Consider the following 230,686-nt stretch of genomic DNA (forward strand, 5'->3'; position numbering starts at 1 on the left):
GTGTTCAACGTTGTTCAAGGTTTTGGTGCTGAGGTGGGTCAATGGTTGACTGAACACCCCGACATTCAAAAAATTTCATTCACAGGTGGTGTCGCGACAGGTAAAAAAGTGATGGCGAGTGCTGCTGCTTCTAGCCTCAAAGAAGTCACAATGGAACTTGGCGGTAAATCCCCTCTTATTATTTGTGCTGATGCCGACCTTGACCGCGCAGCCGATATTGCAGTGATGGCAAACTTCTTTAGTTCAGGTCAAGTGTGTACCAATGGGACACGTGTTTTTGTCCCTAAAAATTTGAAATCTGCATTTGAAGAAGCTGTGATTGAGCGTGTCAAACGCATCCGCATAGGCGACCCTATGCAGGCTGAAACCAACTTTGGACCTTTAGTCAGCTTTCCACAGATGGAAAAAGTCTTGTCTTATATTGAGTCGGGCAAACAACAAGGCGCGACCTTATTGATTGGTGGACAAAGGGCCGCCGAAACAGCGTTCGCACAAGGTGCATATGTATTACCAACTGTTTTCACCGACTGTCACGACGACATGCAAATTGTGCAAGATGAAATCTTTGGTCCTGTCATGAGTATTTTGAGCTACGACACTATCGAGGAAGCGATTCAACGTGCCAACAACACCAATTTTGGCTTAGCTGCGGGTGTAGTTACACAAGATATTTCCCAAGCGCATCGTATTATTCATCAACTTGAAGCTGGTATTTGCTGGATCAATACTTGGGGTGAATCCCCTGCTGAAATGCCTGTCGGGGGTTATAAACAGTCAGGTGTTGGGCGTGAAAATGGCATTACCACCCTTGAACACTACACCCGTATCAAATCCGTTCAAGTCGAACTGGGTGACTATCAAAGTATTTTTTAATGCTTAAATTTTAAATAACTCAATACCATCCTCAAATATCTCTTTATTTCATCCTCAACTCAACAGGTGACCACGTTCTGCTAGAACGTGGCACTGCCATAGAAAAGGATCATTATGCATTCTCAATACTACGATTATATTATTATTGGCGCAGGTTCTGCGGGTAACGTACTGGCTGCTCGTTTAACCGAAGACCCTGATGTTTCTGTGCTCTTACTCGAAGCAGGTGGTCCAGATTATCGCCTCGACTTCCGTACCCAAATGCCTGCTGCCTTGGCCTATCCCTTGCAAGGTCGCCGCTATAACTGGGCGTATTTAACCGATCCTGAACCCAATATGAATAACCGACGCATGGAATGTGGTCGCGGCAAAGGCTTAGGCGGCTCATCCCTAATTAATGGCATGTGCTATATTCGTGGTAACGCCATGGATTTAGAACAATGGGCTAGCTTGAAAGGCCTTGAAAATTGGAGCTATGCCGACTGTCTGCCTTACTACAAAAAAGCAGAAACCCGAGATATCGGCGGCAATGACTATCATGGTGATGCTGGGCCTGTTTCTGTTGCTACCCCTAAAGCAGACAACAATGTTTTATTCCAAGCCATGATTGAAGCGGGTGTACAAGCAGGATATCCACGAACGGAGGACCTAAATGGTTATCAACAAGAAGGTTTCGGCCCAATGGATCGAACCGTAACCCCGAAAGGTCGTCGTTCAAGCACCGCACGTGGCTATTTAGACATGGCAAAAGGTCGAGCAAATCTAAGCATCATCACTCATGCCATGACCAATCGCATTTTGTTTAATGGCAAGCAAGCCATTGGGGTTGAATATATTCAAGGGGCAAATTTAAACAATCTTCACCAAGTCTATGCCAATACAGAAGTCCTGCTGTGTGCAGGAGCAATTGCATCACCGCAGATTTTGCAACGTTCAGGAGTCGGTGCAAGCACTTTGCTTCAATTACTGGATATTCCAGTCGTACATGACTTACCAGGCGTGGGTGAAAACCTGCAAGATCATTTAGAAATGTATTTACAGTACAAGTGCAAGCAACCTGTTTCCCTTTACCCCGCTTTAAAATGGTACAACCAACCCGCCATTGGCGCAGAGTGGCTATTTAATGGGACAGGAATCGGGGCAAGCAATCAGTTTGAAGCAGGCGGCTTTATTCGATCATCTAAAGACTTTGCTTGGCCGAATATTCAATACCATTTCTTACCTGTGGCGATTAACTATAATGGCAGCAATGCAGTCAAAGAACATGGTTTCCAAGCGCATGTAGGCTCAATGCGTTCGCCTTCACGAGGCCGTGTACAAGTAACCTCTAAGAATCCTTTCGACCATCCAAGTATCTTGTTTAATTACATGTCAACCGAACAAGACTGGCAAGAGTTTCGGGATGCCATTCGAATTACTCGTCACATCATGCAGCAGCCTGCATTAGACCCTTACCGTGGTGATGAAATTAGCCCTGGAAAAGATGTACAAACCGATGCTGAGTTGGATGAGTTTGTGCGTAATCATGCAGAAACGGCATACCATCCTTCTTGTAGCTGTAAAATGGGTGAAGATGAAATGGCTGTAGTCGATGGACAAGGCCGCGTGCATGGTATGCAAAATTTACGTGTGATTGATGCGTCGATTATGCCACTGATTATCACGGGCAACTTAAATGCAACCACCATTATGATGGCCGAAAAAATTGCCGATCAAATCCGTGGTCAGCAGCCTTTAGCACGATCCACTGCACCCTATTATCAAGCGCTTGAAACGGCATATTCTAGTTGATTGGATATATCGTAAGACCACATTATTAAGAGCCACTCTGGTGGCCTTATGACTCCTTTATATTTATTAGGTATCATAACCAGATATATTTTGAATATATTTTCATTCTTTTAATGGCTCAGTACTTCCGCATTATCTTTGCGGAAGTACTATGCTGTAATGACAGTAAAAAAAAGGGTTATATTGGAAAAAATCTCTAGTTTATTGATTTATAGAAGAAATAAATTCACCTTAAATCACTGAAATTCATAAAAAATAAATTAACCATCACTCAAATTTATAGATATTATATCTACATTTATAATAAAAATTACTGAGTCAATACTTATTTCGTCTAAAATGGCAACCGATTGGAAATGTGTGGTTAAACTAAAAGGTACATTTTTTCTTAGTCTTAAGGATTCATGTATTTCACTCCCTCTCTTCTGAACTTTTAGTTTGCCACCATTTCCGTCAACCTCTTTTTTATTTTTGCTATTACCCTCTATTCGCTCTAAAGCGATGCAAAAACCTGCTCCCAAGGTCAAAATCGCATGAAAACTTTTTTAAAATACCTCGCGGTATTTGTCGTACTGCTTTTGCTTGCAGTATTGATTTTTTTATTCCGACCAACTGTGTCTAAAAAAATTCAAACCTCAAATAATGAACCTGTCGTTGATGCGGTCTTGGTTGGTGGCGGAATTATGAGCGCTACCCTAGGTACTTATTTGACTGAGCTTGAGCCAAACTGGCAAATTCGTATGTACGAACGACTGGATCAAGTTGCCCAAGAAAGCTCAAATGGCTTTAACAATGCTGGCACAGGTCACTCTGGCTTTATGGAAATGAACTATACCTCTGAAAAAGATGGCAAAATGGACATTACTAAAGCTGTAAAAGTTGCTGAACAGTTTGAAGTTGCAAAACAATTCTGGTCATACCAAGTCAAACAAGGTGTTTTAGGCAAACCAAATAGCTTTATTAACCCTGTTCCTCATATTGCATTTGTATGGGGTGACAACGTGAATTTCCTAGAAAAACGTTATGCAGCTATGGTTAAAAACCCAATGTTCTACGGCATGAAGTTCTCTGAAAATGCTGCCGAAATTAAACAATGGGCACCTTTGGTGATGAATGGCCGTGATGCAACACAAAAAGTAGCTGCAACACGTATGGATGTGGGTTCTGATGTGAACTATGGTTCAATCACCACACAATTGGTCGATCACCTTAAGAAGCAGTCTAACTTCCAACTGCAAACCTCAACAGAAGTAACTGGCATTAGCCAAAATGATGACAAAACTTGGACTGTATCATTCAAAAATTTGAAAACAGGTGCAACCAACCATGTCAAAACTCGTTTTGTGTTTATTGGTGCAGGTGGTGCAGCAGTTAAACTCTTGCAAATGACAGGTCTTCCTGAAGCAAAACAATATGCTGGCTTCCCTGTAGGTGGTGTGTTCTTAATGACAGACAATCCTAAGGTCACTGCTGGCCATACCGCGAAAGTCTATGGTCGTGCCGAATTGGGTGCTCCGCCAATGTCTGTTCCACATATTGATACCCGTTATATTGATGGTAAAAAATATGTGCTCTTCGGACCATTTGCGACCTATTCAAATAAATTCTTAAAGCAAGGTTCTCAGCTAGATTTATTAAAATCGACCACAAAGAACAATGTGCTGCCAATGACTGCTGTAGGCATGGAAAACCTTGATTTGGTGAAATATTTAGTGAGCCAAGTCATGATGTCTGATGAAGATCGTTTTAATGAGTTGAAAAAATACTATCCTGATGCAAAACCAGAAGACTGGCATTTGAATCAAGGTGGTCAACGTGTTCAAATCATTAAGAAAGAAGATGGTAAACCAGCCCAACTTCAGTTTGGTACAGAAATTTTCGCCTCTAAAGATGGTGCTGTAACCGCCTTGTTAGGTGCTTCACCAGGTGCTTCAACTTCACCTTATATTATGTTGAGCTTGCTTGAAAAAGCATTCCCGCAACAAGTACAAGGCCAATGGAACCCGAAATTACATGAAATTGTAAAATCGTACCAACAGGAGTTAAGCACAAACCCTGTATTGCTTGACCAAGTTCGCCAGTACACTAGCACGACCCTAGGTTTGAAATACACACCTATGGCAAAAGCTGCAAATGACGAAACCGCTGCTGTAGCGAAAGCACAATAAGCCTTTCTAAAATACAAAAGGATGGACTTCGGTTCATCCTTTTGACCTTTCCCGTCGTTACTGTTTTTAATTATGTTTCTTTTACGCTCCGATGCATTTACTGCATTTCGTTTGCGCGATTTTTCCTTACTCAGTATCAATCAACTCTGTCTGGTGCTTGCTCTTGTTATGCAAGAAATTGCCATTAGTTACGCGCTTTATCAGATTACCCAAGACCCTTTAAGTTTAGGTTTAATTGCTGTTGCAGAGTTAATTCCATTTATTGGTTTTTCTTTTATGAGCGGTCATTGGGCCGATCACTATAATCGTCAGAAAATTTTACAATGCAGTTTCTGTTGCAGTTGTGCAGTTCCATTACTCTTTATTGTCCTTTTTAAAAGCTATGAAGAACAACAAATTACACAAAATTTATTATTAACAGGCATCTATTTTCTAATTTTTTGCTTAGGCGTCATACGTGGAATTTACAGCCCTACATTCAATTCATTACGCCCTTTTTTAATTCCAACTCATGCACAAGCAAATGCTGCTACTTGGACAAGTGGTATATGGCAGTTCGGAGCAATCACAGCACCACTATGTGCGGGACTTTTACTGAGTCAGTTTGGACTCAAGTTCACACTTATGGTGGTATTCATCTTTTGCTGTTTAGGAAGTGTAAGCCTTTTTCACCTTTCAAAACGTACTTTCCCAACCACATTTGAAACCAAACTTCATCGTAGTTTAAAAGAAGCATTGTACTTTATGCTGCAACAACGCGTGTTGTTTTGGAGCCTATTACTTGACCTCATCGCGGCATTATTTTGCAGCGTTGTAATATTACTGCCGATTATTACTCAAGACGTCCTACAGCTTGGTGCTGAGAGTTTAAGCTTATTAAGAGCGGCACCTGCCCTAGGCAGTTGTATTATGATATTCATTCTGCTGCATTTTTCTCCTGCGCAAAATGCTTTACGGAATATGTTGCTCATCACTACAGGCATAGCAACTTTGACACTGGTGTTTGCACTCTCAAAATTACTCTGGCTTTCGTTCATCTTGTTAATATTCATCGGTGCTTTCGACTGTATTGGTATGGTTATACGTCAACACTTATTACAACAGCTTCCACCGAAACAACTTTTAGGACGTGTCGCTGCTCTGAATGGCATATTGGTGACTTCTGGAAATCAATTAGGAGGGTTACAAAGCAGTATTATAACCCGATATTTATCCATCACACCTGCTTTATTGATTGGTGCGAGTCTTTGTTTAAGCCTCTGTTTCATCAGTTACTTTCTTACCCGAAATTTACTAAAAACATCATTAAATCATGAGAAATATACAATACTTACAACAGAAAAATAGAAGCTTACAGAGAATATGCCTATGCTTATTTTAAGCGTAATGAGTTTGGATAAGGATTGATTTTTATGGCAAAAACAACCGAATTAACCCATCGACTTTATACGCTCATGTACTTTTTAATCATCTTTCTTATATTGGCGTATTGCGTACTCAATGCAATTTATACGGTCATTATTGGTGGAACTACTTTTTATTTATTTGCCAGTTTTATTTTAACCCTTCAATGTATTTTTGCATTACGCACTTCTCTGGACAGCCGTATTTACGCCAGTTTAGGAGTTGTACTGCTTATTATTGGGCTACTATATACACATGGACTGGACTTTCTAAACCATTTAAAAGCCATTGTGTTGGTTCCTGCTTTAATTTTAACTGCCTTTGGACTAGATAATTTATATAGAAAGCCTAACAGACTTGCCTGTCTTAAAATCGGACTGGTCATCAGCTTACTGCTCGTGGCTTATAGTCAATATTATGATTTAGTTGAACTGCAAAATTATTATGACTCTTTACATAACGGGGAGACTTGGCAGCAATTTGGCGCGTTATAACAACAACTCGAACAAAAAACTCCCCTTGTTAAAATTTTACCGGCCTACTTCTGATTCATCGTGTTATTGCATACAAAAAAACCGCCTTTAAGGCGGTTTTTACTAGTCTAAAATTGCAGACCAGAGTGAATAAAATGCCTGAATCTCTGATTCTAGAAATTCATCATTTTCAGCATCATAAACAAAAGATTTTTCTTCTAATAAGTATTCGCCATCTTGTTCACTAAGATATTTTTTTAAGAAAGTTTTAAAGTTATTTGCTCGATCTGGGAAAACTTGTTCTCCGTCAAAAAAGATCATAACAACCTCGAACTGCCTAAATTAGCTTAAATTCTAGCATATATGTTGATTTTTATCAACATATGATAATTTTATGATAAATACATCACTGTTTTATAAATAAAAACTCATTAAATAGATGAAATTCATTGATAAAAATTTTGTAAAACCACAACCCCATAAATATGATTAATTTTACATATAAATAAATTAAATTGCTTTATGTATCATTATATTAATTTAATGTGATTTGTTTTGCATTTTATAGATTTACTTCTACAATGAAGAAAGGGATAAGAAAAAGAGGTTCAAAGCTCATGAATTTCGATGTATTCTTTTCTGACAAAGATCGTCATGAAGCGATTGATACAGCAAAGCAAATGGTATTTTTGCCAGAGAATTGTTATTTCCTAGAAAACCAAAGCCCAACAATAAACTTTTATCAAAATAATGATCATGAAATTTTTGCGAAAGTTGTTGTTTCATATCAAAATTGTGTAACTGAACTGATAACTGATAAACCCTTTACCTTAAAATTTCACGATAATGGAGTGCATCAATTTTGGGAATACGTAGATAATGGTTCTAAAGAGAATTGGCTCTTATGATGCAATATTTTTATCATTTAACCCTACAATAAGAAAATAAAAAGGAAACTCTCCTTTGGGGGTTTCCTTTTTTATGCGCTGCGTCTTGAACTACTAAATTATTTAAAACTTTTAATCGGCCTTATCTTAATAAAGTCTTAATAGTCAATGGTGAGCTACATTAACAATGTGAAATCTAGAAGAATAAAACAAATAGTCTATCTTCTATCTACATTTGTTTCATTTTAGAAAAAGTGCAAAACATCAAATGTAAAAAAGCCAAACACTTACACAAACTTAAGGACTCCCAAACGGATGGACCTTAAAATAGACTGAAAAATCTGTTGGTCTAAAATAATAGTCATTAAAAAACCTCGTAACTCAATGAGTTACGAGGTTGAATTTGGTGGGCCCACCCAGACTCGAACTGGGGACCAACGGATTATGAGTTCTTACTTCACTATATTTATTAGCGTTTATTAGAGTTCTTATATTGCTTTAATTTAATGATATACATAGAATTATCAAAACAACCAATCTTTTTTGAGTTGATAATAAAACCTTAAAATTGATTTTATCTGCTACCTATTTGCTACCTTTTTTTATGACAACTACAACCTTTAAATTTACAACAACTCGACTTACACAGTGCATCTGCCCTTCTGAAAAGGATTATGTAATTTATTGGGATGAATTAGTGAAAGGATTAGGCTTAAAAACTTATACCTCCTCTAAAAAGTCATTCCTATTTCAGACTCGTTTAGGTGGTAAAGTCATCAAGATAAGTATTGGTTCATTTCCCACCTGTACGATTGATCAAGCTCGTCAAAAAGCCAAAGAGCTCGATATCATGTGTTTTAATGGAATTGATCCAAGACTTGAGAAAAAAAGACTCATTGAGCAAAATGAACAGGAAATAAAACAAAATAAACGTAATAAACTTCTCTTTAAAGATGTATGGGAAGATTATCTAGCAGCTAATAAATTTCGTTGGCGAGAAAGAACTTATAAAGATCATATTCGTTTAGCCTCTGGGAAAAATGAAATCAAGATAGGTAAAAAAAGTTCTTTATCAAAACCACAGCCTATATATGCCCTTTTAGATATTCCTTTAAGTGAGTTGAGCAGTGTCGTCCTTAAAAAATGGTTAGACAAAGAAAATGAAACCAGACCTACATCAGCTGCACTTTCATACCGTCTAGTAAGAGCTTGCCTTAATTGGGCTGAAGAACAAAGTCTTTATACGGGACTATTGCCTGATAAATCCATCCATTCAAAAACAGTAAAGCAATCTGTCGCATCTACTAAAGCAAAAAAAGACTGTTTACAGAAAGAACAATTACCTGCTTTCTTCAAAGCAGTACTTTCTCTACCAAACCAATATATATCTGCATATCTTCTTACTACATTAATGACAGGTGCTAGGCGTAACGAGATTGCTACCTTGAAATGGAAAGACGTAGACTTAAAATGGAATACAATGAAGATTGTCGATAAGATTGATGATGAAGGTCGTATTATTCCCCTTACTCCGTTTATCAAAAATCTTCTTCTGAATTTACCTAAGCTTAATGAATACGTTTTTTATTCTGACAAGTCATCCACTGGCTATATAGTAGAACCAACAAAAAGCCTTAAAACATCTGCAGCTAATGCAGGAATCAATAACTTATCAATTCATGGACTACGGCGTTCATTCAAGACTCTTTCAGAATGGGTATCTCTACCTAGTGGTATCGTTGCCCAAATTGCTGGACACAAACCTAGCGGTACCGAAGAGAAGCATTACACCGTGCGGCCAATCGATTTACTTAGAAAATGGCATATAGAATATGAAAACTGGATGCTATCAGAAGCTGGTATTACACAACAATAATTGTAAGAGTATTCTTAAAAAGAGCTATAAAGCTCTTTTTATTCACCTCATTTCATGAACAGTAATAATCTTCGGCTTCACCATATTAAATACCTTCATATAAAGAAACTAGCAGCCAATAAATCTTCTTCAAGTATAAATGATTATAAAATAGCTGCTTAGATTATTTAGATAGGTATAATTTTATGTGCGGTGGCGTCAATTGAACTCAAAACCCAACTCACTCATTTTAAAGCCATTTTATTGAATAAAAAAATTCATTGACCCAATTTTGACCCACGTCAGATTTAGTGTATTGAATCACTTATAAATCTTGTTCAAATACTAATTCAGGATTTGAAATGGTGTACTGATTTTAACATCCTTATAACCCAATGAAAATATTATGTTATAACATTACTTTTTTATATTTATTTTTTTCATGTATCATTCAATAGTACAATTTCAGGGATAAGGTTATGTTTGAAAATATTGATGCTTTAAAGAAAAAATTAGATCAGCATCGTCCCCTATCACCAGCAATAGTAAAAAATTTACAAGAAGACCTTATTGTACGATGGACTTATCATTCCAATGCTATTGAAGGAAATACGCTTACTCTTTTAGAAACTAAAGTCGTATTAGAAGGTATAACTGTCGGTGGGAAGGCATTAAGAGAACACTTCGAGGCAATTAACCATAGAAATGCCATTTATTACGTTGAAGATATTATTAGAAAAGAAGAGCCTTTTTCTGAATGGCAAATTCGTAATATCCATCAACTCATTCTAAAAAATATTGATGATGACAATGCAGGACGTTATCGCCAACAAAACGTATTGATTTCAGGTGCTACGACTACCCCACCCGACTATACACTGTTGAATGATAAGATGGCTCAGCTAGTTGATTGGTACAAATCAGAAGCACATAAGCTTCATCCAATTGAACGTGCGGCCAAAGTACATGGTGATTTTGTGGGTATTCATCCGTTCATTGATGGCAATGGACGCACATCACGTCTTTTGTTGAATCTTGAATTATTAAAGGCTGGCTATCCGCCTTGTGTGATTACAGTTGAAAATCGATTGGCTTACTATGAAGCTTTGGATCAGTGGATGGCTTATGGAAAAACTGAACCATTTATCAACCTCGTTTCCGAAGCTGTACTAGAAGGATTTAAACCATATCAAGTTGTTTTAGGGATATAGAGCTTGTACTGTAGCTATTCAGCCATTAAATGGCTTTGTTGCACAAAGATTTAACACATAGAAATCCCCTAAGCGACTCAAATTTAAGTGGCAACTTGGGTGTGAGGTCGGCCTAACTCTGTAAATTTATTTAATACTGCTACACGTGCATGCATCTCATTGACTTGGCTTTGAAAATTTCTCGCACTGAGTTTATCCCCCAATAATTTGATGCAATGCATCTTAGTTTCGACCAAACTTCGGCGATGATAGCCTGACCATTTTTTTCCATAGTGTCCTGCCTAAACGTTTAATTGTTCAAAGTAATTCATTTCGCTCTAGCGAACTGGTCTTTGTATCTTTCCAAGATTTCGCATTTTTTCTTGGCGGAATCACCGCATGCGCTTGCTGATCTGCAATGACCTGACGGCATTGCTTGGTGTCATAAGCTCCATCGGTATAAACAGAGTTAATCTGCTCATCTTGTGGAATCTGATCGAGTAAATCACCAAGTATCTGTGAATCACTCACATTATTGGTTGTAAGCTGAATAGCGCGTATTTGAAGGGTTTCAGCATCTATAGTAAGATGAAGCTTACGCCATTGGCGACGATATTCAGATCCATGTTTCTTACATTTCCATTCACCTTCACCTAGAAATTTCAAGCCAGTAGAGTCCACGAGTAGATGTAGCCCATCGCTACTTTTTTGGTAGCTAATCGCAATATCAATCTGCTTTTGTCTTCTACAAAGCGTGGTGTAATCTGGTGCTATCCAATTTAATCCACAAATTTTAATCAGACTTTGAACAAAACCTGTGACTATGCGTAAAGAGAGTCAAAATAGAGATTTGATCATTAAACAGCATTGAAGAGCTGTATCGGAGTTGACTTCGATCTTATTTGTCTTGTGGTTCTGCATACCATTATGTTTTTGGATCAAACCAAATTGAAATATTTTCTCTATTAATTAACGCTCTGTTATATGAGAACCAATTGGTTGTACGATAGATTTTAGGTGCAGGCTTATTCATTCCGAAATTATATTGTTGAATAAATCTTCGATGGTAGGTTTATGCAACAAAGCCTTTTAAAACTATTTTCCATTAATATGGGATACTTAATGATACATACCTAATTACCTCTTGATTAGTATATGAGACATACAAAGTAAATGGATATTCTTTAATCTGCCACTTTTGACTTTGTACAATAAGATTTTCATCACTTTTAGTAAATAAAGGTTCCCCTAAATTTTTCTCTAATTGATTTTGCTTCATTAAAAAATTTATTTCAAAAGGAAGACCTCTTTTATATTGAGAAAATCCTTCTACCCCCTCATTATAACAAAATATCGTGGTCAAATATATATTTTCACCTGTTATATGTTTATCAGACTGATTTAAATAAAAGGATTCATCAGTAAATATAAAACTCAACCCTTGATTATATTTACTAAGATAAAAATTATACTCAGCCATGAGCCGATTTATTATTGAATTCGGTGACCGCTTAAACAATCACCTTTAAATTTATGAAAAGCAATCACACAAAATTATTTACACCATTATTTTTTATTTTGTTCTTTCAATTTTACTCGTTTCTCCCATTCCTCAAAAGAAATGTTATATTCATCTAACTCTTCTTCCTTCAAATCACTAACTGCCTTCATATATAACCCAGGCCAACGATCATCTTCTGGGATATAAGCAAAATCAATATTAAATTTTCCAGCATCAGTTAAAGATATTTTAAATTGAGTCCACTTTTCTTTAAAAATTTCTAGAGTAATGAGAATTTCCATTAACTGGATTATTTTATCTCCAACCTCATGAGGTATTTGATCAAAATCAAACCATCTAGTTTTATTGTTTTTTGTAACCCACTCAAAACTATAAGATGAAGAATCAGGGTAAATATAACCTTCACAAAACATTATCCCAGCATCTTCTGCCATTATTGACCATAACAACTCGCCTAGATTTTGATATATTTTTTGATCATTCATCATTTATTTTCTCGGGGTTTCCGAAAATCATAATCTTTTTACCTTCTCTGGATCCAGTCCAATTATTTCCACTTATTTGGATTACAACTGATTTTTAATTCAGTAAATCCCTAGAAACACTCCCTGTTTGATTAAATTCAATAAAACATTTTTTCACTAACTCTATATCTTGCACAATTGATGTTGCACCATAAGGCTCTCCTAATATATTTTGAAATACACCTTTGGGAGCATCAGGGTTATATAGTGTTCTGACATCAATATAACCTTCATCGTCATAATCTAATAGCATTAGTAAATAGTTGCCATCTTCAAAATATAAAGTTAATTTTTGTGGTTCAACTTCATCCTTGGCTAAAGTATTTTCTAATTCCAATACGCCATATTTCTGATTTTCGATAAGGCTTAGAGTCATTAAAATATCTATAGTCTTTGGATCTAATATTTTAGGGAAATACAATCTCCCTTGATTTATAGAGCCTGAGTAATACCCTCCCATCTCAATTCGCTTCATTTTTTACCTTTTTAATGAAATTACTACTGAGCTGTATATCACAATTTGTCTAAAATTTTGATCTTCATTCGATAACATTACTTAAATTTTTGTTAATTTTGCTCTAGTTTCTTCATCAATAAACTTCAGCAAAAATAAATCATGTAAAAAATTTGTTTTATCATCAAAATCTAATAATTTTAAAAGCAATTTAAATTCCACTTTATTTAATTTATCAGCTAAATCACTCCTGAGTTTTTCGGATAACTTTTCAGAAATAAATTTTCCAGCTATTACATAAATCACAAATTCAATAATAATAATTTCAACATTGGAAAACCCCTCTTCATATTCATAAATCAGATGCCCTAAAACTGTTTCATATTGAACATCGCATTGATGCCCATGGTTGAGCATTTCTTGATAAAAATCATCTAAAACACCTAATTTTAGATCATCATAATTTATCTTATTCATCAATTATTTCCTATTTTTAGGTGTATACAAATAACCATTACTATCTACAATATTCAAATTAATATTTGGATATTTCTTTCTAAATAGTACATGTCATAAAGTAAGGATATTGATGATCTTTAAATTTATAATGACTACGTGCCATAAGTGAATATTATTATTTTGGATAATTTAGCATGGCTAACTTTCACTCCATAACTGAATAGTTTTTGTTATAAATCATAAGCCAACCTGTTTGGTATTCCACCCTACAAGGGTGGAACGAGGCAATCTACTTACTAAATAGCTTTGACCAAAAGCTTTTTGGCTTCCAGTTTGGATCTAAAAAATCATAATGGTAGTTATAGTGATCCAATGGTTTTACTGGCATTAATTCCATAGGAACTAAAGGATTATCAAGTTCAATTTCCAATCCATTCATCCATGCAAGTTTAGTAAACATGACTGGATGATGTGACCAAATATCTCCATTAAATTCTTCACCAAAATCTTTATTATATGCTTTGTGGACTCTTGGTTTTAGTAAAGTCTGCACAATATCTATAATTTTATCTTTATCCTTATCATAAATAGCATCATAAATCTCAAATTCGAACTGTGCCACTTCTCTTAATTTCTTGATTTTTTGATTAGTGACTGCTTTAATTTCATTATAATCCTTCCAATCATTTCTAAGTACTGCTTGCAAAGCATGCGTTCGAAATCTAGGATCATCTTTAGATGGTTTGAATTTAGCCTCTTGATAACTAGGTTCATACTCGCCCCATAACAGGTTAACAGTATCTAAACAAGAAAATTTATCTACAATCTCCTTGCTATCTGATAATAAAGAAAAAATAAATCCATCGGGGGTTGACATAGAGTAACCACCCGAATATTTACAACTTTCTGCTCGTAATAAACTTAATACATAGAACCACTGTTTTAAGCAATTAATATCATTTTCACTAGCTAAAGCATATAATCCGTTATAACCACAGCCTCTGGCTAAAGATTCATATACTGCACCATGTTGCTGATTTTTTTTATCCTATCAACTATTAAGCGTTTTCTTTCATCTTCTTGACTTTGATAAAAAGTAACCATTGCATTTAGATTGTCTAAAGAATCCAATTTCATTAGCTAGTCACCTTATTACCAAGATTTAAAGTAACCGCACGGCTATCGTTTACACCTACCACAATCTTATTCACTGGTTTTCCAGTATCAATTGCCTTATTTATTAACTCGGCTGTTTTTAAAGCTTGTGGATTCCTTGTTTTTACCAATTCATCAGTACGGCTAATAATCCATTCATTGGACATCTGTACACCAATATTATTCGGTGAGTTTTTATTACTACTTAAATTAATAGCGTTTCGACTCAAAGGCTTAACCTCTACAACATAAAGTTCACCATTTTTCATATACACACCATCAAAGCAATTGCTTCCACATTTACTTTCAAGTTTAGTGTAACCACTATTTTTAAAATAACTATCAGCAATTTCCTCTCGTAGTATGTCAGTTGCATTCTTATCTTTATTGCCTATTAATTCTTTTTGTTTATTTAAAACCTCCTTTGGCGGATCAATGATCTTTCCATTTTGTGTAATTATGCTTGCCTTTATATAACCTCCTGCACTTGTTTTAATTGTTGGCAATTTTGCTGGATCATTTTGTAAAATACGCTTAACACTTTTGGTAGCCTCAATAACTATACCATCACCTTTCTTCGCAACTGTTACAGTCCCAGCACTCAATAGTGCAGATATCCCATTTAATGCTGTGGTCATTTCAGCATTACCAAGTTTTTCAAACTCAGCCGGTGAATCTCCAACAGCATTTACTTTAGATATTATTTTTGTTGTATCCCATATTTCACTTGGAATACTCGCAATTCCTTTTAATATTGCGACGGCAGTACCTTTAGGATCATTTTTTATTGCTTCATATACTTCTCTTGGTACATTTGGCAGATTTTTAATATCATTTACAAATTTTGATACAGCCCTATCTTGTCCCTGTCTATAAGCAGCTTCCTGGGCTTTATCCAGATTCTTAAATTGCTCTGTACACTCTTTATTCCAACAAAATAATGAGTTGGAAATACTCTGTTTATATGATGTTTTATCTTCAATACTATCAGGATGCTCAGAAATATTATCAACAAATATCTGATTATAATTTTTTAATATTTCCTGATTTTGTGCTTGGGTATTTAAATCCTTCCCATCACCTAACTGAACTTTATATTGATCAATTGTGTCTTGGCTATTTTTAACACCTGAACTGAATGCCCAATCTGTTGCTGTACCAATCAAATCAGCTGAAGTTTCATTATTAATTCCTTGTCCATGAGCAATTTCATGTCCCAAGGTATCGACGATCTCTGAACGATTTCCACTCGTTACATCTAATACAACTGTATTTGTTTGATGATCAAATGCACCTTTAATACCAAGAAATGATGTAATCGAAGTTGTAAGCACATCCACATCTTGTCCAAGGGCTTGAGCTAACAACTGAATACTGCCTTTAGTCGCCAAGAGTCCATCATAGTCACCATTTTTAAACTGCTCGATAACTGTTGCCGCTTCAGGATGCTTTTGCACAAAATCGAAAGTTCTCGCAGGATTCATCACAGTATCATATGCTTGCTTGAAATTTTAATCCCGCTTGTCAACAGTGGCTTTGTTTAGTGTTTATAAGCTATTCACATTCAAATTCAACTACTTGATCTATCCTAGGTTCTGTTTTTAAAAACTCACTCCATTTCCTTACGAGTTTATAAAAACATTCAAAACTTAAACTTTCCTCGTATTTGGTATCATCATATCCCCAATAAATTAAAACATTTTCTTTAGTAATATCTGCCCCCCAAGCCTGTCCCCACATATCATAATAATTTAATTCACCAACTTTAATTTTTTCAATTTCAATCAATCCATCATCTATCCATTTACTCAAATATTTTAACCCAAGACCTTCATCATCATTCAAAAAATTAAAGACTAAGCCTTTAAAATCATCAAGGACCTCTGCACAATCACATTTAGGTCTCATGATGCCATCTCTTAACGATTCAGATTCTTTCCACCAATATTTAACTTTCATTTTTTACCTATTTATTTCATTAACGGATAAACTGTTGTATTCGGTTCTAAATAGCCTCTTACTTTTACTCCACTTGGTGTTATTCCTTCCCACATCGACTGTCCATTTGAATTTATTACAATGCTCTTTGTTTTGTAAGCAGCATCAACCTCTACTTTGATCCTATCTGCATTCCAACTGTCTGGAAACATCGTAGAATCTTTTGTTAAAGTTTTATTTGGATTTTTAGGATCTGGGACACTTATTTTCGCTTCATAAACTCCCTGCGCATTTGGAGTAGCTTTTGAAATAACATTTATATTGCCATTAGCAATACTATGCCCTCCTGTTAAACGCCCTCTACTGTTGATCTCGGTATTTAAAATATGCCCATCAAAATCAATTATGGATGGCTTATGGAAAAACAGAAGCATTTATCCAGCTGGTATCCGATGCTGTTATAGAAGGATTTAAACCATATCAGGTTGTTTTAGGGCTTTAATAAAAAACTGCTAGTCGCTGTATCCTGCAAACTTTCTACGTGGATTTCATTCACTTTCAGGCTGCCACGGTCAGCTATAGCCCCCCTGAATATTCAGTTTATTCAACGGAGCTTCTGTTCGGTTTAAGTAGAATTCGGGTGATGTAAGAATATAAAATTAATACTTTCCTTCCTTTTTTAACTCCGCTATACGTTCTTGAACCTTTTTAGGGAGAAGATGTTTTTTATAATATTCAGTTTCCCAAAACTCTTCATGGGATAGCCCCCCTCTCATTAATTCACTTAATTTATCTAAAGGCTTATTAATCTCGGGATAATCAACTTCACTCCAATAAAAACCCGTAAAAAAAGAATGGATGTAACTTGAAAAGGCAAAGGGCTGATCCACTCCTCCCTGAATTGCCACGTCATAAACAGGCTGGTACACTTTTATTATTGGATCAATATAATTTGACTCATGTTGCACTACGCTATCAAGCTCTTCTTCTGTCCAAGAATCTCTAGTTTCAACAAATAATTTACGAATGGAATCCCGATCTTTCCACTTAATTAATGCCTGCATAAACTCTTCAGCTGCGATTTGAATCGCCGCTTGATCTAGTACAAAAGGTTTGTTTTTTAGGATTGCTTGTATCCCAGCTCTCCGTTGCTCTTCCTGTGCATTCACTTTACATATCCTTTTCTTCTCAAAATAATCCACCGAAATTCGGAATAATCCATATATAACTATCCATAAAATCGTAATGATAATAATATTAACAACCCAACTATTCATATTACTTCACCTTAATCTTTATATTAATTGATTTTGGTGTTGTCCATAAATTTCGATTAGGTACGATTGGACTGCTCCCAGTATCCTAGACACGAGACAGCCTCATTTTGAAGCTGCCTCAAAGGCTTCTGGACTCATCCCATCGAGATGCGAATGACGCCTGATTCGATTGTAAAACATCTCGATGTAATCAAACACATCTGCACGAGCCATTTCTCGTGTTTTGTAGATCCTCTTTTTAATTCTTTCCTTCTTTAAGCTGCTAAAAAAGGATTCAGCAACGGCATTATCCCAACAGTTTCCTCTACGGCTCATGCTGGGTATTAAGTTATGTTTCTGACAGAATTTCTGCCAGTCTCTACTGCTGTATTGGGAGCCTTGGTCAGAGTGTATGATCACAGGTTCATTTGGCCTACGTCGCCATACCGCCATAAGAAGTGCATCCAAAACGATATCCTTGGCAAGCGTAGGTTTCATTGACCAACCGATGACTTTTCTCGAATATAAATCAAGAACCACAGCCAGATATAACCAGCCTTGCCATGTGCGAATGTAAGTTATATCAGTCACCCAAGAAGTATCAGGTGTGTTTACAATAAACTCTCGATTTAAATGGTTAGGTAGCACAATCTGAGGACGACCACGACCATAGCTTTTATGTTTCTTATATCCTCGAACAGCGGCAATACCATTGTTCTTCATGATCTTCAGCACACGATTGGGCCCGCAGCTTTCACCCAATTCTTTTAGATCTAGCGTAATGCGACGATAACCATAGATGCCATAGCTGGCATTATAAGAAGAACGGATGAGCTGTAATAACCGCTTATCTTCAATAGTCCTGCCTGATTCGGGTTCATGCAACCAGGCATAGTAACCAGCACGAGCGATCTTAAGGACCCGACACATCGTTTTAATCTTAAATTGATGGCTGTATTCCAGGATAAACTGATACTTTACTCGGGCAGGCTTGCAAAGTACCTTGCGGCCTTTTTTAGAATATCCCGTTCCTCTTCAGTCTGTTTAAGCTGACTTTTAAGACGTAGGATTTCTTTCTTTGCTTCGAGTAGTTCATGTTCATCAGAGTTGTTACGTAAAGGCTGTAGCGCCTTTAGCCATTTATAAATGCTGTGTTGTGATACGCCTAAACGTTCTGCTACATCAGTGACAGAATATCCACGTTCGGTAATCAATTTAACAGCTTCATCTTTAAATTCTGGGGTATATCTTTGTCCACTCATAAGGTTCTCTCCTATGCAAAAAGAATAGACGAAATTTGTCTAGGAGAGTGGTGGCAGTCCAAAAGATGGTTATGTGTGTCTAGAATTTTGGTGGCTATTCAAATAATAATGGATCCTGAAGACTACTATGAAGAGGATTATTGTAATTATGATGATATCCATATGATCCAGAAAAAGCTCGTGAGCAAGACATCCTAGACAAACAAGAGAGTGGTTATTTTGGTAGCGATGATGATTGGTAAATATCAATAATCAATGAGAGCTAATGACTAATAAATTAATCATTAGCTCTATTACATAACAAGAATAATTAAAATTTACTTCTAAAAATTTAGAATAAATATAGTAAATCACTTTTCACAATTTAATCTATTAACTGCATTAACTCTTTACCAACATCTGTTTTCGGTTTAAGCATATCGTCTGCAAGCTCTCTCTTGCTTTCTAAAAGTCTATCTAACTTCACCTCAAAAGTATCAAAATCTTTAGTAGCAGATATAGTAGGATAATAAACAAATACTTCTTTATCTTGACCAATACGATATGCACGATCAGTCGCTTGATCTTCCTTTGCTGGATTCCAACTACGTGTATAATGGATAACATGATTAGCACGTTGTATATTCACGCCAAACCCTACAGCTGTAGTAGACAGAATAATAATATTAAACCCGGATTTCTCTTGGAATTTATCAATTAAGTTTTGTCTAGTTAAACCTTTCTTACTACTGGTATTAGAATCACCATTTACGGTTGTAATATTTAATCCAAATCGCTCCATCAGAATTCTCTTAAGAAAAACTTGTATATCTCTAAATTCAGTAAATATTATTACTTTTTCATTTTTTTGTTTTATTGATTCTAATGTTTCAAACAACCAATTCACTTTTGGGGAATCATTCAAGCTTGCAGTTGGGTAAAAGTGTAAAGGATGAGCACATATCATCCTCATACTATGTAAAGAGCTTAACATTGCTCCCTGGTTACCTTCGGCAGTTAATTTTTTGAACCGGTTAACTACATCAATATACAATTGTCTTTGCAATAAACTAATTTGGATATCTTTACAGCTATCGACCTCGACTTTAGCTGGTAAATCCGCGACATCATGTTTCATTCTTCTTAAAACTTGTGGAGCAATCATTTCACGAAGTTGCTTAAGAGCTGTTTCATCACTTCCTTCTAGATTTTCTATAGGTTTGCGATACGTTCTTACAAACTCATTGAGTGGGCCTAACAGGTTTTCTTGTATAAAATCAAAGAGACACCAAAGATCAGTTAAAGAGTTTTCAACAGGTGTTCCTGTACATGCTATTTTAAAATCTGCTTTCTGAGCTTTAGCAGCTTTTGTTACCATGGCTGTTGGAACTTTAATTTTTTGTGCTTCATCACATATCATGATACTCCAGTCCTCTCTTGCCAAAGAGAACTCTAGATCACGCATCGTCTCATATGTCGTTAAAACAATATCTGCATCACCACGCCAGTCTTCCTGAAGAAGATTCGTAATACCGTGATTTTCTCGAAGTTGTGATGAAATGAGATGTTTAGGAATCTTCCTTTCCTTTAACTTGTCACCGTACAAACTTAATATTTTTGGAAATCTGTTACTAAAAAATCGATTCGCTTCAGCTTCCCAATTTTCTAATAATGAAACTGGAGCAACAACCAATACAGGTTTCTTTGCTTCAGCATTTTCTAAATATTCGCCAATAAAACATAATAATTGAAGTGTTTTACCTAACCCCATGTCATCTGCTAATAAGCATCCACTCACTTGTTCGGGCGCATACTGATGCAGATTCTGTAACCAGGCCACCCCATATGCTTGGTGCTGCTTTAAACTAAATTCATTACTTCTAAAACTAGTTGGTAATCTGGCTGTTGGAGAATTATTTTCATCAAAAATTAATAGATTGGCTCTTTGTTTAGTAAATTCAGCCTCATCAATATTGTTCGCAATTAACAACGTATCTTTCTTTTTCTTAGGTTGAGGAGTTTCCTTTTCTGCCAACTTTTCATCTTGATCTTTACTTTTCGAAATGCGTAGTTGATTTAATAGAGTCTGAGCATGCTCTAGTGATAATTTTGTATCCGTATTTGGTACGACAATTTCATTTAAATTATTTTGTTCTGCTTGTCTAATACATTTTTCTAGTTGTTCTATATTTTGCTCTAAATTTTTATCTTGCAATTGCTGTTCCAAATCCATTAAATGTTGCGGTAACCATTCGGATTCACCACTATCTCTTTTAATAAATTCAGAGTTAAGTTTTTCAGCTTCTCCAATACCAATTACACGTCCACTGTAATTAGATAAATCTAACACTTGTTTTGTTTGAAGCTCATCTTCATATTGTTTTATTACATTTAGATCATTTTTTAACTCTTGAATTTGATGATCTAAATAACTATTTCGTTCAATTTCATATCCAGCCCACATAAAAAATGGAGACTTTTTCTCATAAGCTTGAACAAAATAGAAAGTCTGATCTAAATTATGTAGCTCCAACAAAATAGGATTCTGTTCTCTTTCAGAGTTTTCATAAAGCTCTAATTTTGCTGATATATAGTGCTTTAACTCGTTATATATTTTTTTTATTTGTAATGTATAAGTATAAATTTCTGCTTGCTGCTTCGAAGTTTCAAAACTTTCTAGTGAAATAACATCAATAGCATCATCACCCAATTGAGCAAATGGATTGTGTAAAAATGCCTGAGCTCTTTCTCCCGTAACACGCCTACTTGGCATTTTTTTAATTTCGGTCAGTACTTGCTTTACCGTAGAAGGAATCACAACGTGTGCAATACCCCCATCTGGTAGACTAATACTGTATTGATCCTGAACATGATTATATTGATCAAATGTTTTTAACCAATTAGATGGAGCTTCATCAAATGTAGGTTGAATCTCAACAATAGATTCTTGGCTTACTAGATTTTTACGAAGATTTAGTTGTAGTTTCTCTGGTGCTAAAACTACTGTCTTTCTTAAGAAATCATCTAAGTTTGCATTTGCTTTATTTGATAAATTTCGAATCTTAGCCCAATATTTCTGATTTAACTCTTTATCTTTATTTACTAATCTTGAAAACTCTTTCAACTGTTCTACAAGCCTAAAACTTTGCTCACTTAATAAATATTCTACGCCATCTATTATTAAAATTGCTCCAATACGTTGAATAATCTGTTTAGTCTTTACGTTATTTTCATTCAACCAGCCATCTAGCATAATTTTAAAATTCGAATCACTTAAACCGCCTTCGCTTTTAATCACTGGCCGTAAAGAAGTTTGTTTTGGCAAGTTAAGCAAGTTAATAACATTTTTATGCTCTTCCTCCTGCAGAATCTGAAAGAGCTCTTCCCAAGGGAGTACATAGTGTTCATCTACAAGATATGCCAATTCCTCTTCTTCAAGACTTTGCCAATAGAAATCAGCATCTGTTTGAGCATTTTGTGTTATTGAAAAAGTAATACCAAGATCATTATAACTAAATGGTTTTAAATTCAATTTAGTCGTTTCATCTTTTCTAACTTCAGTATTTTTATTTCTTTTCCAAAATGCTAATTTCATGCGATATCCTAATATTACCTTTTATATCTTGAAGAATTTAGACTGTCTTTTCTCGATGTTGAAAAGATACCTATTTCTGCTAATTTTTCGTCAAACCTACTTTCCCAATCACCACTGTGACTCAATGCTGTTGGATCCCCCCAACCATTTTTAAACAGTACAGTATTCTTATTTTTAAGGTTTCCAATATAAATTCTTGGGCTATTATCATTATATGGCAATTTGTTATAAGCATAACAAGCATTACCCGTATCAGAAAAATCGACAACGTAAATATTATCTATTTTTAATAAAAATGCATTATTCGATGCTGTTGATCCCATTAATTCTTTTAAGCGACCCTTATTAAATTCACGAAATTTTTTATGCTGTGGATGTTGCGATTGTAGAGCTCCAGGGCCAAGAAATATTTGAGAAAATGAAATTTTATCAATGAATTTGATCCAGTAGTTAAACCGATTCACATCTGCTGTAGCACTGAACAACTTAAAGAACGCTTCTAAATCTGCTCGCACAAACCATTGGATGACCATACGTTTAGTATCTGCATTGACATTATTCCATCCCGCCGATGAGTCGTATTGTGGATTCCCCCATTGATTTAAAGCCAAATGCTTCAAAACTTCATGTACTGTTTCCCGCTTAGAAGTCCTAGCATATCGCTCTAATAAAGCAATAAGAATATCATTGGTATACAAAACATTCTGTTCAGCTAATTTTAGAAAGCGAGAAATCAATTTAAAATACTCTTTCTCGCTCATTGTTATAATGGATTTTATAGAAGATTTAATCAAATCATCCCAAAACCAGCTATTTGGTGCAATTTTTAAGCTTTCTAAATCTTTTTGAATATCATTTGAATCTTGAGCTTTTAAAAAGCTATTCACAAAAATTTTAGTAGGAGAATCCGACAAAAGCTCGGGATAATCTATAAGTGTATTCATCCATTTTTTTGGTCGCTTTAAATCTTTATAAATATTTGATCTATGCGTTTCTAATATTCCCCTTAATTGAACCCAAATTGCTGGCTTATCTTTTACATCATTATCTTCTAAAGCAAAATAGCTATATAACAAAGGAAAATAAACCAATCCCATAAGATCGGCCCCTGCTTGTTGGAAATGATCTACAATCCTCTTACCAATCTCACCAAAAATTAGTTTTTGTCGTGTACCAGGTATAACTTTACATAAGGCCCAAGCCAAATTTTTCCACTCTCTTCGTGTAAATAAATTAAATCCTGAATGCTCTAATTTAGAAATTGTTCTAAAGATTTTCTCATCTAAAGGAATCGTATTTTCTAAATCATCAAACTTTTGTTCAAGCACATATAGCGTTTTTATCAGTCGCTGAGGTTTTACAAATTTTGTATGCACTACCTCATCAGTAGAATAGTCACCCAGCTTTTGACCTAAACGCAATTTTAATTTTTCTATACTCATACTTATCACCTCGCCAATTGGCAAGTTTCAACAGGGGCTGAAACAAAATGAGGTTGAGGTTCTGAGGACTCTTTCTCTTTTAAACCATAAAATTGCATTCTCAACTCCACACGACGCGAAGCTTCTTTACTATCTTTAGCAGAGTTAAAAGACACACCACCGGCGAGAAATAATTGTTTTACTTGATTTTTTTGTTTTTCACTTAAAGATAAGCCTGAACTAAATTTGGGATCAAGTAAACTGCACATCACCCATTCTGAACGGCGCAAGCTCAAATTTAAATTATATAAATACGAACCATCTGTATCTGTAAAACCTTCAATTACAATCTGCTTGAACCACTTTTCACCTTGTGGATTATTCGCTTCTTCAAGAATAATCGGTACGATAGTATTGAGTCGACTTCGACCTACCTCATTTAACCGATAATCATTGTGTGCGAAACGCCCCGCTTCGCCAAAATTTATGCGATTATTTTTACAGTCAACTTCAATACCTGCATCTTTTAACTTCACACTATGCTTGATACTTTGACAAATATTTAAAATTTCTGCACTTCGTTGATCTTCAGCCTGAGTAGCTTCATTAATTTTTTTCGTCACAATCATAAGCGATACAGCCATAACCACAAGAAAAAGTGTCATTAGTGCTGTCATTAAATCTGCAAATGAAATCCAAAATGGTTTTTCACCTTCATCTTTAGGACGTACCTTTTTAGAGTACCGATTACCCAACATATTTCATGTACTCCAAATTTAGCTTTTCTTTTGTCTAACAAGATCCTCTAGATCCTCGACAAAACTCCCCAATCCTTCAACCCCACTCGAAAGACGCTTAACAGCTTGGTCAAGCGTATTATCATAAATCCCTAATGAATGGTTAAGACTTGCTTCTACAGAAGCCCCAAAACTTTCAAAACTTTTAACTAGTACATCACTAACTTGTTCAAGATAATCCTGTATCTCTTTTTTCACTTGATTCAAAGCAGTAGTCATCTGATTCATATCTTCAAGCATTTTGGTGCTCATGCCCGCTTCAGACTGAGCCTGTTGAATAAGACCTTCCAAAGCCCCAATCGCCTTATTAACCGTATCCTGTGAATTCTTATAATCATTTAACAAGGAAAGAAGATTATTGCTTGCACTTGTCAAATTAGTGGAAGTTGCTGTTACCTCTGAGATAAGTTGTGAAGTTTTATCTGTAACACCTATCAATGTAGTCCCTGCTGTATTAAATTGTTCTGAAGCAAGACGTATTTTTTCTGCGCCGTTATTCATTCCTGTAATACTGTTGGTCGTTACTTCAGAAATTCTTTGGATATTTTCTTTGAAGGATAAAGTTGCATTTTGACTATGTGTAATCAGTTGACTCACTTCAGCACTGAGTTTCTCAATTAAAATAGACGATTGGTTATGAAGCTTTTGCTGATTATCTGCAATGACTTGGTCTTGTTCCAATCTTTGTTGCGTGACCTTATTAAGCAATTCTTGAACAGAATCACCCATCTCATTCACTAGTGATAGAGATTGATCATGTAATTTTTGCTGATGTTTAGCAATCAACTCTTCTTGAGCAACTCTCTGTTGAGCAATTTCCCTTATTACTTCTTTAATCGATCCTCCCATATTATCTACTAACAGTGAGGTTTGATCTTGTAATTTCTGCTGATGTGTAGCAACAAGTTTCTCATGAGCAGCTCGTTGCTTCGTTATGTTATTCAATACATGTGACATATTTTCATTCATATCATTGATGAGTTTAGATACTAAACTATTCATTTCCTGAATAGCATACTGACCTTGTTCACCAATTTTTTCTGCACCTTTTGACAAATGATCTACCATGGCATTCATTTGCTCAGACATCGCATTTTGCTTTAACTGAATATCTTCAATCATTTTAGACATCTGAATTTCTAAATTTTTTGTAGTACTTTCACTATTTAATTTCATGTCTGTAATTAACTGAGTGAAACCAAGCTGCATCTCTTTCATGGCAGATACTGATTGAGTCATCATTTCACTCATACCAGTCATTTGAGAACCAAAAGTAGATTCTAACTTTGTCATAAAAGCTGTAAGCACATCTGTCATTAATTCTTGAACAGCAGAACTTTGATCGCCACTAACTTGCTGTACACTAGATGCAATTTTTTCTAATGGTGCTTGTAAGTTATCCGAAATAGACTGACCTATCTGATCTGCCATGTCTTTACTTGTTTTGGCATAGCTTTCAGTTAATTGAGAAGTAAACGCTAACTGATTTTTCTTATTTTCATCAATTAAGTTAGTCATCATAGTTTTTAAGTCATTAACTAGACTGTCTTTTAACTGCCGAGCATTAGTTTCATTTGCTTGTGATGATTTTAATAATTGAGATAAATATTCTTCACTTGTTTCATCAGGTTCAAACTTCAGATCAATGGCTGTCGTAAGCTGTTCTAATTTCTCATAACACTCTCTTAACCAAAATTTCTCTTTCCATGTAATTAGCATAGCTATCAAAATTGCTAATCCAGAAGCCATAAATGCTTCACCTACTCCACCTAACAGTAGAGCAAGACTGCTTTGTACCTTAGCAGGATCACCAGCAGGATCAAATGCGAGTAAACCGAATAAAAGACCTAAAAATGTTGCAATAATGCCTACGCCAGTAATAATTCCTGGAATATGTTTATAAAAATCAACTTTTAGTGGAGTGTCTATAATTGCTATTTGAGAGAAAAACAAGTCACTTGAGACCGTCGACCTTGATGAAATTATCTGCAATTCACCATCAACTTCTTCTCTAATATCGTGTAGAGAGTTTTTATAATTTTCCCACGCATGTTTAAGAGTGGAATTCTCGGACAAAAGACTGTTTAGTGAACTTTTACTTTCTTGAAAACTTTCACCTTGATTGACGTTTTTAATAATTTCATCAAACTCTTTAGCCAACCTTTTAGCAGGGATCCAATATTCTTTTACAAAGAAAAACATCACTACTGAAACGAAAATCGCCATTGCTATTGGAATGACATAAAATCCTTGCAAAAACTCTGCAATAGCTAAAAAACTCACTACATTCCCCATAATATTTTTATAAAATTAAAACTTGAAAATTATACCAAATAAATACCATGCACACCTCTCCTTTACTTTATAAAGAGTGAAGAAGAGATGTGCTAAAAAATCTAATTAAAATTTAAAGATAATTTTTCTAAGATCTCTAGTTTAGCTTTATCAAGTAAATCTGGGTTAGTTTTATTACTTAAAGATTCACGTGCTTTATTTCCTAAGAAATACGCAATTCTTTCAGCATTGGCACCAGATGGATGTGGTAAACCAAATAATACCTGCTGGTCTTGTAATAATCCCTGCTGAATTAAATACTCAAAAACTTGGCTAACTTTAGGACCAAGAGGAATATAAATTGCTTTCGGCAATTGGCGAATTTCTTCCATTAAATAAGCATTGATCATTTCACGTAATAATGGGTGTTTCAGCATATTAGGTGTTGACCCGCTATAATCTTTACCATTAATAAATACAGGATGCTTTAATACAGAGGTCGTATGCACTAAATGAGCATCTCTATCAAAAAGACTTGCAGTGCTTGTGATGCCCAGCTTTTCATGTAAGCCAATATGATCCAATAATTTGATCAGATTGTTACGTAGTGTTCCACTAAACGCACCTTCATTCTTAGCCATTTTAAGCACTTCCTCTTGCTCTAATCCTTTCGTTAAAGAGCTTTGCACAGAAGACAATGCATTAAATAATTGAGTTTTACCTGGAGTTATACCCACTAAAACAACTTTTGCATTTTGTGATACATAGTCAAAAGGAATGTAATAACTACTGATATTCCCTTCCTGAGCTATTTTAAGCTCATCTAATACTGGTAAATCCTTTGTTTGTTGAAACTGTAATTTTTGAATAGCAGCAACCATCTCTGAGTAAGATTTAATACCCATATTTTCCTCTTTAAACCAGTATTTGAGAATTAATAAGTTAAATAACTATCAATATTATATAGTCAGTTATAATCTTAATATTGTCTAAGAAGTAAATTCACCATTATTCATCACTTTTAACGCAACCCTGAAGCTGGTGACACCCTCAATTCCAATTGCTTCTTATGCCACTCAACAATTTCCTGGTAATCAAAATAGACTCCTGCCTGACGGGTCGGTCCTGATTTTAAAGGCTTAGGAAAGCTTTCATCAGCCAATGATATTTTTCTGAGTTGATTTACGGAAACCCCAAGTAATTCACATACGACTTTCTTTTTTAATCTTAATGGGTATAGACGTTGATCATAATTATTCTGATTTAAACTTTTGTTGATTATCATTAGTAATACACTCTTTTTCGGTATTTAAGATATCCATAAATGAATAATATCAATGTTCCCAATATCAAATATCGATTCACTATTTTCTCACGAATTCTATCGTAAAAATTTACAATGAATTGATCTAAAAAAGGTGTCATCTGCGTCACACTTCGCGTCTCAAAGTAATGACTTAACTGAAAATTAAGCCATGCCATAACACCAATACAAAATAGGAAAAAGATACAAGGAAGTATCCAAACTCTTGGATAACGCCCTAGAACCATCAGAAATGTATAAAACTCCCCTTGTATCCAATTCCACATGTATATTGTCCTTATCGCATCACACCCTGTTGCAGGCTATATTTCCAAGACATTCTGAAAGCAGTATCTTTTGAATAATGCTTATACATATCCATATCTATCTTTCTTTGGCGCAGCATCACTTCATTCATGATCTTATCAAAAGCCAAATCTTTGGTATGCGGATCAGGGTTATTTAGATACTTGCTTTCAAAATCAGCATGTTCCTTGATCTGTTTTAAGATATTCACAAATTTTACTTTTTGCTCTTCTGGAGTAGCAGCCCAACCACCAAACCAGCGTTCATTAAACGTTCTAATGATATCATCTAATGGATCTTCTTCAGTCTCACCACCATGTGCACCACGAGGATTCGGATTTGTTGGATCAAGAACCGTTTCTTCAGCATCTAACTCAATTTGTTCATTCAGTTTTTTACGCTGTAAGCCATAGGAATTTAAATCAACTGAATTTAGCAACTCGTCTAAAGCATCTGCTTCTGGATCTTCAATTTTGAGTTTAGGAATCAAGAATTTTAAGAACCAATACAACTTTTCCCAAGCTGGAACTTCATATGGCAAGATTGAAGCCATCTGTCCATAAATCTTCACAAACTGCTTTGCCTTGATTTTGAAATCAGCTTTATCTTCGGCAGTCAGTTCTAATTCAGCATCAAAACGTGCAACGGCGATATCAATAATTGGACTTAATTTTTCTGCATCTACTGAATCGAAATACTTCGTAGCGAAATCCTCCACTTCAGTAGATTCATATACTCCAACGGTATCCAACTCATCTTTTAGTTCGTTGAGTACATTAATATCAGTCGCTTTTGACAAGGTGGTTGAAGTATAGAAACAATCAAATGACTGTTTGATATCTTCTATTTCATTGAAGAAATCCAATACAAATAAATCTTCTGTTCGCTTGCCTAGGTTGGATGCTGAGCGGTTTAAACGAGACAGTGCTTGAACGCACAACACATCCGCTAACTTTTTATCCACATACATCGTACAGAGCTTTGGTTGGTCAAAGCCAGTGAGGTATTTATTGGCAACAATCAGTAAGCGATACTGATCTTCATTCACACCTACAGGCTTCTTGTCACCAACATAACCACGATCAAACATATCTTTGGTGTCATTATCAGAGAACCCATTGATAATCGCTTCTGTATAATCAACTCCATCCACTTTCTTCTCACCAGAGAAAGCAATGATGGCTTTAAATGGATACCCTGCTTGCTCAAGCAGACGATCAATCGCTTTATAATAACGAATTGCAGACTCAATATTTTGAGTCACAATCATCCCTTTGGCTTTGCCTTTTAATTTTTTGGTATTTACCACATGTTGAATGAAATGATCCAACATTACTTCAGCTTTGATATCAATGGTCTGTTGGGTTTTCTCTACATAGCTTCGTAAGGTTTTCTGCGCTTTTTTAGTATCGAATAATGGGTTCTCTAGAATTGATTTCTCAATTTCATAGAAGCTCTTGTAAGTCGTGTAATTTGACAAAACATCTAGAATAAACCCTTCTTCAATCGCCTGTTTCATCGAATACAAATCAAAAGGTTTAAAAGAACCATCCGCTTGCTTTTCACCAAACTTCTCTAAAGTCGTGTTCTTTGGCGTTGCAGTAAAGGCAAAATAGGATGCATTGCCTTTCATCTTACGGGCCAACATTGCATTTAAGATTTTGTCTTGAGCATCTACACCATCACTGTCTTCGTTGGCTTTGCCCATCACTTCATTCATTTTGTCATGGGCAACACCCGATTGAGAGCTATGCGCCTCGTCAATGATGACAGCAAAACGCTTATCACTTAAATCTGCAATACCATCAATAATGAAAGGGAATTTTTGAATCGTAGTAATAATGATCTTTTTGCCATTTTCTAAAGCAGATTTCAGCTCTGAAGACTTATGGGCATGTGCCATAATATTCTTAACCTCAGAGAATTCCTTGATGTTCTCTTTAAGCTGTTTATCCAGAATACGGCGATCCGTCACCACAATCACTGAATCAAATAATGGGTGTTCTAGCCCTCGGCTTCCTGGAATGTCTTTTTCTACTGGGTAAGCTTCGATCAACTGAAATGCCGCCCATGTAATCGAATTTGACTTACCTGAACCTGCGGAATGCTGAATAAGATAAGTTTGACCCACCCCTTTGGTTGAAACATCATGAATAAGACGGCGAACCACGCTGAGCTGATGATAACGAGGGAAATAGAGATTCCTTTTGTCTAACAAGGTTTTCTCATCACCATCTAATCGTACGAAGTGCTGAATAATATTTGCCAGACTTTCTTTAGAAAGTAGCTCTTTCCAAAGGTATTCCGTTTTATGCCCCTCTGCATTTGGCGGATTTCCAGCACCTGCATTATGTCCCTTATTGAAGGGTAAGAAGAAGGTATTCGCCCCTGCAAGCTTCGTGGTCATATAGACTTCATCGGTATCGACAGCCATATGCACGATACAACGTGCAAAGCTCAATAATGGCTGTGTGATATCACGATCTTGTTTATATTGCTTTTGACCATGATGACGAGCATTTTGCCCTGTCCATTCATTCTTTAATTCAAAAGTAATAATCGGAATACCATTTACAAATACCACCATGTCAATTTCTTGTAATGGATTGGCCTTTGAATAATGTAATTGGCGAGTCACACTGAAAATGTTCTGCTTGAATCGATCTTTAATCTTTTGAGAACTGCTTGCCAACGGCGCTGGGTACATCAACTGAAAATGTGCTTGATCTACGGCGAGACCTTTTTTAAGTAGATGAACCACCCCATGCTTACGGATCATTCGATCAAAGCGTTCGTAGATTTTTCGTTGCCAATCGTGTGGATTAAATTTTTGAATCTTTGCCAGTTCATCAGCTTGGGTTTGTTCTAGAAACTGCCAAAAATATTGGGTGTCTAAAGCATACAGCATATCAAAATTTGCAGGTGAACCTGATACAAAGCCATGATGAGGTTGAGCAATGTCGGTTAAACCTGCTTTGACATTTTCAAGGCATGTTCCAGTCAGTGCTTTTTCAATCGCCATTTCTAAAGCACGTTCATTGGTTAAACTGACCATTATTTTTCACCCTCAATACCACAATAATGTATTTTCAACAGATCAAGCATCCGATCTTGATGCATTTGAATAACTTGCTTATTTAAATTTTTACTTTCTGATTTCTTAAAAGTATCAAATAAATATTTAAGCTTTAACGAATCATATGATGGCTTTCTCTCAAATTCTGCCAATTTAACCGTCACAGGCTTATTACTATATTCTGAGTTTTGTCCTGGACTGAGCAAAACTAAATTACCAAAAGCATGCAAATATAATTCCTGCAATACAGCCCCAAATCTCTCTTTTTGTGGATGCACATGCTCTACTGAATTTTTTGCAGTAATACGATAATTTTTAAATTTCTTTTCTGTACGACGACCGTAGTTTTTCCATAAAACATATTCTAATTTTTGGAACCAGTAATGTTCAAAAGAAGTCCCTTTTTGACTTTCTAGATAGTCTTGGAGCTCTTGCCAGTCTTTTGTTCCTATTTCATCCTCAATACAAAGTTGATAACTAGCTACTTTTTGAGTGATGTCATCTACTGCCAAAGATAAATCATTATCAATTTTTTCTAACCACTCAACGACATCATCTTGGTCTAAAGAAGAATCAGCATTTATTAAACCAATTAAAAATGGCGTTAACCAATACTGAGCACTACGTTCACCAGTAAAAATTCGCACACTTTGTAAAAGCTCTAAAGCAGAATGTTCTTTCTTTGTCCTATTAAAATATGCTTTTTTAGCTTCTTTCTTTTTCTGTCGATTTATCGAAGTTAAACGTAATTCCTCACCACCACTATCTTCATTCTCTAGCCACTTCACACACCACGTATCAAATTGATATCGCACTTGCCATAATACATCTAAAAAATCTTTTATCTCTTTCTCACTGGCTTGAATTACAAAGTCTTTAAAAATCTTTTGTAAATTTGAAGCAATCAGACGCTCTTCAATATCATTCTCATCGTTTAACACTTTGTAGATACGCAATGCATGAATTAATAACAACTCGAAGCTAATAAAAGATCGACAATGACTTTTACTTTCCTCTGGAATATCTGCTTCTATCTGATCTTCATGTTCTGTTTCTTGTTCACTATCATTTTCATAATTTGAAATATTACGTTTACTATCTATCTCTTGAATAGATAAACCTTTCAAAAATGACTTTTTAGAACTTTCAGATTCGACCTCAAACACCATGCTTTCTGCATCATAGTGCTCAAGATCCTCATAACTCAATTTATTCCATGATGAAGCTTCAATCTTTTTACGTAACACCCGTTCAAAATATGTATTCATATTTTGACAAGCATCCCAAATTGCCTCATAAAGCTTCTTATTCTTCGTAATTTTTTTAAAGATTTTGGATTTCAGAATATCCACTGGCTCTAACTGTATTCCCGAAGTATTCATACTCGAGAAAAGTTTATTCAAATCAGTCTTTTCAGGGATAATGTTATTAATCCATCTTACATTTTCAAAAATGTAGTCTATAAATTCCCTAAGATCCAACTCACTTTGACTTATCTTGTGAAGTCTTTGTTTTATGTACTCAAGACCTGCATGTATATGTTTTAAATAAGCGTCTTCAGCCAATTGATCTTGCGATGGCTGACCAAATCCATCAAGCCCTGCTTGAGAACCTAAATAGGATTCAATTCTTTCCCGAATTTCAAAATGCAATCTCGGTTTTTTATCATAAGTCGAAACTTTAAGTATCGGATGCCCTTTTAAAAATGAATCTTTGTAATCATGGCAAGCCAACGTAAATAGCATCAGTGTTGTTATACGCTGTTGTCCATCGATTAATTCATAAGTTGAATGATCTTTTTTGGATGACAAGGTTGTACCAATAAAATAATGAGGTTCATCATTTTTGAATGCTTCCTCAATATCATTGAGTAGATCTTCAATATGAATTGAACTCCATACGTACGGACGCTGATAACTAGGGATAACAAATTGATAACTCTCATCTACAACGTGCTTTAAACATAAAAGCTCTGTATTTACTGCTAGATTCATTTTTATTACCCCAAATTCCGTATCGTTTGAGTCAACTGATCTGCAAATTTTTCTGCATATTCAGCTTGTTTTATTCCTAGCTCAAAGTGTCTATTTGTTTCCTCAACAAAATGTCTTTTGACCGTGTTTTCATTAAGTCCATCCTGATCCACTGTTAAATTAAAGCAATCCAAACCTTCAAATACTTGCTCTGGCGTAAAACTATAAGCGATCTGATCTAAGACTTTATGTTCCCTTAAAAACTCTGGAATAGAATCTGCCCTTACTGCTTTTTTATTACTGACACGTTTTGAATAGGCCACTCTAAACAACTTCTTAGCAAAGACATCAAGCTTATACTCACCAAATTGACTGAGGTATAACATCAACCCAGTGACGAAAAGTTCTTCTAAAAAACGACAACCTTCTAGTTCTTTTAACCACTGAATAAACTTAGCATACTCTGGTAAGTAACTGACTTTTAAATCTTTATAGTATTTAAGGTATAAATCTTGAAAGTATTCCATATAGGAAATACTATTGATACCTTCATTTAACGGCTGTCTAAGCTGGTAACTATTTTGTAAATCCTGCTTTGTTTGTTTCGTCATAGGTGTATATGTCACACGCATAAGACCATAAGCAACATCGTCTTGATGTTTTAGGGTTCGGGTGGCAAACTCTTCAACTACTTCATCTCGAATTTTTTGTTTTTCTTGATAAAAAGGAACTGTTCGCCCTTTCAGACTATTCCAATAACGCCCTCTTAATAGCGTCATGACTATGCCTTGTAACTCACCTAAATCTTCCCACTCTTTCGCATAATGATTTCTATAATCGACAGGTACAGCTCTCAAATGATGCGCTTTAATAATATCTGGTCCTGTGAGCCTCACCCCACCTGTGTTTTGTGTTTCAAAAAACTTATAAGCATCATCTTCAGATTCAGTGACTACGAGTGATACAACAATATTTTCAAAGTTTATGTAGTCTTCCCATGTACTCCGAATTTTTTCAAGGTACTGTAAATTTTGCTTTATATGCTGAATACTCAAACTTGCTTGATAAGTGAGTGATACATCATCAAGCTCAGTATTTAGATAGCCCAGTAAAGCAAGTGTAGTTAAACGCTGTTGCCCATCAATAATATTTAAATATCCATCTTGTGCATGTAAGATCACACTTCCAAGATAATAAGGACTGTCAGTAAATTGTTCTTGATGATCTTTAAGGTCTTCAATCAGTTTATCAATTTGCTTTTCACCCCACACATATGGGCGCTGATACTCAGGAATGCTCAATTGCCCCTGAATATATCTTTGATTTTCTGTTTTAATGCGTTTACCACTGAGCAACTGTGCTACATTGCACACAGCCACTTTAATCAACCCTTGTTGTTCTGACACAACCTACCCTCAATTTTAATTTTTTAAATCTTTACTGTCTTACTTAATTACTTGATACGCATCTTTCATATACGGCTTAAACACTTGCTCAAACTTGTACACGTTTTCAAAATGCCATTTAATGTACTCAGGCCAAAATGCTTTGTTATAACCCTCTACGGCGTTAACAACCACAATCTTTGATAATTTTTGATCTTCCGATCTACGCCAATCCAACTGTAGACCACAACTTTGCTCAATTTCTGCTTTACGTGCATAGAAGAAATCAAAGAGCTTTTTATTGTTTTCGATATTGCTTGTTGCAAACTCAAGTTCTACACGGAGTTCTTTTTGGGCGAAAATCAAGTTGTAGTTACACTGTGCAATTGTTGCACCTGCACTACGCCATCCTGCACCAACCGGATTGACGTTGCGGAACAGATCAAAGTTTCGATTTTGAAAATCTTCAAGTAGCTGTGTCCAATAAGCTATTCTCAATTGCCCCAGTGAATTTTCTCTTTCTTTAATGACTTTGATTTCCGCATCTTTACGGCTTAAACGCACCATATATTCCGATGCTTCAGGCACAGGGATAATTTGCTGGATATCGACAAGTAACTGACCATCCAACATGTAGGGGGAGACCTTCACGCATTTAACGTCAATCTCACGCTCAATCAACCAAAGTGCAGTATTGGTGACTTCTTTTCTAAATTCACCTGCAACTAGAATGATGCGTTGAGTTGCTTTAGGATTGAGCTTACTCATCCAATCTATATCAGCGTTTTCACCTAAGAATTTTTCAATCAATACACGTGCTGTATGATGAACATGTTCAGGCTCATAAGCATCAGCATCTAGATCAGGATCAATTGGTCTGTACTTACTTAGGTAATTGGCATAAACGTTAATAATATCTTTTGCGGTAAACGGCGCAACATAAGACGCATACTTGAGTGCCTGCCATACGGCATCACGTCCACTGTCATCACGTTTGTTTTCAATCAGTACCAATTGTCCTTTGGTGTCTAAGGCCAACAGGTCTAAGCGTTCGCCTGTGCCATCAAAGCCATCAAATTCTTTTTGGATAATCAGCAGTTCTTCACCCAATGCTTCAGGGTGGCTCACCAACCATTCTTGCAAGTCATACCGCTCTGTGAGGTTATGTTGTTTCAGTTGTGTGATGTCTAGTGGTTTTAGTTTTTTATTGGCTGTGTCTACTGTATATAAGCTCATATTCCCCCCGAAATATTAAAAAAACCTAGCCAACCAAAGTTCGCTAAGTTTAATTTTTTATGCCACTTTAATTTTACCTGTGACAGCGTCATTTATGAGTGTGGTTTTATATTCTTTTAACTTTTCTATTTGCTGATTCTTAATTTGAATCGCAAAATTTGTTTGTTGCTCAATGGCTTTAATCTGTTCAACTATTTTAAGTTGCTCTTCTAAAGGAGGAACAACGGTCACTAATTGTTTAAAGCCATCCCAATATAAGCGTTTACGGAAATCTGTAATGCCTTTGGAATAACGATCCATTTGTTGAATAAACTCAGGACAACGATACTGATATTCAAAAAACTCTGAATTGATCAAATCATTTGGTTTGGCAACAATATATGCAGGGCTAACCATTCCATCTACTGAAACTGCACCAATACCACCTTGCCAAGCTCGCATCATGTTAAAAGCGATATCGCCTTTTTTAACGAGAATATATTTAGATTTATCCTCAATTTTTACACGACCACGTACATTGTCTTCTTCGGAAATTTCTTCGTTCGAAACACCTGAATGAATTGAAACAGATAAAAGTGGCAACCCTTCTTTACCTTGTTCATTACGTTCTTTGAATATGGTTCTATTTGCTCTAATTTCCCAATGCTCAGGAATTTGACCAATCCATTCCACACCCGAATTTTTCATCGGTACATTTGGATCTAAACCCTGAGTCACTGCTTTTTGAATGACAATTTGCTTACGTTCATTCAATAAAGCAATTTGCTGTTCTTTAATGGCAATAGCTTGGTCAATTTCAGATGTTTTTTGATTTAGAAAACTTACTATTGCTTCTTGTTCATGCAAACTAGGCAATGCAAGCTTTTCATTTAAATACGAATTTGTATCTAAATTTTGTATACCAGTTGTCTGCTTAATGGATTGGTAATTAATATTATTTGCATACAAGGCTGCAAAAAAGTAATTTAAAAAATAACTATTTACATTACTTTTTGGTGTCATTTTAGCAACAAAATTAGATGTAAGTGCCTTATAGTTTTCATTGAAAAGAACCACACAACCAACTAATGTTTTGTCACCGCCACCTGATTTTTCAATTAGTAAATCACCTTTTTTCAAAAGGCGATTACCAATTTCTGATTTTTTGATATTGCGAAGTGTCAGTTTTGAGTTATCGATAACTAATTTATTTCTGTCAAAATCAGCAACACGTAAAACAACAATATCATCATTATTTTCTTTAGGATCACTCCCCCAAAGACCATTAAAACAACCATCAATTGATCTTTTTAATGAAAAAATATCCCAGTTACTTGGTATCGTACCCAACCATTCCACACCAGAATCTTTATAAGCATCATATTTCTTAAACATTTTGCTTCCCCTTAAAGACCCAAAATTTGTGCAATCAAACCATCCGCTTGTTTCTCAAGCGTTAAAATATCCTGAGCCACCTCTTCTAAAGAACGTAACGGCTTATGCTGGTAAAAATACTTATTAAAGCTAATCTCATAACCAATCTTCACAGAATCCAGATTAATCCATGCTTCAGCCACATGCGGTTTTACTTCATCTAAGAAATACTGATGAATCTGCTGTTTTAACGGCACAGATTCACTATCACGCAAATCGCTATTACTTTCATAAGCCGTGAACTCGCCTTTTTTCGCCGTTGCATAATAACCAAAGTCAGTCAAATCCGCTTCTGTACAACCTAAGTGTGCAAGCAAATCGGCAAGCTCAGCGTCATTCAGCTTCACGACTTTTTTCACCACTTTTTCTGCGTTTTCGTCATACCAACTGACCGCATTTAAAATGTTGTTCTTTTCAGAATTCGACAGCTTAATCTTTAACACTTTAATGGCTTCATCAACTTTTTTCTTAAACAAGTTAAAGTCTGAAAACTCATCTGTACCCACCTGTTGCATGATGCTTAAGGCATTGTCCAATGCTGTTTTTAAAGTATTCCAATGCTTCACATCAAACAACTTAGCTTGGGCTTTGTTGTTGAGGCTAATATCTTGATCTTCACACCACGCCAAGACCTCTTTTTTAACCGCATCAAGCTTGGCTTGGGTATAAATATCATCGCCATAGGTGCTATACATATATTCCATTGGCTCAGACAACGACTTATCAAAACGTAAGCCTTGTAAACGCTCTGCACTAAACTGCGCTCTACGGCGGTCTGGACGCTCAATATTGACCTTGTAATAACCAAAATCTTGGTTATCAAACACCTTGCTTGCAATACCGATAGGATCATTTTGCGCATCAAGCTGACGTTCTACATCTTGCCCTGCAAGATAAGTCTTCATAATTTCAGCAATATGTTCAGGTGCAAATTCACAGTTTTTATTGCCTAAGTTTTTACGCAACTTACGGAACATCAAACTTGCATCAATCAGTTGTACTTTGCCTTTGCGCTGTACTGGTTTGTTATTCGACAACAACCAAATATAGGTGGTAATACCTGTGTTATAGAACAAGTTATTTGGTAACTGCACAATCGCATTCAATAAGTCATTTTCGATGATATAACGACGAATATTACTTTCACCGCCACCTGCATCACCAGTAAATAAGCTAGAACCGTTATGAACTGAAGCAATACGACCACCAATGCCGTTATGCTCAGGCGATTTCATCTTATTGACCATTTCCATGAGGAATAAAAGCTGACCATCGCTTGAACGTGGTGTAGCATCACAGCTTTCTTCATTGCCCCAATAGTCTTTTAATTTCACGATGAAACGTGGATCAGTGACTTCAGAACCATCTTTAATGTTCTTTTGCTCAGATGCCCAGCTCTTACCATACGGCGGGTTTGAAAGCATAAAGTCAAACTTGGTGCCGACAAACTCATCTGTGGTGAGTGTTGAACCAACACGAATGTTTTCAGGGTTATTGCCCTTAATCATCATGTCTGACTTACAGATGGCATAAGTCTCGTCATTGATCTCTTTACCATACAGAATCACGTCACGGTTGCCATTTTCAACGCTATAACGCTCTTCAATAAAATTTTGTGCTTCGGTCAGCATCCCGCCCGAACCGCATGCAGGGTCATAGACGGTAATGGTTAAAGGTAACTTTTCTTGGATGGGGTCAAAGACAAAATGCGTCATTAACTCAATCACTTCACGCGGAGTAAAGTGCTCACCAGCCTCTTCGTTATTTTCTTCGTTAAATTTACGAATTAACTCTTCAAAGACATAGCCCATGCCTAAGTTGGTCAATGCAGGCAAGCGGTAGCCGTCTGGGTCAACTGCATCTTCAGGGGTTAAGTTAATGTACGGCGATAAGAACTTTTCAACTACATCTAACAGCACATTTTTATGTGACATATGGCGAATTTGTGTATAGAGGTTAAAGCATTGGATGATTTCTTTAACATTGGCACTAAAACCTTCTAAATACTCTTCAAAGTTCGCCAATAAAATTTCAGGGTTATTTGATGCTTTGGTATATAGCGAACGTAATGTCCACTTAGAGGTGTTATAGAACACATAGCCTGATGCTTCTTTCAGTGGCTCATCATCAAACTCGGTGAGTTCCATCTCGACCTGTTGATAGCGCACTTCTTCGAGTACTGCATCTTTAGTCGGCTCTAATAAGGTGTCCAAACGGCGTAATACCACCATCGGCAAAATCACATCACGATATTTACCACGTACATAGACATCTCGAAGACAGTCATCAGCAATCGACCAGATAAATGAAACCAATTTGTTATGTACTGAATGATCCATAGGAACCCAAATAAAGCATTATTTTTAAAGTTTGTATTTAACACTATTTTCAAGTAATTCGGCAGACTATATAGTGAATTCTTTAGGCTAATACGCCAAATGATGTCGCATAAAATTTCAAGAAACTAGAGGGTATCTCGTGGATTTAACACAGTTTAATTGTTCGATACTGAATAAGTTTGATCGAAAGCTTGAAGGAAATTTAGAACAACTGGTTAAAAAAGCGAATCACATCAAAGAAGATGTTATGCCTTTTGAATTAAAAGGCATGGTCTGTGAAGCATTAGGGCTTAAGGTATTGGATTACAATACTAGTCAAATGGCAGATCAAGGCGAAGAAATCAAAGTTACTTTTGCCTATATTTTGAAATGTTTGTCCCTATACCCCTTAAAAGAAGACATTTATAAAAATTGGAACAAACATGTTGAGCTATTCGATCAAGCGGAGTTAGCAGGTTTTTCAGAAGAAAGTATCGCTAAGTTGCATCGGTTTATACAGAGCATCGTCGTGACGGGGCAAGATCATGCTTATCTATCACAGGAAAAGATGAGCCAGCCTGTACACCTCATTATGTTACTGCTGATTCATCTAGATACCCTGATTACCCTAGACAGTAAATTTGCACCGCTCTGCTTTAATCAGCTATTCAAATTTAGGTATAAAAAACAAAAACCCTATGGCCCTTCAAGTAGCTTTTCCGATCTGCTCCTCTATTTGGTGGCTTCACATGCTAAAAATATACCACTAGAAAAAGTCCCATCGATGAGTTCGTTTGATCAATACTTAGATACTGAGTTGCTTGGTGAAGAATTTGAAACAAGCGATGATGTAGAAAATCCACGTCTTGCCAAAATACGCCAACTGATTAAAAAGATGCGAGCTGAAGATCGTTTTTGTTATCTAACCGATATAGATCAATTTGTAACAGTACCTTGTGAGATAGCCAAACTGTTTAGCGATGAAAAATATGAAAAGGTAGCCAAATCCAATGCACGCTTTCTTCTCTCTAGAACAATAACAGATGCCGATTATGTTGCCTTCAATGACATGAACGCACTATGGCTGATTTACTACTTCCAATTCCTCATCTACGAAGGACAAAAAACAAATCCTTCTGAGGTTTTACAAGGACTCAGCGCTACCCGTGAGTTTATAGATTTATGGAAAATGTTCTATGTGTCCAATGGCAAAAAGGCCACTTTTCAGTGGCCTCAACAGTTTAATGATATAGCGAAGATCACTTAGACATTATTGTAGCGACCTGAACCTGAGGGGTTGCTTGTTTTACTTGGCCACCCCGCCTTACCCAGTACTTCAAAGAAAAAATGAAGGATATTTTTATAGTCTTCTTCTGACAAAAAGGAAAAATGTTTTTCTGGCTTAGCAACTGAAAAATATTTTTTCTTATACAGCTTATATAGAGGACTAATTGGGCTTTCGTGTAAATTAATTATGAAGCACACTGGATCTGCAACTCTCTCTTCAACATCCACGTGTATACCTAACTGTTGAGCAGTTCTGAATACATTGACGACTCCTCCTAAACCAAGTTCAGGACGTGGATGCTTTAATAGAACAACCTCTTGCCCTAATATAACTTCCAACTCAGCAATACTGCTTACATGATAGTTTCGTGGATGATTAATGGCAGTAGAGCGATTCACATATACTCTAATTTCCATTTCCACCTCTAACCTGTGACAAATTGTTGTATCGACCACTGCCTGAAGGATTACCTGTCTTACTAGGCCAACCTCCTCCAAAGCGTAACTCCTCAAAGAAATCTACCGCATCCTCATAATCAATCTGCGACCACAAAGGATAGTCAGTATGAGATTTTCTAATCTGACGCCAGGCATTGTCCTCAAATGCACGCCCTGCACTTGGGTTAAAATTATGTTCAGGACGAATTAAAAAACTCCAATCGTCATCTTTTGTACCAATTTCAAGATCAATATTTAAAGCTTGCACTGTTCTAAAAACGTTGATGACACATCCTAAACCCAATGAATAGATCGGTTCTTTCAAAAGAACAACTGATTCACCTAAAATATGTTCAACTTCAGCCACAGTTTTAGGCTCGTACAGATATTTACCATTTGACTCTGAGATCAATAACTTTATTTGCATCTCAGCCTCTCAATTCTTAGGGGGGTTATTATCACGGCCACCGCCTGAAGGATTACCTGTCGTACTTGGCCAACCTGCTTTGCTCATTATGTTTCTCCTTCATTCATGTAGACTCAGCTTCGTCTCGAGCTGATATATCCATTATGGAAGAAATATTTTTTGATTTTGCCGGAAACAATTCATTTTAGATCAAAAAACATACAAATGTTATTTTTATGAATTATCCTTGCCATACTTGATAATTATTTTCTTTAGCATGTGTATAGGCCCACTCAGCAACCTTATGTGACCGCTCTTTATCCGTTAAAAAGCCAAGTACAGATATTCGATCTACAATAACCAAATCCTGTTCCTCATTCCTTTCCTGCCATTTCTGCAAGAACTCATCTGATGCAAGTAAATTACTTTTCTTAGAATTACAACTTGAATCGGCAAGCACAAAATTATGTCCTGTATCTGAAGGATACAAGGACCAAGGAATAAAATGATCGACCGCATAACTACCTTTTCTCATCTTCTTATTACAGTAGAAACATTTACATTCTTGTAGTTCTACCAACACACTGGCTACAGCATTCAGTTGGTTACGACTAGGTTCAAACATGAACTGTTCAAGGTTTGGTAACTGATTCAAGATTGGAGCATTCGTACTGTTCTTGCGGATATAGTCAATCCAGCGTTTCTGACATAACTCTTCAATAATTTCACTGAACTGTCGTAAGCAATACATGACTTGAGGTAAAAGAATGAGTTGCTTTCCACACTGGTCAAGCGGATACAAAAACTCAAAATTCTGACCATTAATGTTTTGCAAATAACGGACTGGCATTTTTTTTACAGTACATTCTACCTCTTTAAGTAGCGTCAACCATTCCTCTGAATCCCGCCTTAATAACTCCAGGGATGAATATATCTTCCGAAGCTTTATGATTTGATTCACAATCTCGGCTTGCTTATCATTGTTTTGATTCAAGATCAGCTGACCTTCATCATTAAAGGTATATGGCACAGCCTGCTTCCAATACAGCTCAATAAATTTTTCAGCAATATCGGTATATTCAAGTGCTAAGCCTTCACATGAGTCCTGCCCTTTCTCAATAGCCAATCGACTGAGACTAATCAATAACGCAAATTTATAAGTACTGCTAAAACTACCTGAACCGTACCGGGTTTGTCGGAGACCACTTTTCTTGAGAGAATGTCCCAATGACAAAACCAAAATATACCCCTGAAATCAGAGATAGAGCGGTTCAATTATTGATTGAATCTGAAAAAGATTATCCTTCTACTTGGGCTGCAATCACAGCAATTGCTCCCAAGATTGGCTGTACTCCTGAAACACTACGTTCCTGGCATCAAAAGCATTTAAATCAACACAATCCAATCAAAGTACAGCAGCTTTCAGACCAAGAACGCATTTTGTAGGATTTTACCGATCGCCCCTTCAACCTATTATCGGTCTTTAGATCTCGCGGACAATCAAGAACATCGAGCGAAACAAGATTTACATGACTTGCATCATGTGGAACAAATTAAACGAATTTGGAAGGAAAGTTCAGGTCGATATGGCGTACGTAAAGTTTGGCAAAAACTGAAACCAGAAGGTTATATTGTTGCACGCTGTACAGTTGCTCGATTGATGCAAAAGCTAGGTATACAAGGTGTTTGGCGTGGTAAGAACAAACAAACCACCCGTAGTCGAGATGATCAAAAACGAGCAGATGACTTAGTGAAACGTAATTTTAATGCTGATCATCCAGATCAGCTATGGGTCGCTGACTTCACGTATATCCAAACCCATTCAGGCTGGGTCTATACCGCCTTTATTATTGATGTGTTCTCACGAGCAATTGTTGGATGGAAAGTATCAATACGTATGAATACAGACATGGTCCTGGATGCATTGGAGTTGCATGACCGAGGTATGCCAAAGAATGTGATTCATCATTCCGATAGAGGTGTTCAATATCTTTCTATTCGCTATACCAATCGTTTAGAAGCAGCAAATTTACGAGCATCAGTCGGTACGACCGGTGATTCATACGATAATGCTTTGGCTGAAACGGTAAATGGATTATATAAAACAGAGGTGATTGAATATTTAAAAGCAGATTGGCAAGGTTTAGCGGATGTACAACTTGCAACATTAAATTGGGTAGATTGGTTCAATAAAGAGCGTGTACATAGTGCACTGGGCTATGTATCACCTTTTGATTTTGAAGCAATGTACTATGATAAAATTAACCCGTTAGGTCAGGTGGCCTAACTTAAATAAAAAAGTCTCCGACAAACCCGGTACGGTTCAGTACTTTGAATTATGTGAAGAAACCCCTTTCTCAGATGAGGTTCTGAAGCAATACAACCCATCCAATGAACGGATTCAACATGCCAATTACAAGATGGATTTAGAGATCGCTAAATTGAAACGATCTCTATGAATCACACATATAAAGCCTATAAGCCACGTGTAAATACACGTGGCTTATAGGCTTTTGAGACTTTTAAAGATTAATTTTTTTAATATCTCCATAAAGTTCTTTAGGCTGCTCCCAACTCACCTAATTTAGGTATTCCTAATAGTCTGCATTATCTCCATCCAACTCCACGTCTTTCATACGCCGTTCCATTTCGGCATTTATCTCATCTTCTAGCCCACCTGAATCAATATAACGTCTACGTGCTGCTATCCGCTCGGCTTCGGAAGCTAAACGTAACTGCTGTGCTTCATAGGCTTTATTATCATTTAGATCCTTCACACGCTTCGCATCATTTTCCTCTTTAAGATCTTCTAGTTGTGTGCCGTATAAGGACAATTCAAACTTAATACTCTCACGCCTATTAAAAGAAAAATCGTTATAGACTTCTAAAAGTTGGCATAAGGTATCCAATTTGTCGTTGAGTTGTTTCATCATCTGCTTGGTAAATTTTCTGCTGATTTCATCTGATGTTATGAGTGCATAAATCATCACAAACTCATCAGACAATCGATCTCCCAAATCGTTAATTACTGCCATCCTCTTTCGAGATTTTACAATGATCTCAGCCTGTCTTTTTCGCCGTACTTGTGCAGTCATAAGTAAATTTTCGATGTTAGCTTTTTCGCATTCTACGATTTCTTTAATGACATCCAAATCAGATATGTCACCACTTGCATTATCATGATTAAGATTATGTTTTTCATAATCTTCTTTACTATCTAAACACCCCTTAAAATTATTGTCTGACTCTAAGTTTTTGACGCCACGAATTAATTTTTTTAAGGTAGCGTCACTTTTTTTTAATAGAGAATCTGACCTTTCCCATCCTTCATGTTTAGCCTTATACGCTATAGCCTGATGCGAGGGGAAATCCTTGCAGTTCAGTTCATTTTGGACTAATTCTTTTAGGCGCTTATGGGGAATTTTAGGATTAGATTCATGAACCTGTCGAACGCAAAGCCAAAAGTCAGTACTGTACTTGTTGGGAGCGACTTTATTGATAATTTCATCTTCATACCTAATCCATCTTTCTCTTACTGCGCGGCGCTCTACAGTACGTTGTGATGGGAAAGTATCCAGATTAAATTTAATACAAATCTTACTTTTTATTGTTTCATAATTAGGATGAGCTCTTGATTCATAAAGCTTGCGAATCTCCGTCCATAATTCATTACCATAACGTTTACTGTTTATCTGATTTAAATCTGCTTTTTTAGTCATACATTAAACTTTTTTTTGAATCATTTTGAATGACAAGATTGTGAGACACTTTATTGAATCGGATGATCCATCAAACACATGTGTACAATCTAATAGATAAATCAAAACGAAAAATGAGAAGAAAAGTCGACGAGCTTGTTAATTTCATCCAGGTTAAATGACACTCTAATTTTTTCAGGTGAATTATTAGAGTGCCTAGTAAGAATAGCTGTCGACCCATTTGTTGATTTTGCAAACTTAATATGTATTCTGAATTTGCGCTAAAATTTACATCCGTTTCAAACGAAAATCTTCAGTATCAATTTGTATGTCAGAATATAGATGTGACAAGAATCGTGAACAAGTTCGGCTATCCATATATTCAAGTACCTGATTTGCTTTTAGGTTAGAAGTAATAATTGTACTTTTTTGATTTTCATGCCTACGGTAAATAATTTTATTGATAATTTCAGCTTTTTTACCCATGTCGTCATAACCTAGATCATCAATAACTAAAAGATCTATTTCCGTATATTCCTTTAAAACATCTTCTTCATTCAAATCAGGATTTTTCCAAGTAGCAATAACTTTATTTGCCAATCCAAATGAAGTTGAATAACAAACAGAGTTCCTAAAATGTTTTAGTTCATAGCAATACTTTAAAATACCTACAGCAATATGTGACTTTCCAACTCCAGTTGGCCCAGTAATTATAAGATTTAAATGATTTTTCTTTTCTACTATTTGCTCCATATATCTCTTTGCAAGAGCTACCATTTTTTCATCTTCTTCGTCATTAATAAGAAAATTGTTTAAATCCTTATTTTTCAAATCTATAGGTATTTGAGCATTTTTAATTTTCATACTTAGTAAGTTCTTTAGTGAAACTTCCTTATATTGATTGCCCCTATTTTTCATGCTTTCTGATATACATTTGTTACACACCAATCTCCATTTAAGAACTAATTCTTTCTTGCATTCATGTTTTTCACAGTAATCAAGTTCATTTAACATATTCATCTCCTTAATTACTTCTTTTTTTTGCTAAAATTGAAGTGACATCATCAGCACGCCCCCACGGAGCATTGACGTCTACTTTTTTATTTAATGTTTTTTTGGTTTGATTATGTTTATTTATATTGGGATCGCCCCTCGATAAAATCGCATAATCATCTATATGTTTTTGTGAGCGAATCATTGCTTTTAAAACATGACTTTCTAAAGTTTTAGATGTTGGATTTAATATTTTTAAACATTGTAAGGCTTCTTCTAAATCAGCTAATAACTCAGAACTATCGATTGATACATTCCAACGTTTTTCATTACCTTTATTCGCATCTAACGAAGCATTTAACTTTATTAACCATGCTTCCAAAGCTCTTTTTGCAACATATGGGTGATAATATCGCCCATCTGAAGCTAATACCCATTTAGAAAGAACTTTCTCTTCTATTTTCCCCCATTTTTGTCCTACACCAGAAAAATATTTTAGAAGCACATCATCATTAGGAAGACTAGAACAAGGAATTTGATGCCAACTTTTGAGCAATAAATTAAGAAATGCAACTTTTTCGACATAACTAAATGAAATCCATTCATGGCTTGATAAAAAATTATTTACTTCAATTGCAAGATAAGGAAATGATGTTAGATCACACTTAGGTGGTACTAGAGGTGGTACTACTAGATTTGGCACTAGAGGTGAGATATTTTTCATTATTTACCTCCCTCATTGTTACAGATATCTTTTATATCTTTTAATTTCCACCTTAAACGATTTCCAATTTTTATAGGCTGGATTGGCCCGCTACCATCCATTGCCCACTTACGCAATGTTTGAGGTTTTAACTCGAAAATTTGGGCTGTTTGATTAGTTGTGAGTAATGCTAAATCATTAATCTCATCAATATTTAAATCATAACTATTCATAAAAATTTACCAACAACGTAAAGAAGTTATAAATAGTTTTGGTGAAAAATTAAGATAAGTAAAAAGATAAATATAAGAATAAATATATTTATAATATTTTATATTATCATATACTTATATAAATTAATTTATAACTCCACACACCTAAAGGATAATTATCCTTTTTCTGCAAATTGATTTTTATTTTTTAATATTTTTCTTACAGCTTTCCATGCATTAGCAAAATTATGGTCAATGTCTGCAAAGTGAAGAGTAAATTCTTTATCCGAAATGCTTTTACGAACTTTATCTTTTATTCCGTGCTTACCCTGTGGTTTATCATCTAAAAGAGCCTGATCTTCTTTACTTAAATCTTTATAAATTTTAATTAAAAATTCCTGACGCGCTTGTGTAGAGGTCGTACTTTTTTGTGGGTAAATATTTTGGTAACGATTAATTATTAAGAGAAATTTTTTGATTTTTACTATTGGAATAAAAAATTCAGCGGACTTTGAAGCAAACTGTTGCCATGATCCCAAATCATTTCGTTCAGCAAAACTTTCCTTCACAAGAAAATCTAAAAATTCACCCGTGATTGGATTTGGAAGCATTTCTGTTTCAATAATAATATTTTTCTCTGGTGAGGACATCTCACTTTTAAGGACTAGTAAAATAGACCGATAATATTTAATTATCTCTGCTTCAGAAAGTTGATCTACTTTATTTGACTCTCCTTGAATTTTTCTAAGTATTATTTGTAAAGCTGTATATACAGGCACTTTGGACAAACGTGTACTTAAACTTAAATAAGAAATTGAATCATTAATCTCTTGTCTTTCTATTTCTAGAATTCTTTCTTTATTTACATATATTTCTTGGGGATTTTGCAACCCAAAAGGATCATTCATATTGCTACCTATGCGCTACCTTTTTTATTTTAATTAAAAAACCACTTAGGATTAGTACACCTAAGTGGTTGTTTTATATGGTGGGCCCAGACAGACTTGAACTGTCGACCAACGGATTATGAGTCCGCTGCTCTAACCGACTGAGCTATAGGCCCTATATTGTTGCAAAACCATTATATTCAATAGTTTGGCTGTGCAGCAATACTATCTAACATTTCCCTATTGAGCAAGTATTTTTTGCTTGTAGACGCATAGTAGACGCTAGAAAATATTGTGCTATATTGCTAAATATTGCAATTGATTGCGATTCTAGCGATGTCATCTCAAAGAGTAAAGCTAACAAAGACATTTATTGATCAACTCGAACTGATGCCTGCTATCTACAGAGACAGTGACCTCATTGGCTTTGCTATTCGGGTAAATAATACCTATAAAACCTATATTGTTGAGAAAAAAGTCCTTGGTAGGACTGTACGCTCAACAATTGGTCTACATGGAAATTTAACCCTAGCCCAAGCACGTCATATAGCCAGAGATAAACTTGCGCTGATGGCTCAGGGCATCAATCCAAATGAAGTTAAAAGAAAAATTATTGCTGAAGAAAAATTAAAATTAGATTTACTCAAAATTAAACCAACATTAAAACAAGCATTTGAGCATTACCTTTTATATAAAACCCTTAAGCCTAGAACAATTAAAGACTACACTATGGTTGTTGATAACTATCTAAAGGATTGGAATGACATAACACTGGATAAAATCTCCAGATCTATGATTCAAGCAAAACATTCTGAATTGTCACAACGAAGTTTGGCTCAAGCAAATATGGCGATGCGTGTTTTCCGAGCTATCTATAATTACTCAGTTGAGCATTATCGAGATGAAAATGACCAATCTATTTTGGATCAAGATAATCCGATAAATACACTGAATGCTAAAAAAGCTTGGAATAAAATTCGCAGCCGTAAAACCTATATTCATCAAGATCAACTCCCTGAATGGATCAAAGCCGTATTTGAATATACAGACCGAGGTCAACAGCTAGAAACCAATCGAGATTTTTTACTGACCTTAATTCTGACAGGATTCAGACGTGAAGAATGTGAATCTTTAACTTGGTCCAATATCGACTTAAAGTATGGTCGAATCACCTTAGTAGATGCAAAGTATCGTGAACCATACATTTTGCCTATGGGCGATTTTCTATTTACCCTCATGACAAAACGTTATGATCAAGCCACAAATGAATGGGTATTCCCTTCTGCCAAATCCACCTCTGGTCATATTGTAAATATTTCCAAAGTACGCCAGAAAATTAATAAATCCTGTGGCATTGAGTTCAGCTTCCATGATTTGCGTAGAACCTTTGGCGCTATTGCAGAAAACCTGGGCTATGATCAGTACACAATTGATCGCCTCCTAAATCACATTAATGATGATCGAGATAGAACAAGAGACTTTGTTCAAGTCAGCGACAGAAAATTAAGAGAAGCAATGAATACTATTGAAGATATTATTTTAGGTGATTACAAAAAAAGTTGAACGAAGGATACAGCTACCTTTTCTTCGCACCAAATGATAGTAAGCGAGTTACTGTTGATATGGAAAATATAGAAATTATGTTTCTATGTTACGAATAATTCTAACTCGGAGACATCCTCAGAATAGACAGCAAACAATCGGTTGATGATTTTCGCCCTTCTATTCATGTAAAAAACCATCAAATGATGGTTTTTTACGAATGAAAAAGTGACTTCCTATAGCGAGATTCGGAGACTGCTTTATAATTTCTTCCAAGTCATCATTGTCGTAGTGTTATCAGACTTTGACTTGCCGAAAACCTTCATTTGTTCACCAGTATTACTTAGGTCCGCATTAATAATATAAACAAGACCATTTTGTGGGTTAACCCATACCCCATTATTAAATTTATTTTTTGACGTTGCCTGCATATTAGTGAGGATTTCCAAACCAAACAAATATTTATTTTTTAAGGCTCCTGTACACTTCGTACAAACATCAGTGGCTGCCGTACCAGGTAATGCATACGACTTAGTGATGGCTGCACTATATTGTTGAGTTTTAGAATTCTTACGAATTGCAATTTCTGTAATGTAATTTCCTGATTTATCGTCAATTACCTTCCATGAGCCTAATAGTTGATCAACAGGCATTGCTGCTAAAAATTGAGTTGAACCTAACAATAAAGTCGAAGCAAATAAAATTCTAAATTTCATAAAATTGTCATATATTAAAAAGCCTCGGGATTATAGCAAAGCACATCCTCGATAGAATTATTATTTTAAATCATATGCATAGTTTGCTGAAATCGTATACAGCTTCGTTTTTTTGAATTTTTATAGATCTGCTTGAGCTTGTCATAGCGTATAGGAATTGCTCTAAATTAATTAGTGCTTGCAAATGCTGTATTAGTTTTTTACTCCCTGTTCTCACTCAAAAATTTCGAGTCATGTCCGAAAGATGAAATTCCATAACCATGAAAAGTACATAACCCAAACTCAACTTCACTCATTCATAAGAGCATAAATGATATGCGGTAGAGTCTGGGTTATGTCTAACGAATTACCAACCTAGCTGTTTATTCAAAGTAGCAGCATCGTAGTAGTCACCTTGATAAACAATTTTGTCGTTTTTAACACGAACAAAACTTACACCCTCAAAGTTAATTGGCTTATTTGTTGCTGGCGTATCTTTGCTCCATGCACCAGTGTTATTCCCTGTAAAGCGCCATTGGAAAGAAATACCATCTTTACTCACAATTGGAGCACTCGTCATTTCCCATTTCAAATTAGGCACAGCATTAATAAATACACTGATGACATTATCTCGTGCTGCCACTTGCCCTTTTTGTGGTGTGCCTACCGTAGCATCATAAAATACACCATCTTTAGCAAAATAAGAGGCTGCTTTGTTGGCATCATGTTGATTCCAAGCTTGCATATATGATGTAACGATTTGCTTAGGTGGTACAGCTGCATGAACAACTGTGACACCAGCCATCGCAGGAACTAAAATAAGCGCTTGTAAAATATTTTTCATGTATATTCCCTTCTGAAAAAATATGTTAATAAATGATGATTGCAGGTGCATCATGCGGAAAATTAATCTTCGTAAGCACTCATCACATGTTTAATACGGGTATATTCTTCAAAGCCGTAGCTTGATAAATCTTTGCCATAACCTGACTTTTTAAAACCGCCATGTGGCATTTCAGCAGTAAGCGGAATATGGGCATTGACCCAAACCGTACCAAAATCTAAATCGCGGCTAAAACGCATACTACGGCTGTGATCATTGGTCCAAACACTTGAAGCAAGACCAAATTCAACATCATTGGCTTTGTCTAATGCGTCTGCTTCATCTTTGAAGGTTTGAATCGTCACAATTGGTCCAAAAATTTCATTTTGAATGGCTTCATCGTGCTGTTCTAAACCACAAATGATGGTCGGCTCGAAATAGAAACCAGAGTACTGAGTCACTTGTTTACCACCTGTGACAATTTTGGCATGCGCTGGTAAGCGATCTAAAAAGCCTTTTACATGTACAAGCTGATGTTGGTTATTAAGTGCGCCAAATAAAGCTGTTTCGTCATCTGGCAAACCGCAATGAATTTGCTTGGTTTTAGCAACCATTTTTTCCACAAATTCATCAAAAATACTTTCTTGGACTAAAACTCGTGCTGCTGCGGTACAGTCTTGTCCTGCATTAAAGAAACCCGCTACGCTGATTGCATCTGTTGCTTTTTCTAAGTCAGCATCTTCAAATACCAGTACAGGTGCTTTGCCACCAAGTTCCAAATGCGCTTTTGCTAAATTACTTGCAGCAGAGGCAGCAACTTGAAGTCCTGCACGCACTGAACCTGTAATTGAAACCATTGCAGGTACTGGATGTGAAACAACTTTTGAACCTGCATCTGCCAAACCTAAAATGACGTTAATGGCACCTTTAGGGAAAAACGGAGCTGCAATTTCAGCAAGTTGTAAAGTACTATTTGGGGTGGTGTCACTTGGCTTTAATACAACGGTATTACCAGCAGCTAAAGCAGGCGCAATTTTCCAAACTGCCATTAATAATGGGTAGTTCCATGGTGCAACTTGGCCTACCACACCAATAGGTTCACGACGGATACTTGAAGTAAAACCATCTAAATACTCAGCAGTTGCCTTCCCTTCTAAGCAACGAGCCGCACCCGCAAAAAAACGGATATGATCAACAGATGTTTTTATTTCTTCTGCGGCGATCATGTGTTTAAGCTGACCTGTTTCTATACTTTGCGTCTCTACCAGTTGTTCTGCATTTTTTTCTAATGCATCCGCAAAGTCCAATAATGCCTTTTGACGCATTGAAGGTGTTGAACGTCTCCAAACTTTAAATGCAGCTTTTGCGCAATCGTAGGCATAATCTACATCTTGCTGTGTCGCATTTGGCGATTGTGCATAAATCTGACCGTTCACAGGGCTAATTAAATCAAAGAATTCAACCCCTGTTGTTTGAACAAATTCACCGTTAATAAAATGCTTTAATTGTTTAACGTGCATTTGAACAAATCCATTCGCCTGTCCTAAATTTTCACCAATATGTAGGTCTGTCATGCAATTTCCTTATTCAGCAATTTAAATAAAATATCTATCTATTCACCACAACTGCTTATTTATTATTTATGATTTTTTTTGTCAAGAATATTTTAAACACAAGCTAAGACAAACCTATCCTAAAATTATAATTAATATACTTACATTTTTTCATTTTAACTTTACATTTTTATTTTAACTTTACATTTTTACATAATGTAAATTTACTTCAATATATTGATTTATTTAAGTTTAATTAAAAAAATAAAATAAAACAATCAACAAACATTATATAAAAAACAACATAATAATACGGCAAAAAAATTATTTTAAAAAAAATTGGCTCCTGCTCCAATTAATAAATTGGCTCTCGTTTGTAATTATAAAAAAAGACAAATTAGACTACGTAGATGTATAGTGATTTGAACCTTTAATATCAGGGAATAAATGATATTAGACCTCAAATCATAGAAAATGGATTTCATTTAAAATCAGGAAATTTTATTGATCTTCATCAAAGGATTAAATTTTCTAGATTCAAATTGAAAACCTTTTATACCCAAAATATTCCACGCTCCCAAAACAGGATTGGGAAAATTTTAATACTTAGGTATTGAACTTTATTGCTAAATAAGGAAATTGCATGAATGACCTTCCTATAGGTGAAAATGTAGGACAAGAAACGAGTTCTTCGTCTGTCCAAAATTCACAATTCGAACGATCAATTGGATTGATCTCTAATTTCTCACTTGGTTTTACCTATTTATCGCCTTTAACTGCTGTTTACTCACTCTTTGCCCTCGCGATTACACTTGCTGGCCCTCCATCAATTTGGTGGATTATGATTGCTGCTTTTGGTCAATTATTAGTTGCAATCGTATTTGGTGAAACAGCTTCACAATACCCTATTACAGGTGGACTTTATCCTTGGGCTAGACGCCTATGGGGGAGAAAATATGCATGGATGGCTGCATGGGTTTACCTTTGGGCATTGGTCGTAACTGTGACTTCTATTGCTGAATATAGTGCAGGATTTGTTGCCTCATTATTCCAATATGAACCAACAGCAATGAATTGCTTACTCACGACCATCGTATTGTTAATCTTATGTATGGTTGTGAACATGTCTGGCACCAAAAACCTAGCACGTGTTGCTCGAATTGGCTTCTGGTGTGAAATTGTGAGCGTAATCGCATTGGGAATCTACTTATTGATTTTCCATCGTGCTCAACCGTTCTCTATTGTATTTGACACTATGGGCGTTCTTGCACAAGATGGTTCATACACCACAGCTTTCTTCTCTGCTTCGCTACTTGGCTTATTCATGTTCTTTGGTTTTGAAGCCTGCGGTAACGTCGCTGAAGAAGTCAAAAATCCAAGCCGCCAAATTCCAGTGGCAATGATTTTGAGTATTGTATTCGGTTGTATCTCTGCAATGGTTTCAGTATTAGGCTATTTACTTGCATCACCAAACTTACAAGCAATTGTAAATGGTCAAGTAACTGATCCTATTCCATTTATTTTACGTGATGCATTAGGTACGCATGGCGCAAATCTGTTTATTGTGATTGCCATTATTGCGATGCTCTCTTGTATCTTGTCTTTACAAGCTGCATTAAGCCGTCTTTTGTTCTCGTTCGCACGCGACCAAATGCTGCCTGGTAATAAATGGATTGCAAAATTATCGAAGCAAAATGTACCTGATAATGCAATGATTCTAAGCTGCTTATTGCCTTTAATTTTCTGTGTTGTGGTGTATTTCTCACCCGATAACTTGGCGCGAATCACTGCCTTTGCTGTCATCGGTATTTATGTTTCTTTCCAAATGGTTGTATTTGCTGCGCTGAAAAACCGCTTAAAAGGCTGGAAACCTGCGGGCGAGTGGAGTGTCGGTGCTTGGGGCTTGCCAATCAATGCTCTTGCTCTGGCATATGGTGTAGTTGCAATTTATCTACTTGCTCAACCTGCCGATGTCCCTTCTTTCTTTGACCGTTGGATTGTACTGATTGGTTTAGGTTTCGTAATTGTAAGTGGCCTGCTCTACATGTTTATTGCAAAACCTTATGGCAAATCACAAGCACCTGAAAATGATGCTATTGCACATGCGGCTGAACTACGCCAAAAACGTAATGCAGCTTAATTCTTCTTCATAAGAAGCAAGGTAAATCCATCATTCAACCGTAAAACTTGTCTTTATAGCGTGTTGAAAACACATGTTCAGAGCGTGGTAGCTAAAGAAATGAGTTCTTTGAATACTGCGCTCTATAGACATTTATACCTTATTTACAGCTTTTTAAGTCATGGATGACTTTTCCAAATGATTTAAAACGATTTACAGGTTTTAATACATGGACAATCGCAGTATTAACATTCGCAAACTCACATTAGCGCAAGTCATTATTGTGGGTATTGCTTATATGACCCCAATGACTGTTTTTGACACTTTTGGGATTGTGTCGGACATTACCAATGGTCGAGTTCCTCTCGCCTACTTGTTTGCCCTCTTCGCTATGTTACTCACAGCATTCAGTTATGCCCGATTAAGCCAGCAAACTGAGCGCCCTGGTTCTGCCTATACCTACACCGCTGAAAGTTGTGGAAATTCAGCAGGTTTCTTTGTTGGATGGTGTTCATTATTAGACTACATTCTGCTGCCTTTAATTAATGCCTTATTGGCTGGAATTTATCTACATGCCTTAATGCCAACAATACCTTATGCGGCATGGGTATTTGTTGCGGCAGGATTGGTCACTTTAGTAAATTGTTTTAGAATTCATATCCTTGCAAACCTTTCCCTCCTCTTTGTATTCGTACCATTAATCTTACTTGTCGTTTTTATATATCTGGTGATTAGTGGCATTGGTTCTAATGGATATGAGCATGTACTAACTTTAAAACCATTATTTAATGGTGATACCAGCATTGTGCCATTAATTACGGGCGCATCTATTCTGTGTTTCTCATTTTTAGGTTTTGATGCTGTAACAACGTTATCTCACGAAACTAAAGATCCCAAAAAAACCATTCCTCGCGCTGTCATGTTGACCACATTATTGGGAGGATTTATTTTCATTTCGGCATCATGGTTTATTCAGCTTTACTTCCCTGATAACGCCCGTTTTAAAGACCCAGAAGCGGCTTTACCAGAAATTGCTTTATATGTAGGCGGTGCCTTATTCCAAGCATTATTTTTGGTTGGACAAATCATGAATACTGTTGCCTCTGGATTAGCTTCTCATGCTAGTGCAGCACGCTTAATTCATATCATGGGTCGCGATGGTATTTTCCATAAAGGCATTTTTGGTTCTGTGAACCATAAATTAGGTACTCCTTTATATTCTGTGCTCACGATCGGTATGGTTTCTATGACAGCGATGTTTTTAGATTTATCTACTGTTCTGAATTTAATCAGTTTTGGTGCCTTAATTGCATTTACGGCTGTGAACTTCTCTGTATTTATGAAGTTTTATATCCATGAAAAACAACGTTCAGGCTTTAAATCCTTCTTCTTAAATCTTTTTTTACCCGCGTTATCAGTACTATCCCTCGTTGCAATGTGGCTCAATCTTGAGTCCAGTGCACTACATTTTGGTCTCGGCTGGCTAACTGTGGGTATCGTGTTGTTTGTGTATAAGAAAGTTCGCAAACAAAGCATCGTCCTGAGCAATGCTTAAGCTTATTTACCAAATTTAAAAAAGAGAGTTCCATATGTCTATCGAAGTGACTAAACCCATTTTACTCAACGATGTCACATTTAAAGCCAGCCAATATCAACAAACTGGTAAAGAATGGAACTGGATTGCAGCTTCACGCGGTCAGTTCGAACATCCTGCCAACTACTATGAAAGTTCATTGCAAGATTGGCATACTTTTGATGTACTGAATACAAATATCGAGTGTGATGTGCTTGTGATAGGAGGTGGACTATTAGGAACCTCGACCGCACTGCATTTGGCAGAACAAGGTGTAGATACGGTACTGGTTGAAAAAAACCGCATTGGTAGTGCCGCTTCTGGGCGTAATGGTGGACAACTCACTCCTGGCTTGGCACGCTGGGAGGCCGAGACCATGGCAGAGCACTTCAGTTTTGCAGATGCAAAAAAATTGTGGCACTTTACCTCTACAGAAGCGATGTCATTAATTGACAACATTAGTGAAAAATATGACCTGAGTTTGCAACGCAAACGCGGTCATATCACGGCTGCGGTTCATTCAGGACATTTAGATGCTTTACGTGAAGGTATGCAAGCACGTGAATATTTAGAAGAAAAAAATACGTCCATGCTTAGTCAGGATGAATTGCGTACGCATATTCGTTCTGAAAATTATTTTGGTGGCTTGTTGGATCATCTCGGTGGTCATATTCACCCCCTAGCATTGACCCGCGGTTTGGCTTATGGTTTTTGTCAAAATGGTGGCAAAATTTATGAACAAACGGAAGTAAAGTCTATTCAAGAGCGTGGTGATGGTATCTATGTCACCACATTAAATGGCGTAATTAAAGCTCGTAAAAGTGTGGTGATGGCAGTACATCATGCTTCTTTCACGTTATTGGAAGAACGTAAACAAACTACCATTCCATTTTATACCTATGTGTGTACGACAGCGCCACTCGAACTTGATTTGAAAGCGTTACTCCCGACGGATATGCCAGTCTATGATACACAATTCCAAATTGACTATTACCGTGGTGTTTCTCAAAACCGTTTATTATTTGGGGGTGAAGGCACAGGTTCTTGTTGGGATGCACAGCAAACACACGACTATTTGCTGGGACGTATTAAACATGTCTTCCCGCAATTAAAGCAGGTTGAAATTGACTTTGTTTGGAGTGGTAAAACCGACTTAACCGTGAATGGTGCAACCGATAGCCGTAAGTCTGGCAATAAATTTCCAATTTATGCGGTGCACGGTTGGAGTGGTCATGGTGTGGCGCAAACTGTACGTATCGGTAAAGCCATTGCCGACGATTTCTGTGGTCAATCGGATGACTTTGAAATGCTGACCAAAATTCAGCACATCAATATTCCGATGGGTCGTACCTTAGCACCGATTGTGATTCCAATTGCCAAAAGTATGTATGGCATTGGAGCCATGATTAATCCAGGGAAAATGGTGTCGTTCTAATTCATTTTAAGATCAGTTCAAAGGCTGCCTATGTGCAGCCTTTTGATTTAAAGAGTTGCACATCATGCTCTTCTGTAAAAAGCTCATCTATTAATTTACTTAATTATCCTCAACGGAACTTATCAAAACGATAAGACTCAAAAATTAAAATAGACATTTTTTAATTATAGCCTTAAGGTTTAACCGATTTCTTTTTTCGATAATCTAAATAAAACTCAATTGAAGACCAAATGACAACCAATAAAAAAAAGAAAAATACCAACAGAAAAGCGGAAAAATACATCATCTTGTTCAATCCTAAACTTGCTTTGGTAAAACGAAAGATATCTAGTGAAGTCCCATTTCATCTACGACAAAAGTCTAATATGGTTTAAATGTAATGAATAGTGATTTTTCCAATAAATTAAGACTTTTTTTCAATGAGTTAATAAGTAAAATCAATAAATAAGCTAATTTATTGGCATAAGCACAACACCATTACAAAATAGAAAAAGATCAAATATACATTTGTATTTTATATACGCAATTACATCATTCCAGCCATTGACCTTATTTTGAAATAGGCAGACATTAGCAAGCTTGATTAACCCCAAAACATTAAGATCCGCTATGTTAAAAAAAATGATTGGCGAATCCGCATTTAAACTTGCGGGCTGGCAATATCACGTAGAACCGAATACCCTCGAAAACAAACAAGTAATTGTAGGTTTTGAGCACACATCAATGATGGATGCTGTTTTATCTCTTGCCTTATTCCAAATTTACGATATTAAAATTCATACACTTATCAAAAAGGAATTGTTCAAAGGTCCTTTAAAACCCTTGTTAGAAGCGATTGGTGGCATCCCTGTCGACCGCAAATCGAACCAAGACATTGTGGGACAAATGGTCGACCTATTTGCCTCTCATGAAAAATTTAATTTGGTAATTGCGCCTGAGGCAACGCGAGCCAAAAATGGCGAAGCACGCAAACCTATCCGTACAGGCTTTTGGCATATTGCTAAAGCTGCCAATGTGCCTATTGTATTGATGTATGCCAATTCTCAAACCAAACAAGGCGGTATTTTTGGCAAAATTTATCCTACTGAACTACACCATGACCTTGCTTTAATGCAAAAACTGTATAAAGAAAATGTGGGATTGGAAATTATTATTCCTGAACCCAAATAGCACCGTTCAATTGTTTAAAAACTCAAACTTAAGCCCTTTCTCTGAAAAAAGGGCTTATGGTAGAATCTGCTCAATTTGATTTGGCATAAAGCCAATCTACAAGGAGCATATTTCGCATGGCGGGTCATTCCAAGTGGGCTAATACTAAGCATCGTAAAGCAAAACAAGATGCGAGCCGCGCTAAAGTATTCACAAAATTTATTCGTGAAATCGTTACAGCTGCCCGTTTAGGCGGTGGTGATGTTGCATCTAATCCACGTTTACGTGCTGTCGTTGAGAAAGCATTAGTCGCAAATATGACACGTGATACGATCAACCGTGCAATCCAGCGTGGTGTTGGTGGTGAAGAAAATGCTGATTTAAAAGAGGTCACTTACGAAGGTTATGGCGTGGGTGGTGTTGCGGTCATTGTAGAAACAATGACTGACAACTTAAACCGTACTGTGCCAGATGTTCGTCACTGTTTTTCTAAAACTGATGGTAACTTAGGTACCAATGGTTCAGTGGCATTCTTGTTTACTAAACGTGGCGAAATTACTTTTGAAGATGTTTCTTTAGAAGATAAAATTATGGATGTCGCTTTAGAAGCAGGTGCGGAAGATATTGAAGTGACTGAAGATGAAATCCTAGTCATTACTACACCTGAATCGTTTGGTGATGTACAGGATGCTTTGACTGCTGCTGGCTTAAAATCTGACAATGCTGAAGTCGTGATGAACCCTTCAACTAAAGCATTGATTTCTGATATCGATCAAGCGAAAAAAATCGTGAAAATGATTGATATGTTTGAAGACTTAGATGACGTGCAAAACGTTTATACAAACGTTGAATTTACAGAAGAAGTTTTAGCTCAGCTAGATGAATAATCTTTCAAGAAATAAAAAAACGCGCTGATAAGCGCGTTTTTTTATTGATGAATACACAGGGTATTGCTTATATCAGCGATTAAACTGACATTAAAATTTGGAAAGTTTAAACCTTATTCAACAAACCACGACAGTTAAATACATTGTATTCCTTAATGACAAAACTCGAATGTAAAGCAACAACGTGCTCAATTTTACCAATTCGATTGAGAAGAATTTGACTGTAATTTTCCATATCACGTGCAATCACTTCCACAATAAAATCTGCGGACTGCCCGGTGACTAAAAAAGCATTAATCACTTCTGGAATACTTTCCAATTCTTCTAAAAATTTGGAAAAGGTATCGGTATCGTGCTTACTTAAAGAAACTTGCAGTAATACATGTAAGCTAAAACCCAGTTTTTGATAATTGATGTCTCGACGTACATTGGTCATGACATTGGTATCAATCAAATGTTTAATACGGCGATGAACTGAGCTGACCGAAAGATTAATTCGCTCTGACAGTTCATTCAGATTCACATCTTCATGGGTTAATATTTCCAGAATCTGTTTGTCAAAGCGGTCTAATTCCATCACTGGCTCCAAGATAAAATAATAAAATACAGATAAGAACACATGTAAGAATTATTTGAATTATGCAAGATACGTGTTCAATATCTAAGACGATTATTTCGTTTATTCCACTAAAAATAAAGTCATGCATACTAGATATTTTTATCAGGCATTAGATTTATAGAAATTTAATGCCATAAATGTCCTTGAATACAAATTAAAAATTATTCAAGGGTGATCATTACACATCTTTTTTCAATGAGTAATACAGCAAAGATTACATACCACGCCAGTCTACACGCGCATTACGTTCAGTATAATATATACGCTGTACATATTGCCCTAAAGGTAAATCCAAAAGTTGATGCTTGAAGATATAAAAATCTTCCGAACTTCCTGAAATATAGTCTTCTTCACGTTCCCAAGGGGTTCCTGCTATTTCCAATAAGGGTGCTAGCATGGAACAGACCGAAATATCAGCAAACCCTAAACGCTCGCCCACAAAATAACGTCCATCATTTTCTAATAATTTCTGATTCAATACACTAATGAGCTGTTCCATCTGATGCTTAGAATATTCAACTTTTTCGGCATCAAGCTGGTAGCTCTTAGACACCAGTGTTCTTAAAATAGGTTTAGAAAATTTCTCAAATTGGCGCAGATAACCTTTTTCACCAATCATAATGTCTAAAGTTTCATCACTTTCCGATAGACTTTGTGCTAACCCCCAACGGCGTACATGTAAGCCAAGCTCGGAAGCCAACGCATTAATTTCTAATGCAGCTTCTCTTAAATGTGGGTCTGCACGTAATAAAGCATGTTCAGGATAAGTTTGATCTAAATACAGTGCAATTTGTGTTGAATCTGCAACCCAATGTTCGTTGTCTCGTAAGATCGGAAGTTTATTTTGTCCTGTTTTAAGTTGGGCAAAAGCACGATGCACACCAGGTATTAAATTCTGCGCAACAAAATCAAGTTGTTTATGATCGAGTAACCAGCGAGCTTTCTCACAATAATGAGATAAAGGAAACTGGTATAAAATTCGCATAAACACTCCAAAAGCTGATCGGAACATTGATTTTTGAGAAAACCAACGCTTTCAGTCTGTTACTTTAGTCAGTCAAAGCCAGAAACACAATGTCATTTTTATCCCAAAATAAATATAGCTGAGCCTTGTACGGTTATATAATTTTGTGGCTTAAATATCTTTAAACAAGATAACCCGCCACTTTAAATTCAGTATCCGAAATTTCAAAATTTAAATTATTATTTAAAATCAGTTATTTGACTTATCTGTTTTTATTCAAACTTTACCACTTTAAGTTTTAAACATTGTTTTTCATAAGTACATAGAAATCAGTCAGTTAATTTTTTAAAGCTGAGATATTAACGTTTTGACATTGTTTCGAAGGTGTCATTATGGCTTATATCAATTCTAAAAACATACAGATCATCAAAAATGATCAAGATGCAATTAATGCAGCTTACCAAGTTGCAGATTTTGCACTCGAGGAAAGAAATGTTCGAGATCAAACCCGTACATTACCTTTTGCAGAAATTGAACAATTTAGCCAAAAAGGCTTAGGCGGTTTAAGAATTCCCAAACAATATGGCGGTGCTTATGTTTCCAATAAAACACTGGCACGCGTATTCCGTATTTTGAATAAAGCCGATTCGAGCATCGGGCAAATCCCACAAAATCAAATTAGTTTACTTTACCTCATTGACTTGATGGGCACCGAAGCGCAAAAGCAGTTCATTTTTCAAGAAATTTTAGCAGGTAAACGCCTTGCCAATGGTGGTCCTGAGCGCCATACCAAAGACTCTAAAACACTCAACACCATTTTGAGTATTGAAAATGGCCACTACTATCTTCAAGGTGAAAAATTCTATTCCACAGGCAGCAGCTTCGCGCATTGGTTAGCCATTAAAGCCATTCATCCTGAAGGTCATGTAGTACTCGTCATCGTAAATCGTGAAGCACAAGGCATTGAAGTCATTGATGATTGGGATGGTTTTGGACAACGTACAACATCGAGTGGCTCAGTCCGTCTGAACCATGTGGAAATTGATCCTTTCCTGATCTTTGATGAACGTCCTTTAACGGCAGCACCTACCTATCGTGGTGCTTATTCGCAACTGTTACAAGTCGCGATTGATGTCGGCATTGCTGAGGCTGCCTTTGAAGATACGTTGGCAACCATCAAAAAAGCGCGTCCAATTGTCGATGCTCAAGTGGAAAAAGCCAGCTTTGAACATTACACCCTACAAGAAGTAGGCAAACTGCAAATTCAACTTGAGGCCGCTATTTTACTGCTCGATGAAGCCGCAGAGTATTTAGATGAGTTAGATCAGCTTGAGAGTGTAACCGATGAGCAAGCTGCACGTGCCTCTATTCTCGTCGCTGAAGCCAAAATTTATGCCAATGATGCAGCACTGAATATTTCTGAAAAACTGCTCGAACTCGGGGGCAGTCGTTCGAGTTTAAGTCAATTCAATTTAGATCAGCACTGGCGTAATGCACGTGTGCACACCTTACATGATCCTGTGCGTTGGAAACTGCATGCGCTAGGTGATTATTACCTGAATCATAAATTACCTGCCCGCCATGCATGGATTTAAGGAGAATAACATGACCTCATTTCAAAGTATTTCCCCTGCACAGGCAGCACAACTTGCACCCGCACATATTATTCAATCCGATGCCGAAGCCTTAGAAATTGCGCATACCTTGGCAGAACAATTCAAGCACAATGCGATTCTGCGCGATGCTGAGCGCATTTTGCCTTTTGATGAAATTGAAGCTTATAGCCAGTCTGGACTTTGGGCTATTACGGTACCTAAACAATATGGGGGTGCTGAAGTTTCGAGCTATACCGTGGCGCAGATTATTGCCCTTATGAGTGGTGTGGATGGTTCAATTGGTCAGATCCCACAAAATCACTTCTATGCCCTTGAAGTACTACGTAATACAGGTACTGAACAACAAAAACAAAAACTGTATCAGGAAGTATTGCAAGGTGCGCGCTTTGGTAATGCGCTTGCAGAATTTAAAACCAAGAATGCTGCACAAAAACAAACCGCAATTTCTCCGACAGCAAATGGTTTTATCGTCAATGGTGAGAAATTCTATTGCACAGGCAGTTTGTTTGCACATCGTATTCCCACTTTAGTCAAAGATGCCCATGACCGTGAATTTCTGGCCTTTATTCCACGTAACAGTGAAGGCTTAGAGCTGATTGATGATTGGTCGGGATTTGGACAACGCACTACAGGCAGCGGTACGGTTAAATTCCATCAAGTCTTTGTTGCTGCAGAAGATGTAATTCCTTTCGATCAAGCCTTTCAACAGCCTACTTTGGTTGGACCTTTTGCCCAAATTATGCATGCGGCAATTGAAACAGGCATCGCCCGTGCTGCTTTTGAAGAAACCTTGGTTCGCGTTCGTCAAGCCCGTCCTTGGATTGATTCAGGTGTAGATGCTGCAACCCAAGACCCACTCACCTTATTAGAATTAGGTCGTGTCGTGGCAGATGTTCGCGCTAGCGAAGTGTTATTAAAACAAGCCGCTCGCTCTATCGATGCCGCCAAACCGCAACCCACCGAAGACAACATTACTCAAGCGTCTTTAGACGTTGCCAAAGTACGTGCCCATAGTAGTGAAACCGCACTTAAAGCATCGTCCAAACTGATTGAACTGGCAGGTAGCCGTGGTAGCCAGCGTGTAGATGGTTTAGATCGTTTCTGGCGTAACGCCCGCGTACATACCCTGCATGATGCGGCACGTTGGAAGTATTACTTCATTGCCAATTATACCCTCAACGGCATTCGCCCTCCACGTCGAGGGACTTTGTAATGACACAACAAACGCCGAAAAAGATTATTTTAAATGCTTTTGATATGAATTCTGTTGGGCATATCAATCATGGCTTATGGACACATCCGCGAGATCAATCGCACCGTTTTAATGAACTCAGTTATTGGACTGAATTGGCACAAACCTTAGAACAAGGCTTATTTGACGGTCTATTTATTGCCGACATTACAGGTGTTTATGATGTCTATCAGAATGGCATTGATTTAACTCTGAAAGAATCGATCCAGTTGCCTAGTCATGATCCAAGTACCTTGGTTTCAGCTATGGCTGCCGCAACTCAACATTTGGGTTTTGGTGTTACGGTTAATTTAAGCTATGAAAATCCATATCAATTTGCCCGTCGTTTTGCAAGTTTAGACCATTTAACCCAAGGTCGTATCGGTTGGAATATTGTGACTGGCTATTTGGATAGCGCAGAACGATTGGTGGGACAAAAAGGCCTAAAAGAACATGACCTGCGTTATGCTCAAGCCGAAGAATTTCTTGAGCTTTGCTATAAGTTTTGGGAAGGCTCTTGGGAAAATGACGCGGTATTGAAAGATAAAACACAGCGTATTTTTACCGATCCCGCTAAAGTACATGCCATTCAGCATCAGGGACAGTTTTATCAAAGTCAGGGAGTGTTTCAAGTCTCTCCCTCACCACAGCGTACCCCCGTTTTATATCAGGCAGGCGCTTCGCCACGTGGTTTAGCATTTGCGACTCAACATGCAGAAGGTATTTTTATTGGTGGAGATCGACCAGAGAAGATTAAGCAACAGGTCGATAAAATTCGTGCCCTCGCAGTTGCTCAAGGTCGAGATGCAAATAACGTTAAAATCTTTGTAGGCATTACGGTTGTGACCGCAGAAACGGATGCATTGGCTCAAGAAAAATTGGCTGAATATATCCGCTATGCCAGTCCTGAAGCGGGTTTAGCACATTACTCCAGTTCGGTAGGCATCGATTTATCCAAATTTGCTGATGATGAAGCGATTCCTTATCAAAAAACCAATAGCATTGCCTCAGTCAATCAAAAGTTTAAAGAACAAACCATTACACGCAATGACTTAAAAGCACAGCATGTCTTGGGTGGACGTTATCCCCTCATTATTGGAAGTGGCGCGGCTGTGGCAGAACAACTGATTCGGTGGATCGATGAAACAGGCATCGATGGCTTTAATCTGACCCGCACGGTTGCCCCAGAATCACATCAAGACTTTATTCGCTATGTCATTCCTGAATTGCAACAACGTGGGCGCTACAAAACAAGCTACAGCGAAGGCAGTTTAAGACACAAACTGTTTCAACAAGGCGACCATCTTGCCGATCATCATCCTGTACAGCAGTTCCGATGTTTAAGCTCAAATTCGTCTCCAGACTTAACCACACATTCAGAAAAACAGACAGCTTAACAGCTGTAAATTTGAAAATACGAGAGATAACATGGCTTTAACTGCAAAAAATAAATTTACCTTTTTAGGGGTACTTGTCGCTGCACTGGTGATTGGGCTGGTGGCGTGGAGTTACCATAAAAAGACCAGCAATACCGAGTTAGTGATTGGTATTAGCCCACCCTTTGCTAACCCATTAAAGGTTGCCGTCGAAGAGGCGAAACAACAAGGGATCAATGTCAAACTGGTGGAATTTTCCGACTGGAATACCCCGAATATTACTTTGAATCATGGTGATATTGATGCCAATTATTTCCAGCATCAACCCTTCTTGGACAATGCTATCAAAGAAACTCAATTCAAACTGAAAGCATTGGATAAGGGCGTCACAACCCATGTTGGCCTATACTCCAAGAAATACCATTCACTGGATGAACTACCAGATCAAGCTCGCGTAGTCATTCCAAATGATCCTGTGAATCAAGGTCGTGCATTGTTGCTGTTACAACAAGCCAAACTAATTACCTTAAAAAATCCAGAGAATCATTTATCTAACTTACAAGACATTGCTGCCAATCCTAAAAAGCTGCAATTTATTGAAGTTGAAGGTCCGCAAACGGCACGCGCAGTGGATGATGCTGACTTAGTTTTCAGTTACCCACATTATTTACGTCTTGCCAAAACCATTGACCCGAATGATGCGCTGATTTTAGATGACAATACCAATACTCGTTATTCGATTCTATTTGTGGTGCGCGATGACTACCAACAGCAACACCCAGAGAAAGCAGCACAATTAGAAAAATTTATCAAAATTTATCAGACTTCTGCCAAAGTTAAACAAACTTTGAATGATGAGATTGGCTCAAAACTTTGGTTCCCTGGCTGGAAGTGAGATTGAGCAATGACAGATTCAGTTTTTAAGCCCCAAAATCGTAAGGTATGGCTGATTGGACTGACCGTTGTAATCTTGATTGCTGCTGTAGCGGTTTACCGCTACAGCAAAAGTCAGGCACAACAAGATGTTTTAACCATTGGCATTAGCCCACCTTATGCAGAGCTGCTGCAAAGTGTTGCAGATGATGTAAAAAAACAAGGGATTCAGGTCAAACTGGTCGAATTCTCTGACTGGCATGCACCAAATGTCGCAGTACAAAACGGCGATATTGATGCCAACTTTTTCCAGCAAAGCGTCTTTTTACGCAATGCAATTCGTGAAACTCAATATGACTTACATGCCTTTGCCACAGGTACAGGCAGTCATGTTGGACTATATTCTAAAAAATATAAGTCTTTAGAGGAACTCCCAAACAAAGCCCGCGTGGTCATTCCGAATGATCCTGTAAACTCTGCCCGCGCACTGATTTTGCTGCACCGTGCAGGTTTGATTCAATTGAAAGACATCAATAACGAACTTTCGACTGTGCAGGACATCATCCAAAATCCGAAACAACTGCAATTTATTGAAGTTGAAGGGCCACAAACTGCACATGCATATAACGATGCCGACCTCATCTTTGGTTTTCCACATTACTTAAAAATGGCGAAAGTAACCGATCCGCATAGCGCTCTGTTTCTCGACCCTATCGATAAAAAATATGCAATTTTGTTCGTCACGCGTAAAGACTATAGCGATCACAATCAAAAATTAGCCACTTTCGTTAAAGCTTTCCAAAACTCTAAAAAAGTTCAAGAGATTTTAGACCGAGATTTTGGCAGCAAAATGTGGTTTGAAGGCTGGAAATAAGGAGAAAGACAATGGTGAGTTTTGGTTCTCATGTGGATTTTTCCCTTCCACATATCAAAATCCGTAATTTGAACAAGTATTATGCAGTACAAAACCAACAAGTCCATGCACTAAAGAATATCGATTTGGATATTCCTGAAGGTAAGATTTTCGGCATTATTGGTAAAAGTGGTGCGGGAAAATCTTCCCTATTGCGTACACTCAATGGCCTAGAAAAAGTCAGTGAAGGTAGCATTCACATCCACCAACAGAATTTGGCTGAACTCGATCATGCAGAACTCATCCAATTACGTCAGCGCATTGGTATGATCTTTCAGCACTTCAATTTAATGTCTGCCAAAACGGTGTGGGACAATGTCGCGCTACCGCTTAAAATTGCCAATTACAGTACCACTGAAATTCAACAACGGGTCAGTGAAGTACTAGAGCTGGTGGGTTTAACCAATAAAGCACAAAACTATCCTGCCCAACTTTCAGGTGGGCAAAAACAACGGGTTGGTATTGCCCGAGCGTTGGTACATCATCCTGAAATATTATTATGTGATGAAGCGACCTCCGCACTTGATCCAGAAAGTACCTCAGTGGTGTTATCGCTGCTCAAGGAAATCAATCAAACCCTCGGTATTACCATTGTCCTGATTACTCATGAAATGCAAGTCATCCGTGAAATTTGCGACCAAGTTGTAGTGATTGAACACGGTGAAATCGTGGAGTCTGGACAAGTCTGGTCGGTATTTTCCAATCCTCAGCAGCAAATTACTCAAGAGTTGCTCAATTTAGAACAATTAGATTTGCCCTTTCAGTTACACGAGCAACCACTAGCAGAATCGAGTCAGGTGATTTTGCGATTAAGTTATGCCTCACCCCTGCAACATGCACCAGATCTAAATTCGATATTCTCGGCAATCGATCGCCCTGTTCATCTGTATCAAAGTCATATTGATTCAATTCAGGAACATTTGATTGGAAAATTTGTGGTGGCTGTGCCACAGCATGATCTGGATATCCATCAGCTTAAACAACAACTGCAACACCAGTTTGCCAAAATTGAGGTATTAGGCTATGCATGACCAACTCATTGACCTTTTGCTCACAGGAACTGTTGATACGCTGATTATGGTCGGCGTATCGGCAATTTTAGCTTTCCTAATTGGTTTACCTATGGCAGTCATACTGGTAAATACCAGTGAACACGGCATTTATCCCTCAAAACCGATTAACCAAGCTTTGGGTTGGGTGGTGAATATTACCCGTTCGGTGCCTTTCCTGATTTTAATGGTAGCCTTGATTCCTTTAACACGCTTTATTGTTGGCACCAGTTATGGCGTTTGGGCTGCCGTTGTGCCTCTCACCTTAGCTGCAACACCCTTCTTTGCACGTATTGCTGAAGTGAGCTTACGTGAGGTCGATCAAGGCCTAATTGAAGCCGCGCAAGCCATTGGTTGTAACCGTAAACAAATCATTTGGCATGTATTACTGCCTGAAGCTTTACCTGGAATTGTGGCAGGCTTTACCGTAACAATTGTCACTATGATTAATTCTTCAGCGATTGCAGGTGCCATTGGCGCAGGTGGATTAGGTGATATTGCCTATCGTTATGGTTATCAACGTTTCGATATGCAAATCATGCTCGCGGTTATTGTAGTTTTAGTGGTTCTGGTTATGTTAGTACAAGCAACAGGAGATGCACTTGCACAACAACTAGACAAACGAAAAGTTTAACAATCATGCACTTGAAGGTGCCGAAAAGAAAGATACGAGCCATGACCTGACTTTGTCATGGCTTTCATGTAAAATCAGCGCCAATTTTTAAATAATACGTTGTGAGTCATTTCATGGGTTTTAATTGCGGTATTGTCGGCTTGCCGAACGTTGGTAAATCTACCCTTTTCAATGCGTTAACTAAAGCAGCAATTGCGGCAGAAAACTTCCCGTTCTGTACCATTGAACCAAACACAGGGATTGTTCCTGTTCCAGATTTACGTTTAGACAAATTAACTGCCATCGTAAAACCACAACGTGTGCTTCCAACCACAATGGAATTTGTAGACATCGCAGGTTTGGTTGCTGGCGCGTCTAAAGGTGAAGGTTTAGGTAACCAATTCCTTGCCAACATCCGTGAAACTGATGCGATTGCACACGTGGTTCGTTGTTTTGAAGATGAAAACGTCATTCACGTGAATGGTAAAATTGACCCCTTAGATGATATTGCCACCATCAATACTGAACTTGCACTTGCGGACTTGGAAACTGTAACCAAAGCAGTAACACGTTTAGCTAAATCAGCGAAAAGTGGTGATAAAGATGCGATTGCAACAAAAGCTGTTTTAGACAAAATTCTACCTTTATTAGATGAAGGTAAACCAGCTCGTGCTGCCACGCTTGATGACGATGAACGTAAATTGGTACGTGGTTTTGGTTTAATGACTTTAAAACCAACCATGTACATCGCTAACGTGGCTGAAGATGGTTTTGAAAACAACCCGCATTTAGACGCAGTTAAAAAACTTGCTGCTGAAGAAAATGCGATTGTGGTTCCACTTTGCAACCAAATCGAAGCTGAAATTTCGCTACTTGAAGATGAAGACCGTGCTGAATTCCTTGAAGCGATGGGTATGGAAGAGCCTGGTCTGAACGTGGTGATCCGTGCAGGTTACTCACTCCTTGGCTTACAAACTTACTTCACGGCAGGCGTACAAGAAGTACGTGCTTGGACTGTAAAAGTTGGTGCAACTGCACCACAAGCTGCGGGTGTCATTCACACTGACTTTGAAAAAGGCTTTATCCGTGCTGAATGTATTGCTTATGATGACTTCATTCAATACAACGGTGAAGCGGGTGCCAAAGAAGCTGGTAAATGGCGTCTAGAAGGTAAAACTTACGTGGTACAAGACGGCGACGTTTTACATTTCCGTTTCAATGTCTAATTTCATTTAGATATTGCTAAAAGCCAGTGATAACACTGGCTTTTTTATATTCTAAATATGAGTTAACCAAGCTCATCAACAACAGCGCTTAACTTCGTGTACATAAGATGCAAAGTGCCCCTCCCGTTTCTGTCACCTGAAATCTTTAACATCATTCAAACATAAGTGACTCAGGTTAAGTAAAACTTTATTTGATAAATATAATGATAATAATTATCATTATATTTACATTAAATCCAACATCGCCTACACTCCTATGCATACATAACTAAAAACTTAGATTGAAAGGATGATGCTATGGCTTATACGCTTCCCCATTTACCTTATGCCTATGATGCACTCGAACCCCATATTGATGCGAAAACCATGGAAATTCATCATCGTAAGCATCATCAGACTTACATCAATAATATTAATGCAGGCATTGAAGGGACACCGTGGAAAAACTTAACTGTGGAGCAATTAGTCACGCAGGTAAATGATGTTCCAACACAACTCAAAAATAATGTCATTAACAACGCAGGTGGACATGCCAACCACAGCTTATTCTGGACTGTTATGAGTCCTCAAGGCGGTGGACAACCTATAGGCAAAATTGCGGTAGCGATAGAGGCTGAGCTAGGCGGATTTGACAACTTTAAAGAGGCTTTTACCAAAGCGGCACTCACTCGCTTTGGTAGCGGATGGGCTTGGCTAACCGTTACGCCAGATCAAAAATTATTGGTAGAGAGCAGTGCCAATCAGGACTCGCCACTCATGCAGGGTCACACGCCCGTTTTAGCACTCGATGTATGGGAACATGCCTATTACCTGAAATATCAGAACAGACGACCCGAATATATTTCAGCTTTTTTTAATGTTGTCGACTGGCAAGAAGTCAACCGACGTTATGAACTGGCCATTCAGTAATATGTACGCAGCCACTGACCTACCTATGACCGCATTTCATCAACTACGCTTTATATTGGGAGTACTTATTTTGCTAAGTGGTGCCTTACTTTGCATTTATAAAGTGGCAACATCCTTAAATGCATTCTAACGTTGAAGAATCCTGCCGAATGCGTCTCTATCAATCATGCAAAGCATTGGGCAGGCTGAATTTAAGGACTAAATCTGCACTGGTTTCGTATCCATCGCTGCGCGTTGCTTTCGCGCCTGTTCCAATATACGTTGTTGCAATTCTTGTCTAAAGCCCATCATAAAAATTGCTTCTGCTAACACAAATAACGGACCAATGATCAAACCGACTAAATCATCGACAAAGGCTGGTTTTTTCTTTTCATAAAAATGCCCAACAAACTGAAATACCCAGCCCACCACAAAAATACCAACACTTAGCATTAACCACGTCGCCAAACCAAAACCAGCAATCTTTAATGCCAAAGGATAGACCGCAGAAAATAGCAATAACATAATACAGCCAAACCAGAGATCTAATTTCAAATAATACGCACAACTCACTATAATCAAGACCAATGCTAAGGTAATTTCAAATCCTGAAAAGTGAAACCCTGCCCGTGCAGTCAAACACATAATAGAAAACACAATCAGCGGAATCCCGACAAAGTGCGTTAAAATATTTTTATGATCAAGATGATAAGCTGCATACTGGCTTAAAAGTTGTTCTAATTTACTCATTGGGATCGTCCTTGTAAGATGCATAAACTCACTATATAAAAAAATCATTTTTATAGTTGTCACCTAGCCGACAATTCAAAAAATAAGGATACCCATGACACTGCAAATGGATGATCTTCAACATCTTGCCAATAACCGTTGGTATTCTGAATTACCGCTCCCCTTTCAGCAGTTTATTCAGGAACATGCGCTTATACAGCACTATCAGAAAGAACAAGCTATTTTTTATTCTGGAGATGCTTTTGATGGAATCTATGCGGTACTCGATGGTGCAGTACGCTTAGGTTATGTCGATATTGAAGGTACAGAATCTATTGCTGCAATTGCAGAACCCATCATGTGGTTCGGTGAAATCTCTTTAATTGATCAGCAACCGCGCTCCCACGATGCCATTGCGATTCAAAAAACACGAATCCTGCATATTCCTAGTGTGGCTATCCACACTTTACTCACTACACAGCCTCAGTTCTGGTTTCATATTGCTCAACTCACCAGCCAGAAATTACGTATTGCCTTTTTAGAGCTAATTTCAATTCAAACTCAGACCATCAGGCAACGGCTTGCTCTACGATTAATGCTGATTTTACAAGGCTATGGCAATCATGTACTGATTGAAAAAAATGTCATTCAACTCAGTCAAGAGCAACTTGCGCAGATGCTAACTTGCTCACGGCAAACGGTGAATCAAGAATTGCAGGCTTTAGAAAAACTGGGGGTGTTAAATCTGGCATTTAAAAAAATTGAAATTATAGATCAAGAGCAATTACATCGCTTAGCACATACTCGACAGAGTTGAATTCATCAACATCAACTGTCATTTTATGGTGCAAAATTTTTCACCATAAATGTGCATTAAATGTTTAAAGCACCAAAAAGCAACATTAATTTAAGAAGTTAATTGACAGACATTAACGTCATCAAAGCCATTGGTGCAAGGTGCAACTTCTTGTGCAACAGAATCATGCAAAGCTGTATGTACTTGTACAAGTTGCGCATTCACAGTTGAACTAAATACGCATAAAAGACTAAAAGTTAGGACAGATATTTTCCGCATAAAGCGATAACCTCGCGATAATAAATGTGACTTTTCACATAAATTATACACTTTTTATCACATTAGGATAATGCATAAAATTAATCAAATCAGTGTTATTTTCTATTATGGTAGTGACTGTTTAAAGCTGCATTACAATTCTCTAAATCACAATACAGCTTTAAACATAAAAGTTTTATGAATTAAAGGCCTTTTTCTTTGGGTCGGTGTTACCTAACTCTGGATGCTCTAGTGCATCTTTACATTGTGCTTTGTCTCGTTCGTAATCCGCTTTTGTCTGAGAAACTGTCGCTGAGTTTTCCATGGTTTCACGCGCCCAAACATCTAAACTGGTCAAAGCCTTACGACACAATGCATATTTTCCTTCAGTAACCGAATCTGTCATTTTGACATTAATGCGCCAATCAGTACTGAGTTTTCGCGCAGGTTTACGCACCTTTTCTTCTATTAAATTACGTTGCTTACGATATACATAAGGATCTGCCTCGTTCATGAATCGCCATGCTTCATGTGCATAAGTAGTCGCATCATTGGTCAATTTAGGCGCAGCTTTAATTTCTGCTTTCTTTTCAGCATGATCTGAAGATTGACCACAACCTTGTAAAAACAAAGCACTACTTATTACAGAAACAATAAGCACAGGCGCTCTAAGTATTCGCATTTAGGGAATCACCGCAACAATCGAGTAAGCACTATGCTAGTAAATTCGGCTACAATACACAATCTTATTTGACCTATCGTTTAACTCTAACAAGGTGTGTCGTGTCACAACACAAATTAACACCCACGCAAACAGCGGGCTTTTGGCAAGGTGCCAAAGATAGCCAAGCAATTATCTTTACTTATTTACCTGTATCTTTTGCATTTGGGGTTTCAGCAACACAGTTTGGCTTTAGTGCTTGGGAAGCCTTATTTCTCTCTTGTACCATGTATGCGGGTGCTAGCCAATTTCTGGTGGTTGCACTACTTGGTAGTGGAACCTCCATCTGGATGACGGCACTGACTGTCATTGCCTTGGACATTCGTCACTTACTATATGGACCTGCCCTACAAAATTTAATTCAAGATCATTTGAATTTAAAAAAAACCGCAATTTGGGCGTGGGGACTGACAGATGAAGTATTTGCTTCAGGCATGATCAAACTCTCTCAACGACGCCAAGAATGGTCTGAATCTTGGATGTTGGGACTGAGTTTATTTAGCTGGTTATCTTGGGCAACTGGCTCATTCTTGGGTGGACTGTTTGCCGATCAAGTCGGCAATCTACCGCTATTTCTGCAGGCGGCACTAGATTTCTTATTACCCGCGCTATTCCTCAGTTTCCTACTGGCTGCTTTTGAGAAAAAACATACCTTTGTGGTCAGTGTGACTATTTTAGTATCTGCGATCGCCTGCTATTTCATTGATCTCTCTGCGGCAATTTTCATTGGTATTTCATCAGGTATATTTGCAGGTTTGTTTAAGCACTATGTCCTCAAACAACATGATGTAGAACTTACAGGAGCATCACATGAATCTTGAAATCATATTGGTAGGAATTGTGGTCGGTATTGCAAATTTTGCCTCACGTTTTGGTCCTTTTTTTGTCATTCAGAAGTTTCAACAAAATTCGCAAAAGCGCGGTGCATTGTGGTTAAAAATTGCCTTGGGCTCGATTGGGATTTCAGCTATTAGCTCCATGTTGGTCGTTGCGACACTTCCTCCACTGTTAGAAACACCCAACAAAAGTTTAGCAATGCTGATAGGGTTTCTGGTTCTGACGGGCTTATATTTTAAATTTAAGAAAATTGTCCCTGCAACCTTAACTGCTGCTTTGACCTACGGCTTGGTTTATACCTATATGCCTTTTCATTTTTAATTTATTTTGAACGAATGATTCACAGCGCAATTAATCACTTGAGAGCAATTTTCAGGTGATTAACTAAAAATATAAAATAAAATTACTTTATGAAAGTAATCATATTTTCCTTTTATAACTTAAGATTCTAATCAGCGTAAACTTAAAAGAAATTGTTCGACAATCTTATCATTTTATGTGAATCATACCTGAACACTACGCTGAGTTCTGCTATGCTAAAACCCCATTTACGCAAGGATGAATCACATGAGCGTGACTATTGGTACTCCCCTTCAATCTTCTGCATTTAAAGTTCTACTGTTAGGGTCAGGTGAACTCGGAAAAGAAGTGGTGATTTCACTGCAACGTTTGGGTGTCGAAGTACACGCTGCTGACCGATACGACCATGCTCCTGCCATGCAAGTTGCGCATTATCAATACACCTTAAATATGGCAAATCCTGAAGAATTAAAACAACTGATTGCACAAGTAAAACCTCACCTTATTGTTCCTGAAATTGAAGCGATTGCAACTGAAGTTCTGGTTGAAATTGAAGCAAGCCAAACTGCAACGATCATTCCTTCTGCAAAAGCCGTAAACCTCACCATGAATCGTGAAGGCATCCGTCGTTTGGCCGCAGAAGAACTTGGCTTACCCACCTCTGCTTACCGTTTTGCCGATTCTCTCGAATCTTTCCGTGCTGCTTGCGATGACATTGGTTATCCAAACTTTGTAAAACCTGTAATGTCCTCTTCAGGCAAAGGTCAATCACGTGTAAAAAGCTTTGCCGAAGTCGATGCAGCTTGGGAATATGCACAAACAGGTGGTCGTGTGAATCAGGGTAAAGTGATTGTTGAATCGCAAATTGATTTTGATTTTGAAATTACCCTTCTTACTGTTCGCGCGAAAAATGCCGAAACAGGTGAAATCGAAACCCAATACTGCGACCCAATTGGTCATCGTCAAGATTCAGGCGACTATGTAGAAAGCTGGCAACCTCAAGCAATGACAGCCGTGGCATTGGAAGAAGCTAAACGAATTTCTCACAAAGTCACAACTGCTTTAGGCGGTTGCGGTATTTTTGGCGTGGAATTGTTTGTCAAAGGTGACAAAGTATGGTTTAGTGAAGTTTCACCACGTCCACACGATACAGGTCTTGTGACTTTAGCCTCCCAATATCAAAGCGAATTTGAATTACATGCTCGCGCCATTTTAGGCTTGCCTGTCAATACAACTCGCCACAGTATTGCTGCAAGTGCTGTCATTTACGCGGGTGTGGATGATACCAATCTTTCCTTCTCTGGCTTAAATCTTGCTTTGGCAAATCCAAATACTGATTTACGCCTGTTCGGAAAACCTGAAGGCTTTAAACGCCGTCGTATGGGTGTTGCGACTGCACGTGCTGAAACTACGGATCAAGCACGTGAGTTGGCACAACACGCTGCGGATCAAGTCATTGTGAATCAGAACTAACTTATACATATTACGGACCACTGTTCATGATCAATACTTTACCATTGTTGAATTACGTCAAAAGTAACCATGATATTCAAGCAATTAACCAATGGCGTACCGATGTAGAAAAACAATTACAGGAAAGTTTTGAACATGGACAGTCCATTCGTGATGTCATTTTAGCGCGATCTCATCTAATTGATGAAGCGTTACAATTTCTCTGGCAACATGCCGAATTAGATCAAACCAAACTCGGTCTATTTGCAGTGGGCGGCTATGGTCGCCGTGAAATGTTGCCGTACTCAGATGTCGATATCATGATCTTGTCGGAAGATGAAATTACCGCAGATCAAGAAAAACTGATTTCTATTTTTATTTCTTCACTTTGGGATGTTGGCAATTTTAAACCAGGCATCAGTGTGCGCAGTATTCGCCAATGTGTCGAAGAAGCTACCAATGATCTCACTGTTGCCACTACCCTCATTGAAGCACGACTAATTATCGGCTATGAACATCTCGCGCGTTGGCCGCGTCGTATCGTTTCACAAACATGGACAGATAAAACCTTCTTTGATGCAAAGATGGAAGAGCAACACCGTCGCTATGCGCAGCACAACAATACCGAAAGCAATTTAGAACCTGATATTAAAAATGCTCCAGGCGGTATCCGAGATATCAACCAAATTGGCTGGATTGCAAAGCGCCACTTTAGGGTCAATCGTATTTATGATTTAGTCCATTTGGGCTTTATTTCCGAATTTGAACTGGGTGTGCTCGAAGAAGCCGAGAGTTTCTTATGGGAAATTCGCCATCACTTACACCGCCTAACCAAACGTGATGAAAACCGTTTATTATTTGACTATCAACGTGACATTGCCGCTATGTTTGGCTATGTGCGTGAAGAAGACAAATCACCTAATTATCCAATTGAACAGTTCATGAAGCGCTACTACCGTACTGCGCAGCAGGTTTCTACCCTGAATGAAATGTTATTGGCATATTTTAGTGAATCAGTCATCACCCCTCGACTGCCACAATATGAACGTCAGATTGTGGAAATTAATGACAACTTCAAACTGGTCGATGGTAAGTTAGCAGTTCAACACCATAAAATTTTTGCAGAAAACCCAAGTGCAATTTTAGAATTATTCTATTTGCTCGCGAACCGCCCAGAAATCGAAGGCATTCGCGCGCGAACCTTACGCTTATTGATTCTAGCTGCCAAACGCATTGATCAAGCCTATCGGGATAATCCAGAACATCAAGCCTTGTTTATGGCGATTATTCGTTCACCTTACCGTTTATACGACACCATGGTCGCAATGAAGCGTTACGGCGTTTTAGGCAATTATATTCCTGCTTTCGGACAAATTATGGGACTGATGCAATATGACTTGTTCCATATTTATACCGTCGATGCGCACACTCTCTTGTTATTGCGTAATTTAAACCGCTTTAAAGAGCCGGAATTTGCCAAAGATTTTCCAGTGGTCAGTTCAGTCTTTCAACGCCTTGCGCGTCGTGACATCGTATTCTTAGCTGCCTTGTTCCACGACATTGCCAAAGGTCGCGGTGGAGACCACAGTGAACTCGGTGCAGAAGATGCGATAGAATTCTGCCGCGTGCATGGCTTTACCGAACGGGAATGCAAACTGGTGGCTTGGTTAATTCACAATCACTTACTCATGTCACTGACGGCACAGAAAAAAGACATTTCCGACCCAGATGTAGTCAAAGATTTTGCGGAAAAACTGGGGGATATGGAGCATTTAGACTATCTCTATACCCTCACTGTTGCCGATATTAATGCGACTAATCCAAAATTATGGAACTCATGGCGTGCATCACTCATGCGTCAACTGTATACCCATGCCCGTGACATTATTCGTACTGGTCTTGGTCGTCCTGTGGACTATCAAATGCTGATTGAGGACACCAAATTTGCAGCCAGTGAAATGTTAGTGAATGATTTCTCTTTGACTGATGTAGAAAAAGTCTGGCAAGAACTCGGCGATGAATATTTCATTAAAGAATCGGCTGATGAAATTGCTTGGCATACCCGTGCAATATTAGAACACGGTGAAAATCCAGCACCTCTGGTATTAATGCGAGCACATCGTAAATCAGCACAAGATGCCGTGCAGATCTTTATTTATACGCGCGATCAACCCAACTTATTCGCAACCACTGTGGCCATTTTAGACCGAATGAATCTGGATGTTCAGGATGCACGAATCATTACTGCAACCACTGCGTTTAGTTTAGATACCTATGTGGTTTTAGACCGTTTTGGCACGTTATTAACCGATCCTGAACGAGAGGCTACAGTCATTCATTCCCTCACCTCAGCACTCAGCCAATCCGATAAGTATCCAGGATTAATGCAGCGCCGTATTCCACGCCAACTTCGTCATTTTGATATTGAAAATACGGTAGATGTAACCTTAAACGAAGCGTTACAGCAAAATATGGTTGAAATTTCTACACTTGACCATCCAGGATTACTTGCGAAAATTGGTGGTCTGTTTATGATGCAAGGTTTAGATATTCACTCTGCTAAAATCGCCACTTTAGGCGAGCGCGCCGAAGATATTTTCTTTGTCACCAAAAAAGATGGCTCTCCGATGACGGAAGAAGAGACTGTATTATTTGCCAATCAACTAAAATCCGCTTTAGATGAAGCCTCTAATCAGGTCTGTGGTCAACATTAATTTTTAACGTTCGGGTATTCGTTTCATGAACTCTAGTTTGTCTTTATTACATCCGTATCCATTTGAAAAGTTAAATAAGCTTTTTAAGGATGTACAACCCGCAGATTTACCTTTGATTCCCCTATCAATTGGAGAACCAAAGCATCCTGCACCAGAGTTTGTGAAACAAGCCATTATTGATAACTTCCAGCATTTATCGACTTACCCGAACAGTAAAGGTTTACCTGAATTACGTCTTAGTATTGCCAACTGGTTAGCGCGTCGTTTTCATCTCAATCAGATTAACCCTGAACAGGAAATTCTACCTGTTTCGGGCACCCGTGAAGCGATTTTTTCTTTTGTACAAGCGCTGATTAATCGTGATGAAAAACCGTATGTGGTAATGCCAAACCCCTTCTATCAAATCTATGAAGGGGCAACTTTACTCGCAGGTGCTGAACCTTACTTCATCAACTGTACCGAAGAAAATGGCTATTTAGGTGATTTTGATGCAGTTCCTGCTGAAGTATGGGAAAAAACGGCACTCTTGTTTGTTTGTACCCCTGGCAATCCTACAGGTGCAGTGCTTTCTAAAGAACAATTTAAAAAGCTGATTGCACTATCTGACCAATACGGTTTTGTGATTGCATCAGATGAATGTTATTCAGAACTATGGTTTGATCAGGCACCAACAGGGTTATTAGAAGTTTGTGCTGAAATTGGACGTGATGACTATAAAAACTGTGTCGTGTTCCATTCATTGTCAAAACGTTCAAACTTACCGGGTATGCGTTCTGGTTTTGTTGCGGGCGATGCAGCCTTGCTGAAACCTTATTTGCAATACCGCACTTATCATGGTGCAGCCATGCCTGTTCAACATCAGTTGGCCTCTATTGCAGCATGGGATGATGAAGCACACGTTGAGGAAAATCGCGTGCAGTACCGTGCCAAGTTTGATTTATTTCAAAATGAATTGGGACATCTTTTACCACTTCAGAAACCTGATGCTGGCTTTTATTATTGGCTTAAAGTAGATAATGATGAATCATTTGCCAAAATGCTGATGGAAAAGGCTCATATTAAAGTGCTTCCAGGTCGTTATTTATCGCGTGATACTGCGACGGGTAATCCAGGTGAAAACCACGTGCGTATGGCATTAGTGGCTGATATTGCGCAATGTGAACAAGCCATCGTACGGTTAAAGAAGATTCTCTAACCCCTATTTAACCAACAAAAAACCTCCAATAAGGAGGTTTTTTGTTGGTTAAATTTTGCAAAAATAATAATGAAAAACTTGTGCTCCCACTTTTTCTTGAAATTGATCTAAGTTTTAAAATTCTAAGAAATATTCAAATACACACATTTTATAGACAGCATTTTCTGTTCCATTTTGGTCTATTGAACAGCAATACTTTAACCAACCTATGTCATAAACCAAGGGCAATAACTCGTAATTAAAATGACAAATCTATCTGTTGATAGTTAAATTGGATTTATTTTAGCAAATGCTCCAACGATTGTACTTACAAAAATAAAACCGCATTCCGTCATTTTATTTAAAACCGAGTTGAAGTTCACAGAATAATATCTTTAACTATAAGACGACCTTTTACACTAGGAAATAAAAGATGAATAATAAGCCTACAATTATTTTAGTACATGGATTTTGGGGTGGCGCAGCCCATTGGTCTAAGGTCATCATTGACTTATCTCACCGAGGTTATACTGCATTACGTGCGGTTGAACTTCCTCTAACTTCCTTAGCAGATGATGTTGAACGCACACGCAAAATGATTGCTCAAGTAAAAGGTGATGTCCTTTTAGTTGGTCACTCATATGGTGGGGCTGTCATTACCGAAGTAGGCAATCACCCCAATGTGGTTGGGTTAGTATATATTGCAGCTTTTGCACCAGATACAGGTGAGAGTCCTGGCAGTATTACACAACAACATTTACCTGAAGGTGCACCTCATTTAGAGCCAGATAGTGACGGTTACCTTTGGGTAAAAGTCGATAAGTATCACGAAAATTTTTGTCAGGATTTAACTCATGATGAAGGCCTTGTCATGAGCATCACACAAAAGGCACCTGTAGCCAGTACATTTGGCGATACGATTTCAACGCCAGCATGGAAAACCAAACCATCTTGGTATCAAATTTCAACCGAAGACCGTATGATCCATCCTGATAATCAAACCATGATGTCTGCACGGTTAAATGCAAAAAAAGTCATTTCTTTAAATGCCAGCCATGCATCCCTTGCATCTCAACCAAAAGCAATTGCTGATTTAATTGATGAAGCTGCAACATTTCTTACTCGTTAATAGCTTTACATTTGATAGTGGCCAAAAATCGCTCTTATCCAACTATTTAATTTGAGTCTGTTAAGATCAGGACTTATCAAAATGAATATCTTTTGACGAGTTATTGAAGGAATTTAACCATAGAAACTTCCGATCCATAAGCAGCGAAAACCATCAGAGGCATTTCAAAGTGCCTCTGAATTATGATTATCTAATTTTTTTATCAACTGAACCCTTATTAAGTTATATGAAAATTTATAGTGGTTTCTTCATCTGAAAGGCGATAGAAAAGACAAACCGTTAGCTCAATTCATTACAAAATCAAATAGACTGGTTCTGTGATGGATTAGAGCACCATCAAAACCACAGCAAACCCCCAAAAACAACAGCCTGTAAACCTATACAATATCTTCGTATTCCTTTTTAAAAACTGACTCCAACTCCTAGAATTAAGCAATTTAAGCAAAAATAAATTCCAAAATAGAACGACACTTACCATCCAAAAGCAAACCAAAGACAGTTGTTTAACACTAAATTGACTGTAAACCAATAAAATAAGACTACTATAAAACATCACATTTTTAGGATTAAGTAGACTGGACTGCAAACCTTGAACAAAACATAGAACACCTGATGATTTGATTTGTATTTCATTATGATCTTCAAAAGACTGTTTCTCAGCTTCACGATAACGAAAACATTGCCATCCCAAATACAGTAAATAGGTGATGCCTAAGTAACGAAATAGTTGCAATAGTATGGGATGAATTTGCCCTAACCACCATAACAATATAAAGATCATCAATAATATTAGTGCATTCCCGCTCGCAATCCCTAATACCGTGTAACGGGCTAATTTCGAACCGTACTGCATTGAATGAATTAATATGAGAAAAAAATCAGGTCCAAAGCAGTGCCATAAAATGCGTAACTGCAATAAAAAAGAATAATTCCATAACTCATCTCAACTAAACTAAACTTTGAGACAAGCCTAATAAGTGTTTAGATTTAATTATTGTATAAAATTGCGCGACGGTGCTGTTTTTGATAAAACTTCGGTGTAGTCCCTGTCAACTGTTTAAATACACGCTGAAAATGACTCTGATCACTAAAACCCAACTGATAACTCAACTCAATAATATCCTTACCCTGTCTTAAAAGCGTTCTTGCTTGATTAATTTTTAAATTGAGTTGATAGGCATGTGGAGTTAAACCCAAATTCGACTTAAATAAACGAATAATCGCGTAACGACTCAAACCACTTTGCTCAGACAATTGCTTTAAGGATAAAAACTCATCATTGCCACTCAACCTAGAAATTAGCAATTGGAACTCCTGCTGCGCATAGCTATTTTCAGTAAGCAATTCCAAGTGCAAATTGGGAAATAACAGCTCAGTTAAGGTCTGAATTAGCAACTGTTCTTTCTGCAAATATGAAATGGAAGAATCAAATAAGTTTTGATTTAAATGACAAAAAACTGAATACAATCGCTCTGATTGATAAAGTTGAGGTTTATACTGTGGAACTGCGTCACAACGAAAATCCTGTTTAGTTTCATGTAGTAACTGTCGCAACCAGAGCATATCCAGATGCATCATCTGATAACTCCACGCCTGATCAGGTTCAGGATTACAAGAGTGTTCAACATTTGCAGGAATTAAAACCAATGTTCCTGACTCAATTTCTTGTGTGCCTATAAAGCGACTACTGAAAACACTTTGCCCAAGATCTACAGCACCTATGGAAAAGGTTGGATGACTATGAGCATGATAACAGGCGCGACTATGACATGCCTTACGTGTTTCTACATAAGGTATATTCGGGTCACTCCAAAACTCAGTCTGAGCTTTGGAGGCATCATTGGAAGGCTGCAATCTATTCAACATGACATTTATTGTTGTAATGCCTTTTCGATTTCTTCCTCTAAAGCTTCTGGTTTTGTGGTTGGGGCAAAACGGTTTAATACTGTGCCATCTTTACCAATTAAAAACTTGGTAAAGTTCCATTTAATACCGCTACCTAAAATTCCTTTGCTGTTATTGGTGAGATAGCGAAAAATGGCGTGAGCTTCAGGACCTTTGACATCCACTTTGGAGAACATTGGAAAAGTCACTCCATAGTTTTTCTGGCAGAAAGCTCCAATTTGGTCATTTGAGCCTGGGTCTTGCCCACCAAATTGATTACATGGAAAGCCAAGTACTTCCAACCCTTGAGGCTTATATTTTTCATATAACTTTTCTAAGCCAGCAAATTGTGGAGTAAACCCGCACTTACTGGCAGTGTTTACAATTAATAAAACCTTCCCCTCATAATCGGCAAAAGATTTATTTTTTCCATCTAGCAACTCAGCTTCAAACTGATAAATGTTGGTCATGGATAGGTTTCCTCGTCATTTTTTTCTTGTGATTGTAGTTCTAATGAAGCCGAATTTACGCAATAGCGTAATCCTGTCGGCTGCGGACCATCCTCAAAAACATGCCCTAAATGTGCGTCACAATGATGACAAACTATTTCAGTTCTTTCCATACCATGTGAGTTATCTTGTAATTCATCAATTGCTCCTCCAGCAATTGGTTTAAAAAAACTTGGCCAGCCACAACCGCTGTCATATTTCGTCGTCGATGAAAATAACGGTGTACCGCAGCAACGACACACATAAGTTCCTTCTTGTTTGCTATTCCAATATTTTCCCGTAAAAGCAGGTTCTGTTCCTTTTTGTCGAGTTATACGGAATTCTTCTGGTGATAACTCTCTTTGCCATTCTCGGTCTGTTTTACTGAGTTTTCCCATGATTATTTCCCTTTCTATCTTGCTGTTTCAAAAAAGATAATCTTATATTTACGTCATTCATCTTAAAATTTCTAGTCTTTCGTTAACAATTTACAAAAGACTTATAATTCCAATAAAAGCAAAAAGTAAGCAAACACAATAATTATGGTAAGCATTTTTATTTCATTAATGCTTTTTTGTGAGCAAAATTGGTGTTATTCTTGCGATCATGCTTACTCAGGATTAAAAAATGTCGCAGAAAAAGAGCGTTATTTTTAAACATCTACTACCTGTGATTAAACAATATCAACAGGCGGGTTATACGCATGAAAAAATTGTTGCTTTACTCCGAGATGAACATGATCTCGATTTGGTAACAACTGAAACATTTAAAAGTTATTTATATCGTTATGCAAAAGTGACCTCCACTCTTTCCGAGAACATCAAAATGCCGAACACTATCCAAACTCCACGCGAAATAAAAAAATCGTCTAAGCTCGAGCATGTTTGCTACGACATCCGTGGACCAGTGTTACGAGCGGCCATCGAGATGGAAGAAGCAGGTCATAAAATTATTAAGCTGAATATTGGCAACCCTGCTCCATTCGGCTTTGAAGCCCCACAAGAAATTATTAACGACGTCGCCCTAAACCTGCCAAATGCTGTGGGTTATACCGACTCGAAAGGGATTTTCCCCGCACGTAAAGCCATTTGCCAGTATTACCAGCAAAAAGGCATTTTCGATATGCACGTGAATGATGTCTATATCGGTAATGGTGTTTCTGAACTCATCGTTATGGCGATGCAAGGCTTGCTCGATGATGGTGATGAGATGCTGGTGCCAATGCCAGATTATCCACTGTGGACTGCGGCTGTGAATTTATCGGGTGGTACAGCGATTCATTATAAATGTGATGAAGAAAATTTCTGGTATCCAGACATTGCCGACATGGAAAGTAAAATCACGCCAAATACCCGCGGTATCGTGATTATTAACCCAAACAACCCAACGGGTGCTGTTTATCCACGTCATGTTTTAGAGCAAATTGTCGCTTTAGCGAAAAAGTACGACCTGATTTTATTTGCAGATGAAATCTACGACAAAATTATTTATGACGGTATCGAACATGTTTCCGTTGCAGCATTAGCAGGCGATCAACTGTGTATTTCATTCAACGGTTTATCAAAAGCCTATCGTATTGCAGGTTATCGTTCAGGCTGGATGGCCATTACAGGCGATAAATCACGCGCAACTGATTATATCGAAGGTTTGGATATGCTTGCATCTATGCGTTTGTGTGCCAACCATCAAGCACAATATGCGATTCAAACAGCCCTAGGTGGTTATCAATCGATTAATGATTTAATCCGCCCAGGTGGTCGTTTATATGAACAGCGCAATATTGCATGGGAAATGTTAAATGAAATTCCTGGCGTCTCTTGTGTAAAACCTGAAGGTGCAATGTATTGCTTCCCTAAACTTGATCCAGAGATATACCCAATTCAGGACGATGAAAAGCTCATGCTTGATTTACTGCGTGCAGAGAAAGTCTTATTGGTTCAGGGCACAGGGTTTAACTGGCCAACACCAGACCATTTCCGTGTTGTATTCTTACCTGCTGAAAATGAACTTCGTGAAGCCATCACACGAGTAGGTCGTTTCTTGGCGAAATTGCGTTAAGTCATATATTTGCAAAAAAGCCGCATTTTCATGCGGCTTTTTGCTTTTATCTGTTTTCCAAAGTTGATTAATTACAACCTTGAAATAGTGAGCCTAAGCTATTCAATGCTAAACTTAATGCCAAGTGATAACGAGCGCATGACATGACTTATCAAGTCCATATCATTGATGTAAAAAATCAATTACAAAACTATATTTGGTTACTTGAACACACTGAAACTCATGAAGTGGTTGCGGTAGACCCAACCGAAGCACAATTGGTCGAGGATTATTGTCAAGAACACCAACTCCACCTGAAGCAAATCTGGCTGACGCATTGGCATAAAGACCATATTGGCGGAGTAGCAGCGCTATTGGTCAATCGCAACATTCCAGTCTATGGCCCAAGAGACGAGCTGAGCAAGATTCTGTTTATTACCCACCCTCTTACGGATGGTGAGCATTTTAATTTTCATGATATTCGTATAGATGTGATTGCAGTGCCAGGACACACCTCAGGACATATCGTTTATTTTAGTGATGCTTTAGATCTAGTGTTTTGTGGGGATACTTTATTTGCAATGGGCTGTGGTCGGGTATTTGAGGGAACATTTGAACAAATGTATCATTCCTTAAATCGTTTGGCGGCATTACCCCCACAAACTCAAGTGTATTGCACTCATGAATATACGCTCTCCAATGCTAAATTTGCGCTACATGTAGAACCCGATAATCTAGAAATTCAACAACGTTTTGAACAAGTTGAGGCCTTGCGCATGCTTGGTCAACCCACACTCCCCAGCAATATTGCCATTGAACTCGAAACCAATCCTTTTTTAAGAGTACAAAGTGTCGAAGAATTTCAAAAATTACGTGAATTAAAAGATAACTTTTAATTTTTGTATTTAACAAAAATCCCTAGTTCTGGGGATAGAGCAAGTATCAAAATCACGGTTTAATAAAGTCATAAAAGCAATAAAATACAACGATAAAACCGAAAGATTTTGTTTATTTTCAATAATTATAACAATAACTGAAAATAAACATGACTCTCTAATTTTTTGCACTAACCACACGGGCAATGTGGGCAAAAAATTAGAGAGTCTTTCAATGTATAGCCTCAATTTTTTAATCGAGTTACTTTATTTACATTCAAAATAAAAAAAGCCCAGAGAAAGGTCACTCTAGGCATTGGAAACTTGTAATGTCTTAGTGGTATACCAGACTATCTAAAAATCCGAAACTTATACTACATCAGAAGGATAAAACATCCTAGCCATTTTTATTAAAAATATTTGAAAAATATACTTCATATAAGACTAAAAGTCTAATTTATAACATATAGTTATATTAAATTTTCAATCAAATATTATTAGATAAATACACTTTAATAAGAATGAAAATTAACTTGGAATTTTATCTAATGAACGACACTTTAAACTCAAGTTGCCTCGCACAATATCAGACAACATACGCCAGTCCGAGATAAAACTGTAAAATGGCTGTTTGAAAGACGCAGGTTTATTCTTTTCATAGACAAAGTGTCCAATCCATGCACATGCATAACCAGGCACTAAACCATACAAAACATACTTAGGTTTACGATGGCGAATTGCTTTTGCTATCCAATATCCACCGATGACACTTCCTAACACATGCAGGCGTCTGCTGGTGATATTACGGTGCTCGGTTAAATAAAAACGATAAAATTCATTATAATTTCGAATGGGTAATTGCGGCGATTGAAGGTGCTGTACACTTCTATTTGCTTGAACATTTGCATTCATATTCAAATCATCCTGATTGTTTTGAATTACGTTTTCTGATTTTGCACCAATATCATTGGGCGTAATATTCAATTGGTCAATTACTTTTTGCTCATGTTCCTGCTGAAAAATTGGCAAACCTCATTTTATCATTGCTATTTCATTACAAATCCGACAATCTTTCTGTCTGTACATTTAAAAATGTAATAACCCTTGGATTTTTAATGGCAGTATTTTTTTACCTCCATTTGGCATAGTTAACTGCCGATAATTTCTCTCATCAACGCGTACAGCATAGAATTTTTCAGCTAAAATTTAATACCAAAGAGCCACACCAGTTTTTAATAAAAGCTGCTCCCTTTTTTTGAACCGTAATCTAAGGCAAATTTATGATTGAAGTTGAATTAAAATTTCAAATTCCTACAGCAAAAAGAACAATGCTCCTTAAAGCCTTAGACCCCAAAAAATCAAATTTGATTCATCTGAAAGCCAAATACTTTGACACGCCAGATAAATTACTTTCACAACATGGTGTTGCCCTACGCTTACGCCTTGAAGGTGAGCATTGGGTTCAAACCTTAAAAGCAGCCGGAAAAAGCCATTTGCACCGCTTTGAACATAATCATGATTTTGGTATTTCTGAACATGCTCCTGCTTTAGATTTAACGATTTATCAAGATGAATCTGAAGCATTAGCCATTTTGCAAAATGCTTTGGGTGATCAGTTTGCTTCATTAAAATTACAATTTGAGTCTGATATTCAGCGCACTTATCGTGTGATTCACTTCGAAGATGCAGAAATTGAAGTCAGCCTCGATATTGGCCGCTTAGCCACTGAAACTGAAGAAAGAGAAGTTCACGAAGTTGAGTTTGAACTCAAACAAGGTTCTATTCAGTCTTTGCTTGCCTTTAGTTTTGAATGGGTAAAAAAATACCAATTGTGGTTAGATGTTCGTAGTAAAGCTGAAATGGGTCATTTACTTTCAACTCAGCAAGCAGTGAGCCCAGCCAAGCAAGCCAAAGCATTTCAACTGGTGAAAAAAGACAGTGCCGACTGCAATGTCCGCTCGCTCATCGCGCAACAGTTACAGCACCTACTTCCAAATATTGCAGCCATCTCCGCAGGCGTTGCAGAAAAGGAACATCTTGAGCAAGCTTATGTAGCGTTGGATCATCTCTATTTAACTTCAGCTTTATTTAAAACCTGGAGCAAGGATGTTTCGGATAAATGGGCCTATCAGTTGGCGGCTTTTAAACATCATTTTGAGAACTTACAACAACTTGAGCACATGCAGAATACCCTAGGAGCGTTGTTGCAAAACCCAACCACAGCAGCAAGCCTAACCAAAGATATTTTATATGCTCAAGAAAAGCTGAATAATTTGGTGCGCTCAACACTGAATGTACATCACTTTTTAGAGCTATTAATGTTTAGCTTACAAAGCAGTACTGCCACGCAAGAGTTAGATTTAAAAGGCTACGCGCAGAACACCTTGCAACAGCAGTATAAACAGATTCATGAGCAGCTTTCAGAAACCGACGTTACTAATTTTGAAAGTTTAGAACAGCTCTCTCAACGCATTCGCGAACTCAAATTCAGCTTCCCAATTCTTACTTCAATTTATGATGTAAAAAACCTGCAAAAATATAGCAAAGCATTAAATGAAGCACACCAAGCTGCTGAAGAATACTTGACGCTCAGTTCATCTGCTGCCTATATACAGCAAACCGAATTAGAGGCAAGCGACTGGTTTGTTTTAGGTTGGTTAACTGCCAAACAAGAAGTGTACGCTCAAGCACTTTTAGATGCGACTGAACAATTTATGGTAAGTCGTAAGTTCCTTAAATTCTAAGTCATTAGACATACAAACAGACCAACATCCACGAGCAAAGCTTGTGGATGTACTTCATTCCTACTTCTAAAAATAGACAAATTATATTTTTACTGGACTTCTTCAGTCACTTTAGCCAAGATATAAATTTAGCGCCATTAAAATAATTTTAAAAACTCCAGTGCGAGGGCTAGAACATGTCAGAAATTGAACTCAAATTTCAGATTCCAGATGCTTTTCAGGACATGATTTATCAAGACTTCTGTGCCTCTAAGATATATAAGCAACCCCTACTCGCCCACTATTACGACACTCCCGATTTTCAATTGGCACAACAGTCGATTGCCCTACGATTACGCTTAGAACAAGGACATTGGATTCAAACCTTAAAATACAAAACCGAGCAACATATCGAGCGTTTTGAATTTGAATCTGACCTCGGTAAGAAAAAACAACCTAAACTTAATTTAGCTTTGTATCAGGATCATATAGACGAACTACCTGCTCTTTTCACCACTGAAGATGCATCTCAAAATTTTAAAATCAAATTTTCTACCGATGTTGAACGAATATCAAAAATTCTGCTGTTTAATCAGTCTGAAATTGAAGTTTGCCTCGACATTGGACACTTGGTCTTTCAACAAGAAAAATTAAGAATTTTTGAAATTGAGTTTGAACTGGTACAAGGTTCCATTCATGACTTAATTCGCTGCATAGAGCCATGGATGAATAAATATCAACTCTGGCTAGACACACGAAGTAAATCACAACGGGGAGATTTGCACCTACAACAGCAGGATATGTTACTGCCGCAATATGCGGAGCCTGTCGTTTTAGATCAAGCCATGACACCAAATGCCGCTGTACATGCGATCTTAAATAATACCTTTAAGCATCTCTTGCCAAATGCGACTGCCCTTGCTAGTGGCTTTTACAACAGCGAACATATACATCAGGCACGTGTGGCGATACGGCGTATGCGTAGTGCTTTAAAAAGTTATGCCAACTTGGTTCATGACATTCCTCCATACTGGGCAGCTCAGCTCCGTATCATATTTCAATCTTTAGGCAATGCGCGTGATACCGATGCCATTCGTGAAACCCTTCTGCCCCAGTTACAGCAAGCGGGCTGTTCACACTTAGAAATTCCAACTGCCGAGAGTTATCACAATCAGGTGATGTGGATTTTCCAGTCCACCGAAACCAATCAATTAATATTAGAACTAATGGACTATATGACTTCAGAACTGAGTCCCAAAAATAAAAAGAAAAAACCGTTTTTAAAATATGCTGAGAAAAACTTAAAGAAAACCCATCAACGCATTGCAGATGACATTGGTCATTTTTCACAACTAGAAGATGAAGAAAAGCACAAACTCCGTAAATGCTTCAAACATTTACGTTACAACATTGAGTTTGTGCGTAGCCTATACAGCAATAAAGCAGTGAAAGATTACCTCAAAGCAATTAAACCGATTCAAGAGCTTTTGGGGCAATACAACGATCTTTTGGTTGCTGAGCAATTCTTCCATGAACTGCCTGAAAATAAAGAAATTCACTGTGCGATAGACTGGCTCAATCAACAGGAAAAGCAACAACTCAAACACATCGACAAGCAACTCAAAGCCTTCAAGAAAATTAAACCGTTCTGGTCTTGAGAACAACTTAGCGGTATTTTCCAAAGACTTTCCATACTCTGTTATCCGCCAGTGGATCACTATAGCTATCACTGCGTTGCTTACGTGGCTTATCGCGTGCATCCACCAACTTAAAATGTTCTTCAGTACTTAACACAATACCATTCACATAAAATCGGGTACGCGTATATTCACTTTGTCCATGCTGAAACACATAAGTTCTAAGGTCAATGAATTCTCGGTGTGCGACCAGTGCTGCCTGATCATCACTATTTAACCAGACTTGCATCGCTGTAACCTGCTCTGCGGAATATTCTCCACATTTATCTAATAAACTGGCGATCCCCCTGAAAGTCTTCGACTCTTTAGCTCGTGTTTTATTAATTCGAATCCGATCTACATGAAAATAAAACAACGGCAAATTCAAATGACTGGGTAAATGAATCGCATCAACCATTTCATCACTTAAAAAAGGTTGGCTCAACAGTTGTGCACGCTCGATTAAATCTTGCCATTGCTGATAATAGTGTGCGACATCTTCTTTCGAACCATAATAAATGGGTAATCCTTCGACATTTGCCAAAGTTTGTGGTGGCCAAATTTGTTGGCGCAAAAGTGCAATATCATGTTTAAGATTTTGAATTGCAATAGCATCTGACATAACGCGTTCCATTTTTATAATGCTTAGGCTATTTTTAGATTAAGTCAAAGGTTTTGTTTCTGCAAGGCTTTGCCTATAATGCAGAATGAAATTTTAGCTAGGAACAGTCATGGTTCAAAAGATTGACGCTACCGATGTTACCGAAGAAGAAGCTTTGAATGCTGCTTTTTTTGAACGTGCAGATGAATTTATTAAACATGCCAATGAATTTTGTCGCCCAGCCAAAGGACAACAAGTCAAGCCCACTGAAATTCGTGGTCAAGTCAGTGCTTCTATGCTGTTTGCAACAGCACGTTTTAATACTTGGGTTGCAGCCAATAATTTCAAAGATGGCAACGAAATGCGTGATGCTAAAGAGCAAGTGATGTCTTATATCCTTCAGCAATTCCAAATGATGCTGGAAGATAACTATGACGAATACTGTGAACAGTTCGAGAACTATTTACGTTTCCGTCATAATGAAGAATTCCATGCCAACAAGCATGATCATGACCATTAATTTAATGGTGTAATAAAAAAGCCCTCAGTTTAGACTCAGGGCCTTTTTTATGACTTAAATTTTACGATCCCAAACGATCTTTTTAATAACGTTATCGACAATGGTAACAGTGTAATAAGCATTCCCCACCAAATACACATGGTCCGATGCAGTAAGCTGCTTTTTGCCTTCTTTCCACTCGTAATTTCGCACCGAGATTGGCGATTGCTGCATATTCTGTACCAGTTGAATATAGCTATCACCAAGAGATACCAATTGCCCATTTTCAGTACGGATGGTACGCGTTTCAGTCGCTGCTGTAGCGTATGAAGTACCGATGACAAATACAAAAAGAAGATAACCAGAAATTTTTAGAATTTTCTTCATCATATAGATAGACTCAATTAACATTATGTTTTCATTATTAAGAAGTTATATAAAGTTTTTTATCATCCGCTCAATTTAACTTCAAGTTTTAAAATAAAAAGCCACAAAAATGTGGCTTTTTATAGAAATATTTAAGTGAATTAAAAACTTAAAGATTAGTCATTCGGCTGTCCATATTGATCAGCCATCACTTCAACCAATTGATCAAGATGAATGTATTTTTTGATGGCTTGGTCTACATCCGCTTTGGTTAAGTTGGCAATCGCTTGATCACGCTTTTTACGAAACAATAAATCGCGGTTTCGTTCCAACTGTGAAGTCAACATTTGATGAATATTGCGTTCATCTTCCAAAGCCGTTACGCGGTTTTTTAGAATATCAGCTTTAGCCGCTTCTAACTCTTGTTCTGTTACACCATGATCTAACAGTTCTTGTAAAACCTTATGCACAGCCTGCGACACTTGCTCGGCTTTACCTGCGGTGTAATTGGCATCAATGCTCAGTGCTCCTGAATTGACCCAATCATCCAATTGAATTTCACTGCTAAAACCATACACCAAAGCATTCTTCTCACGTAATTCTTGTGCTAAACGTGAAGAGAGCTGAGAATCTCCAAGAATGTAACTAAAAACCAGCATCGCTGGAGCATCAGGGTGATCCTCGCCTAGCGGGAAAGTGAGTAAGCTCTGATAACTACCAAACTCACGTTGTTCAGACAGCACATGCTTCTTCTGCGCTTTATACGGGGTATATTCAGAAGTCAGTTGTGTATAAGCTTGAGTCCCTTTCCAATTACCAAACTGCTGCTTTACTTTGCGCAACATTTTCTTCGCATTGAACTCACCTGTAATCGCAATTTGTGCATTATTCATGGCAAAAAATTGTTGATACAACTGCTTCACTTGCTCATTGGTAGAAGCTTGGTATTGCTTCTTGGCATATTCAGGTTCGAAGTGATAGCGCAAATCTCCTTGCGGATAAATTTCGATTAAACGTGCAATCGTCAACGCTGCTACCGTTTCAGGTTCCGTATATGGACGGTTTAAGCTCGACAACGTTTGTGACTTGATTAAATCAAACTGTGACTGCTCAAACTTCGGGTTCTTCATGACCTCTACAATATAATTAAAGAAGTCTTCAAATTTTTCTTTTTTCGCCACAATTTGAATGGTCATACCGTTGCCATTAGACGATGCTGTTGCTGAACCACCTGCATCAATCGATTTATCGGCAATGTCTTGCAGACTGTATTTATCTGAAGCACGGAGCAATAAATAAGAAGTGAAATCAATAATTTCACTTTTGTTCATCAAACTTTGGGCTGTACCGAACTCAACATTAATGGTGGCATAGGTTTTATTGTCACGGGTCGCAACAGGATAAAGCGCATATTTCATCCCGTTCTTTAGTACACCGCGTTGAATATTCTTCTCGTTCTTTTCCAAATATTGCTGAGAGCTTGCAACATATTGTGCTACTTCTTGTTGATACACACTCACATCTTTGAGTGGTTCTGTTTTTTGAGCCTGTTGGTCTAAGGTCTGCTTTGGCACTTTTGCCTGCTGCTGTTGCTTAGCTTTTTTCTGATCTTCAGGAGTCGGCTGAATATCACCTGTAATACGATGCTCTTTCACCAAGAACTGATTTAAGGTCTGATTGACCTCATTCAGACTTAAGTTTTGAATGTTATTGAGATCGACATAATATTGATCCCAACGTCCCTGACTCGCTACAAAATAATCCGCCAGACGTGAACCCAAAGCCGCAGAGTTACTTTGAATGCTATCCGCCTGATTTTGAATGAGGCTTTTCACGCGTTTTAATTCTGTTTCATTAAAATCTTGCGTTTTTTCTATCCCTTGATCGAGCGCTTGATCGACCTGCTCAGCATTATGATTCGGTGCATAAATTGCGCCCATAAACACCAAGTTAAAATCACGATCTAGCCATGTGGTTGCCTGCACCATAGTACTGGTGCCTGTTTCCACCATACTTTGATACAAATGCCCGCTCGGCTGCATGGTATATAAGAGCGGTGACAAAGCTAAAGCGGGTTTGATCTGTTCATTTTTTCCATTCAAGTAAATATTGAACTTGGCTAAATCACTGCCCTTTGCCACAGTAAATTCACGCTGTTTAATTTTACTTGCATCCAACTGCGGTACTTGAACCTGAGCAGGAATCTGACGTGCAGGAATTGAACTAAACTGTTGATCGATCTGTTTCAACACTTGCCCTTTGTCGAATTTACCTGCAATCACCATTGCTGCATTATTGGGTGCATACCACGTACGATAGAACTGGTTCAGTTCATTCATTTTGATGGACTGCAATTCTTTTAAATCGCCAATGGGTAAACGTCCTAAATACTGGTTTCCATAAGCCGATTTCCACATCTGATCCATCAATACGGCAAAAGGTTGATCCAGACGTACTTCCCGCTCACGTTTCACAATGGCAATTTCAGAAGGAACAAACTTCTCTTGCAGCACTAATTTATCCATACGCTCGGCTTCTAAATGCAAGATTTCATTCAAAGCGGTTTGTTCAGGACGCACGACATTAATATAGCGGGTCGAATAATAGTCAGTACTAGCATTGGTCATTAAAGTGTATTGATCCAATCTACGCTGGAATTCTTCACCTTTGACATTTTGTGTTCCCTTAAAAGCAAGGTGTTCTAACAAATGTGCTAGCCCTCCTTTACCTTGCGGATCATTCAATGAGCCTGTCAGATATATGGTGCTCATATAGACTTTATTTTCTTTATCATTCGGTGCCAAAATCACCCGAAAACCGTTATCTAATTTATATTCTTCAATTTGATGATCTGATTTGACCAAAACTGGCTGTGCCCAAGCAGCCGAACTTAAACCAACAAAAAACAGAGAGAAAGTAAGTTTTTTCAACCGCATTAACATGTTAATTCCAATATATTCAGTTATATAAATATTTTATAAGCTGCCTATCTTACGGAATCGAAAATGGTATTTATAGTGAAGTTTTGCAAAGCAACCCTCAGTTTTGAGCGTTGCTTTGTTCAAATATATTTAATCTAAGAACAATTCTGCCTGCATATAAAGTTTGCCATAACCTGAAATTTCAATGCGTTCCTGATCTAGAATTTTGCAATATAATTCGCCACCTCGCGTAGAGGCTTGATATGCAATCAACTCTGTTTTGTTTAATCGTTCTGCCCACAACGGTGCTATCGCAGTGTGAATAGAACCTGTAACAGGGTCTTCATTGATGCCTATTGCAGGGGCAAAATAACGTGACACACAATCATACTCTGCATTTGAAGCAGTAATGGCAACATCTACACTTGAACTATGTGCGGTAATAGCAGTACGTAAAGAACCCAATTGCTTTAACAATTCTAAGTTGGGTTGCTCATCCAAAACGTCTTGCACACTTTCATACTCAACAATAAAAGCTTGTTGATTCAGATAAACATTTTTAAATGGCTTGCTGAGTGCCTGAGTTAAAAGTTCAGGGTAATCTTCTACTTTTTCTGCACGGCGGATTGGGAAATTCATACAAATTTTGCCATCGTCCGCCTGACTCACAACAAAAACACCCAATTTTTTCACATGGAAATGAATGGTTTTGGCTGGAGTAAAATCTTTAAATAGCACAAAACTGCTGGCTAAAGTTGCATGCCCACAAAAATCAACTTCTGCTGTAGGTGTAAACCAACGAATTTCAAAATGTTCGGCATCAATCTTTTTTACAAATGCAGTTTCAGACAGGTTATTTTCCAAAGCAATATTTTGCATGAGTGCTTCATCTAACCATTGTTCAGTCACAATTACTGCCGCAGGATTCCCCTTAAATAATGCATTGCTAAAAGCATCGATTTGATACATTTTCATAATTTTTCTCCATTGTTTCATGCTTATTATGCCGTTACAGTCCAACAATAACAGATACAAATTTATTTGATTTATGGATACAGTTGTTGCCTGACACAAAAAAAGAAAGTCAATATCCAAAATACTGACTTTCCTATTTATGACGTAACGGCGAAATTAATTCTCGGTTAAATCAACATTTTCTTGTTTAAAAATGGTTTGATCAGTTTGCCCCAAGACTTGACTGGTGACCATTCCGGCAGTCATTGAGCCATTCACATTTAATGCCGTACGTCCCATATCAATCAAAGGTTCAATCGAAATGAGTAGCGCCACTAAAGTCACGGGTAAGCCCAACATCGGCAATACAATTAAGGCAGCAAAAGTCGCACCACCACCCACACCTGCAACACCGACAGAACTGAGCGTTACGACACAGACTAAAGTTAGAATCCAGATTGGATCTAATGGGTTAATCCCAACGGTTGGTGCTACCATTACAGCCAACATGGCAGGATATAAACCCGCACAACCATTTTGACCAATGGTTGTCCCAAAAGAAGCTGAGAAACTGGCAATCGACTCAGGCACGCCCAGACGGCGCGTTTGTGCCTCAATATTTAGTGGAATACTGGCTGCACTAGAGCGACTGGTAAAAGCAAAAGTTAATACAGGCCAAACCTTTTTAAAGAATTGAACTGGATTGACACCTGTAAACAACAAAATGAGTGCATGCACAGCAAACATGATGCCCAGACCAATATAAGATGCAACAAGGAATCCACCCAAATTTAGAATGTCTGCCAATTTTGAATTCGCCACAATATTGGTCATTAAGGCAAATACACCATACGGCGTAAGGGTCATAATTAAGCGGACTAATTTCATCACCCATGCTTGCATAATTTCAATCGCAGCAAGCAATTTTTTCCCTTTCTCTACATCCGCCTTAATTAAATTCAAGCCAGCCATACCTAGGAATACAGCAAAAATTACCACACTAATAATTGAAGTCGGGTGAGCACCAGTGAGTTCAGCAAAAGGATTAGTGGGAATAAAAGAGAGAAACAGATCTGGAACTTGTAAATCTGTCACTTGCCCCACATAGTCGGTCTGAATGGCATTCAGACGTTCAGTTTCTTGCGCCCCCTGAACCAAACCTGCCGCGGTCAAACCAAAAGCATTGGTTACCACCACACCCACAAAAGCGGCAATCGCTGTTGTAACCAATAAGGTGCCGATACTAATAAAACTGATCTTGCCGAGTGAACCTGCATCATGCAGCTTAATCACCGCGCCTAAAATGGAAACGAAGACCAACGGCATGACCACCATTTGCAGCAGCTTGACATAGCCTTTACCGACCAAGTTAAACCATTGCACTGACTCTTGCAGCACGGTTGAACCTGTGCCATACACCACATGCAAGAGTAAACCGAACACTACCCCCAAGCAGAGACCAGCAAGCACCTTTTTGGCAAGGCTCCAATCGGTATGACGTGTCCGACTTAATAAGAACAGCAATGCCACAAAGAGGATGACATTGATGATTAAGGGCATATTCATGTTTTTTCCCTAAATAATGTAATCCCTATTATAAATCAAAATTCAATTCGACTTTTGGCTTTACCAGTACAGACTTACCAAGTGTTCAAATTTAGACTACTCCTGCAACAATCAGAGTTATGATATGTCCATGAAAATAATCTTATTGAATCTAAATATGGCTGGGCTGTTAAATCCACACATTCAACCTGTCGAACTGGCAAAGGCGTATCGTTTACTCAATCATGGCCCAACCGTATTGGTATCTGCACAACATGAACAAGAAGCCAATGTTATGACTGCTGCTTGGGCATGTGCGCTAGAATTGGTTCCAGCCAAAGTATCTGTCGTACTGGATAAAAGCACCAAAACCAGAAAATTAACTGAACAATCGGGTTATTTTGCCTTACAAGTTCCCACCTTAAAGCAAATTGAGTTGGTACAAGCCTTAGGTTCTATCAGCCAGTTTGATGACCCAGCTAAACTTGAGCATTGTCATACTCCACTCTTTCACTTTGACGGTTTTGACTTACCTGTGGTGGAAGGCTGTGCTGCTTGGCTCATTTGTGAACTTATACCCGAACCACACAATCAACAAGCACATGATTTATTTATTGGTAAAGTCATTGCAGCCTATGCAGATGATCGCGTGTTCCGCGATGGACATTGGTATTACCATGAAGCTGACCCATCTTGGAAAAGCGTACATCATGTTGCGGGAGGTCATTACTACACCATTGGTGATGCTGTTGATACCAACAAAAGTTAAGGCTTTAATCTTCCCCAACCTTGAATGATGCTCAACTAAAGATGAAACGTCAGTGATTGTTTTTCTAGATTTTTCACCTTATAGTTCAAGTATATTTTTTAAACAATTAGTCAAATTATATGAACAGGACGTTCTCAAATACCATCAAACTCAGCGTATTTCTTTGTTTGAGTATGTGCTTGGGCATCGGCATTTTGCGCTTTTCCTATACTGCTTTATTGCCTTCAACACGTGAAGCCTATGAATGGAGTCATAACTTTGCCAGTATTTTAGGCAGTGCTAATCTTTTAGGCTATTTAGTCGGTGCCTACTGGGCAATGAAAATCCCACAGAATCCTAAAATGACCATCTATATCATTAGCGCTGCTTTTGTGGGTTCAATCAGTCTGTTTGCTTGCGCCTTTTCCAGTTTTTCAGAAATTTGGTATTTAATCTGGCGCTTTATTTCAGGCATCAGCGGCGGCTTACTGATGATTCTGTCCCCAAGTGTGGTCGCTCAATGTAGCGATTTACAACATCGCTTTAAAATCAACTTTATTGGTTTTAGTGGTATTGGCTTGGGGGTTTTATGCGCCACGCTGTTTATGCCTTATCTTGACCGAATTGCAATTTCTACTGCGTGGTTGATCTTATGTGCTTTCGCCTTTGGCATAAGTGCATTACTCTGGTTTCTGGTACGTCCATTTCAAGCCCAACTCCAAGCTATTCCAGCAACACAATCCCTATCAGATCGAGTCGGTTTCATTTACTACAGCTTATTAATTGCTTATGCCTGTAGTGCATTTGCCTATATTCCCCATTCTTTATTCTGGATTGATTACTTGAGCCATGTATTGGTTTTGAATTTGTTCTGGATTAATTTCAACTGGATTCTATACGGTCTGGGCAGTGCTTTAGGAGCGTATAGTGCATACGTCTTGGCGCGTAGACTTGGGAATTTTGCCACGCTTAAAGTGTTATACAGCATCTACATTTTTGCAGTTTTAATCGCTGTACTTAGCTTCTCGCCTATTTTTACCTTTATATCTTCTTTCCTCACAGGTTTACTTAACCCTGCCGTGGTTTTCCTAACCTCCTATACCATTTTGCAATTGTACGGTCTGGCATATAAAAAATTATGGAGTATGGCAACGCTCAGCTTTGCCACTATTCAGTTACTCGGTGGGATTAGTTTTAGCACTTTGCAGCATTTTGGTGTGTCTTATCATCAACAATTTAGCATAGCCTCCGCAGTGCTATTGCTCGGCACCTTGCAATTGTTCTGGTTTACTCGCCCACATGCAAAAAATAATCATAACTGTAAACAAATAGCAGATTAGGCGGGCAAATATTGAATTCCAACTCCTCGGACTGAACCAATCTTGGAGATAACATTTTATAACTCCTTTTGAGTCAATCCTAATCTTTATCCACGACTAAGCTTAGCAACTAAAGCCAAAATGTTATAAAACCTTAGTGACGATACAAGTTCTAATCTATTGTTTTCATGATTAAAAAATCTCTTAATTTAACGCGCCAGCACCGTGTTTATAGCGCCAAATTTGATTAAGGCTTTTTGCTCAATAATCAAAACATAAACTTTCTAAATGATTTTTAGAAAGTATAAAAATCAACAAAATAGATTTAAACTCTTTTATTCTGTAAGCACTTAAAAATTTTGCGACCTTTTCACTGAAACAATTTGAACATTTCTTTAATTTGCCCAACTAGGCTGGGCAACTTATCCCTTTATAAACCCTTTTTATGACTTAAGTATGGATAGGGATTCACCGCCCCTTGTCCAGTAAAATAAATCCCATAATGTAAATGTGGCGGTGTATTTTTGGCATTACCCGTATTTCCCACATAACCCAGTACTGCCCCTTGCTCTACCCAATCACCGACGTCTAAATGCAGAGCATAAGCCTCCAAATGTGCATAATAATGCCGACTTAAATCTGGCCCTACCACCCACACAACTTTGCCACCTAAGCTGTCTAAACCAACTTTAGCAACGATTCCTTGCGTTGTACTCAATATTTCAGTGCCTCGTTTCGCAAAAATATCGATACCTTCATGTTTACGATTCTGACCTCTTGCAGCACCCCATGTATCATTTATTTGTGTTGAGGTAATGCCTTTAACAGGCATAGGTAATTGCGTCGAGAGATTTTGACGAGCCAATTGAAACTGCAAAATAGGGTATTTCCAACCCGTCGACTCACCTGAAACAGGTGGTTTACATGCCAATAACATCCAACTAAGAGGCAGAAATATCGCTAAAGTTCTAATGCTTCGATGTTGAGACTTCATTCTAATAATTTGAATTTTTTAAATTAACTCAATTCTAACGGTGCGTCCTACAATTCCCAATGGTATTTTGGTTATCTTGTAAATTACCTAGAATCTTAAAGAATAGCTAAAGTCACTTTATGATGAGACCAAACTGCACGCTAAATTTATAAAACATAATTTTCGAGCAAAAAAAAGCCTACAAATGAGTCATGTAGGCTTTTAAAAATTTAAAACAAGTCAGGGAACTATCAGCTTTAAATCTTGTGCTAATACTGCCAAAACTGAGAACTATTTACAATACTTTGGTTAAAGATATATTTAAAATATTTGTTAAAAGATCCTTTTTTTTTAAACAATTTTCATGTAGGGCCAATTTATACAAATCCACTCCCATATCAACTAGTTAGACTATCTTTTTCCTTGTTCAAATATTTATTATATTCTTTCAAATATTGCTCAGCCAATTGTGTTTTTTGCTGTTCAGCTAAAATTTTCCCTGCTTGTTGAAAAAAGCCATGTTCCTCTTCTTTTAAATGATGGTGGACTTTTTCAGATAGTTTTTTTGCAATTACCAACCAACTCGGATGGCTAAACTCAGTTTCGCTCAATTGCTCTAACAACTCATCCATCTCATGATGTTCTGCTAATGCATGACGGGTGATATTAAGACCTGAATCGGTCATCATCAGTGGAATATAAAGATATCTATCTTCTGCGACTGAATGTGCAAATAATTCATTTTTTAATTCATCGAATAATTCATGTCTTTCTTCAGTGTCTCCCGAAGTCTGAATTAATTGTTCGGATAACATTCTTTGCTTATCGTGGCTTTGTCTTAATGCTTCAAAAATTGTTGTATTTGTCATCGGGGTGAATCCTCAAAATTCATTTTATGGATATGCACCTACTATGAACATTTCACAAAACATGGTCTGTTCACAAACTGTTTTATTTTTAAGCACAATGCATTACTATTTTTTCAAATTGTGTTTTTACTGTTATTCATCGTTAATCTAAAAGAATTAAATAACCGCAGATGCAACTATAGCTCAATTTGCTAAATGTTAAGACTTTGTTGCAGACAAAAAATGAAAAGTAATAAGTCACTTACCCTGTATTTAAAACAATTGTACAAGAAGATTTCGCCCCCTTCTCAAAGAAGAGCTGCACAATCAATCTCTATAAAACTACAGCATATAAAATGCTCGTTGTACAAACTAAATCAAAGAATGCCCCATGTTTCTAAAGCCAGAACCTTAGCTGAATAAAATACTTCACTGTGAAATGGAACGGATATTATCTGATCTTAAATTGCATAAAATTCAGATTTTTAACAAAAAAATTGACTCAGTAATTTACTTTTTCTCATTAGCTCACACTTTTATTATTACTACATACTCAGGTACGTAATGACATCACCGAATACGTTCAAATCTTCATCATTTTTTAAAAACCAACATTAAGTTTTCTAAAAAAAGAAGCGATCAATAAAAACCACAGATATTCTGATTATCCTATATATTGAATAAATCTAGATCATTTTCTGTCATCAGGCTAAGAATTAAAAATAACAACTTTAAGCAAGGAGGCAATCTATGCCTATTTTCAAAAGACCTGAGCTCTTAGGCCTACTTTTTCCCACTGTATTGTTCATAAATGTTACCACTATTGCGTCTGCAAACACTCCAACTGTAGTTCTGAATACCTCGAAAGCGCTTATTTACCCCAATATAGATCCCAGTTTAAGTGAAAGTCTTTATCCAAATGAGGCCGCCACGGCCAAGCAAATTGCAGACACTATTGAAATGTCCATTCGCAAAGAATATGTCACAGACATCGCGCTACGTGATGCACATCCCAAAGCTCATGGTTGCGTACGCGCAGAATTTAAGATCAATGAAACATTACCTCCCCTCCTAGCTCAAGGTGTTTTCATTCCTGGGAAAACTTATCAAGCATGGATTCGTTTTTCTAATGGATCAAGTAATGCTAAACAGGCAGATATTAAGAAAGATGCACGCGGCATGGCAATCAAGCTTTTAGAGGTCTCTGGTAAAAATCTCTCGGATGAAAATTCTTCCACCCAAGATTTCATCATGATCAACCATCCAGTCTTTTTTGCTAACGACCCCGCTCGCTATCTGTCATTCATGCAAGATATCAATAGTGACAAATTTCTAAAAAAACTACATATTCCTTTTGCATTAGGAGCAAAAGGAACTTGGATTGCCCTAAACAGTAGAAATAAAATTTCAAATCCATTACAAACCAGATACTGGTCTATGGTGCCCTATCAATTGGGATTAGGTGATCATCGTCAGGCGGTAAAATACTCTGCTCGAGCTTGTTCGACCATTGTCAGCCCTATTCCTGCTAGACCTAACAGGGACTTCTTAAGGGAGGCACTCCGCACGAGTTTGCAAGAAAGCGATGCGTGCATGGAGTTTTTAGTCCAACCTCGAACATCCACTTCCATGTCGGTCGAAGATTCTATGACTGAATGGAAAGAAGCCCAAGCTCCTTTCTACAAGGTGGCAACGATTCATATTCCTAAGCAAGTGTTTGATACCCCTGAGCAAAATAAATTTTGTGAAAACCTTTCTTTTACACCTTGGCATGCTTTGGTTGAACATAAGCCACTTGGAGGCATAAACCGAATGCGCAAAATCATCTATGAGCAGATTAGTCGCGTCCGACATGAAATGAATTCGACTGAGAGATTGGAACCCTAATCATAATGAAAATAAATTAAGGGAATCTGCTTAAACTCACTGATCAATTAATAATTTTATGTATAAACAATAAGTTCTTATCGTTATGCAACTTTATCAACAATATATTGCATTAAAAACATTAACAAAAAATGGATCAATGATGTCTCAACTTAAGCATCCGTTGTAGGCCAACTGAAATCGAACATTTACCCAATATGTCCAAGGTTTGAAACAAAGAGGATTACACATCAGATGTAAAGAATAAAATTGAGGAGCTCAAGCCGAAATCTGATATAGTAGCCCCCATATAGTTAGTGGACCTTTCTTTACCCTTCCCTACCTACTCCCACTAAAATGGGTAATCAAACGGGTAACACAAGCAAGTCCAAACAAATTTTTTAAATTTTCTAGTAGGTTAAAGTGAAAATAGTCATTCTTAACAAGCCTTATGACGTTCTCTCTCAGTTTCGTAAAGACGAAGCCCATATGACGATCTCTGACTTTGTAGATGATCCGACTTTGCGTTTGGCTGGTCGTCTTGATATGGACTCTGAAGGCTTAGTTTTTTTAACTGACCACGGTGGTTTAAATCAATACATTACCAACCCTGCAAACAAAAAGTACAAAACTTATTTAGTACAACTTGATGGTGATATAACCGAAGAAGCATTAGAGCAACTTCGCAAAGGTGTTGAATTAAAAGATGGGATGACCCTACCAGCCCAAGCAACGAAGGTTGAACAACCTGAATGGTTATGGGATCGTGATCCTCCTGTACGTTTCCGTGCATCTGTGCCGACATCTTGGGTTGAAATTTCAATTTGCGAAGGCCGTAACCGTCAAGTCCGTCGTATGACTGCTGCGGTTGGTTTCCCAACTTTACGTTTAATTCGTACTAAAATTGGTGCAATTGATCTGGTTCAAATGGGTTTACAACCTGGTGAAACTAAAGAAATTGAGCCACTTTTATACCCTGACTTTCAAAATATTCCTGCTGAAGAACCTTACCGTTCACGTTCTTATGTGAAAAAACCAGGTGGTACAGGTGGCAAACCTATGGTTCGTAAGAATAAAGATGGTTCTGTGAAAAAGTCAGGTACGAAGCGTATTTGGCAAATGGATGAAAGTGAGAAACCACGTCGTAAGACCAATGGTACAACACGTCCAAATACCAAAGCACCACGTGGTCGCGGACGTAGTGGTCGTTAAAATTTGATTTTATTAAAGCTCACGTCAGTGGGCTTTTTATATATCTAGATCTTTATAAATTTTATCTATCTCATCAAGTGAAAAATATCTTTTAATCTGCATCCAATCATTCTCAGCTGTATAAAATCCAGAAAAGATAATTGGCTCATTTCTTTCAATAGATTTTTCTTTAGAAATATGAATTGAGTTTAGTTTATAGAAATAAGGCTCTCTACAAGTAATTTCAGCAACCTTATCAAAATAACTTGGATCTATATTCCTGTCATAACCATTATAGTCAATACATGACTTGTTTAAAAATTTTACGGCTGCTTTATATTTCTCAGCATCCTTATATAAATCTTCAACTTGAACATAGTCAAACTCATAAGAATTTGGCTTTAATACCATTTGATAATATTTAACACCTCTGCCTTTTAAAACCTGCATGACTTGTTCTTGACACACTTGAGATAAATGATCAGGTAATTTTTCATTATCTTCATGCAAATCTTGCCATTTTTTTGGCATTCTTAAACCAAAATAAATTGCTTTTACTGCCCGAAAGTCATATTCAACTTTACCAAAATAATCCATGATTACTCTTATTTCATCTTCATGCTGCCATCTTTTTGATTTTGATCCAGATGTAAGTTGTAAAATTTTAATTACATCACTTTGCCCCCAATCAAGTCACCAAAAGTAATTTGAGGAATATTATGCTCATATAAAACATCAAAAGAGCCAGCAATTTTGGTCAATTCACTTAATTTATCTAGATCATATTCAATACAGAAACCTGTATGAGAGTCTGCATAATATGCCCAAAGGAGCTCATCTAAAACTGTCTTACTTAGAGAATAAATACCTACATTTTTTTGTATTTGTGTAAATAAAGTAAAAAAACTTTCAGAAAGCATTTTTGTATAAACAGAACTCATGCTAGCTAACTGTGCTAAAGTTTGTTCAATACCTGCTACATCAAATAAATTTTCACACGGATCGTTAAGTTTAGATGGATGCGGAGCATAAAAATAATCTTGTTCTAACGACTCTAAATCACGTTTTGAGCCATATCTATATTTATAAACTTTCATCTACTTTTTCTTCTTTAAATCTATGCTCAGCGCATTTTGTATTAATTATATATTTATTAAAAAAAGCCGACGCATTCGCATCGGCTTTTTCACATCATCGACTAACAGCCGATTTTGCTAAACTTAAACTGCTGCAAGCGCTGCGTTTAAAGTTTCGCTTGGACGCATTACAGCATTTACTTTCGCTGGATCTACAGCGTAGTAACCACCGATGTCCGCAGCTTTACCTTGAACAGCCGCAAGCTCTGCAACGATTTTGTCTTCGTTTTCTGCAAGTGCTTTTGCAAGTGGAGCAAATTTCGCTTTCAACTCAGCATCTTCATCCTGAGCAGCCAAAGCTTCAGCCCAGAACTTCGCTAAATAGAAATGGCTACCACGGTTATCCAACTCACCAGTACGACGTGATGGAGACTTATCGTTGTCAAGTAACTGACCCGTTGCTTGGTCTAGAGTTTTCGCAAGAAGTTTTGCTTGAGCATTGTTTTCTTTAATGCCTAACTCTTCTAAAGAAACCGCTAATGCAAGGAACTCACCTAAAGAATCCCAACGTAAGTGGTTTTCTTCTACAAGCTGTTGTACGTGTTTAGGTGCTGAACCACCCGCACCTGTTTCGTACATACCACCGCCCGCCATTAACGGCACGATAGACAACATTTTCGCAGAAGTGCCTAATTCCATAATTGGGAACAAGTCAGTGAGGTAGTCACGTAAGATATTCCCTGTTACAGAAATCGTATCTAGACCACGCGCTACACGCTCAAGTGTATAACGCATTGCACGTACTTGTGACATGATTTGAATATCAAGACCAGTTGTATCATGGTCTTTCAAGTACTTTTGTACTTTCTTGATAAGTTCATTTTCATGTGGACGGTACGGGTCAAGCCAGAAGATTGCAGGCATACCAGAGTTACGTGCACGTGTTACTGCAAGTTTCACCCAGTCACGAATTGGTGCATCTTTCACCTGACACATACGCCAGATATCACCTTCTTCTACGTTCTGTGACATCAACACTTCGCCAGTTTCTAAGTCAGTGATGTTTGCAACACCTGCTTCAGAAATTTCGAAAGTTTTGTCGTGTGAACCGTATTCTTCAGCTTTTTGCGCCATCAAACCTACGTTTGGTACAGTACCCATAGTACGTGGGTCAAAGTTACCATTCCACTTACAGAAATTGATCATTTCTTGGTAGATACGTGCGAAAGTTGACTCAGGCATTACTGCTTTACAGTCGTAAGGCTTGCCGTCAGCGCCCCACATTTTACCGCCACCACGGATCATTGCAGGCATAGATGCATCTACAATCACATCGTTTGGTGAGTGGAAGTTAGTGATACCTTTAGCAGAATCAACCATTGCTAACGCAGGACGGTGTTCTTGGCAAGCGTGCAAATCTTCAATAATTTCTTCACGTAAAGACGTCGGTAAAGTTGCAATCTTCTCATAAAGACCTGCCATACCGTTGTTTACGTTAATGCCAAGCTCATCGAACAATTTACCGTGTTTTTCAAAAGCTTCTTTGTAGTAAATTTTCACACAGTGACCGAAAACGATCGGGTGCGAAACTTTCATCATGGTTGCTTTTACGTGTAAAGAGAACAAAATGCCTGCTTCTTTACAATCATCAAGTTCTTTTTCATAGAAATCGCAAAGCGCTTTCTTGCTCATGAACATAGAGTCGATGATTTCGCCATCTTGAAGCGCAACTTTTGGCTTAAGTACAATGGTTTCACCAGATTTGGTGATCAATTCCATTTTTACGTTACGCGCGCGATCAAGCGTCATCGATTTTTCGCCATGATAGAAGTCACCTTCTTCCATGTGTGAAACGTGAGTTTGTGACCATTGCTTCCACTCGCTCATAGAGTGCGGGTGTTTTTTAGCATAGTTCTTTACTGCAGCAGGCGCACGGCGGTCAGAGTTACCTTCACGTAAAACAGGGTTTACAGCCGAACCTAAGCACTTACCATAACGTGCTTTAATCGCTTTCTCTTCTTCTGTTGTTGGGTTCTCAGGATAGTCAGGAATCGCATAGCCTTTTGATTGAAGCTCTTTGATACATGCTATTAACTGCGCAACAGATGCACTGATGTTTGGAAGTTTGATGATGTTTGTATCAGGATCTTGTGTAAGACGACCTAGTTCTGCAAGATTGTCTGGCACTTTTTGCTCTTCTTTTAGGCATTCAGAGAATTCTGCAAGAACACGTGCGGCAACAGAGATATCCGTTTTAACGATCTCTACACCAGCAGATTTAGTAAAGGTCTCAATGATCGGCAGTAGCGAATAAGTCGCCAACAATGGCGCCTCATCAGTCAGTGTGTAAATGATGTTTGACTTTCCACCAGCCATATATAGCCCCTTGTGTTAAATTGAGTATTGAGAACTAGACTTTTGGCCCAGTCCTACGAACCGATTACTTGAATAAACCCTGAGAGTATCGGCCTTCAACGCTTATCAGTCAACGATATATCTTGTGATAACGACATTTCGTCAGAAAATACCACACAGTTTATGTGGTTTTTTTAAACATTTTTTAAAGTCAATTATTTACATACAGAACAAAATATATCCTGCATCCTTTATTCTCATCGTTATTCTTTAAAATCGTTGTTGTTCATATTCAATTCAATATAGCGCAATACCAACACCACCTCATCTCAAATTATGATCTATTTCATGTTGAATCTTGAATATTTATTGAACTTTCAAATTTCTATTTTTTATTCAAATATCTTGATCAGGCGCTATGATAGTGCTAATTATGATTCGTATTTAATTATAAATATACAATAACGTATCAAAAAAGGATGAGACATGGACACTGTAAAAGGACATACATTATTTAATAATGATCAAGTCATGCAAAATATAGGTGCCCGCTTAATCGACTACAAAGACTGCTATGCCAAAGTGGAACTTTTGGTCGAAAAGCGACATACCCAAGGACATGGTACTTGTCACGGTGGAATTATCTTCACTTTAGCCGATGGTGCTTTTGCGGTTGCTTGCAATACAGGTGACTACCCTGCCGTGGGCCAGCATTGTAATATCAGCTACATTAAACCTGGACGGATTGGTGATGTACTCACTGCAACTGCGGAGTTACGCTCCCAAGCAGGCCGTTCTGAATTTTACGACATTCAGGTGGTGAACCAAAAGCAAGAAACTATTGCTGAGTTTAGAGGTGTATCACGGATGTTGGTTCCGACGAAAAAAGAACAATCATAACGCTGTGTTGACTCTGCGTACCCATTAGTCATTAATGTTTTGTCGCTTCTGGTCATGGTTACATAATGAAATGTTGATTTCTGATTGATTGTTTAAACTCAATCTTTTTTAGCTTTAGGAATAGTCAGATGGTTAAATATTTCTTGCCGCTTGTTGGACTTAGTCTCTCTTCTTTCTGCTTTGCACAAAATCCTTTAAGTGTTCATGTACTCAATTTGGACAATGGTTTGCCGTCTGCAAATGTGAAAGTCGTGCTAGAAACACAACAAAATAATCAATGGGTCGAGATCAATTCAGGTACGACCAACGAACAAGGTCGAATTACTGAGCTTTATCCCAAGGACACAGCTTTACAGAAAGGTATCTATAAAGTTACCTTCAAAACAGGTGACTGGTTCCGTCAAAAGAATCAACGTTCATTCTTTCCAGAAGTTCCTGTGGTATTTGTAATTGATGGCTCACTTGATCATTACCATATTCCACTGTTAATTAGCCCTTACGGCTATTCAACCTATCGTGGCAACTAATGTTTCGAAACAGCTTTACTAAATTCAATATAAAAAACGATGCCATAAGGCATCGTTTTTTAACTCTATTTAAATCTGACAGCTTAAGCTTTTAACCAAGCATCTGCCTTCATCTGATCTTCTACTTTTAATTCCACCGTGGTTAAGCCCGTTTCACCAGCTTGAACTTCAAATTGCATCAATTCATCACGACGGAATGCAAAGATAGTGAACGTCTCTTTACATTTCGCATATTGCGCCAAGAGCTTTTCACTGGCTTTTATGCCATCAATCGCAAGAATCACATCATTGGCAGAAAGTCCTGCTTGCGCAGCAGCGCCATCACGGCGAATTTGCTGAATCAGCACACCTTCTGGCTTGTCTACGACTTTCATGCCAAATGGCAATGATTTGTCATTTTTCAAGCTATAACTTAAGCCAAATTCAGGGAATAATTGATCGAGCGGCAATTCATCGACGGTATTGATTAAATGGTTAATTTGTTCAATCCAATTATCACCTGTCAACTCATTACACAATTCAACAATAGTACGTTCGTGTACTTGTACACCCTTTTGCGCATTTTCATACAATTTGCGCATTAAGGCATCTAAGCTTGAACCTCGTAAACGCAGACCTAAATCCAAACACAATGCGACTAAACAACCTTTGTTGTAGTAGCTGGTGCCTGCATTGTTCGAATTTTCATCCTGACGATAGAATTTTACCCACGCATCAAAACTAGATTCTGCCACTGTTTGTACATGACGACCTGGGTTCTGCAAGTAACGATCAATCTGGGTTTTAAGGAGTTTTAAATAAGATTCTTGCGAGACCACACCACTGCGTAGCAAAATCAAATCGTCATAATATGAAGTAAAGCCTTCAAACACCCAAAGTAAAGTGGTGTAGCTTTCTTTGTTTAGGTCATAATTAACCAAATTTTCAGGACGAATAAACTTGACCAACCACGAATGGAAATATTCATGACTACACAAGCCTAAAAAGCGCTGATAATCTTCCGAAGGTTCTACAGGTTCATCAACTTTCGGTAAATCACTGCGTGGAGTAATTAAACTGGTGCTGTTTGGATGCTCTAGACCACCATAACTGTTGCCCGTTGCCATGGTCATAAAGGTATAGTTGGCAAATGGTGCCGAACCAAACATCTTAATTTCAGTGGCACAGATTTTTTCGATGTCCTGCTGCATACGCTCAGAATTCATGGCATGTTGCCCTGAAACCACAAACTCATGTGTGATGCCTTCAGCATTAAAGCTAAAGCGAGTTTGCTCTGCCAACTCAAACGGTGCATCAATTAGTTCTGCATAGTTTTTGGCTTTTAAGGTATAACGACCTTTGACCAAACTTTTAGATGCCAAGCCTGTTGCCAATTGGAAATGTTTTAATTCATCAGGCAAGAACAGTTCAACTTCAATTTCTTTTTCTTCCTGACCATCCAAACCTAAACAGGCACATGCAGGATTGACATATAAACGGTTCTGATCGATGTAGGCGCCACGCACAGACAAGTCATAGGCATAGACATCATATTCAACCGTAATAAATTCGTGATCCGTATTGAACAAGCGCCATTTATTCTTTTCAAATTTCTGAATTTTTAGAATACGCCCCGATTCATCATACGCGCGCACAGATTCGATGTGTTTAGAAAACTCGCGAATCAAGTAGCTACCAGGAATCCATGTTGGGAGAGAAAGGACTTGAGTTGGGTTTGCCAAAAAACGCAGTGTGACATGTACAAGATGCTGACGATAATCGTCAAATTCGATTTGATAATGCAACATAATAGGCAGTTCAAAATAAAATAATTAATCTTAGCAGCTAGCTTAGCATTTTTTTCTAAACCGATGCAGAACTGTGTTATTTGTCTGCAACTCGGACTAGCCATCAAGTTAAAAAAGGCATAGCATTCCCCTAGTTTTGTCAGTTTCTTGCTGATGGATTAGCTTGATAGGAATACCTTTGAAACGTTTCACTTACCTCCTCGCTTTATTTGCTTTGCTCTGTACTTCTTTTGCAAACGCTACACTCCTTAACTTAGTTCCCGAAAGTGTTCAAGCAGAATCATGGACGATTTTAGACACCCAATCTGGACAAGTCATTGCTGAACATAATAGCCATGCGCAACGCGCACCTGCTTCATTAACAAAAATGATGGTCGGTTATATTGCTTTAAAAGAAATTCAAGCAGGACATTTGCGTAAAGATGAAGTACTCACCGCCACACCTGTTGTAAAAACAGTCATGTGGGACGAATCACAAATGTACCTAAAGGAAGGAGAAAAGATTTCGGTAGATCAACTTCTGGCAGGCTTAATTGTGATGTCAGCAAATGATGCGGCCGTTACGCTTGCCGAGCGTATTTCAGGCAGTATTCCAAAGTTTGTAGAACGCATGAATCAGGAAGCAAAAGCGCTCGGTATGAAAGACACGCACTTTCAAAACCCAGCAGGCATTACTATGCCAGAGCACTATTCATCTGCAAATGATTTAGCGCAATTAGGACAAGCGATTAGTAAGCAAACGCCAGACTATTTTTATTATTCGAAGCAACAAAGTTTTAGCTATAACCAACGCTTCCACCACGCAACTAATTTAGTCCTGAAAATGGATCCTACCGTTGATGGTTTAAAAACAGGCTATACCAAAGCAGCAGGTTATAACCTTGCTCTAACGGCAAACCGTCCTACCATGAACCCTGATGCACCAAATCGTCGTCTAGTCGTTGTAGTCATGGGAACCAAGAGTGCTGCAAAACGTGCGGAAGTTGCCTATGACCTTATGAATTTGGCTTATACCTACACACGCAACGAAGTTGCAATTAAGGATAAGCAACTCATTGCTGAGCTACCGGTGGTGAAATCCACATTGAAAATGTTTAAAGTTCAAACCCAAGCACCTGAACTAATTACAACGTCTTTGTACGACCAACCTTATGCGATTGACTTAAGCACTTACGACAAGATTAATCAGCGTATTATGCTGAATACAGGTGATGGCAGCTTACACCCTGTTAACCCTTTGGCAGAAACAAAAACACATTTAAATATTGAAATGAATGAGCATGCTTTAACTGCTCCGTTGGCGAAAGTCATGCAGTTGGCAACTGTACATGTTTATCAAAATAACCAACTCATCCGAACTATTGCAATTGAAGATGATGTTCAAATTGAAGAAGCCAATGTATTTGAGCGCTTCTTCATCTGGTTAAAACATATCCTGCCTTTTTTTGGTTCAGATGATTTTAAAGTAAAAATTTATCCACTCCATTAAAGTTGAATGCTTTAGTTTGGTTTATGTAAGTTGTTGTAAATTGTAAAACAATTTCAACACATCAAAAAAAAAGAAGATGGCATGTTAAGCCATCTTCTTTTTTTAAATAATAAAATAGGTCGGTCAAAATGAACGAACTACATAAAATTGTGATTGTCGGTGGTGGTGCTGGAGGGTTAGAGCTAGCTACTTTATTAGGAGAACATTTTGGTAAACAGGCTAAAGCCAAAATTATTTTAATTGACCAAAATCTGACGCATATTTGGAAACCGTTATTACATGAAATTGCAGTCGGTACACTGAATGCCCACAGCGAGGAATTGAATTATTATGCGCATGCAGCACAACACAATTATGAGTTTGTCTTAGGTTGCTTTACTGAATTAGATCGAAGCAATAAAAGTATTTTATTAGAACCTCCTTTCTCTAGTGTAAGTAAAGATCAGCAGCTCTTTTCTGTTAACTATGACACCCTTATTTTTGCTATTGGCTCTACATCGAACGACTTCAACACAGAAGGTGTACGTAAGCATTGCCATTTTCTAGACCGTCGCGTACAAGCCGAACAATTTCAGCAACAACTTTTGCACTTATATGTGGCCGTGCAAACCCAATCTTCGCTCACAGATTTGAATATTGCCATTATTGGCGCGGGTGCAACTGGGGTAGAATTGGCAGCAGAACTGGTACAGAGTACACAAAGTTTTCATCAATACGGCCTCAATAAAATCGATCCTAAACGAGTAAAAATCTCCCTCATTGAGGCTGCCGACCGCATTTTACCTGCACTGTCAGAGAAAATATCACAGCATACTTTACGTGAACTGCATCATGCCAACATTCAAGTTTTAACCCATAAACGAGTCAGTAAAATTGATGAAAAACAAATATATTTTGCTCATGGCGCCAGTATTCCCGCAGATCTAAAAGTTTGGTGTGCAGGGATTCAAGCGCCGCAAGTATTTCAACATCTGACGGAATTCGAAAAAGATCATTTAAATCGTTTAAAAGTCTACGCGACCTTACAAACCAAAACCGACCCGAATATTTTTGCTTTCGGCGATTGTGCGCATTGCCAGCCCATTGCCGATGAACCTGTACTTGGACCACGTGCACAAGTCGCGAGTCAACAAGCCCATTTCTTGGTCAGTGCCATGTCCGCACGAATTAAAAACAAAACACAGCCGATGTTTAAATTTGTAGATAAAGGCTCATTGGTGTCATTAAGTCATCATAAAGCTGTAGGAGAATTGCTCGGGCAAGTGAACGTGCAGGGATGGGTGGCGAAATCACTTTATGTCTCTTTGTATCGTATGCATCAGGCAACTTTACATGGATATACCCGCACCGCTTATTTTATGGTAAAAGATGCAATGAACAAAAAATTGGCACCTAATATTAAATTGCATTGAAATTTTTTAAATTGCCCTTATTAACTAAAAAATGTCGTAAAAAAGTACAAATTGCAGAATTTTGATGAAATACAGTCAACAAAATCTGCTTTTCACTTTATGATGTACCCTTAAAAATTGAATGGATCAATAACATGACTGCTATTGCAAATAACCACGTGGTTTCTTTCCACTACACATTGACTAACGCAGAGGGTGAAACTCTCGACCAATCTCAAGGTGAACCACTTGCATATTTGCACGGTGCGGGCAATATCATCCCTGGTTTAGAAAAAGCACTTCTTGGTAAAACTGTAGGCGAAAAATTTACTGTAAACGTTCCTGCTGCTGAAGGTTATGGCGAATACAACCCAGACCTAGTACAAGAAGTTCCAGCGCAAATGTTCCAAGGCGTTGACAACATCCAAGCAGGTATGCAATTCCAAGCGCAAACTGATGATGGCGTTCAAATCGTAACTGTTAAAGCGGTTGAAGGCGACAACGTAATCGTTGATGCAAACTTCCCACTTGCTGGTCAAGACTTAACTTTTGAAGTTGAAATCGTTGAAATCCGTGAAGCTTCTCAAGAAGAATTAGATCACGGTCACGTACACGGTGCGGGTGGTCATCACCACTAAGATCGACAGATCAAAAAAAGGGCAAATTTAACTTTGCCCTTTTTTACGCCTAGTGTTTTATTTTTATACATCTCATCCTACTGAATTTTAGCAAATCGTTTTAGAATCAAGTTAAGTAGTTTATTCAAGCACTAAGCTCATGCAATTGATTTGGTTCCGACAAGACTTACGTATACAAGACCACGCTGCTCTTTGGTATGCCACGCAAGCCGATACCTGTTTGGCTGTGGTCATCTTATCTCCTGAACAATGGGCGATTCACCATGATGCACCTGTTAAAATAGATTTTTACCTACGTCAATTGCATTCCTTAAAAGAACAACTCCATCAACTCAATATTCCTCTCATCATTCACCAAGTGCCTTTGTGGAAAGATATTCCTCAAGCTCTACTAGATTTGAGTACAACATATGCAGTAGAAACAATTCATGCCAATATTGAGTTTGGTGTGAATGAGTTAAAGCGTGATAGTGAAGTTCAGAATTTACTTCAACAACATAAAAAATCATTAGAGCTTTATCAAGATCGTACGCTTTTCCCGATTGGCTCAATTCGAAATAAATCCCAACACCCCTATCAAGTCTTTGGTGCATTTAAAAAATATTGTTATGAACAATTCAGTCTAAGTTTACCTCAGTGCTATCCAACACCTTCAGCACAAGCTCCTGTCAACCTCATGGTAGAGAGCAAGATTCCTACGCTTGCTGAATTAGGTGCCCAGCCCCTTGAATCTCATTTTGCAATGCAATGGCCTGTAGGCGAAGACTGTGCCTTACAACGATTGGATCATTTTATTGATCATCAAGTTAGTCACTATCAAAATGAAAGAGACTTTCCAAATTTACGAGGTACCAGTCAGCTCTCTCCTTATCTTAATATTGGTTTACTTTCCATTCGCCAATGTATTCAGGCACTATTTCGAAAGCAACACGGGCATTTCCTCCCTGAAAATCTAGGGCAGCAAACATGGATAGATGAACTGCTTTGGCGTGAGTTTTATCAGCATATCCTGTATGACTTTCCACAAGTCTCTAAGCACCAACCTTTCAAAGCAAGCACACAATATATTCAATGGCGCGATGCACCTGAGGACTTAATTGCATGGCAACAAGGACGTACAGGTATCCCGATTGTCGATGCTGGTATGCGACAAATGCTTGCTACGGGCTGGATGCACAACCGTGTCCGTATGATCACAGCAATGTTCCTGTGTAAAAACTTACTGATTGATTGGCGTCTGGGGGAACAATGGTTTATGCAACATTTAATCGATGGTGACTTAGCTGCAAATAATGGCGGTTGGCAATGGTGCGCATCTACAGGTACAGATGCAGTGCCCTATTTCCGTATCTTTAACCCGATCAGCCAATCACAAAAATTTGATGCCAATGGCGACTATATTCGCAAATGGGTTCCTGAATTGGCTCATCTCGATGCCAAGAGTATTCATGAACCATTTGCCAAAAATACAAACTTAAAACTGGATTACCCTCACCCTATCGTTGACTTGAAATCAAGCCGTCAGCGGGCAATTGATGCCTTTAGGGGAATTTAATTGCTCCAAATAATTTTTCTTAATATTTATTTGCAACACTTTCAGAGTCTTGCAAATAAATATTAAAAAATATCCAATTCGATGCGAACAACCGACCAAAAACTATACTTTTCATGTTAAAATTCACCTATTCATCTACCCTTGCTGTATTCTTTCCGACACAAGCATTCTCCTGCCAATGGTCGTACGACTAATCTCTCGATTAGACAATTTTATCGCTCTCAAGACTGAAATTTAGTTCCGATAAGATCTGTAAAGCTGTATAGATCAAATCTAGCTTTAGATAATGATCTTGAAGTTACTTAGGCTTGGTTCTCTCCCAAAACCAAGATCAAAAGTCAGATTTTGCAAGTGAAAGATACTAGATACATTGATTGCTAAGTTATGTAACTAGCTCGATTGATTTTGCGCTTGTCCACTCAATTTGGGTGTAAAATTAATCATATATGCTATGACTTAATATATAGCATCAATAGAGATACGATATCTAAAGATCAAACCGATCACTTCGGCACAACTTAAGATAAAACATCTAAAAATCGAAGCAATGAATATGGTAGTTGAAAGAACTTTTTTCTTCATATGAGGTGCTTATGCGTACATTTCTAGTGGTTTTACTCACATCATATTACTTGGTTGGCTGCCAAGGAGCTGTAACACCTCCTCCACCATCTACACAACAGCTTATTCAAGATACGCCAAGTGGATGGGTTGGTTAAATTAAAAAGCCCCTTTGTTTAAGGGGCTTGTTTTTGAGCAATACTTGATAAAACATTCATAAAGAACCACTCAAGTCATGATCTTCATATTTTTACACGGCTTGTTCATCACGCTTAAAGACCAGCTCACCTTGAATTGAGCTCACTGCATCAAAATAATAACCATCGATGTTGAAAGATTTTAAATCTTCTACACGGTTTAATTGATTCTGAATGATATAACGTGCCATTAAACCACGTGCTTTTTTCGCGTAAAAACTAATGACTTTGTATTTGCCATTTTTCTGATCTAAGAATACAGGCTTGATAATTTCAGCCTTCACTTTACTTTCTTTCACAGATTTATAGTATTCATCTGAAGCCAAATTCACCAACAAATCTGAATTTGTCTCTTCTAAATCAGCATTCACCAATTGCGTAATCTTGTCACCCCAAAACTCATATAAATTATGACCACGTGCATTGGCTAATTTAGTACCCATTTCTAAACGATACGGCATCATTAAGTCCAAAGGACGCAATAAACCATAAAGACCAGACAACATACGTAAATGTGTTTGTGCAAATTCCAAATCTTGCAAAGTTAAATCATAAGCATCTAACCCTGTATAAACATCGCCTTTAAAAGCAAAAATGGCCTGACGAGCATTGGAAAAATTAAACTCAGGTTGCCACTCACGGAACCGTGCTACATTCAATTGTGCAATTTTTTCACTCACACTCATTAAACTGGCGATTTCTGAAGCAGACAGCTTACGACTTACGTCTATAAGTTGTTGTGAATGCTCTAATAGTCTTGGTAAAGTGTGTTGATCAGTTGGAAGTGCAGATTCATAATCTAAAGTCTTAGCAGGAGAAATTAAGGCGAGCATATACAATTTGATTAAAAAATAATTAAACAGACTATAACAGTAGACTAATTTTTTTTCCAATCTGTGTTTTTACTGATCATAATCGGTAAAATAGCGGATTCTCCTGCTATTAATCCATTTATCTTATGTCCGAGCAAATTTTCATTCCCGGTTCAGTGGGTCAAATTGAAGTTTTCGTTGATTACCCACAAGGCGAAGTGAAAGGATTCGCGGTAATTTGCCACCCCCATCCATTGCAAGGCGGTACGCCGCAACATAAAGTTCCAGCGCTTTTGGCTCAAATTTTAGTTGAAAATGGTTGTGTAGTTTATCGTCCAAGCTTCCGTGGTTCAGGTCAAAGTGAAGGTGTCCATGATGAAGGACACGGCGAAACTGACGATGTATTAAAAGTCATTCATCACGCACGTTTACAACATGCTGGCTTACCATTTTATGCAGGCGGTTTTAGCTTTGGTGCGCATGTCATGGCAAAATGCTACGACGCTTTACCAAGCGAACTCAAATCAATTCAAACTATTTTGTGCGGTTTGCCAACGGCGACTGTTGCAGGTGTACGCCATTATCAAACACCTGAACTTAAAGGAGATATTCTGTTTATTCACGGTGAAGCCGATGATGTAACTTTACTCTCAGACATGATTGCTTGGGCAAAACCACAGCGTCATTTAGTTACTGTTTTACCAGGTGCGAATCACTTCTTTACAGGCTATTTAAAGCAGTTACGTATTGCAATTTCACGTTTCTTATTAATTTAAGCTGTAATACGTTCGGGAAAGACATCATGATCATTCAAGGTGATTTCTTTCTCGAACCTATGCTCTCGTTGAATATTACTCATTGTATTTGATCTACTGGATTAAAATCGTGAATCAATCAAACAGATTCTTTTTTTCTATTTCCTAATTACTTTCTAGCTTTATTGCAGTACTTTTATTCGGCTAAATACCTATTTTTCTGCCTGAATTTCTTGATTAATGTATGATTAAACACGCCTCAATTCCCAATATCCATGCGACGAGAAATACCGCTTCACAAGTTTATTTTTTGGCATTTTATGCACATTATTATTTAAATAATTAATTGTACAATCAATACTTTAGCTCGCTATAGCTTTCCACTTTTAAATTTCAAAACTACGGTCAGATTTCTATGAAAACATTTTTTGGGGCAATTTTACTTGCCTTAGCTACCACATCAAGCTTTGCACAGGACATTACTGGTACTTGGCACTTTATTGATGACAAAACAGGTGAGCCTAAAGCCTTAGTAAAAATTGAAAAACAGTCAAATAATACTTACGCAGGTACTGTTCTCAAGCTGACACCACGTCCTGGTTATACACCAAAAGAATTTTGTACTCAGTGCCCTGCACCGTATACCAACAAACCAATTATCGGCATGCAAGTCATTACAGGCTTAAAGACGAATGATCATATAAATTATAGTAATGGTAAAATTATTGACCCTGTTTCTGGAAAGATTTATAGCTTAAAGGGTAAGGTTAGTGCGAATAGTAAAAAACTCTTTTTACGTGGCTATTTCGGTGTTTCTGCTGTAGGTCGTAGTCAAACTTGGGTACGTGTGGAGTAAACAATTACTTTTTCTATTTTTATTGAGTATCACATCTTTAAAATTGAGATAACGCAAATAATTTAAGAAAATGCTGAATGACCCATGATTCAGCATTTTTACTCATTTAAATACAACACATCCCTAAAAATTTTCGACCTAATTATAATCTTTATCCACATGACCATCACTGAGCCGTAATTCAACATAAGGGCATTTAGAATGTTCTAACTTATCTGATAATATTGTTACGTCTACTACTTCTAATTCTCTTTTATAAAATGCATCTGTCTGTGGCTTAGTCAAGCCATAACGAAGCAACCCACAATTAATTGGCTGTAAATCATCTCGCTTAAACATTTCAACTTGTAATGTATTTTCAAATATCACCAACACTGTATTCAGTTAATGATGCAACTGCAATATAATGTTCAGAACATAAAATTTGAGGGCTAAATACTTTTTTATTCAGAAAATTAATTTTTTTATTTTCAAATATAAAAATATTAAAAGATTCATTTACCCATTCACATTTTTCAATTAATTTTTCGGGTGCTTCAAATTTTTCCAAAGATACAAAACTACCAAATTTTCTATTTAAAGAAGATGAATCCAATTCAAATACTGAATTCAGTTCTTGCTCATACTGCTTAGGTTCATATGTACATCCATCATAGCCACCATTTGCCAAAAGAGTTTGCTGATATAAAATATGCTGATCTGCCTTACTAATAAGTTGAATAACTGTATGCATCGAATCAATATTCTTAGAGCGATAGATTACCGTTCCTTCCTTTTGAGTCGGATATCCTACAGCGATATTTCCTGAATTAAAATATCGTGTCCAAGAATATCCATTATCAATATAACGTGGAGGAAAATACAAAGCATGTTGGTTATTCTGTTTTAACTTACATTCAGCCTTTTTATTATTAGATTTTGGAACATCAATCGTTTTGTTAAAATCTAATTCAATCGTCTCATTGATTAAACTTGATAAATCCACAGTATCATTAGCTACTTTCTGCCCATTTAACCATCTATATGAATTGTTTTGCTGTACCTGAGTTAAAGTTGGTATTACATATTCACTATTCTTAGGGCGAAATAAATAATGTTTTAGACCTTCTTCTTTAAAGCCTGTTTGATATTTAGACACATAGGATTCATTTTGATAAATTTTAAAACTTAAAAATACAATAAATCCAATTCCTAGAACTAAGCCTATTTTATCCCAGAAAGGAGGTATTTTCGTTAATGCTAGCGCCAAGATTAAAAAGAATCCTGAATATAACCATATCACAGCACCCACATTAACTTTAATAATTGCTGTAGAAAATCCAATACACATAAGAACACATGTAATAACACCATACATCCATGCTTTGGATTCAAATGTTTCCAGCATCTCACTTTCTTTAAAATAGCATCTCACTGCTAATAAAAAAGTTAAATTTGCCCATACAGGAAACATTTGGGGAATAGGGACAATCAAAAAATGATATAAAATTGATGTCACCATGACGCCAAAACCAACCATACCATCAACAGCAGGCACGCACCACGATAGAAAAAATAAAAATATCGCAATGAAAATAGCTATTTTAGAAGACATCTTTTTATTCTTGTAGAAATATTGACTTAAATATTAACTATTACTCCACTTGAATTCACTGAAATTTTGATCTTTTTTTAATGTATTTTCAACGGCTTGTGCTAATTGATTCAATAAACTTTGCTCAGCAATTCGATCTAACCAGTCCTGATCTTCCGTTGGGTATGAGGTAATCTCACAAACCAAATGCCCTTCTTGATCTGAACTTTGACAGGTAATCGATAAAGGTAAAGCATGATTATCGACGCTTACAGCAACATGATCACCACTTTGTGGCAAGGTATGGAAGCCGTATTGACTGAGTTTGCCAACCAATAAATCTGCCACATATTCTTGTGTAATATGGCATTGGTTCCCTGCTACTACATGATGTTGATGCTGCTCGCAATTGGCAGTGAATTGTAATTTTCGCATAGCTCTACCCAAAGGCATTTTTGTTATATGGGTTTAGCATAAGCAATAAAAACAAAACAGCCAAGCATTTGCTTGGCTGTTCAATCATAAATAACTGACTTATTGAGTCACAAGTCTTATTCAGTCACCTGAATGGCTAAACCTGCTTGATTTGCAAGTTCAGTAAAGGTTGGGAAACTGGTTGCTACTGTTTCTGTACCCAAAATTTTGATCTCACCTGAACTACGTAAGCCCGCCATACTAAAGCTCATGGCAATACGGTGGTCATGGTGTGATTCAATTTCACCGCCTGCAAAGATTGCAGACCAATCTCCAGATTGACCTTTACCTTCAATGATGATGCCATCTTCTGTCGGTATACAGTCAATGCCCATGGTTTTCAGACCATCTGCCATCACTTGAATACGGTCAGATTCTTTCACACGCAATTCTGCTGCACCTGTCAGTACAGTTTGCCCTTCGGCACAAGCCGCAGCAATAAACAATGCTGGGAATTCATCAATTGCTAAAGGTACTTGGTCTTCAGGCATATGAATACCTTTTAAAGTACGACTACCGCGAATACGAATATCTGCAATAGGTTCACCACCTGCAATACGTTCATTTTCAACAGTAAGGTCAGCACCCATTTGTTTCAAAATTTCAATCACGCCCGTACGTGTTGGGTTAATGCCTACAGCTTCTAGTGTCACATCTGAACCTTCAGTAATTGCAGCACCCACCATAAAGAAAGCAGCGGAAGAAATATCTGAAGGTACCTGAATATCCGTACCCACTAACTTACCACCACCTTGCAGTGAAATACGATTGCCTTCAGTTTTCACGTCATAACCAAAAGCACGTAGCATACGCTCAGTATGATCACGTGTTGGCTCTGGTTCGGTCACAGAAGTTTCACCTGCTGCCCACAAACCCGCCAATAGAATACCTGATTTCACCTGAGCAGAAGCCATTGGTAAATCATAGTGAATGCCTTTTAATGGCTGGCTACCTGTAATTGATACTGGCGGTGTACCACGCTCACCTGTGGTCTGAATTTGTGCACCCATTTCACGTAAAGGTTTCGCAATACGCTCCATTGGACGTTTTGACAAAGAGGCATCACCCGTCATGACTGAATCAAATTTTTGCGCAGAAAGCATTCCCGACAAAAGGCGCATAGATGTACCTGAGTTGCCCATATACAACGCGCCAGCAGGAGCTTTAAGACCTTGCATGCCAACGCCATGAATGGTCACTTCACCATTTTTAGGACCTTCAATACTCACGCCCATATCACGGAAGGCTTGTAATGTTGCTAAAGCATCTTCACCTTCAAGAAAACCTGTTACATGTGTTATGCCTTCTGCAATCGCACCAAACATGATAGAGCGGTGAGACACAGACTTGTCTCCTGGCACGGTAAACTTACCTTGGAACGTTTTAGGGCCTGGTAAAATGGTAAATTGTTGTGTCACCTTATTTTTCTCCATCAGGGGTTTCTTGGCTAACATGTGATTGAAATGTTGTCGTGCAGCTTGAGCATTGCCAAGCAAACCCATTAAGGCTGGCGAATCTTCATCTTCAATCAGTTTTCTGAGTACAGCAAGTTGTTGTTCAAATCCATCTACAGCATTTAAAATGGCTTTTTTATTGGCAAAGAAGATGTCATGCCACATTTGCGGATCACTGGCCGCAATACGTGAGAAATCACGAAAACCACCCGCAGCATAACGGAAAATATCCAAATTATCAGCACGATTGGCCAATTGTTCGACTAAGTTAAATGCCATCAAATGCGGTAAATGACTGGTATGCGCCAACACTTCATCATGTTTTTCCACATCCATGCAAATGACTTCAGCTTTTGCCGCTTGCCAAAGGGTAATCAGTTTTTCAACCGCCCAAGGTGCACTGCTTGGAAGTGGTGTCAGAATGACTTTATGATGCGCAAATAAATCGACTTTACCTGCATGAACACCTGTATGTTCCGCGCCCGCAATTGGATGACCTGGTACAAAACCAGCAGGCAACTTTTCACCGTAAACGGCTTTGGCTGCATCAACAACATTCCCTTTGGTACTGCCTACATCAGTAATGATGCAATTTTCTGACAAATACGGCTTAATGGTAGCTAAAACTTTTTCTGTCGCTCGTACAGGCAAGGCAAGTACCACCAAATCGGCACCTTGCACAGCATCAACTGGATTAGTAAAACCTTCAGCAATTAAGCCTAAAGCTTTTGCATCATCCAAGGTCTTACTTGAACGTGTTGATGCGACAATTTGTTTCGCCAGTTTTTCAGCAACTATTACACGAGCCAGACTTGAACCAATCAGGCCAAGTCCAATAAATGCAACTTTTTCAAATAATGGCTGTGTCATCTTTTATGCTTTCGCCTCTAAACCCCACACTTTGGCAAGTGCATTTCAACGATATCTATATGCTTAAGTTTTTTTAACTTAAAAGTTTTTGTAAGCTGTCTCAGTATATCAATACATATTCCAAATTTTAGATTGGATTGAATATACGAGACAGCAACACCACCTTTTATGGCGAATGTTAGAGCACAGCGATTGGGTAAGAACCCAATACACGTACTTCTTTGACTAAAGGACGAATTTCTTCAATTGCCGCTTTCACATTTTCTTGTTCAATATGACCTTCAAGATCAATAAAGAACACATAAGCCCATTTCTCTGGAAGTGCAGGACGCGTTTCAATACTGGTCAAACTAATTTGATGTTTTGCAAAAGGAGCTAAAATTTCGAGTAAAGCTCCTGCACGATCATGTGCCGAAATCAGTAAAGAGGTTTTGTCATTACCACTTTGTGGCACTTTTTCACGACCAATGACCAAGAAACGTGTCGTGTTTTCTGGATTATCTTCAATGTTACTGTGTAGAATTTCTAACTCATAAATACTTGCAGCAACGTCCGATGCAATCGCAGCCGAATGCCATTCATTACGAATACGGCGCGCAGCTTCTGCATTTGAGTTGAGTGCAACACGTTCAACACCTGGATAATGTGCATCCAACCATTTACGGCATTGTGCCAAGGTTTGTTGATGTGCATAAATCTGTTTAATACTATCTTTACGGGTATTTTCAGAAATTAAGAATTGATGATGAATACGTAGTTCCACTTCACCAATCACATTTAATGTCGATGATTTAAAACAGTCTAAAGTATGGTTCACGACCCCTTCAGATGAGTTTTCGACTGGTACTAAACCGTAGTGTGCACTGCCCGCTTCAACTTCACGAAATACTTCATCAATCGTTGGTAAAGGACGAACCACCGCATCCTGACCAAAATGCTTAAGCACAGCCGAATGTGTAAATGTTCCCACAGGACCCAAAAAAGCAATGCTTTGCGGTGCTTCTAGTGCTAAGCATGCTGACATAATTTCACGGAATAAACGTGCCATTGTTACATCCGACAAAGGCCCTTCATTACGCTCCATGACATTACGCAGAACTTGTGCTTCACGTTCAGGACGGTAAAACATTGGATTCTCTTCAGAGGCAAACTTTGCTTTTGCTACTGCTTCAGCCAAGCGCGCGCGACGATTAATCAATTGTTGAATCTGTTGATCGACAGAATCAATATCTTCGCGAATCTTGGTCAAGTCCAGAGAAGTCGTAGTGTTTTGATCGTCGTTGATCATTGTTATTTCGCCCTTCGAAAACGTGAATGCCGACAGTATATCAAGAGTTCAATGAAATGGTAGGCAATAAAATCTGGTTTCATCCTGATTTCAACGCTATAGCCCGTAATATTTGCCAAAATCTAACTAAAGTTTGAGTTGTAGAATAGATAGAGCATCTGGCTTAGCGAGCTTGAGCATAGGATGGTTTGAGTATATGGGCTAACCCTCCATGAAACATCATTCTTAATACCGCACAACTTTGAAAATTGATGAATCACGTTATCTTTATTATTTTTTATTTAAAACATAGCACTAGAAAATTTCATTAAGAATATGACATGATCAAGGAATATTACTTTAGATCACAATTTAACCACAATTTAATATGACGTATTTCACAATTTGTCTGTTATTTTAAATTTAAAAATGCTATTCGGAGAATAAAAATGCCAAAAAGAATTGCAGTTTTAGTCACACATGACTTCGAAGATATGGAATATGTCGAACCTGTTGAAGCCTTTCGTGCTGCGAGTCATAGTGTAATCAATATTGAAAATAAAGCAGGCAATATTGTATACGGAAAAAAGCGCCGATATTCTGTCACTATAGATCAAGGCATTGATGATGTTACAGTACACGAATTTGATGCTTTGCTTATTCCTGGTGGCTATTCACCAGATCACTTAAGAGCAGATGAACGCTATGTTGATTTTGTCCGTCGTTTTGCGAATGCACAAAAACCGATTATGAGTATTTGTCATGGTCCACAATTACTGATTAACGCAGGCGTGGTAAAAGGTCGGCGTATGACCACCATGAAATCTGTCATTATTGATTTACTCAATGCAGGTGCAGTGTTTTACGACGAAGCCGTTGTAAATGACAATAACTTGTATATTTCTTCGCGCTCTCCAGAAGATTTACCCGCCTTTATTCGTGAAAGTTTGACTGTGCTCAAGCTTTAAGTCATTAAAAAGAGCCTTTCGGCTCTTTTATATTTTTAACGCCCAATCATTCCGCGTGCGACAATTTCTTTCATAATTTCGTTGGTTCCGCCATAAATCCGTTGAATTCGAGCATCGACAAAGAAGCGGGAAATTGGATATTCCGTCATATACCCATAACCACCAAACAATTGTAGTAATTGGTCTGCAACTTTCATTTGCATGTCGGTTGAAAAACTTTTGAGTGCTGCGGCCGTTTCCACATCAAGTTTACCTTGCGTATAAAGTTCTACATTTTGATTATAAAAAGCTGCTGTAGCCAGCTCATCAATTTTTGCCTGTGCCAAGACAAAACGCGTATTTTGAAATTGCCCAATCTTTTGTCCAAAAGCCTGACGTTCTTGTACGTATTGCGTGGTCACATCGAGTGCCCCACGAATAGCTCCTAAAGCCGTCGCGGCAATCGCTGTTCTTTCACGTGGCAACTCCTGCATAAGATAGTTAAATCCTTGCCCTGCTTGTCCCAATAACTGATCCTTAGGCACTTTCACATTATCAAAAAATAATTCTGAAGTATCCTGAGAATGTAAACCGATCTTGTCTAAATTGGTTCCTTTCTTAAATCCATCTAAATGGGTATCTAATAAAAGTAAAGACACCCCTTTAGCACGTGCTTGCGGATCTGTTTTCACGGCAAGGACCACGAGGTCCGCATGTTGTCCATTTGAAATAAAGGTTTTAGAACCATTCAGTACATAATGATTGTCTTGCAAAATAGCAGTGGTACGTATTGCCTGCAAATCTGAGCCAGCCCCTGGCTCAGTCATCCCAATCGCCCCCACGACTTCACCCGTTACCATTTTAGGTAACCAATATTGTTTCTGTTGTTCTGTGCCAATATGTAAAACATAAGGTGCAGCAATTTCAGAATGACATGAAATCGCAGTAGAAAGTGCACCATATCCTGCACGAGCAGATTCTTCCACCAACATTAAAGAATAATGGGTCGGTACACCATAGCCACCGTATTGCTCAGGTATATCTATACATAAAAACCCATTTTCACCCAGCTTGTTCCACACTGAGCGCGGCATAATGCCAGCTCGTTCCCATTGCTCATAGTCAGGGGCAATATGCTCTTGCATAAAACGTTTGAAATTGTCTTTAAAAAGTTCCAAATCTGCATCATGTGCTAACATCATTCTTCCTTTGTTGTTGTTTAATTTTTTGCTTTGTAATGCTAGGCAATTTATTGATTACTGTCATGTACATGTTATGTCTTATTCACGACAAAAAGGTCAACTCTATAAGCATAAAAAAAGGAAGCCGTAGCTTCCTTTTTTAATTCAAGATCACATTAAGCATGCGCTTGATTACCCTCATCCATCATTTGCTTGTCTACCTCTTCAGGGTTAGCCAAAGCAAAATCTAGTTTTTCCTTGTCGAGCTGACCCACCCATTTTGCAACCACAATAGTTGCTAACGAGTTACCCACCAAGTTGGTTAACGCACGAGCTTCAGACATGAAACGGTCAATACCTAAAATCAGTGCTAAACCAGCAACTGGGATATGACCTACCGCAGACAAAGTTGCAGCCATCACAATAAAGCCTGAACCCGTTACACCTGCAGCGCCTTTAGAAGAAATCAACAACACTAATAACAAAGTAATTTGGTGTGAAATATCTAATTGAGTATTGGTTGCTTGAGCGATAAATACCGCAGCCATGGTCAAGTAAATTGAAGTACCATCTAAGTTAAATGAATAACCTGTTGGAATCACCAGACCAACCACAGATTTTTCACAACCTGCAATTTCAAGTTTCTTCAACATACGTGGCAATACTGATTCTGAAGAAGAAGTCCCTAAAACGATTAATAATTCTTCGCGAATCATACGAATCATTTTTAAGATACTGAAACCACAGATACGGCTAATTGAACCCAATACAATGAAGATAAACAATAGACAGGTAATATAGAAGCAGATAATCAACTGAGCCAATTGCGCTAAGCTGCCAATACCATATTTACCAATAGTAAATGCCATTGCACCAAATGCACCGATAGGCGCAAGCTTCATAATCATATTTACAATATTGAAGAAGACATGCGAAATTTGGTCAATCAGCTTAAGAACTGGCTTACCAGAATCACCTAATTTGTGTAGTGCAAATCCAAATAAAATAGCGAATAACAATACTTGAAGAATTTCACCTTCAGCAAAAGCACCCACCACAGTATGTGGAATGATATTCATTAAGAAATCGACAGTACTTTGAGACTGACCTGATTCTACATATTTAGAAATACCTGACACATCTAAAGAGGCAGGGTCAATGTTCATACCTACACCTGGTTTAGCGATGTTAATCACCAATAAACCAATCAGTAGCGCAATAGTAGAAACGATTTCAAAATAAAGGAGAGCAATACCACCCGTTTTACCCACCGATTTCATACTTTCCATGCCAGCAATACCGCTAACAACTGTACAGAAAATCACTGGGGCGATGATCATTTTAATCAATCGAATAAATGCATCACCTAAAGGTTTCAGTTGTTCACCTAAACCTGGAACATATTGTTCGGCACCATTTACAATCTGGGTTCCACTTGGAGAGAAATGACCAACCAGAATACCTGCAATGATGGCAACAATCACTTGAAAATACAGTGATTTATAGATGGGTTTTTTAGCCATAGCGTTACTTCTAAACATATTTCTAGAACTAGAAACATCCAATATTAGTCTATTCCTAAGAATACACAGCCCTTAAAATTCCTTTTATAATCACTACAAAAGGCTATAGGTATTAAATCAGTCTTAATACCTTCTGATTAAACTAAATAATAATATCCGCGATTCCATCGCAGTTAGACTATTGAAAATGAATATTTTCAATATGATAGAAAAAACAACTCATAAGAAAAACTTAACAGTTTTCCTTATTCGGTTGAATTCTACCGAATTTTTGAACAGTAAATCTACATATATTTTTAAATTTGATTAAATTATATTCATTTTTTATTAGACATTAGTCGCATATCCAAACCATCATTTTCCTTCCTTTTACATCAAAATCTTTCTATTATCCATTTAAACATTCTCCCTCGAAACACGAAATTACACAGTGATCTAAGCAAATGACAACCAAAAGAAATTTATACAAAGATTTTGAGCATCCTTTTGCCCAATTTGTCCGTATTGTTGGTAAAGGAAAGAATGGTGCAAGATCACTCACTTATAATGAAGCCTATCAAGCATTCAAAATGATTTTGAACGATGAGGTCCTTGATGTGCAATTGGGGGCTTTTTTGATGCTATTACGTGTGAAGGAAGAATCTGTAGACGAATTGGCAGGTTTTGTACAAGCAACACGTGACACATTAAATTTTAAAGCTCTTGATATTGATCTGGATTGGTCTTCGTATGCAGGTAAGCGCAAGCATTATCCTTGGTTCTTATTGGCCGCATTAACGTTGGCACATCATGGCTATAAAATTGTCATGCATGGTGCATCTGGGCACACCTTAAATCGCGTGTATACCGAACAAGTACTTGAATATTTAGGTTTTCCTATCTGTCAGAATCAAGATGAGGTTGAGCAGCAACTACAACAATGTAATTTTGCCTATTTACCTTTAGAGGTTATTTCGCCCGTCCTGAGTGAGCTGATTGCATTACGCAATGTCATGGGATTACGCTCACCTATTCATACCCTAGCGCGACTAATTAATCCGTTTAACGCGAAAGCCACTTTACAAGCCATCTTCCATCCCGCCTATCGTAGCTCTCATCAACAAGCTGCTTTTAAACTTGGTTATCAAAACAGCGCTGTTATTAAAGGTGAAGGTGGTGAATTCGAGCGCAACCCTGATGCCAAGACACTAATTTGTGGCATTAAAGATGGGGAATTGTATGAGTACGAGCTCCCTAAACTGACAGAAAATCGAAGTCCCGTTGAGGAAGAACTTGATTTAGCTGTATTTAAATCTGTCTGGCAAGGTCAGCAACACCATGAATATGGTGAAATTGCGGTCATAGAAACCATGGGCATTGCCTTGTATACCATGCGAGTCTGTGAAAGTTATTCTGACGCAATGCTGAAAGCGAAAGAACTTTGGTCAAATCGCTTCTAAGCATGCCATTCCAATGTAATGACAAAATTTCTTAAACCAACAAAAAGGACTCAATCTAGAGTCCTTTTTCTATCTTAGCTATTTGCAAAACTTTTTGACTTAAACAAAACGAATTGGCTTAAATTCAGGTTCGTTTTTGTGATGATCATCATCGCACTCTTCACCTTCTTCTTTCGTGCCACGGTCAATATAACCGCTACGCTCAGTTTCTGGTAAATGCTTCATTTCCCACGCATACACAGCTTGCATACAAATTTCACGTTGCTCTTTGGTTAATGCAACACCATTTGGCCATTTACCAATTTCAATCGCAGTCTTTAAACGACCAACAATATCTGGATCAAGTACAGCCAGCATTTGTTCAATATTCATTTTTAATCCTGTTGTTGCAATGAATCAAAATCACGATTCCAACCTAGTTTAGTACGACAAGCCATATAAAAGTCATACCCAGGTGGGTGCAAGAGGTTTAATTTAAATGGATGTTTACGGATATGCAAACTATCACCCACATTGAGTGAAACACTATGTTGCCCGTCGGCGCTGACCATTGGCAATACACGATTTTCACGAATCAGAATTTTAATTTCACTATGACCACCCACAACAATTGGACGTGATGAGAGTGTATGCGGATGCATCGGGACTAAGGAAATCGCATCCATACTCGGATGTACAATAGGTCCACCACCCGATAACGCATAAGCAGTTGAACCGGTTGGTGTAGAAACAATCAATCCATCACTGTGCTGACGATACACATATTGCCCATCGATGTTTAATTCAAAGTCAATCATGTGTACAGACTTACCCGAATGCAATACAACGTCATTTAGGGCAATTGCATCATGAATCGTTTCACCCTTAGAGCGAACTTCCATTTCCAACAAAAAACGGCGGTCTTGCTGGAACTCACCTTGTAAGACTTGATCAAGCTTATAGATGACTTCAGTTGGTTTAATATCGGTAAGAAACCCTAAGCGTCCACGGTTTACACCAATCACAGGCGTATTATACTTCACCAAAGAACGTGCAGCATGTAATAAGGAACCATCACCCCCAACCACAATAACCAAATCTACAACCTCACCCAATAATGCTCGGCTGACTGTCTGTGTATTTTGATAAGGGACAAGCTCGGCGGTTTCTGCATCAAAAACAGGATGTAAACCCAAGCTCATAAGATGATCGTGAATGAGGCTTAAAGTTTCAACAACAGAAGATTTGTCTGGTCGACCAATTAATCCAATATTCCGAAAAGACTTGTGTGAAAGTTGCACCTATGTGATCGCTCCGTTAGGATTCTGGCTTATGATACCATTAACCCGATTGAAATAAAAAACCTTATAAATAGCCTGATTAGCTCAAACATTTATATAGCTTTTCGCTTCTGTGACAGATTTATTATTGCAAATTGGAAAAAAGCTTCGCATGATTAGCAAAATTTATCAGGATCTTATCACTTTTTATGAAGTTTGAACGTGGCATAGGATTATTCGCACTTATTTTCTCCATATTGGTCATTGGTATTTTTCTAGCATTTAGTTTTTACCTGATTCGTCTAGATAATATTGTGAGAGAAAAGTTTGAAGGTAAGCGTTGGGATATTCCTGCGAAGGTTTTTGCTCGTCCGCTAGAAATTTACACCAATGCAGCCATTAGCCAGAAAGACTTCAATCAAGAATTGAAACTTTTAGGTTATAAAAATGCGGATAGTTATGCGAAATCAGGGAGCTATGTTAGCTCTGGTGATACTTTATATGTGCACACTCGCGGCTTTGACTTCGGTGATAGTGTTGAACCTGAACAAGTTTTAAAAGTTAGTTTTGCGAATGATCAAATTAGTGAAGTCAGTGCAACCAAACCATCTTCAACAGGGATTGCGCGTTTAGAACCTTTATTGATTGGCGGTATTTATCCGCAGCACAATGAAGATCGGGTTCTGATTAAATTGTCCAATGTGCCAAAACCTTTAATTGAAGCCTTAATTGCAACTGAAGACCGTAACTTCTATAAGCATCATGGTATTTCTGTTCGAGGGACTGCGCGAGCTTTGGTCAGTAATGTGACTGGAGGAAAACGCCAAGGTGGTTCGACACTTACCCAACAGTTGGTTAAAAACTTTTATTTAAGCCCAGAACGTACTTTAAAACGTAAAGTCAACGAAGCCTTAATGGCACTCTTGGTTGAGCTACATTACAACAAAGATGAAATTCTTGAAGCTTATTTAAATGAAGTGAACTTAGGGCAAAACGGCAACTATTCAATTAATGGTTATGGTTTGGCATCACAATTCTACTTCGGTTTACCGTTACGTGAACTCAATATCTCGCAACAAGCCTATTTGGTTGGTTTAGTACAAGGACCCTCTTTGTTCAATCCTTGGCGTAACCCAGAAGGTGCTAAAAAGCGTCGCGATATCGTGTTGAATAATATGCTTGTGATGGGATATTTATCACAAGAACAATATGAACGTGAAATTGCTCGCCCATTAAATGTTTTGGCAAAACCAACGTTAGGACCTGCCCGCTTCCCTGATTTTCTAGATATTGTGCGTCGTCAATTACGGACTGAATATCAAGAATCTGATTTAACCAATCAAGGTTTAAAAATCTTCACTACGCTTGATCCAATTGCACAAACCAACATTCAAACTGCATTTAAAGATTCTGTTGAGCGTTTAACAAAGAATAATCCAAATCGATTAAAAGACTTACAAGGTGCGGTTTTAGTTTCTCATCCAGAAAATGGTGAACTGGTTGCTGCGCTAGGTTCAACCCAAGATTTTACTGGTTTTAACCGTGCACTCGATGCAAAACGCCAAGTCGGTTCATTACTCAAACCTGTGATTTATCTGAGTGCGATTGAGTCTGGACGTTATAACTGGGCCAGCCCAATCGAAGACAGCTACATTAGCATTCCAAGTGAAGGCAAATCTTGGACACCAAAAAACTATAGTGGTGGTGAACATGGCGTGGTTCCAATGGTACAAGCTTTGTCTAATTCTTATAACTTGTCTGCGGTTCGTCTGGGACAAGAATTTGGAGTAGCTAGCTTTAGTAATCATTTGAAAAAGTTTGGTGTAACTTCCAACATTCCAACCTACCCTTCTATCTTTTTGGGTGCGGTTGATATGTCTCCGATGGAGGTCATGAGTATTTATGGAAACTTTGCTACAGGCGGTTTCAAATACCCAATTAAATCGATTCGCTCGGTGGTCGATTCTAATGGTCGTGTTTTAGAGCGTTACAGTTTAACCGTGCAACAAACTATCGATCCTGCGGCGGCCTATATTGTGAACTATGGCCTACAACAGGTAATGAACTCTGGTACAGGTCGTTCTGCTTACAGCACATTGCCAAGTTCATTAAAGCTTGCTGGTAAATCTGGCACCACAAATGATACCCGTGACTCATGGTTTGCAGGATATTCAGGCAATTATCTCAGTGTGGTTTGGCTTGGTTTAGATGACAATAAAGTCACTGGACTGACTGGTTCTTCAGGTGCTTTACCTGTTTGGACCAATGTCATGAGTCAATTACGTCAAAAACCAGTCAATTTACGTCAAACCGACGATGTGCAATGGCAATGGATCGATAGTGGCTCAGGCAACTTATCGGCTCAGGGTTGTGAAGGTGCGTTGTATATACCGTTATTAAGGAGTGCTGTACCACGTCGTGCTACAGCATGCGGCTTTCCTCATTACCAAGTGGAACCAGTTTACACACCTGATACGGAAATGAACCAGAACCAACCAGCGCAACCCGATAGTATGGACAACTATATCCGCGAGAGTGAAAGTGACATGCAAAATGACTTGGATCAAAATTCAGGTCGTGTCATTTCGAGCGGAACGTATGCCAACTAAGGAATTGTAATTGTATATGCTGAGACCGATTCTCCTTTCTGCTGCTGTAATGGCTTTGGTTGGTTGTCAAAGCCTACCCAAGCCAGAAAGTGCTAAACCTGCTGTTACCACCGAAAAGCCCAAAGCTGCTCAACCAAAATCTTCTGGTGTGGTGATTACACCGTATGATCAGCCCGAGATTAAACGGCAAAAAATGCAGGTCGTGGTGCCTGAACAAAAATCTCAGCAGAAATTTGAAGATGGACGCTCACTTCCAGCCTTTAAACAGTTAATGCAGCAAACACAGCAAGCCTATAAACGAGGACGCTGGAATGATGCTGAAGCGGCTGCTTTACGTGCACAGCGTCTAGCACCGCAGTCAGCGGAAACTTTCTTATTTTTGGCTTTAGTTGCCAATCAAAAAAATCAGCCTGCAAATGCGGAAGCTTTAGCCCGTCGGGGCTTAAGCTATGCACAAACCCAAGCTATGAAAAAGCAACTTTGGGGAGCCATAGCCAAAGCAGGGCAAAAGCAAAATAATAGTAAAACCGTACAACAAGCTCAACAGGCATTAAAGTCACTTTAATGCCTGATTGTTCTACACTTTATGAAGAATTTACTACGTTTTTTTTAAAGATATCTGATTCCTGCAATACCGTAAGCATGATGTGATTGCGCTTGTTGTAACAGCTCGACATGCATTCCTCCTAATGCAAATACAGGAATATCCACTTGTTGAGCGTATTCTTGAAAACGAGCCCATCCTAATGGCTCAACATCAGGATGTGTCGCTGTAGCCAAAACAGGACTTAAAATGATCGCATCACAGCCAATATTTTGTGCATGTTTCATGGCCACAGCATCATGACAAGCTGCGATGAAACGAAAGCCGGCAGGTAATTCTCCACGCTTAACTGTCATCAACTGATGTTGTTTGAGATGAATTGCAGCTACTTTCTTCTGCATTGGCAACGTCAATTTTTGCCACGCTTGCACATTGACAATTAAATGACCTGCTTGTTGTTCAGATAATTGTTCTAAATCTTCCAAATCTGCTGCTGTATGTTCAACACGCCAATATAATAATTGCTGCGGTTTAAGTTGTTCCAAATCATTCAAATGCTCAGAAATTTTAATTTGATTTGGCCAATATAAGCGTTGCAAAATACTAAAATTGGCTTTCGGGAAATTCAAACTCAGCAATTCTGCACGGCTATACCATGTCCAAGGTTGTTGAATTTCATTCAGTAATGCTTCGGGCACAATGGCATGAAATAAATGTAAATTTACCACGACATCATCATATTCATGACAAATCACATCAAACATATGCCAGCCATTCAGCCCTACTCCAACTTCTTCAAAAACTTCACGGCGACAAGCTTCTAAAGGCGTTTCATTCGCTTCGACTTTCCCACCAGGAAATTCATGCTTATTCCCTTGATGCTGTTCAGCACTGCGCCATCCAACCAATATTTTATTTTGATGGAGTAATAAGGCAATTGCGACATGAATATTTGGCTTGAACATAACAAGTTCCATCACTTTAAAGTAGTCTCAGTGTAAGTAAATTTAGTTTTTTTATAAATTGCTAAAATTCCCGTTGACAGATCTATTCGATAATGATTATCATTTAAACCACTCAAGAATACACCACGGAGTAACAAAAAAATGAACGCACCTTTTAGCTTATTTACTCGTCACACCGAATCTGCACATGCACTGCCAATGCTACATTCCAACAATCTTTTCGCCCTTGGACGTGAAATTCGCATCATGCATGCAGGTGAAGAATATCGTCTACGTTTAACTCGGAATAATCGCCTTATTCTCACGAAATAAAAACAAAATAAACTGATAATAATAAACGTGGGAACTAGCAGTATGTCAGCGCGTACTGCTTTTTTATTTACAGGCTAAATAGAACAATATCTCAAATTTCAGGTGTTTCAAATTTTCTAAAGTACAACTCTACTTTTAAACCACCATAAGAAGACACTGAAAAATCAATGCTCGCATGATGCAGTTGCACAATTTTTTTACAGATTGAAAGTCCTAACCCTGAACCCGTCGTTTTACTGCCTAAAGCCCGATAAAAACGCTCACCCAAACGCGAGATCGTGTCGCTGTCTACCCCTTCACCTTCATTTTCAATACAGAGATACACCTGTTGTTGCTTGACCGTGACTTGAATATAAACACATTTATGGGGTTGGCTATAACGTATGGCATTATCTAGAAGATTACGTAAGCAAACTGTCATTAACTCAGGATTTACCTTAATCCAACAGGTTTCAATATTGGACACAAGTTCAGTGTGCTTCTGTTGCCTAAAAATGTCCAAACTATTCCAAACGTCTATCACCAGTTGACCTAAGTTCAGCGGTGATAAAGGTAAATCTGCCGTTTCAGTCGGGTCTAAACGTGCGAGCAGCAATAAATTTTCTAGAACTTGGGTGCCACGACTAACATCTTGCTGAATTTGTTGTAATTCTTGGGTAAATTGAGACTGATCTTGATATTTCCGTTGGAGTACTTGCAAGCGCAACTGAATTGCAGACAGTGGTGAACGTAATTCATGCGAAGCATCTGCGGTAAAGCGCTGCTCTGCTTGCAAGGATTGATCTAGGCGCTGTAACAACTGATTCAATTGTAAAACTATAGGCTGAAGCTCATCAATGATCGGTTCATTCTGCATAATCGGCGTTAAGTCCTGTGCACTTTTATCCGCTATTTTTTTAGATAACATTTGCATAACTTTGAACTGACATGCAATCGCAAAATGTGAAAATAACCACTGTAATAACCACAAGACCATTAACAAAACAGCATATATCGCAAAACTACTCAAGATTTTTTCAAAACGAACTTGCATAGGTTGATAAATCACCACTTGCATCTGAGTATCCTGATCAAAGGATTGATAACTTCGCCACAGCGCATGTTGAAACCAAACGTAATCAAAATGCTCATGCTGCATATCTAAAAAATTCACCATAGATGCCAATTCAAATGAATCGGATTGAAGCACAACTTTTTGCTGATGAATCAACTGATATTGTAGATCAAACTCATCACTTAACTGTGTGATATGCGGTCCTTCATTTTGATTGGGGTGAACAAGAAGTAAAGCATCAGCAATTTCATCCATAATTTCATCTTGCATACTCATACTTTGATATATCGAAATGCCCACCAATAAAATAAAAGCGACCGCGCCTGCTGCAACTGAACTTAGCACAGACGTCTTCACCAACCTCTTTTGCAATGAAATATGCTTGGCAGCCATTTAAGTATCCTGATTCATTCGATAGCCTAGCCCTCGAACCGTTTTAATCAAATCAGCGCCTATTTTCTTCCGTAATTGATAAATAAATACTTCTATCGCATTACTTTCAATTTCTTCACCCCATGCATACAGAGACTCTTCGAGTTGTTCACGCGTTACAGTATTTTCAGGTTTCTGCATTAATTTATATAAAATCTGAAATTCTTTCGCAGTGAGATGAATCACCTGTCCATTTTGCTGAACAACCTTGGCTTGCGGGTCGAGTTGTAAATTGGCAAAAGATAAATACTGACCTACCGATGATTGCTGCAAACGTAATTGAGTACGAACTCGTGCTGATAATTCTTCTAAGCTAAACGGTTTGACCAAATAATCATTGGCTCCTAAATCTAGCCCCTCAACACGGTCATGAATACTGTCTCTTGCCGTAATAAAAATAACAGGAATACCTTGCTGCCGTGTTCTTATTGTTTTAAGAATGTCATCTCCCGTAGCTTGTGGCAAACCACGGTCTAAAAGAATGCAGTCATATTGGTGTTGTTCTATGGCATGAATTGCATAATCTCCACGATCAACCCAATCTACATTATAACCGTCCATTTCTAACCAAGTTTTAATGCTTTCGGCTTGGGAATAATCGTCTTCAGCTAATAAAATTCGCATCGTGTACTCACATTACATGCTTATCATCAGCATGCCTTGATTGGATTTAAAATACAAAAGCCACATGTTTTGCATGTGGCTTCAGTTCAATGGATGTCTGATTAAAAAGTTAAAGTATCAACATCAATTTCAACACGTTTGGTTGGAAGATAATCAATATCCACTTCACCTGTTAGTGTAACTGGTGTTTTTGCCGATACAGGTTGACCACGCCATAATTCATCATCGATATCGACCGTAATACTACCTGTATGGTCTTGGAACTGATATTTTTCATCACCCAAAGCTTTAACAACATAGCCTTTCAGTTTTACAGGTGTATCATCTTTTAAAGTTAGTGCCTGCTTAACGGTAATTTGTGTTGGAGCAATTGCCTGTTGATTCACTACTGCCGTATTGGCAAATGCAAAACCACTCGCTGTACTCACAAAAGCTGTAACTAACGCTATTTTAGAAATTACATTCATTACTTCACCCTCAAATATTCATATCTTGATTTGGTTAATGCAATTAAAACAAAATAACATGAGTGGAATCTTAAGATGAGTTCAATACAACATATTTCAACAAAATGAGTAGAACTCATATCTTGTGTTCAAATAGCATCATTCATTTGAATAAGCTGCCTCATGAATATATGCTAATTCAACGGCACAACACGTAACACTTCTTCCAAGGTGGTCATGCCCGCAATCACTTTACGTGCACCTGCAATACGCAAAGGTTCAATCCCTTCTTTTTTTGCCTGTTGACGTAACTCGGTTAAATTGGCATTTGCACCAATGAGTTGCTTGGTGGTTAAACTGAGAGGCATAAATTCGTAAATACCGACACGCCCTTTATAGCCTGTATGACGACATGCTTCACAACCGACGGCGCTATAAACTTTTTCGGGCATTTCCATAATGTAATCAAACGTTAAATGTTCCCATTCATTTTCATTGATATGACTTTCTTTTTTACAATGTGGGCACAGTTTACGTACCAAGCGCTGTGCCAACACACCAAGAATTGTTGCCGCAGTCAAAAATGGTTGCACACCTAAATCATGTAAACGGGTCAAGCTCGATGGCGCATCATTGGTATGTAGGGTTGAAAGCACCAAGTGACCCGTCAATGCTGCCTGAATTGCCATATTGGCTGTATCGTGGTCACGGATTTCCCCCACCATAATAATATCGGGGTCTTGACGCATGAGTGCACGTACACCATCCGCAAAACCAAGATCAATTGCTGTGTTCACCTGCATTTGGTTGAAACTTGGTTCCAACATTTCAATCGGATCTTCAATAGTACAAACATTCACTTGGTCTGTCGCCAATTGCTTCAGGGAAGAATATAAAGTCGTGGTTTTACCAGAACCTGTTGGTCCTGTAACCAAAATAATGCCGTGACTATGTGAGGTTAAACTTTGCCAATCACTTAACAAGCTACCTTCAAAACCCAACTGTTCAAAGCTACGTACCAAAACCTCTGGGTCAAAAATACGCATCACCAACTTTTCACCAAATGCTGTGGGTAAAGTGGATAAACGTAATTCCGTTTCTTGTCCTTTGGGGGTACGGGTTTTTAAACGTCCATCTTGTGGTTTACGCTTTTCCGCAACATTCATACGACCCAAAATCTTAATCCGTGAGATCACGGCTGTCAGCGTATTCGCTGGCATGTTATAAATCGTATGTAATACCCCATCAATACGAAATCGAACTTTACCCGTATCTTTGCGTGGCTCCATATGAATATCACTGGCACCTTGTTCAAACGCAAACTGTAAAATCCAATCGACCAATTTTACAATATGCTGATCATTCGCATCAGGATTTTGCGTGTCGCCTAATTGTAATAAGGCTTCCACACCTTTATTTTCACGATCATAAGTACTAGACTTCTGCGAGTTCGATACTGCCCGGCTTACCTGATAATATTCAACCAAATAACGTTGTAACTGATCTGGGCTGAGCAGCACCCGTTGAATCTTTTTCGGTAACAAACTGCGCTCTAAATTTCCCATCCATTCGGTTTTATAGGGTTGATCCGTTGCAATTAAAATTTCGTCCGCTTTTACTTCTACAGCAAGAATTCTGTTACGAACAGCGAACTCTTGCGACATTACATTGGTCAGCGCACCCACATCTGCTTTGAGTGGATCAATCACATATAAAGGAAGGCTAGATTTATCTGCTAGCCATTGCATTAAACGATTTAGAGATAAGGTCGCCTGAGGATGAAGCTGGTCTTTTAAATTAAAATTTGCAATCCATTGTAATGGATGCCATTTAAGTTGTTCCCGTTGACGGTGCGTGGTTTGTACTAATAATTTTTCACGCTCATCAATACGTCCATCTTTAAATAGTTGCTCTAAACACCAAGTCGTATCAATTTCAAAATTAAAATTCATTATTCTAAGCCTCAATTTCTAGCGACACTATAACAGACTTTATTTCTCGAATGTTCATCGACTTAAAGGGTTAAAACTACTGATTAACCTACTAATATCTTCATATTGAAACTTTTAATCTAAGGAGATATTTCAAAGTTTTGTTTAAATTATGGTATAAAGAATAAAATATCCTCTATTGGGGAAAAAGCATAAGAAAAATCCATTATTCACATAAATATAGACTCACAATAATAAGGTTCGAATTTGCTCATGTCTGATCTCCTATTTAACCAGACCTTAGAACAAGCATCCTTTCAAGAGCTGTTAACTATGATGGCCGTAGCTTTGGGCTGCGGCTTGGTAATTGGATTAGAAAGAGAAAGAAGCAAACAACGTGAAAACCCAAACAGTTTTGCAGGTGTACGTTCTTTTGCCATATGTGCCTTGATGGGTGCATTATGTTTTGCCTTAGGTACCGTCATTGGTATTGTAGGTGCCATAATTGTTGGAGCAATAACCGTATTCTCCCTTCGTAACCAAATAGATGACCCAGGGGTCACAACTGAATTAGCCTTTGTGATGACCTATTTTATTGGTGCGCTTTGTATATGGCATGCGCCATTCGCAGCAGGATTATCGGTCATACTTACCATTATTTTGATGCTCAAACATCCAATTCATGGCTTTGCTAGTCAATGGATAACTGAACATGAGTTTCGAGATGGACTATTCTTACTTGCACTGATTCTTGTGGCATTGCCATTAACGCCTAACACGCCACTTTGGGGTACGGTATTAAACCCGCACATTATTCTCAAATTGCTGGCTTTAATTCTTGCTGTTCAAGCACTTGCCCATATTTCGAAACGCTTACTCTCAGCAAAAAATGCACTGATTTTATCTGCATTAGCCTCTGGTTTTGTATCAAGTACCGCCACAATTGCCAGCCTCGGTATGGAGATTCGTGCAGGGCGTGCTGAAGCTGTACCGAATGCAGGTGCTGCCTTATTATCTTGTGTTGCCACGCTCTTACAACTGCTACTCATCGTCGCTGGAATTAATTTAAACTGGTTAAAACTCATTATTCTGCCAGCTCTTGCCGCCATAAGTATTTTAATTTTGTGGGCACTTTGGCTTATGCGTAAAACCAAACCCTCGACACCAACAGAACATCCTGATGGGCGCATGTTTAGCCTGAAAGAAGCTGCCATTATTGCAGCAACACTCACGATTATTCAGGCGGTAGTTTATGGTTTAAGCTTACTCTTAGGCGATGCGGGCTTAATTATAGGGACACTTTTAGCATCCTTATTTGAAATTCATGCCGCAATTGCTGCAATTGTTGTACAAGGTGATCCTGCCAATCACACGCTTGTCTATGCCCTTATTTTAGGAATGGCAGCCCATGCAATCGCCAAATCTATCAATGCAGGCCTCACAGGCGGAGGTAAATATGCCCTAGCCTTTGCACCTGCTCAAATTTTACATATGCTGGTTTTTATTTTGATCTTATGGTGGATGATACCTTAGACTATTTTGTGTATATTATTCACCATTTACTCTATTCCATTAAAAGCAGGATTTAGACTCACATTTGGTAAAATCCCTTATTTTATAAAAACAGCAATAATGAAGATACTACACATTAATTATTTTAAATGAGATTTAACTCGCATTTTAAATCGATTCATTTTTACATTATTGTATGATACAACCAATTATTAATTATGAATCATTTAAAATAATACCTGAACTTATTCCCCTTATTCGTTGTAAAAGGTTCGTGCAATGAACGACATTGGTTTTAAAAGCTTTCATGATGCAGGACAAGCTGTTCTCAATTTTTTATATCAACGTTTCGGTTTCGGTCTTTGGATGATTACCCGTGTAGAAGGTGAAGACTGGATTATCTTACAAACAGAAGATCATGGTTATGATATACATGCTGGGCAAGTCTTTAATTGGGCCGATTCATTTTGCTCTCAGATGGTCTTGGGCAATGGTCCTAAAATTGCACCCCTATCCGATGATATTCCCGCGTATCGCCAAGCGCCGATTGCACAACAGCTCAAAATTAAAGCCTACATTGGTCAACCGCTGACTAAAGAAGATGGTAGCTTGTTTGGAACTTTATGCGCGATTGATCCAGAACCAAAATCTGAAAGCCTTAAAGAAGAGCAAAGTTTAATTGAGTTACTCGGAGATTTACTCAGTCAAATCTTACAAACCGAATTGAGAGAAATTGAACAGACCCGTAAAAATGAACGTTTACAGGCCGAAGCGCTACGTGATCCACTTACAGGTCTCTATAACCGTCGGGCTTGGGATCAGTTTCTCCTCGCTGAAGAAGAACGTTGCCAATTCTATGGACATCACGCCACAGTATTTATGCTAGATTTAAACGATCTAAAATTCATGAATGATGCACATGGACACGCTGCAGGTGATGAACTCATTCGTCAAACCGCAACAGTGTTAACAGAAAGTTGTCGTAATACCGATATTATTGCACGTATAGGTGGCGATGAATTTGCCATATTAACCGTAGAAAATGACTTCGAATCGTCTCAGGCTCACTTAGAACGAATCATGCAGAACCTAAACACAAAACAAATTAGCGCTGCAATTGGCTTCGCTCTACGTGATCCAAGTGATGGAATTCTCGCTACATGTTTACAAGCCGACAAAAACATGTACCAAGATAAACTCAACCGCCACTAGATTAGTTAAATGAAATCTAAAGCAATGACCTCTAAGTTTTGACTCTGAATAACAAAACTTACATCGAGTTGAGCAAATTTCATTTTATAAATCCGATCACTGTCTTCCTGATATGCTGGTCGAGGGTCTAATGACAATACCTGATCTAATTCGTCAAATCGCGACTGAGTAATCAATTGCTGTGTCAGCAAGCGCTGCTTTTCTAATGTAGCAAATTCTGACCACTGCACATGCATTCGCCTTGGTTCTTGTTGTGCATAACCGCTTTTTGCCTCAAATACAGCATCGGAATAATGAATATAGGGTTTAATATCTAGAATAGGGGTTCCATCTAACAAATCACTTCCTGTAATGTAAACTCTGACAGACTTTCCCTCTTTCTTTACCGCTTGTAACTCTACAACCGATAATCCAATTGGCGCAGGTCGATACATGCTGCGCGTAGCAAACACCCCTATTTTCTTATTCCCCCCCAGACGTGGTGGACGAACTTGTGCACGAAACTGACCTTTTTTATGCTGATTCTTATTATCATGAAACTGCCAGACTAACCATAGATGACTAAACTCTTCAATCCCTTTAAACGCAGCCAAATCATTATAAGGTGCCTGCATCTCTATATAAGACTGAACTTGAACCAAATTGGGCTGTCGCGGAATTCCAAATTTCTCCTGATACGGTGAATGCATAATTCCAATAATTGGCAGTTGAATCTCAGACATAATCACTTTTTCTGATAAGTTCAATTAAATATATTCAGTTTATAGAGAATGATTTTAGATTAGAATAGCAAGCTGTTCTAATTTGATAATTTATTGAGACCTTTCATGGCTGCTTTTAACGTCGAAAAGATTACTCACGTACACCACTGGAATGACACACTGTTCAGTTTTAAGACAACGCGTGATACCGCATTACGTTTTAAAAATGGTCAATTTGTGATGATTGGTCTTGAAGTCAATGGTAAGCCACTTATGCGCGCTTATTCTATTGCAAGTGCAAATTATGAAGAAGAACTTGAGTTTTTCTCAATTAAAGTACCAGATGGTCCTTTAACTTCTATTTTACAACAAGTAAAAGTTGGCGATGAAATTTTAGTTTCTAAAAAACCAACAGGGACCTTAGTTCTTGATGACTTAAACCCAGGTAAGAATTTATATCTTCTTTCTTCAGGTACAGGTCTTGCACCATTCTTATCAACTATTCGTGACCCTGAAACGTATGAACGTTTTGAAAAAGTCATTGTGGTACACGGTACACGCTTCATTTCTGAATTGGCTTATCAAGACCTTATTCTAAATGAATTACCAAACAACGAGTTTTTTGAAGAACTTGGCATTAAAGACAAGTTAGTGTATTACCCTACTGTTACCCGTGAAGAATATCCGAACCAAGGTCGCGTTACGACAGTCATTGAAACTGGCGAAATTTTTGAAAAGATTGGTTTACCACGTTTCAACCCAGAAACTGACCGTGCAATGCTTTGCGGTAGCCCAGCATTCCTTGATGATGTCGCTGCACTTTTAGATCAACATGGTCTTAAAGAATCACCACGCATGGGTGTTTTAGGCGATTATGTCATTGAACGTGCATTTGTTGAGAAGTAATCTTCTTTTCAAGTTAAAACCGAGGAAATCCCTCGGTTTTTTTTATTTTTCAGTCATTTAATTTTTACAAAAAATGTATAATTTTTAACCCAAAGCGCAAAATTTCGTCATAAAATCCAATAAAACGACTAAAAAGTGTTGTCGAAATCAATAAAAACTCCTATAATTCGATTCAAGAACAGACAGGTCTGTCTAGTTCAGGATGTGACTTTGTTGAGCTGATGTAATTTATAATCAATCCAGAGGGTACTTTATAATAATTATAATAAATTATATAAGAAAGGAGATTCCAAGCTCCTCTAAAACATTAATATTTTAGACAGCTTCTGCTCGGGGCCGGTTAAAATATTAATATCAGGGAACTATCAGCGAGGCGTGAATACCATTAAGGTATTCACGCTTTTTTATTTGAATGCCCGTTCAAGTGACTTAACTCATCTCACCAAATGGAAATCTATTTAGACTTCCATGAGCTCAAGCTGAATCAGCTTATAAACTCGTTTCCAATACTCATCAATCTTGACTAAATTCTTATCCATTTGAGCTTGTATGGTCATACCATCCAAAATACTGGCCAATAGACCAGCCAGTTGAGACGACTGAGTCACCCCTAATTTTGCCAATGCAAAACGGATACGCTCAGTTAACCATTCTTTATATTCCATAGCGGGTTGCATGGTCGAAGGATAAACCTTGGAAACTTCCTCAACTGCTTTTTGAAACATACATCCATTAAAGTCATCCATTTGAAACCAAGCGTGATACCAGTAAAAAATGGTTTTAATATGGTCTAAATATTCTTCAGCTCGACACTGAGCAATTGCTGCATCTAAAGATTCTTGTAAATTCATATTTCTACGGTGTAAGCACTCTTCAATCAGTTTCGCTTTAGAAGGAAAATATTTATAGAATGTCATTTTAGCGACACCCGATTCACTAATAATTCGATCAATCCCAATCGAGTTATAGCTATAAGAATTGAAAAGATGAAGCGCAGTACTAATAATGTCGTCTTTTTTGGACATGCTATTTACCTACCAAACTTATCTTTAAGCAGAAGTGGGTCAAAATGAAATTAAGAAAGAGCATCTTTTTAAACAAAGAAACGTATGGGTTATATTATATCATTATTTACATCAGATGAATAAAATCATACGTAAAGTTTCGTATGTACCTATTCTATAATAATAAATCAGGAAAAGTGAAGTATCTCGTGTAAATGTTTATAGCATATTTAACTTTTTTTTAATATGATTAAATTATCCAAAATCTGATATCTCAAACATGAGTACACTTGCTTTTACACAATCAGAAAATGCCCGATTGGAAGCTTTAAATTTTATTCGACATTCGGTTGAGCCTTCTCTATGGCATCAGCATGTCGAGCAAGTGAACTCACTCAAACAGTACAGTCTTGAACATCCCTTATTTAAACAAAAAATTTTAGAACGCTTACACAATCAAGCTCTTTCACTAAAACAACTCAAGTTGATTCATATCAATTATTTCGCTGCAATTGTAAAAGTCTTTACCGATGCATTAAGTATGCTGATCTATCAAGCATGTCAATTAGAGCATCACCCCAATATTCATATACAACAGCGTGTACACGCCAAAGCGTATGCACGTTACTTGTTATCATTAAATCTGATTGATGAGTTCGGTTTTAACACCTACCAATTACAACTGAGTTCTCCAAGTAAATCACATTTGGTTTATTTCATGGATTTACTGCACGCTTTAGAAATTGATCCATTTGATGAACAAGAAATATGTAACGAAGCGTATGAACTCAATCAGTTTATTCAGTTACATTTAAACTCATATGAACACCTGCTGCTCATTTTAGCCTGTGCCGAATTACAAGTGATTAAATATAGCGAAGCGTTACGCATCAATTTAGAGAAATATGATTCGCTTTTCACGGAAGGCTATTATGATTGTCACGGTATTGTGGATGATAGCTATAGATTAGCCAATGATGACAATCACGAAGATGATATTTGGTCACTTCTCACTCAAAGCTATCAAGGCAGTCAAAAACCTGAATATCAAACTGTTGTACAAGAATATTTAGATCTTTGGGCAAAATTCTGGAACAAAATGAATTTACTCAGCACTTAATTGCAATGTTATTTCCACATCGACCTATATTTAGTCGATGGCTTTACTGCAAAAATGACTTTCCTTAGAATAAGTACAATTAAAATAAACTTTATAATAAATTCAATGAGTTTTCCAAATCTCAAATTTAAAGAATGTTTACATCCACGCCCAAAACCCACCGGGTTTGATGTGCAATGTAAATTACAGCATTTTGCAATCATTACTTATGCTCTTGATCCTGTACGCTTGAATGCCATTATCCCTCCTCGGTTTAAACTCGATACCATCGAATATCAAGGTATAAAGCAAGTACTCATGTCAGTTGTGCCATTTATCAATGTAGATTTTAGCTCTGCTGTTTTTCCTTTTCCCAATTTCAGCATGGGACAAACCGATTACCGTGTTTATGTGATTGATCAACATACTCAGGAACGCTGTGTTTGGTTTTTAGGAACCACTTTAGATTCATGGACGCTCATTGTCCCACGCTATTTATGGCAACTCCCTTGGTATTCGGCTGAGTTCAATTTTGACTGTCGTCAGGATGAACAAGGAAATTACAACCACTATAAGATGCAAACCCAATCGGCATGGGCAAATGCTGAATTACAACTCACTCAATCTGAACATGATCTGTGGAATTATGCAGGCTTCCCAGATTTAGAAAGTCATTTGGTTTATCTCACCCACCCTCATGCCGGCTTTTATCATCGTCGTGATGGCCAATTAGGGACTTATCGTGTTTGGCATGACCGTCTGCAGTTAAAACCTGCGCAATTACTTCATGCAAAATTTGACTTGCTTGATCGACTGAATTTAGTTTCGTTTGAAGATCAACTGAATCCGTATAGTTCTCTGATAGAACCGATTAATGAATTTACAATCTATCTTCCACCACAAGTCATTCGGTGAAATAAAATGAGAACTAATTTTTTATTTCACAAATTTACTGCGAACAAAAAACAAGACGAAAGCAAAACAACTCCCCATATAGAAAATAATAAAGAATAATTTTTTATAGTTCTCTTTTTCATACTTTCTTTTAAAATAATCTTCGTTATAAATATCACCACCATCAAGATAGAATGCATATTTTCTGGAATAAAAATCACTTACCACATATTTCACATACACCTCTCTCCCAACATCTTTATAAAATGGACAACCTAACTCTGTAATAGAGCATTCAATAATAATTTTTGAATTATTCTTTTTATCTTTCAACCTCAAAGTTCTATATGATGCAGGTTCAATCCAACTATCTCGACCTGTAAGTGTCCCTAGTGGACGAGTTTTATTTTTTGGAATATCTACTAAATAATACCCCTCTATATAATTGTTATTGTTAACATAAAGATTGGGGTTTTTATTAAAAAAAGACATCCATGAATAGATAAATGCCCCCACCATCACAAGAAATATCAGATAGAATTCAAATTTTTTACTCGAATAAAAAGCTGCAATTGAATAAAATATACATAGATTAAAAATTAATAAATATGTATTAAAACTATCAAAAAAAATAAAACAGAAAATAATTTGAAATAGCAAATAAATACAACCAGTTTTACTTTTAAAAACTTTTGGCATATTTCCTCTTTTTTAAAATTTTATTGATATCTCCAATTTTTCTTCTTTAAATAAAAAAAGAAATTCCATTTTTTTATTTTTCACTCAACAATACACACATTCTATCCCTGACCATTTAAAAATTTATGGTTTTATAAAAAGTAAATTTGAGAAATTATAGGTAAAAATCAATGAAATATAAATAAATCTTAATAGAAAATTTACAACATAATTCAACTTGTGATGAAATCCACAATCATCACAAGTTACTAGATCGACTATTCAATTCGACGTTACTTATTAACACTCTTCCAAACTACTCACAGTTTTACTGCTATTACGCTCTGCCAAAGCTTGTTTAATCACACGATAACCACCTGTTAAACCAAGAATTGACATAATTAAAGCCACAATTAAATCAGGAATTAAGCTGCCTGTACCGAACACCCCTATTGCAGCAAAAATTACGGCAACATTACCAATCGCATCATTCCGGCTACACAACCAAACTGATTGCATATTGGCATCGCCATCACGAAAAGCATATAAAATAAAAGCTGAAATCACGTTCGCAATTAAAGCCAAAATACCAATCATCCCCATCGTAATCGCTTCGGGTGGAATACCTTGAACATAGCTATAAGCTGTTTTTGTGATGACGATTAGGCCAAAACTCGCCATCGTCAAACCTTTCAGCAACGCAACCGTGGCGCGCCAATATAAACTTGCACCCAACACCGCCAGTGAAATGGCGTAATTGACTGCATCACCAAAAAAATCGAGTGAATCTGCCCACAGTGCTGAAGAGTGCGCATAAGCCCCACCAATCAGTTCAACAAAAAACATCGTCAGGTTAATAATCAGTGCAATCCATAAAGCTGTTCTAAATTTACTATTGGGTTTGACTGGTGCGGGTTCATGACTACAGCTACAAGCCATTTCCATACTCCTTGATCTATATTATGCTTATTTAAAACTATGGACTCGCTCTAAGGTCAAGCTATGCAGCATTATTTAATCCACCAACTCGCAAAAAAAACACAACTACCTGTTGATACAGTACGCTTTTATGAAAAAAAACATCTGATTATTCCTAGCTACCGTGCCGAAAATAATTATAAATATTATGATGAAGCAACCTTAAAAAGGCTGCAATTTATCAAACAGTGTCGTGGCTTGGATATGTCTCTTGCCGAAATTCAACAATTGATTGATCTCATTAAACAACCACAACAAGGCTGCCAAGTTGTTGATCAAATGATCGAACAGCATATTTTACAAGTGGAAAAAAACATTGCCGAATTGATCTCATTTCAAAGCCAGTTACAGGAACTACGTCAATCCTGTTCCAGCAATACCACCATTGATCACTGTCAAATTTTGAAAAATCTAGGTTTATCAGAATAAAACCGACTAATTTACTGGGTTGAATCCTTTTTTGATATCCATACAATAAAGTCATATTATTTGTATGCCTTTATTCTGTCATGAGCATTCACCACGTTACTGAACTTCTCTCTCCTGCTGGTTCTTTAAAAAATATGCGCTACGCATTTGCTTATGGAGCCGATGCGGTCTATGCAGGACAACCGCGCTATAGCTTACGTGTTCGTAATAATGAGTTTGATCATGACAACCTCGCCATCGGGATTCAAGAAGCACATAATTTAGGTAAAAAATTTTATGTTGTGGTGAATATTCAACCGCACAACAGTAAACTCAAAAACTTCATTCGTGATTTAGCGCCCGTCATTGCCATGCAGCCTGATGCATTAATTATGTCGGACCCCGGCTTAATTATGATGGTACGCGAGCAATTTCCAGACATGCCTGTGCATCTTTCAGTACAAGCCAATGCTGTGAACTGGGCAACCGTCAAGTTCTGGAAAAATATGGGGCTCACTCGCGTGATTTTGTCGCGTGAACTGTCACTGGAAGAAATTGAAGAAATCAAAAATCATGTGCCAGACATGGAAATTGAAGTATTTGTGCATGGTGCATTGTGCATGGCCTATTCTGGACGTTGTCTCCTTTCAGGCTATATGAATAAACGTGATGCCAACCAAGGTGCTTGCACCAATGCTTGTCGTTGGGATTACAAACTTCACCAAGCCCAAGAAGACGAAACAGGTGATGTAATTCCTGTGCATCAAATACAAGAAAAGCAGTGTTGCAATAGTGATGTAGATGAACAACATGCAGTAGCACAAAATCAATGTACTGAACCTGTTTTACTACAACGTAATGAAGAAGATATGTTTGCCGCAGAAGAAGACGAACACGGCACATATTTCATGAACTCTAAAGACTTACGAGCAGTACAACATGTTGAGCGTTTGACCCAAATGGGTATTCACTCCCTCAAAATTGAAGGTCGTACCAAATCTTATTTCTACTGCGCACGCACCGCACAAATTTATCGTAAAGCCATTGATGATGCACTGGCAGGTAAGCCCTTCGATTCATCACTCATGCTACAACTGGAAGGCTTAGCAAACCGTGGTTATACCGAAGGTTTTTTACGTCGCCATGTGCATAGCGAATACCAAAATTATGAAACAGGTTCTTCTCGTTTTGACCATCAACAGTTCTGTGGTGAAGTATTAGAACGTCACGGGAACTACATTAAAATTGATGTGAAGAACCGCTTTGTGGTCGGTGACTCATTGGAACTCATGACCCCGCAAGGCAATATTCAGTTTGTACTGAGCGAAATTTTGGATAAAAAAGGCAATTCTATTCCAGATGCCAAAGGCTCAGGTCATATTGTCGATATTCCGATTCCTGCCGATATCGATATGCGATATGCCCTGCTGATTCGCAACCTCCCAAACTCTGAAATCGATATTTCAGCTTCGTCATTGGCTTACGTGGCAGGTTAAGTCATGGCTTTGAGAATTACGGATGCTTGTATCAATTGTGATATGTGCTTACCAGAATGTCCGAATGAGGCGATTTTTGAAGGACAAAAAGTTTATGAGATTGATGTAGCACGCTGCACAGAATGTGTCGGTTTTTATGAATATCAAACCTGTATGGCGGTCTGCCCAATCGATTGCATTGAAGTTCATCCTGAACACATTGAAAGCAAAGCAGCATTGGAGGAGAAATTTAAAGCGCTGAAGATTATTTAAAATAAAACGGTTTTAACCAAATATTGGGGGAAAACAATAAACAATAAAAAAAGGAACATCGGTGTTAGCGTCCTCAGTTCCTATAAAAAGTAAAAAGTTTAATAGCAAGCCAACATAACTCAGTGTATGTTGGCTCTTTTTTATTATTGACCAGAACGGATCATGTAATCAAAAGCAGATAGAGACGCTTTTGCACCCTCACCCGTCGCAATAATAATTTGCTTGTATGGAACAGTAGTACAATCACCCGCAGCAAATACGCCTTTCACATTAGTTTCATTGCGTTCGTTAATCACAATTTCACCACGTGGAGTAAGTTCAACTGCGCTTTCTTTTAGGAAGTCCGTATTTGGCAATAAACCAATTTGTACGAAAATCCCAGATAACTCAACAGTATGCTCAACATCGGTTGCACGGTCTTTATATTTCAAGCCTGTCACTTGAGCACCATCACCAATAACTTCAGTAGATAATGCATTCATGATTACAGTGGCATTTGGCAAGCTATTTAACTTGTCTTGCAACACTTGGTCAGCACGCAGTTTAGTATCAAACTCAACCAAAGTCACGTGTTCAACAATACCTGCCAAGTCAATTGCTGCTTCTACACCAGAGTTACCGCCACCAATCACAGCCACACGTTTACCTTTGAACAATGGACCATCACAGTGTGGGCAATATGCAACACCACGGGTACGGTATTCCGCTTCGCCTGGCACATTCATTTCTCTCCAACGCGCACCAGTTGAAAGAATCACTGTTTTCGATTCAAGTTTTGCGCCATTTTCAAGTTCAACTTCAACCAAACCATTCGCTGTTTGATCTGCGCCAGTAATTTTATTCACACGTTGCAAATTCATAATGTCTACACCGTATTCACGAACGTGTGCTTCCATATCCTGTGCGAATTTCGGACCAACCGTTTTCTGTACAGTAGTAAAGTTTTCAATATCCATGGTATCCATCACCTGACCACCAAAGCGTTCAGCCACAATACCTGTTTTAATCCCTTTACGTGCCGCATAAATTGCCGCTGTACCACCCGCAGGTCCACCTCCGATTACCAAGACATCAAAAGCATCTTTAGCATTTAACTTGGCTGCTTCTTTCTCAGCAGAGTTAGTATCTAGTTTGGCAATGATTTCTTCCAACGTCATACGGCCTTGACCAATATGCTGGTCATCTTGGAAAACCATTGGTACTGCCATAATTTTGCGTTGTTCAACTTCGTCTTGGAAGAATGCACCATCAATCATGGTTGCAGTTGAACCTGGATTATAGATGGCAATCAGGTTCAAAGCTTGCACGACATCTGGACAGTTGTGGCAGCTTAAAGATACAAACACATCAAAGTTCGATTGAATATTTAAACCTTTAACCTGATTTAACACCTCTTCAGAAACTTTTGGTGCGTAACCTGATACTTGTAACAATGCAAGAATGAGTGAAGTAAACTCGTGTCCCATTGGCAAGCCTGCGAAGTGTACACGAGGTTGCTCTCCTGCTTTGGCAATTGCAAAGCTTGGACGACGTGAATGTTCACCATCAAAGCGTGCTGTCACTTGGTCTGATAACAGCGCAATTTCAGTCACCAACTCTTTAATTTTTTCAGATTTTTCTGAAGCATCTAAAGACGCGATAATTTCAATTGGGCTTTCAAGACGTTCTAAAAGTGTTTTTAATTGCGCAGAAGTATTTTGATCTAACATTGCTAACGACTCCAGTGGAGAGATAATTAAGTTGATGAAGACATCATAGTAAAAAACATAAAATTGGTAAAACAGTTTGTATTTATAAATACAATCGAATTATTAGATAGTAGTTCAAAATCTTACATAACATGAATGACTTACCCAGTATTTTTTAAATTTTGCTCAATTCTACGTGTTCTTGCAGAAAAGTACCGTGATAATAAGTAAAGCATTAAACTTAAAATAGAACTTACAATAAATGATGAAATAATAATAACTTGCAAAACATTTTCCCACTTTTGAGCCTGTTCAATTTTTGGAGAAATAGATTTTGCTAAAGGCGTTATGGCCTTACCATAAAGCTGTTGCTGCATCGACCATAATTGTGAAGCACTAAAACCATATTGAATAAAATTAGGGTCGTTTTTCTCGGCATCGACCAAAGTCAACACATAAGGAATCGCAGCATTTTCATCAGCAGGCGAATGTAACAATGCAATTTGCGCCAGCACGTAAGCTTTGACGGGCGGTGCTAATTGGGTGTGATCTAAATATTGTGCCAATTCACTTTCATGCAAACTGTTTTTATACTCAATTGCAGTTGCATAAGGATCTTCTGCTTCATCATTCCAGTCATATTGAACATAAGTTAGAGTTGACCAAATACATATAAATGCGATGATCCAGCCTACAAATTTTAAGACAAAAGACTGAAAACGAATCGCAAAGAAGCGAAGTTTCTTAAGAAAATGAATAACAAAAAAAGCACCAATAAAAGCACTGGTTATTTTTAAGAACAACCAACCAAACCAAGACAATAAATTAAAAAAGTAATTTGGTGCTTGCTCAAACTGCATCAGAGTACGATCTGCCGATACAGGAATATGCAATTGTTTGACCTCAAGGCTAATGCCAAACCAACTGTAAAGTATTTCCTGTTGTAGAAAATAACTGATCAAAGCCACAAATGCCAAACTGGTTGTGAATATACACCACGCCATCAGATGTGTTTGCCGACGCTTTAAAATCTGCACACCTTGCTGAATATTAGTGGTATTGACTGCATATTCATCTTCTAATTTGGACAAGTGACCTCCTACAACAGACTAAAAAAATTTAGCGTTGATTTGACTCTAATACCAACTGACTCAAATTACTTTGTAAATTACGTAACCGCTGTGCTGCCTCTTCTCGCTTCTGCATCCCTTCTTTTTGTACTTGAAGTACGTCATTCACCGTTTGGATTAAGGTATTTTGGACATGCTCAAGGGTGTCGATATCAATCACAGAACGCTGATTGGCACGCGCTGTATCGACTGAATTTTGATGGAGTAAATCAGCATTACGGCGCAGCAAGTCATTGGTCGCATCATCAATCGTGTTTGCCAGCTGCACACTATTCTTTTGCTCTTGCAAGGAAATAGCCAAACTAATTTGGTTTTTCCATGCGGGTAATGTAATGTTTTTGATGGCATAAAACTTATCCACCAACATTAAATTATTGGACTGGATAATTCGAATCATTGGTAAAGTCTGCATTGCAGATTGCTGTAATATCTGCAAATCACTGACTCGTTTCTCCAGATTATTCGATAGATGATTCAAATCATAAATTTTCTGGGTAATGGTCTGATCTTGTTCTTGTGAAGTGAGTTGAGCAATTTGCTGCTGAACTTCATGCTGCTTAATCTTGCCCGCAGCCACATAAACGCCTAATTGCTTATATTCATCTTGTACTGAGTCAAACATGTGTTCGAGTGTTTTAACTCGGTCTTTTAAACCAGATTGTGACGCTTCAATTTCTTTAACCAAAGCATCAATCTGCTCCTTGGTGGTATTAAAGTGCTGATCAAAACTTTGCTTCGCACCTTTGAATTTACTTAAAATACTGCCCAAAAAGCCTGAATTTTTAGACTGATTCAGAATACTACTGCTATTTAATTGCTGTGCCACTTGTACAACTTGATTCAACTTTTGTCCCGTAGCATCTAAATCTTTGTTTTGCACCAAATTCAGCAATTCATCTGTATACGTCGACGTTTGAGTCGCGATGTGCTTACCGTATTCAGCAACACTCTGATGACTCATATCTTCCAATTCCTTGGTTGCAGTCATCACCTCAGCCAAATCTGAAGGTTGTAAACCTAGCTCTTTTAAATTAAATTGCTGAAACTGTTGTTCTGCCATTTCTGGTGTCATAGCAACAGTTAAATGATTTTGCTCAGAATTGGTCATAATTCACCTAATTTTATGAAGAGTTGCCCGAAGGTTTCTCTAATGATTTTCTTAAAGTTTTAATCAGTTTTTCACGGCTATTATCTAGCTTTAATAGCTCGGAAGTCGAGTCTGACTGTTGACTTTGTTTGACATGATATTGCCAAGCGGGAATTAACACCTGTTGCGCTTCAGTAAAACGATCAAGTAATCCTAAAGACAGTTGCTGAGAAAGCTGTATTTGCTGCATGGCAATATCATTACTGGCCTGTACAGTTTGCAAGCTATAAGTTTTCTTGGATAAGCGATCTGAAAATTGATCTAAGGGATGCTGCGTACGTAGCATTTTAGGATACTCATGTACAAACTCTTGTGCCGCAACCACATAATTTGCCATTCTTAACCGTAAGCCCAATAACTGCTGAAATCTTGATTGTGACTTCTGTATTTCTAAGCGTAATTTTTGACTTAAATGCTGGCAACGGTCCAACAACATATCAAGATTTTTATAGTAATCGATTTGTCCAGAACCATGTTCAATGTCTATGCCAAGCCACTTTTGCAAAGCATTAAATCTGCGTTTTTTTAGGTATTTATTCGATTGAGTTAAGGCTTGAATAAGCTCTTCAATACTTTGCCTGAACTGTTGTGTGAGCAATGGATCGACGCCCTGTAACAACACAGCCTGAGCTTGAACAATCTGTTCAGCGTAATTCACCAATAATGCCGGATTATCAAAAATCGGCACCAATTCATTCCGTTGAATAGCTAAAACGTCCTGTCGATTGACCTCTATTTCAGATAAAGGAATCAGTTCAGTAACTTGCATTGCAATTTAGATCATGACCAGTACATCTCTGTTTTAACATAGCCATTAAAATTATCAACTCTGTATTATTTATATCAAGGTAAAGCAGCCAATTGTCAGGATCTAAAATAAACAATAAATAAATTACAATCAGTTTAAAAAAAAAAGCCATTCTCCGAAAATAACAACAAGCTAAACTTATATATTTATCAAACTGGGTAACTTTTTATTCGCCAAGAGAATAATTCAATAACTCCACAATCTTTCTCCATAATTTTAGTTTAATCTTACGCAACATTACATTTGGAAACATAAAGTTATGGATGCGTTACAGCCTTCTTGGAAGTTTAGTGCACTTACTTTCGCTCTTTTGGGTGTCTCAATTACAGGCTGGGCTGCCGATAACGCACAAGTCGCTACAGCAGAACCTGTACAAGTTCTAAAGACATTAAAGCTCCAAGCAAACTCCTCAGCAAATAAGAATAACGATATTAGTGCGATAGCCAAAACCATTATCAATCGTGAAGAAATGCTGAAATATGGCGATCAATCTGTCAGTGATGCTTTAAGACGCGCAGCAGGTTTTCAAATGCCATCTGCTACTGGCCCGCGTGGTCCAGGCGGTGCATCAGGTATGCGCTTCCGTGGCGGCGGTGCGCCTATTTTCATGATCAATGGTGAACCTATACAAGGCGGGCCTCGTGGGGGAATGTCCATTATTGACACCCTTACGCCAGACATGATTGAGCGTATTGAAATTACCAAGCAGCCGAGTGTCACTCAAGCTTCTGTTGCCGCCTCTGCCATCATTAATATTATTTTAAAAGAACCATTACAAAATTCGCGTCTTGGTGGAACAGCTCGAGTTGGCTATGGATTTAACAGCTCAGGCACTTCAGAAGAAGAGCGCAAAAATATCACTTTACAGATGGATGGGCGTGATAGCCCTTGGTTATATAGCTTATCTGCCAATCAAAATTGGGATGACAGCACTTCAGTAACGGAAACTCAAACAGCAAACCAAACTCGTGTACAAAAAAATATCACTGAACGTAAAGGATCAATGATCAGTCCACGTCTTGAGTATGAAATTGATGACGAAAAGAAAGTCATGGTAGAGCTATTTTACCGCAATTATGAACGGGATGGATTACGTTCGGACCAAGTTCAACAGGACAAAAATGACAGTATGCGCCTAAATACGCGCTTCGAACGTCAAGTGAATAAGAACTCGGACAAAGTCCGTCTGTCTTATGAAAAACAAAATGAAACTGAACTTACTCGCTCTTCTCTTTCTTCGCTGTATATAGATCAGCAGGTTGAAGAACTAGGTTTAGCATATGACGGTGTCCGCCAATTTGATGAACATCGTCAAATTAAGTTTGGCTTAGATACACGTTCAAGCAGCTTAGAAAGCAATACAGCCGATACATTAGATGAACAGCGTTATGCTCTGTATAGCGAAGGCAGTTGGCGTTTTACCGATCAACAAACTTTGACCGTTGGTTTACGTCAAGAATGGATACACCGTACTGGCTTAGTCGCTTATGACGACCAAAACCTTAGCCCAGTCGTTGCACATCGTTATGATTTTGATGATCATTGGTCACTTCAAACCAATATCAGTCAAGCATTTCGTAGTCCGAAAGCTGCCGATTTATTATCCGCAGTATCCATTTCTACAGACATTGATGCAGGCAGCTTAAATAACCCTGACCGTGGTGGCAATCCATTTTTACGCCCAGAGAAAATCACAGCATATGAGTCCACTTTAGGCTTTAATACCCCTGCGGGTGGTGTCAATGTAACGGGCTTCTATCGTCAAATTGATGACTATATTGAGTCAGTAATTCAACAAGAAAATGGACGTTACGTAAAACGTCCACAGAACCAAGATCATGCAACCACCTATGGTGTCGAGCTCTCTGGACGTTACGCATTAAAACAAACTGCTCAAGGGCATTCATGGATGCTTAACGGTCAACTCTCGACTATTCGTGCCAAAGTCGAAGATGATATGACGCATCAAGATCGCTTAGTCAGTGATGTTGCACCTTATTCAGCCAGTATGGGGCTTTCTTATAACTATCAGCCATGGCAACTTTCGACCAGTGCCAATCTCAGCTATACCCCAGAGTTTACCCGCGCTTTAGAAAATCAACCTTATAATCGTACCAGTAACGAACGAGTCAATCTGGATATCAGTGCAACTAAACGCTTTAAGCAAGGCTGGTCAACCAGCTTAAGTGCCCGCAATCTGCTCAGCACTGACTATAAAGAACGCCTGAATTATCAATCTGATGGCAGTCTGTATGAAGCACGTACAAGTCTAGCCATTCCTAGTGTATTGTTCAGCTTAGAAAAGAAATTTTAAATAATTCATTATGTGAATCTAAAAAACCATCAAGTGACTAAAACGGCTTGATGGTTTTTCATTCTTAAACTTATTTCATTTATTTAAAACACAATTGCTTGTTTCTCTTTTAATTCGACATAAAAAACATCCTCTCATTATTCAAGCCAATAACCCTGAATATGAAAGGATATTTTCGAATTTATAAAGCTAAGCCAAAAATGCAGGCTTCTAGGCTACAACATTAAGCAACGTGCTTTTGAACCAAAATTGATCCAACAGAATAACCCGCACCAAACGAGCAGAGTACGCCATATTCACCATCATTCACTTCGTGTGCAGAACGATGTAATGCAATAATCACACCTGCTGATGAAGTATTGGCAAACTCATCAAGAATAATAGGAACTAAACTTGGGTCTGCTTCAGCCGCTTCTTTACCTACAACTAATTTCAGAATCAGTTCATTCATATTCTGATTGGCTTGATGTAACCAGAAACGCTTCACCTGCTCAGGTTTAATCTGATTCTTCTCTAGCTGATTTGAAATCATTTTCGCCACAAGTGGACAAACTTCTTTAAACACTTTACGTCCATCTTGACGGAATTGCTTATCATCACGTGAAGTGAGTTCAGAGCCGTTCAAGAAGCCAAAGTTATTACGAATGTTATTCGAAAATTGCGTAAACAAATCTGTATCTAAAATTTCAAAGCCTGTTTTCGTCTCTGTATTTTCAACAATTGAAGCTGTTGCAACATCACCAAAAATAAAGTGACAATCACGTGAACGGAAATCGGTATGACCCGAAGTTAACTCAACATTCACTAACAATACACGACGTGCGCCAGACTTAATGGCATCATAAGCTTGTTTCAAACCAAACGTCGCTGCTGAACACGCCACATTCATATCATAGGCATAACCTTGAATACCCAGTGCCGTCTGAATTTCAATGGCAACGGCTGGATAAGCACGTTGTAAATTTGAACATGCTAAAATCACCACATCGATGTCTTCTGCAGTGACACCTGCATTTTCCATCGCTTGCTTTGCAGCAATCACACCCCACTCTGCTTGAAGAGATAACTCATCATCACTACGTTCTTCTAAACGTGGACGTAAACGGGTTGGATCAAGTACACCTGTTTTTTCAACCACATAACGACGTTTTACACCAGATGCCTTTTCAATAAATTCGGCACTAGAACCACGGCGTGCTTCTAACTCGCCTGCTGCAATTTGTTCAGCATGGTCTTGGTTATACTGTTCCACATAAGCATTTAGACTTTCGACTAGCTCTTCATTGGTAATGACGTGTTCCGGGTGGAACAAGCCTGTACCTGTAATACGGATGCCCATGTAAAACTCCTTCTCTGAATTCGCTCAATTTTAACCGATACTAAGACGTTCCCATAGCTTTTGTAGCCGTGTCGCAGAAATAGGCATCTTGGTTTTCATCGGTTGAGAAAACAGCGAAATACGCAACTCTTCGATCATGAAATACAATTCTTTCAAACGAACGTCATTTTTAAATTGAAATAATTTATCCATCCACGGATCAATCTGCCCAATGGCAGTAACATCTCGCTGTAGATTATTGGGCAAACGCTCCAAACGCAATAGCAAAGCGGCTAAATAACGTGGATACTCAGTCCACACATCGACGGGTTTGCTATAGACAAAATTCGCCAACTGCATTAAGTCTAGCTGATCTTCAATATCATCCATACTACGGCCAAAAATATCAGCATCTAGCATTAATAATTTCTGACGTATGCTCTGCCACTGAATAAAAATATCACTCATAATTTTTAACGCGTGTTGACCCTGCGTTAAAAAGTTTTGCTTAACCGTTAAGAGTAATTGCTGAAATTCAGCTTGATTAATTGGCAGCTCCGTAATGGACAATTGCAGCGTTGCATAGACCAGCATCTGTTCCAACTGTGCTTTGTCTCCCAATGGCGAATATGCTAATGCCATCGGCTTGGAAATTTGCTTTTTCAATTGACGAGCCAAATCCCCCAATTGCAAATGTATCAGACGAATAATCCCTTCTCGATGCTGCTTAATCGCTTCACTCTGATCATTGAAGGTCTGAATCACAATGCCCGAATCATCTTTAACATCTAACTTTGCAAAAACTTTAACAGGAACCAGTGCTTGATATTGTTTAACCACAACACCTGTAACCTTGTGCGAAGCTTCAAATACAAAATCTTCAGGGAAACTTTGGAACTGTCCCTTGGTTTGCTTGACAGGGCTATGGGTTTCTGTACGGCAACGCGCTTTTAATTCAGCTAAATTACGCCCTTTTTCAATCACACGTCCTTTTTCATCAATCACTTTAATGAAAGGCAGCAAATATTGATCAATTTTTTCAAAAGAAAAATCTTTTTCGGTAATCTGTTCGCCACGGAGTTGAAATGCCAAAAAGCTAAATAAATGCTCACGTAGATGTACCGCATCTATACGTTGCATGATTTTTTTCGCAGTATCTGGTATTGGAACCAGATTACGACGTTTATCTTTTGGCAACGCTTTTAATAAGGCTTCAATTAAGTCCTGTCGCCAACCTGGAATTCCCCAAGACCAAATGTTTTCATCTACTTGTGGTAAAGCCTGCACAGGTATTTTAACCGTAGCCCCATCTTCATCATGGCTTGGGTCAAAACGATAACTCGCGGCTAAACGCAACTCACCATTATGCAAATAATCTGGGAACTGTTGTGTCGTTGGACGATCATTCAGCCATAGCGCATCGTCTTCTACATACAAGAAGCGTGGCTGTGTTGGCTCAATGGTTGCACGCCAATCTTCAAAACTACGACGGCTGGCAATTTCAACAGGTACTTTTGCCGCATAGAACTGATAAATCGTTTCTTCATCTACGACCAAATCACGTCGACGCAATTTGTCTTCGACCCGCTCTACCTCTTCCAATTTTAATAAATTATGTTTTAAAAATGGCGGAAGTATGCCCAGATTACCTGTCGTCAAAGCATCTCTAAGAAAAATTTCATGGGCAGCGAGATGATCAACTTTTTCATAATTGATCATTCGTTTTGGCTCAATAATCAAACCAAACAATGAAATCTGCGCATAGGCATTCACGATACCTGCTTTTTTCGACCAGTGCGGTTCAAAATAATGGTATTTCAGCAAATCACGTGCAGCCAAGAGAATCCACTCAGGTTCAATCCTTGCCAGCGTACGCAAATAAACCTGCGAGGTCTCCACCATTTCAAACGCCATAATCCACGGCGTATTGCTCTTGTGTAAGGTTGAAGCAGGAAATACGCGTGCTTTCTGTTGACGAACTGCCATAAAAACGTTGCGCTCATCTGTTTTATTGGCAATAAACGACAATAAACCTGTCAATAAAGCACGATGCAGGTTTTCATAACTGGCTTTTTTATCATTAAAGGAAAGATTAAGACCTTTCGCCAAATCCAGTAATTGCTCATGAGTTTTTTTCCACTCACGTAAACGCAACCAACTCAAAAAATGCTGACGAGCAAAAGTACGACGCTTGTTCTCACTCATTGACTCGACAGGATCATGAATCGCTTCCCACAACTTTAAATAAAACAGGAAGTCAGAGTCCGCTTCACGAAATAATGCATGCTTTTGATCTGCCTGCATTTGCTTATCCGCAGGGCGCTCACGTGGATCTTGTACCGCCAAAGCCGCCACAATAATCAACATTTCATTTAAAACGCCAAAATGTGCTCCGCCCAAAATCATACGGGCTAAACGAGGATCAATTGGCATTTTTGCCATTTGTTGACCAATTTTGGTGAGAGAGTCTCCCCCAGCGCCTTTTTTAGAAAGAGCGGCTTTTTCAGGTCCTTCTTGATCAACCGAGGTTTTAGGCGCATTTTTTTCAGTCATTGCACCCAATTCAACCAAGAGCTTACGACCGTCATTCACAAGCCTGTGATCTGGCGGTTCAATAAAATCAAAGGCTTCGAGTGAACCTAAACCCAGACTTTGCATTTGCAAAATCACCGAAGCCAAGTTGGTGCGTTTAATTTCGGGTTCAGTAAATTCAGGACGGCTTAAAAAGTCTTCTTCACTATATAAACGAATACAGACCCCAGGTGCGATACGTCCACAACGCCCTTTACGCTGATTGGCTGCCGCCTGTGAAATTGCTTCAATAGGTAAACGCTGCACACGAGAGCGATAGTTATAACGTGAAATACGGGCAAAACCACTATCAATCACATAGCGAATATTCGGGACAGTCAAAGCTGTTTCGGCTACGTTGGTCGCAATAATAATACGTCGACCACCACCTGAAGAATTAAAAATCTTTTGTTGATCTGCCAAAGCCAAACGCGCATAGAGCGGTAAAATTTCGGTATGGCGTGGGCCATGCTTCTGTAAAGTTTCTTGTAATTCTCGAATTTCCTGCTCTGTACTGGCAAAAATCAGAATATCAGCATGCTCAGGATGACCTTTTTCCTGCGCATCTTGAAAACATTCTTCTACCGCTTGTACTACAGCACGTGGCAGATTCTCTTCAAAATCATCAAATTCATCATCATCACTGCCGCCAATGCTCAACTCGGAAATTGGACGATAACGCACTTCGACTGGAAAGCTACGCCCTTCGACTTCAAAAATTGGCGCGCCATGAAAATATTGACTAAAACGTTGCACATCTAAGGTTGCAGAGGTCACAATGACTTTCAAATCAGGGCGTTTCGGCAATAATTGCTTTAAGTACCCCATAATAAAATCAATATTGAGAGAGCGCTCATGTGCCTCATCAATAATAATCGTATCGTATTTACTTAAATAACGGTCATGCGAAAGCTCCGCCAGTAAAATACCATCCGTCATTAAGCGTACAATTGAGTCTTGTGAGCCTTGTTCATTAAAACGAACTTTAAAACTAATCGATTCTCCAAGCTTCTCGCCCACTTCTTCAGCAATACGCTGTGAAACGCTGCGAGCGGCTAAACGACGTGGCTGGGTATGACCAATCATGCCGGTCAAACCACGTCCCGCCAGCATGGCAATTTGCGGTAACTGTGTGGTTTTACCCGAACCCGTTTCCCCCGCGACAATAATAACTTGATGCTGTTGAATCGCAGCCATCAATTGTTCAGCAGACTGTGTAACTGGTAAGTCTTGGTTCAGTTTAATTTGAGGCAGACGTGCAAAACGCGCACGTACTTTAAGATTAGACTGTTCAAACAGCTCTTGGTATTGCTGTGGATCACCATCTTTGCTGCGGCGTAGTCGATTTAAACGATGACGGTCGCGGGCCATAACCCATTGATCGATATTTAAATGACTTTGCACAGATGATTTATCCCAATAAAAATTTCAATCGCTCATTTTACGCCTTAAGCGGTCATAGAGAAAGCCTCTTCAATGTGATCGCCAATCTGCCCATGAAATATGGTTATATTTCACTCCATTTCATACCTTCATATCTAAGGTAAAAACCTGAATATAGAGGTGAAGCATAGTTTATTGCGAGATTGCAGACTTGAATTTGTCAGAAAAATAAGCAACTACATCTATATAAAATATCTTTTTTCAATTTTAGCCTTGAAATTCGAGCCAGATGACTGCATGTTGAATAACGATTTAAATACGACAATTTGATTGTGACGTATTGTCATTTTTTCATCATCTGTTTCATTTGTAATACATGATGATGATATTGAGTGAAATGGTATTTAAATTACTCATTCGGTTTTTCCGATGCTTGTAATGTAAAAATACTGTTTCAGCAATAATTAAAATTTCGATATTCTACTTCCAAATTCAAAGACTAACCTCAATCATGGAGACAATGATGAGCTTAATTAATACCGAAGTTAAACCATTTAAAGCACAAGCTTACTTGAACGGTCAGTTCATTGAAGTTACAGAAGCTGATCTTAAAGGCAAATGGTCTGTAGTATTCTTCTATCCAGCAGACTTCACTTTTGTATGCCCAACTGAGCTTGGTGACCTTGCTGACAACTACGCTGAATTCAAAAAATTAGGCGTTGAAATCTATGCAGTTTCTACTGACACGCATTTCACACACAAAGCTTGGCACGATTCTTCTGCTGAAATTAAGAAAATTGAATACCCAATGGTTGGTGACCCAACTTGGACGCTTGCTAAAAACTTCGAAGTATTAATTGAATCTGCTGGTCTTGCTGACCGTGGTACTTTTGTAATCGACCCAGAAGGCAAAATCCAAATCGTTGAAATCAACGCAGGTGGTATTGGCCGTGACGCTCAAGAACTTCTTCGCAAAGTTAAAGCAGCTCAATACGTTCACGCTCACCCAGGTGAAGTATGCCCTGCTAAATGGAAAGAAGGCGACGCAACTCTTGCTCCGTCTATCGACCTAGTAGGTAAAATCTAATTTTTTAAAAATTAGATTGAATCAAAAAAACCACGCCTAAAGCGTGGTTTTTTTTACAATTAAATTTCATGTAATTTTATTTAGAATGTATTTGAAGTCCCTGTATTTTCTGCTATACATTGAAGTAAGCCTTTTGTTTTATTTACGTTGAATTAAACAGAAAGGTCCATTGAGTTTATTCACAAATTCAAGGAGGTATGTATGGGAATAATGCTTGCCGTGACTTCTTGGAAATACAATGCGACTTCAAGATACTTAAAAATTTTTTATAATAATGGTTCTGGAGAACTCTACCACCCTGTGCCCCAATTTGTTTACGCCAACATGCTACGTTGTAGTGATAAAGCCGCTTTTGTACACAAATACTTAGAATACGACTTGCACTTCACACGCATTACCATCCAATAAATAACAATAAAAAATCAGGGTAAGCCCTGATTTTTCATACGAAGTCTGCATGTTCGCTTAAACATCATAATCTTTTGCAGTAATAACCAATAAACCTGCACCTAAAGATAAGGTGGATAATAAATAGTTACCTTCTTCTTTTACCAAATGGGTAAATGCTTTCACTTCTTCTGCATGTGAAATGACATTATCAACGATTAAAACTCCACCTTGTTTAGATAGCAATCGTTTTAAATCAGACCAATAGTCCACATACGTATCACGTTCTGCATCAAGTAGAATCAAATCATATTTTTCGGTACATTCTGCTAAATAATCTTTGGCATCTCCTACCCAGAACTGGATTAATGGCTCCAAACCAAATTCTTGCGCAAACTGCTGCGCCTGTTGACTGCGTACCGCATCAATTTCTAAGGTGGTAAGCTGTCCTTGTGTAACTTGTAAGGCATCTGCCAGCCACAAGGTCGAATAACCTGTTGATGTTCCTATTTCTAAGACTTTCTTCGATTTCTGAATTCGAATCTGCATCGCTAAAAAGTGAGCAGAATCAGGTTCAATATTGCGGTAACGCTGTAATCGATCTTTTTGAGTGTCATCATGCTTTTTAAAAGAAACATATAAATCATTTATTCTTGCTTTAAATTGTTGACTCATACTCATCGAGACATTCCATTTTTAAATTGGCTATACGTTAAATTTCATTTTTTATTTCATGTTCTATTCATATAGCAGTTTTTTGTATCAAATTAAAGCGAGGAACAGTTTTCCCATCTTCTAAAGTGACTTGCTCGGTAAACATGCTTAAAGGACGCACCCATAAAGAATAATCGCCATATAAGCATTGATAGACCACCAACTTTTCTTCTGTTTCACTATGTGTTGCGACAGAAAATACCTGATACAACTGACCTTTATAATGTTGATAAATACCACGTTCTAACATCGTTGGACTCTACAATAATCTATGATGCCTCATGCTAAATGATTCAACCCGATTTGGAAATTCAATCTATAGAGGATGTTGTATTTTTATTCTGATCTAATTCAAAACTATCCAGCAAAAGACTGGACCTGAGGAGACATAAAAAAACCACTTCCGAAGAAGTGGTTTTTTTTCAATTATTTCTTGAATGGAAACGCATACTTCACGATACGCTTAATCACACTGCCATATTGCTTCACCAAACTGGCATTATTGTAATTTAAGCCGTATTTTTCGCACACTGCTTGTACTTTAGGCGCCATTTTACGGTAACGGCGTGCAGGTACATCAGGGTACAAGTGATGTTCAATTTGATGACTTAAATGTCCAGTCAAAATATGGAAGGCTTCTGAACCCGTCAAGTTAGAAGAACCACGAATTTGACGCATATACCAGTGACCACGGCTTTCATTTTGCAAAACTGTTTTCGGGAACACTTCTACGTCTTTAGTGAAATGGCCACAAAAAATCACGCTGAAAGTCCAGATATTACGAATCCCGTTTGCCACAAGGTTACCTGTCAACACTGGTAATGCCGCAGGACCTGCAATCAATGGAAAGAATACATAATCCTTGAACAATTGCTTGCCAATTTTGCGTTGTAACGGTTTCCACTCTTCTTTCAGTTCTTGTTTAGATTTACGACCAAACCAAACTTTACCAATTTCAAGATTTTGAATGGCTACGCCCCACTGAAACAGTAAGCAGAATGGAATGCTATACAAAGGCTGTAATAAAAAACCTGGTTTCCAGCGTTGTTCTGGGAACAAACGTAATAAACCATAACCGATATCATCATCCATACCTTTAATATTGGTATAGGTGTGATGTTTATAGTTATGGGTTTGACGCCAGTTATCAGAGGTTCCGACAATATCCCACTCGTAGTTTTGCCCACTGAATTTAGGATCATTCATCCAGTCATATTGACCGTGCATGACGTTGTGCCCTAATTCCATGTTTTCCATGATTTTGGCAAAGCCTAATAAACCTGTCCCCAAAATCCAAGCTGGCGGAAACCAACCTGCAAATAAGCAAGCACGACCAGCAATTGAAGCGTACTGTACGGTTGAATAAACACGGCGGATATATTTGGCATCTTTCTCGCCAATATCATCCAACACTTCTTGTTTAATCGCATCCAATTCGCGCGCCAATTCATCTAACTCAAATTGAGTAAGTTCACGATTTTTTGGGTTCTTAAAATATTGTGCTTTTACTGGCATATTCATAATATTGAACTCTCTTATAAATCAATCACAAGATCTGTTTTGGCAGAACTTACACACAGTTTTAATGGATTACTTGGCTCGCTATTTTGTTGACCATTGAGCATGTCTTGCGTTGAGCCTTGTACTTTATTACATACACATTTATGGCAAACCCCCATACGGCAGCCATAGGTCGGTTTCACGTTGGCATGTTCTAGCCCAACTAAAATTGATTGACCGCGTGGAATTGCAACCACTTTGTTGGACTTACTTAGCATCACATTCACAAAGCCTGTATCGTCATTTACTACAGGTGTCATGCTAAACGCTTCACTTTGGAACATTTGCGCTTGAGTAAAAAGTTGCTCCGCTTGCTGAACGAAACCTGATGGACCACAAGCATACACAATTGACTGATCAATATCGGTCAATACCTCGACCTGAGCCGCATTTAAACGTGCATCTGCATTTTCTTCTTGGGTATAAAATACTTGATAAGAAAATTGCGGATATTGCTTTGCCCACTGTTCAAAATAAGATTTGAACGCGAAATCTGCATAATGCTTCACCCAGTACATCACATGCACTTTACGCTCACGTAGTTGCTCTGACTGAGTTAAAGCAGTCAATAAACTGTACATTGGAGTAATACCGCTGCCTGCGGCCAACAAGATCATCGGTTGATTTTGTTTAGGCAACAACATATCACCATAAGGCTGACCAAATTCAAGCACATCACCAATTTGAGCTTGGTTGATTAACCAGTTACTGACTTTGCCTTGTTCTACTTTTTTAACGCTGAGCAACACATGTTGCGCATCAATCTGAGTCAAACTGTAGGTACGCTCATAACGCGCACCTTGAACATCTACCATAACAGGATGATGCTGACCTGCTTGACCCATTTTGAAATGACGATTGACTTCAATCGTCAAACTTACCATTTCTTCAGCAGTATTGTCCTTTTGAACAATCTTACCTAGAGCTTGATCAACCGACCAAAGTGGATTGACCTTTTGCAACCAAAAATTCAAAGAGTGTTGATCTACAACACTTTCGACTAAAAAATTAAGGGGAGAATTTGATTTTTTTAGCATGAACATCTTTAAGACCACGCAATTGACTTTTAATTATTATACACATGTATATATATTTGTATATATATTCGTCCTTTTTTATTCATTTCACATCACAGGCAGTAAAGGCTATAATGCAAAAAAGCATTTAATCTATTGAAAAATATGAACCAGCCTTCGATCAAAACAAAACACGACACTACGACTCATGACCTTAAAACGGTGCATGAACCAGTTGTAGTTCGTTCTGTCGGTCGTAAAGCTACCATTACGAAAGATGAATTATTCCAAGCAGCGCTCAAACTGATTGGACCGCAAAAAAGCATTGCCTCTTTAAGTCTACGTGAAGTTGCGCGTGAAGCAGGTATTGCACCAAATAGTTTCTATAGACATTTCAAAGATATAGATGAGCTTGCCATTGAGCTGATAGACCGTTCAGGTATTGTGTTACGCCAAATTTTGCATGAAGCACGTTTAAAAGCGATCAAGCAAAGCAGCATTATTCGTAGTTCGGTCGAAGTATTTATTGAACAGTTAAATACTGATGAAGGAAATTTAAGTCTATTACTACGCGAGGGTTATACAGGTTCTGCCTCATATAAACTTGCGGTAGATCGACAGCTTAACTATTTCCAGCAAGAACTGAAAGATGACCTGATTCGTTTAGAACGCCTCAATCACAGCAAAATGGCACACCCTGACTTAGCAGCGAAAGCAATTACGCAACTGGTATTTAATATGGGGGCCAAAGTGATTGATTTACCAAATGAAGAACGCAAAGCCATGGCAGAGCAAACCATGATTATGATTCGTATGATTTTGGAAGGTGCACGTCATTTGGATGAATCGCAAATTCGTTAAACAGATTGACAGTTAAAATTCCCAATAAAAAAGCACCAGATGGTGCTTTTTTATTGCTGGGTTGAAAGTTAAACCTTAAGGCTTAACCACCACCAACACTTGAATAGCTTCTGGCGTTACAGATAAACCATCCAACAAGGCAATGCCTTCCTTCTGCAATTTTTGTAAGCGTGTAATTTCGTCTTCACGAATACTTGGATTAAATTGCTTTAAATAACTTAAACGGTCAATTTCATATTGCCATTTGCCACCATAGATTTCTTTGGCTTGCTGCTTCATTTCAGGCAAAGCAGTTTTGGCAATATTCAAAGCCTGTTGATAGCGTTCTTCAATCACATCACGACGCGCTTTCACCACCTGACGGCAACTGTTGCTGTCTAAATGATGTAAATACGGCTTCAGAATACTTGGCTCAATCTTCATCGATAAATCTTGCCCAGTTTCACTGAGTAATACGCGAATCAATTGCTGTGGCAAGCTTGAAGGCAAGTTCAATGCTTTCGGTGCAATCACATCGACCTTGAACCAAACTTCTAACAAAATTGAGCCTTGTTTTAATGCATTCGACTTTAAAATCGCGACATTGGTACTACCAAAGGCCTGCGTATTGATCATTTCCATCACACTTTCAGTGAATGGATGCTCTAAAGTCAGATATTGCGCATCTTCACGGACTTGAGCTTGATCACGGTAGAATGTCGCGGTCATGCCTTCTTCATCCAAGGTTAAGCCCTGAACTTGCATTTGATCTGTCGGTTTAATAATGACTGTACCATTACTTTGCTCATCAAAATCAATGTTAGTCGACGCCATAAAGCGCTTCATAAACATTGGCAAAGTGGTATTGTCATCATAATCTTCAAGCGCTTGTACAATTTCTTGCGCAACGATTGGTCGGCATGAATTGTATTCGAGTAAGCGGTCACGACCTGCTTGTAATTCCGCCTCTAAAGCTTCACGTTGTACGCTGACTTCTTCAAGCAAATCTTCGAACTGTTGCCCCATATCGGTAAGCAAGCAATCTTTTAAATTGACAATGAAGTTTTCTTGCAAGGTTTGTGCGGTTGGCGAAATATTACTGAAAATATTCAATGCTTCGTTATACCAACGGAACATACGCTCTTGCGCTGTACCTTCTAAATATGGCACATGAATCTGAATACGGTTTTCTTGACCAATACGGTCTAAACGACCAATACGCTGTTCCAATACGTCTGGATTGGCAGGCAAGTCAAATAACACCAAGTCAGAAGCAAACTGGAAGTTACGCCCTTCTGAACCAATTTCAGAACAGAGTAAAATCTGCGCACCATAAGAATCTTCAGCAAAATATGCCGCAGCTTGGTCACGCTCAAGCAAGCTCATGCCTTCATGGAACATGGCTGTACGAATACCTGCATGTAAACGTAAAGCGTTTTCTAATGCTTCGACCACAGGACCACTACGCGCAATCAACAACACTTTTTTGTGTTTTAACTGAGTACGCAGCATTTCCATAAGCCAACCCACACGTGGGTCAGATTCCATCCACGAACCATCAAGCTGTGCTTCTTCAGGCCACATTTGCTCACGTAGTTTGCCATCTTTCGACCAGTTTTCTGGTGCAGGTAATGGCGCAGGCTGACAATCACGACCAGGGAAGCCTTGAATCGCTTCACGGGTATTACGGAATAAAATACGCCCTGTACCATGGCGATCCAATAATTCATGAATTGCACGGAAACGTTGTTCTGGTTCGTCACTAATGCGATGCCCCAATAACTGTTCAATTGCAGTTAAATGGCTATCTTCTAACGGTAAATCTGACATCAGCACTTCTGCAATTTTTGCAGTATGTTGATACTTTTCTTCTTCATCCAAGAAACGATCTAATGAACTAAAACGTTGCGGATCGAGCAAGCGTAAACGCGCAAAGTGGCTTTCAACACCTAGTTGTTCTGGTGTTGCGGTCAACAATAACACGCCTGGTGTTTGCTCAGCCAACTCTTCGACCAGATCATAACGATCATTGCCACCTTCTTCCTCATTCCACATCAAGTGATGTGCTTCATCTACCACTAACAGATCAAAACCAGCTTCCAACGCCTGTTCGCGCAAGTCGTCATGGTCAATCATCAAGTCAACGCTGGCAATAATGCATTGCTCAGTCAAGAATGGATTGAGTTCAGGGTCGTGTTCTTTAATAGACGCGGTACGTGTTAAATCAAAAATAGAGAAGGCTAAATTGAAACGGCGGCGCATTTCAATCATCCACTGATACTGTAATGAATCAGGCACTAAAATCAGAATACGTTCAGAACGACCTGTTTTTAGTTGTTGGTGGATAATTAAACCCGCTTCAATGGTTTTCCCCAGACCAACTTCGTCTGCCAGTAAAACACGTGGTGCAAAACGCTTGCCTACTTCGTGTGCGATATAAAGTTGATGCGGAATTAAACCGACGCGCGCACCAACCAAACCACGTAATGGGCTGCTTTGCATATTGGCTTGCATCAGCATTGCTTCAATACGTAGGTCATACCATTCTTTATAGTCAATTTGGCTTGCCAGTAAACGATCTAAAGGCTTAGATAATTGAATTTGAGCGCCAATACGGGTTTCATTCAGGGTTTTACGTTCTTGCGTTCCATCTTCTAAGCTACGCACGACAGCGTAACGTACCACACCATGATGATGCTCCAATGACTCGACCAGCCATTGTGTTCCTTCCTGATCATGCACTTCATCATTCGTATTAAATACGATACGAGATAAAGGGGCATTGTTTCGGGCATATACTCGCGTTTCGTCGCTTTTTGGGAATAAGATGCTAATCGATCGTTCATCAACGTCAATTAATACCCCTAAGCCAAGCTCTGTTTCTGTGTCAGATAACCAACGTTGACCAATAGCAAACTGCTGCAATTTTTCCACCTTTATCTCAAATGTAGACCAAGAAATAATTGCTCAAAAGAGAATATTATTTGAACAAAATTTCATGGCTTTAAGCAATATATTTTGACATAAAGCTCACTAAAAAAGTGGGCTTATTCGAATCTGAAGCGTATTTTTTTCGCCTTAAAACGGTACTGGGCAATAGAATTCAACTAACTGCTCTGTTTTAGGATGTTGAAAGCTCAAACGCTCTGCATGTAGACATAAACGATCCAACAATAGCTGCTCGGGTGCGGCATACAGCGTATCCCCTACGATTGGATGGCCTAGGTACTGCATATGTACACGTAACTGATGCGAACGACCTGTAATAGGCGTCAGTTCAACACGAGTTACGGCTTGACCTTGAATTTCAGAATGTTCAGTCGCTTTCCAGTGTGTCAAGGCAGGCTTGTTGTAACTCGGATCTGCAATGTGTAAAGGTGGACGTGACGGATCGTACACCACAGGTACATCCACTGTTCCTTCACCTTGCAAATGCCCAGCGACTACAGCTTGATATATTTTTGACGTTTGGCGCTCTTGGAACTGACGCGAAATTCGGTTTTGTCCGAATTTAGAAAGTGCAAAGACCAAAATACCTGAGGTATCTCGATCTAGACGATGAATCAGCAAGGTTCTCGGCTCTTCTTGAAGTAACCGATTAATCACACAATCTTGCAAGTCAGCCGTTTTTCCTGGCACTGTAAGAATCCCCGCGGGTTTATGGATTACCATAAAATCCTCATCACGGTGGATCAGATGTTCATTCAGAAATTGACTCAAGAGATATTCCAAGCTGACTGTGCAAACAAGCGGGCAATAATAAGAAGCTCCCTTATAAATTACAATGCAAAAATCAATAAAAGTCAGCGTTTTTTACGATTTTGTTCAAAAAAGTTCTGATTTAACCCACAATACGAATTGTGTTTCTGAGACTGAATCATTTTTTGAAATTTGTGATTTGCTTGACGTCTTCCTCTAGAACATGAGCCGCATCAGCAGGTCATTATTTTGCTAGAGGTATTACCGCTATAGAATCAATAACATAGGCTTTTTAAAGCATATATTAAACCAAACTTCATTCGAAAATTTACCCACTCCCCCTTATCTCAATAAACAATGCACACAATATAAATTTATCCATCCCTAAAATATATCAACGCGGGCTGTGTCTTATCCAAGAGTTCTAACCCAATATATTCGGTCTAAATCCCAAATAGGCATGTCCAATCCTTTAGCGATTGGAATTTAGCACTGAATCTTTAATTCTCAGTTAAATCTTTACCTAACTGAAAATTGTTGGCTTGGGAAGGTCTATGACTAAGAATCTTGTATAAAGCTCAGCGTTGATTTCTCTTAAAAAACTCAAGTCGAATCATTTTGGGGAATGTTGAGAAAGCTTAAAGCTGAATCTGTGCCAAAAACTGCTCAATGGCATACTGTGCGATTTCAGCATCTTGAAATGCTTTAGCACCTGAAATTCCTATCGCCCCAATGAGTTCCTCTTGATATAAAATGGGTTCTCCACCTTCAAGCATGCCTGTAATGCTCTCTACCGTTAAAAATCCGTCTTGTCCATTACGAATTAAATCTTCAAATAATTTGGTTGGACGTTTACTGATGGCTGAACATTGTGCTTTTTCGTGACACAATCGTGCAGTCATTGGGGATGCGCCATCCATACGCTTCATACTCAATAAACAGCCTGTTTCATCAACGACTGCAATACTTACAGCAAAGCCATGCTGTAAGGCATACCCATAGGCTGCATTTAAGATCAATTCGGCATCAGCCAATTCTAAACAATATTTGGTTTTCATGGATTTTCCTTGCAAAAAAAAGCCTGCAACATGATCACAGGCTTTTTGGAACTTTCACTACAACTTATGCTTTCATTTCAGCAAAGGTTTCTTTTGCGGCTTGAATCGTAAATGCAATATCTTCATCACTATGTGCACTTGAGATGAAGCCCGCTTCAAATGCCGATGGTGCCAAATTCACGCCACGATCTAACATACCATGGAAGAATTTACGGAATGCAGCAACATCACATTTCAGCATTGAATCGAAACTGGTGATGTCTTCTTGATCGGTAAAGTAAAGACCAAACATTGCACCCGCTTGTTGAGTTTTGAAAGGAATACCAGCAGCATCAGCTTCTTGCTGTAACCCTGCCAAAAGCTTTTCTAATTGAGCTGTTAAGTTTTCATAGAAACCGGGTTGGCGTAAATGTTTGAACATTTCAATGCCCGCACGCATTGCGAGTGGATTACCCGACAATGTACCCGCTTGGTACACTTTACCTAAAGGTGCAATACATTCCATCACTTCGCGTTTACCACCAAAAGCACCTACTGGTAAACCTGCACCAATAATTTTGCCTAAAGTGGTTAAGTCAGGTGTCACGCCATAATGAGCTTGTGCTCCGCCTAGTCCAACACGGAAACCTGTCATTACTTCATCGATAATAAATACCGAACCATGTTCATCACACACTTCACGAATGGCTTGCAAGAAACCTTCCACAGGTTTTACCAAGTTCATGTTGCCCGCTACAGGTTCTACAATCACACCCGCAATTTCAGCACCAAATTTAGCAAAACACTCTTTTAAGGTTGCAATGTCGTTATACGGCAAAGTTAAGGTATGTTTGGCAAAATCGGCAGGTACACCCGCTGAAGTCGCTTCCCCTTCACCTGTTGTTAATAAGCCTGAACCTGCTTTTACCAATAATGAGTCAGAATGACCATGGTAACAGCCTTCAAACTTCACAATTTTGTCGCGTCCTGTATAACCACGTGCCAAACGAATCGCAGTCATGGTTGCTTCAGTACCTGAGTTGGTCATGCGTACCATTTCAATCGATGGCATAATTTCACAAATCACATCTGCCAAAGTCGTTTCATGTACGGTCGGTGCGCCAAAACTCAAACCATCTACCGCAGCGTCTTGAACCGCTTTAATAATGGCTGGATGTGCATGACCAAGAATCATTGGCCCCCAAGAACCAACATAATCTACATAACGCTTACCATCCACATCAAACAAATAAGCCCCTTGCGCTTTTTCAATAAAGATGGGTGTACCGCCCACGCTATTAAATGCACGTACAGGTGAATTCACGCCACCCGGAATATGTTTACTGGCTTGTTTAAATAATTGTTCTTGCTTTGGAGATAAACTCATGAATTTACTCAACCTAAATAGAAAATAATCGACTTACAACATTATGCAGTTTTAGCAAATAACTGTGCCCATGCATGAACACGGGGTGGGATGTCAGCTACGTTCAACGCTAATATATCACTAATTACCGCGCAAAGGTCTGCGCCCGCAGTAATCACAGGTGCTGAATTTTCAACGGTTAATCCACCAATTGCACAAATCGGCACCGCAAATTCCTGCTTCGCCTGAGCAATGACTTCAATTCCCACATTACCTGCTTCAGGCTTAGTCGCAGTTGCATAGACAGCACCAAATGCAACATATGTCGCGCCCTCTGAAATCGCCTTTTTAGCCAATTCCATAGAATTTAAACAAGTACGACCAATAATGACGCCTTGCGGTAGGCACGCAACTGCATCGGCAATTTCACCATCATCTTGACCCAAATGCACACCCAATCCGTATTGCTGTGCGAGAGCCAAATCATCATTAATTACAAATGGCACAGCATATTGATTGCAAAGCGCTTTAATTTGTTCAACTTCCGCAGGTTGATCGGTTTTGTTCACTTTCTTACGGCGATACTGAAGAATTGCAATTTGACCTGTTGCTAAAGCTGCGTGTAATTTTTCTAGCAATAGATTTAAAGGATCATCATTGGTAATAAGGTATAAACCACACATAAAAAAACCTGTACTTGACTAAATAGAGCATCCATTTAGCCTAGATTAAAATTGTATAAAAAAAGCCATCATAGCATTATGATGGCTTTTCAGCAGATGAGATTTGCCCAATTTTAATGCATTCATTGGGGGTACTTATAAATAATTACCTTCTCGTTCAGGTTGATACAGTACTCGCTCAATCTTGACTTTCATTAAATGCCCATCAGGTTGCGGCCATTCAATTTCTTGTCCTTCAGACAATCCCAAAATTGCTGCGCCCACGGGTGCCAACACATTGACCTGTCCTTTATCACCACGAAAGTCATGCGGATAAACCAAGGTAATTTCCGTTGATGAAGTATCTGGAGCAATCGTGACCAACACACGTGCATTCATGGTGACGACATTGGCAGGAACATCTTGCGGAGCAACAACATTGGCACGTGCCAATTCATCTTCTAAATGCTCCATGGTTGGCGTTAATTTTGATTGATGCTCTAACATAGTTTCTAAACGATTCAGATCTTGTTCAGAAATGATAATAGTTGGTTTGTCCATAAAACCGTCCTTCTCAAAAATTCATGTTCTAAATTTTGCTTTGGTGTGTTCTTTATTTTCACATGCTGAATTATTTATAGCAGAAAATGAAGAATGGTGAAGATAAGCATTTTGTATAGATATAAAAAAAGCCCCCCTTGAGGGAGGCTTCTCAAGCATATTGCTAATTATTTTGCATATACTGGGAACTTAGCACATACAGTTTCAACTTTCGCTTTCACTGTTGCAATAACAGTTTCGCTACCTTTTGAATCAAGAATGTCAGCAATCCAGCCCGCTAATTCGCGAACTTCTGCTTCACCAAAACCACGCGTCGTTACTGCTGGCGTACCAATACGGATACCTGAAGTAACAAATGGAGAACGTGGGTCATTTGGTACAGAGTTTTTGTTCACAGTAATGTGAGCAGCACCTAACCAAGCATCTGCATCTTTACCAGTAATGTCTTGTTTGATTAAAGATAACAAGAACAAGTGGTTTTGAGTACCGCCAGAAACAACGTCATAACCACGCGCGATTAAAACTTCAGCCATTGCTTGAGCATTTTTAACCACTTGTTGTTGATATGCTTTGTATTCAGGCGCCATCGCTTCTTTAAAGCAAATTGCTTTTGCTGCGATTGCATGAACTAATGGACCACCTTGGTTACCTGGGAATACAGCAGATTGAAGTTTTTTCTCAATTTCTTCATTTGCTTTTGCAAGGATTAAACCAGAACGTGGACCACGTAAAGTTTTATGCGTCGTTGTCGTTGTTACATCAGCAATTTGTACTGGGCTTGGGTAAACACCCGCAGCAACTAAACCAGCAACGTGTGCCATGTCTACAAATAGGTAAGCGCCAACTTTATCCGCGATGTCACGGAAACGCTGCCAATCTACAATTTGGCTATAAGCAGAGAAACCAGCAACGATCATACGCGGCTTGTGTTCAACCGCTAAACGCTCGACTTCTTCATAATCGATCTCACCAGTTTCTGGGTTTAGACCGTATTGAATTGCATTATAAGTTTTACCTGAGAAGCTTACTTTAGCACCGTGAGTCAAGTGACCACCGTGAGCCAAGCTCATACCTAGAACTGAGTCGCCTGGGTTAAGTAAAGCTAAATAAACTGCTGAGTTTGCTTGTGAACCCGCATGTGGTTGAACGTTAGCGTAATCAGCACCAAATAATTCTTTAGCACGGTCAATTGCCAATTGTTCGATGATGTCGACATATTCACAACCGCCATAGTAGCGTTTGCCTGGGTAGCCTTCTGCATATTTGTTAGTGAGTTTTGATCCTTGAGCTTCCATTACTGCTGGTGAGCAATAGTTTTCTGATGCGATTAACTCAATATGAGCTTCCTGACGAGCGTCTTCGTTAGAAATTGCTTGAGCTAATTCTGGATCAAATTCAGCAATAGAGATATTGGCAAACATTAGCGAGGTCCTATGTATTTAGGGCTTTTAAGCCGTGCTAAGATTGCCGCGTATTGTAGCACGAAGTTTGCAAATATTGAGAACGATGTTTGCTCTGTTTTACATAAAAAAAGCTCATGTCGATAAAAAACATAAGCTTCTTTTGTTCAACTCAACTTATTGAATTGGCATTAATGTTTGTACATCTATCAAAATATTCGGAATATTTAGCACATAAGCTGTACCATGATCCCAAGTCGTATTGGTTTTATAGGTAATTGGAGAGTTTTTAGCAGCATCTCCACTCAGCAAAGTATCTGTAGCAACTTTTGGAACCGTCGTATCCATCGCACCTTGATAAATAATAATAGGCGTACTTATTTTAACCTGAAGAGGCTGTGAATCTGTATCTAAGAACTTTTTCACAGGAGATAAAGTCATAAAATTACTTTGTGTTCTAGGGTAGTTGGTAATGTCATCTGCATTATCTTCTGCATAGGTATTCATAGCTGTCCCAAACTCTTGCTCTAAAGAGATATAACAATCCGTTTCAGCATTGTCGGCAATTTTATCGGTTGGGGACTTAAACACTTGGCTGTATTGCAAGCTTGGATTTGTATTACGTAAACCTGCAGTAATTAAAGCTGTAAATGTATCTAAAGAAGCCAAAGTCTCTATTTTTTGCTTTATATCGGTTTGTTGAGCGGCAAGGCTCTCCCCTGCCAATAAGATCAATTGAAGATTGGATGCAGGCGCAACCGCCACAGTTCCTTTATAGTCCAGTTGTGCTCTAGACTGATATTGTGCTGCACTCAAAGCAGCGTGCCCGCCTTGCGAATGCCCAACGGTCATCCAGCGATTCGACACTTTATTACCTAAATAATTTCGCGCTGCCACTACGGCGTCAGTAATTGAAAATGCCTCACTTTTTACATTTAAGAAAGGATGTAATTCATTATTTGCTGGTTCACCCAAACCTTCGTAATCTGGGGCAACCACCACATAGCCCGCAGTTAATAAACCCTCAATCATCGCTTTAATATAGCTATTTAATTGACTGCGACTTGGTGCACAAATATCTGCAACGCCCGTCGTTCCATGCGCCCAAACTACAATTGGCCAACCCTTTGCAGGCGGTGCTGTTTTTGGTGTAAAGACTAAAGCCGTAGCTTGTACTTCTTTATTATTAATGCCGAGCATCTTATAAGTCATCACGACACTTTCACCTGCCGTCGCAGACATATCGGTTTGGTTATAAGCTGTGGGTGTAGAAACAACAGGATTTGTAATATTATTTTTGGGAATATTATCCCCTGAATGATAAGAATCATGATCATCATCATGACACGCACTTAATAGCATCGCTGTACTGGTCAAAACAGCGATCAGCATTCTTCTCTGCATCGTTTATATCCTTATTCAATTTTTATTGTTTTTTGCTTCATTTTCAGCAACGTTTTATTTTTACGCCTTTTTCTATTTCTGTTCAATTTTATTTTTAAATTGATTTTAATAAATATGATTCATCAGTTTTTTAAAACAAAAGATCAAATGGACTAATTAAACTTCTGGTTTATATTTGTTTCACTGCACATGAAAATGTTAAATTGAACCATTCAGCTACACCATAGGATTTTCATATGCAAGCCATTATTTTGGATACAGAAACACACACCTTAAATGGTCAACCCATCGAAATTGCATATGCACCTATTGAAGTTGAAAATGGCAAACTCACTTTAGACAAGTCCAAATTATTTGATCAACTGTATTGTGTAGATGAGCCAATTTCTTTTGCAGCAATGGCTGTGCATCATATTTTAGAATCTGACCTCATTGATCGTCCTCATTACAGTACTTTTATTCTCCCAACCGATACACAATATATTATTGGTCATAATGTCGATTACGATATTCGCGCAATTGAAAAGTGTGGTGTCGATACCAGTTCAATTAAGGCAATCTGTACATTAGCACTGGCACGCCGCGTTTGGCCAGATGCTGAAGCACACAATATTTCAGCATTAATTTATATGATCAGTAAAGGCAGTGAAAAAGCCCGAGAAATGATTAAAAAAGCACATCGTGCAGATATGGACATTATTCTGACTGCCAACATTTTAATGCACATTGTTCATCAACTGAATATTAATAATATTGAAGAACTTTATGCAGCTTCTGAAGATGCGAGAATTCCGCGAAGCATTAATTTTGGCAAACATCGTGGTACCAATATTACAGACCTGCCTGCGGACTATATTCAATGGTTACTTCGCCAAGATGAGCTTGATCCTTACCTACGTAAAGCACTAGAAAATGCTAATTTAGTCACATTATAAATCAATGATTTGTAATTAAATTTTAACAATAGTGTAATTTTCACGCAGTATAGTCTGCTTAATTTATCTCATGGAATAAATTAAGACATGATTCACTATTCTAAAACACAATTAGGACATGACGCACTAAAACAACGCAGTTTGCCATTAAATGCACGTCAACGCCGCTTACTGGTTCTGATCGGAACTGAAGATTTTGACTCCATGAACGAAATCTTCAAACAGCGTCTTGCCCCACCTGAACTAATTGAACAACTGAGCGAGATGGGGCTCATTATGGCATCGAGTGCTCAAGCTTTTGCAGAATCTGAAGTTCAATCTTTACGACCAACGGCTCAATCACAAAGTTCAGTAACGCAGCCGTCATCAAATTCAATTTTAATGCCAACAGCACAGCAACGTCCTCAAGCAGAAATATCTGAACCACAACAGCAGGCGACGTCACTGTTGGCCGAACAGACTTTTCAATCTGCAACATCAGAACCCACTGAGCCTAAATTTGAAGATTTAGTCGCGTTGGATTTTGACGATGTTAAGTTTTTAATGGCTCAGCTTCTACAAAAATATTGCGGACTCATGGCGAAGCAACTGGTGTTGCGCATTCAAAGCTCAGAAGATATTCGTTCTCTGAAACTCTGCCAAATGCAGTGGATTACCCAATTACAAGAAACGCGTATTCCACCTAAAGAGCTAAATCGAATTCTGCATCAGATTAATTTTTCACTGCAACGACTCAATCCAGCATAAATGTTAAGAGGAATTTTGTTTAAGCTCAGTGGAATGAACTCTTAACATCATATTTTTTAATTTTAAAAGATTATATTTATTAAAATATTGGCGCACTTTTTCCATTTTAGATATCTCTCTCAACGTTTAGTGTGCCAATCCTTCTACTTAAGCGTTATAGCTTCAGCACTTAATATCTGTGAAATAGAACAATTTGGAAGCAATCTATGATGCCACTCCATCTTATTTTTCATCCAGAGGATCACCCTGCTCATCTTAAAAAAGTCGGTAATTGGGTGATTACCTTTCCAGCAAATCTTGAAAGTGATGAAACATCTCATCTAGTGATTCAGAGCGTTATACCGCAACAAATGAACCAGAAAATACAGCTATTAAGTCTAGAAATCTGCCAAAGTAGGCTCGATCATCACTGGGAAATCTTAATAATGCGCTATTTTGATGGCAAACAAACCATAGAGCTGCGCCCAGATCATAAGCAATTAATTCCTATCATGCTAATAAAGGGTTTTATTCAAGAATTTAGAAAATATGATGTTGAACTACAACTAGAATAAAACTAAAAATTTTAAAAGGTTTATCCGTGATCAAAGATATTATGGTTTGGAATTTAAGCTGATAAAAAGCAAGAACTCGCATTTCTGCGAGTTCTTTTATGTTGGATGGCTAGTGCTGATTTTTTATTTGAACTTAACGTTGCAAATTCAATTAGCTGTCAATGATCCGTCCAACTACTTCGTAGCTCTTAGTGTTGCTAGCTACTGTAGTTTTAATATAAGACTATGCAATTTTTTTGGCAAGTTACTGTGACATTAAGCCACAAGGAACATATCAAAAACACATTGAATAATTATTAAGCAAATGATCTAATATTTAACCTTTATCTATTCACCTTTACACATTGATCAAATTCAAGGTAATTCTTTAGATTTTCACTTAATTAAATTTTTATAAATAACACCATCTTTCATAATCACGAGAAAACTACTTTCTGGATGAGCAATCAACTGAATATCATCTAATGGATTTCCGTTAACTAGTAATAAGTCGGCTAAAGCCCCTTCCTCAATTACCCCAAGTTTGCCAGCATAAGGGTTTCGTTGCCCAGATAAGCTTAGAAGTTCTGCATTTGTTGATGTTGCCATACGTAATACTTCCGGTGGACTATACCACTTAGTCATAGTTGTAAGGATGGCTCCTTGATTTTTAGTTGCTTTAGAGTCAAATAAAATGTCTGTTCCCCATGCTACTTTCAGCTTGTATTTTTTTGCCAATTTAAATGCTGTATCAGTTCCAGTCTGTACCTCTATTTGCTTCTCTCTAGCTTCTCCTTGTTGCGGGTTTGCAAACTCATTGTCTAAAAAAGCCTGCCCACTAAGCCAAGCTTTCTTTTCTGCCATCATTTTTGCAGTAGGTTCATCCATTAACTGAGCATGTTCAATAACTTTTACACCACCACGCAAAGCAGCTTGTATCGCACGTGGGGTATATGCATGAACTGAAACATAAGTTCCCCAGTTTTCTGCAGCGTTTACAGCGGCTCTAAATTCTTCTTCGCTATACTGAGCAACATCAATTGGGTCATATTGTGAAGAGACACCGCCTCCAGCTGCCAATTTAATTTGACTGGCTCCTAACATTAATTGCTCTCTAACTCTTTTTGTCACCTCATTCGGTCCATCTGCAATAACTCCACCACCAATTTGTTCTCCACGACTTAATCCACTTCCTCCTGAGGATGGAATATCATAAGTCATTCTAAAATCACCATGTCCCCCTGTTTGTGAAATCATGGCACCAGATGGCCAAATGCGCGGTCCTTCAACAATTCTCGCATCAATTGCTCGTTTCAAAGCGAAAGTAGGACCGCTCATATCTCGTACACTAGTGAACCCTCGCATTAACGTATTTCGTGCTTCTTGTGCTGCGCTGAAATTGAAATCGGCAACTTCAGATGTCAGAAGCTTTGATACTGGCATTGCAGCCATCATGGCATGCCAATGAGCATCAATTAAACCTGGTATTAACACCTTTTGATTGCCATTAATAATTTGTGTATGTGCACTCGAAGGTATATTGCTCTGAGAGATCTGTTGAATTTTATTACCTCGAATCAAGACATTCATTGGAGAAGTTACTTTCAGCGACTTTCCATCAAAAATCTGAACATTTTGAAAGAGTATTTCTGATTCATCACCTGACTTCGGGGAGTCCGCTAGCACAGTTGAAGTAAACCCCAAAAAACTGATAACAACGGCACACATTCTTCTTTTTTTTTCCATAATCAAACCTCACATAACTGATGGTTAAATAATGTGTTTTTACAGAGCATGTCTTACCAATCGACATTTACACGTCGATTAGGACCTAAGCAACGAATTAGATTTTCATTGCGCTGGCTAGCGTCACATTGTTGGTACAAATCAGTTTTATTGTTCGCTTTGATTTTAATCCGTTGTGGAGCAACACCATATTGAACCAATAACTGGGCTACAGTATTAGCGCGTGCCCGAGAGAGCTTTTGATTATAATCATCAGAGCCTAATCTATCTGTATAACCAGACACCACAACTTGACTGGTCTGACTGGTTTGATTAATCTGGTTCGCTAGTGTACTGATGGAACTCTCCCCAGTCACTATTCCTGCTGCATCTGAGCGATCGAACTCAAAAAGAATATCAATTGCACTCTCAGTTGTGTCTACCGTTTGAGTCACTGGTAATTCGGGTTGAGGTTTCACAATCTGCTCGGGGTACTTTATGAGTTTTTCACAATCTTCGCCTTTCCAACTTAAACGTTCTGATAACGATTTTCGATCGAAGTCGACTCTTAACTGACATCGTTTATATTGTTGCGTATTAGGGACTCGAATATCTAAAACATAGTTCCATGTTTTGGGTGCAAATATGCCTTCATTAAATTGTGGGTCGCCTAAAATATGTCGAAATTGATTTTTATCCAAACCGACATCAAGTCGAGCAATATCATTCACTTCATAACGTTCAACTTGTTTTAAATAACTTTTTTTTAAATCTGGAAAATTAACTTGCTGTCCCGTCGACACAACTGTTTCCGCAGCCATAGTCGATAAAGGAACACATAGCATCACACTATAAAGAAAGGTTTTTTTCATAGCAGTTATTCTCATTCATATTCTAATTAAAATGGACAAAACTTTAGGACCTCACTGAGAGGTCTAATCAATCACACCACTAAATCCAATACGTACACTTGGATCCCCTTGTGATGCTGCAGCCATACCTCCTGTAAATGACCAACGCCCATTATCTGCTGTCTTACGCAAGGTGACACCAACCGCATTTTCCCCACCATGGTATGCAGCCCCAGCAGCATAGGTGAATTTCCCCGCTACAAATGGTGCGCCTTCCATTGCCATAGCTGCTGCAATACCCGCGTTTGCCTTTTTCTCTACATCATCAATTCGTCCATTCGTGTTGTAGAATACCTGCTCGATTCGATCTCCTAAATTGGTAATTCTGTCGCCCAAATCAATATCGGCTTGATTGAGTGCGCCTAAAGCATCTCCTACATTATGGTATGTCCCCTTATTTACATTATAAGTAGGGGCTGTGAATTGTCCGTTTTCATATTTTGCACCTCCACCTAATGAGGTCGTAATATATTGATTTGAAGTATTCAGTTGTGAGCCATTCACAGCATCTTTAGACGTACTTGATACTTCTCCAGCCGCAACATTGGTAATTTTTTTGTTGCCTGCATTAATACCATTTTGGTCGATCGTGACATCTCCAACTTTGACGGTATTTGCGGTAACTGTATTAGAAGTTACTGAATTAAATTTCACATCATTCGCAGTGGCGACAACAAACTCTTTACCACCTGCACTGTTCTTAGTCTCAGTCACTGTAATATTTTGACCCGAAACAACTGTCGAATGCTGTCCTGCTTTTTGGTTGATCGAACTAATGGCATCATTAATATTGGTTGCGCCTGTCCCGCCAATATTAACAATAGTGTTACCATCTCCACCTTGGAAAGCTCCATCCCCAATAAGATCATGAAGCTGACCACCATTCACGGCATCCTTACTATTCTGCGCGATACTTCCATCAGCAACATTCGTTACCTTATTTCCAGCAGCATCAATGCCATTTTTGGTAACGCTTGGTCCACCTGCGATGGTAAGTCCATTATTATTGATGACTGTATCACCTGTTGTAACACTGTCTACTTTGACATCATCGGCCAACTCTAATGTAACGTTGCTACCACTATGATTTAGTTTAATATTTCCTTTCTCACTAGAGAAATCAACCGTCTCTTCTGCTCCAATTAGGCTTGGACTTTTTGAACCATTTGTATTTAAGTTCCAACCTTTATTAGCACTTTGTATACTGTTACTCAGTGCTTTAAGTTGGTCTTCTGTTGCAGCCTGCCCACTGACATAATTATTCGGATCAAAGGTTTTATTGGTTAATCCACCAATGGTTCCTGTAGAGCCATTTACAATGACAGGGTTTGCTCCACCTACAATAATCTGTGTAGGTCCCAGTTGAGTTTGGAACAGACCATTGCTGAGATTAATACTGCCTGCGCCAATCAGACTACTATTGGTTCCATCACTGACTAACGTTCCATCTATGGTACTGGTATTGGTTTTATTGCCATCTTTTAGCTCAACTTTGCCATCAGTGACCTTACTTTTTCCAACCGTTAAACTACCTGCACTGGTTAGATCAATATTTTTAGATAATTCGACTTGGACTTTTCCACCTGAAACTTTGGTACTGATATTACTATCTGCACCAATCACGTCTATGCTTTCCCCTAATGTCTTGGTTACGGTATTACCGTCTTCCGCGGTTAAAGCAAACCCAGCATTGTTTAAACCCGTTTGAATTTCTTTAAGCTGTTCTTCTGTCGCCGCACGACCTACGGTCGCAAAGTCACCGCTGGTTGTGGTTTTATTGGTTAAACCAGTAATCGCACCTGTATTACCATTCACCGTTACAGGATTTCCACCAGTTGCAGGTCCAATTTTCACGACTGGCTCTAGCCCAAAAGTAATGCCATTACTGCCTGTATTGGTAATTTTAATATTGCTATCAGTCGCACTAAAATCAACATTTTCACCAAGAGCAATGGTATCTTTGGCACCAGTGTCTGCATTTGCACTGACTGTAAAACCTTTATCGATAATCTGTTTAATTTGACTGCCGTTTACAGCATCCATTGAACTATCGGTAATATCACCCGCAGCAACATTGGTAATTTTATTAGTTCCTGCATTAATACCTGTCACCGTGACACTTGGTGAATTCGGGACTGCACCACCACTTGAGTTCACGAAGGTTAAGCCTTTGCTGTCAATAACCGTCCCCCTAGCATTAACACTATCGAGCTTAATATCTTTGGCAAGTTTTACGGTCAGTTTATTATCCGTACTGTCGGCTACTACTCCAATATTGTTATCCGTCAGATTAGCTCCTACCGACTCACCCCCTACAATACTTAAGCGTTGACCCAATCTCCGATCGACATTTACACCTGCATTGTCACCCACAAATGTAAGCGGCGTTGCCAATTGATCTTCTGTTGCAGCCCGTCCAGACACATAATTAAGTGGATCAAAGGAGGTATTGCTCAAGCCTGTAATCGTGCCATTTTTGCCATTAATTGCAATGGTTGCACCACCCGGCAGACCACCAATATTCACGACTTCCGCCAGTTTTAGATCAAGGTCAGCTCCGATATTACTAATCAAGAAGTTATTGTCGCTATTTGAGAAATCTACAGTCGCATCAGGTGCAATATTGGTAAGGCTACTTCCATTTTTATTGGTTGTTAAATTCCATCCTTTATTGGCATTCTGCGCCGTATCATTTACTAATTTAAGTTGTTCTTCTGTCGCTGCTCGTCCAACCGTTGCAAAATCTGCTTCTGTGAGCGTCTTGTTGGTTAATCCTGTTAAAGTCCCTGTTGTACCACTCAGCAATACATTATTAGTCGCATTTTTTAAATTAATACTACTGGCATTACTGGTGTTACTGTTTGCTCCAGAGGTGATCACATTTTGGGTAGATGTGCTTATATTACTGTTATTTACACCATCTCTAATTTCAACCTGACCATCGGTCACTTTGCTTGTTCCGACAGTTAAACTACCTTGTGGGGTAAGATTGATATCCTTCGCCAATTTAAGCTGTAAAGTATCCGTACCATCTGCGACCACACCAATATTGTCATCGGTAAGCACTCCTGTGGCCCCCCCTTTAACATTGAGTTGCTCTCCTAATTTGCGGTCTACCTTGGTACCACTATCACCTGCAAAACTCAGTGCCGTATCTGCCAAATCTGTAATGGCTTGGTTGGTTTGATAGAGCTGACTGCCATTAATAGCATCTGTACTTGAACGACTAATCCGTCCTGCTGCAACATTCACGATTGTGCGTTCAGACCCAACATCTCCCACACTCACACTCGAAGAGAGTGTCGGAGTCCCTGCGAAATTATAGGTTTTGCCATTAATGGTTGTAGATGGTGTCGCTACATAGGCAGCAGAAACTGAGTTATTACCTAAAACCACTGCATTTTCATGCGAAGCCGTTGCAGATTTACCGAATACAGAAGCACCTTTAGCCGTTACAGAAGCACTGTTTCCTATCGCCACTGCATCTTCCTGTAGTGCGGTTGAACTGGTACCTATAGCAACCGAATTCAATGCATTCGCATTGGACTGTTTACCTAATGCAATTGCATTAATGCCATTAGAAGTCGCATTATTACCTATCGCGGTTGCATCTCGAGCACGGCTGATGCTATTTACCCCGAAAGCAATTGCATTTTCACCCGCACTTTCAGCATTTTGCCCAATTGCAGTCGCTTTGGCGGCAAAACTCTTTGATTGTGACCCGATTGCTAAACCATCTTGTGCTGTACTATTTGCATCCGACCCTATAGAGGTTGAACTAATGCCCGAAGCTTTAGAATTATCCCCATAGGCCATGCTATCTTCTGCACTTGCATTAGCAAACCGTCCCAACGCTACACCCTGTGCACCACTAGCTTTGGACTGATATCCAATTGCTGTAGCATTATCCCCTTGTGACAGTGCTTGACGACCAATCGCAATACCTTGATTTGCCGTATTCACCTCCGCATCACTCCCGATAACGACGGCATAATCGGATTTGGTACCATCAGCTTCGGAACCTTTCCCAATCACAATAGTATCGATACCTCGGCTTTCACTATTTTTACCAAAGGCAATATTATTTGCACCTGATGCTACGGCAGCATCACCAATCGCAATCGATGAAATTCCAATTGCTCCAGTTCCTGAACCTATAGCAATCGCTTGCTCTCTGGCTGCAATGACTGAATTTCCCAAAGCAACACTATTGGACGCAGTCGAAGATGTGCTTGCACTTGGCCCAATGGCTAAAGAATTGGTACCTTGGGCACCAGTATTGTTTTCGTTATTTAAATCAGTTGTATTGACAGAAAAATAATGCGGTCCAGCCTCTGCGACTGCATTTTGCAACTGCCCTAAATTCACCGCAGAAGTTAAATCGTTTTCATCTGCTTTCACATTGCGAATAATGGTTCCATCTGTACCAACCAAATTCACCACAGATTTATCTGAGTTATACAACACGGCGTCGGGTACGATACCTCCAATTTGTCCACTACCGAGTAAATCAAAAGCATCTTGAATGGTGGTTGGAAGTTTACTTGTATTACCCGTTGAAGGGTCTATAACATTCACTTGTATTAGTGGTAAAGTACCATCGCTACTAATACTGGCAGGGTTTCCACTCGAATCTGTTGCCCCCATAACGCGAATAATATCATTCTGCAATGCTTTAATCTGATTGACGGTCACCGCATCTTGTAGATCTGAACCATCTGCAACATTGATAATGCGACGGAGTGTATTACCACTCCCAACCGATACAACGTTGTATCCTCCCACCCCAGCGGAAGCATTAGTGATATAGCCATTACCAAATGAATTCACATCCGCAATACTTCCAGCACCTAAAGCGACGTCATTTTGTCCAGCCAATGCATCAGATCCTAGAGCAACCCCAAAAGTTCCGTTTACTATAGAGTCATACCCTAAAGCAACACCAGCTTGTGCGACATTAGCACGAGACCCCACAGCAACCCCCAAACTATCTGAGGTTGTTGAGGAGCCAATCGCTACCGAATTCTGTATGGTTGCATTTCTGTCCGTATTACTTTGATAACCAATCGAAATATTTTGATTACCAGATAAATTTGCTCCTGCTGCTGTCCCTAAGGCAATATTGTAATCCGAACTGGTCGAATTCACGCTAGAATTACTACCAGCTCCAACACCTATAGAAATCGCTTGATTACCGCTAATATTTTGACCTGAATTTGCACCGATTGCGATATGACCATTTCTATCTTCTGTACCTGAGCTAACTGAGCCTGAACCAGCAGAACTACCAATGGAGACACCATTTGATACACTTGCTTTTGCTCCATTCCCTAAAGCTATTGCACTTGTACCAGAGGATGTCGTTTGATTACCAATTGCAACACTAGAACTTCCACTCGCAGAAGCCGAGTTCCCTATTGCATTGGCATTTGTAGAAGCCGAAGCTAAAGTTCCAATCGCATTCGCATTTGTTCCAAAGGCATTCGCTCCTTTACCAATTGCATTAGCATTGGTCCCTGTTGCCTGAACTGCATCACCAATCGCTACACTAGATGGCCCCCCTGCTAAAGCTGATGCACCTAAGGCAAGACTTTTATCACCAACAGCCATATTGGCGCCATTTTGTAAAGCGCTTAAAAATTGCGTCACTTGGTCTGGAGAAACAGCCACTCCATTAATTTCAGAAATTGTACTGGTATCCGTACCTGTTGCAGTGACAGGAATACCATTAATTGCAATGATTTGAGTATTTGAGACATTATAAGTTGGTGTAAGGGTACGTGCCTGACCACCGTTACCAATAGAGGTTGAATTGGTGCCTAAAGCGCCCGTTTCTTTACCAAAGGCAATAGAATTGTCATTAAGTGCATTTGCTGTATCACCAACAGCAATACTGTTCAATCCCGCTGCATTTGAGAAATGCCCAACTGCAATCGAGGAGTCACCAATTGATTTTGCAATAGGCCCTATGGCAACAGAATTTAGCCCAGTCGCTTCTGAATCGGCTAGGGTGGAATTGCTATGAAAATATTTTATGCCCTGCCCACTCTGAAACAGCAAATCATCAATTTGACCACCTGTAACAGCATCACTTGAACCAGCCGCAATATTCCCATCCGCAATATTAGTTAGCTTATCCCCACCAAGATCTAAACCATTTGCTGTGCTAGACACCGTAGTATTATTGGTCGTATTGCCAATTTTCACCGTATTAAATTCAGGATTGTCGACCGTTGCAATTGAAATATTGGTGCCTGTGTTAGTCACAGCAATATTCTTTCCATTTATAAAATTCACGGTATCGGTCGATTTAACAACTGTCGCTGTTCCCCCGTTGGTTTGTAAACTCCATGTTTGGTTTTTCAGCGCATTTAAATCAGTTATAGATGCTTTGCTTGCTAGACCTGTCGAAGCATTGTTGACTTGATTATTCAGAGTACTTAAATTATTTTGAGTTTGAACTAAATCAGATTGAGCAGCCTTGGTGGCTAATCCAGTACTTGCATCATTGACTTGATTATTTAAAGTATCAAAATCTGTTTGCGATACCTTGGTTGCTAACCCTGTTGAAGTATTATTGACTTGATCATCCAGTGTAGTTAAATCATTCTGGGTTTGTGTTAATTCACTACCCACTGTTGATAATGACACTCCATTTGCAACAACATCACCTGTAGAAGTTAAAGTGCCTGTTAGCGTGGTATCTCCAACTACTGATAAATTACCATTAATGTTCAAATCATCATTAATATCTTGTGCTACTACAACACCAGAACTCAATAGTGACAACATTAAGACCGCGTTTTTAATGATTTTATTTGTTGAAGATTTTTTCTTGCCCTTTGAATTTTCAGAAACTACAATCCAAGTTCCCAAAATACTACTCCACACCAACTTATACACTTTATTCATATTTTTACCTATATTTATAAAACGTTTTTGATTTATTAGAAGAAGCAAATTTTTTATAAATAATAAAATGCATAATTTATTCACATTTTTCTTTATTGTTTACCAAATGATACAATTTTAAAACAAATTAATAATAATTATCGTTTATCAAAAAAATAAAAATTAAATATAAATCAATATATTAAACAACATTAACCACCCAATTTATAAAACCAATTCTCACATTTAGAGCAATTAAATTCAAAAATAATGATAAAATTAAAGAGCAACATGAACCATAAATTGATTATATTTATCAATTACTTAATAACTAGATAATTTTATATAGCTCACCTAAAAAATAATTTTTTAATTAAAAATCAACAATTAGCAAAACTATTAAATAATAGCAAAAAAAATTTAAATGAGATTGTAAATATATTTGCTTAACACCTATTCCCAGAGTATTTTTAAAAACACTAAAAATAAATAAATTCAAATAAACAATATTAACCAAATGATAAAGTGAGACTATCCACATGATTGAATGGTTACAGAATGAATTAAAGCATAGTCCTGAAATACTCTTATTTTTATCCCTTGCAATTGGTTTTTGGATTGGTCAATTCCAATTTGGAAAATTTCAATTTGGAGGAGTTGCAGGCTCGTTACTTGTCGCAGTTGTATTAAGCCTAATTGGTGTCCCTGTAGACAATGGCGTAAAAGCTATTCTATTTGCCCTATTTATTTATGCTGTCGGTTTTGAAAGTGGTCCCCAGTTTTTTAAATCGCTGGGACCACAATCAATAAAAGAAATCTTACTTGCAGTATTTATGGCAATTAGTGGACTTATTACTGTTTTGCTGATGGCAAAAATGTTTAATCTAGATAAAGGTCTAGCTGCTGGTTTAGCTGCAGGTGGAATGACGCAATCTGCAATTATTGGTACTGCTGGTGATGCCCTATCTCGACTAGACTTACCGCTTGCAGAAATTCAAAAACTTCAAGCGAATGTTGCTATTGGCTATGCTGTCACCTACATTTTTGGATCATTGGGCGCAATTATTATCTGTGTGAATATCTTGCCGAAATTTATGGGTCGAGAAATTCACGATGATGCTCTTAAAGCAGAAGCTGAACGCCTTAAAGGTGCGTTTGAACTCGCACCAGGCCAAGAACTTGCAATGCCTGAAATCGTGGGTCGCATTTACAAAGTCAAACAAGCAGCAGGACTAACGCTAGCAGAAATTGAAAACCAAACACCTAGCCTGACTATTGAGCGGTTGAAACGAAATGATAAATTTATTGATGTGAGCCCTGAACTCACGCTTCAAAATGATGATGTCGTGCTTGTGGTAGGTCGTCGTGCCAGTGTCGTTGCCGCAGCAAATCATATCGGGACCGAACTCCAGTCTTCACAAGGAATGGAAATGGTCATGGAAACCGCAGATGTCATTCTTAGAAATTCTAAATATATTGACCGAACACTGGGTGATGTTAAAGCTAATACCCCCGCTTATTTAAAACATGGCATTTATGTTCTCGGGATTAAACGTAATGAAGAAACTCAACCCTTAAGTGATGACACGATTCTTCGCCAAGGCGATGTTGTGACAGTTTATGGGACAAAAAGTGATTTAGAACGTTTAATCAAAGAAGCTGGTAAAGCATTACCAGAAAGTCTCAAAACAGACTGGATTTTTCATGGTGCGGGTTTAGTTATTGGCTTACTGATTGGCTTATTTGTCATTCGAATTGGTGGTGTTCCTCTTACACTCGGTGCAGGCGGTGGCGCATTATTATCGGGTCTTTTATTTGGCTGGCTACGTAGTCGAAATAAAGTCCACGGCAATATGCCTTTAGCCGCATCACAACTACTTAAAGATTTAGGCTTGGCAGGTTTTGTCGCTGCAGTCGGCTTACAATCAGGTTTACAAGCAATTCAAACCATTAAAGAAAGCGGTCTGTCTTTATTTATGATTGGTGTGGTTGTCACGCTAGTGCCTTTAATTTTATCCATGCTGTTTGCACGCTATGTACTTCGTTATGACAACGTTGCAGTTATGGCTGGTGCTCTTTCGGGTGCGCGAAGTGCAAATCCAGCATTCGGTGGCGTATTAGATAAAGCTGGAAACTCTATTCCAACCGTACCATTTGCTATTACTTATGCATTAGCAAATGTATTTCTGACCTTACTCGGACCACTGATTGTGGGTCTGGCTTAAACTTTTTATATCTAAAAACACTTACTCTTCAACATAATTAAGGAGACTTCCCATGGGGAATGTTGATTACTCAAAATATGCAAAACTAAGCCCATTTGAACTTAAAGATGAACTGATTGCACTGGCTTTAAGCCATACAGATCGTATGATGCTCAATGCGGGTCGCGGAAATCCAAACTTTCTTGCAACCGTACCACGCCGTGCTTTTTTTCAGCTTGGTTTATTCTCGGCAACTGAGTCTGAATTTTCATTTTCCTACATGCCAGAAGGGCTAGGTGGTTTTCCTAGAGCCGAAGGGCTACAGTCACGCTTTGATCATTTCGTACTAGAAAATCGTGATAAACCTGGTGTCGTCTTTTTAGGTAAAGCAATTTCCTATGTCCGTGATCAATTGGGTTTAGATCCTGATGCTTTCTTGCTAGAGATGGTTGAAGGTATTCTCGGTTGTAACTACCCCGTACCAGATCGAATGCTTAAAGTCAGTGAAAAAATTATTAAAGAATATGTTTTACGTGAAATGGGTGTTCAAGGAATGCCACAAGAAGGGTTAGATCTGTTTGCCGTTGAAGGTGGTACAGCTGCAATGGCCTATATTTTTAATTCACTGAAAGAAAATAAAATTATTTCTACTGGCGACCGAATTGCAATTGGTTCTCCAATTTTCACCCCTTATTTAGAAATCCCAAAACTCAATGATTATCAACTTGAAGAAGTGCTGATTGAAGCAGATGCTAACCTTGGCTGGCAGTATCCAGAATCTGAATTACGTAAATTAGAAGACCCCTCTATCAAGGCATTCTTTTTAGTTAACCCAAGCAACCCGCCATCAGTGAAAATGAGTGATGAAGGCTTAGCAATTTTGGCGGATATTGTCAAAAAACGTCCAGACCTGATTATTCTAACAGATGACGTATATGGCACATTTGCAGATAACTTTAAATCCTTATTTGCGATATGCCCAGACAATACAATTTTGGTTTATTCATTCTCGAAATATTTTGGAGCTACGGGTTGGAGACTCGGTGTAATTGCACTCAGTAACAATAATATTTTAGATAAGAAAATTGCGAATCTCTCTAAAAAAGATAAGTTAGAACTCGAAGAACGTTATTCATCTTTGACCACAGATCCATCAAGCATCAAGTTTATTGATCGTCTTGTAGCTGACAGTCGCAATGTCGCCTTAAATCATACTGCGGGCTTATCAACGCCGCAGCAAGTTCAAATGGTGCTTTTTGCATTATTTAATATGATGGATTCACGTCAAAGCTACAAAAAAGCGGTGAAATCTGTGGTACGTGAACGTGATGCCACTTTATATCGTCAACTTGGTGTTGAAATTCCACAAGACCCAAATTCTGTCAATTATTACACATTGGTGAATTTGGAAAAAACCGCTCGTACCTTATATGGCGATGAGTTTGCTGAATGGATTATGAAAAATAAGAATCCAACAGAATTATTATTCCGTGTTGCGGATGAAACCAGTGTTGTACTTTTACCTGGTTCTGGCTTCGGCGTTCAACATCCATCTGCTCGAGCATCATTGGCAAATTTAAATGAGTTTCAATATGCGGCCATAGGAACATCTTTACGTAAATTTGCCGAAGAAGCCTATGAGGAATTTAAAAAAGCCAATAAGAAGAAAGCGAAATAGTTTTACTTTTTTCTTCTAAAAAAAGGGCTTAATAAATTTGTTATCAAGCCCTTTTTTAAACTCACTAGAAATTCTCATTAGTAAAAAATATTTTCAAAATATCCCTTTCTATAAAAAAAATATTAACAAATTCATTCATCTTAGAATCCCTACTCGCACAAATCCTCCTAAAATTGGTATGAATAATTGATTAACAAACGATGCTGCGCCCAGTCTTTGCGCGTCAAACCATTAATTTTTTCTCCTGGTTCACCATTTTTAAATCTTGAGTCATAATTCAAATAAGAATATCGAACATCTACATTCTGCATCCAGGGAATTGCATAACTCAATGTTAAATCTAAGAACTGTTCTTTTCCTTCAAGATCACTACTTATATTGCTTTGATGAGCCCCAAAACCATATATATATTTAGCTTCAGTTTTTAAACCTTTAATCTTATCTTTCCAATCGTATTTCAGCCGTAGTGCAATCGCTGTTTCATCATTATTGCTAAAATCAGGGCCTATTGCAGAAGCTGTAGGAAATGGATGGGTACCATGGTCCTGCGTTAACACATTAATCCGATCTGAATATGTGGAAAAATTGTCTTCTATCCAAAATCCATCAAATTTGGAAACTGCAAATCCTGCCTCTATGTTATGCCTTAACCAGTTCAACTCTAAAAAATATCCTCTGCCTCGGTTATCAATGTCTTGCCCTTTCACACAATCTAAATCAAATTCAGCCCCACACTTAAACAAAGCGCCATCATCACGAGAAAAAAATGCACCACTACTCAAGCGCCACATATTTTCTGCAACTGGCAATTTGTATTGAAGAATTGCACCATATTTTTCTAAATAACTTTTACTTTTTAGATATTCCGCTGAGATATTTAGATTCTGAACCTGATATGATCCACCAATCAGTCCAACATAAGAAATTCGTTCATTATTATCTGTGACCAATTTTTCAAAAGAATCCATACTACGTGGCTTCCATTGGTCATAATAAGAAATGTACGTTTTCACTTGATCATTAAATTTTAACTTAGCACTGGCTCCTGAGAATGTATCGGGAACAGCACGATTCGTTGTACTTTTAAGTAGCAACGAATCCTGTAATTGCCGCCCTACTTTAATCTCACCAATATCTAAAACTTTCGCTTTAACATAGAGTTGCCCCAAAGTCGCAAAATTTTGATCTAATTTTCCATTTGTTTGGACTTCTAATAGTTGGGTTGTTGACTTACCAGAATCGAATAATTTCGTCACTGCATACAAAGATCCATCCATTCCCAACCAGTTTGACCAGTATTTAGAGCGATAATTTAATTCGACCCCTAAAGCACTTTGTTCATAGCCAACTTCAGAGGGTGTAGGATTACTTAAAGTTGGATGGGCTGTTCCATCATCATTCCAATAACGAGTATTCAGTTTTAGTTGCAATGTGCCTAAGTCGGATGGCTGTGCAGCATAACTCCATGTACAGAAAAAACAGCCGACTACCCCACATAAAATATATGGATTCATTTAAAGTTCCTTTTTTTAGACATGAATGACCTTTTGCCTAACTTTTGGAGTTAGGCAAAATTCACTGTAGAGAATATAAAAGTGATTTAAGGAGAGAGTTTTTCGAGCATTTGCCCTTTGGTTTCAATTGCAAACCAGAACGTTACAAGACCACCAACTAAAGCAACCACGGCCAAAACACTAAAAACATACTGGATGCCATAACCCGACACCACAAGCCCAACCATAAGTGGTCCAATAGCAGAGCCTGCACGTAACCAAGCGGTACTAAACCCTATACCCATAGCTCTTAATCTTGTCGGATATAATTCGGCGGCATATAAGTACAAGGAGAAAGAAATTGTCTGTAAAATTGCGTAGCTTAATGTCGCCAGAACAACAACTTCTGTAGCGGTTTTAGCCCCCAATATAGACAGACACATTAATGGAATAATCGCCAGAAAGAATGCCACAGTGTACCAAGGGCGACGTCCCACTTTATCAATCATTAATGCACAAATAATCGAAGCAATAACGCCAACACCTGAAGTAATCCAACCGTAACCCAAACTGGTTTGTAATGACAAACCGAAATGCTGTTTATATAGCGAAGGGAGCCATGTCACCATTGCATTGTTCACCATATAGACACAGAACCACATGCCCCAAAGTGTGAATGTGCGTTTCCGGTAAATCCCTCTAAAGAGTTCACGCCAGTCTGTTTTTGCCATAGATTGTGGATTAATTTCCTTCACTATAGGCTCAGGTAAAGCTTTTCCACTTTTTATTGCGCCTTGTTCAAAGAGCGTAACAACTTGGTCGGCTTCTTCAAAACGTCCTTTCGATGCTAACCAGCGTGGTGATTCTTTTAAGAAAAATCGCAAAGGAATGACCAATAACGAAGGAATAAGTCCGACAATAAACATCACTTTCCAGCCATAAATAGGCATTAAGAAATAAGCTGCCATTCCCGCAAACATTAATCCTAAAGGAAATAAAACTTCGTACAATAAGAAAAATTTCCCTCGTTTCTCAGCCCCAATAAATTCATTAATATAGGCACTTGCAACAGGTACCTCACCACCTGTTCCTACACCCTGAAAAAATCGAAAAACTAATAAAGATAAACCACTCCAAGCAAACAAGCAGGCGATGTCCATCGCAACAAAAAGTAGAATAGTAAATGAGAGAACTTTTAATCGACCAACTTTTTCAGCCAATGATCCAAAGAAAACAGCACCAAATAATTGTCCCACATATCCAGCAGCAATAATTGCACCTACATATGCAGGGGTTAAATGCCATTCACTAATCAGTTGAGGTAAAGCGAAGGCAATCGCAAGAACAGTATAGGCATCAAAAAATGTCGCTATACCAATAGTGACACGCATAAACTGCAACCGACGTGTCACAGGAATTCGTTCTAGTCTTGCAATAATTTCAGCATTTTTTTGTTGATGATGATGAATTAACTCCATATCCGCTAGATTTGTCATCCTCAATCTCCTTATCAACTACGTTCCTCGTAGTTTCTTTGTTATTCGCTCGCTGCAACTACCTGTCGCTAGCAATGTCGTACTTTTTAATTATTATTTTTAATTCATGTGCGAACTTTGCCTCAGGCAGCGTACATGATAAAAGGGCTAACGTAAAACGTTAGCCCTAATGGTGTTAGGCAACCGCCTGTTTTTCATCCACCTTACCAATACCCGCTAAACGCATCGCTTCATGAATTTCTTGCTCTGCCCCTTCTGCTAGCGGTAACAATGGTGAGCGTACAGTTGCATGGTCTAAAATACCACGTGCAACCAAGGCATGTTTAAGTGCAACTGTACCTTCCATATGTGAACCACGATGGTACACATTACGTGTTACTGGTAGAAGTTGATCATGTAGCGCACGAGCTTTTGCATAGTCTTTTGCCTTACCTGCTTTAATCATTTCGATTAAAAGCTCAGGTGCAATATTGCCATAACCCACTAACGCACCATCTACGTCAAACATCGTGTGTAATAAGTATTCATCATGGCAAGTAAGGATTTGTAGATCAGGACGTTCACGACGAATAATTGGGATTTCTACATCCCAACGACGCATATTACGCACACCATTTTTCATTGCAAAAACGCCGGGTTGAGCCGAGATATCTAATAAAGTATCTAAGTCATACGTTGCTTTTGTTGCATCTGGGTATTGGAACAAAATAGAAGGTAAACCACTTTGCTCATAAATTGCTTTATAACGATCTTGCGGTGCACCCTTTTGATAACCAAAACGCAACCAACCATGTGACGGATAAATGAGACCAGCAGCGGCGCCTGCTGCAACTGCACGTTTAGCTTCTTGCGCAGCAACTTCAGTTCCTTCTAGGGTAATACCTGCAATTACTGGAATTTTGTTGTCTACAGACTTCACAAAACTTTCGATAACTTGTTGCTGTTCTTTTTGAGAGAGGAATGTACCTTCCCCTGCATGCCCTAAAACAACTAAACCTTTCACGCCATCAATACTGCCAAGCCAAGAACCTAGTCGTTGGATTGCTGCATGGTCAACTGCACCATCACGAGTAAATGGAGTCACAGGGGCTGGTGTTAAACCACGTAAATCAATGCTCATCTTTTGCATCCTTGTATATCATCAAATTAAAGTTATAAAATTAATATAATTCAATAATTTAATTGAATATTTAAACTTTATGATTAAAGTATAGGCTGTATAAAATTCTTCGAGAATCCGTAATTTCCTTATTTCAGCTATACTGAATTTGTATATCTCACAGGAGTGATTAAATGAATTACATGCAATGGAAATTATTTTTAGATGCAAATGACTTAGGTAGTTTAAGTAAAGTGGCTCAGTTTTATAACACGAGCCAACCACACATTAGTCGCCAATTACAAGAGTTAGAAGATTTCTGTGGTGGGCGGTTATTTCATCGTACAGGTCGTGGAGTCACCCTTACCGATTTAGGCGCATTCTTACTTCCCAAAATTCGTCATTGGGTCAAACTGACGGAACAATTGCAAAATGATATTCACCATTCCAGTAAAAACTTAATCGGTAAAGTAAGAATTGGCAGTATCCCTTCTACAGCACATCCATTACTCACAACGGTGAGCCATCGTCTTAAAAAGGAATATCCTCAAATCGAGCTTTCTGTACGTGAAGGACAAGGCGTGCAATTAGAAAAATGGCTTGAAGAAGGATCGGTAGATTTATCTTTACACTATCGTTTTCATTCATCCTCTCAGAATGGTGATTTATATTTGGCTGAAGTAGAAACTTATTTAGTCGGTAAAAAAGAAGACCCTTTATTAAAAGACCCAAGTATCGATTTCACCCAGTTGGATGGCTTACCTTTAGTGACTTTTTGCCGCCCAAGTAGTTGGGTCACTCATTTAGAAAATATTGCGCGCCAAAAACAAACGACCCTCAACATTGCGTTTGAAGCGGATTCAATCAGTATGCAAATGCACTTAATAGAAAGTGGACATTACTATGGAATTTTAAGTCCTCAAGCGATAAAGAATCATGCTCAAGGTAAAAAGCTGACGGCGGTTAAAATTACTCAACCCAATATTAAGCGCTATTTATCATTATCCATGTCTCCACATACTTACTTAACCCCTCCTTGCAGAAAAGTAATTGAGATAATTAAAGATATATTAAAGTCGGGTGATCTTGATTTTTCTAGTGTAAATGATGATCTATTTAGTTGATAAAAGAACCACTCAACGGAACTTTTCCAATTTGCTAAACATAAGGCAATGGTGCCTGATTACCCGCTTACTCCTCTATTATCTTTTTTGTAAATACGTGGATTATGTAAAAAACTACACATATCTTAAACCGGAATCGGTCTAAATGAACGCCATTGATTAATGTGTATCTGACCTATTTCAGAAAAGAGATTAAATATCATCTAAGCCATATGATGGGTGCTGAGTATTCTGAAGATTTAAATCTGATTTTCCATCTGATCAAGCAGCGCTGTAGATCGTAAAAGCGTACATAGTTTAAAAATAAAGCTCCTGCATTCTTGACATGACTTTGAGATATTTCTTACTGTGAATCTACTGAAAAACATTTCCATACATCTGAGATAACGCCAGATTCATTGAGGATCATATTATCCATGTTAGTCATGCCAATGACGTAAAAATTATTTCAAAGCATCCGATCTGGGCAATTCTATTTAAATCAATGAGATTGTTAGAATATTAAATCTGACTATTCGCTTTAATTGTATTGTTCTTATGTATAATGAATTTTATAAATATTATTTAAGTCATAAATACTGATGCAATCATTATCAATAATCGCATTATATCTTGCAGCAATATTGACGTTATGTGCTGCCCTACTCCATTTCATTTGTATTCTTTGGGGAGCAAATGGTTATCGTTTTTTAGGGGCAGGTAAAAGCATGGTCGATATGGTTGAAAGAGGAAAATTATATCCACATTTAATCACTATCGCTGTAGGTTTAATGCTCTTGCTATGCTCAACGTATGCATATTTTGCTGCAAAAGGAATAACACTATTACCATTTAGTAAAACCATACTCTCAATTTTTGCAGCTATACTTCTTATACGTGGTCTTTCTTTTCCAATTTTGAAATCAAAATTCGTTGGTAATAGTGATTTATTTTGGTATATCAGCTCAGCTTTTTGTTTACTCTTAGGTGGGCTGTATGCAGTAGGTATATCTTTAAGTTGAAAAAGAAAACTAATGTTTTATGTCAGGAAAACTATTGTTAGTCTGATAGCGTCCAGAATTTTATGACGTTGTTTTAGAGGGTGTTTATCTGCTTTTGATCACTGTATAGATTGCGTGTTCTTTCGCTACTAAGTTATTAAATCAGAGCCTTGTACGTTTAATCTACTCATTAATTCCCGACGCATTCATTATTAACCGTAGCTGACAGGCAAAGAGCCATACCATAGATATTTTCCATGTTTAACAATTGCTGCTTTAAATTTATCTCATTTTTAATATTGTAAAGAATATTTTATAAATGATGATCAACAAGTTTGTGCAACCAAGTTCATCAAAAATATCATTTTAAAATGACTCACCTATTATCATGACTTAAGACTCTCATAAAGAAACCGTATGTTTATACGGTTTCTTTATCCGTATATTTTAAGCGGCAATTTCTTTTTGATTAAGCACTGGACTGTTTCCAATTTGCCAAACATAAGGTAAAGGTGCCTGATTTACCACCCAATCTCCTATCACTTTCTGTTTGTAAATAAGTGGATTATGGGAAGAAACCACACGTGCATTGCGCCAGAATCGGTCTAGTTGCTTTTCTGTTGTACTAGCAGATGCACCTAATGCATTAAACAGTTCTGTCGTTAAATTTAGCACCAATTCCGAAATGACTACCTGTCCTTGTGAAGATGCGAGTTCAGCAGAGTCATTCGCTTGTAATTCCGTATTTTCATCATTTTGGAAATGACTCAAATACGCTTGGTCTAATGCATCAGCAGTGCTTAAAGCAATTGCTTCAGCCGCATATGCCTGTGCAGAGGCTTTGCCAATCACTTGTAAAATTTGTGCATCATTACGAACCAACTCTGCATTGCCATGACTGAAGATGCGGGTACGTTTCCGCACTTCATGCGTAAAAACTTCTACCGCATTTTGTGCAATACCAGCCAAAGTCGCTAAATGCACGACTTGATAAAATGCAGTTTGATATTTAAATCTCTCTTGAAATGGCAAGATATGGTCACGAGCAATTTGTACATTATCAATTTTTAATGTTCCACTGCCCGTGGTTTTTTGGCCAAAACCATCCCAATCATCAACAATATGAATACCTTCTACCTGTGTTGAAACAGCAGCAATAACGTGCTGATTTGTCGTTTCATCGAAAGCGAATAAATCAATCCAATCTGCGAAAATAGTCCCTGTCGAATAATATTTCTGGCCATTCACGACGAGATTTCCACTTTGTGACTCTGTCACACGCGTGGCGACATCACCTATTTCTACGTTGCCTATTTCCGTCCATGCATTTCCTACAAGGTCACCTTTTACAAAGCGCTCAAACCATAAGGTTTGTGGCTCTGTCTTATGGGCATTTAAACGATCTTCCACAAAAGCAAAATGTCCACGCAATGCCTGAACCACATTAGAATCCGCTTTTGCCAGCTCAATTAAGAGTTGGAATAATTGTCTTTGCGACACGCCATCTCCACCAAAAGCGACAGGAACACGTACCGCGCCAAAACCCGCCTGCTTTAACCATTGGATCGGTTCATAAGGCAATATTCGGTTTTTTTCACGCTCTAGTGCACCTTCTGCGATGCGCTGAAAAATAGCACGGAATTTTCCAGCCACTTGCTCGTAATGAGCACCTAAAGACAAGTTTTGATTATTTTGAATAGTCATAATATTTTCCTATTAACTCCATGCATGACGTGGTGGAGGAACATCATTTAAATAATAATTCCCAACAATATTCAGTTTCCAACGGACGGGGTCATGTAAAGTATGTGTACGCGCATTGCGCCAATGACGGTCTAAATTCAGTTCCGATAGTGTTGAACGTGTACCCGAAAGTTCAAATAGTTTATTGGCTGCCAATAAGGCAATCTCTGTGGTCAGCACTTTAGATTCTGCTGTAATTAAAGTTGCTTCAGACACAGTTTCTTCTGTTGGATTCAACAACGCCTGATCAATTGCTTCACCCGCTAAAGCCAAAACAGCTTCTGCTGCACGCAGTTTAATTTTTAACTCACCAATATTGGCAATGGTGTACGGATCTTGAGATGCTTGTTCTAAGCCCGAATCAATCCACGGGCGTGCATGAGCACGGACATACGCAATCGTTTCATCAATTGCACCACGTGCGATGCCAGCATCAATAGCAGATTGAATAAATTGCGAAATTGCCCCTGCTGCGGTTGGACGTTCAAAGGCTTGATAAATTGGTACAATGTATTTTAAATCGACTTGAACATTGTTTAAGTGTACTGAACCACTGACTGTAGTACGCTGACCAAATCCGCTCCAATCATTTACAATCGTCAAGCCTGGCGTGTGTTGAGGCACTAATGCAGCAAAGGGCTTACCCTCTTCACTTACAGCCACTACAGGTATCCAATGGGCGAGTAATGCGCCTGTGGCAAAAAATTTCTGACCATTAATAACAGCGTGCCCATCTTTAAATGCAATTTTTGTTGTTAAGTCTGCAACAGTTTTAGAACCTTTTTCAGAAAATGCATTGCCAAAACGTTTTCCCTGCAAAACTTGAGCAAAGAAAAACTCTTGCTGCTCCAATGAAGCATCCAAACGAATATGTTCTAAAAACGCCCAATGGTTTTGTGCAATTTGCCCTAAAGATGAGTCTGCACTAGAAATAATTTTGACCACTTCTGCAAGCGTTTTATAACTGACACCCGCACCGCCAAATTGTTTAGGAATAGTAATGCCCCAAAGACCCGATGCTGAATATTGTTGCACCTCTCGCAAAGGTAATTGTCGCTGATAGTCACGTTGAGAGGCTTCTTTCGCAAATTCTACTGCCAACGTTTTGGCAACTTGTATGGCTTCTTCATCTGAGCGGATGATATGAGCCAGACGCTCTTGTTGATAAAAATTCCTTGGAATGTTTTGCGCATCTTCCAATTTTATTTCAATTTTTGAAGTCATTATAAAAACTCAGTGAGATGGTTATAAAATCTAAGCTAGCACTATTTTTTTCTTATATTTATAATTTAATCCGAAAATAAAATCATTTTTTAAAATATAATCCATGGTTTTATTCATATTAAAATTTATATATTTACAAGTTTTAATTTATTTTACCTTTATCACCAAAACTTCAATAAACACCCCTCATCTTCATAAACATTATTTATGATAAAGATTGATTTTTTTATTATGAAAGTTTGCATATTTTCTTATTAAGATTATTCATTATTTTTGTTAAAAATCTTAAACCAATATGACCCAAAAAATTAGATTTAATGCTTTTGAAATGAATTGTATCGCCCACCAATCACCTGGCTTATGGCGTCATCCGCTAGACCGCTCTACAGAATATAAAGACTTAGAGTATTGGACAGATTTAGCCCAAATTTTAGAACGTGGGAAATTTGATGGCATTTTTCTGGCAGATGTCTTGGGAATCTATGATGTCTATCATCAATCCGCTGAACATGCACTGACTGGTGCGGTACAAGTGCCTGTCAATGATCCGCTACAAATTGTTCCCGCGATGGCTGCTGTCACCAAACACTTGGGCTTTGGTGTGACCACCTCTATCTCCTTTGAACATCCTTATCCATTTGCACGCCGTATGAGTACGCTGGATCATCTGACCAAAGGTCGTGCGGGTTGGAATATTGTGACTTCATATTTAGAAAGTGGCTCTAAAAACTTAGGTTTAAAAAATCAGGTCAGCCATGATAATCGTTATGACATTGCCGATGAATACCTTGAAGTTCTGTATAAACTTTGGGAAGGGTCTTGGGAGCAAGACGCTGTGCTTCGTGACAAAGAAAAAGGGATTTTTGCTGACCCTAAAAAAGTGCATCCGATTCATCATGAGGGGGAATATTTTACCGTTCCTGGTATTCATATTTGTGAGCCCTCTCCGCAGCGTACTCCAGTTCTTTATCAAGCTGGTGCATCACACCGTGGACAAACTTTTGCCTGCCAAAATGCCGAATGTGTTTTTATTTCTGCACCAACCAAAGCAGCAGTAAAAAAACTGGTTCAAGGCATCCGCACTAAACTTGTAGAAAATGGCAAGGATCCTTCTTCAATTTTAATTTACACCATGCTGTCTATTGTTGTAGATGAAACAGATGCAAAAGCTCAAGCTAAATTTAAGGAATATCAACAATATGGAAGTTATCATGGTGGATTAACCTTAGCTTCTGGCTGGTCTGGGGTCGACTTCTCACAATTTAATGCTGCTGATCAGGTTGAATACATTCAGACCAATGCTATTCAATCTATGCTGGACTCCTATGTAAAAGCTGATCCTGATCGTATTTGGACAATTGAAGAAATTGCTAAATTTATCAGTGTGGGTGGTAATGGACCCGTACTGGTCGGCTCACCAACAACTATTGCGGACCGTCTACAAGAGTGGGTAGAAGATACGGGTATTGATGGTTTTAATCTTGCCTATATCTTGGCGCATAAAACATTTGAAGATGTTGTTGAATTTGTGGTTCCAGAACTTCAGAAACGCGGTGTTTATCAGACTGAATATGCCACTGGAACTTTACGCGACAAACTGTTTGGACAAGGTCCTTTGTTGCCTGAAAATCATAGAGGAGCTAGCTTCCGCTATCATCCACAAAAGAAGAAAGCCGTAATTCAGGCATAAAGCATTGACAATAAATAGTTTAAATTATTCAAAATGCTAATGCTCTATATTGAATCGATCATATTACTGCAGGTTTTCTTAGCATTCACTCTTAGAAACTTAGCCTGCAGTAGCCCATACTCATTTCTATATCTTTCTCACCATAAGTTCGTCCCTTTCAACGCCCCGAAAATACTTGGCTTGGCTCCATCTTCAATACAGGGCGCACGCTCAATGCGGCAGCAACCAAGCAGACCAGTACAACAGTCATAGCTCCTAGCACAGGGGTAAACCACATCATCCGAAATGGATATCCTGCCATAATTGCCAACTGCCCAATCATGGCACAAAGCCCCAGCCCGAGACCTGTGCCCAGCAGCCCACACAAACCCGCCTGAGCAAATACCATGGTCAAAAGAAGTCTTGGTGTGGCCCCCATCGCACTAAGTACCGCATAATTACGCAGGTTCTCATTCGTAAACATGTAAAGCATAACGCCTGTTACACCAAAGCCGACAGAGATTGCCAAGGTTAGCATTGCCCCAATGTCTCCTACATCTTCAGAGTTCAGCAGAAACCAATGCACAGTATCCGATTTAAACTGTGCAGACGTCCGTGCACGTAAACCTGTGGCTGACTCGATGCGCGCTGCTAAGTCTTCAGGCGCTACCTTTGGTGCAGCGTTGACCAGCACGAATGTGAGCTGACGGCGTTCTGGTGGCAAAATTCGAGTCGCGTTCGAAAAAGTCGTATATAGTAACGGACGTGGTGGAAATCTAGGAAGTCCTTGCGATTGACCGAGAATTCGCAAGCTATGATCATTCAGAAGTAATTCATCACCTGTGGTCAGTTCACGGGTTGGCGCATCAAAATCTATTTTACCTTGTGGCAATTGCTCCGAAATTTGCAATGTGGTTTCCAACTTACCATTGGTTCCTCCTGCATCAATCACCACTGCATCAGGAACTCTCAATAAGCTAGGCATTACCTTATTTTGGATAGTCGGCATGCCGCGCAATGTTGCATCATCAACACCAATCACCTGAAAGGGCTGGTAACGTCCATCTGGAAAACGGACATCTGCTGTGGCAAACATGAGTGGCTCTGCAGATTGTACTCCTGCAACGCTGCGAACACTTGCCAATGCTTGCAAGGACATATTGGTGGTTTGCTCAACTGAAGTTACTGCAGGATCCATCACCCATACATCTACAGTACCATTCTCGGAAATAGGTGCGTAACCTCGCGTCATAATTCCAGCAAAATAGGATGCAGCAAATGTGACCAAAAAGGAGGTAAAGGTAATACCGAAGATTAAGCCCACGTATTTAGCGCGATCACCTAGCAGCATTTTTAAGGCTATACGTAACATTTTGGTACTCCTTTTTAATGCATGCAGACGGACTGGATCATTACAAAATCTTCGCGGAAGATGCAGCTAATGTGGCTTGAGAATGTATACCATTCGAAGGTTGACTCTGTTTGGTTTCAATGAACACATCGACTTGCTGCCCAACATAAATTGGCAAGGTGGTGTGATCAAAACTATAAATGACCTGCAAGGCACGGGTATCGACCCGCTCGGTGCTATCGCCCGTCAGTGAGGTTTTAGGCAGCACATACGGATCCACCCGTTCAAATTTCAGTGTGGTGTGTAAATTTGGATTACCCCGCACAAATGCCACGGCATGTGCCCCAGGCTGAATTCGCCATGCATCATTCTCATCAATGTCAGCACGTACGAATAGCCGATCATCATTACCAATCAACATCGAAGAGTCACTAGGCACACCACCTTGCACGAATGCGCCGATACGAATCTTGTTTTGTAATACTCGTCCATGGATTAAAGCACGTACAGTATAGCGCTCAATATCCATTTGAATTTGCTTAACCTGAGCTTGAGCTGATGCCAGCTCAGCTTCAGCAAGCTGGACTGCAAAGCGCCGATTGTTGAGCTCCTCGACGCTAATCGCACGTTTATCCGATAAGCTGTTCGCAAGTTCAAATTGGCTCTTGGCTTGTGCCAAACGCGCTGCAATTTCTTTGATTTTCGCCATTGCAGGTAGCAGTTGGGCTTGAAGTTCACGATCATCAATCTTAAATAACTTATCGCCAACCTGCACCTCGCTGCCTTCGTGCACATACAGCTCGACCACAACACCAGACACAGGCGTGCCGACAATGATATTTCCTGTACTTGCCTCGATAATACCTGCTCCAGCCACATAGCTCGGAAAAGGTGATTTGGGTGACTGAACTACGGGTTGGGATGGAGGTGATTGCCTATTGCCAATCAGTACCATCGTGATAGCAAGCAACAGACCGATCAGTGCGAGTATTGGGAGCAAATATTTACGCATCATTGTACTTTGTCTCCTCGATTTGATTGCTTATATCGGCAATCTTCCCATCATCCATATGCGCGATACGATCAGCAAACTCATAAATACGAGTGTCATGTGTTACCACTACTAGTGCGCGATCTGGAGCTTGTGCTACATTCCGCAAGATCTCCATCATGGCATGTCCCGTGGCATGATCCAAACTACTCGTTGGTTCGTCACAAATAATGATTTTAGGTTCATGCACAAGTGCACGCGCAATTGCTACACGCTGCTGTTGCCCACCACTGAGCTGGCTTGGAAGTGCATCTTCACGTCCCGAAAGTCCAACCTGATCCAGAATGACTCGAGCACGTTGAAGCGCAAACTTGCGCTCTTCGCCACTGATTAATAAAGGTACGGCAACGTTTTCAGCGGCAGTCAATGAAGGAAGCAAGTTAAAAGTCTGGAACACAAAACCAATAGATGTTCCACGAAAATGCGCTCGCTCGGCTGTAGTCATGTTTTCCAAGTCTTTGCCAAGTATGGTGCATGTGCCTGCATCACGTTTCAAAATTCCCCCGATAATTGAAATCAGGGTTGTTTTTCCACAGCCTGAAGGACCGGCCAGAATAAGTAACTCCCCTCGGTAGACATCAAGATTGACACCTCGTAAGGCGGTCACTTTCGCTTCACCGACACCATATTCTTTCGTCACACCAGAACACTTGATGAGGACATCCTGACTCGATTTCATTATTATTGTCCTTATGTCTGGTCGCTGAAAATTCGGTTTGACCTGTCTAATCTCTACGTTGCCTAACCAATAACTTCTTTATCATTGTGAGTACAGCATATTTGTAAAAATATTTGATCTAATCAAACCTAGTTTCAGAGCTTTCTTATTAATGTCTGCAAGGCTATTCCTAGGAGTTCTAGCAGATCAAGCTATATATTTTAAAGGCTAAAAATTATTCTAATTCATACAGTATACTATGGCATAAGCACGGTATGTAATACCACATAAAACTATGGAATAAATAACATATTGATAATCACATGATTATTATCTATGAAAATGATGCCCTTAAGACATATATCTAATGCTATAAAAGGCAATGTACGGATATTAAAAAAAGAAAGTTGCGCTGAAAAGTATCCCAATTGAGCTTAAACTTTTCGTGATCACCATGTGATTGAAATATTGAGGTGATACAAAAGAATTTTATTTAAATATGATTTAAAAAATACAAATTCGAGGCTTAATTGAAACAAATGAACTCATTGGACATTTTCAATAAATCTTTTTAAATTCAGGCATCTTGAATCTTATTTATTCTTGATGCCTATTTCTTTCTACTTTCAAATTATATCGGGTCAATGTGAGTAACCACATCAATCACATTATGGTTTTTGAGGACTTCATTTCTGGCATCTACTGCTATTTTATGTCCTTCTCTTACACTTTGCTCGCCACTGACTTCTAAATGAACATCCACAATAATCATATCACCCATTTTACGGGTTCTAAGTTGATGTAAGCCCAATATACCCTCTTTATTCAATAAGGTTTCTTTAATAGCAGCAATCTCATCTTCATTTGCCGACTTGTCCATCAAATCATGTAAGCCCCTCCAACTAAAGTCAAAACCCATTTTAGCAATCATCAAACCGACAATTAACGCCGCGATTGGATCAAGAATCGGGTACCCCGCAAGATTCCCTATAATCCCTAATGCCACAACAAAAGAAGATGCCGCATCTGAACGTGCGTGCCAAGCATTCGCAATCAATAAACTCGATTTTACTTTTTTGGCAATAGAGAGCATATAGCGGAACAAGAGTTCCTTACAGATCAATGCGGTTATTGCTACCCAAAGCGCTATGCTATGAACTTGGGGAATTTGCTCAGGATGAAGAATTTTATGGGTTGCCGTCCATAGCATTCCGACCCCAACCGACAGTAAAATTAAACCCAGTATAAAAGATGCTGCATTTTCAAAACGAAGATAGCCATAAGGATGAACGTCATCTGGTGCTTTTTGACTATGACAATTGGCCACTAATACAATAAAGTCCGCGACTAAATCACTTAAAGTATGAATACCATCTGCAACTAAACCTTGTGATTTAGAAAACAGACCAATCCATATCTGCCCAATCGATAAGAAAATATTCACAGTAACACTTATCCATGTTGACTTTGAAGCAGCTTTCGCCCTTAACTCAAGATCAATATTTGATTCAATCATAATCTTTCAAGCTCTTGGTTCACTTTTTAAAATAAAGCATACTTTTCAAAACGTTATCTTTAAATACATAATGATGAATTAATGCAGCCAATGCATGAAAGCCTATCAGCACCATGAAAGAATTACCTAGAAATTCATGGATTTCTCCAATTTTTTCAACATCCCATGAATTACTTATGAGAGGTAAACTCATTCCAAAAAACTGATAACTCTCTGTTAAACCTGATAAAGTAACCCAGCCCAGTACAGGAATTAAAAACAACAATGAATAAAGCGTGTATTTCACCATCAAAAATAAAGTTCGTTGATATTTATTCATCGGCTTGTTCAGCGGAATATCTTTTCTATAAGTAAAAATCATTATAATTCTGATAAAAAATAGCAAAAATACGGATACCCCAGCGAAAACATGGAGTTCTCCACTTTTTAGATGTACGGTTGGGTCTCCACCTGTGAGATACGCCAACACCACAAGGCAAAGTGTAAGCCAATGCATAATCATTATTGGAAAAGGATATTTATTTTTCATAACAACCCCAAAATTCAAAAATATAAATCGATATTAATACCTTACAAAAGTGACCTTAAATTTAAATTAATTTTTTAAAATATTTAAAAAATCAAATACTAGAAAATACCATCCAGCACCTAATAAAAATAATCATTCTTAATTACATTAATCTTATCCTATAAAATAAACATCAGACTCGACTAAGTTTCAAAGATTCTATTCTGTTCAATCCGAAAATATTTCAGATGTAGCTTTTATGTATAAAATTCAGAAAATAAATATGTTTACCGTTTTTCTGTTTTATGAAAAATGGAGGAATAAAGTCTACCTAATCCTCCCCATCTATTTAAAACGAAAATATATATCTCATTAATCCTAACTTTAAAAATCCTACACTTAAGTTTATCTTCAAATAAGCCAACCTCATTTATTTTTGCTTGAGACAAACTTCGACAAGGATCCGCCTATTTATATAGTTCACACTAGTACCTTATCCATTTTCGATAACTCATGTCGTTCAGCCGAGCTACACCTTTTCTATTTGTACAGTCTTTTCTGGTAAATGAATTGTATTGGCATACTGACATGGAATCTTTTGACCACAAAAGTCCATATCATCAACAGTTTTTGTATATATTGAATCTATCATGTCATCTGTGATAATTTGATTCAAAAAACACCATAAGCGACTAAATTTATTAAATATTTTCATAAAATTCAGTTTTAAAAAACCAAAAATGAATAGGCACTTGCATTAAAGTCGATTAATCAGTGTACAATTTTTCCCCTGTTTAGGCTTTTATCTGAAAATTGTATTATTCATACTCAACTGGAAAAATTGGTTCATTCGACAAAACTGTTTCACATAAAATTCACTATTAAATGCATATTATCTAATTGAAAGTTTAATTCAGCGTATTTTATCTATTATCAAGATATAGGTGGATAGTCCAGTGGCTATAGAATTTGTTTCCAAATCAAAGTTACCTACTGCATTTGGCGATTTTGAAATTATAGCGTTTCAAGACCAAAGTACTGGTGAAGAACATATCGCTCTTGCCAAAGGCATGGATACTATTTCTAATCAACCTGTACTCGTCAGAATTCATTCGGAATGCTTAACAGGTGATGCTTTTGCTTCACTGAAATGTGACTGTGGCCCCCAATTACATTCAACCATGAAAATGATTAATGATGCTGGTCAAGGTGTGATCTTATACCTACGCCAAGAAGGCCGTGGCATAGGATTAACCAATAAAATTCGAGCCTATGCACTCCAAGACCAAGGACATGACACTCTCGATGCCAATTTATTATTAAATTTACCAGCAGATGCTCGTAAATATGACATGTGTACCATTATGTTAGATTATTTAAAAATAAAGAATGTAAAACTCATTACAAATAATCCGCTTAAAATTAAATCTTTAACTGATTTAGGAATTAACGTTGTTGAACGTATTCCCTTAAAAGTTGGTTTAAATATCTTTAACAAAGCTTATCTAGAAACGAAGCAAAAACGTATGTCACATCTGTATGATAATAGTGATTTCTAAAAAGTGATCACTTTCAGAAAAAAATCCACATACAAAGTTCCATCTCCCTTACGGGAGACGGTTTTATCACGTATGGTTCTTGATAAATTAACTTTACAGATACTGATTAAAAACAGGATATTATTTATTTTCTCTAAGTATTTGTGAAAAAACTGTGACTTTTTCTAAAGTTGCGTTCATCCCCTTATTAAAAAAAGTATCGACGAGCGCTGAACCGATAACAATAAGATCTACTTTATTGGCTAAGGCTTTAACATGACTTTCATTTTTGATCCCAAAGCCAATTGCAACTGGAATATTAAAAATAGGCTTGATTTCATTAATCTTTTTCTCAAGATTAGCCAAATTTAAGTCTCCTCCTGTTAAGCCATTTTCTGCAACATGATATAAAAAACCTGTCGCGCGCGTTGAGATTTGCTCTAACCTTTCAACTGGGGTGGTCGGCGCTGTCATTGCAATTAAATGCATATTTTTTTTATTTAACTGCACTTCAAATTTTTCTCGATATCCATATGGAGCATCTAAAATCAATATTCCATCTATAAGATTCTCTGTTTCGGCGATAAGTGTCTCGAAACCATATTGCATAATCGGATTTAAATAAGTCATAAAAATTATTGGTGTTTTTTCATCATGTAGCCTTATTGCTTTTACCAACTCAATGGTCTGTTTTACCGTTTGACCTGCACCTAAAGCCCTAAGATGCGCTGCTTGAATGATCTCTCCATCTGCCACTGGATCTGAAAATGGAATGCCAACTTCAATAATGTCAGCTCCAGCTTGACCCAATTGACTTAACAAACGACAACTTTCTGTAAAATTAGGATCTCCAGCAGTAAAATAACAGACCAGACCGCTTCGATTTTCCAGTTTCAATTGCTCTAATTTTTGATCTAGACGGTTCATGCTGTAGCTCCTGCAAGATATTTTTTGACCGTGTTTAAGTCTTTGTCACCTCTGCCACTTAAATTGACAATAATGATCTGTTCTGGCTGCATTTCTTGAGCAAGTTGAATCGCATATGCAATCGCATGAGAACTTTCAAGAGCAGGAATAATGCCCTCCTGTTGGCTTAAAAGCTGAAATGCATTTACGGCTTCTTGATCGGTTATAGCCGTATATGTGACACGTCCTGTTTCAAACAGAAGGCCATGCTCAGGGCCGACACCAGGATAATCCAAGCCAGCTGATATAGAGTGCCCCTCTAAAATCTGTCCATCTAAATCTTGTAATAAATAGGTTAAATTGCCATGCAGCACACCGACTTGACCTTTGCAAATAGAGGCGGCATGTTCACCGCTAGTTGTTCCTTTTCCACCCGCCTCAACGCCAAACATTTTGACATTCAGGTCTTCTAGAAAAGGATGCATCAACCCTAATGCATTTGATCCACCACCAACGCAAGCAACTAGAGCATCGGGCAATTTATTTTCTTTGAGGAGTATTTGGTTTCTGGCTTCTAGACCAATAATTTTTTGAAATTCTCTGACCATGACGGGATATGGATGAGGACCCGCACCAGTACCTAACAGATAATAGGTTGTATCAACATGACTAATCCAGTCACGTAATGCTTCGTTCATGGCATCTTTTAAAGTCCCACGACCTTTTTGAACACTTCGGACTTCAGCACCGAGTAATTTCATGCGTTCAACATTCATTTGTTGGCGCTGAATATCTGTTTCTCCCATAAAAATGGTACATTTCATCTTAAACAGTGCGCAAACCGTTGCTGTTGCAACACCATGTTGTCCAGCACCAGTTTCTGCAATGATTCTGGTTTTCCCCATAAATTTGGCTAATAAGATTTGCCCAACACAATTATTGATCTTATGCGCACCCGTATGGTTCAAATCTTCTCGCTTGAGATATATTCGAGCACCTCCCGCATAAGCTGTTAGGTTTTTTGCATAAAACAGAGAACTAGGGCGACCAACGAAGTCCGTTAAAATCTGCTGATATTCAGCCCAAAATTCAGGTTTGTGCCGAACAGTATTAAAGGCTTGCTCTAATTCTTGAAGTGCTGGCATTAAGCTCTCTGGCATGTAACATCCGCCAAATTTACCAAAAAATCCCAAGTCATCAGGACCATTACCTGTATAAGGGGTTGTCATCTCATATCTCTTTTACTATCAAAACTTGTTTGATCTTAAAATATTTTCATTTTTCTGATAATTGATATATTTTGATCTGATGATGTTATAAAATTTTACAACATGAAACGCAGAACATTACCTCCCCTTAATGCTTTAAAAGCATTCGAGGCAGTCGCCAGAAATAAAAGTTTCAGCTTAGCTGCGGAAGAATTGTGTGTAACCCATAGTGCGATTAGCCATCAAATAAAGCAGTTAGAAGAATGGTTAGATAAAAAATTATTTATTCGACATTCCTCGACCATCTCTTTAACAAAGGATGCAGAAGAATTATCGCTAGTTTGTACACATCTTTTTAATCGTTTAGAAGAATGCGTCTTTGAGTTAACTAATAAAGCGTCAGAGGTGGAAGTTGTAATAGGCGCTTCTCATAGTTTTATGGCAAATTGGCTGATTCCCCGATTAGAAAAAATCGAAATAATCTATCCCAATATTCATATCAAATTAATGACATGTAATGACTTAAAATTGTTAGAAAAAGAGAAGGTTGACATATTTATCAATAGCATAAATGAAAACCATACACTTCCTAACTTTTTGAATAAATATCTTTTATTTCCCGATAACATGGGGCCTATTTGTAATCGTGAAATAAATCCGCTCCATACAAAACATGATCTTTTAAATTACCCATTACTTCATACCCACTCAAATAAAAGTGCATGGCATACATGGTTTGATCAGTCCAAAATTAACTTTTTCCCAAAAGCGAATGATCGTTATTTTGATAGTCTCAATTTGATGATAGAAGCTGCTGTGTCTGGGTTAGGAATTGCCATAGCACCTCAAATTCTAATAGAAAAAGAAATATTAAATGGTAGGGTCATTGCCCCTTTTGGTTTTATCTATTGTGACTATAATTTTTATGCAATGGTCAGAAAAAATAATGAAAATCATGATGTCATGAATATCATTCATTGGTTAATAGCTGAAGAAAAAGGTTAAAAATTATTTTTTGATTTAAAAATTCTATTCAATGAATGGTTTTTCCCTTATATCATCATATGCTATTCGCTTAAGCCTATTTAAAGTATAAAAATAAACAGTGAAAGTAACTGCACCGAGACAAGTGTTGGTAAATAAAGTTCTTTAGGCTATCGATATTACAATGGCAATAATATTGATATCCAAGCAATGCCGTGATTAAACTTGTTGGGCTGTTCAAATACTCAGATAAATTCAAATACAAACCTGAACATGTCTATCTAAATCTCCTCCAGATAGAACATATCCAATAGAATAAAAAGTAAAATCTCAGTCATTGAGTTTTGTAATTTTCATCATGTTTAGCGGTTTTATTCTGAATTTACTATCTTTGATCACATCAGACTTTACAACGGAATTTCACCTAATTTCAGCTTATGACTATCCTTCTGTTTAGAGTTAAACTTGTGAGATATTAATTTCAAGTGAAAAAAAAACCGAACTGTAGAGAGAATATCCAGTTCGGCAAAAGGGTAGCAAATAGATACAATACTTTGATTAATTTTGTGTCGTTACACACATAATGCCTCGTAATTTGAAAATACGCCTAGAGCTCCACTTTATACTCTCAGCCTGTAGGCCGAGTCGTAGCACCTCGTCATTCTCTTTTGCAAAAAACATATATTAGCTTTAGACAAAAGCTGAACTTCAATTCACTCATCTTGATACTGTGATTATGATAAACAAATTACATGTGAACTAAGTGTGAAAATAAGATGACGAAATTCAATAATTCACACTTCAGAAAAGGTATTCTGCCAATTTTTCCTTCAAAGCCATTCTTTCGTATCATCTGCCACTGAGGCGCCATTTATCACATGATTAATCATGGCATATGCAATACTGCCTTTAAATGGAATCTCAGGTAAATTATCAAACTTGAAAAATTGAGCATCACTGAGTTCCTCTTCCTGAATCTGAATTTCCCCTGAGTGATATTCTGCTTTGAATGCCATCATCAAATTGCTGGGAAATGGCCATGGCTGACTTGCAAGATATTGAATATTTCTAATCTGAAGCCCAACTTCTTCCAAAGTTTCACGACGTACAGCATCTTCCAAGGTTTCCCCGACTTCAACGAAACCAGCAATCAAACTGTACATCTGAGATTTGTTACGCGCATTTTTTGCTAATAGAATTTCATTTTCACCCCGTGTAATGATGGTAATCACACAAGGATTAACACGCGGATATTGGTTATAACCACAAGATGGACAGCACATTACATACTGATTGGTAGGTTGAAAAGTTGCATGACCACATTTACTACAAAAACGGTGATTACGATGCCATTCTAATAACTGTACTGCGCGGCTAGCTTCTGCAAATTCGTTTTGGTTCCATACTTGTACCAATTGTCGGATCGGAATCAACTGATAACCTTCTGGCACAGGCTCATCCTCTTTTAAATCCCGTGCAATGATCTTGCCATTTTCTGACAGATTCAAATCATGCTGAAGACTTTCTACCTGCGGTAATTGAAAATTTTCATCTACCAATAACTTCTGCTCTCTAAAAATATACGCTTTTGAATGTATGCTCATATAACCCTCAGATTAAAAAAAAATCCCATACTAAAAGTGTATGGGATGAAACCAAGGAAGCTTACATGGAGTAACTTCAAGAAGAATACTAGGCACTAAATGTCAGAATTACAATCATAATAATTTGTATCTTTTTGATTAAAATCACAAAATTTTCACACCAACTATGCATCAAGGCATCACTAAAATTAGACTGATAAAATAACTGATGTTTTAGTCTGATCAATGAACTTTACATTCTAGAGAAGGAGTTTTGCTCATTATTTCTTTCAATATAAAAACTTCATCTGCTCCAGTGATAAGCAAATGTTGAATTCTATATAAAGCTTACTTGCTTGATGACTGGATGCAAAATCAATAACTACTTGGACATCTATTCTTATTTTATCTGGACATTTTTTTCTGTTTTAGGGTTAAATGAGACTACATAAAGCCGTGGAGTTTTGATTATTTATTGACCGTGGAACATGAGAAATCACTAAAAAGCTGTTCCAGTGCGCTGAACCCTAGAACAGCTTTGACTAAGATATTGATGCTTAAAGGAAAATTTCAAGCATTATGTATAACGTGCATTATGTTAATTGTAGAAATTTTAAAAAATTAGTAGATTGCTAAAGGTTTTTTACTTCATTAAAATCAATGAAAAATACATTAGAACAAGCTTTTCCTATTCAGCGAATAGAAGCTATTAAAAGTTTATTAACTGACATTAATGCAGTAGGGCAAAGAGTAGTTTGCTTAAATGGAGATATTTTAGAAATTCCTTATAGAATCTATAATGATTTGCCCAACTTTTCACATCTTAATAATTTATCAACTCAAGAACTTTCGATAATTTACTGTCTTTATTCTAGACACTCTGATGGTTATATACGTCAAGAAATGGTCAAAAAACTTATAGAAATCGAATTTCAATATTTTATGATTCCTTATGTATTTTTGTTGATTGGTGAGTATGTCGTTGAAATCATCAATGATATATATCCGCTTATTGAAAAAAATAAAGATTTTTTTATTGAGTTTATGAATAATAATCATGAACTTACCATTCTAACCTATCAAAGAATGGTAAGTTATTGGAACGAATATTATAGGTATAACCGATATAAATACTTGAACGATTACCCTGGTAAAATAATTTTCAACTTATTTAATTCTCATTTAACATAATGGCGCTTATACGAAATTGAGTTGTTATTCCCATTTAAAGTGTCCAAGTTAGATACGACTCTCTGTTCATTTGTTTGTGGAATTTGGTGTCCATTAGAAAAAGAATATGCAACTGAATACAACAGCCAATAAAACCCCTTGAAAGAACATAAAAATATGACTTTGAATTAGGTTCATAATCACAAAATTTCGGGTTTCAATACTCAATTTATAAACAAATTTAAGCTCAATAATTTTTATCATCATTGAAGTGATTGAATGGATTTTAAAGATCTTGTTAATTCTGCCTTTTTAGAAGTCTTAATTTAATTATAGTTTTAACGTTCTTGCATCGATTGGTAGATAAGTAGCATTTTTTGGACAATTTATACGATTTAAAGAAATTTTAAATTATCCCATTGAAAGACTAATACACTAGATTTACGCTGAAATTATTCTAAATTATTGATTTTATAAAAAATATGGTGCGGCCAGCGGGAATCGAACCCACGACCCCAAGCTTCGGAAACTTGTACTCTATCCAACTGAGCTATGGCCGCGCGTGCACATCATAGCAAAAAAATAAAGAAGTGAAAGCAACTATATAGAAATCATGCATTTTTATGCTTAGAGTTTAATCAATGTTCTAAGCATGCAACGCAGTATTCCCTGTAATTTACTTGGTTTATTAATCAAGATCGCTCACAATAGCCACACTCTATATGCTGTGAGAACTTCATGACCGATGCATTACTGATCAGAGATTTGTCCAAAACTTATCGAAATGGCTTTCAAGCCCTGAAAGGGATCAATTTAACCGTCCCAGAAGGCGAGTTTTATGCGCTTTTAGGACCAAACGGTGCAGGCAAATCGACGACCATCGGGATTATTAGTTCTTTAACCAAAAAAACCGCTGGGACAGTCGAAATTTTTGGTCATAATCTTGATACTCACCCATCTCAGGCTAAACAATGTTTAGGTGTTGTACCGCAAGAATTTAACTTTGGGCAGTTTGAAAAAACCTTCGATATTTTAGTGACTCAGGCAGGTTATTACGGTATTCCCCGTAAAATTGCAGAGCAACGTGCTGAACATTATTTAGAAAAGTTAGGGCTTTGGGAAAAACGTAATACCCAAGGTCGAATGTTGTCAGGTGGTATGAAACGCCGATTGATGATTGCGCGTGCCATGATGCATGAACCAAAACTTTTGATTCTGGATGAACCTACTGCGGGTGTCGATATTGAACTGCGTCGTTCGATGTGGGATTTCCTGACTGAAATGAATGAAAATGGTACATCCATCATTCTAACGACACACTATTTAGAAGAAGCTGAAATGTTGTGTCGCCGTATTGCCATTATCGACCGCGGCGTGATTAAAGAAGATACCACCATGAAAGCCTTCCTTAATCAATTACACGAAGAATCCTTTATTTTTGACTTGGCTGAGCCAATTCAACCACTGCATCTTGATATTATTGGTGTTCGCTTCAATTTAATTGATCCTGTCACGCTTGAAGTCACCATGGACAAAGCGCATACCTTAAATCAATTATTCCAGTTACTTGAAGCACAAGGCATTCAAGTGCGTAGTATGCGCAATAAATCCAACCGCCTTGAAGAATTGTTTGTCAGACTTGTGGAGAAAAATTTGGAGGGAACTACACCATGAATATGACTCAAATGCGTGTTGCTCTTTTCACATTAGTGCATAAAGAAGTTCGCCGCTTTATGCGCATCTGGCCACAAACCCTATTACCACCTGCCATTACCATGAGTCTATATTTTGTGATTTTTGGTAATTTAGTCGGTTCTCGTATTGGGCAAATGGGTGGCTTCAGCTATATGCAATTCATTGTGCCTGGCTTAATCATGATGGCGGTGATTACTAATAGCTATGCGAACGTTTCATCCAGTTTCTTCAGTGCTAAATTTCAAAAAAGTATCGAAGAGTTGATTATGAGTCCAGTTCCTTTACATTTAGTTCTTTGGGGCTATGTCTTGGGCGGATTATGTCGCGGGGTCTTGGTTGGGATTATTGTGACGGCTATGAGTCTGTTTTTTACTGACTTATATATCACCAATTGGTTTGTGACTATATATACCGTCATTGTGACATCGTTATTATTTTCATTGGGCGGCTTTATTAATGCTGTTTATGCCAAATCTTTTGACGATATTTCTATTATTCCAACATTCGTACTGACTCCACTGACCTATTTAGGCGGTGTGTTTTATGCAATTAGCGCACTTAGCCCATTTTGGCAAAATCTGTCTTTAATTAACCCCATTGTCTATATGGTTAATGCCTTCCGTTTCGGAATTCTTGGTCATAGTGATGTGAACGTTTCGATTTCACTCACCGTGATTACTTTATGTTGTGCTGTGCTTTACGGTATAGCGTATTATTTACTTTCTCGTGGCTCAGGAATGCGTGAATAATGAGTGTAGAACATTCTTTACTTGGTAAAGACACCCAATATCCATCAACATATCAACCAGATATTCTTTTTCCAATTGCACGTGCTCAGGCACGTTCAAGCTATGCCCATATTGAGGGCATTCAACAGGGTAAAGACTGGTGGCATGTGTTTGAAATTTCTTGGCTTAATGCTCAGGGTATTCCACAAGTTGCAATTGGTCGTTTAACCCTACCAGCATTTTCACCCAATTTAATTGAGTCCAAATCACTCAAGCTTTACTTTAATAGCCTTAACTTTACCCAATTCAATTCTGAATCTGCATTTGTCGCCACTGTAGAAAAAGATTTATCCGCAGCTGCGGGCGCTACAGTAACGATTCAATTGTTCCAAGTAGATGCTTTGACTATTGATCAACCTGAGGGCATCTGTATCGATGACTTGGTTCCTGACCGCTTAGAAAATCAACCTGATGCATCGTTACTCAGTTTAGATCGTGAAAATACGGATAATCTGGAAATCCAACTCTATTCACATTTACTTCGTAGTAACTGCCCTGTGACGGGTCAACCCGATTGGGGTACAGTTTTTATCCGTTATCAGGGTAAAAAGCCTTGTTATCGCTCACTTTTAGCCTATATTATTTCCTACCGGCAGCATAATGGCTTTCATGAGCAATGCGTGGAACAGATCTATGCCGATATCTGGCAAAATCTGCAACCCGAAAAGCTTATGGTTTATGCGGCTTATACTCGCCGAGGTGGTTTAGACATCAACCCTTGTCGTGTATCGGATTTAACATGGATGCCTCGCCCAATTCGCTTGGCGCGACAATAAAATGAATAATATTGAGGTTAAATAACAATGCCTTTTTTTGGTTTTGTCCCTTCTGAAACACTATTAAATAGTATTCAAACAGGTCAGCAGAAAAAAAATTCAAGTGAAGCACTCTACCCTTTGCGTGATCAAACTGCTTTATTGATTAACGATGAAATTATTGACGCCATTTTAACGGAGTTAGTTCGTCGTTTTCCGCCAAGTGATAAACGTGATACTGCGGAAAAATTAGCAGGTTACATTAAATCAACTGTCGCAGTGTTATTGAAGCAACTTCTAAGTAAAGCTCCAAATGATGTGGTGAAACAATCAATTGAGTTTTCTGAAAAAAGCTTGTTCAAAGATGCTCAAGGTCAATATCGCGTAGGTGAAAGTTTAGATGCCAGCTTGGTGACTAATTTAAAAACCACATTTGCTGATATTCGTGCAGGTGGTGATACCAATAAAGCCGTTTTAATCGAATTATACAAACAGTTCGCAGAAGCCACTGTACGTCATTTCATGAATGATTTTAATAAAACCCTCGATTTGGGCATGATTAAGCGTAAAGCAGCGGATATCGGCTCTGCGGCTGTGATTAAAGCCGTACATATCGCAATTGATAAAATCTTCCCACATTTAACCAAGGAAGAATTGATTATTTTGGCTGAGTATCACGATACTCTGTTCCATCATTGATAGAAATTTACACTATCGGAAACCTAGCTTTTGCTAGGTTTTTTTATTGCAAAATATTGATGTACAGCATCAATACACAAGTATAAGGTAGCAGGCGCAAAATACGGCCTAAGACTTTATTCTACAAATATCTTCCATGACTACTCCTCCTCAGTCCAAATTCTTACGACATGCCCCCCGTGACGGTTTAAGCACAACTTTATTGCCATCGAAGTGGCATAAATTACATCTCGACCCATGGTTATGCCTCTATTTATTACTTACAGCACTATTAGGTTTAACAGTGCTATATAGCGCTTCGGAGCAAGACTGGGGTTTAGTGTCAAAACAAGCGATTAGTTTTACCATTGGTTTTTTCACCATGTTAGGTTTGGCACAAGTTCCTCCGAAAGTTTATCAATCTTTTGCACCTTATCTATATATAGTGGCACTGTTGTCACTTGTTGGAGTCAAACTCTTTGGGGAAGTTCGTTTAGGCGCACAACGTTGGATTGATATTCCGGGACTGGGCAGTGTGCAACCCAGCGAATTTATGAAAATTGCCATGCCCTTGATGATTGCATGGTATTTAGCAAGACGCCCTCTGCCCCCAAAAATTGGGCAGATTGGCATTTGTCTAATCTTTATTGGCATTCCCTTTATTTTAATTGCTGAACAGCCCGATCTTGGTACTTCATTACTGGTACTTTCCAGTGGGATCTTTGTTTTATTCCTCAGTGGCTTGTCTTGGCGTTTAATTGCAACTGCAATCGGACTCGCAGCACTGATTATTCCTATTGCTTGGCAATTTTTACTGCATGATTATCAACGACAACGAGTGTTAACTTTGATCCATCCCGAAGCTGATGCACTCGGTACAGGTTGGAATATTATTCAATCAGAAACTGCGATTGGTTCTGGGGGTATTTCAGGCAAAGGTTATCTCTTAGGCACACAATCTCATCTGCATTTTTTACCAGAAGGTCATACCGATTTTATTATTGCAGCATTTTCTGAGGAATTTGGGCTAATTGGCATTATCATATTGATTGTATTGTACTTTGCGATCATTAGCCGAACGTTTCAAATTGGATTAAACAGTTTTCATAACTTTGGCCGTTTAGTGGCAAGCAGTTTTGCTTTGTCATTTTTTGTATATGTCTTTGTCAATGCAGGCATGGTCAGTGGTATTTTACCAGTGGTGGGTGTGCCTTTACCTTTTATGAGTTATGGCGGTACTGCAATTATTACTTTAATGGCCACTTTTGGCGTTGTGATGTCAATTCATACACATCGATAATTTTTTAGGATTTAACCTATATGACACATTTGTCTATTAATAAAAAACTGAAGCGTTTATTTTTACTTATTGGTACATTTTCAGCTACCAGTTTTTGCCAAGCCAATGATTTTGCAAATGATCCTCAATATTCCAGTTTTAAAGAAAAAACCATGCGGAGCTATGGTCTCACAGCAGAACAAGTTGACTGGGCAATGAATGGCTCACGTAATCTTCCCAATATTATCAATATTATGAACCGACCTGGTGAAAGTAAGCCATGGTATGACTATAAAACCAATTTCATGTCTGAAAGTACCATTCAGCGTGGAGTTCGATTCAAAAATCAATATGCCGATACCTTAAACCGTGCGGAACAGCAATTTGGTGTTCCACAATCTGTGATTTTAGGCATTTTGGGGGTAGAAACAGGTTTTGGTGCAAATAAAGGCAATTTCATCACCCGAGATGCCTTAGCAACCCTTGCATTTGGCTATGAACGTCGTGCTGCTTATTTCCAAGACGAACTGTCTGCACTTATTGCATGGACATATAAAGATGGCGTACCAACTAACTCTGTTGTCGGGTCTTATGCGGGTGCAATTGGCTATCCACAATTCATGCCTAGCAACATTCCTAAATATGGTGTGGACTACGATGGCAATGGGCATGTTGACCTAAGAAATTCAGCAGTCGATGCTATTGGTTCTATTGCCAACTATCTCGCACAACATGGTTGGCAAAGAAATCAACCTATTGGTTTTGCGGCGCGCTACACAGGTGCGACACCTGATGCCATTATTGCTAAGAATCTTGAACAACCTACACCTTATGGCGTGTTAAAACCGCAGGGTATTTCACCCATCAATCCAGTAGTAAAAATTGATAATTTAGATATGGTTAATGTCATTCAACTTCAAGAGAGTTATGGCTCAATTTACTATATTACTTACCCGAATTTTCAAGTGATTACTACCTATAATAAGAGCCGTATGTATGCCACCGCTGTGTGGCAATTAGGCACTGAAATTGCTAGTCGCTAAGGCTAGCTTTTTTCAAAAAACAAATAAGTCAATCTTTTTTTTAATAAAAAAGTATATAAAACAATCAAATTACATATAATGTTACAATATTGTATATTTTTTAATCATAAAACAATTTAATTACCTACTTTTTGTAAAGAATTCGGTATAAAGACTAGACACCTTCACTGCGGCATGAATATTATCCATCTCGTCAAATGTAGTTGCACAAGTGAATAAATCGACCCGTTTGCTTGTAATTCAATGTTTTACTGCTGAATTACTACTCCGCAAACCCGTCTTTAGGAGATTTTATGCATTCTTCAATGAAATATATTCTTGCCATAGCGACCACGTTCGCCCTGACACAGTCACAGGCCGAATTGGTTCAATCATCGTCATTAAACAATGACAATGATAATTCACGTCTAGCAGCACGTGTATTAAACAAAGATGCTCAGAGCTTTAACTCTCACTTTTCAAATCTAAATAGCCTTTCAATTACTGAGAGTTCTGGAGATAAAATTCGTCGCGAAACGATTGCAGCGAAAATCGAAATCCCAGCAAATGAGCCTTCAGTCATTGACAAGTTAAATGATGTTGCATCCAACACTGTCCGCCAATTTAGCCAAACTGGTGTGGCTTCATGGTATGGTCGTCAGTTTCATGGTCGTAAAACAGCAAACGGTGAAACGTTTGACATGAACGCATTAACGGCAGCTCATCGTAGCCTGCCATTAAACTGCTACATTCGTGTGACCAATAAAAATAACGGCAAAAGTGTGGTTGTAAAAGTGAATGATCGTGGTCCATTCCATGGCAACCGTGTAGTCGATCTTTCTTATGGTGCAGCTAAACAACTTGGTATCACCAATGCAGGGACAGCAAAAGTAAGCATTGAACGCGTTGCAGGTCCTAACTCTTAATTCACGAGTGCAAAACACATTTGACAAAAAGCCACGTTTAAGTGGCTTTTTTTATTTTCTAATTTAATTAATATGTTATTTTAAAAAAGATAAGAAATCGACAACCTGTGGGGGAAAACGATCAAATGACAAAATCAACCCAATATTTAACAACTTCACATTTAAAAACTTTTGCACTGCTAAGTACGGTTTTATTGTCAGCTTGTAGCTACTCCATTTCCAAACACACTCATCGTGGTCAAAGAATAGACCCTAGACAGAATTCCACATTTATTTTACATGGTGGGCCTATTCTTACAATGCAGGGAGATACCCCAACATACGTAGAAGCCATGCTAGTCGAAAATGGCGTAATCAAATTTACAGGCGCTCTTGCCAATGCAAAACAAATCAATCCACTTGCACAGCGCTTTAATTTAAAAAACCACACCGTTATTCCAGGGCTCATCGATGCACATAGCCATGCCAACAGTGTCGGCTTACAACAAACCGTTGCTAATCTTTATTCACCACCCGATGGCAAAGTTACAGACATCCCTTCTCTGATTCAAGCAATGCAAGCATGGAAAAATAATAATCCTACTTTCATCCAACAAGCTTCAGGCTGGATTATTGGCAACGGATATGATGATGCCCAATTAACTGAAAAGCGCCACCCTACCGCGACTGAACTAGATAAAATCTCAACCGACCAACCTGTCATTATTTTGCATCAATCTGGTCATTTGGCTACGGTCAACACCAAAGCACTCGAACTACTCAAAATTGATGCCAAAACACCAAACCCAATTGGCGGTGTTATCCGTCGTAAAGCAAATTCTAAAGAACCAAATGGCGTACTTGAGGAAAGTGTGGTTTTTAAAGCCATGATTCAAATTTTCCAGCATATGCCGCCCGAAACCATGGAAAAAATGGCACTCACTGCGGTACAAACCTATGCCCAAAATGGTTATACCACCATTCAGGAAGGTCGAGCCGATGCTGGCACTTCAGAAATGTGGCGCAATTTAGCCCAAAATGGAAAATTACCTATCGATTTGGTGGTCTACCCAGACATCAGCACAGAAAAAAACTATATGCTGCAACACGGAACCAATCGAGAATATAAACACCACTATAGAATTGGGGGCGTTAAAATTAGCCTAGATGGATCTCCACAAGGTAAAACCGCTTGGCTGACCAAACCTTATGTTATACCACCTGAAGGTCAAAAAAAATCTTACCGTGGCTATGCCGCTTTTCCGCAACAGAGCACAGTACAAAATCTGATTGACTTGGCTTTCCAGAATAATTGGCAAATTTTAGCGCATGCCAATGGTGATGCTGCTATTGATCAGTATTTGAACACCATTGAAAAAGCTACTGCTAAATTTCCAATCCAAGATCGACGTAATGTGATTATTCATGCACAAACCATGCGTGAAGACCAACTAGACAAAGCTAAAGAACTAAAACTCATTCCTTCTTTCTTCTCGCTACATACTTATTACTGGGGAGACTGGCACGCTCATGAAACTTTAGGTTTACAACGTGCTCAAAATATTTCCCCTACAGGCTCTGCCTTAAGAAAAGGAATTTTATTTACTGAACATCATGATGCACCCGTCATTCCTCCAAATAGCATGATGACTTTGGATACCACCGTAAACCGCGTGACTCGTAGCGGTAAAATTTTAGGTGAAGATCAACGTGTCAGTCCTTATCTTGCACTGAAAAGCATGACCAGCTGGGCCGCCTATCAGTATTTTGAAGAAGACAGCAAAGGTACACTGTCTCCTGGAAAATTAGCTGATTTTGTCATTCTGGATCAGAACCCCATGACTGTACCGAGTAATCAAATTAAAAATATTAAAGTGCTTGCTACTTTCAAAGAAGGCAAAGAAGTTTTTCACGCAGGAAATTAAATCTATGAATGCCAACTTAAGCGCAGTTCAAAATCATTGAGCTGCGTTAGCGCATAACAAAACAAATGATAGAAATGGACTAAAATTTAATTTCAAATTTTGACCTCAGTTGTTTTCTATTTTATAGTTCCTTCGAAACATGGATAAAAAAAGTACAATAAGCAATTGCAGGAGCAACACATGAAAACTATCACCGAATGGTTCGATGAATACAGTGAAAGCCACCAAAATAAAACCAATAAAATGATTCACTGGCTTTGCGTACCGACAATCCTATTTTCAATTATTGGTATTTTGGCGCATTTTAGTGTGCTGCTTACCGCTCTCATTGTGACCCTCACTCTTATTTTTTATAGCCGACTGGATCTTGTTTTAGCCGTGGCAATGGCAGCCCTAATTTTTGTAATGGCATGGCTGATTTTGATTTTACCTGTCGGTGTAGGTTTTTATATTGCCTTGTTCATTTTTGCTTGGATTGGACAATTTTATGGGCATAAAATTGAAGGAAAGAAACCATCTTTCTTCAAAGACCTCCAATTCCTCCTCATTGGCCCAATTTGGTGTATGGATGCATATCTAAATAAACTGGTACCCAAATTAAAAACCCATGCTAGAGCGCAAATGAACGCTATTTAGCGCACAAGTACAATTTTCACAGTGGAATTTGATCTTTTAGATGTTTTCCACTGTGAACTCGATTAAAACACCCAAGCTTCCAATGAATAAAAAAACAGCAAACTCAAAGCCAAACTCACTAAAATTTTTCTTAAAAATAAGGATGCAAGAATACAAAATATCGTGGCATAAAAATAACTATTCCCCTGCAATGCCCTCCATTCACCGTGATCAAAAAATATAATCGGCATACAAATTGCGCTTAATAAACACGGTGCTGAATATTTCAACATGCGTTCAAAAAACATTGGAAACTGAATGGCAACTTTAGGTTCTAAAAATAGATAACGATTAAAAAATACAATTGCAGCCAATAAAAAAATAAATGACCAACTCATATTTTTTGCTCCCAATGCTCCAGACACACCGCAACAAACATTCCCAACATGCCTGAGAGTAAAATTGAGGCTTCTACATGCAATGCGGTTAAACACAATGAGCTTAGAATTGTAGTGATGACACCGATCAAACTCCTCCAATTTTTAATAAAAGGAACAATAATCGCCACCAAAACAGCAACGATAGAAAAATCTAAATGCAAGCTCGACAAATTAGGAACTGTCGAAGCCAAATAAATTCCCAATAGGCTAAATAGCACCCACGCGAGATAAAAACATAAGCCTGCACCCAATAAATAATATGGACGATGCAGTTGTTTGGTCATCGCGACAGCAAATAGCTCATCCGTCAATAAAAATCCCAAAGGAATTCGGTAATAACTCGCCAAAACCGAAATATCTTTGCGCAAGGTTAAGGCATAAATAAAATGCTGACTAGTTAAGAAAAATACTGTAATTGCAATTGTAAGTGCTGTTGCATCCGCAGACCACATTCCCAAACTTACCAGTTGTGCTGCACCCGCAAACACAACCGCCGACATCGCTACTGCCTGTGGAATGCTCAATCCTGCATCAATGGCAACTGAACCCGCCAAAATTCCCCATGGTAGTACCGCAATCGATAAAGGAACGATATCGATTGCACCCTGGATAAAATCTTGTGACTTATTATAGGCCCTAGCCCTTAATTGCTGTTGAGAAAGATCCATAACAACATCTACCAAATAAACACACCAATAAAATAGGTGTTTTGCAGCATGCTGATCTTGTACAAAATTGCTGAATAATCATGAAATAATCAAGGCATGGAACGAAGCAAATAATCTTCATTAAATTTATAAATTTGAATTATTTAAATAACACATTAAAGTGAGAATCACTTCTTCTAACGTAGACTCATCACGTATTGCAAAGGTGTCACCCCCACCGATTTTTTGAAATGCCGATTAAAATGACTCTGATCTGAAAAGCCACATAAATCTGCTA

Annotated in this window: 197 protein-coding genes, 2 tRNA genes and 4 pseudogenes (2 of these 203 only partly in view); 89 read left to right on the forward strand and 114 right to left on the reverse strand. The window is 38.2% G+C overall.

Annotated elements, in window-relative coordinates:
- A protein-coding gene (gene betB, locus F4W09_RS03410; RefSeq protein ID WP_151504026.1) for a betaine-aldehyde dehydrogenase crosses the window boundary here: on the forward strand, positions 1-873 show its 3' portion. The gene continues 600 nt to the left of window position 1, outside the view; the window shows 873 of its 1,473 coding nt (coding positions 601-1,473); its start codon lies beyond the left edge, outside the window; its stop codon occupies positions 871-873.
- 114 nt (positions 874-987) lie between these two features.
- Entirely contained in the window at positions 988-2,664 is a 1,677-nt protein-coding gene (betA, locus tag F4W09_RS03415; RefSeq protein ID WP_151504027.1) for a choline dehydrogenase, read from the forward strand.
- A gap of 260 nt (positions 2,665-2,924) precedes the next feature.
- Here betA and F4W09_RS03420 read toward each other — a convergent pair whose 3' ends face one another.
- Positions 2,925-3,185 carry a hypothetical protein gene (locus F4W09_RS03420; protein WP_026440967.1) on the reverse strand — a complete coding sequence of 87 codons (261 nt, stop codon included), beginning with the start codon at positions 3,183-3,185 and terminating at the stop codon, positions 2,925-2,927.
- A 12-nt stretch (positions 3,186-3,197) separates the two neighbouring features.
- Here F4W09_RS03420 and mqo point away from each other — a divergent pair, with 12 nt between their 5' ends.
- From mqo to F4W09_RS03435, 3 genes are all read left to right on the forward strand, one after another.
- Complete coding sequence (gene mqo, locus F4W09_RS03425; RefSeq protein ID WP_151504028.1) at positions 3,198-4,832, forward strand: malate dehydrogenase (quinone); 1,635 nt, start codon at positions 3,198-3,200, stop codon at positions 4,830-4,832.
- A 72-nt stretch (positions 4,833-4,904) separates the two neighbouring features.
- Positions 4,905-6,179 carry an MFS transporter gene (locus tag F4W09_RS03430; protein WP_151504029.1) on the forward strand — a complete coding sequence of 425 codons (1,275 nt, stop codon included), beginning with the start codon at positions 4,905-4,907 and terminating at the stop codon, positions 6,177-6,179.
- 65 nt (positions 6,180-6,244) lie between these two features.
- Positions 6,245-6,730 carry a hypothetical protein gene (locus tag F4W09_RS03435; protein WP_104440795.1) on the forward strand — a complete coding sequence of 162 codons (486 nt, stop codon included), beginning with the start codon at positions 6,245-6,247 and terminating at the stop codon, positions 6,728-6,730.
- 102 nt (positions 6,731-6,832) lie between these two features.
- Here the strand turns inward: F4W09_RS03435 and F4W09_RS03440 are convergent, their stop codons facing one another.
- On the reverse strand, positions 6,833-7,030 hold the full coding sequence (locus F4W09_RS03440; protein WP_016167557.1) for a hypothetical protein: 198 nt from the start codon (positions 7,028-7,030) through the stop codon (positions 6,833-6,835).
- 296 nt (positions 7,031-7,326) lie between these two features.
- Here F4W09_RS03440 and F4W09_RS03445 point away from each other — a divergent pair, with 296 nt between their 5' ends.
- The 3 genes from F4W09_RS03445 to F4W09_RS03455 all read left to right on the forward strand — a co-directional run bounded on the left by F4W09_RS03445 (position 7,327) and on the right by F4W09_RS03455 (position 10,662).
- Positions 7,327-7,617, forward strand: coding sequence for a hypothetical protein (locus F4W09_RS03445; protein ID WP_044739493.1), 291 nt, complete (start codon positions 7,327-7,329; stop codon positions 7,615-7,617).
- A gap of 583 nt (positions 7,618-8,200) precedes the next feature.
- On the forward strand, positions 8,201-9,472 hold the full coding sequence (locus F4W09_RS03450) for a tyrosine-type recombinase/integrase (RefSeq protein WP_151504030.1): 1,272 nt from the start codon (positions 8,201-8,203) through the stop codon (positions 9,470-9,472).
- A 458-nt stretch (positions 9,473-9,930) separates the two neighbouring features.
- On the forward strand, positions 9,931-10,662 hold the full coding sequence (locus tag F4W09_RS03455) for a Fic family protein (protein ID WP_151504031.1): 732 nt from the start codon (positions 9,931-9,933) through the stop codon (positions 10,660-10,662).
- 83 nt (positions 10,663-10,745) lie between these two features.
- Here the strand turns inward: F4W09_RS03455 and F4W09_RS03460 are convergent.
- From F4W09_RS03460 to F4W09_RS03500, 9 genes and pseudogenes are all read right to left on the reverse strand, one after another.
- Positions 10,746-11,674, reverse strand: a pseudogene (locus F4W09_RS03460) (IS5 family transposase).
- A gap of 72 nt (positions 11,675-11,746) precedes the next feature.
- Positions 11,747-12,121: a hypothetical protein gene (locus tag F4W09_RS03465; RefSeq protein WP_151504032.1), complete on the reverse strand. Its 375-nt coding sequence runs from the start codon at positions 12,119-12,121 to the stop codon at positions 11,747-11,749.
- A gap of 86 nt (positions 12,122-12,207) precedes the next feature.
- Positions 12,208-12,651, reverse strand: a complete 444-nt coding sequence (locus F4W09_RS03470; RefSeq protein ID WP_244948539.1) for an immunity protein YezG family protein — start codon at positions 12,649-12,651, stop codon at positions 12,208-12,210.
- 91 nt (positions 12,652-12,742) lie between these two features.
- Positions 12,743-13,162 carry a DUF6911 family protein gene (locus F4W09_RS03475; RefSeq protein WP_151504033.1) on the reverse strand — a complete coding sequence of 140 codons (420 nt, stop codon included), beginning with the start codon at positions 13,160-13,162 and terminating at the stop codon, positions 12,743-12,745.
- An 81-nt stretch (positions 13,163-13,243) separates the two neighbouring features.
- Positions 13,244-13,618 (reverse strand): hypothetical protein, encoded by a 375-nt coding sequence (locus F4W09_RS03480; RefSeq protein ID WP_151504034.1) that lies wholly within the window; start codon positions 13,616-13,618, stop codon positions 13,244-13,246.
- A gap of 271 nt (positions 13,619-13,889) precedes the next feature.
- Positions 13,890-14,477, reverse strand: a complete 588-nt coding sequence (locus tag F4W09_RS03485) for an Imm49 family immunity protein (RefSeq protein WP_335878863.1) — start codon at positions 14,475-14,477, stop codon at positions 13,890-13,892.
- A gap of 259 nt (positions 14,478-14,736) precedes the next feature.
- Positions 14,737-16,239 (reverse strand): hypothetical protein, encoded by a 1,503-nt coding sequence (locus tag F4W09_RS17280; RefSeq protein WP_244948540.1) that lies wholly within the window; start codon positions 16,237-16,239, stop codon positions 14,737-14,739.
- 70 nt (positions 16,240-16,309) lie between these two features.
- Positions 16,310-16,714, reverse strand: coding sequence for a hypothetical protein (locus tag F4W09_RS03495; protein ID WP_151504035.1), 405 nt, complete (start codon positions 16,712-16,714; stop codon positions 16,310-16,312).
- An 11-nt stretch (positions 16,715-16,725) separates the two neighbouring features.
- Positions 16,726-17,127: an EndoU domain-containing protein gene (locus tag F4W09_RS03500; RefSeq protein ID WP_151504036.1), complete on the reverse strand. Its 402-nt coding sequence runs from the start codon at positions 17,125-17,127 to the stop codon at positions 16,726-16,728.
- Between F4W09_RS03500 and F4W09_RS03505 the strand changes: the two are divergent.
- Positions 17,097-17,195, forward strand: a pseudogene (locus F4W09_RS03505) (LysR family transcriptional regulator); the annotation flags it as partial. The gene F4W09_RS03500 and the pseudogene F4W09_RS03505 sit on opposite strands and share 31 nt — an antisense overlap.
- Before the next feature lie 157 nt (positions 17,196-17,352).
- On the opposite strand, the gene F4W09_RS03510 reads toward F4W09_RS03505, so the two are convergent.
- From F4W09_RS03510 to F4W09_RS03585, 14 genes are all read right to left on the reverse strand, one after another.
- Positions 17,353-17,970, reverse strand: coding sequence for a hypothetical protein (locus F4W09_RS03510; RefSeq protein WP_151504037.1), 618 nt, complete (start codon positions 17,968-17,970; stop codon positions 17,353-17,355).
- Positions 17,971-18,072: 102 nt separating this feature from the next.
- Positions 18,073-19,211 (reverse strand): IS3 family transposase gene (locus F4W09_RS03515; RefSeq protein ID WP_151504038.1). Its coding sequence is split into 2 segments (ribosomal slippage): positions 18,073-18,953 and positions 18,953-19,211, totalling 1,140 coding nucleotides; the frame shifts between segments, so codons are not numbered across the junction.
- Between the two features lie 364 nt (positions 19,212-19,575).
- Positions 19,576-22,785, reverse strand: coding sequence for a DEAD/DEAH box helicase (locus F4W09_RS03525; protein ID WP_151504040.1), 3,210 nt, complete (start codon positions 22,783-22,785; stop codon positions 19,576-19,578).
- A 14-nt stretch (positions 22,786-22,799) separates the two neighbouring features.
- Positions 22,800-24,227 carry an EH signature domain-containing protein gene (locus F4W09_RS03530; protein ID WP_151504041.1) on the reverse strand — a complete coding sequence of 476 codons (1,428 nt, stop codon included), beginning with the start codon at positions 24,225-24,227 and terminating at the stop codon, positions 22,800-22,802.
- Positions 24,228-24,232: 5 nt separating this feature from the next.
- Complete coding sequence (zorB1, locus tag F4W09_RS03535; RefSeq protein WP_151504042.1) at positions 24,233-24,964, reverse strand: type I Zorya anti-phage system protein ZorB1; 732 nt, start codon at positions 24,962-24,964, stop codon at positions 24,233-24,235.
- A gap of 18 nt (positions 24,965-24,982) precedes the next feature.
- Positions 24,983-27,298, reverse strand: coding sequence for an anti-phage ZorAB system protein ZorA (gene zorA / locus F4W09_RS03540; RefSeq protein ID WP_151504043.1), 2,316 nt, complete (start codon positions 27,296-27,298; stop codon positions 24,983-24,985).
- Positions 27,299-27,399: 101 nt separating this feature from the next.
- Positions 27,400-28,182, reverse strand: coding sequence for a uracil-DNA glycosylase family protein (locus F4W09_RS03545; protein ID WP_151504044.1), 783 nt, complete (start codon positions 28,180-28,182; stop codon positions 27,400-27,402).
- Positions 28,183-28,298: 116 nt separating this feature from the next.
- Positions 28,299-28,562, reverse strand: a complete 264-nt coding sequence (locus F4W09_RS03550; RefSeq protein WP_151504045.1) for a transcriptional regulator — start codon at positions 28,560-28,562, stop codon at positions 28,299-28,301.
- A gap of 316 nt (positions 28,563-28,878) precedes the next feature.
- A complete protein-coding gene (locus tag F4W09_RS03560) occupies positions 28,879-31,941 on the reverse strand; it encodes a type I restriction endonuclease subunit R (RefSeq protein ID WP_151504047.1) in 3,063 nt (1,020 codons plus the stop codon).
- Complete coding sequence (locus tag F4W09_RS03565; RefSeq protein ID WP_151504048.1) at positions 31,941-33,956, reverse strand: DUF262 domain-containing protein; 2,016 nt, start codon at positions 33,954-33,956, stop codon at positions 31,941-31,943. Before F4W09_RS03565 ends, F4W09_RS03560 begins: the two co-directional genes overlap by 1 nt.
- A gap of 5 nt (positions 33,957-33,961) precedes the next feature.
- On the reverse strand, positions 33,962-35,341 hold the full coding sequence (locus F4W09_RS03570; RefSeq protein ID WP_151504049.1) for a DUF262 domain-containing protein: 1,380 nt from the start codon (positions 35,339-35,341) through the stop codon (positions 33,962-33,964).
- A 39-nt stretch (positions 35,342-35,380) separates the two neighbouring features.
- On the reverse strand, positions 35,381-36,556 hold the full coding sequence (locus F4W09_RS03575; protein WP_151504050.1) for a DUF4268 domain-containing protein: 1,176 nt from the start codon (positions 36,554-36,556) through the stop codon (positions 35,381-35,383).
- Between the two features lie 57 nt (positions 36,557-36,613).
- Positions 36,614-37,930, reverse strand: a complete 1,317-nt coding sequence (locus F4W09_RS03580; protein WP_151504051.1) for a restriction endonuclease subunit S — start codon at positions 37,928-37,930, stop codon at positions 36,614-36,616.
- Between the two features lie 11 nt (positions 37,931-37,941).
- Positions 37,942-40,308: a type I restriction-modification system subunit M gene (locus tag F4W09_RS03585; RefSeq protein ID WP_151504052.1), complete on the reverse strand. Its 2,367-nt coding sequence runs from the start codon at positions 40,306-40,308 to the stop codon at positions 37,942-37,944.
- 139 nt (positions 40,309-40,447) lie between these two features.
- On the opposite strand from F4W09_RS03585, the gene F4W09_RS03590 reads away from it, so the two are divergent.
- Positions 40,448-41,554, forward strand: a complete 1,107-nt coding sequence (locus F4W09_RS03590; RefSeq protein ID WP_151504053.1) for a hypothetical protein — start codon at positions 40,448-40,450, stop codon at positions 41,552-41,554.
- Here the strand turns inward: F4W09_RS03590 and F4W09_RS03595 are convergent.
- From F4W09_RS03595 to F4W09_RS03605, 3 genes are all read right to left on the reverse strand, one after another.
- Positions 41,551-41,991, reverse strand: coding sequence for a hypothetical protein (locus F4W09_RS03595; protein WP_151504054.1), 441 nt, complete (start codon positions 41,989-41,991; stop codon positions 41,551-41,553). The two genes, F4W09_RS03590 and F4W09_RS03595, sit on opposite strands and share 4 nt — an antisense overlap.
- Positions 41,981-42,439 carry a hypothetical protein gene (locus tag F4W09_RS03600; RefSeq protein WP_151504055.1) on the reverse strand — a complete coding sequence of 153 codons (459 nt, stop codon included), beginning with the start codon at positions 42,437-42,439 and terminating at the stop codon, positions 41,981-41,983. The genes F4W09_RS03595 and F4W09_RS03600 overlap by 11 nt, the downstream gene beginning before the upstream one ends.
- Before the next feature lie 220 nt (positions 42,440-42,659).
- Positions 42,660-43,646, reverse strand: coding sequence for a DUF8808 domain-containing protein (locus F4W09_RS03605; RefSeq protein ID WP_244948542.1), 987 nt, complete (start codon positions 43,644-43,646; stop codon positions 42,660-42,662).
- On the opposite strand from F4W09_RS03605, the pseudogene F4W09_RS03610 reads away from it, so the two are divergent.
- Both F4W09_RS03610 and F4W09_RS17500 read left to right on the forward strand, forming a co-directional pair.
- Positions 43,646-44,705 (forward strand): annotated as a pseudogene (locus F4W09_RS03610) (IS3 family transposase). The gene F4W09_RS03605 and the pseudogene F4W09_RS03610 overlap by 1 nt on opposite strands.
- Positions 44,706-44,742: 37 nt before the next feature.
- A pseudogene (locus tag F4W09_RS17500) lies at positions 44,743-44,877 on the forward strand (IS481 family transposase); the annotation flags it as partial.
- Between the two features lie 135 nt (positions 44,878-45,012).
- Here F4W09_RS17500 and F4W09_RS03620 read toward each other — a convergent pair.
- The 6 genes from F4W09_RS03620 to F4W09_RS03645 form a co-directional block, all read right to left on the reverse strand.
- Positions 45,013-46,137, reverse strand: a complete 1,125-nt coding sequence (locus F4W09_RS03620) for a hypothetical protein (protein WP_151504057.1) — start codon at positions 46,135-46,137, stop codon at positions 45,013-45,015.
- A gap of 267 nt (positions 46,138-46,404) precedes the next feature.
- Positions 46,405-47,130, reverse strand: a complete 726-nt coding sequence (locus F4W09_RS03625) for an ATP-binding protein (RefSeq protein WP_171492391.1) — start codon at positions 47,128-47,130, stop codon at positions 46,405-46,407.
- 10 nt (positions 47,131-47,140) lie between these two features.
- Positions 47,141-47,833 carry a DUF1376 domain-containing protein gene (locus F4W09_RS03630; protein WP_151504059.1) on the reverse strand — a complete coding sequence of 231 codons (693 nt, stop codon included), beginning with the start codon at positions 47,831-47,833 and terminating at the stop codon, positions 47,141-47,143.
- A complete protein-coding gene (locus F4W09_RS03635) occupies positions 47,833-48,045 on the reverse strand; it encodes a helix-turn-helix transcriptional regulator (protein WP_151504060.1) in 213 nt (70 codons plus the stop codon). Before F4W09_RS03635 ends, F4W09_RS03630 begins: the two co-directional genes overlap by 1 nt.
- Before the next feature lie 155 nt (positions 48,046-48,200).
- Positions 48,201-48,932 (reverse strand): hypothetical protein, encoded by a 732-nt coding sequence (locus F4W09_RS03640; RefSeq protein WP_151504061.1) that lies wholly within the window; start codon positions 48,930-48,932, stop codon positions 48,201-48,203.
- Between the two features lie 78 nt (positions 48,933-49,010).
- Positions 49,011-49,087: transfer RNA gene (locus F4W09_RS03645), tRNA-Ile, on the reverse strand.
- A 160-nt stretch (positions 49,088-49,247) separates the two neighbouring features.
- Between F4W09_RS03645 and F4W09_RS03650 the strand changes: the two genes are divergently transcribed.
- Positions 49,248-50,474 (forward strand): site-specific integrase, encoded by a 1,227-nt coding sequence (locus F4W09_RS03650; RefSeq protein ID WP_151504062.1) that lies wholly within the window; start codon positions 49,248-49,250, stop codon positions 50,472-50,474.
- Between the two features lie 239 nt (positions 50,475-50,713).
- Here F4W09_RS03650 and F4W09_RS03655 read toward each other — a convergent pair whose 3' ends face one another.
- The 3 genes from F4W09_RS03655 to F4W09_RS03665 form a co-directional block, all read right to left on the reverse strand.
- Entirely contained in the window at positions 50,714-51,169 is a 456-nt protein-coding gene (locus tag F4W09_RS03655; RefSeq protein WP_016167542.1) for a DUF2147 domain-containing protein, read from the reverse strand.
- A gap of 346 nt (positions 51,170-51,515) precedes the next feature.
- Positions 51,516-51,992, reverse strand: a complete 477-nt coding sequence (locus F4W09_RS03660; RefSeq protein WP_044739491.1) for an ester cyclase — start codon at positions 51,990-51,992, stop codon at positions 51,516-51,518.
- 62 nt (positions 51,993-52,054) lie between these two features.
- Complete coding sequence (locus F4W09_RS03665; RefSeq protein ID WP_151504312.1) at positions 52,055-53,491, reverse strand: gamma-aminobutyraldehyde dehydrogenase; 1,437 nt, start codon at positions 53,489-53,491, stop codon at positions 52,055-52,057.
- A 676-nt stretch (positions 53,492-54,167) separates the two neighbouring features.
- Here F4W09_RS03665 and F4W09_RS03670 point away from each other — a divergent pair.
- From F4W09_RS03670 to F4W09_RS03690, 5 genes are all read left to right on the forward strand, one after another.
- Positions 54,168-55,664 (forward strand): APC family permease, encoded by a 1,497-nt coding sequence (locus F4W09_RS03670; RefSeq protein WP_151504063.1) that lies wholly within the window; start codon positions 54,168-54,170, stop codon positions 55,662-55,664.
- A 208-nt stretch (positions 55,665-55,872) separates the two neighbouring features.
- Positions 55,873-57,198 carry an APC family permease gene (locus F4W09_RS03675; protein ID WP_151504064.1) on the forward strand — a complete coding sequence of 442 codons (1,326 nt, stop codon included), beginning with the start codon at positions 55,873-55,875 and terminating at the stop codon, positions 57,196-57,198.
- A 34-nt stretch (positions 57,199-57,232) separates the two neighbouring features.
- On the forward strand, positions 57,233-58,651 hold the full coding sequence (locus F4W09_RS03680; protein WP_171492392.1) for an NAD(P)/FAD-dependent oxidoreductase: 1,419 nt from the start codon (positions 57,233-57,235) through the stop codon (positions 58,649-58,651).
- A 609-nt stretch (positions 58,652-59,260) separates the two neighbouring features.
- Positions 59,261-59,821 carry a 1-acyl-sn-glycerol-3-phosphate acyltransferase gene (locus F4W09_RS03685; RefSeq protein WP_044739488.1) on the forward strand — a complete coding sequence of 187 codons (561 nt, stop codon included), beginning with the start codon at positions 59,261-59,263 and terminating at the stop codon, positions 59,819-59,821.
- A gap of 116 nt (positions 59,822-59,937) precedes the next feature.
- Positions 59,938-60,687, forward strand: a complete 750-nt coding sequence (locus F4W09_RS03690) for a YebC/PmpR family DNA-binding transcriptional regulator (RefSeq protein WP_016167535.1) — start codon at positions 59,938-59,940, stop codon at positions 60,685-60,687.
- 106 nt (positions 60,688-60,793) lie between these two features.
- Here F4W09_RS03690 and F4W09_RS03695 read toward each other — a convergent pair whose 3' ends face one another.
- Together F4W09_RS03695 and F4W09_RS03700 are read right to left on the reverse strand one after the other, a co-directional pair.
- A complete protein-coding gene (locus F4W09_RS03695) occupies positions 60,794-61,264 on the reverse strand; it encodes an Lrp/AsnC family transcriptional regulator (RefSeq protein WP_016167534.1) in 471 nt (156 codons plus the stop codon).
- A gap of 256 nt (positions 61,265-61,520) precedes the next feature.
- Positions 61,521-62,291 carry a glutathione S-transferase family protein gene (locus tag F4W09_RS03700; RefSeq protein ID WP_016167533.1) on the reverse strand — a complete coding sequence of 257 codons (771 nt, stop codon included), beginning with the start codon at positions 62,289-62,291 and terminating at the stop codon, positions 61,521-61,523.
- 371 nt (positions 62,292-62,662) lie between these two features.
- Between F4W09_RS03700 and F4W09_RS03705 the strand changes: the two genes are divergently transcribed.
- The 9 genes from F4W09_RS03705 to F4W09_RS03745 all read left to right on the forward strand — a co-directional run bounded on the left by F4W09_RS03705 (position 62,663) and on the right by F4W09_RS03745 (position 72,076).
- Positions 62,663-63,865 (forward strand): SfnB family sulfur acquisition oxidoreductase, encoded by a 1,203-nt coding sequence (locus F4W09_RS03705; protein ID WP_151504065.1) that lies wholly within the window; start codon positions 62,663-62,665, stop codon positions 63,863-63,865.
- A gap of 10 nt (positions 63,866-63,875) precedes the next feature.
- Positions 63,876-65,099: an SfnB family sulfur acquisition oxidoreductase gene (locus tag F4W09_RS03710; protein ID WP_151504066.1), complete on the forward strand. Its 1,224-nt coding sequence runs from the start codon at positions 63,876-63,878 to the stop codon at positions 65,097-65,099.
- Positions 65,099-66,514 (forward strand): LLM class flavin-dependent oxidoreductase, encoded by a 1,416-nt coding sequence (locus F4W09_RS03715; protein ID WP_151504067.1) that lies wholly within the window; start codon positions 65,099-65,101, stop codon positions 66,512-66,514. Before F4W09_RS03710 ends, F4W09_RS03715 begins: the two co-directional genes overlap by 1 nt.
- 31 nt (positions 66,515-66,545) lie before the next feature.
- Positions 66,546-67,388, forward strand: a complete 843-nt coding sequence (locus F4W09_RS03720; RefSeq protein WP_044739484.1) for a MetQ/NlpA family ABC transporter substrate-binding protein — start codon at positions 66,546-66,548, stop codon at positions 67,386-67,388.
- A 9-nt stretch (positions 67,389-67,397) separates the two neighbouring features.
- On the forward strand, positions 67,398-68,240 hold the full coding sequence (locus F4W09_RS03725; protein ID WP_151504068.1) for a MetQ/NlpA family ABC transporter substrate-binding protein: 843 nt from the start codon (positions 67,398-67,400) through the stop codon (positions 68,238-68,240).
- A gap of 11 nt (positions 68,241-68,251) precedes the next feature.
- Positions 68,252-69,310, forward strand: coding sequence for a methionine ABC transporter ATP-binding protein (locus tag F4W09_RS03730; RefSeq protein WP_151504069.1), 1,059 nt, complete (start codon positions 68,252-68,254; stop codon positions 69,308-69,310).
- Positions 69,303-69,962: a methionine ABC transporter permease gene (locus tag F4W09_RS03735; RefSeq protein ID WP_151504070.1), complete on the forward strand. Its 660-nt coding sequence runs from the start codon at positions 69,303-69,305 to the stop codon at positions 69,960-69,962. The genes F4W09_RS03730 and F4W09_RS03735 overlap by 8 nt, the downstream gene beginning before the upstream one ends.
- A gap of 113 nt (positions 69,963-70,075) precedes the next feature.
- Entirely contained in the window at positions 70,076-71,167 is a 1,092-nt protein-coding gene (ychF, locus tag F4W09_RS03740) for a redox-regulated ATPase YchF (protein WP_016167525.1), read from the forward strand.
- A gap of 297 nt (positions 71,168-71,464) precedes the next feature.
- On the forward strand, positions 71,465-72,076 hold the full coding sequence (locus F4W09_RS03745) for a superoxide dismutase (protein WP_151504071.1): 612 nt from the start codon (positions 71,465-71,467) through the stop codon (positions 72,074-72,076).
- Positions 72,077-72,274: 198 nt separating this feature from the next.
- Here F4W09_RS03745 and F4W09_RS03750 read toward each other — a convergent pair whose 3' ends face one another.
- A complete protein-coding gene (locus F4W09_RS03750) occupies positions 72,275-72,805 on the reverse strand; it encodes an Mpo1 family 2-hydroxy fatty acid dioxygenase (RefSeq protein ID WP_151504072.1) in 531 nt (176 codons plus the stop codon).
- A 94-nt stretch (positions 72,806-72,899) separates the two neighbouring features.
- On the opposite strand from F4W09_RS03750, the gene F4W09_RS03755 reads away from it, so the two are divergent.
- A complete protein-coding gene (locus F4W09_RS03755; protein ID WP_151504073.1) occupies positions 72,900-73,601 on the forward strand; it encodes a Crp/Fnr family transcriptional regulator in 702 nt (233 codons plus the stop codon).
- Positions 73,602-73,691: 90 nt separating this feature from the next.
- Here F4W09_RS03755 and F4W09_RS17090 read toward each other — a convergent pair whose 3' ends face one another.
- Positions 73,692-73,859 (reverse strand): hypothetical protein, encoded by a 168-nt coding sequence (locus F4W09_RS17090; protein ID WP_171492389.1) that lies wholly within the window; start codon positions 73,857-73,859, stop codon positions 73,692-73,694.
- Between the two features lie 175 nt (positions 73,860-74,034).
- On the reverse strand, positions 74,035-74,520 hold the full coding sequence (locus tag F4W09_RS03760) for a hypothetical protein (RefSeq protein WP_151504074.1): 486 nt from the start codon (positions 74,518-74,520) through the stop codon (positions 74,035-74,037).
- Between the two features lie 101 nt (positions 74,521-74,621).
- On the opposite strand from F4W09_RS03760, the gene F4W09_RS03765 reads away from it, so the two are divergent.
- The 6 genes from F4W09_RS03765 to F4W09_RS03790 all read left to right on the forward strand — a co-directional run bounded on the left by F4W09_RS03765 (position 74,622) and on the right by F4W09_RS03790 (position 82,165).
- Positions 74,622-75,380: an AzlC family ABC transporter permease gene (locus F4W09_RS03765; RefSeq protein WP_151504075.1), complete on the forward strand. Its 759-nt coding sequence runs from the start codon at positions 74,622-74,624 to the stop codon at positions 75,378-75,380.
- The gene (ygaH, locus tag F4W09_RS03770; RefSeq protein ID WP_016167518.1) at positions 75,370-75,717 is read left to right on the forward strand and encodes an L-valine transporter subunit YgaH; all 348 of its coding nucleotides are present in this window, start codon (positions 75,370-75,372) and stop codon (positions 75,715-75,717) included. The genes F4W09_RS03765 and ygaH overlap by 11 nt, the downstream gene beginning before the upstream one ends.
- A 237-nt stretch (positions 75,718-75,954) precedes the next feature.
- A complete protein-coding gene (gene purT, locus F4W09_RS03775; RefSeq protein WP_171284944.1) occupies positions 75,955-77,169 on the forward strand; it encodes a formate-dependent phosphoribosylglycinamide formyltransferase in 1,215 nt (404 codons plus the stop codon).
- A gap of 26 nt (positions 77,170-77,195) precedes the next feature.
- Complete coding sequence (gene glnD, locus F4W09_RS03780; protein WP_151504076.1) at positions 77,196-79,862, forward strand: [protein-PII] uridylyltransferase; 2,667 nt, start codon at positions 77,196-77,198, stop codon at positions 79,860-79,862.
- A gap of 25 nt (positions 79,863-79,887) precedes the next feature.
- Positions 79,888-81,057, forward strand: a complete 1,170-nt coding sequence (gene dapC / locus F4W09_RS03785; RefSeq protein ID WP_151504077.1) for a succinyldiaminopimelate transaminase — start codon at positions 79,888-79,890, stop codon at positions 81,055-81,057.
- Positions 81,058-81,469: 412 nt separating this feature from the next.
- Entirely contained in the window at positions 81,470-82,165 is a 696-nt protein-coding gene (locus F4W09_RS03790) for an alpha/beta hydrolase (protein ID WP_151504078.1), read from the forward strand.
- Positions 82,166-82,490: 325 nt separating this feature from the next.
- Here the strand turns inward: F4W09_RS03790 and F4W09_RS03795 are convergent, their stop codons facing one another.
- From F4W09_RS03795 to msrB, 4 genes are all read right to left on the reverse strand, one after another.
- Positions 82,491-83,018, reverse strand: coding sequence for a LysE family transporter (locus F4W09_RS03795; RefSeq protein ID WP_244948543.1), 528 nt, complete (start codon positions 83,016-83,018; stop codon positions 82,491-82,493).
- A gap of 134 nt (positions 83,019-83,152) precedes the next feature.
- Positions 83,153-84,031, reverse strand: a complete 879-nt coding sequence (locus F4W09_RS03800) for an AraC family transcriptional regulator (protein WP_171492393.1) — start codon at positions 84,029-84,031, stop codon at positions 83,153-83,155.
- 5 nt (positions 84,032-84,036) lie between these two features.
- Positions 84,037-84,519 carry a glutathione peroxidase gene (locus tag F4W09_RS03805; protein WP_016167512.1) on the reverse strand — a complete coding sequence of 161 codons (483 nt, stop codon included), beginning with the start codon at positions 84,517-84,519 and terminating at the stop codon, positions 84,037-84,039.
- Entirely contained in the window at positions 84,516-84,935 is a 420-nt protein-coding gene (gene msrB / locus F4W09_RS03810; protein ID WP_016167511.1) for a peptide-methionine (R)-S-oxide reductase MsrB, read from the reverse strand. Before msrB ends, F4W09_RS03805 begins: the two co-directional genes overlap by 4 nt.
- A gap of 229 nt (positions 84,936-85,164) precedes the next feature.
- Between msrB and F4W09_RS03815 the strand changes: the two genes are divergently transcribed.
- Together F4W09_RS03815 and gloB are read left to right on the forward strand one after the other, a co-directional pair.
- Complete coding sequence (locus F4W09_RS03815) at positions 85,165-86,595, forward strand: pyridoxal phosphate-dependent aminotransferase (protein WP_044739460.1); 1,431 nt, start codon at positions 85,165-85,167, stop codon at positions 86,593-86,595.
- A 143-nt stretch (positions 86,596-86,738) separates the two neighbouring features.
- Positions 86,739-87,470, forward strand: a complete 732-nt coding sequence (gloB, locus tag F4W09_RS03820; protein ID WP_151504079.1) for a hydroxyacylglutathione hydrolase — start codon at positions 86,739-86,741, stop codon at positions 87,468-87,470.
- Between the two features lie 507 nt (positions 87,471-87,977).
- On the opposite strand, the gene F4W09_RS03825 is transcribed toward gloB, so the two are convergent.
- A complete protein-coding gene (locus tag F4W09_RS03825; protein ID WP_151504314.1) occupies positions 87,978-88,361 on the reverse strand; it encodes an Mpo1-like protein in 384 nt (127 codons plus the stop codon).
- 368 nt (positions 88,362-88,729) lie between these two features.
- Between F4W09_RS03825 and F4W09_RS03830 the strand changes: the two genes are divergently transcribed.
- Entirely contained in the window at positions 88,730-90,193 is a 1,464-nt protein-coding gene (locus F4W09_RS03830; RefSeq protein ID WP_044739458.1) for a CYTH domain-containing protein, read from the forward strand.
- A 176-nt stretch (positions 90,194-90,369) separates the two neighbouring features.
- The gene (locus F4W09_RS03835; protein ID WP_151504080.1) at positions 90,370-91,830 is read left to right on the forward strand and encodes a CYTH and CHAD domain-containing protein; all 1,461 of its coding nucleotides are present in this window, start codon (positions 90,370-90,372) and stop codon (positions 91,828-91,830) included.
- Positions 91,831-91,837: 7 nt separating this feature from the next.
- Here the strand turns inward: F4W09_RS03835 and F4W09_RS03840 are convergent, their stop codons facing one another.
- Positions 91,838-92,470 (reverse strand): hypothetical protein, encoded by a 633-nt coding sequence (locus F4W09_RS03840; protein ID WP_151504081.1) that lies wholly within the window; start codon positions 92,468-92,470, stop codon positions 91,838-91,840.
- A 109-nt stretch (positions 92,471-92,579) separates the two neighbouring features.
- Here F4W09_RS03840 and F4W09_RS03845 point away from each other — a divergent pair, with 109 nt between their 5' ends.
- Positions 92,580-92,969, forward strand: coding sequence for a DUF3144 domain-containing protein (locus F4W09_RS03845; RefSeq protein WP_016167504.1), 390 nt, complete (start codon positions 92,580-92,582; stop codon positions 92,967-92,969).
- Positions 92,970-93,023: 54 nt separating this feature from the next.
- On the opposite strand, the gene F4W09_RS03850 is transcribed toward F4W09_RS03845, so the two are convergent.
- The 4 genes from F4W09_RS03850 to F4W09_RS03865 all read right to left on the reverse strand — a co-directional run bounded on the left by F4W09_RS03850 (position 93,024) and on the right by F4W09_RS03865 (position 98,755).
- Complete coding sequence (locus tag F4W09_RS03850; protein ID WP_151504082.1) at positions 93,024-93,338, reverse strand: hypothetical protein; 315 nt, start codon at positions 93,336-93,338, stop codon at positions 93,024-93,026.
- 152 nt (positions 93,339-93,490) lie between these two features.
- Entirely contained in the window at positions 93,491-96,256 is a 2,766-nt protein-coding gene (locus F4W09_RS03855; protein WP_151504083.1) for a M16 family metallopeptidase, read from the reverse strand.
- A 129-nt stretch (positions 96,257-96,385) separates the two neighbouring features.
- A complete protein-coding gene (locus F4W09_RS03860; protein ID WP_151504084.1) occupies positions 96,386-97,210 on the reverse strand; it encodes a PhzF family phenazine biosynthesis protein in 825 nt (274 codons plus the stop codon).
- A 156-nt stretch (positions 97,211-97,366) separates the two neighbouring features.
- Positions 97,367-98,755, reverse strand: coding sequence for an L-cystine transporter (locus tag F4W09_RS03865; protein WP_151504085.1), 1,389 nt, complete (start codon positions 98,753-98,755; stop codon positions 97,367-97,369).
- Between the two features lie 130 nt (positions 98,756-98,885).
- Here F4W09_RS03865 and F4W09_RS03870 point away from each other — a divergent pair, with 130 nt between their 5' ends.
- A complete protein-coding gene (locus F4W09_RS03870; RefSeq protein ID WP_244948544.1) occupies positions 98,886-99,503 on the forward strand; it encodes a flavin reductase family protein in 618 nt (205 codons plus the stop codon).
- 119 nt (positions 99,504-99,622) lie between these two features.
- Positions 99,623-100,822 carry a YbfB/YjiJ family MFS transporter gene (locus F4W09_RS03875; protein WP_215899318.1) on the forward strand — a complete coding sequence of 400 codons (1,200 nt, stop codon included), beginning with the start codon at positions 99,623-99,625 and terminating at the stop codon, positions 100,820-100,822.
- 409 nt (positions 100,823-101,231) lie between these two features.
- Here F4W09_RS03875 and F4W09_RS03880 read toward each other — a convergent pair whose 3' ends face one another.
- The gene (locus F4W09_RS03880; protein WP_104440826.1) at positions 101,232-101,795 is read right to left on the reverse strand and encodes a M23 family metallopeptidase; all 564 of its coding nucleotides are present in this window, start codon (positions 101,793-101,795) and stop codon (positions 101,232-101,234) included.
- Positions 101,796-102,172: 377 nt separating this feature from the next.
- Entirely contained in the window at positions 102,173-102,643 is a 471-nt protein-coding gene (locus F4W09_RS03885; RefSeq protein ID WP_044739449.1) for a hemerythrin domain-containing protein, read from the reverse strand.
- Positions 102,644-103,372: 729 nt separating this feature from the next.
- On the opposite strand from F4W09_RS03885, the gene F4W09_RS03890 reads away from it, so the two are divergent.
- On the forward strand, positions 103,373-104,509 hold the full coding sequence (locus tag F4W09_RS03890; RefSeq protein ID WP_044739448.1) for a catalase family protein: 1,137 nt from the start codon (positions 103,373-103,375) through the stop codon (positions 104,507-104,509).
- Positions 104,510-104,911: 402 nt separating this feature from the next.
- Positions 104,912-105,700: an rRNA large subunit pseudouridine synthase E gene (locus F4W09_RS03895; RefSeq protein ID WP_016167494.1), complete on the forward strand. Its 789-nt coding sequence runs from the start codon at positions 104,912-104,914 to the stop codon at positions 105,698-105,700.
- Between the two features lie 36 nt (positions 105,701-105,736).
- On the opposite strand, the gene F4W09_RS17285 is transcribed toward F4W09_RS03895, so the two are convergent.
- From F4W09_RS17285 to F4W09_RS03905, 3 genes are all read right to left on the reverse strand, one after another.
- Complete coding sequence (locus F4W09_RS17285; RefSeq protein ID WP_244948545.1) at positions 105,737-106,276, reverse strand: hypothetical protein; 540 nt, start codon at positions 106,274-106,276, stop codon at positions 105,737-105,739.
- 71 nt (positions 106,277-106,347) lie between these two features.
- A complete protein-coding gene (locus F4W09_RS17290) occupies positions 106,348-106,776 on the reverse strand; it encodes a DUF2971 domain-containing protein (RefSeq protein WP_244948546.1) in 429 nt (142 codons plus the stop codon).
- Positions 106,777-106,899: 123 nt separating this feature from the next.
- On the reverse strand, positions 106,900-109,131 hold the full coding sequence (locus F4W09_RS03905) for an NADP-dependent isocitrate dehydrogenase (RefSeq protein WP_016167492.1): 2,232 nt from the start codon (positions 109,129-109,131) through the stop codon (positions 106,900-106,902).
- Positions 109,132-109,596: 465 nt separating this feature from the next.
- On the opposite strand from F4W09_RS03905, the gene paaI reads away from it, so the two are divergent.
- The gene (gene paaI, locus F4W09_RS03910) at positions 109,597-110,010 is read left to right on the forward strand and encodes a hydroxyphenylacetyl-CoA thioesterase PaaI (RefSeq protein ID WP_151504086.1); all 414 of its coding nucleotides are present in this window, start codon (positions 109,597-109,599) and stop codon (positions 110,008-110,010) included.
- Positions 110,011-110,138: 128 nt separating this feature from the next.
- Positions 110,139-110,537: a hydroxyisourate hydrolase gene (gene uraH / locus F4W09_RS03915; RefSeq protein ID WP_044739447.1), complete on the forward strand. Its 399-nt coding sequence runs from the start codon at positions 110,139-110,141 to the stop codon at positions 110,535-110,537.
- Between the two features lie 83 nt (positions 110,538-110,620).
- Here the strand turns inward: uraH and F4W09_RS03920 are convergent, their stop codons facing one another.
- Entirely contained in the window at positions 110,621-112,324 is a 1,704-nt protein-coding gene (locus F4W09_RS03920; RefSeq protein ID WP_151504087.1) for a M61 family metallopeptidase, read from the reverse strand.
- A gap of 178 nt (positions 112,325-112,502) precedes the next feature.
- On the opposite strand from F4W09_RS03920, the gene F4W09_RS03925 reads away from it, so the two are divergent.
- The 5 genes from F4W09_RS03925 to F4W09_RS17390 all read left to right on the forward strand — a co-directional run bounded on the left by F4W09_RS03925 (position 112,503) and on the right by F4W09_RS17390 (position 118,116).
- Positions 112,503-113,813: a D-alanyl-D-alanine carboxypeptidase PBP6B gene (locus tag F4W09_RS03925; protein ID WP_151504088.1), complete on the forward strand. Its 1,311-nt coding sequence runs from the start codon at positions 112,503-112,505 to the stop codon at positions 113,811-113,813.
- Between the two features lie 128 nt (positions 113,814-113,941).
- Positions 113,942-115,225, forward strand: a complete 1,284-nt coding sequence (locus F4W09_RS03930) for an NAD(P)/FAD-dependent oxidoreductase (RefSeq protein ID WP_151504089.1) — start codon at positions 113,942-113,944, stop codon at positions 115,223-115,225.
- Positions 115,226-115,359: 134 nt separating this feature from the next.
- Positions 115,360-115,842 (forward strand): FKBP-type peptidyl-prolyl cis-trans isomerase, encoded by a 483-nt coding sequence (locus tag F4W09_RS03935; RefSeq protein ID WP_016167486.1) that lies wholly within the window; start codon positions 115,360-115,362, stop codon positions 115,840-115,842.
- Positions 115,843-115,981: 139 nt separating this feature from the next.
- Positions 115,982-117,397 carry a deoxyribodipyrimidine photo-lyase gene (gene phrB / locus F4W09_RS03940; protein WP_151504090.1) on the forward strand — a complete coding sequence of 472 codons (1,416 nt, stop codon included), beginning with the start codon at positions 115,982-115,984 and terminating at the stop codon, positions 117,395-117,397.
- A gap of 593 nt (positions 117,398-117,990) precedes the next feature.
- A complete protein-coding gene (locus F4W09_RS17390) occupies positions 117,991-118,116 on the forward strand; it encodes a hypothetical protein (RefSeq protein WP_016167484.1) in 126 nt (41 codons plus the stop codon).
- 92 nt (positions 118,117-118,208) lie between these two features.
- Here F4W09_RS17390 and yaaA read toward each other — a convergent pair whose 3' ends face one another.
- A complete protein-coding gene (gene yaaA / locus F4W09_RS03945; RefSeq protein WP_151504091.1) occupies positions 118,209-118,988 on the reverse strand; it encodes a peroxide stress protein YaaA in 780 nt (259 codons plus the stop codon).
- 125 nt (positions 118,989-119,113) lie between these two features.
- Between yaaA and F4W09_RS03950 the strand changes: the two genes are divergently transcribed.
- Entirely contained in the window at positions 119,114-119,743 is a 630-nt protein-coding gene (locus tag F4W09_RS03950) for an alpha/beta hydrolase (protein WP_016167482.1), read from the forward strand.
- 394 nt (positions 119,744-120,137) lie between these two features.
- Positions 120,138-120,578 carry a DUF2147 domain-containing protein gene (locus F4W09_RS03955; RefSeq protein WP_016167481.1) on the forward strand — a complete coding sequence of 147 codons (441 nt, stop codon included), beginning with the start codon at positions 120,138-120,140 and terminating at the stop codon, positions 120,576-120,578.
- 358 nt (positions 120,579-120,936) lie between these two features.
- On the opposite strand, the gene F4W09_RS03960 is transcribed toward F4W09_RS03955, so the two are convergent.
- The 4 genes from F4W09_RS03960 to pheA all read right to left on the reverse strand — a co-directional run bounded on the left by F4W09_RS03960 (position 120,937) and on the right by pheA (position 126,237).
- On the reverse strand, positions 120,937-122,172 hold the full coding sequence (locus F4W09_RS03960) for a hypothetical protein (protein ID WP_151504092.1): 1,236 nt from the start codon (positions 122,170-122,172) through the stop codon (positions 120,937-120,939).
- Positions 122,173-122,205: 33 nt separating this feature from the next.
- The gene (locus tag F4W09_RS03965; RefSeq protein WP_026440979.1) at positions 122,206-122,586 is read right to left on the reverse strand and encodes a hypothetical protein; all 381 of its coding nucleotides are present in this window, start codon (positions 122,584-122,586) and stop codon (positions 122,206-122,208) included.
- 116 nt (positions 122,587-122,702) lie between these two features.
- Positions 122,703-124,949 carry a bifunctional prephenate dehydrogenase/3-phosphoshikimate 1-carboxyvinyltransferase gene (locus F4W09_RS03970; protein ID WP_151504093.1) on the reverse strand — a complete coding sequence of 749 codons (2,247 nt, stop codon included), beginning with the start codon at positions 124,947-124,949 and terminating at the stop codon, positions 122,703-122,705.
- 178 nt (positions 124,950-125,127) lie between these two features.
- Complete coding sequence (pheA, locus tag F4W09_RS03975; protein ID WP_016167477.1) at positions 125,128-126,237, reverse strand: prephenate dehydratase; 1,110 nt, start codon at positions 126,235-126,237, stop codon at positions 125,128-125,130.
- A 428-nt stretch (positions 126,238-126,665) separates the two neighbouring features.
- Between pheA and F4W09_RS03980 the strand changes: the two genes are divergently transcribed.
- Positions 126,666-127,184: a type 1 glutamine amidotransferase domain-containing protein gene (locus F4W09_RS03980; protein ID WP_151504094.1), complete on the forward strand. Its 519-nt coding sequence runs from the start codon at positions 126,666-126,668 to the stop codon at positions 127,182-127,184.
- 35 nt (positions 127,185-127,219) lie between these two features.
- On the opposite strand, the gene F4W09_RS03985 is transcribed toward F4W09_RS03980, so the two are convergent.
- On the reverse strand, positions 127,220-128,362 hold the full coding sequence (locus F4W09_RS03985) for an acyl-CoA dehydrogenase family protein (protein WP_151504095.1): 1,143 nt from the start codon (positions 128,360-128,362) through the stop codon (positions 127,220-127,222).
- 158 nt (positions 128,363-128,520) lie between these two features.
- On the reverse strand, positions 128,521-129,867 hold the full coding sequence (locus F4W09_RS03990) for a dicarboxylate/amino acid:cation symporter (protein ID WP_016167474.1): 1,347 nt from the start codon (positions 129,865-129,867) through the stop codon (positions 128,521-128,523).
- A gap of 443 nt (positions 129,868-130,310) precedes the next feature.
- Here F4W09_RS03990 and F4W09_RS03995 point away from each other — a divergent pair, with 443 nt between their 5' ends.
- A complete protein-coding gene (locus tag F4W09_RS03995) occupies positions 130,311-131,306 on the forward strand; it encodes a glycosyl transferase family protein (RefSeq protein ID WP_151504096.1) in 996 nt (331 codons plus the stop codon).
- A gap of 99 nt (positions 131,307-131,405) precedes the next feature.
- On the opposite strand, the gene F4W09_RS04000 is transcribed toward F4W09_RS03995, so the two are convergent.
- Both F4W09_RS04000 and F4W09_RS04005 read right to left on the reverse strand, forming a co-directional pair.
- Entirely contained in the window at positions 131,406-131,678 is a 273-nt protein-coding gene (locus F4W09_RS04000) for a YeaC family protein (RefSeq protein ID WP_016167472.1), read from the reverse strand.
- Between the two features lie 2 nt (positions 131,679-131,680).
- Complete coding sequence (locus tag F4W09_RS04005; RefSeq protein ID WP_151504097.1) at positions 131,681-132,586, reverse strand: NAD(+) kinase; 906 nt, start codon at positions 132,584-132,586, stop codon at positions 131,681-131,683.
- Positions 132,587-132,774: 188 nt separating this feature from the next.
- On the opposite strand from F4W09_RS04005, the gene mrcB reads away from it, so the two are divergent.
- Together mrcB and F4W09_RS04015 are read left to right on the forward strand one after the other, a co-directional pair.
- Positions 132,775-135,174, forward strand: coding sequence for a penicillin-binding protein 1B (gene mrcB / locus F4W09_RS04010; RefSeq protein ID WP_151504098.1), 2,400 nt, complete (start codon positions 132,775-132,777; stop codon positions 135,172-135,174).
- A gap of 16 nt (positions 135,175-135,190) precedes the next feature.
- On the forward strand, positions 135,191-135,739 hold the full coding sequence (locus F4W09_RS04015; RefSeq protein WP_151504317.1) for a tetratricopeptide repeat protein: 549 nt from the start codon (positions 135,191-135,193) through the stop codon (positions 135,737-135,739).
- Positions 135,740-135,783: 44 nt separating this feature from the next.
- Here the strand turns inward: F4W09_RS04015 and F4W09_RS04020 are convergent, their stop codons facing one another.
- Positions 135,784-136,683 (reverse strand): thiamine phosphate synthase, encoded by a 900-nt coding sequence (locus F4W09_RS04020; RefSeq protein ID WP_151504099.1) that lies wholly within the window; start codon positions 136,681-136,683, stop codon positions 135,784-135,786.
- Between the two features lie 141 nt (positions 136,684-136,824).
- On the opposite strand from F4W09_RS04020, the gene hemP reads away from it, so the two are divergent.
- Entirely contained in the window at positions 136,825-136,995 is a 171-nt protein-coding gene (hemP, locus tag F4W09_RS04025) for a hemin uptake protein HemP (protein ID WP_044739433.1), read from the forward strand.
- A gap of 91 nt (positions 136,996-137,086) precedes the next feature.
- Here hemP and F4W09_RS04030 read toward each other — a convergent pair whose 3' ends face one another.
- From F4W09_RS04030 to tfpB, 4 genes are all read right to left on the reverse strand, one after another.
- Entirely contained in the window at positions 137,087-138,442 is a 1,356-nt protein-coding gene (locus tag F4W09_RS04030; RefSeq protein WP_151504100.1) for a sensor histidine kinase, read from the reverse strand.
- Positions 138,443-139,105: a response regulator transcription factor gene (locus F4W09_RS04035; protein WP_151504101.1), complete on the reverse strand. Its 663-nt coding sequence runs from the start codon at positions 139,103-139,105 to the stop codon at positions 138,443-138,445. It abuts the gene before it with no gap.
- A 101-nt stretch (positions 139,106-139,206) separates the two neighbouring features.
- Complete coding sequence (locus F4W09_RS04040) at positions 139,207-139,572, reverse strand: NirD/YgiW/YdeI family stress tolerance protein (protein WP_104440851.1); 366 nt, start codon at positions 139,570-139,572, stop codon at positions 139,207-139,209.
- 173 nt (positions 139,573-139,745) lie between these two features.
- A complete protein-coding gene (gene tfpB, locus F4W09_RS04045; protein ID WP_151504102.1) occupies positions 139,746-141,503 on the reverse strand; it encodes a type IV pilus assembly ATPase TfpB in 1,758 nt (585 codons plus the stop codon).
- A gap of 252 nt (positions 141,504-141,755) precedes the next feature.
- Between tfpB and F4W09_RS04050 the strand changes: the two genes are divergently transcribed.
- Both F4W09_RS04050 and F4W09_RS04055 read left to right on the forward strand, forming a co-directional pair.
- On the forward strand, positions 141,756-143,015 hold the full coding sequence (locus F4W09_RS04050; protein ID WP_104440855.1) for an MgtC/SapB family protein: 1,260 nt from the start codon (positions 141,756-141,758) through the stop codon (positions 143,013-143,015).
- A gap of 258 nt (positions 143,016-143,273) precedes the next feature.
- Entirely contained in the window at positions 143,274-144,206 is a 933-nt protein-coding gene (locus F4W09_RS04055) for a sensor domain-containing diguanylate cyclase (protein WP_104440856.1), read from the forward strand.
- Between the two features lie 5 nt (positions 144,207-144,211).
- On the opposite strand, the gene tsaA is transcribed toward F4W09_RS04055, so the two are convergent.
- On the reverse strand, positions 144,212-144,928 hold the full coding sequence (gene tsaA / locus F4W09_RS04060) for a tRNA (N6-threonylcarbamoyladenosine(37)-N6)-methyltransferase TrmO (protein ID WP_151504103.1): 717 nt from the start codon (positions 144,926-144,928) through the stop codon (positions 144,212-144,214).
- A gap of 105 nt (positions 144,929-145,033) precedes the next feature.
- On the opposite strand from tsaA, the gene F4W09_RS04065 reads away from it, so the two are divergent.
- Positions 145,034-145,813, forward strand: a complete 780-nt coding sequence (locus tag F4W09_RS04065) for a ferredoxin--NADP reductase (protein ID WP_016167459.1) — start codon at positions 145,034-145,036, stop codon at positions 145,811-145,813.
- A gap of 458 nt (positions 145,814-146,271) precedes the next feature.
- Here the strand turns inward: F4W09_RS04065 and F4W09_RS04070 are convergent, their stop codons facing one another.
- Positions 146,272-146,838, reverse strand: a complete 567-nt coding sequence (locus F4W09_RS04070) for a TetR/AcrR family transcriptional regulator (RefSeq protein ID WP_044739424.1) — start codon at positions 146,836-146,838, stop codon at positions 146,272-146,274.
- Positions 146,839-147,097: 259 nt separating this feature from the next.
- On the opposite strand from F4W09_RS04070, the gene F4W09_RS04075 reads away from it, so the two are divergent.
- Positions 147,098-147,937 (forward strand): hypothetical protein, encoded by an 840-nt coding sequence (locus tag F4W09_RS04075; RefSeq protein WP_151504104.1) that lies wholly within the window; start codon positions 147,098-147,100, stop codon positions 147,935-147,937.
- A gap of 105 nt (positions 147,938-148,042) precedes the next feature.
- Positions 148,043-148,831 (forward strand): DUF2071 domain-containing protein, encoded by a 789-nt coding sequence (locus tag F4W09_RS04080; RefSeq protein ID WP_151504105.1) that lies wholly within the window; start codon positions 148,043-148,045, stop codon positions 148,829-148,831.
- Positions 148,832-148,852: 21 nt separating this feature from the next.
- On the opposite strand, the gene F4W09_RS04085 is transcribed toward F4W09_RS04080, so the two are convergent.
- The gene (locus tag F4W09_RS04085; RefSeq protein WP_104440860.1) at positions 148,853-149,509 is read right to left on the reverse strand and encodes a hypothetical protein; all 657 of its coding nucleotides are present in this window, start codon (positions 149,507-149,509) and stop codon (positions 148,853-148,855) included.
- A gap of 279 nt (positions 149,510-149,788) precedes the next feature.
- Positions 149,789-150,427 (reverse strand): cation efflux transmembrane domain-containing protein, encoded by a 639-nt coding sequence (locus F4W09_RS04090; protein WP_151504106.1) that lies wholly within the window; start codon positions 150,425-150,427, stop codon positions 149,789-149,791.
- A 63-nt stretch (positions 150,428-150,490) separates the two neighbouring features.
- Between F4W09_RS04090 and F4W09_RS04095 the strand changes: the two genes are divergently transcribed.
- The 3 genes from F4W09_RS04095 to F4W09_RS04105 all read left to right on the forward strand — a co-directional run bounded on the left by F4W09_RS04095 (position 150,491) and on the right by F4W09_RS04105 (position 152,622).
- Positions 150,491-150,895 (forward strand): Cd(II)/Pb(II)-responsive transcriptional regulator, encoded by a 405-nt coding sequence (locus tag F4W09_RS04095; protein WP_044739419.1) that lies wholly within the window; start codon positions 150,491-150,493, stop codon positions 150,893-150,895.
- A gap of 80 nt (positions 150,896-150,975) precedes the next feature.
- Complete coding sequence (trhP, locus tag F4W09_RS04100; protein ID WP_151504107.1) at positions 150,976-152,370, forward strand: prephenate-dependent tRNA uridine(34) hydroxylase TrhP; 1,395 nt, start codon at positions 150,976-150,978, stop codon at positions 152,368-152,370.
- Between the two features lie 3 nt (positions 152,371-152,373).
- Complete coding sequence (locus tag F4W09_RS04105) at positions 152,374-152,622, forward strand: YfhL family 4Fe-4S dicluster ferredoxin (protein ID WP_044739417.1); 249 nt, start codon at positions 152,374-152,376, stop codon at positions 152,620-152,622.
- 143 nt (positions 152,623-152,765) lie between these two features.
- Here F4W09_RS04105 and ahpF read toward each other — a convergent pair whose 3' ends face one another.
- The 4 genes from ahpF to F4W09_RS04125 form a co-directional block, all read right to left on the reverse strand.
- Positions 152,766-154,331 carry an alkyl hydroperoxide reductase subunit F gene (gene ahpF, locus F4W09_RS04110; RefSeq protein WP_044739416.1) on the reverse strand — a complete coding sequence of 522 codons (1,566 nt, stop codon included), beginning with the start codon at positions 154,329-154,331 and terminating at the stop codon, positions 152,766-152,768.
- 140 nt (positions 154,332-154,471) lie between these two features.
- On the reverse strand, positions 154,472-155,401 hold the full coding sequence (locus F4W09_RS04115; RefSeq protein ID WP_151504108.1) for a hypothetical protein: 930 nt from the start codon (positions 155,399-155,401) through the stop codon (positions 154,472-154,474).
- Between the two features lie 28 nt (positions 155,402-155,429).
- Complete coding sequence (locus F4W09_RS04120; protein WP_151504109.1) at positions 155,430-156,548, reverse strand: toxic anion resistance protein; 1,119 nt, start codon at positions 156,546-156,548, stop codon at positions 155,430-155,432.
- Between the two features lie 13 nt (positions 156,549-156,561).
- Positions 156,562-157,356: a tellurium resistance protein gene (locus F4W09_RS04125; protein ID WP_151504110.1), complete on the reverse strand. Its 795-nt coding sequence runs from the start codon at positions 157,354-157,356 to the stop codon at positions 156,562-156,564.
- A 298-nt stretch (positions 157,357-157,654) separates the two neighbouring features.
- Here F4W09_RS04125 and F4W09_RS04130 point away from each other — a divergent pair, with 298 nt between their 5' ends.
- Positions 157,655-159,709 (forward strand): TonB-dependent receptor plug domain-containing protein, encoded by a 2,055-nt coding sequence (locus F4W09_RS04130; protein ID WP_151504111.1) that lies wholly within the window; start codon positions 157,655-157,657, stop codon positions 159,707-159,709.
- Between the two features lie 223 nt (positions 159,710-159,932).
- On the opposite strand, the gene F4W09_RS04135 is transcribed toward F4W09_RS04130, so the two are convergent.
- Positions 159,933-161,048, reverse strand: coding sequence for a beta-ketoacyl-ACP synthase III (locus F4W09_RS04135; protein ID WP_016167446.1), 1,116 nt, complete (start codon positions 161,046-161,048; stop codon positions 159,933-159,935).
- Positions 161,049-161,078: 30 nt separating this feature from the next.
- The gene (gene hrpA, locus F4W09_RS04140) at positions 161,079-165,002 is read right to left on the reverse strand and encodes an ATP-dependent RNA helicase HrpA (RefSeq protein WP_151504112.1); all 3,924 of its coding nucleotides are present in this window, start codon (positions 165,000-165,002) and stop codon (positions 161,079-161,081) included.
- A 502-nt stretch (positions 165,003-165,504) separates the two neighbouring features.
- Between hrpA and ahpC the strand changes: the two genes are divergently transcribed.
- Entirely contained in the window at positions 165,505-166,068 is a 564-nt protein-coding gene (gene ahpC, locus F4W09_RS04145; RefSeq protein ID WP_016167444.1) for an alkyl hydroperoxide reductase subunit C, read from the forward strand.
- Between the two features lie 201 nt (positions 166,069-166,269).
- The gene (locus F4W09_RS04150; protein ID WP_016167443.1) at positions 166,270-166,476 is read left to right on the forward strand and encodes a KTSC domain-containing protein; all 207 of its coding nucleotides are present in this window, start codon (positions 166,270-166,272) and stop codon (positions 166,474-166,476) included.
- A gap of 57 nt (positions 166,477-166,533) precedes the next feature.
- On the opposite strand, the gene F4W09_RS04155 is transcribed toward F4W09_RS04150, so the two are convergent.
- The 4 genes from F4W09_RS04155 to F4W09_RS04170 all read right to left on the reverse strand — a co-directional run bounded on the left by F4W09_RS04155 (position 166,534) and on the right by F4W09_RS04170 (position 169,772).
- On the reverse strand, positions 166,534-167,136 hold the full coding sequence (locus F4W09_RS04155) for an O-methyltransferase (protein ID WP_151504113.1): 603 nt from the start codon (positions 167,134-167,136) through the stop codon (positions 166,534-166,536).
- A gap of 61 nt (positions 167,137-167,197) precedes the next feature.
- Entirely contained in the window at positions 167,198-167,419 is a 222-nt protein-coding gene (locus tag F4W09_RS04160; RefSeq protein WP_016167441.1) for a DUF1653 domain-containing protein, read from the reverse strand.
- A gap of 176 nt (positions 167,420-167,595) precedes the next feature.
- A complete protein-coding gene (locus F4W09_RS04165; RefSeq protein ID WP_151504114.1) occupies positions 167,596-168,690 on the reverse strand; it encodes a fatty acid desaturase family protein in 1,095 nt (364 codons plus the stop codon).
- A gap of 14 nt (positions 168,691-168,704) precedes the next feature.
- A complete protein-coding gene (locus F4W09_RS04170) occupies positions 168,705-169,772 on the reverse strand; it encodes a ferredoxin reductase (protein ID WP_151504115.1) in 1,068 nt (355 codons plus the stop codon).
- A gap of 138 nt (positions 169,773-169,910) precedes the next feature.
- On the opposite strand from F4W09_RS04170, the gene fabR reads away from it, so the two are divergent.
- Positions 169,911-170,606 (forward strand): HTH-type transcriptional repressor FabR, encoded by a 696-nt coding sequence (fabR, locus tag F4W09_RS04175; RefSeq protein ID WP_016167438.1) that lies wholly within the window; start codon positions 169,911-169,913, stop codon positions 170,604-170,606.
- A gap of 75 nt (positions 170,607-170,681) precedes the next feature.
- Here fabR and rapA read toward each other — a convergent pair whose 3' ends face one another.
- The 8 genes from rapA to F4W09_RS04215 form a co-directional block, all read right to left on the reverse strand.
- A complete protein-coding gene (gene rapA, locus F4W09_RS04180) occupies positions 170,682-173,519 on the reverse strand; it encodes an RNA polymerase-associated protein RapA (RefSeq protein WP_151504116.1) in 2,838 nt (945 codons plus the stop codon).
- Positions 173,520-173,663: 144 nt separating this feature from the next.
- Positions 173,664-174,305 carry an RluA family pseudouridine synthase gene (locus F4W09_RS04185; protein ID WP_151504117.1) on the reverse strand — a complete coding sequence of 214 codons (642 nt, stop codon included), beginning with the start codon at positions 174,303-174,305 and terminating at the stop codon, positions 173,664-173,666.
- A gap of 617 nt (positions 174,306-174,922) precedes the next feature.
- Positions 174,923-175,342 carry a GlcG/HbpS family heme-binding protein gene (locus F4W09_RS04190; protein ID WP_151504118.1) on the reverse strand — a complete coding sequence of 140 codons (420 nt, stop codon included), beginning with the start codon at positions 175,340-175,342 and terminating at the stop codon, positions 174,923-174,925.
- Between the two features lie 64 nt (positions 175,343-175,406).
- Complete coding sequence (gene hemL / locus F4W09_RS04195; protein WP_016167434.1) at positions 175,407-176,708, reverse strand: glutamate-1-semialdehyde 2,1-aminomutase; 1,302 nt, start codon at positions 176,706-176,708, stop codon at positions 175,407-175,409.
- A gap of 41 nt (positions 176,709-176,749) precedes the next feature.
- Positions 176,750-177,370, reverse strand: a complete 621-nt coding sequence (thiE, locus tag F4W09_RS04200) for a thiamine phosphate synthase (protein WP_151504119.1) — start codon at positions 177,368-177,370, stop codon at positions 176,750-176,752.
- Between the two features lie 135 nt (positions 177,371-177,505).
- Positions 177,506-177,910, reverse strand: a complete 405-nt coding sequence (rnk, locus tag F4W09_RS04205; protein WP_104440875.1) for a nucleoside diphosphate kinase regulator — start codon at positions 177,908-177,910, stop codon at positions 177,506-177,508.
- A 167-nt stretch (positions 177,911-178,077) separates the two neighbouring features.
- On the reverse strand, positions 178,078-179,331 hold the full coding sequence (glyA, locus tag F4W09_RS04210) for a serine hydroxymethyltransferase (RefSeq protein WP_151504120.1): 1,254 nt from the start codon (positions 179,329-179,331) through the stop codon (positions 178,078-178,080).
- A gap of 156 nt (positions 179,332-179,487) precedes the next feature.
- Positions 179,488-180,714 (reverse strand): alpha/beta hydrolase, encoded by a 1,227-nt coding sequence (locus tag F4W09_RS04215; protein ID WP_151504121.1) that lies wholly within the window; start codon positions 180,712-180,714, stop codon positions 179,488-179,490.
- Between the two features lie 236 nt (positions 180,715-180,950).
- Here F4W09_RS04215 and F4W09_RS04220 point away from each other — a divergent pair, with 236 nt between their 5' ends.
- The 3 genes from F4W09_RS04220 (at position 180,951) to F4W09_RS04230 (ending at position 182,950) form a co-directional block, all read left to right on the forward strand.
- Positions 180,951-181,649 carry a DUF3820 family protein gene (locus F4W09_RS04220; RefSeq protein WP_151504122.1) on the forward strand — a complete coding sequence of 233 codons (699 nt, stop codon included), beginning with the start codon at positions 180,951-180,953 and terminating at the stop codon, positions 181,647-181,649.
- Between the two features lie 87 nt (positions 181,650-181,736).
- A complete protein-coding gene (locus tag F4W09_RS04225; RefSeq protein WP_151504123.1) occupies positions 181,737-182,396 on the forward strand; it encodes a hypothetical protein in 660 nt (219 codons plus the stop codon).
- Between the two features lie 206 nt (positions 182,397-182,602).
- Positions 182,603-182,950 carry a hypothetical protein gene (locus F4W09_RS04230; protein ID WP_151504124.1) on the forward strand — a complete coding sequence of 116 codons (348 nt, stop codon included), beginning with the start codon at positions 182,603-182,605 and terminating at the stop codon, positions 182,948-182,950.
- Between the two features lie 375 nt (positions 182,951-183,325).
- On the opposite strand, the gene F4W09_RS04235 is transcribed toward F4W09_RS04230, so the two are convergent.
- The 3 genes from F4W09_RS04235 to F4W09_RS04245 form a co-directional block, all read right to left on the reverse strand.
- Positions 183,326-184,675 carry a metal-dependent hydrolase family protein gene (locus tag F4W09_RS04235; protein WP_151504125.1) on the reverse strand — a complete coding sequence of 450 codons (1,350 nt, stop codon included), beginning with the start codon at positions 184,673-184,675 and terminating at the stop codon, positions 183,326-183,328.
- A 53-nt stretch (positions 184,676-184,728) separates the two neighbouring features.
- The gene (gene tpgA / locus F4W09_RS04240; RefSeq protein WP_151504318.1) at positions 184,729-185,499 is read right to left on the reverse strand and encodes a trimeric autotransporter adhesin/peptidogylcan-associated protein TpgA; all 771 of its coding nucleotides are present in this window, start codon (positions 185,497-185,499) and stop codon (positions 184,729-184,731) included.
- 90 nt (positions 185,500-185,589) lie between these two features.
- Positions 185,590-192,477 carry an ESPR-type extended signal peptide-containing protein gene (locus F4W09_RS04245; RefSeq protein WP_151504126.1) on the reverse strand — a complete coding sequence of 2,296 codons (6,888 nt, stop codon included), beginning with the start codon at positions 192,475-192,477 and terminating at the stop codon, positions 185,590-185,592.
- 518 nt (positions 192,478-192,995) lie between these two features.
- On the opposite strand from F4W09_RS04245, the gene aspT reads away from it, so the two are divergent.
- Entirely contained in the window at positions 192,996-194,681 is a 1,686-nt protein-coding gene (gene aspT / locus F4W09_RS04250) for an aspartate-alanine antiporter (RefSeq protein WP_151504127.1), read from the forward strand.
- 52 nt (positions 194,682-194,733) lie between these two features.
- Positions 194,734-196,338, forward strand: coding sequence for a bifunctional aspartate transaminase/aspartate 4-decarboxylase (locus F4W09_RS04255; RefSeq protein ID WP_151504128.1), 1,605 nt, complete (start codon positions 194,734-194,736; stop codon positions 196,336-196,338).
- A gap of 167 nt (positions 196,339-196,505) precedes the next feature.
- Here the strand turns inward: F4W09_RS04255 and F4W09_RS04260 are convergent, their stop codons facing one another.
- The 3 genes from F4W09_RS04260 to F4W09_RS04270 all read right to left on the reverse strand — a co-directional run bounded on the left by F4W09_RS04260 (position 196,506) and on the right by F4W09_RS04270 (position 200,447).
- Positions 196,506-197,852 carry an OprD family outer membrane porin gene (locus F4W09_RS04260; protein WP_151504129.1) on the reverse strand — a complete coding sequence of 449 codons (1,347 nt, stop codon included), beginning with the start codon at positions 197,850-197,852 and terminating at the stop codon, positions 196,506-196,508.
- An 86-nt stretch (positions 197,853-197,938) separates the two neighbouring features.
- Positions 197,939-199,327: an MFS transporter gene (locus F4W09_RS04265; protein ID WP_151504130.1), complete on the reverse strand. Its 1,389-nt coding sequence runs from the start codon at positions 199,325-199,327 to the stop codon at positions 197,939-197,941.
- Between the two features lie 175 nt (positions 199,328-199,502).
- The gene (locus tag F4W09_RS04270; protein ID WP_151504131.1) at positions 199,503-200,447 is read right to left on the reverse strand and encodes a dihydrodipicolinate synthase family protein; all 945 of its coding nucleotides are present in this window, start codon (positions 200,445-200,447) and stop codon (positions 199,503-199,505) included.
- Positions 200,448-200,620: 173 nt separating this feature from the next.
- Here F4W09_RS04270 and F4W09_RS04275 point away from each other — a divergent pair, with 173 nt between their 5' ends.
- Together F4W09_RS04275 and F4W09_RS04280 are read left to right on the forward strand one after the other, a co-directional pair.
- Positions 200,621-201,550 carry a LysR family transcriptional regulator gene (locus F4W09_RS04275; RefSeq protein ID WP_044739393.1) on the forward strand — a complete coding sequence of 310 codons (930 nt, stop codon included), beginning with the start codon at positions 200,621-200,623 and terminating at the stop codon, positions 201,548-201,550.
- Positions 201,551-202,131: 581 nt separating this feature from the next.
- Positions 202,132-202,551: a hypothetical protein gene (locus F4W09_RS04280; protein WP_016167425.1), complete on the forward strand. Its 420-nt coding sequence runs from the start codon at positions 202,132-202,134 to the stop codon at positions 202,549-202,551.
- 426 nt (positions 202,552-202,977) lie between these two features.
- On the opposite strand, the gene F4W09_RS04285 is transcribed toward F4W09_RS04280, so the two are convergent.
- Both F4W09_RS04285 and F4W09_RS04290 read right to left on the reverse strand, forming a co-directional pair.
- Positions 202,978-204,234 (reverse strand): acyl-CoA dehydrogenase family protein, encoded by a 1,257-nt coding sequence (locus F4W09_RS04285; RefSeq protein WP_016167424.1) that lies wholly within the window; start codon positions 204,232-204,234, stop codon positions 202,978-202,980.
- A gap of 12 nt (positions 204,235-204,246) precedes the next feature.
- Positions 204,247-205,497 carry an SfnB family sulfur acquisition oxidoreductase gene (locus F4W09_RS04290; RefSeq protein ID WP_151504132.1) on the reverse strand — a complete coding sequence of 417 codons (1,251 nt, stop codon included), beginning with the start codon at positions 205,495-205,497 and terminating at the stop codon, positions 204,247-204,249.
- 295 nt (positions 205,498-205,792) lie between these two features.
- Here F4W09_RS04290 and F4W09_RS04295 point away from each other — a divergent pair, with 295 nt between their 5' ends.
- Positions 205,793-207,187 (forward strand): LLM class flavin-dependent oxidoreductase, encoded by a 1,395-nt coding sequence (locus F4W09_RS04295; protein ID WP_151504133.1) that lies wholly within the window; start codon positions 205,793-205,795, stop codon positions 207,185-207,187.
- Positions 207,188-207,344: 157 nt separating this feature from the next.
- On the opposite strand, the gene F4W09_RS04300 is transcribed toward F4W09_RS04295, so the two are convergent.
- The 5 genes from F4W09_RS04300 to F4W09_RS04320 form a co-directional block, all read right to left on the reverse strand.
- Positions 207,345-208,538 (reverse strand): FtsX-like permease family protein, encoded by a 1,194-nt coding sequence (locus F4W09_RS04300; protein ID WP_151504134.1) that lies wholly within the window; start codon positions 208,536-208,538, stop codon positions 207,345-207,347.
- A gap of 40 nt (positions 208,539-208,578) precedes the next feature.
- Positions 208,579-209,532, reverse strand: a complete 954-nt coding sequence (locus F4W09_RS04305; protein WP_151504135.1) for an efflux RND transporter periplasmic adaptor subunit — start codon at positions 209,530-209,532, stop codon at positions 208,579-208,581.
- Entirely contained in the window at positions 209,522-210,247 is a 726-nt protein-coding gene (locus F4W09_RS04310) for an ABC transporter ATP-binding protein (protein ID WP_151504136.1), read from the reverse strand. The genes F4W09_RS04305 and F4W09_RS04310 overlap by 11 nt, the downstream gene beginning before the upstream one ends.
- Positions 210,248-210,857: 610 nt before the next feature.
- A complete protein-coding gene (locus F4W09_RS04315; RefSeq protein WP_151504137.1) occupies positions 210,858-211,742 on the reverse strand; it encodes a cation diffusion facilitator family transporter in 885 nt (294 codons plus the stop codon).
- A 19-nt stretch (positions 211,743-211,761) separates the two neighbouring features.
- Positions 211,762-212,271, reverse strand: a complete 510-nt coding sequence (locus F4W09_RS04320) for a cytochrome b (RefSeq protein ID WP_151504138.1) — start codon at positions 212,269-212,271, stop codon at positions 211,762-211,764.
- Positions 212,272-213,206: 935 nt separating this feature from the next.
- Here F4W09_RS04320 and ribA point away from each other — a divergent pair.
- Positions 213,207-213,809, forward strand: coding sequence for a GTP cyclohydrolase II (gene ribA, locus F4W09_RS04325; RefSeq protein ID WP_016167415.1), 603 nt, complete (start codon positions 213,207-213,209; stop codon positions 213,807-213,809).
- A 120-nt stretch (positions 213,810-213,929) separates the two neighbouring features.
- On the opposite strand, the gene trpA is transcribed toward ribA, so the two are convergent.
- Together trpA and trpB are read right to left on the reverse strand one after the other, a co-directional pair.
- Positions 213,930-214,715 carry a tryptophan synthase subunit alpha gene (gene trpA, locus F4W09_RS04330; protein WP_151504139.1) on the reverse strand — a complete coding sequence of 262 codons (786 nt, stop codon included), beginning with the start codon at positions 214,713-214,715 and terminating at the stop codon, positions 213,930-213,932.
- Complete coding sequence (trpB, locus tag F4W09_RS04335) at positions 214,712-215,923, reverse strand: tryptophan synthase subunit beta (protein WP_151504140.1); 1,212 nt, start codon at positions 215,921-215,923, stop codon at positions 214,712-214,714. The genes trpA and trpB overlap by 4 nt, the downstream gene beginning before the upstream one ends.
- 102 nt (positions 215,924-216,025) lie before the next feature.
- On the opposite strand from trpB, the gene F4W09_RS04340 reads away from it, so the two are divergent.
- Positions 216,026-216,907: a LysR family transcriptional regulator gene (locus tag F4W09_RS04340; RefSeq protein ID WP_151504141.1), complete on the forward strand. Its 882-nt coding sequence runs from the start codon at positions 216,026-216,028 to the stop codon at positions 216,905-216,907.
- Positions 216,908-217,716: 809 nt separating this feature from the next.
- On the opposite strand, the gene nudC is transcribed toward F4W09_RS04340, so the two are convergent.
- Complete coding sequence (gene nudC / locus F4W09_RS04345; protein ID WP_151504142.1) at positions 217,717-218,490, reverse strand: NAD(+) diphosphatase; 774 nt, start codon at positions 218,488-218,490, stop codon at positions 217,717-217,719.
- A gap of 639 nt (positions 218,491-219,129) precedes the next feature.
- Here nudC and F4W09_RS04350 point away from each other — a divergent pair.
- Positions 219,130-219,660 carry a hypothetical protein gene (locus F4W09_RS04350; RefSeq protein WP_151504143.1) on the forward strand — a complete coding sequence of 177 codons (531 nt, stop codon included), beginning with the start codon at positions 219,130-219,132 and terminating at the stop codon, positions 219,658-219,660.
- Positions 219,661-220,122: 462 nt separating this feature from the next.
- Here the strand turns inward: F4W09_RS04350 and F4W09_RS04355 are convergent.
- Positions 220,123-220,199 (reverse strand) — tRNA-Arg (locus tag F4W09_RS04355).
- A 178-nt stretch (positions 220,200-220,377) separates the two neighbouring features.
- On the opposite strand from F4W09_RS04355, the gene F4W09_RS04360 reads away from it, so the two are divergent.
- From F4W09_RS04360 to F4W09_RS04400, 9 genes are all read left to right on the forward strand, one after another.
- Positions 220,378-221,313 carry an ABC transporter ATP-binding protein gene (locus F4W09_RS04360; protein ID WP_151504144.1) on the forward strand — a complete coding sequence of 312 codons (936 nt, stop codon included), beginning with the start codon at positions 220,378-220,380 and terminating at the stop codon, positions 221,311-221,313.
- The gene (locus tag F4W09_RS04365; protein ID WP_016167408.1) at positions 221,310-222,083 is read left to right on the forward strand and encodes an ABC transporter permease; all 774 of its coding nucleotides are present in this window, start codon (positions 221,310-221,312) and stop codon (positions 222,081-222,083) included. The genes F4W09_RS04360 and F4W09_RS04365 overlap by 4 nt, the downstream gene beginning before the upstream one ends.
- Positions 222,083-222,898 (forward strand): NADPH-dependent 7-cyano-7-deazaguanine reductase QueF, encoded by an 816-nt coding sequence (queF, locus tag F4W09_RS04370; protein WP_151504145.1) that lies wholly within the window; start codon positions 222,083-222,085, stop codon positions 222,896-222,898. Before F4W09_RS04365 ends, queF begins: the two co-directional genes overlap by 1 nt.
- A gap of 27 nt (positions 222,899-222,925) precedes the next feature.
- The gene (locus F4W09_RS04375; RefSeq protein WP_151504146.1) at positions 222,926-223,576 is read left to right on the forward strand and encodes a hypothetical protein; all 651 of its coding nucleotides are present in this window, start codon (positions 222,926-222,928) and stop codon (positions 223,574-223,576) included.
- Between the two features lie 136 nt (positions 223,577-223,712).
- Positions 223,713-224,855, forward strand: coding sequence for a rod shape-determining protein RodA (rodA, locus tag F4W09_RS04380; RefSeq protein WP_151504147.1), 1,143 nt, complete (start codon positions 223,713-223,715; stop codon positions 224,853-224,855).
- Between the two features lie 20 nt (positions 224,856-224,875).
- Complete coding sequence (mltB, locus tag F4W09_RS04385) at positions 224,876-225,877, forward strand: lytic murein transglycosylase B (RefSeq protein ID WP_151504148.1); 1,002 nt, start codon at positions 224,876-224,878, stop codon at positions 225,875-225,877.
- A 293-nt stretch (positions 225,878-226,170) separates the two neighbouring features.
- Complete coding sequence (locus tag F4W09_RS04390) at positions 226,171-226,782, forward strand: septal ring lytic transglycosylase RlpA family protein (RefSeq protein ID WP_016167403.1); 612 nt, start codon at positions 226,171-226,173, stop codon at positions 226,780-226,782.
- Positions 226,783-226,907: 125 nt separating this feature from the next.
- Positions 226,908-228,686: an amidohydrolase gene (locus tag F4W09_RS04395; protein WP_151504149.1), complete on the forward strand. Its 1,779-nt coding sequence runs from the start codon at positions 226,908-226,910 to the stop codon at positions 228,684-228,686.
- Positions 228,687-228,866: 180 nt separating this feature from the next.
- Positions 228,867-229,322: an Mpo1 family 2-hydroxy fatty acid dioxygenase gene (locus F4W09_RS04400; RefSeq protein ID WP_151504150.1), complete on the forward strand. Its 456-nt coding sequence runs from the start codon at positions 228,867-228,869 to the stop codon at positions 229,320-229,322.
- A gap of 62 nt (positions 229,323-229,384) precedes the next feature.
- Here F4W09_RS04400 and F4W09_RS04405 read toward each other — a convergent pair whose 3' ends face one another.
- The 3 genes from F4W09_RS04405 to F4W09_RS04415 all read right to left on the reverse strand — a co-directional run.
- Positions 229,385-229,699 carry an AzlD domain-containing protein gene (locus tag F4W09_RS04405; RefSeq protein WP_151504151.1) on the reverse strand — a complete coding sequence of 105 codons (315 nt, stop codon included), beginning with the start codon at positions 229,697-229,699 and terminating at the stop codon, positions 229,385-229,387.
- Positions 229,696-230,409, reverse strand: coding sequence for an AzlC family ABC transporter permease (locus tag F4W09_RS04410; protein ID WP_151504152.1), 714 nt, complete (start codon positions 230,407-230,409; stop codon positions 229,696-229,698). Before F4W09_RS04410 ends, F4W09_RS04405 begins: the two co-directional genes overlap by 4 nt.
- Positions 230,410-230,585: 176 nt before the next feature.
- On the reverse strand, positions 230,586-230,686 hold the end of the coding sequence (locus tag F4W09_RS04415; protein WP_044739369.1) for a helix-turn-helix transcriptional regulator. Its footprint extends 730 nt past the window's final position; the window shows 101 of its 831 coding nt (coding positions 731-831); its start codon lies beyond the right edge, outside the window — the gene reads right to left on this strand; the stop codon is at positions 230,586-230,588.

The organism is Acinetobacter tandoii (assembly GCF_008867985.1).
In the GTDB taxonomy this organism is placed as follows: Bacteria; Pseudomonadota; Gammaproteobacteria; order Pseudomonadales; family Moraxellaceae; genus Acinetobacter; species Acinetobacter tandoii.

What these genes read in the sequence shown, in the direction of transcription:
- betA (WP_151504027.1), top strand. Translation starts at nt 988, where the DNA reads ATGCATTCTCAATACTACGATTATATTATTATTGGCGCAGGTTCTGCG.
- mqo (WP_151504028.1), top strand. Translation starts at nt 3,198, where the DNA reads ATGAAAACTTTTTTAAAATACCTCGCGGTATTTGTCGTACTGCTTTTG.
- F4W09_RS03430 (WP_151504029.1), top strand. Translation starts at nt 4,905, where the DNA reads ATGTTTCTTTTACGCTCCGATGCATTTACTGCATTTCGTTTGCGCGAT.
- F4W09_RS03435 (WP_104440795.1), top strand. Translation starts at nt 6,245, where the DNA reads ATGGCAAAAACAACCGAATTAACCCATCGACTTTATACGCTCATGTAC.
- F4W09_RS03440 (WP_016167557.1), bottom strand. Translation starts at nt 7,030, where the DNA reads ATGATCTTTTTTGACGGAGAACAAGTTTTCCCAGATCGAGCAAATAAC.
- F4W09_RS03445 (WP_044739493.1), top strand. Translation starts at nt 7,327, where the DNA reads ATGAATTTCGATGTATTCTTTTCTGACAAAGATCGTCATGAAGCGATT.
- F4W09_RS03450 (WP_151504030.1), top strand. Translation starts at nt 8,201, where the DNA reads ATGACAACTACAACCTTTAAATTTACAACAACTCGACTTACACAGTGC.
- F4W09_RS03455 (WP_151504031.1), top strand. Translation starts at nt 9,931, where the DNA reads ATGTTTGAAAATATTGATGCTTTAAAGAAAAAATTAGATCAGCATCGT.
- F4W09_RS03465 (WP_151504032.1), bottom strand. Translation starts at nt 12,121, where the DNA reads ATGGCTGAGTATAATTTTTATCTTAGTAAATATAATCAAGGGTTGAGT.
- F4W09_RS03470 (WP_244948539.1), bottom strand. Translation starts at nt 12,651, where the DNA reads ATGATGAATGATCAAAAAATATATCAAAATCTAGGCGAGTTGTTATGG.
- F4W09_RS03475 (WP_151504033.1), bottom strand. Translation starts at nt 13,162, where the DNA reads ATGAAGCGAATTGAGATGGGAGGGTATTACTCAGGCTCTATAAATCAA.
- F4W09_RS03480 (WP_151504034.1), bottom strand. Translation starts at nt 13,618, where the DNA reads ATGAATAAGATAAATTATGATGATCTAAAATTAGGTGTTTTAGATGAT.
- F4W09_RS03485 (WP_335878863.1), bottom strand. Translation starts at nt 14,477, where the DNA reads ATGTCAACCCCCGATGGATTTATTTTTTCTTTATTATCAGATAGCAAG.
- F4W09_RS17280 (WP_244948540.1), bottom strand. Translation starts at nt 16,239, where the DNA reads ATGAATCCTGCGAGAACTTTCGATTTTGTGCAAAAGCATCCTGAAGCG.
- F4W09_RS03495 (WP_151504035.1), bottom strand. Translation starts at nt 16,714, where the DNA reads ATGAAAGTTAAATATTGGTGGAAAGAATCTGAATCGTTAAGAGATGGC.
- F4W09_RS03500 (WP_151504036.1), bottom strand. Translation starts at nt 17,127, where the DNA reads ATGCTTCTGTTTTTCCATAAGCCATCCATAATTGATTTTGATGGGCAT.
- F4W09_RS03510 (WP_151504037.1), bottom strand. Translation starts at nt 17,970, where the DNA reads ATGAATAGTTGGGTTGTTAATATTATTATCATTACGATTTTATGGATA.
- F4W09_RS03525 (WP_151504040.1), bottom strand. Translation starts at nt 22,785, where the DNA reads ATGAAATTAGCATTTTGGAAAAGAAATAAAAATACTGAAGTTAGAAAA.
- F4W09_RS03530 (WP_151504041.1), bottom strand. Translation starts at nt 24,227, where the DNA reads ATGAGTATAGAAAAATTAAAATTGCGTTTAGGTCAAAAGCTGGGTGAC.
- zorB1 (WP_151504042.1), bottom strand. Translation starts at nt 24,964, where the DNA reads ATGTTGGGTAATCGGTACTCTAAAAAGGTACGTCCTAAAGATGAAGGT.
- zorA (WP_151504043.1), bottom strand. Translation starts at nt 27,298, where the DNA reads ATGGGGAATGTAGTGAGTTTTTTAGCTATTGCAGAGTTTTTGCAAGGA.
- F4W09_RS03545 (WP_151504044.1), bottom strand. Translation starts at nt 28,182, where the DNA reads ATGGGTATTAAATCTTACTCAGAGATGGTTGCTGCTATTCAAAAATTA.
- F4W09_RS03550 (WP_151504045.1), bottom strand. Translation starts at nt 28,562, where the DNA reads ATGATAATCAACAAAAGTTTAAATCAGAATAATTATGATCAACGTCTA.
- F4W09_RS03560 (WP_151504047.1), bottom strand. Translation starts at nt 31,941, where the DNA reads ATGGTCAGTTTAACCAATGAACGTGCTTTAGAAATGGCGATTGAAAAA.
- F4W09_RS03565 (WP_151504048.1), bottom strand. Translation starts at nt 33,956, where the DNA reads ATGAATCTAGCAGTAAATACAGAGCTTTTATGTTTAAAGCACGTTGTA.
- F4W09_RS03575 (WP_151504050.1), bottom strand. Translation starts at nt 36,556, where the DNA reads ATGAGCTTATATACAGTAGACACAGCCAATAAAAAACTAAAACCACTA.
- F4W09_RS03580 (WP_151504051.1), bottom strand. Translation starts at nt 37,930, where the DNA reads ATGTTTAAGAAATATGATGCTTATAAAGATTCTGGTGTGGAATGGTTG.
- F4W09_RS03585 (WP_151504052.1), bottom strand. Translation starts at nt 40,308, where the DNA reads ATGGATCATTCAGTACATAACAAATTGGTTTCATTTATCTGGTCGATT.
- F4W09_RS03595 (WP_151504054.1), bottom strand. Translation starts at nt 41,991, where the DNA reads ATGGAAATTAGAGTATATGTGAATCGCTCTACTGCCATTAATCATCCA.
- F4W09_RS03600 (WP_151504055.1), bottom strand. Translation starts at nt 42,439, where the DNA reads ATGCAAATAAAGTTATTGATCTCAGAGTCAAATGGTAAATATCTGTAC.
- F4W09_RS03620 (WP_151504057.1), bottom strand. Translation starts at nt 46,137, where the DNA reads ATGACTAAAAAAGCAGATTTAAATCAGATAAACAGTAAACGTTATGGT.
- F4W09_RS03625 (WP_171492391.1), bottom strand. Translation starts at nt 47,130, where the DNA reads ATGTTAAATGAACTTGATTACTGTGAAAAACATGAATGCAAGAAAGAA.
- F4W09_RS03630 (WP_151504059.1), bottom strand. Translation starts at nt 47,833, where the DNA reads ATGAAAAATATCTCACCTCTAGTGCCAAATCTAGTAGTACCACCTCTA.
- F4W09_RS03635 (WP_151504060.1), bottom strand. Translation starts at nt 48,045, where the DNA reads ATGAATAGTTATGATTTAAATATTGATGAGATTAATGATTTAGCATTA.
- F4W09_RS03640 (WP_151504061.1), bottom strand. Translation starts at nt 48,932, where the DNA reads ATGAATGATCCTTTTGGGTTGCAAAATCCCCAAGAAATATATGTAAAT.
- F4W09_RS03650 (WP_151504062.1), top strand. Translation starts at nt 49,248, where the DNA reads ATGTCATCTCAAAGAGTAAAGCTAACAAAGACATTTATTGATCAACTC.
- F4W09_RS03655 (WP_016167542.1), bottom strand. Translation starts at nt 51,169, where the DNA reads ATGAAATTTAGAATTTTATTTGCTTCGACTTTATTGTTAGGTTCAACT.
- F4W09_RS03660 (WP_044739491.1), bottom strand. Translation starts at nt 51,992, where the DNA reads ATGAAAAATATTTTACAAGCGCTTATTTTAGTTCCTGCGATGGCTGGT.
- F4W09_RS03665 (WP_151504312.1), bottom strand. Translation starts at nt 53,491, where the DNA reads ATGCACGTTAAACAATTAAAGCATTTTATTAACGGTGAATTTGTTCAA.
- F4W09_RS03670 (WP_151504063.1), top strand. Translation starts at nt 54,168, where the DNA reads ATGAATGACCTTCCTATAGGTGAAAATGTAGGACAAGAAACGAGTTCT.
- F4W09_RS03675 (WP_151504064.1), top strand. Translation starts at nt 55,873, where the DNA reads ATGGACAATCGCAGTATTAACATTCGCAAACTCACATTAGCGCAAGTC.
- F4W09_RS03680 (WP_171492392.1), top strand. Translation starts at nt 57,233, where the DNA reads ATGTCTATCGAAGTGACTAAACCCATTTTACTCAACGATGTCACATTT.
- F4W09_RS03685 (WP_044739488.1), top strand. Translation starts at nt 59,261, where the DNA reads ATGTTAAAAAAAATGATTGGCGAATCCGCATTTAAACTTGCGGGCTGG.
- F4W09_RS03690 (WP_016167535.1), top strand. Translation starts at nt 59,938, where the DNA reads ATGGCGGGTCATTCCAAGTGGGCTAATACTAAGCATCGTAAAGCAAAA.
- F4W09_RS03695 (WP_016167534.1), bottom strand. Translation starts at nt 61,264, where the DNA reads ATGGAATTAGACCGCTTTGACAAACAGATTCTGGAAATATTAACCCAT.
- F4W09_RS03700 (WP_016167533.1), bottom strand. Translation starts at nt 62,291, where the DNA reads ATGCGAATTTTATACCAGTTTCCTTTATCTCATTATTGTGAGAAAGCT.
- F4W09_RS03705 (WP_151504065.1), top strand. Translation starts at nt 62,663, where the DNA reads ATGGCTTATATCAATTCTAAAAACATACAGATCATCAAAAATGATCAA.
- F4W09_RS03710 (WP_151504066.1), top strand. Translation starts at nt 63,876, where the DNA reads ATGACCTCATTTCAAAGTATTTCCCCTGCACAGGCAGCACAACTTGCA.
- F4W09_RS03715 (WP_151504067.1), top strand. Translation starts at nt 65,099, where the DNA reads ATGACACAACAAACGCCGAAAAAGATTATTTTAAATGCTTTTGATATG.
- F4W09_RS03720 (WP_044739484.1), top strand. Translation starts at nt 66,546, where the DNA reads ATGGCTTTAACTGCAAAAAATAAATTTACCTTTTTAGGGGTACTTGTC.
- F4W09_RS03725 (WP_151504068.1), top strand. Translation starts at nt 67,398, where the DNA reads ATGACAGATTCAGTTTTTAAGCCCCAAAATCGTAAGGTATGGCTGATT.
- F4W09_RS03730 (WP_151504069.1), top strand. Translation starts at nt 68,252, where the DNA reads ATGGTGAGTTTTGGTTCTCATGTGGATTTTTCCCTTCCACATATCAAA.
- F4W09_RS03735 (WP_151504070.1), top strand. Translation starts at nt 69,303, where the DNA reads ATGCATGACCAACTCATTGACCTTTTGCTCACAGGAACTGTTGATACG.
- ychF (WP_016167525.1), top strand. Translation starts at nt 70,076, where the DNA reads ATGGGTTTTAATTGCGGTATTGTCGGCTTGCCGAACGTTGGTAAATCT.
- F4W09_RS03745 (WP_151504071.1), top strand. Translation starts at nt 71,465, where the DNA reads ATGGCTTATACGCTTCCCCATTTACCTTATGCCTATGATGCACTCGAA.
- F4W09_RS03750 (WP_151504072.1), bottom strand. Translation starts at nt 72,805, where the DNA reads ATGAGTAAATTAGAACAACTTTTAAGCCAGTATGCAGCTTATCATCTT.
- F4W09_RS03755 (WP_151504073.1), top strand. Translation starts at nt 72,900, where the DNA reads ATGACACTGCAAATGGATGATCTTCAACATCTTGCCAATAACCGTTGG.
- F4W09_RS17090 (WP_171492389.1), bottom strand. Translation starts at nt 73,859, where the DNA reads ATGCGGAAAATATCTGTCCTAACTTTTAGTCTTTTATGCGTATTTAGT.
- F4W09_RS03760 (WP_151504074.1), bottom strand. Translation starts at nt 74,520, where the DNA reads ATGCGAATACTTAGAGCGCCTGTGCTTATTGTTTCTGTAATAAGTAGT.
- ygaH (WP_016167518.1), top strand. Translation starts at nt 75,370, where the DNA reads ATGAATCTTGAAATCATATTGGTAGGAATTGTGGTCGGTATTGCAAAT.
- purT (WP_171284944.1), top strand. Translation starts at nt 75,955, where the DNA reads ATGAATCACATGAGCGTGACTATTGGTACTCCCCTTCAATCTTCTGCA.
- glnD (WP_151504076.1), top strand. Translation starts at nt 77,196, where the DNA reads ATGATCAATACTTTACCATTGTTGAATTACGTCAAAAGTAACCATGAT.
- dapC (WP_151504077.1), top strand. Translation starts at nt 79,888, where the DNA reads ATGAACTCTAGTTTGTCTTTATTACATCCGTATCCATTTGAAAAGTTA.
- F4W09_RS03790 (WP_151504078.1), top strand. Translation starts at nt 81,470, where the DNA reads ATGAATAATAAGCCTACAATTATTTTAGTACATGGATTTTGGGGTGGC.
- F4W09_RS03795 (WP_244948543.1), bottom strand. Translation starts at nt 83,018, where the DNA reads ATGCAGTACGGTTCGAAATTAGCCCGTTACACGGTATTAGGGATTGCG.
- F4W09_RS03800 (WP_171492393.1), bottom strand. Translation starts at nt 84,031, where the DNA reads ATGTTGAATAGATTGCAGCCTTCCAATGATGCCTCCAAAGCTCAGACT.
- F4W09_RS03805 (WP_016167512.1), bottom strand. Translation starts at nt 84,519, where the DNA reads ATGACCAACATTTATCAGTTTGAAGCTGAGTTGCTAGATGGAAAAAAT.
- msrB (WP_016167511.1), bottom strand. Translation starts at nt 84,935, where the DNA reads ATGGGAAAACTCAGTAAAACAGACCGAGAATGGCAAAGAGAGTTATCA.
- F4W09_RS03815 (WP_044739460.1), top strand. Translation starts at nt 85,165, where the DNA reads ATGTCGCAGAAAAAGAGCGTTATTTTTAAACATCTACTACCTGTGATT.
- gloB (WP_151504079.1), top strand. Translation starts at nt 86,739, where the DNA reads ATGACTTATCAAGTCCATATCATTGATGTAAAAAATCAATTACAAAAC.
- F4W09_RS03825 (WP_151504314.1), bottom strand. Translation starts at nt 88,361, where the DNA reads ATGAATGCAAATGTTCAAGCAAATAGAAGTGTACAGCACCTTCAATCG.
- F4W09_RS03830 (WP_044739458.1), top strand. Translation starts at nt 88,730, where the DNA reads ATGATTGAAGTTGAATTAAAATTTCAAATTCCTACAGCAAAAAGAACA.
- F4W09_RS03835 (WP_151504080.1), top strand. Translation starts at nt 90,370, where the DNA reads ATGTCAGAAATTGAACTCAAATTTCAGATTCCAGATGCTTTTCAGGAC.
- F4W09_RS03840 (WP_151504081.1), bottom strand. Translation starts at nt 92,470, where the DNA reads ATGTCAGATGCTATTGCAATTCAAAATCTTAAACATGATATTGCACTT.
- F4W09_RS03845 (WP_016167504.1), top strand. Translation starts at nt 92,580, where the DNA reads ATGGTTCAAAAGATTGACGCTACCGATGTTACCGAAGAAGAAGCTTTG.
- F4W09_RS03850 (WP_151504082.1), bottom strand. Translation starts at nt 93,338, where the DNA reads ATGATGAAGAAAATTCTAAAAATTTCTGGTTATCTTCTTTTTGTATTT.
- F4W09_RS03855 (WP_151504083.1), bottom strand. Translation starts at nt 96,256, where the DNA reads ATGTTAATGCGGTTGAAAAAACTTACTTTCTCTCTGTTTTTTGTTGGT.
- F4W09_RS03860 (WP_151504084.1), bottom strand. Translation starts at nt 97,210, where the DNA reads ATGAAAATGTATCAAATCGATGCTTTTAGCAATGCATTATTTAAGGGG.
- F4W09_RS03865 (WP_151504085.1), bottom strand. Translation starts at nt 98,755, where the DNA reads ATGAATATGCCCTTAATCATCAATGTCATCCTCTTTGTGGCATTGCTG.
- F4W09_RS03870 (WP_244948544.1), top strand. Translation starts at nt 98,886, where the DNA reads ATGAAAATAATCTTATTGAATCTAAATATGGCTGGGCTGTTAAATCCA.
- F4W09_RS03875 (WP_215899318.1), top strand. Translation starts at nt 99,623, where the DNA reads ATGAACAGGACGTTCTCAAATACCATCAAACTCAGCGTATTTCTTTGT.
- F4W09_RS03880 (WP_104440826.1), bottom strand. Translation starts at nt 101,795, where the DNA reads ATGAAGTCTCAACATCGAAGCATTAGAACTTTAGCGATATTTCTGCCT.
- F4W09_RS03885 (WP_044739449.1), bottom strand. Translation starts at nt 102,643, where the DNA reads ATGACAAATACAACAATTTTTGAAGCATTAAGACAAAGCCACGATAAG.
- F4W09_RS03890 (WP_044739448.1), top strand. Translation starts at nt 103,373, where the DNA reads ATGCCTATTTTCAAAAGACCTGAGCTCTTAGGCCTACTTTTTCCCACT.
- F4W09_RS17285 (WP_244948545.1), bottom strand. Translation starts at nt 106,276, where the DNA reads ATGGATTATTTTGGTAAAGTTGAATATGACTTTCGGGCAGTAAAAGCA.
- F4W09_RS17290 (WP_244948546.1), bottom strand. Translation starts at nt 106,776, where the DNA reads ATGAAAGTTTATAAATATAGATATGGCTCAAAACGTGATTTAGAGTCG.
- F4W09_RS03905 (WP_016167492.1), bottom strand. Translation starts at nt 109,131, where the DNA reads ATGGCTGGTGGAAAGTCAAACATCATTTACACACTGACTGATGAGGCG.
- paaI (WP_151504086.1), top strand. Translation starts at nt 109,597, where the DNA reads ATGGACACTGTAAAAGGACATACATTATTTAATAATGATCAAGTCATG.
- uraH (WP_044739447.1), top strand. Translation starts at nt 110,139, where the DNA reads ATGGTTAAATATTTCTTGCCGCTTGTTGGACTTAGTCTCTCTTCTTTC.
- F4W09_RS03920 (WP_151504087.1), bottom strand. Translation starts at nt 112,324, where the DNA reads ATGTTGCATTATCAAATCGAATTTGACGATTATCGTCAGCATCTTGTA.
- F4W09_RS03930 (WP_151504089.1), top strand. Translation starts at nt 113,942, where the DNA reads ATGAACGAACTACATAAAATTGTGATTGTCGGTGGTGGTGCTGGAGGG.
- F4W09_RS03935 (WP_016167486.1), top strand. Translation starts at nt 115,360, where the DNA reads ATGACTGCTATTGCAAATAACCACGTGGTTTCTTTCCACTACACATTG.
- phrB (WP_151504090.1), top strand. Translation starts at nt 115,982, where the DNA reads ATGCAATTGATTTGGTTCCGACAAGACTTACGTATACAAGACCACGCT.
- F4W09_RS17390 (WP_016167484.1), top strand. Translation starts at nt 117,991, where the DNA reads ATGCGTACATTTCTAGTGGTTTTACTCACATCATATTACTTGGTTGGC.
- yaaA (WP_151504091.1), bottom strand. Translation starts at nt 118,988, where the DNA reads ATGCTCGCCTTAATTTCTCCTGCTAAGACTTTAGATTATGAATCTGCA.
- F4W09_RS03950 (WP_016167482.1), top strand. Translation starts at nt 119,114, where the DNA reads ATGTCCGAGCAAATTTTCATTCCCGGTTCAGTGGGTCAAATTGAAGTT.
- F4W09_RS03955 (WP_016167481.1), top strand. Translation starts at nt 120,138, where the DNA reads ATGAAAACATTTTTTGGGGCAATTTTACTTGCCTTAGCTACCACATCA.
- F4W09_RS03960 (WP_151504092.1), bottom strand. Translation starts at nt 122,172, where the DNA reads ATGTCTTCTAAAATAGCTATTTTCATTGCGATATTTTTATTTTTTCTA.
- F4W09_RS03965 (WP_026440979.1), bottom strand. Translation starts at nt 122,586, where the DNA reads ATGCGAAAATTACAATTCACTGCCAATTGCGAGCAGCATCAACATCAT.
- F4W09_RS03970 (WP_151504093.1), bottom strand. Translation starts at nt 124,949, where the DNA reads ATGACACAGCCATTATTTGAAAAAGTTGCATTTATTGGACTTGGCCTG.
- pheA (WP_016167477.1), bottom strand. Translation starts at nt 126,237, where the DNA reads ATGATCAACGACGATCAAAACACTACGACTTCTCTGGACTTGACCAAG.
- F4W09_RS03980 (WP_151504094.1), top strand. Translation starts at nt 126,666, where the DNA reads ATGCCAAAAAGAATTGCAGTTTTAGTCACACATGACTTCGAAGATATG.
- F4W09_RS03985 (WP_151504095.1), bottom strand. Translation starts at nt 128,362, where the DNA reads ATGTTAGCACATGATGCAGATTTGGAACTTTTTAAAGACAATTTCAAA.
- F4W09_RS03990 (WP_016167474.1), bottom strand. Translation starts at nt 129,867, where the DNA reads ATGGCTAAAAAACCCATCTATAAATCACTGTATTTTCAAGTGATTGTT.
- F4W09_RS03995 (WP_151504096.1), top strand. Translation starts at nt 130,311, where the DNA reads ATGACAACCAAAAGAAATTTATACAAAGATTTTGAGCATCCTTTTGCC.
- F4W09_RS04000 (WP_016167472.1), bottom strand. Translation starts at nt 131,678, where the DNA reads ATGAATATTGAACAAATGCTGGCTGTACTTGATCCAGATATTGTTGGT.
- mrcB (WP_151504098.1), top strand. Translation starts at nt 132,775, where the DNA reads ATGAAGTTTGAACGTGGCATAGGATTATTCGCACTTATTTTCTCCATA.
- F4W09_RS04015 (WP_151504317.1), top strand. Translation starts at nt 135,191, where the DNA reads ATGCTGAGACCGATTCTCCTTTCTGCTGCTGTAATGGCTTTGGTTGGT.
- F4W09_RS04020 (WP_151504099.1), bottom strand. Translation starts at nt 136,683, where the DNA reads ATGTTCAAGCCAAATATTCATGTCGCAATTGCCTTATTACTCCATCAA.
- hemP (WP_044739433.1), top strand. Translation starts at nt 136,825, where the DNA reads ATGAACGCACCTTTTAGCTTATTTACTCGTCACACCGAATCTGCACAT.
- F4W09_RS04030 (WP_151504100.1), bottom strand. Translation starts at nt 138,442, where the DNA reads ATGGCTGCCAAGCATATTTCATTGCAAAAGAGGTTGGTGAAGACGTCT.
- F4W09_RS04035 (WP_151504101.1), bottom strand. Translation starts at nt 139,105, where the DNA reads ATGCGAATTTTATTAGCTGAAGACGATTATTCCCAAGCCGAAAGCATT.
- F4W09_RS04040 (WP_104440851.1), bottom strand. Translation starts at nt 139,572, where the DNA reads ATGAATGTAATTTCTAAAATAGCGTTAGTTACAGCTTTTGTGAGTACA.
- tfpB (WP_151504102.1), bottom strand. Translation starts at nt 141,503, where the DNA reads ATGAATTTTAATTTTGAAATTGATACGACTTGGTGTTTAGAGCAACTA.
- F4W09_RS04050 (WP_104440855.1), top strand. Translation starts at nt 141,756, where the DNA reads ATGTCTGATCTCCTATTTAACCAGACCTTAGAACAAGCATCCTTTCAA.
- F4W09_RS04055 (WP_104440856.1), top strand. Translation starts at nt 143,274, where the DNA reads ATGAACGACATTGGTTTTAAAAGCTTTCATGATGCAGGACAAGCTGTT.
- tsaA (WP_151504103.1), bottom strand. Translation starts at nt 144,928, where the DNA reads ATGTCTGAGATTCAACTGCCAATTATTGGAATTATGCATTCACCGTAT.
- F4W09_RS04065 (WP_016167459.1), top strand. Translation starts at nt 145,034, where the DNA reads ATGGCTGCTTTTAACGTCGAAAAGATTACTCACGTACACCACTGGAAT.
- F4W09_RS04070 (WP_044739424.1), bottom strand. Translation starts at nt 146,838, where the DNA reads ATGTCCAAAAAAGACGACATTATTAGTACTGCGCTTCATCTTTTCAAT.
- F4W09_RS04075 (WP_151504104.1), top strand. Translation starts at nt 147,098, where the DNA reads ATGAGTACACTTGCTTTTACACAATCAGAAAATGCCCGATTGGAAGCT.
- F4W09_RS04080 (WP_151504105.1), top strand. Translation starts at nt 148,043, where the DNA reads ATGAGTTTTCCAAATCTCAAATTTAAAGAATGTTTACATCCACGCCCA.
- F4W09_RS04085 (WP_104440860.1), bottom strand. Translation starts at nt 149,509, where the DNA reads ATGCCAAAAGTTTTTAAAAGTAAAACTGGTTGTATTTATTTGCTATTT.
- F4W09_RS04090 (WP_151504106.1), bottom strand. Translation starts at nt 150,427, where the DNA reads ATGGCTTGTAGCTGTAGTCATGAACCCGCACCAGTCAAACCCAATAGT.
- F4W09_RS04095 (WP_044739419.1), top strand. Translation starts at nt 150,491, where the DNA reads ATGCAGCATTATTTAATCCACCAACTCGCAAAAAAAACACAACTACCT.
- trhP (WP_151504107.1), top strand. Translation starts at nt 150,976, where the DNA reads ATGAGCATTCACCACGTTACTGAACTTCTCTCTCCTGCTGGTTCTTTA.
- F4W09_RS04105 (WP_044739417.1), top strand. Translation starts at nt 152,374, where the DNA reads ATGGCTTTGAGAATTACGGATGCTTGTATCAATTGTGATATGTGCTTA.
- ahpF (WP_044739416.1), bottom strand. Translation starts at nt 154,331, where the DNA reads ATGTTAGATCAAAATACTTCTGCGCAATTAAAAACACTTTTAGAACGT.
- F4W09_RS04120 (WP_151504109.1), bottom strand. Translation starts at nt 156,548, where the DNA reads ATGACCAATTCTGAGCAAAATCATTTAACTGTTGCTATGACACCAGAA.
- F4W09_RS04125 (WP_151504110.1), bottom strand. Translation starts at nt 157,356, where the DNA reads ATGCAAGTTACTGAACTGATTCCTTTATCTGAAATAGAGGTCAATCGA.
- F4W09_RS04130 (WP_151504111.1), top strand. Translation starts at nt 157,655, where the DNA reads ATGGATGCGTTACAGCCTTCTTGGAAGTTTAGTGCACTTACTTTCGCT.
- F4W09_RS04135 (WP_016167446.1), bottom strand. Translation starts at nt 161,048, where the DNA reads ATGGGCATCCGTATTACAGGTACAGGCTTGTTCCACCCGGAACACGTC.
- ahpC (WP_016167444.1), top strand. Translation starts at nt 165,505, where the DNA reads ATGAGCTTAATTAATACCGAAGTTAAACCATTTAAAGCACAAGCTTAC.
- F4W09_RS04150 (WP_016167443.1), top strand. Translation starts at nt 166,270, where the DNA reads ATGGGAATAATGCTTGCCGTGACTTCTTGGAAATACAATGCGACTTCA.
- F4W09_RS04155 (WP_151504113.1), bottom strand. Translation starts at nt 167,136, where the DNA reads ATGAGTATGAGTCAACAATTTAAAGCAAGAATAAATGATTTATATGTT.
- F4W09_RS04160 (WP_016167441.1), bottom strand. Translation starts at nt 167,419, where the DNA reads ATGTTAGAACGTGGTATTTATCAACATTATAAAGGTCAGTTGTATCAG.
- F4W09_RS04165 (WP_151504114.1), bottom strand. Translation starts at nt 168,690, where the DNA reads ATGAATATGCCAGTAAAAGCACAATATTTTAAGAACCCAAAAAATCGT.
- F4W09_RS04170 (WP_151504115.1), bottom strand. Translation starts at nt 169,772, where the DNA reads ATGTTCATGCTAAAAAAATCAAATTCTCCCCTTAATTTTTTAGTCGAA.
- fabR (WP_016167438.1), top strand. Translation starts at nt 169,911, where the DNA reads ATGAACCAGCCTTCGATCAAAACAAAACACGACACTACGACTCATGAC.
- F4W09_RS04190 (WP_151504118.1), bottom strand. Translation starts at nt 175,342, where the DNA reads ATGAAAACCAAATATTGTTTAGAATTGGCTGATGCCGAATTGATCTTA.
- hemL (WP_016167434.1), bottom strand. Translation starts at nt 176,708, where the DNA reads ATGAGTTTATCTCCAAAGCAAGAACAATTATTTAAACAAGCCAGTAAA.
- thiE (WP_151504119.1), bottom strand. Translation starts at nt 177,370, where the DNA reads ATGTGTGGTTTATACCTTATTACCAATGATGATCCTTTAAATCTATTG.
- rnk (WP_104440875.1), bottom strand. Translation starts at nt 177,910, where the DNA reads ATGGACAAACCAACTATTATCATTTCTGAACAAGATCTGAATCGTTTA.
- glyA (WP_151504120.1), bottom strand. Translation starts at nt 179,331, where the DNA reads ATGTTTGCCAATATCTCTATTGCTGAATTTGATCCAGAATTAGCTCAA.
- F4W09_RS04215 (WP_151504121.1), bottom strand. Translation starts at nt 180,714, where the DNA reads ATGCAGAGAAGAATGCTGATCGCTGTTTTGACCAGTACAGCGATGCTA.
- F4W09_RS04220 (WP_151504122.1), top strand. Translation starts at nt 180,951, where the DNA reads ATGCAAGCCATTATTTTGGATACAGAAACACACACCTTAAATGGTCAA.
- F4W09_RS04225 (WP_151504123.1), top strand. Translation starts at nt 181,737, where the DNA reads ATGATTCACTATTCTAAAACACAATTAGGACATGACGCACTAAAACAA.
- F4W09_RS04230 (WP_151504124.1), top strand. Translation starts at nt 182,603, where the DNA reads ATGATGCCACTCCATCTTATTTTTCATCCAGAGGATCACCCTGCTCAT.
- F4W09_RS04235 (WP_151504125.1), bottom strand. Translation starts at nt 184,675, where the DNA reads ATGGAAAAAAAAAGAAGAATGTGTGCCGTTGTTATCAGTTTTTTGGGG.
- tpgA (WP_151504318.1), bottom strand. Translation starts at nt 185,499, where the DNA reads ATGCTATGTGTTCCTTTATCGACTATGGCTGCGGAAACAGTTGTGTCG.
- F4W09_RS04245 (WP_151504126.1), bottom strand. Translation starts at nt 192,477, where the DNA reads ATGAATAAAGTGTATAAGTTGGTGTGGAGTAGTATTTTGGGAACTTGG.
- aspT (WP_151504127.1), top strand. Translation starts at nt 192,996, where the DNA reads ATGATTGAATGGTTACAGAATGAATTAAAGCATAGTCCTGAAATACTC.
- F4W09_RS04255 (WP_151504128.1), top strand. Translation starts at nt 194,734, where the DNA reads ATGGGGAATGTTGATTACTCAAAATATGCAAAACTAAGCCCATTTGAA.
- F4W09_RS04260 (WP_151504129.1), bottom strand. Translation starts at nt 197,852, where the DNA reads ATGAATCCATATATTTTATGTGGGGTAGTCGGCTGTTTTTTCTGTACA.
- F4W09_RS04265 (WP_151504130.1), bottom strand. Translation starts at nt 199,327, where the DNA reads ATGACAAATCTAGCGGATATGGAGTTAATTCATCATCATCAACAAAAA.
- F4W09_RS04270 (WP_151504131.1), bottom strand. Translation starts at nt 200,447, where the DNA reads ATGAGCATTGATTTACGTGGTTTAACACCAGCCCCTGTGACTCCATTT.
- F4W09_RS04275 (WP_044739393.1), top strand. Translation starts at nt 200,621, where the DNA reads ATGAATTACATGCAATGGAAATTATTTTTAGATGCAAATGACTTAGGT.
- F4W09_RS04280 (WP_016167425.1), top strand. Translation starts at nt 202,132, where the DNA reads ATGCAATCATTATCAATAATCGCATTATATCTTGCAGCAATATTGACG.
- F4W09_RS04285 (WP_016167424.1), bottom strand. Translation starts at nt 204,234, where the DNA reads ATGACTATTCAAAATAATCAAAACTTGTCTTTAGGTGCTCATTACGAG.
- F4W09_RS04290 (WP_151504132.1), bottom strand. Translation starts at nt 205,497, where the DNA reads ATGACTTCAAAAATTGAAATAAAATTGGAAGATGCGCAAAACATTCCA.
- F4W09_RS04295 (WP_151504133.1), top strand. Translation starts at nt 205,793, where the DNA reads ATGACCCAAAAAATTAGATTTAATGCTTTTGAAATGAATTGTATCGCC.
- F4W09_RS04300 (WP_151504134.1), bottom strand. Translation starts at nt 208,538, where the DNA reads ATGTTACGTATAGCCTTAAAAATGCTGCTAGGTGATCGCGCTAAATAC.
- F4W09_RS04305 (WP_151504135.1), bottom strand. Translation starts at nt 209,532, where the DNA reads ATGATGCGTAAATATTTGCTCCCAATACTCGCACTGATCGGTCTGTTG.
- F4W09_RS04310 (WP_151504136.1), bottom strand. Translation starts at nt 210,247, where the DNA reads ATGAAATCGAGTCAGGATGTCCTCATCAAGTGTTCTGGTGTGACGAAA.
- F4W09_RS04315 (WP_151504137.1), bottom strand. Translation starts at nt 211,742, where the DNA reads ATGATTGAATCAAATATTGATCTTGAGTTAAGGGCGAAAGCTGCTTCA.
- F4W09_RS04320 (WP_151504138.1), bottom strand. Translation starts at nt 212,271, where the DNA reads ATGAAAAATAAATATCCTTTTCCAATAATGATTATGCATTGGCTTACA.
- trpA (WP_151504139.1), bottom strand. Translation starts at nt 214,715, where the DNA reads ATGAACCGTCTAGATCAAAAATTAGAGCAATTGAAACTGGAAAATCGA.
- trpB (WP_151504140.1), bottom strand. Translation starts at nt 215,923, where the DNA reads ATGACAACCCCTTATACAGGTAATGGTCCTGATGACTTGGGATTTTTT.
- F4W09_RS04340 (WP_151504141.1), top strand. Translation starts at nt 216,026, where the DNA reads ATGAAACGCAGAACATTACCTCCCCTTAATGCTTTAAAAGCATTCGAG.
- nudC (WP_151504142.1), bottom strand. Translation starts at nt 218,490, where the DNA reads ATGAGCATACATTCAAAAGCGTATATTTTTAGAGAGCAGAAGTTATTG.
- F4W09_RS04350 (WP_151504143.1), top strand. Translation starts at nt 219,130, where the DNA reads ATGAAAAATACATTAGAACAAGCTTTTCCTATTCAGCGAATAGAAGCT.
- F4W09_RS04360 (WP_151504144.1), top strand. Translation starts at nt 220,378, where the DNA reads ATGACCGATGCATTACTGATCAGAGATTTGTCCAAAACTTATCGAAAT.
- F4W09_RS04365 (WP_016167408.1), top strand. Translation starts at nt 221,310, where the DNA reads ATGAATATGACTCAAATGCGTGTTGCTCTTTTCACATTAGTGCATAAA.
- queF (WP_151504145.1), top strand. Translation starts at nt 222,083, where the DNA reads ATGAGTGTAGAACATTCTTTACTTGGTAAAGACACCCAATATCCATCA.
- F4W09_RS04375 (WP_151504146.1), top strand. Translation starts at nt 222,926, where the DNA reads ATGCCTTTTTTTGGTTTTGTCCCTTCTGAAACACTATTAAATAGTATT.
- rodA (WP_151504147.1), top strand. Translation starts at nt 223,713, where the DNA reads ATGACTACTCCTCCTCAGTCCAAATTCTTACGACATGCCCCCCGTGAC.
- mltB (WP_151504148.1), top strand. Translation starts at nt 224,876, where the DNA reads ATGACACATTTGTCTATTAATAAAAAACTGAAGCGTTTATTTTTACTT.
- F4W09_RS04390 (WP_016167403.1), top strand. Translation starts at nt 226,171, where the DNA reads ATGCATTCTTCAATGAAATATATTCTTGCCATAGCGACCACGTTCGCC.
- F4W09_RS04395 (WP_151504149.1), top strand. Translation starts at nt 226,908, where the DNA reads ATGACAAAATCAACCCAATATTTAACAACTTCACATTTAAAAACTTTT.
- F4W09_RS04400 (WP_151504150.1), top strand. Translation starts at nt 228,867, where the DNA reads ATGAAAACTATCACCGAATGGTTCGATGAATACAGTGAAAGCCACCAA.
- F4W09_RS04405 (WP_151504151.1), bottom strand. Translation starts at nt 229,699, where the DNA reads ATGAGTTGGTCATTTATTTTTTTATTGGCTGCAATTGTATTTTTTAAT.
- F4W09_RS04410 (WP_151504152.1), bottom strand. Translation starts at nt 230,409, where the DNA reads ATGGATCTTTCTCAACAGCAATTAAGGGCTAGGGCCTATAATAAGTCA.